Below are 230,686 nucleotides of genomic sequence, written 5' to 3'. Positions count from 1 at the left end.
CCGGGCGGACCGCCACGATGTGCCGGACCCCGGTCCGGGCGGCGTCCTCCGGGCGGCAGCGCTCCCGGTGCGCCGCGCGCTTGTGCTCGAGGCGGAAGACCACGTCCGCCGTGCCGAAGGTCAGGATGTACGCCGTCGACGCCTCCGCGGGCCGCCCCGACACCCGCTCCTCGGTCATCGCGCAGCCGTAGCCGAGGCTGACCACGAGTTCCCGTACGTCGCACGCGAGCCGGCGCGACCTCGTGGTGAACCGGAGGTCACCGGAGGGCGCCACGGTCCCGCCGCGGTCCATCAGGCCGGCGAGCAGCGCCCGCCGTTGGGATTCGGCGGCACGCAGGTACGCGGCGGGGATGTGCCGGTCATCCAGGACACCCAGCGATCCGAGCAGGGCCAGCCATTCCGAGCCGGCGGGGCACTCCGGGCAGCGGTGGCCGGTGGACGTTCCGGCCTGGCCGGGGGTCGCCGGCGCGCACGAGGCGCAGCCGGAGCCCGACGGGCCGTCGCCGAGCCACAGGCCGAGGGTGTACGGGGGGACCGGCAGCTCGCGTACGGGCAGGTCCAACGGCGCGCAGTTCCGCACGGCGTGGTTGAACCGGTGGTCGTCGGTCCACAGGGTCGCCCGGATCTGTTCCGTGGTGACGACACCGTCCTCGGTCGCGTCGGCGGCGGTCACCGGACGTTCCGCCACGGCGAGCCCGCCCGTGGTCGGCAAAGGACCGTCGTGGGCCGGCGCCGCCCACCCGACGCGGGGCCTGCCGACCGACGCCGCGGCGTGGAGTGTCCGATCTGGACCGGACGTCCCACGTCGCTGCGGGTGACTCGCCTCGGTGGTCGTCTTCCACAGGTGCTCCGCGTCGGCGACGATCACCGAACCGTCCGAGAACTCCACCTCGTAGCAGGGGCGGCCGTACCGCACCTCGAAGGCGGCGGTGACGGTCGTCGGCCGGCCGTCGGCGCCGAGCAGGCGGTCACCGACCCTGACCTCGCCCATCGTCGTCCAGCCGTCCGGAGTGGGCAGTGGGGTGTCCAGGGCGAGCGCCTTGCCGAGGCCGGGTCGACCCGCGACGACGATCAACTGGCCGGGGTGCAGGCCGTTGAGCAGCCGGTCGAGATCGGTGAAGCCCGTCGGTACGCCGGACATCACCCCGCCCTGCGCGCCGACCGCCTCGATCTCGTCCAGCGTCGGCTGGAGCATGTCGGCGAGGACCGCGAAGTCCTCGCTGACCCGCCGTTCGGTGACGTCGTAGATCGCCTGCTGGGCCAGGTCGACGATGTCGTCGACGTCCCGGCCGCCACCGTTGGCCGCTCCGTAGCCGAGCTGGACGATCCGGGTGCCGGCCTCGACCAGGCGGCGCAGCACCGCCCGCTCGCCGACGATCCGCGCGTAGTACGCGGCGTTCGCCGCGGTCGGCACGCTCGCGATCAGCGTGTGCAGGTAGGGGGCGCCGCCGACCCGGGCCAGGTCGCCGGAGTCGGCCAGCGCGGCGGCCACGGTGATCGCGTCGGCCGGCTCGCCCCGCCCGTACAGGTCGAGAATCGCGTCGAAGATGGTCGCGTGCGCCGGACGGTAGAAGTCACTGGACTTCAGGATCTCCACGACGTCCGCGATGGCGTCCTTGGAGAGGAGCATGCCGCCCAGGACGCACTGCTCGGCGGCGATGTCCTGGGGTGGGGTCTTGTCGAACTGACCGTCGCGGGGAGCGGGAACGTCGGGTGGCGGCGAGGTGGACCGTGACCCGCCGCGGACATCGTCGGTGATCGACACCGGACTCTCCCCCCTTCCGCCTGCCCGGCCCGGTCCCTCGCGGACCACCGCCGTACCACAGTCTCCGGACCCGACGCCTCGGGCCCCGGACCGACCCCGTCGCGGGCGGCCCTGGCACCGGTCGAGCCGGCGCCGTCCAGGCGGCCCCGGCGGTCCGCGACCGGGGGAAGTCGGGGCGACATGCGAGGCCAGGGCGCAACGATACGTAAGCCGAGGTCAGCCGCTCAATAGCGGCGGTGGACGGAGTTCGGGACAACCTGTGGACGGCCGACGGCGGGATGTGCACAGCCCTGTGCACAGGTTGTGGAAAACTATTGGGGAAGATCATCCACAGCCGCCCTGACCTGCGAAAACTCGGTCCCCATCGTGTGGAGGAAAGAAACCTGCTCATTCGGGGTCAGCCGTACGGCGTATCATCAGGCACCGACTATCTTCCGGACGGCTACTCGCGATCGACTTATCAGAAGGGTCACGCTGCGGCCGTGGACCATCGGAACCGGGGGCGGGGTGAACTCGCCCGACACGAGCGGCAGGAGGGTGCCGGCTGGGGCGACCCCCTCACCGGCCAGCCGGCGGAGCCCTATTCACGTCCCGAGGGCAGTTACCGCACGCCGAGCCGGCGCCTTGCCCGAGACCGTGGTGCCCCGGAACCGACCGACACCTACACCCCGTCCTGGGCGCTGACGACCGAGGAATCCGGGCCGGAACCGACCGCGCCGAGCACGTCCGGCGAATACTGGCGTGCCTTCGGATCCTGGCGCGCCGACGCGTGGCCGGACGACGCCGACGCTCCGGCGTCGGAGTCGGGCCGGCACCACCGCACCGAGTCCGCCCCGGGGAACGGCATCGCCGGATCGACGTCGAAGACGGCGTACGGCTGGGGTGCCGAGACCCCTGGGAGTCGCCGCCGGGTCCGGACGGCCGACGGATGGCGCGACAGCGACGCCACACCCGACGAGGACGTGGCACTGGGCGTGGACGGGTGGCGACCGAGTGTCCGCACCGGGAACGACCCCGGGCCTGCATCGGGCGGCCTCGACCGGTACGCGGAGCGCACCGCCCCGGCCGGGGGCGGCCGGCACGCGGAGGACGCCCTCGACCGCTGGCGCCGGGTCGACCGGGCCGGGGACGGCGAAACCGAGGACGGCTACCTCGACGACCGGCCACGGACGGTACGACGCCACCGTGGGTCGGGCTCGGCGACCGAGAGCACAGCTGGCGACCGCGATGACGAGGGCGGATTCCCGGCACCGAGCCGGGCGGACACCTCGGCAGGTGACGACCGGGCCGCCGTGGACCGGTCGACCACGCGGGGCGGGTCGACCAGGCTGGCCGTCCGCTGGATGCGGTCGCCCGACGAGATCGACCCCGTCGACCGGAGCAGACGCCTCGCGGGCGGGGTGGACGCCACCGCCAGCCGGCGTCGCCATCGCGCTCCCGACGCCGAGCCGATACGCCGGCACCGCGACGACGCGTCGGGCGGCCGGCACAGCGATCCCGACCCTATGGGCCGGGCGGGCGTCGACCGGGGCGGACGGGGCCGGCACGCCTACTCCGACTCCGGCCGAGGCGACGCCGGTGACCGGTACGCCGACGCCGGGCTGGTGCCCCGGCACGGCGCACACCGGGACTGGTCGGCTGACACCATCCCCTGGGACCGGTTCAGCGACACCCACACCGGGATCCTGGAACGGGTAACCGACGACGACGAACCACGCGGCGGGCGCCACGCCCGGGACCGGGCGTCCGACGCCGAGGGTTCGGGGTCCGGCGGAATCCGGAGCGCCGACACCGGCTGGAGCGGCGGTGGTACCCGTACCGGCAGCACCGTCGGCGCTCGGAGGACCGGTCGCTGGGAGCGCGATGGTGAGTCCGACCGTTGGGACGGGTTCACCGACACCGGCCAGTGGGACCGGCTCACCGACACGACCGAGTGGCGCCCGGGAGAGCTGTTCGGCTCGGCGCGGGACGCCGGGAGCAGTTCGGCGCGGCACGGCAGGGACGGCGCGTCCCGGGACGCCGGGACTCGCCCGGGGCGGCACAGCGCAGACCCGGACGTCCTCGGGTCCGACGAGGACGGGGGCGGGATCTTCTGGTCCGGCACGCGGCTGGCCGAGGACGATCCGCGGTGGGTTGGCATCCCCGAGTCGGCGCCGAAGTCCCCGCCGGTCAACTATTCGACGTCGGTCGGCACCGCGTCCCGGCGCTCCCGCGGCACGGCGTCCCGACGCTCCGCCGAGCCGCCGCGGCTTCCCCGGCAGCGGAGCACCTCGGCGAGTCGGCGCCGCGACCGGACCACGACCACCACCGGGCGGGCCACGCGCTCGGCGACCTCACGCGCCGGAGATCCGCCCCGACGGTTCGCCTCGGAAGCCGCCCGGCGTCGCGCCGCGCCACTGAGTCGGCGTCTCGAGGACGACCTCCTCGATCCCCGGCCCAGTAGCCCGCTCACCGCCGCCCTGTACGCCGCCGCCTGGTACGCCGTACCGGTGCTGGCGCTGCTGGTGTGGGTGCTGACGCTCGACGCCGGGGTGCCGGTCAGTTGCATACCCGAACTCGCCGGGCCCTGCGAGTCCGAACGAGGTCGGGCCATGTCGGCGCTGCTCGACGCCCTGCCCCAGTTCGGGGTGGCCCTGGCGACCAGCCTGGTACTGGCCGTCCTGCTCCGCTGGGTGAACCGGAGCTGGGGGATGGTGTCGATCGGCCTCGCCGCCGCCGTGGTCGGTGGGGGGCTCTCCACGGTGCTGCTCAGTGCCATCAGTGGCGAACCGCTGGGCTGAACCCGCGCCACCGCACCGGGCCGGTCGCCATCGCCCGTGCCCGCCCGTCCACCGCCATGCCCGGCCGCCCGCGTTCAGGCCGGGCCGGACCCGACCCGCGCACTCCCCACGGGGCGAAAAGACTCAGGGGTGTCGGCCCGACGGGCCGACACCCCTGAACACGCCGGTACTACTTGCTGGCGACGACCTTCAGGTCGAAGGTGGCGGTCACCTCGGGGTGCAGCTTGACCCGCACCTTGTGGCTGCCGACCGACTTGATGGTGCCCGGCAGTTCGAGCCGGCGCCGGTCCAGCGTCGGCCCACCGGCCGCCTTGACCGCCTCGACCACGTCAGCCGGGGTGACGGAGCCGAAGAGCCGGCCGCCGTTGCCGGCGCGCGCGGCCAGGTTGACCTTGAGGCTCTCGAGCTGGGCCTTGACCTCGTTGGCGTGGCCGAGGTCCCGGATCTCGCGGGCCTCACGCGCCCGGCGAATGATCGTGACCTGCTTCTCCGCACCCTTGGTCCAGGCGATCGCGAAGCCCTGCGGCAGCAGGTAGTTACGGCCGTAGCCGTCCTTCACCTCGACGATGTCACCCGGGCCGCCGAGACCGGACACCTCCTGAGTCAAGATGATCTTCATAGGGGTGCCTCCTCTCAGCGGGCGCTGGCCGTGTAGGGCAGAAGCGCCATCTCGCGGGCGTTCTTGACCGCACGGGCGATCTGGCGCTGCTGCTGGGAGGTGACCCCGGTCACCCGCCGAGCGCGGATCTTGCCGCGGTCGGAGATGAACTTCCGCAGCAGCGCGGTGTCCTTGTAGTCGATGTAGGTGATCCCGTCCTTGTCGAGCGGGTTCACCTTCTTCTTCGGCTTGCGCAGTGCCGCAGCCTTTGCCATTGCTCTTGCTCCTGGTTAGCGATCTCGGGCGTTCGGGCCCGGTCAGAACGGGGGCTCGTCGTCGAAGTCTCCGCCCGGACCAGACGAACGCGAGGAGGCCGGGGCTGCGGTGGCCCACGGGTCGTCGAAGCTGCCTCCGCCCTGGCCGCCACCGGAGGAGCCAAAGCCGCCGCCGGAGCGCGACATCTTCTGCACCTTCGCCGTGGCGTACCGCAGCGACGGGCCGATCTCGTCGACCTCCAGCTCGATGACGGTGCGCTTCTCGCCCTCGCGGGTCTCGTACGTCCGCTGCCGCAGCCGCCCCGACACGATCACCCGGGTACCGCGCTGCAGCGACTCGGCGACGTGCTCGGCGGCCTGCCGCCAGACGGTGCACGAGAGAAACAGCGGCTCGCCGTCCTTCCACTCGCCGGAGGCCCGGTCCATGTACCGGGGCGTCGAGGCGACCCGGAACTTGGCGACGGCAGCACCGGACGGGGTGAAACGCAGTTCGGGGTCATCGGTCAGGTTGCCGATGACCGTGATGGTGGTGTCTCCTGCCATGACCATCTCCTCGCGCACTCATCCGTCCGGTCCAGGCTGCCAGAGCCGTACGACAGGACAGGTGAGGCTGATCCGGGCGTGCCGGAAACGCGTCAGTGCGTATCCGGCCGGATGACCTTGGTGCGCAGCACCGACTCGTTGAGCCGGAGCTGCCGGTCCAGCTCGGCCACCGCCGCGGGCGTCGCCTGCAGGTCGATGACGGCGTAGATCCCCTCGGCCTTCTTCTTGATCTCGTACGCGAGGCGCCGACGGCCCCACACGTCGAGCTTCTCCACCGAGCCACCCGCGTTCCGGATCACGTTGAGGTACGTGTCGAGCGATGGGGCGACGGTGCGCTCCTCGAGGCTGGGATCGAGGATGACCATGATTTCGTAGTGACGCAAGACGTGCTCACCTCCTCTGGGCTAGCGGCCACGGTCCTTCCGTGGCAGGAGGTCGTGCGTCGTTGCCGGACGGTTCGGGCGGGAACCCGCAGCGCCGCGGGCAACCCGAGCAGAATACCCGGTGTGCTGGTCCGGGGCCCACGCGGTCTCCGGCGCCGCGCCGGAGCTCCGGTCGACCGCCCCGCGCCGAGGGGCGCCGCCCGGCGGACCCGGCCCGGATGGCCCGAGGTGGCCGTCCGGAGCCGGTCCCCCGACCCCGGACGTCGTCCCGGCGGCGTACGCGGACACGAGGCGGACCCCGGCCGGGCGTCGTGGCCAGCCGGGGTCCGCTCTCGCGAAGCCGCGGGGCGCGCCCCGTCCGCATTCTCTGGGTGGGACCTGGGGAGGAACGACCACACCGACGACTTGGACGGGAAGCGCCCCGCGGAGCCTATTGTGTTGTCAGCTTAAGCGAAGAGCGTCCTTGTTGCAGGGAAAAGAGTAAATAGCCCGAATTGATCGACCGGCCGTTCCACAGGGCGGGGACGCGGCCCCGCCGAGTCGACCAGACCGCGGAGCACCACCGGCACCGTGTTCGGCGACACCCGGTGATCCTGAAGCCGGCCGCATCGGGACCAGGCGGCAACGGCTCCGTCTCGACGCGTACGGCCGACTCGGCGGGGAAGACCGGGACCGCCGCTCCGGGCCCCGACGACCGACGGCGCGCCAGCGAGCGCGGCACCGGCTCGACGACGTCGGGGCGACAGGGTCACGGACGGCTTCCTCTCTGGCGCGGATGCGGTCTCCACCGACGCCCGGACCTCGGGAATCAGGGATCTCACCGGGAGAAACGAGCCAGGACGCGGCCGGTGACGGTGCCCGGCAGCGCCGCCACCCACCTCGGCCGAGCCCGGATGCGTCGGCCCGCCGCTCCCCAACCGGTCGCCCCGGCGACGTAGGCTCGCCCTCATGCGTATCGGAGCCCATGTCGATGCCACGAATCCGTTGGACGAGGCTGCCCTACGGAAGGCGGACGCGGTCCAGTTCTTTCTCGCCGATCCGCAGAAGGACTGGAAGGCTCCCCGGCCCCGGCCCGACGCGGCGCTGCTGCGCGCCTCCGACGTGGACATCTACATCCACGCGCCCTATGTGATCAACCTGGCCACGACCAACAACCGGATCCGCATCCCGAGCCGGAAGCTCCTGCTCGGCCATGCGAGCGCGGCCGCCGCGCTGGGGGCGAAGGGGCTCGTCGTGCACGGTGGACACGTCAACGCGGGCGACGACCTCGCGGTGGGCTTCGACAACTGGCGCAAGGCGTTCGCCCAGGCCGCCGAGGTGGGCGGGTACGCCACCCCGATCCTCATCGAGAACACCGCCGGCGGCGACAACGCCTGTGCCCGGCGCTTCGACAACCTGGCGCGGCTCTGGGACGCCATCGGGGAGTACGACGTCGGCTTCTGCCTGGACACCTGCCACGCGTACGCGGGCGGCGAGGAGCTGCTCGGCATCGTCGACCGGGTCATGGCGATCACCGGTCGGATCGACCTGATCCACGCCAACGGTTCCAAGGGGGGCTTCAACTCCGGCCAGGACCGCCACGACAACCTCGGCAGCGGCGCGATCGATCCCGAGCTGGTGGTCGAGGTGATTCGCGCGGCCGGTGCGCCGGCGATCGTCGAGACGCCGGGCGGCGTCGACGGACAGGCCGCGGACATCGCGTACCTCCGCGACCGCCTGGGTCGGTAAGGGGCGGGAATGTCGACGGAGCAGTCCGGGCTGACGGAGCAGACGAGCGAGCCGACCGTGTCCCGGCCGGACGGACCGGACGCGGCGGCGGCGGAACCGTCCACGCCGCCGACGGGGTCGGAGCGGACCGAACGCCCCGGGACGACCACGGCCGGCGCGGAAGCACCCGGCGGAGGTGAGCCGCGAACCGCCGCCGAGCCGGACAAGGCCGGTAGGTCGGACCCGAACGGTGAGCCGGACAAACCTGGTAAGTCGGACCTGAATGGCGGGCCGGACAGGGCCGATACGCCAGACGCACGTGGTGAACCGGACAAGGTCGGTGCACCCGACCCCGGTGGTGCGCCCGACCCCGGTGGTGCGTCGGACACGGCCGCCGCCGGCTCCACGGCACCGGACGCCACCACGCCGGCCACGCCCGACACGGCGCCGGAGACCGCGAAAGCGGCCGACCCGAACGCGCCCGCGGGATCGGCAGCGCAGCCCGAGGCGGACGGACCGCCGGATCCGTTCGCCGCGTTCGGGCCGGCTCCCGAACCGGTGCCGGGCCGGTTCCGTCGGTTCGCCCGCGCGGTGGGGCGGGTGCTGGGGCACGAGTGGACCCTGGCAGCGCTGGCGAGTCTGGTCCTCGCCGTGCTGACGAACTGGCGGACGTTGCAGTACCCGCTGTACAAGCTGCCGCAGGACACCTGGGACCCGGCCCTCCAGGCCTGGCAGGTCGCCTGGGCCGGGCACATCCTGCTGACCAACCCGAACCAGCTCTGGCAGAGCAACACGTTCTTCCCCGAGAACTGGAGCTTCGCCTTCTCGGTCCCCCTGCTCGGGTACGCGCCCGCCGGCATGATCGGCCACGGGCCAGAGGCCGCGATCCTGCGATACAACATCCTCTTCCTGCTGGCCCACGCGCTCGCCACGTTCGGGGCGTACGCGCTGGTCCGGCAGCTCGGCGCGGGCCGGATCGGCGCCGCCGTGGCCGGGGTCGCCTACACGTACGCCCCGTGGCTGCTGGCGCAGGCCGGCCACCTGCACGTCATCTCCCACGGCGGCATCCCGCTCGCCCTGGCGATGCTGGCGCGCGGACACGGATGGTCGCTGCGCTCCGGCTACCGGCCGGACCGGCGCCGGCCCGGGTGGGTCTTCGCGGGGTGGCTGGTGGCCGCCTGGCAGCTCAGCCTCGGCTTCGGCATCGGCCTCGTCTTCGCGTACGTCCTGGCCCTGATCTCCGTGGTGGTGGTGTTCGGCTGGCTGCTGCGGCGCATACTGCGCCGACCGCGCCAGCCGGTCGGGTTCCGGATGGTGCTGGTCGACCTCCTCGGCGGCGGCATCTTCACGGCGGCCGGCATCCTGCTGGCGATTCCCCACTACAAGGTCGCCGAGCTGCATCCCGAGGCTCGGCGGACCGCCGCCGACCTCCAGGCGTACTCCCCACCGCCGAGCGGCTTCGTCACCGCACCCAAGGAGTCGCTGATCTGGGGATCGCTGCACGAGAACGTCCGGAACGGGCTCTCCTGGCCGCCGGAGATGACCCTGCTGCCGGGCTTCGTCCTCTACGCGCTCGCCCTCGCCGGGCTCGTCTTCTCGCTCTGGACCGTACGCCAGCGGCTGCTGCTGCTCGCCGGGGTCCTGGTCAGCGGCATCCTGGCCATGGGCACCGCGTTCTTCGGCGGCACCTGGACCTATCTGCCGCTCTTCGAGTACCTGCCCGGCTGGGACGGGCTGCGTACGCCGGGCCGGATCATGATCTGGACCACGCTGCTGCTGGGCATCCTCGCCGCGGGTGCGGTCGGCGCCTTCGCCGAACGCGCACGGCTGATCTCGGCGGCCGAGCGGGTGCCGCCGCGTCCGGGTCCGTTCCTCCGGTTGGTCACCCTGCTACCGCTGCTCCTCGTCGTGGTGGAGGGCCTCAACGCCACACCGCACGAGACGGTGCCGCCGCAGCCGGCGGCGATGCGGGTCGCGACCGGCCCGATCCTGGTGCTCCCGTCGAACCAGAACAGCGACCAGCAGGTGATGCTCTGGTCGACGAGCCGGTTCCAGGACATCGTCAACGGTGGCAGCGGTTTCATTCCGAACCGGCTGGCCGAGGTACGGCAGGTCACCGCGAACTTCCCGGACGCGGCGAGCGTCGATTACCTGCGCCGGATGGGGGTTCGAACCGTGGTGGTGCTCCGGGACCGGATCGCCGGAACGCCGCTGGAGGCCAGCGTCGACCTGCCGGTCGACGGGCTCGGTATTCAGCGGGAGGAGATGGGCGACACGGTGGTCTACCGGCTCTGAGCGTCACCGGGCGGACGGGCCAACCCGCGGGTCAGACGCGGACGGGTGCCGGTTCGGCCGGGCTGCGCAACCGGCGCAGCCAGCCCGCGTCCGGGGCGCCGTCGAGGACGCCGCCGTCGGGATCATCCGCGTAGGTGGCCCGGACCGGGTCGCGCTCCGGGTGCAGGATGTCCCGGATGATCAGTCCGCAGAGGACGGCGACGGTGATCAGCCGAAGGCTGGCGGCGAGGACGAAGACGCCCTCCGGGAAGACCGGCTTGCCGGAGGCGCCGAGAAGTTCCCCGTAGAACGCGACGAAGTAGCCGACCTCGGCGAACTGCCAGGCCAGGAAGGCGCCCCAGCGCGGCCGGGCCAGGACCACGAGCGGCAGCAGCCAGAGTGTGAACTGCTGGGACCAGACCTTGCTGAAGATCAGGAAGGCCGCGACCATCAGGAAGACCAGCGCGGCCAACCGGGGGCGGCGCGGCGCGAACAACGCCAGGGCGCCGATCCCGAGGAACGCCACCGTGATCAGGGCGTACGACAGCGTGTTCAGCGTGGGGATGTGGTTGCTCAGCCACTGGAACGGCCCCTGGTCACCCGGGGCGCCGCTGTTCCACTTTCCGTCGAGGTAGCGGCCGATGTACCAGAACGTCCCCCAGTCGATCGCCCGTTCGCTGTTGAGGTCGAAGAAGCGCCGCCAGTTCTCCGGATAGAGGATCGCCACCGGCAGGTTCACCGCGAGGATGGTGCCGACCGCCGTGCCGATGGTCGCCAGGGCCTGCTGGATCCGGAGGGTCCGCAGGGCGAGCAGGGCCAGCGGCCAGAGCACGAAGAGCGGCCAGAGCTTCGCGGAGGCCGCCAACCCGAGCAGGACACCGGCGACCACGGGTCGTCGTCTCGCCCAGGCGTACAGGCCGAGCGCGGCGAGCCCGATGACGAGGAGGTCCCAGTTGACGGTGGCGGTCAGCACCAGCGCCGGGGAGAGCGCGAACATCGCGGCATCCCAGGGTCGGCGGCGGCGCAGCGCGAGGATCATCGCCACGGTCGCCACCGCGAGAGAGCTGAGCACCAGGGCGTTCAGGTTGTAGAACCAGCGGGCCTGGTTGATCTCCGGGCGCTCCTCGCCGATGTCGTGCACGGGAAGACCGAGGACGCCCATGAAGAAGCCGGTGACGACGGGGTACTCGACCGGGTGGTCCCGGTACGGCACCTTCCCCTCGTGCAGCCCTTCCGCGTAGTAGAGCGCCAGGACGTCGGTGTAGCAGAACCGGGTGTACTGCATGTTGTTCTGCCAGGCGCCGGTCTGACAGGGGGACTTCTGCACCCAGTGCAGGGCCAGGGTCAGGCAGGTCAGGGCCAGCACGATCCGGGCCGCGGTCCGGAACCGGGCGCCCCACTGGGAGCCCCGCCGCTCGAACCCGGTCGCGTGCTCGCCGATCGGCCCACCGATCGCCTCGGAGAGCCCGCGGACGAACCCGTCCGACCGGGACGGGTGGTCGATTGTCTCGGGTTCGTCCATGCCAGCCGTCGACTGAGCGCTCATGAACAGGCATCCTGCCGTACCGGGGCGGGTTCCGTCCGACCCGGTCCGACCGTGTCGACGAATGGAGCCGAAAACGTCGTCAGCGGCCGGGTACGCCCGACCGCTGACGACGTTCACGATCCCTACCGGCCCGGTGCCGGTGGTTGGCGGCTAGCCGCCGGCACCGCCTCGGCCGTTGTTGTTGCCCGGCGGTGGGACGACCGTACCCGGATCACCCGGGTCGTCGCCCGGGCAGAGCAGCGGGTTGGTGCAGGTGCCCGGATTGCCGGGTCCGGTGGGTCCACCGGGTCCGGTGGGCCCGCCGGGTCCGGTGGGCCCGCCCGGGTTGGTCGGCGTGGGCGGTGGCGGCGGTTGCTCCCCGTTGCCGGCGTCCTTGTCGCCGATGTGCTTGGCGTCCGGCAGCGCGACGGGGGTCTCGCCCTTGAGCGCCTCCTTCATGAACCGGTTCCAGATGCTGGCCGGCAGACCGGCACCGCTGATGTTGTTGCCGTTCTTGTCCTTGATCTCCGGCCGCTTGGGGTCCTTGCTCCCGACCCAGACCGCGGTGGCGAGCTGGGGCGTGTAGCCGACCATCCAGGCGTGCGCGTTGTATTTGGTCTGGTTGTACTCCCAGGTACCGGTCTTACCCGCCGCCTCGCGGCCACCGAGTTGGACGGTCGGAAGCTGCTTCAGCACCCCGGTGACCTCGTCGGCCACCTCCTTCCTGATCCGCCGCTTCGGCTCGCGCTTCTCGCCGTTGACCTTCTTGAACGCGCCGGTGTCCCGGTCCTGCTGCTCGATCTTGATGATGAAGTGGGCCTTGTTGTAGACACCGCCGTTGGCCAGCGTGGCCAACCCGTTGGCATGGTCGAGCACGGTGATCGGGTACTGACCGTACGCGACCACGTTGAAGAACGGGTCCGGCGCCAGATCCTCCGGGTCCTCCTTGGTCAGGTCGTAGGACTTCGGCGGGTTGTTCTTGGTGTCCCACATCCGGGTGACGCCGGCCGCCTTCGCCATCGCGACGACCTTGTCCGCGCCGATCTTCTCGGTCAGGTGGTAGAAGGGCACGTTGTACGACTGGATCGTCGAGTACTCGAGGGTGCACCAGTTCTTGCACCGAGCGGTACGGCCGGCGTTGACCACCTTGATCTCGGTCCCCGGCACCTTGTAGTCCTCGGTCTTCCAGTGCGAGTCGATGGAGATACCCGCCTCGATCGCCGCGGCGAGCGTGTAGACCTTGAAGCTCGACCCCGGGGGGTGGCCACCGGTGAGCACACCACCGACGGTGTTCTGCCCGGCGTAGTCGATGTCCGTCCCGCTGTCCCCGCCGTAGTAGGCCAGCACCCGCCCGTTCTCGGGATCGATCGCGACCAGCGCGGCCATCAGGTTCGACGGCTGGCCCTTGATCTCCGAGCCGGCCTTGCGCTGGGCGGCGTTCTCCGCCGCCATCTGCATCTCCCAGTCGATGGTGGTCTGGATTCGGTAACCACCGTCGCGGAGGGCGTCGTTGCAGTCCGGCTTGCCGTTCGGGTCGGCCGTGCCGAGGGTGCAGATGCCCATCGCGGCCATCTCGGCCTTGACGTAGTTGATCACGTTACCGCGGGGCGTCGCGACGCCGAACGCCTCGTTGGCGTTCTTCTTCGGCTTCACCTTCGGGTACTGGAGCGTGGCCTTCTCCGCCTCCGAGAGCCAGCCCTTCTCCACCATGCCGTTGAGGACGTACATCCACCGGTCCTTGGCCGCCTCCGGGTTGTCCGCCGGGTCGTAGCCCTTGTGCCCGGTGTTCTTGTCCGGCTCCGGCTGCTTGATCAGCGCGGCCAGCACCGCCCCCTCGGCCACCGTCAGGTCCTTCGCGGACTTCCCGAAATACGTCTGCGCGGCGACCTCGATCCCGTAGGCGCCGCGACCGAAGTAGACGATGTTGAGGTAGTGCTGGAGGATCTCCTCCTTGCTGAACTGGTCGTTCAGCTTCGAGGCGAGGATCGCCTCCTTGACCTTGCGGTGGTAGCTGTCGTCGTCCAGGTTGCTGTACGCGTTGCGGGCGTACTGCTGGGTGATCGTCGACGCGCCCTGCTTGCTCCCGCCGGTGAAGTTGTTCCACGCGGCCCGCATGATGCCGACGTAGTCCACACCCTCGTGGTCGTAGAACTTCCGGTCCTCGGCCGAGACCACGGCGTGCTGAACGTGTTCGGGGATCTGCTTGATGGTGACGATCTGCCGTGCCTCGTTACCCAGCTTCGCGATGATGTTCTTGTTGTTGGAGGCGTAGACCGTCGTCGCCAGCGGCACCGGAAGCTCGTCCGGCATCACCATCTTGGTCGAGTACCAGGTCGCCCCGACCACGCCGCCACCGGTCAGGATGATGAAGACCGCGAAGGCGGCGATGATGATGTTCATCCGCTTGCGCTTCTTCGCCCGCCGTACCGCGGCCGGATCCGGTTCCCCGCCATTTCGCCGTCCTCGGCGACCGGGGCCGGTCGGGCCGCCGGGACCACCGGGACCGTCGGATCCGCGCGGCCCGGCCGGGGAGACCGGGACGGCCGCCCGGCCGACCGTCGCCCGGCCCGCGGCTCCGCCGGCGCCCGCGCCGCTCACCGAGGCCGCGCCGACGCTCGCCCGGCCGGCGGAGGCCCGCCCGGTGGAACGGCCCGCGCCGGATCCGCCGGAGCTCGGCGCGTCGGGCACGGCGGCGCTGCCGACTCCGGCCCGTCCGCCAACCCGGGCGCGGCCCGAGGATGCCGAACCGACGGAGGCGGAACCGACCGACGCTGAGCCAACGGAGGCCGAACCAACGGAGGCTGAGCCGGAGCCGGGCGAAACGGGGGCCGCCCGGCCCACTCCGCCGGCCCGCCCCCCAGGTGTGGCGCGGCCCGTCGAGGCACGGCCGCTCACACTGGCCCGGGCCGAGGCGGCCGGAGCCCGGCCGCCGTTCGCGGCCCATCCGTCGCCGTCCCGGGCGGCGGAGCGGCGGCTCGGCGCCTGGTCGTCCCATGACGGGCGCTGGTATGGATCGTCCGCTGCTCCGTGGTCACCGTTCGCGCCGGGGCCCGAGCCCCAGCCGCGCGCGGAACGAGGATCGCCGTACGGGTTCATTCGTCACACCCTGCCGGTCGCGGTGCGGGGCGTCTCCGCCCCCACCGGGTTGCCGTGAGCTAGAACACGCCACATCCAGGATCGGTCACCCCGACGCGTGGGTGGCGCAACATAGGAAATAGCCGGACTTATCCGGTTTGCCGCGTGGTACTCGCCCCGACCGAGCCAGAGGTTCGCCAGATCGGCGAGACGAGTCATCGTCACCGCCCCGCCTCACGCCTTCGCCGGACGGTCGAGCCGTCGGCCGTCATCGCCGAGGCCGCCTCACCGGGCACGCCCGCCTCGTCGGCCGGCAGGCCGTCCCGGCCGAGCAGGTACTGCTCGACGAGATGGTTCCAGTCGCAGCCGCGGCACACCTCCACCACGTACACCTGGAACTCACGCAGAGTCATGGCCAGCACCGACAACTCCGCCCGGGTGCGGGCCTGACCAGCCGACTGTTTGAGTTCATCACCGTAAATGTAGTGCACGTGGGTGAGGTTCTCGCGGCGGCAGATCGGACAAAGCGTATCGGTCGGCTCGCCGTGGAACCGGGCAGCGTTCTTGAGGTACGGCGAGGCGTCGCACACCTCGTACATGCCGACGCGGCCTGAATGCACCTCACGCAGCAGCGCCCGCCTCTGGAGCGAGTAATCGACGACCTGCCGCTGGGTGCGCATGCGGAAGAGAGTACGCGGTCCGGCCGAGAGAGGCGACCGCCGTAACCGAGAGTAACGAAGCTCGTGCCGCGTGGAGGGTTTGCCTCCCCGGCCCGAAAGGTTTACGGTGCGATGTATCGGCGCGATACATCGGGCCGACAACACGGGCCGGAACGACGGTCACCGGGATCCTGCGAGGGCGAGAAGGGGTGTGCGCATGCTCGAGCTCGCCATCCTCGGCCTGCTGCAGGAGTCCCCGATGCACGGCTACGAGCTCCGCAAGGAGCTGACCGCCAAACTCGGGGCGATCCGGGCGGCCATCAGTTACGGCTCGCTGTATCCGACGCTGCGGCGACTGCAGGCGGCTGGCTTGATCACCGAGGCGGCGGAGACGCCGGCGACCGCCGAGGAGGTCCCGGCGCTGACCAGTCGACGCGGCCGGGTCGTGTACAAGATCACCGCCGAAGGCAAGGAACGCTTCGCCGAGCTGATCGCCCAGACCGGCCCGGAGAGCTACGAGGACACCGGGTTCGGGGTCCACTTCGCGTTCTTCGCCCGCACCGACCGGGCGACGCGGCTCCGCATCCTCGAGGGCCGCCGTCGCAAGGTCGAGGAGCGCCGCGAGGGACTGCGCGACGTGTTGAGCCGTGCGGCCGAACGGCTCGACGCGTACACGCTCGAACTTCAGCGCCATGGCCTCGAGGCCTGTGAGCGCGAGGTGCGCTGGCTGGAGGAGCTCATCGCCAACGAGCGCTCCGGCCGGGCCCCGGCGGTGTCCACCCCGGGCACCGACCCGGGCTCCCCGGGCGACGTCCCGGGTCACCCGGGCATCGACCCGGGGTCGTCAGAAGAGAACATCCCGCCTCCGCCTGGGCAGTCCAGGGATGAGCCGGAGCGGCCGTGATGAACAACAGAGGAGGCAAACGCGATGGGCTCCGTCCGCGTCGCCATCGTCGGTGTGGGTAACTGCGCGTCGTCCCTGGTCCAGGGCGTCGAGTACTACCGCAATGCCGACCCCAACGACCGCGTCCCGGGTCTCATGCACGTGACCTTCGGCGACTACCACGTCTCGGACGTGAAGTTCGTCGCGGCGTTCGACGTCGACGCCAAGAAGGTCGGCATGGACCTCGCGGAGGCGATCGTCGCCAGCGAGAACAACAGCATCAAGCTCTGCGACGTGCCGCCGACCGGCGTCATCGTGCAGCGCGGCCCAACCTTGGACGGGCTGGGCCAGTATTACCGGGAGATCGTCGAGGAGTCCGACCGCGAACCCGTCGACGTGGCGCAGGCACTCCGCGACGCCAAGGTCGACGTCGTGGTGTCGTACCTGCCGGTCGGTTCCGAGGAGGCCGACAAGTTCTACGCCCAGGCGGCGATCGACGCCGGCTGCGCCTTCGTGAACGCGCTGCCGGTCTTCATCGCCTCCGACCCGGTCTGGGCGCAGAAGTTCACCGACGCCGGGCTGCCGATCGTGGGCGACGACATCAAGAGCCAGGTCGGTGCGACGATCGTGCACCGGGCGCTGGCCAAGCTGTTCGAGGACCGGGGGGTCGAGCTGCTGCGCACGTACCAGCTCAACTTCGGCGGCAACATGGACTTCATGAACATGCTGGAGCGGAGCCGGCTGGTCTCGAAGAAGATCTCGAAGACCCAGTCGGTCACCTCCCAGGTGCCGCACGAGATGGCCAAGAGCGACGTACACATCGGCCCGTCCGACCACGTGCCGTGGCTGGACGACCGCAAGTGGGCGTACATCCGGCTGGAGGGGCGCGCCTTCGGCGACGTGCCGCTGAACGCGGAGCTGAAGCTCGAGGTCTGGGACTCGCCCAACTCGGCCGGCGTCATCATCGACGCGATCCGGGCCGCGAAGATCGCGCTGGACCGGAAGATCGGCGGGCCGATCCTCTCCGCGTCGAGCTACTTCATGAAGTCGCCGCCGCAGCAGTACAACGACCACGACGCCCGCCAGGCCGTCGAGGACTTCATCGCCGGCAAGGTCGAGCGCTGAGCCGACCGCGCGTACGGCGAGGGCTGGCCCACAATCGGGCCAGCCCTCGCCTGTCTTGGTCGTGACCTGTGCGAAGGTGCTGACATGTCCGACGCGTTCGCGGAACACGGCCCGGCGAGTTCCCAGCCGCTGACCGTTCGGGCGGCCTACATCGAGCGGCTCGGACCACCCGAGGAGATCCGGTACGGCGACCTGACCATCGCCGGGCCGGGCTTCGGTGACGTGCTCGTCGAGGTCGAGGCCACCACGGTGAACCGGGTGGACACGTTCATCCGGTCGGGCGCCTACCGCACACCGCTGCCGTTCCCGTTCGTCGTCGGTCGTGACCTGGCCGGCACCGTTGTCACGGCCGGTCCGGGCGCGCTCGGCTTCTCCCCGGGACAGCGGGTGTGGTGCAACAGCCTCGGACACGCCGGCCGGCAGGGCGCCGCGGCCGACCGCGCGGTGGTGCCGGCCGACCGGCTCTACCACCTCCCGCCCGGGGTGTCGCCGATCGACGCGGTGGCCGTGGCCCACTCCGCCGCCACCGCCTACCTGGCGCTGTTCACCCACGGCCGGCTGCGGCCCGGCCAGACGGTGGTGGTGGTCGGTGGCGCCGGCAACGTGGGAAGTGCGCTGGTGGTGATGGCCGCCGACGCCGGCGCCCGGGTGGTCGCCCTCGCCCGGCCGGCCGCCGAGGACTACTGCCGGTCCCTGGGCGCGGCCGAGGTGGTCGACTATCGCGACGACCGGTGGCCGGATCGGGTACGCCGCCTCTGCCCGGACGGCGTCGACCTCTATCTCGACACCTCCGGCAGCAACGAGCTGGGCACGGCCGTCGGCCTGCTCCGGCAGCGGGGCCGGATCGTGCTGCTCGCCGGCCGGGAGAGCCGCCCGGTGCTTCCGGCCTGGGACGTCTACACGAAGGACGCCACCGTCACCGGCTTCGTCATCTCCCAGGCGACCACCGCCGAACTCGCCGAGGCGGCCCGGGCGGTCAACCACCTGCTCGCGGCCGGGTGGCTGCGACCGCGACGGACCGAAGTCCTGCCCCTGGCGCAGACGGCCGAGGCGCATCGCCGGATGGAGGCGGGTACGCTGCGCAGCCTCCGACTCGTCCTGACGCCCTGACCGTCGTCGGCCACCATCGGCCCGTCGTCGACCGCCTCCGGCGGCCGGCGTCGAGAAGGCGGCCGCCACCTGGGCGGTCGCCGGGTCAGCGCCAGGCGCGCTGGAGGGCGACCCCGGCCTCCAGTTCCAGCAGGTGCCGCTTGCGGGGCAGACCGCCGCCGAAGCCGACCAACTTGCCACCCGCCCCGACGATCCGGTGGCACGGCACGATCACCGGGATCGGGTTGCGGTTGCACGCCACGCCGACCGCGCGCGCCGCTCCCTGGTCGCCCACCGCCGCCGCCACCTCGCCGTACGTCCGGGTCTCGCCGTACGGGATCGTCGACATCTCGGCCCAGACGGCGCGCTCGAACTCCGAGCCCTCGCGTACGTGCAGCGGCACGGTGAACTCGGTCAGCTCCCCGGCGAAGTACGCCCGTAGCTCGGCGACCGCCGCGGCCAGCAGCGGGTCGTCCGCCGTGGGCGACGGGTTTTCCGTCGCCGCCTCGACCGGCCCGAAGCGCACGCGGCAGACGCCCACCTCGTCGGCTCCGACGGAGAGGGCGCCGATCGGCGTGTCAAGGACCGTCCAGCGCACCCGCCCATTCTCCACCCCGCCCCCACGAGGGTTCCGCAGCGTTACCCAGCTCACAATCTGACCGATCGGTCAAGGACTGACCGTTCGGTCAGGCATCCTGGGCGACGGAGGTGTCGGAGATGGCGCGTAGCAAGACCCGGGACGAGATTCTGGCCGTGGCGGCGCGGCGGTTCAGCCACGCCGGCTTCAAGGGCACATCGCTGCACGACATCGCGGTCGAGGTCGGCTGCTCGAAGGCGACCCTGCTCTACCACTTCGACAGCAAGGAGGCGATCCTCCTCGAACTGGTCGCCCCCGCCGCCCGGGACCTGGCCACACTGGACGCCCGGATCAGCGGGCTGGATGCCGACGCCGCGCGAGAGGTCGCCATCGAGGGCTTCGTGGACCTCGTGCTGACGTACCGGCGCGAGGTCGCGCTCATCTACAACGACCTTTCGCAGCTGCTCGAACACCCCGCCTTCGCCGACCTGTACCCGGCCACCGCCCGGCTGATCGACGCCTTCACCGGCGGATCGGCCGACCCGGCGGCCCGGATCGCCGCGCAGGTGCTGCTCGCCGGGATCACCGCGGTCGTGATCGACTGCCCCGACGACCCGGCCGAACTCCGCTCGGCCCTGATCCAGGTCGCGCGGCGCGCACTCGCTTCCGGCGCCTGACCCGGCACCGATCCCCACCGACCCCCACCCCGGCGCAGTCCCCACCGCCCCCACCCCCGACAAGCCGCTCGATCACTCGACAAGGAAGCGACCGACATGGCGACACTCCTCTACCAGCTCGGCCGGGCCTCGTTCCGCCGCCGCCGGCTCGTCGTGGTCCTCTGGCTCGTCGCGCTGGCCGCGCTCGGCGGCGCCGCGTACGCGTTCATGGGCCCCACCGCCTCGAACTTCTCCATTCCCGGGACCGAGTCACAACGCGCGATCGACGCGCTGAAGCGGGAGTTTCCCGAGGCGAGTGGCGCGACCGGCACCATCGCGATCGCCGCGCCGGAGGGGCAGCAGCTGACCACCCCGGACCGGCGGGCCGTGGTGGCCGACCTGGTCCGGGAGGCGTCGACGCTGCCTGGGGCACTGGGCGCGATCGACCCGTACACCGCGGGCGCGGTCTCGCCGGACGGCCGGTACGCCCTGATCCAGGTCCAGTTCGCCGCGCAGGCCGACGAGGTCACCGACGCGCAGCGCGAGGCGTACACGAAGACCGGCGCGGCCGCGACGGCCGCCGGGCTACGGGTCGAGCACGGTGGGGAGATGATGGCCAGCGTCCCGGAGGTCGGCAGCTCCGAGGGCATCGGCGTGGTGATCGCCCTGGTGGTCCTCGTGGTGACCCTCGGGTCGCTGGTCGCGGCCGGGATGACCATGCTCAACGCGCTGCTCGGGGTCGGCGCCGGCATGGCCGGCCTCTACGCGGTGAGCAGCGTCGTCGAGCTGACCAGCGTGGCGCCGGTGCTCGCCCTGATGCTCGGCCTCGCGGTCGGGATCGACTACTCCCTCTTCATCACCTCGCGCTACCGGCAGAACGCGCTGGACGGGCTGGAGCCGGAGGAGGCGGTCGGGCGGGCCATCGGCACCGCCGGCTCCGCCGTCCTCTTCGCCGGGCTCACCGTGGTGATCGCGCTGGCCGGCCTCGCCGTGGTGGACATCCCGTTCCTGACCGTCATGGGGCTGGCCGCCGCCGGCACCGTCGCGGTGGCCGTACTCGTCGCGTTGACCCTGCTCCCGGCGCTGCTCGGCTTCGCCGGCCGGCGGGTCCTGCCCCGCCGGCTCCGCCGCGCCGACGGCGGCGGGGACGCCGCGGGGCGGGAGGGCTTCGGGTTCCGCTGGGCCCGGCTGGTGATCCGGCTGCGCGTACCGGTGATCCTGGTCGTGCTGCTCGGGCTCGGGGCGCTCGCCCTTCCCGCCGCCGACATGCGGGTCGCGCTCCCGGACCACGGCAGCGCCCCGAAGGGCACGCCGCAGCGCGAGGCGGCCGACCTGATCACCGAGGGCTTCGGCCCCGGCTTCAACAACCGGCTGGTGCTGGTCGTCTCCGGCGACTCGGCCAAACGGACCGGTGCCGCCGCCCAGGAGGTGATGGCGGCGGTGCAGGGTACCCCGAACCTGCTCGCGGTCGCCCCGCCGCAGCAGAGCCGAGACCAGCGCACCGCGGTGCTGCCGGTCATCCCGACCACCGGGCCGACCGACCCGGCGACCGAGACACTGGTGCACGACCTCCGGGCGAAGGTCGCCGCCATCGACGAGGCGGACGGGGTCGAGGTGGCGCTCACCGGCCAGACCGCGGTCGGGATCGACGCCTCGGAGAAGCTCTCCGACGCCATGCCGTGGTACCTGCTGCTCGTCGTCGGGCTGTCGGTACTGCTGCTGATGCTGGTCTTCCGGTCGGTGCTGGTGCCGCTGAAGGCGGCGCTCGGCTTCCTGCTGACCGTCGGCGCCACCTTCGGCCTCACCGTGCTGATCTTCCAACAGGGCCACCTGGCCGACCTGGTCGGCGTGGACACCCCCCGCCCGCTGGTCAGCTTCCTGCCGATCCTGCTGATCGGCATCCTGTTCGGGCTGGCGATGGACTACGAGGTGTTCCTGGTCTCGCGGATGCGGGAGGACTTCGTCCACGGCGACACCCCGACCCAGGCCACGGTCAACGGCACGGGCCACGGCGCCCGGGTCGTGACGGCGGCCGCGCTGATCATGACCTCGGTCTTCGGCGGCTTCGTCATGATGGACGATCCGATCATCAAGTCGATGGGCTTCGCCCTCGCCATCGGGGTGGTGATCGACGCCTTCGTGGTCCGGATGACCATCGTGCCGGCGGTGATGTCACTGCTCGGCCGGGCCGCCTGGTGGCTGCCGCGCTGGCTCGCCAGGATCCTGCCCAGCGTCGACATCGAGGGGGAGCGGTTGCGCCACCACCTCGCGGCGGCCCAGCCGGAGCAGGAGCTCACCCGGGTCTGACCCGGGTCTGACCCGGCCGGCGGCCGGGGTCCGGGGCACGTCCGGGTCCCGGCCGCCCACAGGCCGGCGGCCGCTCCGGCTCGTACGGGGCGGCCCGCCGCTCGGGCGGATTCGGTCAAGTGAGGCAAAGCTTCGTCCGCCCCACGCGTCTGCTCTGGAGGAGGTGGGTCGTGGGACGGACGGCCGAGCAGGAATTCACCCGATTCGTGCATGAACGGGGTGATGCGTTGCTCCGGGTCGCCCAGGCGCTCGCCGGCGACCCGCACACCGCCGAGGACCTGCTGCAGAACGCGCTGGCCAAGGCGTACGCCCGCTGGCCGCGGATCCGGGGCGACGCGGAGCCGTACGTCCGGCAGATCCTCTACCACGACCAGATCTCGCTCTGGCGCCGCCGCAGCCGACGCGCCGAGGTCACCGTCGCCGAGGTGCCGGAGCGACAGTCCGTCGCCGACGCGCAGCTCGACCACGACACCGCGGTCCGGATGCTGCTCCGTGACGCGCTGCGGGCGCTGCCGCCCCGGCAACGGGCCGTGCTGGTGCTCCGCTACCTGGAGGACCAGACGGTCGAGCAGACCGCCGCGATGCTCGGCTGCCGGCCGGGCACGGTGGCCAGCCAGGCGTCCCGGGCGCTGGTCAAGCTCCGCGAACTCGTTCCGGAACTCGCCGAGGCGGCCAGGTCGGCGGGGCGCGACACCGGCCGGCAGCGGCCAGGGCGGACCGCGGCGGCGGAGCGGACCGGCGAGACCGCGCGAGCCGGTGGGGCGAACCGACCGGTCGGCGCCGACCCGGCCGCGCCGACCTGGCGACCGGGCCTGGTGAGACCGCGGCAGCGGACCGAAGGGGCAGGGCTGCCTCGTCGACGGACGGAACTCGCGGAACGGGCCGAACTCGCGGAACGGGCGGAGGTGTGCGGATGAACGGGAACGAGGAGCGGTTGCTCCGGGCGGCCATACAGGACCTGGCCGGCGACCCTCACCAGCCGCCGAACCTGGTCAGCATCGTGATCAGCCGGGGTCGGCGCATCCGCCGCCGGCGCCGGGTCGCTGCCACCGCCGCCGCGCTGGTCGCGGTCGCGGCCATCGCCGCGCCGTACGTCTGGTTACGCCCGGTGGAACGGTCGCCCGCACCGGTCGCCGCCGCGCCGAGCACCGGGACCGATCCGGAACCGGCGGTCACCGCCACGCCGACCGTCGACCCGACCGTGCCGCCGGTCGCGGAGAACTGGCAGGACGGACCGCTCCGGCTGCCCGGTGGCTGGCTCCTGGCCGGCCTCTCGCCCCGGGTGATCCCCGCCGCCTGGGCGTACGACCGCGTCGCCGGCCGCTACGTCGAACTCGGCAGGCAGTACAAGCGGGTCTGGGTTGCCCCGCAGGGGAGCATGGTCGCGGTGCAGCGCTCCCTCACCGCCCCGGAGATCGGCGTGCTCGACCACGCCACCCGACAGCTCCGCTGGACCGTGCTCGACGGCCAGGTGCACGACGCGCAGTGGTCGCCGGACGGCACCCGGCTGCTGATCAACTTCGTCAGCCCGAAGCCGCCGTACCCCCAGTTCGGGATCCTCGACACGAGGAACAACAGCCTCCGTCAGTACCCGCTGCGCACGTTCCCGGTCACCTGCGCCGATCCCTGCCGCTTCTCCTGGCTGCCCAACGGCCGGGAAATCGCCGTACCGCTGCTCGATCGCGGTCAGTCCCCGGCCGCGCAGGACACGGCCGACAGGCGCTCGCCGACTCCGCCGTCGCCCGGGCTCCAGATCTACACCGCCGACGACGGTACGCCGAGCCGGACGCTGCCGGTGCCGGGGACCGTCCGGGGCCCGGGCGCCTGGTCTCCGGACGGTCGACTGGTGGTGGTGCAGGCGAAGGCGTCGGCCCAGCTCGTCGAGGTCGCCACCGGGACGGTGGTCCGGAAGCTGCCCAGCGCCGACGTCACCTGGGTTCGGGACGACCGGCTGCTCTACCTCGCGAATTACCCGGACGACTGCGCGGCGGTGCTGATCGACCCGGAGGGCACCGAGATCCAGCGACTCCCGCTGCCGAAGCCGTTCTTCCGGGCCGAGATCGTCGTCGCGCCGAACTGAGTCCGTAGAAACTTTTCCTACCCATCGTCATCGACAAAGGTTATTGTCATGGCGACCCGTGGGAGGAATGTCATGCGCAAGCCGATTCTGGCCGCCCTGCTCGTGGGGGCGGTCGGCGCCACCACCCTGGTCGGCGCCACCGCGCTGGTCGGCACCGCCGGTCCGGCCGTCGCGGCCGACAACTACTACCTGGCCACGACCGAGCAGGTCAGCAACCGGGTGCTGGTGTGGAACCGCAACGTGGCGTGGACGGAAGGGAACCTCTACTGGCAGTTCAGCCCCGGCACCACCAGCGGGGCCTGGCAGAACCTGTCCGACGTCCGGATCCGCGCCACCGCCGCCTTCGGCACCGTCGCCCTGGTCACCGCCTCCGGCGGCCGCGCCGCGATCATCGACGTGAAGAGTGGCAAGCCGCGGGCCACCACCGCGGACATCCTGTGGCAGGCCACCCCAGGCGGCAACCCGCACGCCATCGAGCGGATCACCGACAACGGGTCCATCGTGGTGGCGAGTTCCGCCGGCACCCTCAAGCTGTACGCGCCCACCAAGATCAGCGACCCGAGCACCCTCGCCCTGGTGCAGACCATCTCCCTGCCCGGGGCGCACGGCGTCCTCTACGACCCGACGTACAAGTACATCTGGGCGATCGGCCAGGGCAAGCTGGTGTCGTACGCCGTCACTGGGACGTACCGGAACACCCGGCTGGTAGCGACCGGATCCCCGATCAACCTCGGCACCTACACCAACTCCGACGGCGTCGTGACCCCGAACCTCGGGCACGACCTGCAACCGTCGTACACCGACCCGCACACCCTCTTCATCACCCACACCACCGGGGTCTTCTCGGTCGACACGACCACCCGGACGCTCACCCGGATCTCCAGCACGACCCGGGTGAAGGCGTACGTCAACCAGGCGCCCTCCGGCGAGCGGGCCTGGGTACGCGGCGACAACACCGGCTCGCGCACCTGGGGCAGCCCGACCGTGCAGTTCTTCGACGCCAACGGCAACCCCACCGAGGCGAAGACCGTCTCCGGTGCGGAGTTCTACAAGGTACGCACCTGGACCACCGCCTTCGAGTGACCCCCGGAGCAACCCCGGCCGCCGCGTCGACGCGGCGGCCGGGGTTGCCGCTCCCGGTTACCGTGCAAGCGTGGCAACGGGGACCTGGGTTTTCCTCACCATCGGCGGCGCAAGCGTCGCGGTACTCGCGCTGGCCCTCCTTGGCACCGAAATCGCACACCTCGGCAACCCGGACGTCGACGGACCGATCGGCCTGGAGGCGGTGGCCGGGTTCGCCGGCGTCCTCGGCTTCGGCGGCGCCATCGCCAACGAACTGCTCGGCGGCCGTACACCCGGCCAGATCGCCGCGGCCGGCGGCCTGGGCGCCCTGGCGGCGCTTCCGGCCGGCTGGCTGGCGGCCCGGCTCTCGCGGGCGGCCCGCGACATGCCCACCGACCCCACGCTGACCCGCAACGACCTGGTCGGGGCGCTCGGCGTCGTGGTGACCCCGATCCCCAGCGACGGCTACGGCGAGGTCCGGATCCAGGTCGCTGGCCAACCGATGAAGCTCAACGCGCGGGCCGAGCGCCCGATCGCCACCGGCGTCCAGATCTTCGTCATCGAGGCACTGAGCGAGACCAGCGTCCTCGTCGAGACCTACTGACGCCGGGGCCGCCGGCCCCCCGCCCCCACGACATCCGTTGCCACCCCACCCGGCTGCTGACCCTCATCTCGGAACGGACGGTGCCCTGATGATTTTCGCCGCCATCGGCGGAGCGGTACTGCTCGCCTTCATTCTCATCCTCTTCGTGCTCTCCCGGATCAAGGTCGCCGGGCCGAACGAGGCGTTCATCGTGACCGGCCGCAAGGGACGTACGACGCGGAGCGCCGACGGCACCCGGGTGACGGACATGTCGGGGCAGAAGGTCGTCCTCGGCGCCTCGGTCTTCGTCCTGCCGGTGGTGCAGAAGCTCCAGTCCATCGACCTCTCCAGCCGGCGGATCGACGTCAGCATCAAGGGCGCGGTGAGCAAGCAGGGGATCCGGACCGAGCTGCACGGCGTCGCGATCGTCAAGGTCGGTGGGACCGAGGACGCGATCCGGGCGGCGGCGCAGCGCTTCCTGCACCAGCAGGACGAGATCGAGTCCTTCACCCGTGAGGTGCTGGCTGGTGCGCTGCGCTCGATCGTCGGCCGGCTCACCATCGAGGAGATCATCCGGGACCGCGCGGCCTTCGCCAGCGCGGTCGCCGAGGAGGCCGAGCACTCGATGACCAACCAGGGCCTGGTGCTCGACACCTTCCAGCTCCAGGACATCCTGGCCGAGGGGTCGTACCTTCAGGACCTCGGCCGGCCGGAGGCGGCCCGGGTGCTCAAGGACGCGGCGATCGCCGAGGCCCGCGCCCGGCAGGCGGCGGAGCAGGAGCGGCTGCTCGCCGAGGAGGCGATCGCCGAGGCGAACCGGAATCTCGCCCTGAAGCAGGCCGCGATCCAGGCCGAGATCGACGCCGCAAAGGCGAGGTCGGCCGCCGCCGGCCCGCTGGCCCAGGCCGAGCGGGACCAGGCGATCCTCTCCGAGCAGCAGAAGGTCGCCGAGCGGAACGCCGAGCTCAAGCAGCGGCAGCTCGACACCGAGGTCCGCAAGCCGGCCGACGCGGCCCGGTACAAGGTGGAGCAGGAGGCCGAGGCGGCGCGCAACGCGGCGGTGCTCCGCGCCGACGCCGAGCGGCAGGCCACCATCGCCGCCGCCCAGGCCGCCGCCGAGCAGGCCCGCCTGATGGGTGAGGGCGAGCGGGCCCGCCGGGCGGCGCTCGCCGAGGCGAACGCGATCGAGGGTGCCAAGGAGGGCGAGGCGGAGCAGCGCCGGCGTACCGCGATCGCGGAGGCGATCGAGCGGGAGGGGCAGGCGGAGGCCGCGGCGATCCTGGCCAAGGGCCGGGCCGAGGCCGAGGCGATGGCCCTCAAGGCCGAGGCGTTCGCGGCGTACGGCGAGGCGGCCGTGCTCGACCTGCTGCTCAAGGTCCTGCCGCAGGTGGTGGAGGCGGCGAGCGCCCCGATGCGCGCGATCGACAAGCTGACGGTCATCTCCACCGACGGCGCCACCTCGCTGACCAAGTCGGTCGCGGCCAACGTGGCCCAGGGACTGCAACTCGGCAGCGACCTGACCGGTGTGGACCTGGCCGCGTTGCTCGCCCGACTCGGCGCCCTCCGCGCCGGCGGAGGTCAAACCGGGGGTGCGCCGGCGAACAGCGGTACGACGACAGCCACGATCGAGCAGAGCTGACTGCACCTCGTGCGGCCCGGCACCGGTTGCGGTGTCGGGCCGTCGTCGTGCCGGAGCCCTCGCCGTGGGCCGCGCGGGCGGCACCGCCGACCGGCATGCCCGCGCCGCCGCATGCTCTGCCGCGCCATCGTCGTGCCGGGGCGGCCGGGCCGCGGCGCCGCAGCGCCGGTCAGCCGTCGATGACGCCCTGTTCGCGGGCCCAGCGCAGCAGCTCCGCCTCGGCCTCCTCCCGGCTCAGCGGCCCCCGCTCCAGCCGCAGCTCCTTCAGGTGCCGCCAGGCGCGGCCGACGATCGGGCCCGGCGGTATGCCGAGCAACTCCATGATCGCGTTGCCGTCGAGGTCGGGCCGGACCCGGGCCAGGTCCTCCTCCGCCTGCAGGCGGGCGATCCGGGCCTCCAACGCGTCGTAGTCGGCGGCGAGCTGCGCCGCCTTCCGCCGATTGCGGGTCGTGCAGTCGGAGCGGGTGAGCTTGTGCAGCCGGGGCAGCAGGTCGCCCGCGTCGGTGACGTAGCGGCGTACCGCGGAGTCGGTCCACTCGCCCCGGCCGTACCCGTAGAACCGCAGGTGCAGCCCGACCAGCGTGGTGACCTGGCTGATCACGTCCTTGGGGTAGCGCAGCGCCTTCATCCGCTGCTTGGTCAGCCGGGCGCCGACCACCTCGTGGTGGTGGAAGCTGACCCGGCCGTCCGGCCCGACCGCCTTGGTCGCCGGCTTGCCGACGTCGTGCATCAGCGCGGCCATCCGGAGCACGAAGTCGCAGCCGGAGTCCCCCTCCAACCGGATCGCGTTGTTCACCACGGTCAGGGTGTGCTCGTAGACGTCCTTGTGCTGCGCGTGCTCGTCGATCTCCAGCCGCAGGCCGGAGAGTTCCGGCAGGAACCGGTCGGCCAGCCCGGTCTCGACCAGCAGGCGCAGCCCGGTCACCGGATCGGCGCCGCAGAGCAGCTTGGTGAACTCGTCGCGGATCCGCTCGGCGGTGATCCGGTCCAGGTCCGCGGCCATCTCCCGCATCGCGTCCTTCACCGCCGGGTGGACGGTGAACCCCAGCTGCGCCGCGAACCGGGCGGCCCGGAGCATCCGCAGCGGATCATCGCCGAAGGACTCGGCCGGGGTACCGGGGGTTCGGATCACCCGCTCGGCGAGGTCGTCGAGTCCGCCGTACGGGTCGGTGAACTCGTGCCCGGGGAGGCTGACCGCCATCGCGTTCACCGTGAAGTCGCGGCGCCGCAGGTCGTCGACGAGGCTCGTGCCGTACTCGACGACGGGGTTACGGCTCACGTGGTCGTACGACTCGGCGCGGAACGTCGTGATCTCCAGCCGGAGTCCGCCGCGCTGGGCCCCGATGGTGCCGAACTCGCGGCCGGTCTCCCAGGTCGCCTCCGCCCAGCCCTTGAGCAGCCGCAGCGTCTGGTCGGGATGCGCGTCGGTGGCGAAGTCGAGGTCCTCGCCGAGCCGGCCGAGCAGCGCGTCCCGGACCGAGCCACCGACCAGGTGCAGCTCGTGGCCGGCGCGGGCGAACCGGCGCCCGAGTTCGTCGGCGACCGGCGAGACCCGGAGCAGTTCGGCCACGGCGTTGCGTTGCGCGGCGCTCAGCCGGCTCGCGGCCGACCCGCGGCCCGGCGCCGCGCCACCCCGGCCCGAGGCCCCCGCTCCCCGGCCCACGGCCGCGGCGTCGCGGCCCGGCGCTGCCGCCTTCCGGCCGCCGGACGCACCGGCCGACCTCGCCCGGGAACCGGCGGGCGAGGAGGCGGACGGGGAACCGGCCGACCGGCTGGCGGACGGCGCGGAACGGGCTGCCTGCGGAACGGATGCGTCGGACATGGAATCGCCAGCCTAGCGGGCCGACCTGCACCTGCCGGCGGCGGGCACACCGCTCGGCGACGACACGCTTCGGCAGCCCCGGTCCCGGTTGACTAAGGTCTCCAGGAGTGCTGGCGGGTACCCTGCCCGCCATACCCCCTGGGAGGCTGACATGGCAGGCGGGCTGTACCGCAGCGCGAACGCCATGCCCGACGGGGTTCCACCGCCCCGGGACGGTGCCACGCTGATCTCGACCAGCCCGATCATCGAGAGCACCAACCCGCCGCCGGAGACGGCGGAGGGCAGCGCGGCCAGCAACAGCGCGATCATGGCGATCGGCAGTCTGGTCAGCCGGGGCACCGGTTTCCTCCGTACGTTGATGGTCGTCGCCGCACTCGGCAACTTCGCCGTCAACGACGCGTACGCCACGGCTCTGATCATCCCGCAGATGGTCTACGAATTCCTGCTCGGCGGGGTTCTGACCAGCGTGGTGGTGCCGGTGCTGGTCCGGCGCCGCAAGCTCGACCCCGACGGCGGCCAGGCGTACGCCCAGCGTCTGCTCACCCTGGCCGGGCTCGCTCTCGGCATCGCGTCGGTGCTGGCCATCCTCCTGGCCGGGGTGCTGAGTGAGATCTACGCCGGCGGGCGCGGCGAGGACTACCAGGAGCTCGTCACCGACCTCTCCCGGCTGCTGCTGCCGATCATCTTCTTCTCCGGCCTCAGCGCGCTGATCGCCGCGGTGCTGAACACCCGGGGCCACTTCGCGGCGCCGATGTGGGCGCCGATCCTCAACAACCTGGTGATCATCGCCGCCTGCGCGCTCTACATCGCCATCTACGGCGCAAAGGTCATCGAACCGGGCGAGATGAGCCGGGGCCAGATCCTGCTGCTCGGCGGCGGCACCCTGCTCGGCATCGTGGTCCAGGTCGCCGGCCTGCTACCGGCGTTGCGCCGGGTCGGGTTCCGCTGGCGGCCACGCTTCGACTTCCGGGAGCTCGGGCTCCGCGAGCTGGGCCGGCTCGGCGCCTGGATGTTCTGCTACGTCGCGGTCAACTCGCTCGGCCTGATCGTCCTGTTCAACCTGCTCAACCAGGTGGGGCACGACTCCGCGGGGCCGGCGATCTACAACAACGTCTTCCTGCTGCTGATGATGGCGCACGGCATCATCGCGGTCTCGATCATCACCGCGCTGATGCCCCGGATGAGCGCCGCCGCGGCCGACGGCCGGTTCGCCGACATGGCGGCGGACCTCTCCCGGACCGTCCGGACCGTCGCGGCCGTGCTCGCCCCGATCGCCGTCTGCTACGCCGTACTCGCCGAACCGATCGCGGTGGTCCTCTTCAACTACGGAGCCGGCGCGGGCGACGCCGGCGCCATCTCCCCGGTGCTGCTGGTCGCCGCGCTGGCGCTGGTGCCGTTCGCGATCAGCCAGGTCTTCACCTTCGCGTTCTGGGCGCTGCCGGACACCCGGACCCCCGCTCTGATCAACATTCCGGTCGTCGTGCTGCGGATCGTCGTCCAGGTGCTCGTCTTCGCCGTACTCCCGTTGTCGTTCCTCGCCTCCGGGATGATGATCGGCAACGGAGTGTCGTACGTGGCCGCGGCGGTGATCTCGGCCTCGCTGCTCCGGTCCCGGATCGGCCGCCTCGGGTTCGGCACGATCGCCAGCACCCTCGGCCGGGTCCTGGTCGCGGCCCTCGGCGCGACACTCGTCGGGCTGCTCGTCGTGGTGCTCCTCCCCGGCGAGGCGTTGTCGAGCCGCTGGCTCGGCTTCGTCGAGGTGGCCCTCGGCGGTGCGGCGATCGGCGGGACGTACCTCGGGCTCGCCCTGGTGCTGGGGATCCGGGAGATCACCGACGTCGTCGACATGGTCCGGCGCCGGCTCGGCCGCTGAGTCGGCTATCCCCAACTCCGACGCGGCTGGGGATATCGCTGTGGATAACCGGGTCGCCTGAGGACGAAGCCCAGGTGGAATGCTGTGGATAACTCCCAGTCAGGATCAACTGACCGATCGTCAGGGCGGCTGTCCTCAATTGACTCGCGGGTGGCATACTTCCGGCCCGGGCGGGAAGAGGCCCGGTACGGCGGTCCGGGCGACACGATCGCGGGCCGCGGAGGTCGAAGACAGATTGACCTACCCCGAAATGACATAAAAATCACCTTTAGATTGCTAAATGCCCATGTCGTCCAGCCGGATGAGAGCGGTTGTTCAGGTGCTCTTCCCGACATCTGCGGCAGCTGGTGGCCTATGGCCCAAGATGACGTGTCGGGGATCAGTCAGACCCAGGTAAGGTCGCTCTCGACGGATGCGGCGAGCGCCTAGGCTAGAAGAGCCGGTGGCCGCCCGGGTCCCTGCAAAGGCGGAACGGAAGCCAGATGCCCAGCAGCACGGGTCCAGCGATCGACACGATCACCGAGGGAGGACGGGTGACCCAGGTCGGCGAAGGTCAGGAGGCGGACGAGGTCACTCCGCCGGTGATGACCTTCGGTGCCCCCGCCGCCGGTGAGATCCTGGCCGAGCGGTACGAGCTTGCCGAACACATCAACGACGACAGCGCCGGCCGTCAGGTCTGGCGCGGTGTCGACGTCGTGCTACGCCGACCTGTCGCCGTCGTGCTGCGCTACCCCGGTGGCGAGTCCGCAAAGGAGATGCTCCAGGCCGCCGTGGCGGCAAGCCGCGTCATCCACCCCAACCTCGTCGGCGTCTACGACGCGATCGACGAAGAGGAGCGCGCCTACGTCGTCCGCGAGTGGGTCGACGGCCGGTCGCTGCGCGAGGTGGTCGCGGAGGGCGTCCTCGACCCGGCCCGGGCCACCGCCGTCGCCCACGCCGTCGCCGGGGCGATCGCCGCGATCCACGCCACCGGGATGGTCCACGGCAACCTGCACCCCGGCACCGTGATGATCGCCGATGACGGGCGGGTCGTCCTGGCCGACGCCCGTACCGACGGCGCGGAGAGCCCCGAAACCGACGTACGGGCCGTCGGCGGCATCCTCTACTACGCGCTGACCGGGCACTGGCCGCACGTCGAGGCGACCCTCGGCGGCACCGCCGACCGGCATGCCCGCGCCGCCGTCCCGGACGCGGTCCGGGACGCCAGCGGAGCGCTCGCCGCGCCCCGGCAGGTTCGGGCCGGCATCCCCACGTACCTCGACGACCTGATCATGGACCTGCTGGACCCCCAGCTCACGGTCCCCTCCGCCGACGTCCTCGCCGCCGAACTCGGCCGGCTGGACGCCGCCGCGGAGGAGCAGTACCTCGACAGCGGTCCGCTCCGGTTCACCACCGCCGACAACACTCCCGACATCCCGACCACCGGTGGCCGGAAGACCCTGATCGGGGTGGCCGCCCTGCTGGCGGTCGCGCTCATCGGGCTCCTGGTCGGGATCAACGTGCTCTCCAACGACCCCGCCGGTCCCGAGGCGGCACCGACCCCTTCCGCCACGGTGCCGGCCCAGGCGGGCGCCGCGGGCGAGCCCGACCCGCCGCTCAGCAAGCCGGTCAAGCTCGACCTCCGGGCCGACCAGCTCCGGGTGATCGACCCCGAGGGCGACCGGACCGAGCTGGACGGCGTCGAGAAGGTGGTCAACGGCGACCCCAACGACGGTTGGGAGACCGACAGCTACAACCGGTCGACCTTCGGAAACCTCAAGGACGGCATGGGGATCCTGATCAACCTCGGCGAGCCGAGGGAGGTCACCAGCGTCAAGGCGGAGTTCTCCGCTCCCGGCTTCTCCGCCGAGCTGCGGTGGGGCACCCGGGACTACCCGTCGACCAGTTCCGGCGACCGGCAGCTGGTCGACACGTACCAGCGGATCGGGAACCCGTTCGAGAAGGCTGACGGCTCCACCATCACCTTCAGCGACTTCGTCCCGGGCCAGAAGTACCAGTACCTCCTGCTCTGGATCACCTCCCTGCCCCAGAGCGAGCCGTACCGCTACAAGATCGGCGTTCAGGAGATCACGGTCCAGGCTCGGTGAGCGACCGGACGCCCCGGTGGAGACGACAGTCGGTATCGTGCGGCCATGACCGGCGCACGGAGTTCGGACGCGGCCGGCCAGACCCGCTCGTCGGCCACCGGTCCGTGGCCGGGCGCAGAGCCGGTCCGGTCGGCCGGCGACGACGCCGGACCCGCGGAGCAGCCGGAGCCGGCCGGCGCGGCCGTTCCCCGGCCCACCTCGCCGGACCCGCACGCCGTTCCCGAACCCACGTCTGTCGGCCCGGAGCCGGACGGTGAGGAGGTCGCCGGGTCCGAGCCGAGCGACGTCGCGCTGCTGCGGGCCCACGCGGACGGCGACCCGGGCGCCTTCGCGGCTCTCTTCCACCGCCACCGGGACCGCCTCTGGGCCGTCGCGCTCCGCACCCTCGGCGATCGGGAGGAGGCGGCGGACGCCCTCCAGGACGCGCTGCTCTCCGCACACCGGGCGGCGGCGCGGTTCCGCGGCGATGCGGCCGTCACCACCTGGCTACACCGGATCGTGGTGAACGCCTGCCTCGACCGGATCCGCCGCCGACAGTCGCATCCGACCGTGCCGTTGCCCGACAGCTCCGGGCCGGACGAGAGCGGGCGCTGGGTCGGCGGCCTCGAGCCGGCCGCGCCGGCCGTCGACCACGACACCGCGCTCGTCGTCCGGCAGGCGCTCGCCGCGCTCCCCGTCGAGCAGCGGGCCGCTCTCGTCCTGGTGGACCTCCAGGGCTATCCGGTCGCCGAGGTCGCCGAGATCCTCGGTGTGGCGGAGGGCACGGTGAAGAGCCGGTGCGCGCGGGGGCGGGCCCGGCTCGCCGTTCTCCTCGGCCACCTGCGCGCCCCCGAGCCGCGCACCGGCGCGGCGGACGAGGAGGAGGCAGCGGCTCGGGCGGCCAGTGGCGGCACCGCCCCGCATACCGGCCCCGGGGTCGGCATGCCGTCGGCCACCAGGGGGAACCGCGGCTTCGGCTCAGACGTCCGACCTACGTCAACCCGGTCGGGACCCGACCGGTCGGCCCGGTCCGGGGCCGAACAGCGGCCGGTGGGACCCGACCGGCGGCCCTCACCCGGCCAGGAGCAGGAGGAATCGTGACCGGCGGCCAGTTCAGGGAGGTCGACTTCGACCTGCTGGCCGACTATGTCGGCGGCGCGCTGGACGGCCCGGACGAGGCCGAGGTCGCCCGGCTGATCGCCGAGGACCCGGCCTGGGCGGAGGCGTACGCGGCGTTGACGGCTGGCGTCGACGCCGTCCGGCGCGATCTGGCGGCGCTGGCGGCGAAGTCGGAACCGATGCCGCCCGCGGTGGTCGACCGACTCGACGCGGCCCTGACCCGGCCGGCCCTGACCGGTGCCGCCGGCCCGAGTTCCGCCGGGCCGGACGAGAGCGCGGAACGGGAGACGCCCAGGGCCCCGCGCCGCCCCGGACGTCCGCCCACCGGCGTACCGACCCAGCCCCGGACCGCCCCGGCCTCCACCTCCCGGGGTCCCGGCCGGCGGCGACGCTGGGCGCGTCGGGTCGCCGGTCCGGTCCTGGTCGCCACCGTGGTGGCCGGCTTCGGCGCGTTCGCGGTGAGCCGCTTCGGCGCGGATGACGCCGCGGACCAGGCCGGCGGCTCGGCGTACACCGCCGGCAGCGCCCCCGAGCAGGCCCCGCTCCTCGACTCCGGGTCGCCCCGCCCGGTGCCGCGGCCCCCCGTGGAGCGGGTGCTGGCCACCGGCACCGACTACACCCCCCGAACCCTGGCCGGCACCGTCACCACCCTCACCAGCCGCGCTCCGACCGCACCGCAGGACCCGTCCGAAACCCGGGTCACCGACGAGCGGGTGACCGCCGGTCCGGCCGGGCAGCCGGACCGACACCGTACCGGCGGCCCCGACCTGCCGGAGACCGCCTCCCCGGGCGTCGCACCACAGCGGGTACCCGGGCTGGAGCGGCTCGCCGACCCGGCCGTCCTCGCCCGGTGCCTGGAGGCGATCGCGGCGGCGCACGGCCGAGGGCCGATCACGGTCGAGCTGGTCGACTTCGCGTCGTTCGAGGGCAGGGCCGCGCTGGTCGTCGTCTTCGCCGACTCCACGGGTACCCGCTGGGCCTGGGCGACCGGGCCGGGTTGCGGTACGTCGCCCACGGGCGCGGACGTCACCTATCAGACCCGGGTAGGGTGAAACAACGCCTCAGCGGCCGTTTCGACGGGGCAGTGACATGACCCACCGGATGACCGGCTCGGGAATCCCCGGTTCGTACGATGACGTTCTGGCTTGCAGATGTCGGTTCGCCGTCGGCGGCCGGCACTCGGACCGCCGTCGGCGCAGCGCGCTGGGGGCGCAGAGACACATCGGGAGACGGCAGTGGACGAGGTCCGCAACCTGATCATCATCGGCTCAGGGCCGGCCGGCTACACCGCGGCGATCTACGCTGCCCGCGCCAATCTCGCGCCACTGGTCATCGAGGGCGTGGAGTCGGGTGGCGCGCTGATGACCACCACCGAGGTCGAGAACTTCCCGGGCTTCGCGGACGGCATCATGGGCCCGGAGCTGATGGACGCGATGCGCAAGCAGGCCGAGCGGTTCGGTGCCGAGTTCGTCACTGACGACGTCACCCGGGTCGAGCTGGTGGACACCGGCGTGCCGGGTTCGGGCGCGCTGCACACCGTGTACGTCGGCGAGACGGCGTACCGGGCCAAGGCGGTGATCCTGAGCACCGGTTCGGCGTGGCGTCCGCTGGGCGTACCGGGTGAGCAGGAGTACCTCGGCCACGGCGTCTCCTCCTGCGCAACCTGTGACGGCTTCTTCTTCCGCGGCCAGGAGATCGTGGTGGTCGGTGGCGGCGACTCGGCGATGGAGGAGGCCGTCTTCCTCACCAAGTTCGCCAGCAAGGTCACGATCGTCCACCGGCGGGACGAGTTCCGCGCCAGCAAGATCATGGCGGACCGCGCCCTGGCGAACGAGAAGATCCAGGTCGAGTGGAACAGCGTGGTCGAGGAGATTCTTGGGGCCGACGGCAAGGTCTCCGGGGTGCGGCTGCGCAACGTGCACACCGGTGAGACCAAGACGCTGGAGGTGGCGGGCGTCTTCGTGGCGATCGGCCACGACCCGCGCAGCACGCTCTTCCGGGGTCAGGTCGACCTGGACGAGAACGGCTACGTGAAGGTGCAGTCGCCGAGCACCCGGACCAACATTCCCGGCGTCTTCGCCGCCGGCGACCTCGTCGACCACACCTACCGACAGGCGATCACCGCTGCGGGTTCGGGCTGCGCGGCCGCCCTCGACGCCGAGCGGTTCCTCGCGACGTTGACCGAAGACTGACACACCCGGAGGAGGGTCTCGTGGGAGCAACGAGCGTCGTCACCGACGCGAACTTCGTCAGTGACGTGCTGCAGTCCGACAAGCCGGTGCTGGTCGACTTCTGGGCGGAGTGGTGCGCGCCGTGCCGCAAGGTCGACATCCTGCTGGAGGAGATCGCCAGCGAGATGGGCGACAAGGTCCGCATCGTCAAGCTGAACATCGACGACAACCCGGAGACGACCCGGGCGTACCGGGTGATGTCGGCGCCGACCCTCACCGTCTTCAAGGGTGGTGAGCCGATCCAGTCCATCGTCGGCGCCCGCCCCAAGAGCGACCTGGTCAAGCTCATCGAGACGGCGCTGTAGGGCGTCACCCGATCCGTCCCGTGCCCGCATCCGTCACCGGCGGATGCGGGCACGGCCCGTTCGGCCCGTGGCTGGCCCGGCGCCCGGTCCGACGGCCGCGCGGACCCCGGCGGCAGGCTGGCCCCGCGTTGTTTGACTCCTCCCGCCACCGGGCAACAGCGGGCGGCGGGGGAGAACCCACGATACGCTCCGGAAGCGCTCGTACTCAGGTCCTTGGGGCAGGTGGCTGACACGCAGGCATGCAGAGGAGGTCGTCCGTGCGTCCGATCCGACGTGGTGATCGCGGACCCGCGGTGACGGAGATCCGCGCCGTGTTGGTCGGTCTGAACCTGCTGCCAGCCGGGGGCCCGCCGGGCGTCGACGAGTTCGACGCGGAGACCGAGCACGCGGTGCGGACCTTCCAGCAGGACCGGGGGCTGAGCGTCGACGGGCAGGTCGGCCCGGAGACCTGGCGGGCCCTGGACGCCGCCCGGTGGCGTCTCGGCGCCCGGACGCTCTATCAGGCGATTCCCGACCCGCTCATCGGCGAGGACGTCCGGGCCCTGCAGGAGCGGCTCCTGGAGATGGGCTACGACGTCGGCCGGGCCGACGGGGTCTACGGCGCCCGGACGGCGCGGGCGGTGGCCCAGTTCCAGCGCGAGGTCGGGCTGGTGCCGGACGGCGCCTGCGGACCACAGACCATGAACGCGCTCCGCCGGCTGGGCCGCAAGGTCGTCGGCGGTCGCCCGCAGTGGCTCCGGGAGTCGGACGCGTTCCGACAGTCCGGGCCGAACCTCGTCGGCAAGGTCATCGTGATCGACCCCGGCCACGACCCCTTCGACCCGGGTTTCGTGGTGACCGAGGGTGGCCACCAGTGGACCGAGGCGGAACTCGTGTACGACCTCGCCGCCCGACTGGAGGGTCGGTTCGCCGCGGTCGGCGTCCGGGTCCACCTCACCCGGGGTCCGGCGCCCGCCGCACCCCTGTCCGACCTGGCCCGCGCCGAACTGGCGAACGAGCTCGGCGGAGACCTGTTGATCTCGCTCCACGTCGACGGTCACGCGAACCCGGCGGCGGAGGGCGTCGCGACGTACCACTACGGGACCGCGAACGGGGTGACCTCCACGGTCGGCGAGCGCCTGGCTGGCCTGGTGCAACGGGAGATCGTGGCCCGGACCGGGCTGCGCGACTGCCGTACCCACGCGAAGTCGTGGGAGCTGCTCCGGTTGACCCGGATGCCCGCGGTCCGGGTCGACGTCGGCTACCTCACCTCGCCGGACGACCGGGCCCGGCTGACCGACCCGCGGTTCCGGGACCGGGTGGTGGACGCCATCGTCGCCGCGGTGCAGCGGATGTACTACCCGATCGAGCAGGACGTGCCGACCGGGTCGATCGACGTCGGCGAGTTGCGGGCGATGGTCGCCGCCGGCTCGAGGTCGCTCGACTGAACGCGCCCCGACGCCGGACGACCGCGGAACCGGCAACGGCACCAGGGTCGCCGAAACCGGCACCCGGACAGCCGGCAGCCGTCGGACCAGGCCGGGATCAGCCGACGGCGGAGGGGCCGACGGGCGCCGTCGCCGACCGGGTGGCGGGGCGGACCGGGCGGAGCAGTCCCTCCGGGCTCATCGAGCCGAGGAGCTTCTCCAGGGCGTACTCGACGTCGGACTTCCAGGACAACGCGGTCCGCAACTCCAGCCGAAGCCGGGGATAGCGCGGATGGGGACGTACCGTCTTGAAGCCGACCGAGAGGAAATAGTCGGCCGGGGCGACGCAGCGGCCACTGCCCTCGCCGGCGTCACCGAACTTCGCGTCGCCGAACGCCTCGATCGCCTTGATCCCGCGCTTCGTGAGATCCCGGGCGACTCCCTGGACGAGCATCCGACCCAGCCCGCCCCCGGCGAAGGCGGTGACGACGTGCGCGGTCATCAGGAGCGCGGCGTCCGCGGAGACCGGCGAGGTCGGGAACGCCATCGACCGAGGAACGTAGGCCGGCGGCGCATACATCACGAACCCCGCGGGCATACCGTCGACGTAGACCAGCTTGCCGCAGGAACCCCACTCGAGCAGCGTCTGGGAGACCCATGCCTCCTTCTCCAGGCCCGGATCGCCCGCCGCGCAGGCGCGCTCGGCCGCCACCGGATCCAACTCCCAGTACACGCACTGGCGACAGGGCCGGGGCAGGTCTTCGAGAGTGTCGAGGGTCAGATTGACCAGCCGTCGCGACATCGGCGTATCCCCCACAATCCTCTCGGAGGTCCAAAGACCGCAAATATCGCCATCCCCGGGTCACTATCCCCAACGAGCGATCGTACGCCCGGAGCCTTCTCCCGGGGGAGAGGACGGCCCGGACGGGGCGGCGACCGGCCGGAAGGCTCCGTCCTCCCTGACCGGTCGGCTTCCGACCCGCTCGGACACCGCTACCCGCGCCTCGACCGGTCCGGTATGTGGACCATCCGCCGAGGTGAGGACCGGACTGCGTGAGCGGGATTACGATCGACCGACAAGTGCCGACCGGCGGAGCTGCCAACCCCCGGACGGCGAGGAAACGTTCATCGCGGTGGCGGTGAGCCCGGACGTCCGGCGGGCCGGAGATCCCCGGCGATCGCGGTGCCGACGTCACCGAGGTGGGCGGGACGACGGCGGGCCGACATTCTTGACCATGGCAACAGCGAGCGAGCGAGGAGAGGGCATGACCGGCACGACGCTCGACGACTACACGGACCGCTACGCCCGACGGGTACGCGGCATGACGGCCTCGGAGATCCGGGCACTCTTCGCCGTGGCCAGTCGGCCCGAAGTCGTCTCGCTCGCCGGTGGTGCCCCCTACATCGCCGCGCTGCCCCTCGACGCGGTCGGCGAGATGCTCAACGAGCTGGGCGCCCGGCAGGGTGCCTCGACCCTGCAGTACGGCATCGGCCAGGGCACCCTCGAACTGCGGGAACGGATCTGCGAGGTGATGTCCCTCTCCGGGATCGACGTCGGCTGCGGCGCCTCCCCGGAGGACGTGGTGGTGACCGTCGGCGGCCAGCAGGCGCTCGACCTCGTCGCCCGGCTCTTCCTCGATCCCGGCGATGTCGTCCTCGCCGAGGGTCCGACGTACGTCGGCGCGCTCGGCGTCTTCCAGAGCGCCCAGGCCCAGGTGGTACACGTGCCGATGGACGCCGACGGGCTGATCCCCGAGGCGCTGGAGGCGGCGATCGCCGACGTCGCCCACTCCGGTCGGCGGGCGAAGTTCCTCTACACCATCCCGACGTTCCAGAACCCGGCCGGGGTGACCCTCTCCGAGGAGCGGCGGGAGCGCGTCCTCGACATCTGCGAGCGCGCCGGCCTGCTCGTCGTCGAGGACGACCCGTACGGCCAGCTCTGGTTCGACCGTGAGGCGCCGGCGCCGCTGCGGGCCCGCCGTCGCGACGGCGTCTTCTACCTCAGCACGTTCTCCAAGACCTTCGCGCCGGGGCTGCGGGTCGGCTGGATCCTGGCGCCGCACGCGGTGCGGGACAAGCTGGTGATCGCCTCCGAGGCGCAGATCCTCTGCCCCAGCGCCTTCGCCCAGGCCGCCGTCACCACGTACCTCACCACGATGCCCTGGCGGCAGCAGCTCAAGGTCTACCGCGAGATCTACCGGGAGCGCCGGGACGCGCTGCTCGACGCGCTGGCCGACTACATGCCGGCCGGTACGAGCTGGACCCGGCCGGGTGGCGGGCTCTTCGTCTGGGCGACGCTTCCGGACGGCCTCGACGCCAAGGCGATGGTGCCGCGCGCCATCGCCGCCCGGGTCGCCTACGTCCCCGGCACCGGCTTCTACGCCGACGGCACCGGGGCCGGCCACATGCGACTCAACTTCTCGTTCCCCGCGCCGGAGCGGATCCGTGAGGGGGTACGCCGGCTCGCCATGGTGATGGAGCAGGAGGCCGCGATGCGGCAGGTCTTCGGCGCCGTTGGCCGAGGGCCGGTCCGCCGCCGGGGCCAGGCCGGCGCCGACGTGCCAGGTCCCGACTTGGCATGATCTCCGGCATGGGTACAGACTCCCCAGCCGAACCGCCCCGTGCCGCCGACTGGCCGGCCCCGCCGCCTCGCGAGGCCACCGCGGACCTGCGCGTCCTCGTGCTGGCCGGCGGCCTCTCCTACGAGCGGGAGGTCTCGCTGAAGTCCGGCCGCCGCGTGCTCGACGCGCTGCGGTCGGTCGGGGTGGAGGCGGAACTCCGGGACGCCGACGCCACGTTGCTCCCCATCCTGACCGAGGATCCGCCGGACGCGGTGGTGATCGCCCTGCACGGGGCGACCGGGGAGGACGGCTCGCTGCGCGGCGTCCTCGACCTCTGCGACATCCCGTACGTCGGGTGCGACGCCCGGGCGTCCCGGCTGGCCTGGGACAAGCCGTCCGCGAAGGCGGTACTCCGCGAGGCGGGCATCCCGACCCCCGACTGGGTGGCCCTGCCGCACGACCGCTTCTCCGAACTCGGTGCGACGGCCGTGCTGGACCGGATCGTCGACCGGCTCGGCCTGCCGCTCATGGTCAAGCCGGCGCAGGGCGGCTCGGGCCTCGGCGCCGCCGTGGTCCGCGAGCTGTCCGCGCTGCCGGCGGCGATGGTCGGCTGCTTCGGGTACGACTCGACCGCCCTGGTCGAACGCTACGTGCCCGGCATGGACGTCGCGGTGTCGGTCGTCGACCTGGGCGAGGGCCCACGGGCGCTCCCCGCGGTCGAGATCGTTCCCCGTAACGGCGTCTACGACTACGCCGCGCGGTACACCGCCGGCCTGACGACCTGGCACGCGCCGGCCCGACTCTCGGCCCGGGCCGCCGCCCGGGTGGCCGAGACCGCTCTGGCGGCACACACCGCGCTCGGGCTGCGGGACCTCTCCCGGGTGGATTTGATCGTCGACGAGGACGGCCAGCCGCACGTCCTGGAGGTCAACGTCTCGCCGGGAATGACCGAGACCTCGTTGCTGCCACTGGCGGTCGGCGCGGCCGGCCTCGACTTCGGCGAGCTGCTGCGCACGCTGGCGAGTCGCGCCGCCCTCCGCCGAAGCCGGACCTGACAGTCGCGCGTCCGGCTGGGCGTTTCCGCGCCGGCCGCCACCCCGGCCAACTGTTTCGCCGCCGGCCTACACACACGCCGCCCCGCCGGCTGCGGCGTCCGAGCGGGATACCCGCGGCCGGCGGGGCGGGAGCCGGCGCGGCCCACCCTGCGCGTGGTCTCGGCCGACGGTCAAATTCCTCTCCCGATGCAGGCCCGCTGCCGGTGGTCGCCGGCCGGCGACCACCGGCACGCCGGTCAGCCGATCCGGCCCGCCGGGTCGTCCGGCTCGTCCACCCGCGCCGCCGGCTCCGCAATCGCCCCGTCCACGGCTGTCCCGGCCGCCGGGCCGGCCGCATCGGCCGACGGCTCGGCCGACTCCGGACCGTCGACGGCCACCCGGGATTCGGAGGCCAGCTGCGTCAGGCTGGACGGCGCCTGCCACTGAATCCGCGGCGGTTCCGCCAGCGGGCGACCGCCGAACTCGGCGAGCCACGCGGCGACCAGGGCAAGGTTTTCCCGCCACTGCGCCTCGGGGATCGGCGGCAGGATGTCGTCCCACAGGGGCAGGAACGTGCCCCGCAGTTGCAGTCGCCCGTACGGGCGGGCCAGAAACCACAGGTGCAGGTGTTCGGCGCTGTCGCCCCAGCGGTTGACGTGCACCCGGGCGACGCCGTCCAGCGACCGGATGGCGCGTTCGAGCCGTACCGTCATGACGCCCAGCTCGGCGGCGAGCAGGTTGGGCAGGTCCCCCAGGTCGAGATGGGACCGCGATTCGAGGATCAGCACCATCGGCAGGCCGGTGGGCCGGTCCATGGCGCGCACCCGCCAACGCTCGCTGACCCAGATGTACGCCTCGTCGGGCGCGCTACAGGAGTGGCATTCACTGGAGCCTTCGCCCTTGCGGGGCGGCTCGACCGCCACCGGATCGTCGAGTTTCTTGACCCGGAACTCGCCTTCGAACGGGAACGAAGGCCACCTCGTGAAGTCGGGTAGAGGGGGAGGGGTGTGAGGCACGACGCTGACCCTAACCGAGTTTCGGACTGCTGTCCCTACCTGACCCGACTGTCGCTTTCCGGTACTCCCGGGCGTCTTCGGTAGGCCCCAGAGCACCCTCGCGACGACCGGCCGAGGGCGGCACCGGTACCCACCGTCGACCACCCGGCGGCTCCCCACCCGGTCACCGGCCCATCACAGGGCGCCCAGGTTCGGTGTGATGTCGTGGTACCCCGACCGCCCCGTCATCCACAGGTCATTCCCCGCGTCGACGCGCTGTTTCACGTGAAACCGAGGATGCCTGTGGACAACATCTGTGGATTATCCGAGCCGGACCACCCAGTCCGACGATGGTCAGGGTCGACCGCTACCGGTGAGGGACCTTTCCGGGCCGGGTTGGGTGCCGGTGCCGAGGTGGCGGTACCGGCCCGCCGTCGGGCGGGCGCCGGCGTCGGCCCAGCCGGTGTACCGGGCGACCCTGTGCCGGCCGGACCGCGTCGGTCGCCAGCAACGCCCTGACCACGTCCGGCATCCGCTCCGCCTGGTTTCACGTGAAACATGCCGCCGTCGTACCGGGACGTCCGCGGCGGCGGCCCATGGCACGGTCGTCGGGGGCAACTCGGCGACGCCAGACCGGGGGCACGGTCTGGGGCTACCAGCCGGGTCTGTCCGCCGCGAACGATTCCGCGGTCTCCGCCACCCAGCCCGCCAGCGGACCGCCGGGCCCGCCCGCAGGTCCCGGGAGCTGATCGCCCCGGCCCACCCACCGCCGAGGCCACCGATGGTTAAGGGTCCGGAGGTGGTGGTGTGCCGCCCGGCCGGCGGACAGCTGCGACGACCACCCCGGGCCGGATCGTCGGGCGCTACGCCCTGCCACAGCTCGCCTCCGCGACCCGCGGCTCTGCCCACGCTGCTGCGTCACCTCGCCGACCGCGACCTGGCCCGGCGCATGGGGCACAGGTCAACCCACGCGTCGGAGCCGTCGTCAGCGGAACAGCCGGCCCGGCGGCCCTGGCGGCGGTGCGGGCGGTGCCGAAGAAGCGCCCCAGGTGCCCACACACGTCGGTGGCCGCGTGCTACCGACCAGCGGGAGCACGCGGCCACCGGCGCGAGTGCGGAGACTCAGTTCTCGGCGTCGAGGTCCGGGCCGGACATGCCAATGATGCCGACAATCCGCTCCAGGTCATCCACGGTGGCGAACTCGATCGTGATCTTGCCCTTGTTTCGCCCGATGTCGACCTTGACCCGGGTGTCGAAGCGGTCAGAGAGCCGCTCGGCAAGATCGTCGAGCGCCGGAGCGTGCACCCTGGGTCGCCGCTTCGCCGGGCCCGCCTTCTTGGGCGCGCTCTCGGCGAGCTTGACCAGCTCCTCCGTGGCCCGTACCGAGAGCCCTTCCGCCACGATGCGCCGGGCCAGTTCCTCCTGCGACTCCGAGTCCGGGAGCGCGAGCAGCGCCCGGGCGTGTCCGGCCGAGAGCACCCCCGCCGCCACCCGGTCCTGGACCTTGGGCGGCAGGTTCAGCAGCCGGATGGTGTTCGAGATCTGCGAACGGCTACGACCGATCCGGCGTGCCAACTCCTCGTGCGTGGCGCCGAACTCCTCCAGCAGCTGCTGGTACGCCGCTGCCTCTTCCAGCGGGTTGAGGTTCGCCCGGTGGATGTTCTCGAGCAGGGCGTCCCGGAGCATCGCATCGTCTCTGGTGTCCCGGACGATGGCCGGGATCGACGTCAGCCCGATGGCCTTGGCCGCCCGCCAGCGCCGCTCACCCATGACAAGTTCGAACCGGTCCTCGGCGAGCTGGCGCACCACGATCGGCTGTAGGAAGCCGACCTCCTGGATCGAGACCTTGAGCTCCTCCAAGGCCTCGTCGTCGAAGACCTGGCGGGGCTGCTTGGGGTTGGGCTGGACCGCCTCCAGCGGAATCTCGACGAACCGGGCGCCCGGCACCGGGGCGAGATCCGGCTCGGCCGGCTCGGTCCGTGCGGCCGGTGGCAAGGCCGGCCGGGTGGCGCCACCGGGCAGCGGCGCCGGCGCCTCGGCCAGGCCGACCGGAGGCTCCGCCGTCGCCACTCCGGCGGCCAGCGCGGGCCCGGTCGGAATCAGAGCGCCCAGACCTCGACCGAGTCCGCCTCGCGGACGGTTCTTCATGCCACGCCTCCCAGCCATCTACTCGACGAGCTACCCATTACGGCCAACGGCCTGCTTGACTCCACGCAGCGCGAGTTCCCGAGCCGCCTCGAAATAGCTCATGGCGCCCCGCGATCCGGGATCGTAGGTCATGACCGACTGGCCGTAGCTTGGCGCCTCCGACACCCGGACATTCCGAGGAATCACCGCCTGCAGCACCTTGTCACCGAAGTGGTTCCGGACGTCCTGCTCCACCGCGTCGGCCAGCCGTGTCCGCCGGTCGTACATGGTCAGCAGGATGGTCGAGACCTCGAGCGTCGGATTGAGGTGCTGCCGTACCAGGTTGATGTTGTTGATCAGCTGGTTCAGCCCTTCCAGCGCGTAGTACTCGCACTGAATCGGGATCAGCACCTCCTGCGCCGCGACCAGCGCGTTGACGGTGAGCAGGCCGAGCGACGGCGGACAGTCGATGAAGACGTAGTCGAAGACGGCAGGGTGTGCCGCGATGGCCCGGGCCAGCCGCGATTCCCGCGCCACCACCGAGACGAGCTCGATCTCGGCACCGGCGAGGTCGATCGTGGCCGGTACGCACCACAGACCCGGAATCCCCTCGACCCCCTGTGCCACCTCGGCGAGCGGGACGTTGTCGATCAGACAGTCGTAGACGTCCGGCACGCCGGCGTGGTGCGGCACGTTCAGGCCGGTGGAGGCGTTGCCCTGCGGGTCGAGATCCACCACCAGGACGCGGTTGCCGTGCAGGGCCAGCGCCACGGCCAGGTTGACCGTCGTGGTGGTCTTGCCGACGCCTCCCTTCTGGTTCGCGACGCAGATGATCCGCGGCCGGTCGGGACGGGGCATCGTGACCTCGCCACTCGGGTTCAGGATTTGCACGGCGCGCAGTGCCTCCATTGCCAACGGGGGATCGTCCTGATCTCGCGACGATGTTTCACGTGAAACGTACGCGTCGGGCTGGGCTTCCTCGGGGAGGGACGCGGTGGGCGTGTCGGGTCCGGGGCTGCCAGCGCCCCGCGGCTCGGGACGGTCCATGTCGGCAGCCGGCGCCGGCTGGTCCCGGTGCCCGGAATGGGAATGACCGAACTCCGGGCCGGGACGCACGGCCGGGTTCGACTGCGCGGGACCGAGGTCTGGGGCGGGTGGGGCGTACCCGGCACCGGCACGGGGCGGACCGTAGTTTGGACCGGGCTGCGGTGCTGGGCCGACCTGTGGCGAGGGGCCAGGCTGACCCGGAATCGTCGGAGCGCTCGCCCGACCGTGGTGCCGGCCCGCCGCGGCCGGAGCACGTTCCGGCGGCTCGGCTGCCCCCGGAGCCGAGCCGGGGTAGGACTGATCCGGTCGCGGGTACGACGACCGAGCCGAGCCGTCACGGTCGGGTGTCCCGGGCCGCGTGACCCAGACCGTACCGTGGCTCGGTGCGGGCGATGTGAGGTCGTACTCGGCCGGGTGGCGAGGGGTGTCGATCCGCACGGGTGGCCGGGCGCGACCGCTGGCAGACCAACCCTCGTAGTCGGTTTCACGTGAAACATCGGCGCCGCCGGAGTGGTAGCCTCCGGAGTCCGTCATCTCTGGCTCGTCGTACCTACCGTTGTCATGCACCGTGTCATCCCTGCCAACTCGGATGGTGTCGGCCTCGTCAGCGCTCGTACCCGCGTCTGTCGGCGTAGCGTTTCGATCCGGCGAGAGACAGACGGCCCGAGGCGCGGCCCGCTGTCCGGTCTACACTATCGACGCGCGGTCAGCCTACGGCCGTTGGGCGACAAGAGCCACGGATGTCCGCAGGATGAGTGTCGATCCGCACGTCCGGGTGGCGCCCCGATCGTCCGTCCCTGCACTCTCGCCGAACCCGGACGTCCGCATCGGTCTGGAGCGATGACGGCGCGGAGGAGGGACGACCTCGACAGGGCAGGAAGGGCATCCACGCCGCACTTCCACGCGCCGTCGCCTGCGGAACGGCCCGCGTCCACCCCCGTCGGCACAGCCGAGAGCCACCGGCGCGCGACCATCGACGGAGGCCCGGAACGGGGAGGTGTGGGGCGGCCCGACCCGCTCTGGGCGGTCAGGCTTGATCCCGTTGCGGGTCGGGCCGCCCCACACCCACTCCGCTTCACGCCCGCCCCAGGCCAACAAGCCGACCCACCCACGGCGCAGGCCACCCACAGCGCCGGCCCACTCCCAGCCCCGGCGACTATGCCGCCAGGCCATGGCACCAACTATCGAGCTGGCCCGGTTCCGGGTCTCCGATGAGGCGACGCCGCGCCTGCTGGCGGAGCGCCCCGCAATGGTCGAGGCGTTGCGGCGGCGGTTTCCCGGTTGCCTGGCGGCGTACCTGACCCGGGAGGACGACGGCAGCTGGTTGGACATCGTGCTGTGGCGCAGTCGGGCCGAGGCGGAGGAGGAGGCGGCTCGGCTGGCCGCCTCGATCCCGGAGTGTGCCGCCTGGTTCCGCCACATCACGGAGTCGGGCGGGATGCGCCACGTCGAGGTCGTGGCCGCCTGGCAGACCGGCGGCGTACCGACCTAGCCTGCCGACCTGGTGTGCCTAGTGTGTCGGCCGGCGCCTCGCCCGACCGGCGGAGCGACGGCCGGCGGTCGTCTTCGCCCGGCCCCGCCCCGATCCAGCGACGGCCCGTTCCCGGACGACCTCGATGACGGTGGTCGGTGGATCGACGACACCGACCCCGCAGCGCCGTACCTCCGGGGCCGAGCCGCCCAGCCGGCGTACCACCGCGGCATGTTCCGCGGCCTCGTCCGCCGCGGTGGCGCCCTTCAGCGCGAGGAGCCGGCCGCCGGGCGCGACCAACGGCAGACACCACGCGGCGAGGCGGTCGAGCGGCGCGACCGCGCGGGCCGTGACGATCTCGGCCGGAAGCGACAGCTCCGCCAGATTGTCCACATCGGCCAGTTCGTACCAGGGCGGTCCGTCGTCCTCCGGCCGCCCGGCCGACTCGGACCCGGCCATCCGGACGGCCCGCCCCCGGGTACCGCCGCGAGCGGCACGCCGCCGGTACGCCTCGATCTCCTCGGCCCGGGCCCGCAGCACGGTGACCGCCCCGCCGAGGTCGAGCACGTCGACCGCCTCGGTCAGGAACATGGCCCGCCGAGCCAGCGGCTCGATCAGGGTCACCGACAGGTCGGGGCGGGCGATGGCGAGAACGATGCCGGGCAGCCCCGCCCCGGAGCCGACGTCCACCACCGAGCTCTCCGTCGGGATCAACTCCGCGACCGCCGCGCAGTTCAGCAGGTGACGGTCCCAGATCCGCGGGGTCTCCCGGGGACCGATCAGGCCGCGGACCACGCCAGGGCCGGCCAGCAACTCCGCGTACGCCTCCGCGAGCGGGAGCCGGTCACCGAAGAGCCGCCGGGCGGCCTCGGCGAGGTCGTCCGGAAGCCGAACGGCCGGGTTCGGCGAAACGGTGTCCGACGCCGCCGACGGTGGGCCGGACGACGGACCGGACGGCCGGGCGTCGTCGTCCGGCCCAGACGTGGGGTCGGTCATCCTCAGTCGACCGGGCGTACGACGACCCGCCGGTTCGGCTCGACGCCCTCAGACTCGCTCACGACCCCGGCGATCGCGTTGACCACGTCGTGCACGCACTTGCGTTCGAAGGCCGACATGGGTTCGAGCCGGACGGGCTCGCCGTGCTGCTTCACCTTCTCCACCGCGTTCTTCGCCACCGCGGTGAGTTCCTTGCGCCGGGTCGCGCGGTACCCGCCGATGTCGAGCAGCAGCCGGCTCGGCACCCCGGTCTGCCGGAAGACGGCGAGCCGGGTGAGCTCCTGGAGCGCCTCGAGCGTGGCGCCCCGCTGGCCCACCAGCGTCTGCAACCGGCCCCCGACCACCTCGACCACCGGCCGACCGCCCGAGACCAGTTCGTCGATGTCGCCGTCGTAGTCGAGGATGTCGAGCAGCCCCTCGACATAGTCCGCGGCGATCTCACTCTCCCGGAACAGGTCGGCGTCGCTGGTCGCCGCGGCCGATCGGGCACCGTTGGCACCCCCGTCGGCCTCCGCTTCCTCGTTCTCGAGTTCTTCGTCGTCCGGACCGTCGACGGTGTCCGCGCTGTCCCCGGCCACCGCGACGGCCTCACGGGTCTCGGCTTCCTCCGCCGGTCGCGCCGCCACGACCGGGTCGGTGTCCTCAAAGGGCTGCTCGGCCCGGGGAATACTGGTGTCGGTCACGGTCTCATCTCCGTACTCTCTCGGCCGGACCGTACACGGTCCCGCTGGTTTCCCGGGGCCCGGCGCAAGATCGCCGGACGCCACGGGCACGTCTGTCGGGCAGCACCGCCCGTCACGCGGAGCGCACCGGGCTCCGGCCGGCGCCAGCGACGGTGGCGGCAGCAACGGACCGGAGTCCTGCGGGCGCCGGCCACACCGGGTACGGGGCGGCCGGCCACAGCGTCAACCCTGACGCTTCGCCGGCCGCCCCTTCTTCGGGTTGACCGGCTTGGCACCGGGCTTGGGAGCCAGTGCCCGACCGTCGACCGCTGGCTTCTGCGGCTGGCCAGCGGTGGTCTTGGCGCGCCCGAACCGACCCGCCGGCTTGGCCGCCTCCTTCTGCCGGGTCGACGTGCCAGGACGGGCCGCGCCGCTCGGCTGACGACGGGTCTCGCCCGGCCGGGGCAGCCGGTTGGCGGTCGTCGGCGGAGGGTACTTCCGCAGCACCCACTGCTGCTGCGCCAGCGTGAAGAGGTTGTTGGTCACCCAGTAGATGATCACGCCGATCGGGAAGATCGTGCCGGAGACCAGCAGCGAGGCCGGAATGCCGTAGAGCATCAGCCGCTGGATCATCCGCTGCTGCGGGTCCTCGGCCCAACCGGTCTTGAGGATCATCTGGCGGCTGGTCAGGTAGGTCGTGGTGAGCATGATGAGCACCAGGACACCGGCCAGGATCTTGACCGAGGCACCGCTGGTGTCCAGTCGCGCCAGCTCCGCCGCGCTGGAACCAAACTTGGCGGCGATCGGCACGTCGAAGAGCCGGGCGTGGGTCGCGCTCTCGAACTGCTCGACGGACCAGCCGTACCGGGTCTTGCCCTCGTTGGCCGGGTCGAGCCGGCGCAGCACGTGGAAGAGACCGATGAAGACCGGAGCCTGGAGGAAGATCGGAAGGCACCCCATCAGCGGGTTGGCCTTCTCCTTCCGGTAGAGCTCCATCATCTCCCGCTGGAGCGTCTCCCGGTCACCCTTGTACTTCTCCTGCAGGGCCCGCAGCTGCGGCTGGAGCGCCTGCAGCGCCCGCTGCGACTTGATCTGCTTGACGAAGATCGGGAACAGGATCACCCGGAGCGTGACGACCAGGAAGATGATCGCCAGGATCCAGGTCCAGTTCGTGCCCAGGACCTGGCCCTCCGACACCCCGATGGCGTCCCAGGCGGAGTGCCAAAGCAGCAGGATCCACGAAATCGCCCAGTAGATCCAGTCCAGACTCAATTCGAGGCTCCAGTCACATCGGCATGGCGGCGTGAGCCCGGCTCGGGCACCGGGTCATATCCACCGGGGTGGAAGGGGTGACAGCGCAGCAGCCGTCGGACCGCCAGTCCGCTCCCCCGGAGCGCGCCGTGCCGCACGACCGCCTCCAGGGCGTAGGCACTGCACGACGGGTGGAACCGGCAGCGGGCCGGCAGCGCCGGGCTTATCCAACGACGGTACGCGACGATGGGTCCGGCCAGCACCCGGGCACCGAGGGTCATCCGGGACGTATCGGTGGAACCGCCGATCATCGGGGCCGCCGAGAAGGCTTCCGGGGCGCCAGGGCCGCCGCGATCGCGGCGTCGAGGTCGGCGCCGAGTCGGGCGTACGACGCGTCGGCGGCGCCGGGGAGCGCGCGTACCACGATGGCGGCGCCCGGAGGCAGCGCGCCCAGCCGCTCCCGGACGAGGTGGCGCAGCCGGCGCCGGACCCGGTTTCGCACCACCGCGCCGCCGACCGCCCTGGACACGACGAAGCCGGCGCGGGTCGGCGCGGGATGCTGCTCCGCGCCGGTTACCGACACCGGCTCACGTGTGGCTGTCATCTCACCGGGCACGTCCGAGGCGGGCGAGCCGGCCAGATCCAGATGGACCACGAGCACGCCACGACTGGCGCGTCGCCCACCCCGGATCACCGCGGCGAAGCCGGTGCTGCGCCGCAGTCGCTGTGCGGCCGCCAGCACGACTGCCTACATCCCCGGACGCCGTGCCAGCGCTCAGGCCGACAGGCGGGCACGGCCCTTGCGGCGGCGGGCCGAGATGATGGCGCGGCCAGCCCGGGTGCGCATGCGCAGCCGGAAGCCGTGGGTCTTGGCGCGCCGGCGGTTGTTCGGCTGGTAGGTGCGCTTGCTCACGTCAGGCTCTCCGTCGTCGTACGCCCCGGTCGTGCGACATCGGGGTCAGCTGGTGGTCTGGCATCGGCCGCCGAACGGCCGGGGGTCGATGCCGTCCGGCATCAGGCACCGCCCGACACGGGTCACGGCCAGCAGTCACCCATCACCCTAGCAGAGGGCGACAGAGTAACCGCCGGAGCCTACGCAGGCCGGCATCCAGCGTCAAACTGTACCCAAGCTGTACCCGAGGTGGCCTGCGGGCGCCCCTGCCCGGCCCCGACCGCCCTGGCCGCCCACGGGTCGGCGGCGACCCGGGGGACCCGTACCCACGCTCGCACCGGCCCCGGCCCGGCCGCCAACCGCCGCCGGGTGGCCCCGCGGCGCGGCGAGGTCGGGCCGGTGCGGTCGCGGGACGGCGGCGGGGCGGGTGGGCGCGGGGCGGCGGGGGTCTCCGGTCTGCCGAGGAGACCCCCGCCCGGTCGACGGTTGAAGGGGTGTGGACAACGCTGTTAGCGTGCCCGATTGCACGTCAGCGTCAGGGGGTGGCGGTGTCGCTGACGGGCAAAACCGGACAAGCTCGTCGATCGTTCGACAGGTGAACCCGCGTCAACGCCAGATCAGGCCGGGGGCGACGGCACGGACGCCCGGTCGGGCGACACAATCGTTCGATACACAGGTTGTGGATAACTTGTGGATGGCGGCGGCAACCGCCGGGGGCGCCATCGTGCCTGTGCGCGCACGATTGCAAGCCTGGCACGGTCGGCTGGGACGGCACGGCGGCCGCAGACTGAGGCGATGGGGGTGGCGCGACAGTGGCCGACACGATCGACCTTGCCGCGGTGTGGACGGCGGCGACCGAGGAACTGGCTGACGAGATCATCTCAGCACAGCAACGTGCCTACCTCCGGCTGACCCGACTACACACGATCATCGAGGACACCGCGCTCCTCGCCGTACCGGACGCCTTCACCCGGGACGTGATCGAGTCCCGGCTACGCCCGGCGATCACCGAGGCGCTCTCCCGCCGGCTCGGCCGGGCCGTCCAGGTGGCGGTCACCGTCCGCCCCCCGGACGACGCGGGGCGGGCCGCCGCACCCGGCTACCCCCCGGCGGGCGAGTCCGCCGTCCCGGCACCGCCGGCGACGTACAGCGCTCCCGGCTACTCCGGCGCCGATCCCGGCTACCGCGATCCTGGGTACGGCGAGCGCGCCGACGGCTTCGCCGAGCCCGACCCAGGCACACCGTACCCGGCGCCGGAACCGGACGGCGGGTACCCCGCCGAGCCGCTGGGCGCCCCGTGGGCGGAGCAGGAGACGCCGGAGGCCCGGGCGGGCGGCTCCGAGCCGACGACCGACCGGGTGCCCGGGCCGTTCGCCGGCTCCGCTCCGCACGGTTACGGCCACGCCGCGCCGCCGGCTGTCGGCGGATCCGCACAGCAGCCCTTTCCCGGCTTCCCGTCCCAACCGGGCCGGTCCGGCGAGTCCGTCCGCGCCAAGCTGATCCCGAACAGCCGCGACGGCCAGGAAAGCCTCTTCGGCACGACCTACCCGCCCGAGTCGTACCGGCCGCCGGAGTCGTACCGGCCGCCGGAGTCGTACCGGCCGCCGGAGTCGTACCGGCCGCCGGCGCCGCACCAGGAGCGGCGCGGGGTGGACGAGCGGGACGTCGAGTCTCGGGACAGCGCCGGCCCGGGCGGGTTCGCCCCCGAACACCGGCCGGGCGAGCGGCCCTACCACGACGGCGCCGGCCGCCCGGGACTGGGCCGGGACGCCGGCACCGACAGCGGGCCGGGCCGGCCGGCGACGTTCGTCGACCACCGGTCGGGGCTTCGGGACGACCGCCGACCGGGCGTCGGCGGGGCGGGCGACGTCGGCGGCAACCGGCTGAACCCGAAGTACATGTTCGAGACGTTCGTCATCGGCTCGTCCAACCGCTTCGCCCACGCCGCCGCGGTCGCGGTCGCCGAGTCGCCGGCCAAGGCGTACAACCCGCTGTTCATCTACGGCAGCTCCGGGCTGGGCAAGACCCACCTGCTGCACGCCATCGGCCACTACGCCACGACCCTGGGAAACGCCCGTTCGGTGCGGTACGTCTCGACCGAGGAGTTCACCAACGACTTCATCAACTCACTGCGGGACGACAAGACGAGCGCGTTCCAGCGTCGCTACCGGGACGTCGACATCCTCCTGATCGACGACATCCAGTTCCTCCAGAACCGGGAACGGACCCAGGAGGAGTTCTTCCACACCTTCAACACGCTGCACAACGCCAACAAGCAGATCGTCATCACGTCCGACCGCCGGCCGAAGGACCTGGAGACGCTAGAGGACCGGCTGCGGACCCGCTTCGAGTGGGGGCTGCTCGCCGACATCCAGCCGCCGGACCTGGAGACTCGGATCGCGATCCTGCAGAAGAAGGCGGCGCAGGAGCGCCTCTTCGCCCCACCGGACGTCCTGGAGTTCATCGCCTCCCGGATCGCCAACTCGATCCGGGAACTGGAGGGGGCGCTGATCCGGGTCACCGCGTTCGCGTCGCTGACCCGCTCGCCGGTCGAGCTCTCGCTGGCCGAGGAGGTACTCCGCGATTTCATCCCCGACGGCGCCGGGCCCGAGATCACCGCGGACCAGATCATGATCTCCACCGCGGACTACTTCGGGGTCAGCCTGGAGGACCTGCGCGGACAGTCGCGATCTCGGGTTCTGGTGAACGCCCGGCAGGTGGCGATGTACCTGTGCCGGGAGCTGACCGACCTGTCGCTGCCTCGGATCGGGCAGGCCTTCGGTGGGCGCGACCACACCACCGTCATGCACGCCGACCGCAAGATCCGGCAGCAGATGGCCGAGCGCCGCTCGCTCTACAACCAGATCGCCGAGCTGACCAACCGGATCAAGCAGAACACCTGAGCCGCCACCACCCCGGTCCGGCACCGCCCGGACCCGTCACCGCCACCTGACCACCTCACCGACCTGCCCGGCCGGCCGGGTCCGCGTCGAGGCCGGCATCACCCCGTCGTTCGCGCATCCCACGCCCCGCGACGGTCACTCCGCCCCGGGCGCCCGGCTGCCGGGGATCGGCAGCCGGGGATCGGTCGCTGGTCGCCGGAGTCGGTCGCTCCGCCACGACTGCCGGGGCCGGTCGCTCCACACCCCTCGCCGGCCGGCCCCGTACGCGCCGCACCGCGTCGCCGGCCGACCTTCCACCCGCCGATCCGGTGTCCCGCCGTCCCCAGGTCGTCCACAGTCGGGTGTCCACGTCAGTGGACGACGCGGCCACCGTCGCCCGTATTACCCACAGGCTGTGGACAACGGCTGGGGAAACAGGTGTGGACGATCACCGAGAGTGATCGGGTTCTCCACCGCGCATCCCCGCCCTGTGTACGCCGTGTTGACGGTTCTGGGGACAACGTCTGTCGATCTCTTGACCGCCGTCGCCGGGCGTGGGGAAAAGACGGTGGGTAACCCGGTGGACAACCGGTGGACAGGCGGTGGACAGGCGTGGAAAACCCCGGAAACCGACGGGGCTGTGGACCGCCGGGCCGGATTGCCCCCCGGTCATACACAGGCCGTACACCGGCGGACAAGCCGCTGACCTGGGCAGACTCTCGATCTCCACAGTTTGCACAGCACCGATGAAGACGACTGGTTATCTCTTCAAAAAGAACAAAAACCAATCACCGGCGTTGGGCATGCTGTGGAATCTCTCGCCCGCCTCACCGGCGGGTCGTCGAGCAGCCGGTCGCCGGGGTCGGGCGCACAGCCGATGCGACCGGGGCCTAAGGTGCGAGGGAGACCCGCACGGTTGGCGGGGCCGGAAGGCGGCCGCCGGCATGAGACAGTTGTCGCTGATGTCGACCCGGAGGCAATGGCATGAAGTTCCGCGTGGAGCGCGACGCACTCGCCGACGCCGTCGCATGGACGGCGAAGAGTCTGCCCAACCGCCCGTCCGTCCCGGTGCTCGCCGGAGTGCTGCTTCGAGCCGGTGATGGTGGTCTGCAGGTTTCGGGCTTCGACTACGAGGTCTCCAGCCAGGTGACCGTCGACGTACAGAACGAGGCGGAGGGCGCGGCGCTGGTCTCCGGTCGTCTGCTGGCCGAGATCACCAAGGCGCTGCCGGCGAAGCCGGTGGAGATCGCCGCCGCGGGCGCCCATCTCGAACTCGTCTGCGGCAGCGCCCGGTTCACGCTGCCCACGATGCCGGTCGAGGACTATCCGACCCTGCCGGAGATGCCGGGCAGCGCCGGCACCGTCGACGCCGCCACCTTCGCCACCGCGGTGGGCCAGGTTGCCGTCGCCGCCGGGCGGGACGAGACCCTGCCGATGATGACCGGCGTCCGGCTGGAGCTGAACGGTTCGACGCTGGCGCTGCTGGCGACCGACCGCTACCGGCTGGCGCTGCGGGAGATCGAGTGGCGGCCCGACGACCCGGACGTCAGCGCGAAAGCCCTGGTCCCGGCCCGGACGCTGCACGACACCGCCAAGGCGCTCGGCCCGCTCGGCGGCGACGTCACGCTGGCCCTGTCGCAGGGAGCGGCCGGAGAAGGGCTGATCGGGTTCGCCGGGGGCACCCGCCGGACCACCAGCCGGCTGCTCGACGGCGCCAACTACCCCCCGGTGCGGTCGCTCTTCCCGACGAACCACAACGCCGAGGCCCGGGTCTCGGTCGCGGCCCTCATCGAGGTCGTCAAGCGGGTGTCGCTGGTCGGTGGCCGGACCACGCCGGTGCTGCTGAACTTCAGCGCCGACGGCCTGGTCGTCGAGGCCGGCAGCAGCGAGGAGGCCCGGGCGAGTGAAGCGATGGACGCCACGTTCACCGGTGAGCCACTGACCATCGGCTTCAACCCGCAGTACCTTGTCGACGGGCTCCAGAACCTCGGGTCGGCGTTGGCGCTCTTCTCCTTCGTCGACGCGTTCAAGCCTGCGGTGATCGCGCCGTCGGGAGAGGATGGGGAGGTTGTTCCCGGCTACCGCTACCTGATCATGCCGATCCGCGTCACCCGCTGACCACACTGGTTCGTCGAAGGGGAAGTCAATGCAGCTCGGCCTGGTAGGCCTCGGCCGGATGGGCGGCAACATGCGCGAGCGGCTCCGCGCCGCCGGGCATGAGGTGATCGGCTACGACCAGAACCCGCAGCTCAGCGACGTGGCCAGCCTCGCCGAGCTGGCCGAGAAGCTCACCGCTCCCCGGGCCGTCTGGGTGATGGTGCCGGTGCAGTACACCGAGGACACGATCGACGGCCTGATCGAGGTCCTCTCCGCCGGGGACATCGTCATCGACGGCGGCAACACGCGGTACACCGACGACCTGCCCCGGGCCGAGAAGCTCGACCGGCACGGCATCGGGTACCTCGACGTCGGCGTCTCCGGCGGCATCTGGGGCCGCGAGAACGGCTACGCCCTGATGGTCGGCGGCGACGAGCAGCACGTGCAACGCCTGATGCCGATCTTCGAGGCGCTCAAGCCGGCCGGCGAGTTCGGCTTCGTGCACGCCGGCCCCGTCGGTGCCGGACACTACGCCAAGATGGTGCACAACGGCATCGAGTACGGCCTGATGCACGCCTACGCCGAGGGCTACGAGCTGCTGACCAAGTCCGAGTTGGTGACCAACGTCCCCGGCGTCTTCAAGTCCTGGCGCGAGGGGACCGTGGTCCGGTCCTGGCTGCTCGACCTGCTCGACCGGGCCCTCGACGAAGACCCGGAGCTGGCCAGCCTGCGCGGCTACGCGGAGGACACCGGCGAGGGCCGGTGGACCGTCGACGAGGCGGTCCGGCTCGCCGTGCCGTTGAACGTGATCGCGGCCGCGCTGTTTGCCCGGTTCACCTCGCGGCAGGACGACTCGCCGGCGATGAAGGCGGTCGCCGCGCTGCGCAACCAGTTCGGCGGGCACGCCATCCACAAGAACTGACCGCCGTGCACGTCCGTCGGCTCGAACTGGTCGACTTCCGCTCCTACGAGCGGGTCGGGATCGACCTGGAGCCGGGCGGCAACGTGCTCGTCGGTCCGAACGGGGTCGGTAAGACCAACCTCGTCGAGGCACTTGGCTACGTCGCCACGCTGACCAGCCACCGGGTCGCGACCGACGCCCCGTTGGTGCGGACCGGAGCGGCGAGGGCCGTCATCCGGTGCGCGATCGTGCACGAGGGGCGGGAACTGCTGGTCGAGCTGGAGATCGCCCCCGGGCGGGCCAACCGGGCCCGGCTGAACCGCTCGCCGGCTCGGCGGGCCCGGGACGTGCTCGGGGCGCTGCGACTGGTGCTCTTCGCTCCGGAGGACTTGGAGCTGGTCCGGGGCGACCCCGCCGAACGTCGCCGCTACCTCGACGACCTGCTGGTCACCCGGATGCCGCGGTACGCGGCGGTGCGGGCGGACTACGAGCGGGTGCTGAAGCAGCGCAACGCGCTGCTGCGCACCGCCTACCTGGCCCGCAAGGGTGCCGGACGGGGCACCCGGTCGTCCGGGAACCCGGCCGAGGTCGGGTCCGACCTGCACACCCTGGCGGTCTGGGACACCCACCTGGCGCGGCACGGGGCCGAACTGCTCGCCGGCCGGCTGGAGCTGGTCGCGGCGCTCGGCCCGCACGTGACGAAGGCGTACGACGCGGTGGCCGCGGGCCGGCATGCGGCCTCGATCGCGTACCGGACGTCGCTAAACCTGGCCGACCCGGTCCCGGACCGGTCGGCGCTGGAGGCGGCGCTCGCCGCCGCGCTGATCGAGGCGCGACCGGCCGAGATCGAGCGGGGCATGACCCTGGTCGGCCCGCACCGGGACGAGCTGGCGTTGAGCCTGGGCTCCCTGCCGGCCCGGGGCTACGCCAGTCACGGCGAGTCCTGGTCGTACGCCCTGGCGCTCCGGCTCGCCGCGTACGACCTGCTGCGCGCCGAGGGGATCGAGCCGGTGCTGATCCTCGACGACGTCTTCGCCGAGCTGGACAGCGGACGCCGGGACCGGCTGGCCGACCTGGTTGGCGGGGCCAGCCAGGTGCTGGTCACCTGTGCCGTCGCCGAGGACGTGCCACCGGCGTTGCGCGGCGCCCGGTACCAGGTCGTCGACGGAGGTGTGCGGCGTGCCGACCCCTGACCCCGAGCCCGCGCGGACGGGTGGCGACGGCGGCGTGTCCGGCCCTCGGCGGGGATCCACCCCGCCGCCCGCCGCGGCATCCGGGCCGGCCCGGCAGGCCGCCCGGCCCGGCGGGTCGGGCGGGACGGCGTCGTCGGCGGACGGGGCGCCGGCCGGCCCGGCGACGCCCCCGGACGGCGGCTTGGAGACGGGGGACCTGACCGGCCCGGCGCTGGCCCGGGCGGTGCTGGACGCCGCGCTGGCCAGACGACGGGCGAACGCGCCCCGGCGGCGTACCCCGGGTGGAGTCGAGCCCCGCGACCCGGCGGCCGGTGCCGGTGGCGCCACGGCGGCGGACCGAGACACGGCGTCCGGCGCACCCCGGCGCCGCCTTCGCGGCTACTCCGGTCCCGGGCCCGATCCCCGCGACCCGCAGCTGTTCGGCACGGTGCTGGCCCGGCTGGTGAAGGCGCGGGGCTGGCAGCAACAGGCGGCCGAGGCGACCGTCTTCGGCGCATGGGAACGGGTGGTCGGCCCGGACGTGGCCGACCACAGCCGTCCGGTGAAGCTGGAGAACGGCGAACTTACGGTCGAGGCGGAGTCGACGGCCTGGGCGACTCAGCTTCGCCTGCTGGCCGGCTCGCTGTTGCAGCGAATCGCGGCCGAGGTCGGGCACAACGTGGTGCGTCGGCTCCACGTACACGGCCCGACGGCACCCTCCTGGTCCCGGGGGCCTCGCCGGGTACGCGGACGTGGACCCCGGGATACGTACGGCTGACCCGCCGGCGGGTCAGCCGCGGTCCCGCGGGCGGCGACCGATCGCGGCGATCACGAGTCGGCGTAGACCGCGAAGCCGCGCTCGGCGCACCGGCGGTAGAAGCCGGCCAGGACCGCCAGCTCCGAGCGGGCGAAGCTCCACTGCGGCGGGGCGCCCGACTCGTCGCGCAACGCGTACAGCCGGCGGTCCAGCCAGCGCAACTGTTGTTCGGCGAGCCGGCCGTCGGAGAGCGCCGTCCGGAGCACCGCGCTGACCGTGTCGAAGGTCACCGCCTCACCGTGCTCCCGGTGCCCGTCGACGAAGCGCTCCAGCCCGCCGGCGATCCAGGCGCAGCCGTCCGGGTCGATCACCGGGTCCTCGTCCTCGGCCGCCGCCTCCGTGGCGTACAACACATTGTCGAGGCCGAGGAGCAGGTCGACCAGCTCGGTGTAGGCCGTCACCCGTACCGAGCCGTTCTTGGCGATGTAGCCCGCGAGGGCCGCCGTCGGGGCAGCGACGTCCGGCGCGTCGGCCAGCTCGCCGAAGTCGACGAACTCCGCCGGGGCGACCGGATCGTAGAAGCGGCCGGTCCGCGGCCAGCGCACCGCGACGTTCTCCAGCCCCATCGAGCGTCACCCTCCTGTGCACCTGACGAAACCGGTCGGTCGGATTGTCCGAGGCGCTTTCCGGGCATCCTGGCCACGGAGCTTACTCACGGCGTCGACAAGTTACGGCACGCCGAGCGCTTCGCGCGACCCCCGCTGGGCGCGATCTGACGCTGCGGCGGTGGCCGGGCCGGATCCCGCGTCGCCCGGGCGCCGTGACGATCGGCCGGCGCCCGCCGGCCGCGTCCCCCGGTGCCCGGAACCGACCCCGATTTCAGCTCGTGCGTGTGGGGGGAGTCGTGGGAGGAGGGGTACGGCCGCCTACGAAGGTCTCAGGACGCTGTGCGGGGGTGCCGCATAACCAATATGTCATCTCGGCACAGTAAGATTGACCGCGAGACGACGACACGGTGTGGTGCGGGGGTCCGGGCCCGCTGGTCCCGGGCCGGCACCGCACCGGGTCCCAGCCGTTCGCGATCCGTGGGTAGCCGCGGCGATCGGCGCGTTCGACCGTACCCCGGATCTCCTCCTGGTGTCGGTCCGCGCGCCCGCCGGCGTGGCGCCCACCGAACCCGCGCCACCCGCGCCACCCCGGCGCGGACCGGCGCGAGAAAGTGGCCAAGGTGGCAGCGCAGAAGAAGCAGGAGTACGGCGCCGATTCGATCACCGTGCTGGAAGGCCTCGAGGCCGTCCGGAAACGGCCTGGTATGTACATCGGATCTACCGGTGAACGCGGTCTGCACCACCTTGTCTGGGAGGTTGTGGACAATGCGGTGGACGAGGCGCTGGCGGGCTACTGCGACACGATCGAGGTGGTTCTGCTCGCCGACGGCGGCGTCCGGGTCACCGACAACGGTCGTGGCTTCCCCGTCGACCTGCACCCGAAGCTGAAGAAGCCGGGTGTCGAGGTGGCACTCACCGTGCTGCACGCGGGTGGCAAGTTCGACGGCAAGGCGTACGCGGTCTCCGGTGGCCTGCACGGGGTGGGTGTCTCGGTGGTGAACGCCCTCTCCACCCGGATGTTCGTGGAGATCAAGAAGGACGGCTACGTCTGGCGCCAGTCGTACACCAACTCCAAGCCGTCGCCCCTGGAAAGAGGCGAGCCGACCAACGCCACCGGCTCGGCGGTCTCGTTCTGGCCCGATCCGACGATCTTCGAGACCGTCGATTTCGCCTTCGAGACCATCTACCGCCGCCTCCAGGAGATGGCCTTTCTCAACCGGGGTCTGACCATCCAGCTCCGCGACGAGCGGACCCAGGACGAGGACGGCAAGCCGCGCGAGGTGACCTTCTGCTACAAGGGCGGCATCGCCGACTTCGTCCGGCACCTGAACGCCGCCAAGAACCCGATTCACAAGTCGGTGGTGGAGTTCGGGGCCGAGGACGACGGCATGTCGGTCGAGATCGCCATGCAGTGGAACGAGTCGTACGGCGAGTCGGTCTACACCTTCGCCAACACGATCAACACCCACGAGGGCGGCACCCACGAGGAGGGCTTCCGGGCCGCGCTGACCAGCGTGGTCAACCGGTACGGCACGGAGAAGAAGCTGCTCAAGGGCGACGAGAAGCTCTCCGGCGAGGACATTCGGGAAGGGCTGGCCGCGATCATCTCGGTCAAGCTGACCAACCCGCAGTTCGAGGGGCAGACCAAGACCAAGCTCGGCAACACCCCGGTCAAGGGCTTCGTCCAGCGGGTCTGCAACGAGTGGCTGGTCGACTGGTTCGAGCGCAACCCCGCCGAGGCGAAGATCATCGTCACCAAGGCGTCCCAGGCCGCCCGGGCCCGGATCGCCGCCGCGCAGGCGCGGAAGCTGGCTCGGCGCAAGTCGCTGCTGGAGTCGGGCTCGATGCCGGGCAAGCTGGCCGACTGCCAGTCGACCGACCCGCGGGAGTCTGAGATCTTCATCGTCGAGGGTGACTCGGCGGGCGGCTCCGCCAAGCAGGGCCGGGACCCGCGGACCCAGGCGATCCTGCCGATCCGCGGCAAGATCCTCAACGTGGAGAAGGCCCGGATCGACCGGGTACTGAAGAACAACGAGGTCCAGGCGCTGATCACCGCCCTGGGCACCGGCATCCACGACGACTTCGACATCGAGAAGCTGCGGTACCACAAGATCGTGCTGATGGCCGACGCGGACGTCGACGGCCAGCACATCCAGACGCTGCTGCTCACCCTGCTGTTCCGGTTCATGCGGCCGTTGGTCGAGCTGGGGCACGTCTACCTGGCCGCCCCGCCGCTCTACAAGATCAAGTGGAACAAGAAGGGGGACGACGCCCAGTACGCCTACTCCGACCGGGAGCGCGACGGGCTGATCGCCCTGCGGCAGCAGAAGAAGCCGAACGCCCGGCCCGACGACATCCAGCGGTTCAAGGGTCTCGGTGAGATGAACTACGGCGAGCTGTGGGAGACGACGATGAACCCGGCGACGCGGACGCTCCGCCAGGTCACGCTCGACGACGCGGCGACCGCCGACGAGCTGTTCAGCGTCCTGATGGGCGAGGACGTGGAGGCTCGTCGCTCGTTCATCCAGCGCAACGCCAAGGACGTCCGGTTCCTCGACATCTAGCCGCCCCCGCTCTCGGCGGCGGCGCGCGACCGGGCGCCGCCGCCGAGGGAACGGTTCGTCGTACGACGCCGTCGGACCTGACCGAAGGGTCCGGCGGCACCGGCGTTCCACACAGTTATCCACAGCTTCCACGGTTTCCACAGCCGTTATCCACAGCGGAATGCGGCTTTGATACTGATAAGGGTTGACAGTGACGGATACTCCCGAGTCCTTCGAGAGCGAGTCGGCCGAGCCGGCTGCCCCGGGTGGCGGAGTCGCCCAGCGCATCGAGCCGGTCGGGCTCGAGGTGGAGATGCAGCGGTCGTACCTCGACTACGCGATGAGCGTGATCGTCGGGCGGGCGCTGCCGGACGTCCGGGACGGCCTCAAGCCCGTACACCGCAAGATCCTCTACGCCATGTTCGACTCCGGCTACCGGCCGGACCGGGGCTACGTGAAGTGCTCCCGGGTCGTCGGCGACGTGATGGGTCAGTTCCACCCGCACGGTGACTCGGCGATCTACGACGCGCTGGTCCGGATGGCCCAACCCTGGTCGCTGCGGTACCCGTTGGTCGACGGCAACGGCAACTTCGGCTCGCCCGGAAACGACCCGGCGGCGGCGATGCGCTACACCGAGTGCAAGCTCGACCCGCTGGCGATGGAGATGCTCCGGGACATCGACGAGGACACCGTCGACTTCCAGGACAACTACGACGGCCGGGCCAAGGAGCCGACGATCCTGCCCTCCCGGATCCCGAACCTGCTGGTGAACGGCTCCGAGGGCATCGCGGTCGGGATGGCGACCAAGATCCCGCCGCACAACCTCAGGGAGATCGCCGACGCGGTGCGGTGGTGCCTGGAGCACCCCGACGCCGACGAGGCCACCACTCTCGACGCGCTGATCGAGATCGTGAAGGGGCCCGACTTCCCGACGCACGGTCTGATCGTCGGGACGGCCGGGATCCAGGAGGCGTACCGGACCGGGCGGGGCTCGATCCGGATGCGTGCGGTGGTGGAGGTCGAGGAGGACAAGCGGGGTCGGACGAGCCTGGTCGTCACCGAGCTGCCGTACCAGGTCAACCCGGACAACCTCGCGGAGCGGATCGCTGAGCTGATCAAGGAGGGGAAGCTCGGCGGCATCGCCGACATCCGGGACGAGTCCTCCGGGCGTACGGGCATGCGGCTGGTCCTGGTCCTCAAGCGGGACGCGGTCGCGAAGGTGGTGCTGAACAACCTCTACAAGCACACCCAGCTCCAGGAGACCTTCGGCGCCAACATGCTGGCGCTGGTCGACGGGGTGCCGCGGACGCTGAACCTGGCGCAGTTCATCCGGTACTACGTCGAGCACCAGGTCGACGTGATCCGCCGCCGTACGGCGCACCGGCTGCGCAAGGCCGAGGAGCGGGCGCACATCCTGCGCGGTCTGGTCAAGGCGCTGGACGCGCTCGACGAGGTCATCGCCCTGATCCGGCGCTCGCCGACGGTCGAGGAGGCCCGGCAGGGCCTGATCCAGCTCCTGGACATCGACGAGGTGCAGGCGACCGCGATCCTCGACATGCAGCTGCGGCGGCTCGCCGCGCTGGAGCGCCAGAAGATCATCGACGAGCTCGCCAAGATCGAGCTGGAGATCGCCGACCTCAAGGACATCCTGGCCAAGCCGGAGCGGCAGCGGAAGATCGTCGCCGAGGAACTCGGCGAGATCGTGGCCAAGTGGGGCGACGAGCGGCGGACCAAGATCGTGCCGTTCGAGGGCGAGGTCTCGATGGAGGACCTGATCGCCCGCGAGGACGTGGTGGTGACGATCACCCGGACCGGCTACGCCAAGCGGACCAAGGTCGACCTCTACCGGTCGCAGCGGCGGGGCGGCAAGGGCGTCAGCGGTGCCTCGCTGCGTCAGGACGACATCGTCAGCCACTTCTTCGTCTGCTCGACCCACAGCTGGATGCTCTTCTTCACCAACAAGGGTCGGGTCTACCGGGCCAAGGCGTACGAGTTGCCGGAGGCCAGTAGGGTGGCGAGGGGCCAGCACGTGGCCAATCTGCTCGCCTTCCAGCCCGACGAGCAGATTGCCCAGGTCATCGAGATCCCGAACTACCAGGTTGCGCCGTACCTGGTGCTGGCGACCAAGAACGGGCTGGTAAAGAAGACCAGGCTGGAGGAGTTCGATTCCAACCGTTCCGGCGGGATCATCGCCATCAACCTGCGTGACGAGGACGAGCTGGTCGGGGCGGCGCTGGCAGGGCCCGGGGACGATCTCCTGCTGGTGTCCAAGAAGGCGCTGGCGATCCGGTTCAACGCCACGGACGAGGCGCTGCGGCCGATGGGCCGGGCGACGTCGGGGGTGATCGGAATGCGGTTCTCCGGCGACGACGAGCTGCTGGCGATGGAGGTGGTCCGCGAGGGAATGGACCTGGACGTCCTCGTGGCGACCGATGGGGGCTACGCGAAACGTACCCCGATCGAGGAATACCCCGTGCAGGGCAGGGGAGGTAAAGGGGTGCTGACCGCAAAGATCACCGAGCGTCGCGGCGGGTTGGTCGGCGCGGTCGTCATCAGCCCGGAGGACGAGTTGTTCGCCATCACCAGTACCGGCGGGGTGATCCGGACTCCGGTGAAGCCTGTACGCCGAACGCGTGATCGGAACACAATGGGGGTCAAACTGATGGACCTACCAGACGGCGTGACTATTGTGGCGATTGCTCGCAATGCCGACGAGCCTGACGAACAGGACTAGTTCATGACGGAGACACAGGCGAAGTCGGGGGCGGCGGAAACCTCGGCCAACCCGGTCGACGAGGAGGCCGCCTCCGGCGGCGGCGCGGCATCGGCCGGTCGCGCTGCTGTCGGTCGTGCGGTCGTGGCCCCCGACGCGCCGTCCCCCAAATTCACCCGGGCGCCGGGCATGCCGCCGCCGCCCGACCAGCTTCCGGGGGACCCGAGTTCTCCGGCGGGCGGCGAGGACACGAAGCCGTCGACCGGCACGACGGGCACCGGCTCCGCGGCAGGGAAAACCACCTCGACGAAGTCCGCGTCGGCGACGTCGTCGCCGGCCTCCGCGACCACCGGCGACTCCTCCGGCCGGGGCGACGACCCGACGAGCCGGTTGGAGCAGCCGGGCTCGGAGATCCGCACCGAGCGCATTCCCCTGCGCGGGGACCGGACGACCGCGTCGACCGGTCCCGGTGCCGAGACCACGCAGCCCCTCGCCGGGTCCCAGACCACCTTCCGGACGAGTCGGCTGGGCGGCGGCACGCAGACGACGTCGTCCAGCCGGTTCGGGTTCGGCACGGTGGGGCGTAAGGCCGTGGGCACGGTTCCCGGCGCGGCGGCCGGGACCGGGACGGCGGCCGGGGCGGTCGGCGCGGCCCGGGTGACCGAGGCCGTACGCGCGGCCCGTACCACGGTCAGTTCCGCCGCGGCCCGGGGACCCCGCCGGGCGCGGCTGAACCTCAAGCGGATCGACCCCTGGTCCGTGATGAAGTTCTCGTTCGCGGTCTCGCTGGTGCTGTTCATCGTCGTGATCGTGGCGACCTCCGTGCTCTACCTCGCGCTCGACGCGATGGGGGTCTTCGACAGCGTGAACGGCACCCTGACCGACATGCTCGCGGCGAGCGGCGGGCAGGGGGAGAACGCCTTCCGGATCACCGCCAAGGGCGTCATCCTCACCTCCGGCCTGATCGGGCTGGTCAACGTGGTGCTCTTCACCGCGTTGGCGACCCTCGGGGCGTTCATCTACAACGTCTGCGCCGACCTGGTCGGCGGGATCGAGCTGACCCTCGCCGAGCGCGACTGATCGCCGGGACCTCGGCCGGGCGCCGGGGCGTCACCGTAATGCGGTGGCCCCCGGCGCCCGGCGTTCGGTACGGTCGTCGGCGGGGCCGGAGGACGGTCCGCCTCCGGCACCAGGTCGCGGGCGGTCACCGGATCGGTGGCCCCCCGAGTTGGGAATCGTGCCGGGCGTACGGTAACCTTGCTCGGCGCACAGGGGGCTATAGCTCAGTCGGTTAGAGCGCAGAGCTGATAACTCTGAGGTCGATGGTTCGATTCCATCTAGCCCCACTTCACCCCGTCCGACAGGGTCGAGCGTGAGGATACGTCCATGTGGAAAAAGCTTCTGCTCGTGGTCGGCGTGGTCGGCGTCGCGGCGTTCGTGATCAAGAAGGTCAAGGAATCGAACGACGAGCGTGCCCTCTGGCACGAGGCCACCACCGCTCCCGACCTGCGCTGACCTGGGGCAGGGTTCCCATCCCCGTGGCCGACCGGCCGTATCGGGGCCGTAGCTCAACTGGCAGAGCACTGCCTTTGCAAGGCAGGGGTTAGGGGTTCAAGTCCCCTCGGCTCCACCAGCACGTCCGTCCGACGATTCCCACGGTCGACGGTGATTCGCCCGGTCCATACGCGTCGTCGGACCGCCGTCCGACCGAGGTCGGCCAGGAGTGGCGAGATCCGGCGGCCGGTCACGGGCGTACCCCACCCGGACGTACCGTCGGCAGCCTCGACGTGACAGTCGGCGAGGCGTGGTGCCGGGCGTGCGGCTGCGGCGACCCCCTCCGAGCGGCCCCCAGCGGGGCCGATCCGGTTACCCGGGGGTCGCCCGCTTGTTTGTCAGGTTCTGCCGGCGTACGCACGAGGTTGCGGGCGTACGGCACGGTCGACGACAACGGCGGCGGCGGGGCAACCGGAGCGTCGGCCGCGTGGAAGCGCGGCAACCCGGGACCGGCCGGCCGCGCCAATCGGGAGGAGTGGCGACGATGGCTGACCCTGGCCGCGCCGGGGGCCGACGTGGCGGCCGGTCGTCCCGCTGCGGCGGGCCGGACCTGGCGGCCGTGGCGAGCGCGGCGAGTCGGGACGCCGACGGGGTGCCTGCGGAGCTGCTTGGGGACTTCCTCTCACATCTCGTCGAGGCGGCGGGATCGGGGCGCCGGATGGACCGGGCGGCCCTGGACGCGGTCGGCGTCTCGGGACGGTGCGCGGCGGAGCAGGGCGTCCCGCTGGGCCGGACGGTCGAGCTGTACGTCTCGGCCGCGTGGCGGATGTGGCGGCGGCTGCCCTCGGTGGCGGAGGCACGCGACGCGGAGCAGGTCCGGGTGGCGGGCGAGGCCGTGCTCCGGGTGGTCAACGACGGCCTGGCAGCGCTGGCGGACGGCTACCTGGCCGCCCGGCGGACGATGGTGCGCCGGGAGGAGGCGTTGCGCCGTGAGCTCATCGACGACCTGCTGCGGGGCGACCCGGACGTCGCCGGCATCGTGCAGCGGGCCGAGCCGTTCGGGCTGGACCTGGCACGGCCCCACCAGGTGGCGCTGGCGCTGCCCGCGCGTCGCCTCGCCGAGATCGTGGCGGCGACGGGTCGGCTGGAGCGGGTGATCCTGGACCGGTTCGGCGACCGGGACGTCCTGGTGGCGGCGAAGGACGGGATGCTCGCCGTCCTCGTTCCGGGTTCGGCCGCCCCGCCCGGACGGCGGGCCGGCCGGCACGACGCCGGTGAGCTGGGGCACGTGATGCGCGACGCGCTGCGGGCGATCCCCGGTGGGGAGCCGTGGCGGGTGGCGGTGGGCCGGCCCTATCCGGGGGCGTTCGGCATCGCACGCAGCTACGAGGAGGCGCGGGAGGCGCTTGACCTGGGCGGCAAGCTGGACCTGCCGGACAACGTCGCGTACGCGGAGGACCTGCTGGTCTACCGGATGCTGCTGCGGGACCAGGCGGCGATCGCCGACCTGATCGAGGGGGTGCTCACCCCGCTGACGACGGCCCGGGGCGGGGCCGACCCGCTGCTCGCCACCGTCGAGGCGTACTTCGCCAGTGGGGGTGTCGCGACGCACACCGCGCGGCGGCTGCACCTGTCGGTGCGGGCGGTCACCTACCGGCTCAATCGGGTACGCGCGCTGACCGGGTACGACCCGACGAATCCCGCCGACTGGTTCACCCTGCACGCCGCCGTCCTCGGGGCCCGGCTGCTCGGGTGGCCGCATCGGGAGCTGCCGCGGATCAGCTGATTTGGGCGGTCGACACCGGCGTGAACCCGGATTCGTTTGCCGACGAACGGCAAGGAGACACGGTGCGTGTTGGCCGGCGACAGACCCTGCATTTCGTCCCGTCCTGACGGAGGCTGGAGATCCCACGACGCGCCAGGTCTGCGAGGAGGCGGTGATGACGACCCATACGGTGGCTGGTCCGCCGGGCCGGGCCCGTCGAGTCGCCGGCCCGCGATCAGGCATCCGGTGGACCGCCTTGCCCGCCGTTGGGCGGCCCGGCAGCGTCGCCCGGCCACGGTGCTCCTCGCATGGCGAGGCGTCGTAGCGCCGCACGGCACCCGGTCCCGGACCGCACGTCGAACCCCGCCGGCCGCCGCGGCTGACGCCGCCCAGCGAGGGCGGTCGTAACAGCCCAGACCCGGGCTCTGTCCCCATCCCTCGGCGCCTCCCGCCGGTCTACCGCACCCGTACCCGGAGAGCCGGCCCGCGATGTGGCGCCAGAGCCGTACCCCCGTTCAGGCCGGTCCGGGCGCCGGATTCCCACCCAACTCGTCCCCGACCATTCGGGATCTCACGGAAGGAGCAGGAGATGCTCAGCAGGCAGGATCAGCTCGACGCACTGCGGGCGGTGCTGGAGGAGCAGTTCCAGCGGCAGACCGAGGAGCTGACGGAGCTGACCGTCTACAGTGGCGACCCGGAGCGCAACGGGTACGACCCCCACGAGATCGCCACCCGGATCGCCACGACCCGGCAGACCCTGGCCGAGACGACGCAGGCGTTGCAGCGGATGGCCGAGGGCACGTACGGCCGGTGCGAGGAGTGCCAGGCGGACATCCCGGTCGAGCGGCTCGAGATTCGACCGCAGGCCCGGTACTGCGTCGCCTGCCAGCGGGTCCGGAGCGCCTGAGCGCTCCGGTCTCCGCTGTGGACGCGCCGCGAGCGTCTACCCGGGACGGCGCCCGGCGATCCCGGCGGACGGGCGCTGCCCCCGTACCGGTCCGACGGGATCGGCACCCGGCGGTGGTCAGAAGCCTTCCGGGGCGTGCGGGACGTAGTGCTCCTCGAGCCGGCGAAGCTCCTCAGCGTCGAGTTCCAGGTCGACGGCGGCGACGGCGTCGGCGATGTGCTCCGGCTTGGTCGCGCCGACGATCGGGGCGGTCACGGCTGGCTGGTGCAACAGCCAGGCGAGCGCGACCTGGGCCCGGGACACGCCGCGTTCGGCGGCGACGGCGCCGACCGCCTCGACGATCCGCCGGTCGGCCTCCTCGGCCTGCCGGTACAGCCGGCTGCCGAAGGCGTCGGTCTCGCTGCGTCGGGTCGTCGTCCCCCAGTCCCGGGTGAGCCGGCCCCGGGCCAGCGGGCTCCACGGCAGCACCCCGATCCCCTGGTCGAGGCAGAACGGCAGCATCTCCCGCTCCTCCTCCCGCATGAGGAGGTTGTACTGGTTCTGCATCGAGACGAATCGGGTCCAGCCGTTCAGGTCCGCGACGTACTGCGCCTGGACGAACTGCCAGGTCCACATGGAGGAGGCGCCGAGATATCGGACCTTGCCGGCCCGGACCAGGTCGTGCAGCGCCTCCATGGTCTCCTCGATCGGCACGGCCGGGTCGTAGCGGTGGATCTGGTAGAGGTCGATGTAGTCGGTGCCGAGCCGGCGCAGGCTGGCGTCGACCTGGGTGAGAATGGCGCCCCGGGAGAGACCGCCGCCGTTCGGCCCCGGCCCCATCCGGCCGTGGACCTTGGTGGCGATCACCACCTCGTCGCGCTTGGCGAACTCGCGGAGGAGCTGGCCGGTGATCTCCTCGCTGGTGCCCGCCGAGTAGACGTTCGCGGTGTCGAAGGTGGTGATCCCGGCCTCGATCGCCTGGCGGAAGAAGGCCCGGGCGTCGTCGAGCCCGAGCGACCACGGATGTGTGCCGCGCTGGGGATCACCGAAGCTCATGCAGCCGAGGACGACCCTCGACACTTCCAGTCCCGAGCCGCCCAACCGTACGTACCGCATCGCCGCACCTCGCCTCGGTCCGGCTGCACGGCCGTCGCCGGCCCAGCCGGAACGGTCCCGCCTAGCACCGGGTGCAGGCTAACGGAGCGGGCCGGAGGGCTCAACGCGACGACGTTTCCCGGTACCACGGCCGGCGGTCGGGTCGGGCTTCCCGGGGCGGGCGCGGTGCCGGGGCCGGCGCAGCATCCGGGCGTCGGCGAACCCCAGCGCCCGCGCGGCCGCCTCGACGGTGGCCCCCTGGCCGATCAGGTGCTCCGCGCGTTCGACCCGGAGCATCTGCTGGTACCGCAGCGGGGTCAGGCCGGTGGCGCGGTGGAAGACCCGGGTGAGCGTACGCTCGCTGACCCGGGCGGCGGCGGCCAGCTCGCCGAGGGACAGCCGCTCGGCGTACCGGGCGTCGATGATGTCCTGCACCAGGTGCACCAGGTCGCTGAGGTGGTTGCGATGGCGCAGCATCGCGCTCTGCTGGTGCTCGTTCCCGTTGCGTCGGGCGTAGACCACCACCTCCCGGGCCACCCGGGCCGCGAAGCCGGGGCCGTGCCGGGTCGCGAGGAGGGGCGTACCCGTTCGACGATGTCGGGATTCGAGCAGGCGGCCCAGAGCGGGCGCTGCCGGAAGGACTCTTGAACGTCGAGAACGATGAGGGCGCGGTGCATGTCACCGATCCTGTCCCGCCGACCCGGCCCCGCGTCAGGCACTATCGTGCCCCGATCCGGACCGATCCGGTCAGCGACGCGGGTCACGGTGCCGGGTGGGCGGCGGGGTGCGGAAAGGTGGTCAGCCCTGGCGGCTCGGGAGCATGGCCAGGGCCTGGGAGCGCTGGGCGACGAGGTCGTCGTAGGTGCCGTCGCGCTCGGCCCAGCGGTGCATGAGGACGCCCTTCACGAGGATCTCGCGCGGGGTGGGGTTCTGCGAGAGCAGCTGCATGACCTCGGTGGCGAAGTCGTCGAGCGGCAGGGCGTGCGGGTTCACCTTCTCCTGGCCCGCGGTGGCGACGGCCGGGGGGACGAGCTCGACGACGTCGACGCCGGTGCCGGCGAGCTGCGCGCGCAGTGCCTCGGAGTAGGCGTGCACCCCGGCCTTCGAGGCGGCGTAGCTGGGCATGGGTGGGAAGGGCAGGAAGGCGATTCCGGAGGTGACGGTGATGACGGTGCCGCCGCCCCGTTGGATCAGGTGGGGCGTGAAGGCGTCGATGACGCGGATGGTGCCGAGCAGGTTGGTGTTGATCGTCGCCTCGGTCGCCGGGAAGTGGGCGGGGTCGCGCAGGTCCTCCATCAGCATGATCCCCGCCATCGTCACCACGGTGTCCAGCTCCGGGTACCGGGCGAGGACGGCATCCCGGGCAGCTGCGACGGAGGCGGGGTCCGTGACGTCGATGTCGAACGTGCCGAACCCTTCGCCGGCGAGTTCCGCGAGGGCGTCCTGGTTGCGGCCGCCCACGGTCACGGTGCTGCCCGCTGCGGCGAATCGGCGGGCCAGCTCACGACCGATGCCCGAGGTTCCGCCGATGATCGCGACGGTGCGGTGGGAGATGTCCACGAGATAGTCCCTTCGGTCGGGGCGCCGACGGCGCTGTGGCCCGGCGCGCTGGTGCTGTCACGGAGGTGCCATCCCAGTCTCGACCGCGTTCGCGGGGGGTAGCAGGCCCCCGTTTTCCCTGGTCCTGCCAGGGCCCCCGCTGGCATACCCGCACCGCACTACCGTGTCCTCATGAGGGACGTCGGGATGACGGACGAGGAATCGGGCAATCGGCTCGGCAGGTACCTTCGGGCCCGGCGCGAGCTGGTCTCCCCGGCGCAGGTGGGGCTTCCCGCCGGCGGCAACCGCCGCGTGCCCGGCCTGCGCCGTGAGGAGGTCGCCCTGCTCGCCGGCATCAGCCCCGACTACTACCTGCGCCTGGAACGGGGCCGTGACCGGAACCCCTCACCCCAGGTGCTCGAATCACTCGCGCGCGTCCTGCAACTCGACGACATCGAACGGACGTATCTGCTCGGCCTCGCGGCGGCACGTCCCCGCGCGCCCCGCCGCAAGCGGCCCGAGCACGTACCGGCGCGGGTGCACGAACTGCTCGGCCACCTTCAGATTCCCGCGTTCGTCGAAGGGCGCGCGTTCGACGTCCTGGCCGCCAACCCCATGGCCGTCGCGCTCAACCCCCGGCTGCGGCCCGGCCAGAACCGGCTGCGCTCGCTCCTCCTCGATCCCGAGGAGCGGGCCTTCCACCAGGACTGGGCGAAGGCGACCGCCGAATTCGTCGCCACCCTCCGCACCACCATCGGGGACGACATCGACAACCCCCGGTTCGTCGAGCTCGTCGGCGAACTCGCGCTCTCCAGTCAGCGGTTCCGTACCCTGTGGGCCCGCCACGACGTCCGCAACCTCGAGGGCGGCACCACCACGGTCCACCACCCCGTCGTCGGCGAACTCCGCCTGCACCGGGACAAACTTCCCATCGAGGACGTCATCCTCGTCGTCTATTACCCCGACCGGGGGAGCGACAGCGACGAGAAACTGCGGCTCCTCGCCGCACTCACCCACCCGGAGTCCGGCAGCACGGTACACGACGGCACGGCACATGACCGGCCGGGAGACGTCCCACGCCCGACGGCCCCGTGACGCGTCCGCGTCGCCCGGCGTCCCGCCGAGGAACGCCGCAGCCTCGACGTCGTCCCGGCCGGCGGCACCCGCGTGACGCGGGACGAGCGACGACACGGGGCGAGCCCGGGCCGCACCGTGGTCGCGGTACGGCCCGGGCCGACGGCGGTCGCCGCTCAGCGCGTCACGGTCAGGGCGATCCGGCCGAGGGTGTTCTCGAGCCCGGTGAAGCCCTCACCCGGGTTGAAGACGTCCTCCCCGAAGTCGACGTCGGGGTCGTCGGCGGTGCCGCCGATGCCGTCCGCGCCCACCCCGAACATGAGCGCGGGGTTGCCGCCCTGGTCCATCAGGTTGGCGTGCTCGTTGAACTGGTCCACGTGCCAGTCACCGAAGAAGTGGCCGGCCTCGTGCGCGGTGACGTTACCCACCGCACGGCCGATGAAGCCGATCCGGTCGCTGGCCGCGGTGAGATACGTGTTCAGCGAGGCCTCGCCGGTCGGTTCGCTCAACAGGTCGAGCAGCACCAGGGCGGACTCCTCGGTCTCGAAGTTGCCCGGGTCGATCGACTGGGCGATGCCGATCGTCGGGATCCCGGACTCGTCGATGGTGCCGCCGATGATCACCCGGCTGACGTTCGCCTGGCCGAATGGGTCGGCGTGGTCGCGGCTGTTCAGGATCCGCAGGTTGAACCGGCGGTTGAGACCGCTGGCGATCATGTCCTGTCGGAGGTTCTCCTCGACCGTGGCGACGATCGCGTCGATCACCGCGTCCTCGTCCTCCGCGGAGAGCCCTCAGCGGCCGAGAAAGGCCCGCATCGGGCTGAGGGTCCGTACCCCCGGGCCACCGAAGATCGCGGTGTTGATCCGGGCACCGTCGAAGTCGAGGAAGAGGGTCTGGCGCGGTCGCTCTCCCTCCAGCCCGGGACGGTACGCCTCGACGGTGATGTCGTAGCTCCCGGAGCCGAGGGTCACCCCGACGTAGTGCCACCCCGCCTCGGTCGCCACGTGCTCGGTGACGGCGTTCCCACCGCCGGGCAGCGGGCTGTCGGCCGGGTAGATCCCGGTGAGGTCCTGGGCGGAGCCGTGCACCTCGCGCCGTCGCGGATCGTAGACGGTCACCCGGGCGGCGCTGCCCGCCACCGAGACGCCGAGGACGTCGCCGGGACGCAGCCGTACGGCGTAGACGTCGACGTCCTGCTCGGCGGTGTCGATCCGCAGGTCGTACGGGCCCTCGCTGCCGGCTCCGTTCCCACTGGCGGGGTCGAACGGGTCGGCCGGGAGCGACGGGAAGCCGGTGACCAGGACGTAGTACGAGCCGTCCGCGGTGAACGTGTGGGTGATACGGCTGTCGAACCCGTCGCTGTCGTCGTTGGCGGCCACGATCTCGCCGTCGTCGGTGGTGAGGACCAGTATCGAGTCCAGGTTGCCGGTCGGGGTGTCGATGTCGATCGTCACGGTCTCGCCGGCGACGCCGGTGAGGTGGTACCAGTCGTAGTCGCCGGTGCCGGTGCCGGCACTGCCGTGCGGCCCGTCGCCGATCTGCGCCGAGATCCGGACCGCCCTGGTGGTCTCGCCGATGCCGGTCTCGCCGGCCAGCGGGATCGCCCCGTCGTCCTCGGGGTTCGGCGGGAGTTCCTCGACGTCGAGCTGCTCCGGAGAGAGCGCGCCGAGCACCCGGAGCCGGGGATTGTCCCCGTTGCCGGTGCCGAAGCCGGTGATCCGCTGCGCGGTGGCCGGGCTGTCGTTACCGCCCCGGATCCCGGCCGGCTCCTCCTCGTCGGCCAGCAGCGGCGTCGCCTGCGCGGCCCGCTGCCGCGCCCGCAGCGCGGCACGCTCGTCACCCTTCCTTGTCAGCCAGGCCCGCCAGCCGGCGTGGTCCGCGGCGCCGGGGTTGGGCAGCAGCGCGAGGAACGGATTGGGCCCGGACGGTGGCCGGGCGTGGTGGGACGGCTTCGTCGTGGCGATCCCGCCGGCCCGGGCGACCGCGGCCGCCCAGTCGGTCGTTCCCCCCTTTGCGGACGCCGGTTGGGCCTGCGCACTGCCAGGTGCCAGGGTCGTGGCCACCAGGATTCCGGTGACCAGGACTGCGACAGGTCGACGCATGTGTCTCCCTCCGTCGTGCCAGGTCGGTGGCCCCCGCCACCGACGGCATCGATGACCCTACTTATCCATGAGGGCAATCGATAGAAGGAGTGAGATATTCGGATAGAGGTTGCGCGGTCCTTCACCGGACGATGGCGGCGCCGGAGCGATGTGGCCGGCCGGAGGCGTACCCGAGGACGTTCCGGTCGGGGACGTGATCGATGGCGTGGCACGGCGGTCCGCCCCGCCGTACCCGGCGGGTCTCGACGGAGCCCGCGGGAGGCACGCCGGCGATCCGTGCCGACGTCGCAACGAACCGGCTCGTCCGGCCGGGTCAGCCGCCGGACCCGGCAGCGCGTTCGGCCCCGTCGCCTCCCGTTGCGGCGGGAGGCCGTCCCGAACGCCGCGTCGCCGGCTCCGGGGCCCCTGGCTTCTCGGCCCGCTCCGGGGCCTCGGACGGCTCCGGGGCGGGTGCGATCAGCCGGCCGACGGCGGCGTTGGCGAGGGTGGCGCTGACGGCACTGCCGGCGGCGATGCCCCAACCGACCGGACCGAGCGGGGTGCAGCCGAAGAAGTGGCTCAGGCCCGGAGTCTGAATCACCGCGGCGAGCACGGCGACCGACCCGACGGTCGAGGCCAGCACGGTCGGGTTCATGCCGCCGTCGAGCAGGGTCTGGCCGAGCTGCGTACCGACCAGGGCGGCGAGGGCGATGGTGCCGGCCCGGCGCCGGCTGCCCGTGTAGCGGGCCAGTGTCCAGCCGGTGGTCGCGCCGAGGGCGGTGGCGCCGGCCCGCAGCGTGATCTCCCGGCTGAGGGTGGCGCCGAGGGAGCTCTCCGGTCCCTCGGTGAGCAGGCCGGCCATCCGGTCCGGTGCCGGCGGCCGGACCGCGATCGCCATCGCCGGAGCCAGGTCGGTGAGGAGGTTGACCAGCAGCATCTGTCGCCCGTTCAGCGCGGAGCGGCCGGTCAGCGCGGCGGTGAGGACGCTGAAGGCGATCTCGCCGAGGTTGCCGCCGACCAGGATGCTCAGCGCGTGCCGGACCGACGACCACATCGCCCGCCCCTCGACGAGGGTCGCTATGATCGTTTCGAGTCGGTCGTCGGTGACCACCAGATCCGCCGCGGCCCGGGCCGCCGGGGTTCCCCGCTGTCCGAGCGCGATTCCGACGTCGGCCAGCCGGATCGCCGGCGCGTCGTTGGCTCCGTCGCCGGTCATCGCCACCGTGCGGCCGTGCTTCTGGAGCGCCCGGATGATCCGTACCTTGTGCGTCGGGGTGCACCGGGCCACCACGTCGGTCCGGGCCAGCCGTTCGGCGAGCGCGTCGTCGTCGAGCCGGTCCAGTTCGGTCGCGGTGACCACCCGCTGATCGGCCCCGTCCTGGCTGATGGTCGCCGCGATCGCCTCCGCGGTGGCCGGGTGGTCACCGGTGACCATGATGGTGTGCACGCCGGCCTGCCGGATCCGCCGGACGGCGGGCGCCGCGCTCTCCCGCACCCCGTCGGCGAGCGTGAGGAAACCGACGAAGGTCAGCTCGGTGACGTCCTCCTCGGTGACGTCCTCGGTGGGCAGCTTCCGCTCGGCCACCGCGAGCACGCGGTGGCCGGCGCCGGCGTGCCGGTCCAGGGCCTCCCGTAGGTCCCGGCGGGCCGCCTCGTCCAGGGTCCGGTCGCCGCGCGGGCCGCGGCGCCGGGTGCAGCGCGGCAGGATCGTCTCCGGCGCCCCCTTGACGCTGAGCAGGTACCCGTCGCGATGCCGACCGACGGTGGCGTGGTAACCGCGCGAGGGCTCGAACGGCAGGGCGTTCGTCTGGTGCCACGGATGGCGCTGGCTCCCGGTGCCGAGCCCGGCCCGTCGGGCACCCGTCAGCACCGCCCGGTCCGTCTGCTGGTTGAGCTCCTCGGGCCGGTCGGCGTTCGGGGTGGCCCGCAGCGCCGCCACGAGGATCGGGCGGAGCGACCGGTCCAGCTCGTCGACCGCGGCGTACCGCGCGCCGTCGCCGACCCCGGCCAGCCGCAGCTGACCCTCGGTGAGGGTGCCGGTCTTGTCGAAGCAGAGGACGTCGACCCGGCCGAGCGCCTCGATCGTACGCGGGTTGCGGACCAGCGCACCGTGCTCGGCCAGCCGCCGCGCCGCCGCCAACTGCGCGGCGCTGACCAGGAACGGCAACCCCTCCGGTACGGAGGCGACCGCGAGGTTCGCGGCGGCGCCGGCCGACTCGACTAGCGGTACGCCGCGCAGCAGTCCCGCCCCGGCGACCGCGACCGCCGAGCTGGCGGCCAGCGGCAGCGACATCCGGGTCAGCCGGCCGAGCCGGGCCTCCACGCCACTGGTCGGCGAGTCCCCGACGGCGAGCGCCATGCCCCGGCCGACCTCGGTCTCCGCCCCGGTCGCCACCACCACGGCGAGGCCACGTCCGGCCGCCACCGTCGTTCCCTCGTAGAGCATCGAGCGCCGGTCGGCGACGGCGGCGGCGACCACGGGCTGACTGGTCTTCGACACCGGCAGCGACTCCCCGGTGAGGGACGACTCGTCGGTCTCCAGGCCGTCCGCCTCGATGACCCGGCAGTCCGCCGGGATCGCGTCTCCGGGTTCGACGGCGACGATGTCGCCCGGCACCAGTTCGTCGGCGGCGAGCACCCGTTCGGTCCCGTCCCGCCGTACCCGGGCGGTCACCGCCGACCGGGACAGCAGCTCGGCCAGGGACCGTTCGGTGGAGACCCGGTGCCCGGCACCGATCAGCGCGGTCAGCGCGATCACCCCGCCGACCAGCGCGGCGTCCGCGACCGAGCCGACGGCGGCGGAGAGGCCGGCCCCGCCGGCCAGCACCGGGGTGAGCGGATTGGCCAGCTCCTCGGCGAACGCCCGGGGCAGGCTGAGGGCGTCGGTGACGTGGTCGGACCCGCCACGGCGGCGTTGCTCGACCTGCTCGCTGCGGAGACCGGCCCGGTCGCTGTCGAGCCGGGCCAGCACCGTCTCGACCGGCATCAGGTGCCACGGGGTGGGAGGCGCCGACGTCGTGGCCGGGAGCTTGGGCAGCCGGCCCGCCCGCCAGGCTCCGTGGCCGAGGGCCAGTCCGGCGGCGGCGTTGATCGGCGCGATGGCCCGGCCGGGAAGTCGGGACGGCGCGGCGGTGAACGCGGCGAGGGCACCGAGCCCGCTGCCGCCGGCGGCCAGGCCGATGCTCTGCCGGGCCACCGTCCGGGCCAGTCCGGCGGCCTCGACCACCAGTGCCGCCGCCGTCAGGTCGGCGCCGACCAGCAGGTGGGCGCCCCACGGGGGCGGATCACCGTCGTGCCGCCAGACGCCGAGGCCGCAGTCGGCGGCGGCCAGCGCCCGGGGGTCGGCGGAGACCAGCGCCACCATCGCCCCGTCGTGTTGCAGTGACCGGATCGCGGCGGCGAGTTTCGGGCCGCCGGGCAGCAGACCGTCGGCGAACCCGTACTGTTCCCGGTCCGCCTCCGTCCCGGCGACCAGCAGCCGCAGCCCGGCCCGGTGGGCGGCGGCCGGCAGCGCGTCGATCCCCGGTGCGGGCTCCGGGGTGACCCGGACGACGGCGGTGAGGACGCCGTCGCGCGCCAGCCCGAGCAGCGTCCCGTCTGCTTCGGCGCGCAGCCGTTCGACCTCCCCGGCAGCGGCCGGTTCTGGCTCCGGCAGGTCGTCGAGGGGCCCGAGCGTCCAGCCGTCGCCGGTGTGGCGCCCGTGCGGCGCGTCCGGGTCGAAGAGGGCGAAGGCCCGGACCGCCACCTCCTCCGGGTCGTACGCGGTGAGCGGCACCAGGTCGGTGAGGACACCCCGTCTCGAGCGGAGCGCGGCGGCGTCCAGGACCAGGGTGTCCAGGCGTTCGAGTTCGCGCAGCACGCCGCGGTCCATCGCGATGACGCCGCGCCGGGCGAGCTGCCAGCCGAGCCGGGCGGCGTACGCCTCCCGGCCGGTGGCCGCCGCGTTGGGCAGGCTGGCCAGGGCCAGCGCGGCGGCCCGCTTCCGTCCGGCCAGACCGAGTACGGCGCCGCCGGCGAGGGTTCCCGACTCCAGCGCCCGGGCCAGGTAGCGCTCGATCGGGCCGGCCGGTTTCGGACGTGGTCGCTCGTCCGGTGGCGGCGGCGCGGCGGCCCGGTCCGGCGAGCCGGCGAGGAGCGGTTCGACCTTCTCCCAGGCGGCGAGCTGTGCCCGGGCCTCGCCCCACTGCATGATCCGCTGCGCGCCGTCCAGGACGATGCCGGCCCAGCCGCCGGTCAGGCCCTGCGCCAGGATCGAGGCCAGCGGCAGCAGCGAGTCGGCGCGGTGGTCGCCGCGCAGGCCCTGGCCCGCCAGCGCGTGCAGCCGCGGATGCAGGTCGATGGCCCGGACCAGGCCGGCGATCTCCCCCGGGGCACGGGTGAACGGCAGGATCCGGACCGCCGCCGACAGACTGAGTCCGGCGGCGTCGGCGGCGAGCCGGGTGATCGCCCGCCGGCTCCGCGGCCCCTCCTCCGGCGGATGCGGTTCCGGGCAGTCGGGGTCGAGCGCCGAGCCGTCGGTGCGCTCCACCTCGGCGATCGCCGCCACCAACTCGCGCAGCCGGGGCTCTGGCGGGCCGACCGCCACCACCACCCGGCCCGAGGGGGCGTTCACCCGGGCCCAGCGCACGCCGGGGACGGCCTCCAGAGCCGCCTCGATCCGGGCGACCAGCCGCTCGGCGCCTGGCTGCGCGACGCCGCGTACCTCGATGTGGTGCCGGCCGGGCCGTGACCAGACGGCGCGCCGGGTGAGTCCGGCGGCCCGGGCCGCCCGGGAGACCACGGACTCGGCGGTACGGGAGACGGTGGCGAGCAGCTCCGGTACGGCGGGTGGGGCCAGGGCCGCGGCCAGGTGTACGCCGGGCAGCCGCCGCCCGAGCGATCTCATCGACCGGAGCCGCGAACCGGCGTGCTCCTCCGCCACGCGTCGCGGCTGCGGCCCGCGGCCGTACTCGGGTAGCCCATGTCACCCTCCCGAAGCTGTGGTGGCGCTGCCTACCCGAGCGACGGGCGGTTATGCCTTACCGGGCCGGCCGGCGCCCCTGCCGGCCGCTCGCGCCGTCCGCCGCGGGCGGCTGACCCTCGGCTGCGGGCCGCACGTCGACGTCGCCGTGGTGGGGGCCGGCGTGGCCGGCTGGCTGGCGCAGCTGGGCGTGGCCGGCTGGGCGGCGAGCGCCGGCTCCGGGGCGCCGTCGACGGCCGGCAGCCCGGCGAGCAGCCGGCGCGGCCCGGGGCCGGAGGCGGCCAGCACGTCTTCGGGGTTGGAGAGCGCGCAGCGGTCCTGGGAGAGACAGCCGCAGCCGATGCAGTCGGTGAGGTCGTCGCGGAGTCGTTGCAGGGCGGCGATTCGGGCGTCCAGGCTGGCACGCCAGCCCGCCGATAGCCGGGCCCAGTCCTCGCGGTTGGGGGTGCGCTGCTCCGGCAGGCTGGCCAGGGCGGCCCGGATCTCGGCCAGCGGCAGCCCGACCCGTTGGGCGAACCGGATGAAGGCCACCCGGCGGAGGATGTCCCGGCTGTAGCGGCGCTGGTTGCCGCTGGTGCGTGTGCTGCTGATCAGGCCCTTGGCCTCGTAGAAGTGCAGCGCTGACACGGCCACCCCGCTGCGCCGCGCGACCTGGCCGACGGTGAGGGGGTATGAGGGTTCGGGCACGCAAACCAGCTTACCTAGACATAAGTTGAGGTATTCGGCTCGTCTGGAGCCGGCCGCCGGCGGTCCGGGAAACGGGTGGATGGGGCCGCCCTGTGCCGGCACGCTGGACGGATGGCTGATCTTCCCGAGTTGTATGTCGCGGTGGACGTCGAGGCGGACGGTCCGATCCCCGGGCCGTACAGCATGCTCTCGCTCGGCATGGCGGTGGCGGGCCATCCGGAGCTGACCTTCTACACCGAGCTGCGGCCGATCTCCGACGACTTCGTCCCGGCCGCGCTGGCGGTCTCCGGGCTGGACCGGGAGCGGCTACGCCGGGAGGCTCCGCCCGCCGAGGTGGCGATGGCGGCGGCCGCCCGATGGGTGAACGGGCTGCGCCGACGCGGCCGGCCGGTCTTCCTCGCCGCGCCCGCCGTCTGGGATGGCATGTTCGTGCACTGGTACTTCATCCGGTTCGTCGGCCAGAGCCCGTTCGGGGCGACCGGGTCCGGGGTGGACCTGCGCAGTTACTGGATGGGCCGGACCGGCGTCGAGTGGTCGCAGACGCACAAGGGAAAGATCAAGAACGCGCTCGGCCTGACCGGACTGCCGCACACCCACCACGCCGCACAGGACGCGGCCGAACTGGCCCAGGTCTTCGACGCGGCACGGCGCTACCGCGTACCCGAGTGACCGGAGACCCGGGATGACGCGGCGCCGGACGGACACGGATGGGCGACCTGCGGAGATATGAGACTTATTCTGAAATGGCGGAGTTCTACCCTGACGGCATGCTCTTCCTGGCGATAGCGTCCGTCCTGTACGTCTGTGGCTTCGTCTTCCTCTACGGCGTCGTCCGAATCGCCGTCCGGCACGGAATCGAGGACGTCGACCTCCGGCGCGAGCGCGCCGCCCAGGCGCCGGAACGGGCGCGACTGCTCGAGCGCACCGTGGTCCGGGAGAACGCCTTCCTGGCCGGGAGCTGACCACCGCCCGGACGTCCCGGCCCGGTGTCGCGGTCAACCGTCGCACGTCTCGGCCCGGTGCCCAACGCCCGGCGCGTCCGCCGCGGGCCCGTGGTGCGAGGATGGCCCACGTGCTGGGAACGCTGAAGACCGAACCGGCCCGGAGCCGACCCGACCTGCTCGCCCCGCCGGTGGCCGCCGCCCTCGGGCGCTGGCCCGCCGACGCCACGGTGCCGGTCGACGACGTCTTGGTCGCGCCGATCGATCCGACCCTGGCCGACACCGCCGCCTTCTGTGCGGCGTACGACGTGGGGCTCGACGCCTCGGCCAACTGCGTGGTGGTGGCCGGCCGACGGGAGGGGACGCTCCGGTACGCCGCATGTGTCGTCCTCGCCACCACCCGGGCCGACGTCAACGGCGTGGTACGCCGACACCTCGACGTCCGTAAGGCGAGCTTTGCGCCGATGGCCGACGCCGTGGGGCTCACCGGCATGGAGTACGGCGGTATCACCCCGATCGGACTGCCCGAGTCCTGGCCGATCCTGGTCGACGCGCGGGTGGTCACCACGCCGTACGTCATCGTCGGGTCCGGCGTCCGGCACAGCAAGATCGCGCTACCCGGGTCCGCCCTGGCGCTGCTCCCAGGGGCCGAGGTCATCGAGGGACTGGCCCGACCCGCCGCCTGAGCCCTCCGCCGGTCCGTCGCCGGTCCCCGGGGCGACCTCCGGCGGGTCGCCCGCCGTCCCGGCCGCGCCCTCCGCGGCCCGGTCCGGCCAGCAGACCGGGCAGGCGCAGTACCGTACCCGGAGCTGCCCGGTGCCGGAGAAGACCTGGAGTTGCCCGGGGCAGCCGTGCGGTGTCGCGGTCACCGGCGGGCGCAGCGCGAGCGTGCACGGCAGGCACAGCGTTCTCTCGCTCATCCGCCTCTCCGTTCCGCCCCGGGACGGCCGGGGCCGGGCGACCGCCCCGGATGTGGTGCGTGGCGCGGATGTTGATGTCTATCACATCGAGCGTCGCCGTGCGGCCCCGTGTCGCTGGGTGGACGGCCCGGGTGCGGTGATCCGGGGCGGCCGAGGGGTGGCTCCAGCGCGACGGTGGGGGGTGCGGCGGCCGCCGGCACGGCCGCCGCACCCGGCGGGGCGCGACCCGACCCGGGGGAAGGGCGTCGGGGGGTGCGCCCGAGGGGCGGCGGACACGACGACACTCCGACGCCGAAGGCCCGAGGACGTCGTGGCACATCGTGCCCGCCAGCTGCGGAGCTGACCGCCCGGTGGCGGATCGTCGGTCACTGCCCACTTACCTTCCGGGGCAGGAAGCGGTAGAACATTGACCGGCACCACATCGAGCGGAAGCGATCCACATCACCACATTCGCGTAATCGGGGAACTACCGATAGTAGGCGCGGTTTTCAGGTGTTTTCCGCGGCGCATGGGCGGTAGACGAATGGATCACGTCGGCGCAAGGCTGAGGATGGCTCGTACGGACGCCGCGGTCACGCTGACCCAGATGGCGGCCCGGACCAACTACAGCAAGAGCCATCTCTGCAACGTGGAGCTGGGCAAACGACCGGCGACCCCGGACCTCGTGCTCGCCTACGAACGGGTGTTGGGAGACCGCGTGCAGCGCAGGGACGCCCTCGTGCTCGCCGCAGCCGTCGTCGTGCCGTCGGCCGTCGCCGAGCTGATCCAGCACGGCTTCGCCGCCGCGATGGGGCCACGTCGCGGCGTCGACGACTGGGTCGCCCGGGCCGAGGCGTACGGCCAGGACTACATGTCGCTCGGCGCGGCCGAACTGCAGGGGCGGCTCGCCAGCGATCTGGTCGTCCTGCAACAGGAGCTGAACAACCCGCACCTGTGGGCGGTGGCGGCCCGACTGATGACCGTGTACGGCAAGACGCTGCCGACGAACGACGGCCGGCGCGGCGCGATCCGGTCGTACGAGATGGCGGCGATCGCCGCGGACCGCTCCGCCGATTTGGCGACCCGGGTCTGGGTACGGGGCCGGGCCGCCCTCGCGCTGGCGTACGAGGGGGCGCACCTGGCGGTCGCGGCCCGGCTCGCGGGGCAGGCGGTCGCGCTCTCCGACCGGCCATCGCTGGGCCGGCTCACCGCGCTCACCGCGCAGGCCCACGTCGCCGCGGTTCGGGGCGACGCCACCACCGCCCTGCACACGCTGGACGAGGCCCGGCGGGTCTTCGCCGTCGTCGGTAGCGAGGAGCAGGTCTCCGACTTCGCCGTCCCGGAGTGGCGCTTCCACACCTTCGAGTCGATGCTGCTGTCCCGGCTTGGCCATCCCGGTGCCGTGGCCGCCCAGGAGGCGGCCGACCGGACCCGCCCGGCCCGGCTGCCCCGGTTCGCCACCCACATCGAGCTGCACCGGGGTCTGCTGATGGCCAGCGCCGGGGACGCGGCGGGCGGGCTCAGATACGCGCGACGGGCGCTGGAGCGACTGCCGGCGCACCGGCACAGCCTGTCGCTGCGGCTGATGCTCGCCGAGGTGGAGCGGGTCGCCGCGGCGGCGACCTGAACCCTCGGGGCGCGTCCCGTCCCCCGGATCGGGTCGGGTGGATGGGACGCGCCCCGAGGATCACGGGATATGAATCGAAGAACGACGATGTTGTTGCACGTGAAACATTGTCGGGTGACCTGTCGGCTGCCGAGCGTGACCGGATCGCGGGCGGGCTGAGCCGCGCCAGACGATCCGCACCTCAGTCGGCGGCCTCGCGCCGGCGTACCTCGGCGAGGGCGGCGAGCAGCGTCGCCGGCTCCTGGGCCCCGGTGACGGCGTACCTCCCGGCGAGCACGAACGTCGGAACGCTCGTCACACCGAGTTCGTGCGCCTCCCGGAGCGCACTCCGGACCTCGGTCACCCCCTCCGTCGAGTCGAGGAAGCGGGTGGCCTCGGCCTCGTCCAGGCCGACCCCGGCGGCGATGCCGGCCAGGGCGGGTCGGGAACCCACGTCGACCCCGTCGGTGAAGTGCGCCCGGTAGAGCGCTTCCAGTAGCTCCGCCGCGTGGCCGTGTCGGTCGGCGTACCAGACCAGCCGGTGCGCGTCGAAGGAGTTCGCCACCACGGCGCGGTCGAAGCGCAGCTCCAGGCCGACCCCGGCGGCGACCGCCGCGGTGTGGGCGGCGATCTGCCGCGCCCGCTCCGGTCCGCCGAACTTCTCCGCCAGCATCTCCAGCGTCGGCCTGGGCTCGGGTACCGGTGACGGGTCGAGCTGGAACGGCCGGTGTCGGACGGTGACCTCCCCGTCGTACGAGGCCAGCGCCTCGGTCAGCCGGCGTAGCCCGATGTAGCACCACGGGCAGACCACGTCCGCGTAAACGTCGATCTCCACGGGCAGCACAACCCGCAGGTCAGCCGATCTGTTCCCGGACCTGGCGCTTCAGTCGGGCCAGGATGGCGTTGCCGCCGCGTACCCGCAGCGGACTGATCGCCTGCGCCAACCCCATCCGCTGGTAGAGGTCGTCCGGTACGGCCAGCACCTCCTCGGCGCTCGCCCCGGCCAGCCCCTCGGCGAGGATGCCGGCGAAGGACCGGGTCGTCGGCGCCTCCGGCGGGCAGTCGAACCAGGTGGTGACGGTCCGGTCGGGGGCCACCTCGGCCCGGAGGAAGAACGCGGTCTGGCACTCCGGCACCTGCTCCATCCCGGTCCGGTCGGCCAGGTGCGCCGGCAGCGGCGGCACCGCGTCGGCGTACTCCAGCAGCATCTCCAGGACCACGTCCCGGGGCGCGGCGGCGAACTCCGCCACGATCTCGGCGAGCTTCGGCGGCATCGGCGGGGACGTGGGCTGCGACATGGAGGCCAGGCTACCCAGCCGACCGGGGCGGTGACCGGTGCTCCCGGCCCCCCCGGGGCGTCCGCTCCTCGGTCACCGGCCGGGGGCGGTGTCGTGGGCGCCGGCGAGGGCCGGGGCCGGGGTGAGGCGCATCGCCAGGTCGCCCAGGGAGACGATGCCGACGAGCCGTCGGTCGCTGTCGCAGACCAGGATCCGGCGTACGGCCCGTTCCCGCATCAGGGCAGCGGCGGCGTCGACGGTCGAGTTCTGCTCGATCATCACGATCTCCCGGGTGGCGATCGCGCCCAGCGTGGTCTGGCGGACGTCCCGCGCCTCGGCCACCGCCCGGACCACGATGTCGCGGTCGGTCACCATGCCGAGCAGGTTCGGGCCGTCGGTCACCACCACGTCACCGATGTCGGCGTCCCGCATCGCGCTGGCGGCCTCGTCCAACGGCGTTCCCGCGGGCAGGTAGACGACCTTTCTGGTCATCACGTCGCGGACCTTGACCCCAGCCACGGCTGCCTCCGAAAGCGTCTCCCGCCGATACCACCCGGTACCCCTTCTCCACCACTCTGACACTGTGTCGGCTTCCCGATTGGCCACTCTCGGTTGTCGGGCGGGTATCGTGCGGTTAACCCCGAGGAGCCGGCGACCACCCCGTGACCCGGAGAGGTGACGCGTGAAGGCCACCGAGCTGTCCATACCCGGCGCGTGGGAGTTCGCGCCACCGGTGTTTCCGGACGAGCGGGGCAGTTTCCTGGTCTGGTACGACGCGGCCGTCTTCGCCGACGCGCTCGGCTTCGAGTTGACCGTGGCACAGGTCAACCAGAGCGTTTCCCGGCGGGGCGTGATCCGGGGCGTGCACTGGGCGGACGTACCGGTGGGTCAGGCCAAGTACGTCTACTGCCCGCGCGGGGCCGTGCTCGACGTGGTCGTCGACCTCCGGATCGGCTCGCCGACCTTCGGCCGGCACGAGGTGGTCCGGCTCGACAGCGTCGACCACCGCGCGGTCTACCTCTCCGAAGGACTCGGTCACGCGTTCGTGGCGCTGGAGGAGGAGAGCGTCGTCACCTACTACTGCTCAGCCCGGTACGCCCCCGCCCGGGAGCGGGTCGTGCACGTCCGAGACCCGGAACTGGCGCTGACCTGGCCGGACGACCTCACACCGATCCTCTCCGAGCGTGACGCGGCGGCCCCGACCCTGGCCGAGTTGCGCCGTGCCGGGCTGCTCCCGGACTACGGCGAGTGCCAGCGGCTCTACCAGGCGCACCGGACCACCCGCCCGGCACCCCGGTTGGCGAGCCGTTAGGCGGGACAGCGCGGTCCGGTGGAGTGGCGGACCAGCCGACCCCGGGACCCACCCTGGTACGTCACTTCTCCCCGAGGCAGAGCACCACGTCGACGCGACCGGCGGCAGGGTTGCCGGACGGGTCGGCCCCCCAGTCCCAGGCGTAGGTGCTGACCGTGGCCGGGACCGTGGCGCACGCCCTCTCGACGTCACTCTTGAGGACGTCGCTGAGCCGTGCGAGCACGACGTACCGGGCGTCCGTGTCGGAGCAGTCCACCCGCTGCGCGTCGTCGCCGACGACACCGAGGCAGTCGCCCTCCTTCGCCACGTTCACCGCCCTGGCCGGATCGACGTCCTTCGGCCCCATGCAGACGGTGCCGGTGCTGTTCGTGATCGAGCGATTGGCGCCGGCGACGTTGATGCAGGATCCGCGGGTACCGCCCTTGACGACCGCGAGCGTCTTGTACGTGGCCGCGGCGTCGTCACACCCGACGATCCGGTACGGCGAGGTGCCGTCCCTCGGGGTCTCCTTCAGGCAGTCGCCGACCACCACCTTGTCGATGTGGTCCGTGCCCTTGGCGAGATCGCTGAGGAACGATCCGAGCAGGTCCTTGCCACCGCCGATCAGAACCATCACCACCAGCACGGCACCGAGCACACCCGCGACGGTCCAGAACACGCGTTTCTTCTTCGGCGGCTGGGCCGGTTCGCCGGCCGGCGGCAGCTCCGTCGACTCCGGCTCGGGTCCGTCTGCGGGCGGCTGGTCCGCCGGCTCCGGGGCGGGTTCGTCGGCGGGCGCGGCAGCCTGGGTGACGCCGGCCTCCGCCCCGGTCGGCTTCTTCGTGGGTTCGTCGGTGGGCGGGTCGTCCGCCGCACCCGGGGTCGTGTCGGTCCGCGGCGCGTCTGCCGGGCTCGCGGTCTGGTCGGTGGACATGGTTCACCCCCGTGTGATCATGTCGGTGCGAGGACCGCTGACTATAGCCGGCGCGACGGTCGCATGTAGACAGTGTCGGGTGCCCTGGTCGCGGACGGGTCCACCCCGGTCCGTCAGCGGTACCGCGTCCGGGTCGGCTCCGCCAGCCGCTCCAGCAGCTCCGGCACCGCCAGTTCGGCGCGCTCGCCGGTGGCCCGGTCGCGCAGTTCGACGTACCCGTCGGCCCAGCGGCGACCGACCACGACGGTGCGTCGGATACCGATCAGCTCGGCGTCGGTGAACTTCACCCCGGCAGAGACGTTCGTCCGGTCGTCGACCAGCACCCGCAGGCCCCGGACGGCGAGGTCCGCGCCGAGCTTCAGCGCCGCCTCGGTCTGCGGGCCCTTGCCGGCCGCGACCAGGTGTACGTCGCACGGCGCAACCGCCGCCGGCCAGACCAGTCCCCGCTCGTCGTGGTGCTGCTCGGCGATCGCCGCCACCGCCCGGGAGACCCCGATGCCGTAGCAGCCCATAATCGGCCGGACCGCTCGGCCGTCCGGACCGGCGACGTCCACCCGGAACGCGTCGGTGTAGCGGCGGCCGAGTTGGAAGATGTGCCCGATCTCGATGCCCCGCTGGACGGTCAGCACGCCGGGCTCGCAGGCCGGGCACGGGTCTCCGGCCCGGACCTCGGCCGCCTCGACGGTGCCGTCCGGGGTGAAGTCGCGCCCGCAGACCACGTTGGTCGCGTGCCGGCCCGGCTCGTTCGCCCCGGTGAGCCAGGCCGTGCCCGGGGCGACCCGGGGGTCGACCAGGTAGCGGATGCCGAGCTTGGCCAACACCTGTGGCCCGATGTAGCCCCGGACCAGCTCGGGGACCGACGGGGCGCCGGGGTCACCGCCGCGGCTGCCGTCGGTGCCGGTGCTGCTGTCGCCGTCGGCGTCCCGGTCGGTACCGGTCGCGTCGCCGTCGCCCGCGTCGCGGGACCCGGTGCCGACGCCCGCCGCGCCGCTCCAGTCGTACATCGTGACGGTGGCGGGAGCCAGCGCCGCGCCGAGTCGCCGCAGGTCCACCTCGCGGTCGCCGGGTACCCCGACCACCAGCAGTTCCGGCTCGGCGACGCCGGGCCGCCGCACCGAGACGACCACGTTCTTCAGGGTGTCGGCGGCGGTCCAGTCGCTGCGGCCGGCGAGCCGACGCGCGTTGGCCAGCTCGACCAGGGACTCGATCGTCGGGGTCTCCGGCGTGTCGTGGGTCTCGGCCGGCGGGTGCGCGTGGATGTCCCGGGCGGGCGGCGGCGGAGTCGTCACGGCCTCGGTGTTCGCCGCGTAGTCGCACACGGTGCAGCTGACGAAGGTGTCCTCGCCGACCGGGCTCGTGGCGAGGAACTCCTCGGAGGCCGAGCCGCCCATCGCCCCGGAGACCGCCGAGACGATCGTGTAGTCCAGCCCCAGCCGGTCGAAGATTCGCTGGTAGGCGGCGCGGTGCCGGTCGTACGCGGCGCGCAGGCCGGCCTGGTCGAGGTCGAACGAGTACGCGTCCTTCATCAGGAACTCGCGCCCGCGGAGCAACCCACCCCGCGGCCGGGCCTCGTTGCGGAACTTCGTCTGGATCTGGAAGAGCGAGACCGGGAAGTCGCGGTACGACGTGAAGGTGTCCCGGACCAGGAGGGTGACCATCTCCTCGTGCGTCGGGCCGAGGAGGTGGTCGGCACCCCGGCGGTCCTTCAGGGTGAAGATGTCGTCGCCGTACTCGGTCCACCGGCCGCTCGTCTCGTACGGCTCGCGGGGCAGCAGCGCCGGGAAGAGCACCTCCTGGTCGCCGATGGCCAGCATCTCCTCCCGGATCACGTCGGTGACCCGGTCCAGCACGAGCCGGCCCAACGGCAGCCACGTGTAGCCACCCGGCGCGGCGCGACGGAGGTACCCGGCCCGGACCAGCAGCCGGTGGCTCGGCACCTCCGCGTCGGCCGGATCCTCGCGCAGCGTTCGCAGGAACAGCGTGGACATCCGTAGCAGCACCCGGGCAGCGTAGTACCGCCGTGGCGGGTCGGGCACCGGATTTCGCCGGCCGCGTGGCGGCCAGACGCGGCCGGATTCGGGCACCCCGGCGCGCCGCCCGACCCCGCGGTGTGCCCGCGCCGCCCTGCCCCGTGGCACGCCGACCCGGGGCCGCAGCCACTTCCGCGCAGCCCCAACCGGGTCGCGTTCGGCCCTCCCGGATGCGGCGTCGGTCACCTGCGGGTCGGCGGGGATACCCGGAACCAGCTCCGGCTGACACAATTGCCGGCGCTCGATGATCCACGGCAGAGGGGCGAAGGGGGGCGCGTGCGCTGGCGTAGCTTCGTGGCGATCGGGGACAGCTTCACCGAGGGGCTCGACGACCCCTACCCGGACGGCAGCGGCTACCGGGGGTGGGCGGATCTCGTAGCCGCCACGTTGGCCGCGGCGACCGGGCCGGACTTCCGGTACGCCAACCTGGCGATCCGGGGGCGGCTCTTCGGCGCCATCGTCGCCGAGCAGGTGCCGGCCGCACTCGAGATGCGCCCCGACCTGATCAGCTTCGCCGCCGGCGGTAACGACGCCCTGCGGCGCAACTTCGACGCGGCCGCCTTGGTGGAGCGCTACGACCGGGTGGTCGCCGAGCTGCGGGCCACCGGCGCCGACGTGGTGCTGTTCCGGTTCGCTGACGTGACCGCGCGGCTGCCCGGGCAGCGCATCATCGGCCCCCGGGCGGCGATCCTCAACCGTGCGGCCGGCGACACCGCGCGACGGCACGGCGCGCTGCTGGTGGACCTGTTCGCTGACGACGTCTTCCGCCACCCGGCGCTGTGGAGCGAGGATCGTCTGCACCTGTCGCCGGCCGGACACCGGCGGGTGGCGGCGCACGTTCTCGCCGCGCTCGGCGTTCCCTGCGACGAGCGGTGGCTGGTGGTGCCGCCCGAGCCGGCCCCGACGCCGTGGTTGGCGGCCCGGGGCGCCGACCTGCGCTGGGCCGGCCGGCACCTGGCGCCGTGGATCAAGCGCCGGCTGACCGGGAGGTCGTCCGGTGACACCGTCACCGCGAAACGCCCGACCCTGGCACCCTTCCTCGCCGATCCGCTCTCCCCGTCCGGCGATCGATCCGTCCACTGAGGAGACCGAGCCGCCTGCCCGGCGGGCGTCGTGGTGCCGGACGGTACGCGGGAGGCGGGTGGGCGTCCCGCCTCAGCCCCGGACGTCGAAGCCGAGAGCCTGGGCGACGATCATCGCCTGCGCGGCGTCGATGATCGCCCCAGACCGCTCGACGGTGGTCGGGTCGAGCGTGGTCAGGTCGGAGCCGCGCAGGTCGCAGCGGGTGAGGCGGGCGCCCCGGAGAATGGCCCCGCTCAGGTCGGCGCCGGCGAGCACCGCCTCGGTCAGGTCCGCCTTGGCCAGGTCCGTCTCGCGCATCCGGACGTCCCGGATCGTCACGCCCCGCAGGTCGGCGCCGGCCAGCCCGACGAACGACCAGTCCCCGCCGAGGACGGTCACCGGACGCAGCGTCGACTCGGTGAAGCTGCTGCCGACGAGCTTGCAGCCGGTGAACTCGGCGTCGAAGAGGGTGCAGCGGCGAAACCCGCAGCGCAGGAAGGCCGAGTCGACGTGCCGGGAGGCGTTGAACCGTACGCCGCTGAAGACGCAGTTCGTGAAGGTGACCCGACGGGTGGTCGCCTCGGTCAGGTCGACGTCGAAGAACTCGCAGTCGACGTACTCCCGGTCGGTCAGCTCCTCGCCGTACCAGTCCTCCCGCCGGAAGGTCCGCTCCACGATCGACTCCGTCATGTGTCGACGCTAACCCCGCAAGCTGGCCTTCTCGCGGATCCGCCCGGCGTACGGTGGGATCGTGCCGTTGCCGAGCGATCCCGCACCGAGCCTCCAGGGCTACGCCGACCCGCAGCGCCTGGTCACCACCGAGTGGCTGGCCGCACACCTGGGCGCCGACGGCCTGGTGGTGATCGAGTCGGACGAGGACGTCCTGCTCTACGAGACCGGCCACATCCCGGGTGCGATCAAGGTCGACTGGCACCTGGAGCTGAACGACCAGGTGACCCGGGACTACCTCGACGCGGAGGCGTTCGCCCGGCTCTGTTCGGCGAAGGGGATCAGCCGGGACGACACGATCGTCTTCTACGGCGACGCCTTCAACTGGTGGGCGGCGTACGCGCTCTGGGTGTTCAGCCTCTTCGGCCACCCCGACGTGCGGCTGCTCAACGGTGGCCGGCAGAAGTGGGTCGCCGAGGGGCGGGAGCTGACCCGCGAGAAGGTGGCGCGGCCTGCGACGGAGTACCCGGTTCCGGTCCGGGACGACGCGCCGATCCGGGCGTACCGCGACCAGGTGCTGGCCCACATCGCGGCGGCCCGGCCGCTGGTCGACGTCCGCTCGCCGCGCGAGTACACCGGCGAGCTGACCCACATGCCGGAGTACCCCCAGGAGGGGGCGCTGCGCGGTGGCCACATCCCGGGCGCGGTGAACCAGCCGTGGAAGGCCGCGGCGAACGATGACGGCACCTTCAAGAGTCCGGAGGAGCTGCGGGCGATCTACACCGACCAGCTCGGGCTGTCCCCGGACGACGACGTGATCGCCTACTGCCGGATCGGTGAGCGGTCCAGTCACACCTGGTTCGTGCTGCGCCACCTGCTCGGGTACCCGAGGGCGCGCAACTACGACGGATCATGGACCGAGTGGGGCAACCTGGTCCGGGCTCCCGTGGTCAAGGGTGACCAGCCCGGCGGGCTGAGCGGCTGAGCGGACCCCGACCGAGGCACGAACCGGGGGGCCGGCGTCGCGCCGGCCCCCGTCGGCTTCGGGCGCCGTACGGTCGGCCGCTCCAGGGTCAGGGGCTGGTGCAGGTCACCGACGGCGCGGTGGCGGCGCCGGTCGCGACGAACCCGAACGAGGTGCGCTGACCGGGCGCCAGGTTGCCGTTGTACGGAGCGTTGCGGACCGTCACCGCGTTCCCGCTCTGGCTGAGTTGACCGTTCCAGAGGCTGCCGATGGTCTGGCCGCCCGACCAGGTCCACCGGACGGTCCAGCCGTTCAGCGCGGAGGTGCCCGTGTTGGTGATCGTCACCTCGCCCTGGAACCCGCCGGACCAGCTGTTGAGGGTCTGGTAGGCGGCGGTGCAGCCGCCCGTGCCCGTGGGCGGGGTGGTCGGGTTGCCGGTCGGTGGCGTGGTCGGCGGGGTCGTGGGGTCGGTGCCGTCCGGAGCCACGGCCCGCCCGGTGACCGGCGAGATCATCCCGGCGCAGAGGCCCCGGCTGGTGAGGTTGGCGACGATCTGCGGGATGGCGTTGATGGTGGTCTGGTAGCCGTCGTGCATCAGGATGACGCCGCCGTCCTGGAGGGTGGAGGCCGCCTGCACGATCTGCGCCGTGCTCGCGCCGTTCCAGTCCTGGGAGTCGACGCTCCAGAGCACCTCGGTGAGGCCGAACTGGGCCTGGACCGACCGGAGGGTGGCGTTCGTCTCGCCGTACGGCGGCCGGAAGAGTCGTGGCGTGACGCCGGTGGCCTGCTGGATCGCCTGCTGCGTCTGGCTGATCTCCGAGGCCATCTGCGCGGTGCCGAGCTGGGTCATGTGCGGGTGGGTCCAGCTGTGGTTGCCGATCCACATCCCCGCCGCCTGCTGTGCCCGGGCCAGCGCGGGGTTCTGCTGCACCCGTTGGCCGATGTTGAAGAAGGTGGCCCGGACGCCCGCCGAGCGGAGCGCGTTCAGCAGGGCGTTGGTGGTGGAGGGGTTCGGGCCGTCGTCGAAGGTCAGGGCCACGTAGCCGGTGCAGGCGGCGGCGTTGGCCGCCTGCGGCGGGCCCGCGACGGTCATGGCCACCGCGCCGGCCGCGGCGGCCAGGACGGAGGTCGCGAGCGCCACGACCAGACGGTGGGGAAATCGGGACGGTGGCATCGGGACTCCTCGGAGCTGGCGGGACGGCCCGCCGCCGTGATCGGTGGTGGGTGGCGGGTCGGGGCGGACCTCGGACATCGAAACATTTCGCAGTATCACCCGAAACATATTGGGCGCACAAGAGCGATGTTCATCGATTGATTGGTCCGGGTGCCGAGGTGTCCCGACCGGCCGCCACGTCCGGAGCCTCAGTCGCCGGTCACCACCCGTCGCAGACCGACCAACCCGGGTACGTCGATCCGCTGCCGTACCGTGCCGTCGGCCGGGTCGACCCGGAGCACGGCGTCGGGCTGTCCGACGTACAGCCGGGTTCCGTCGGCCGGACCGGCGAGTCCGCGTACGTCGGCCGGCGTGGACCAGCGGCGGACCGTCTCCCCGCCGGCGGACGCCGCCACCCCGACCACCTCGCGACCGGCCCCGACGAGCAGCACCGCCGGCTCGGCGAAGGCGGCGGAGGCGACTGGGGGGCCGCCGGCGGACCCGGCCGGCGGCTCGAACCGGAGGGTTCCGGTGACCACCAGCCCGTCCGGATCGATCCGGGCCAGCGAGCCGGTGCCGACGTCGACCACGTAGAGGGCGGTGCCGTCCGGGTCGGAGACGATGGCGTGCCCGCCCGCGGCCCGCTCGCCGAACGGCGCCGGCAGGTCGACGCAGAACGCCCAGCGCTCGTCCAGGCTCAGCGTGTGCACGAAGGCGTGCACGTGCGGTGCGTCCCGCCGTGCCCCGGCGATCCGGTCCCGGGTGTGCACGTGGTCGGGCTGGTGGGTGTAGAGGGTGAAGAGCCGGTTCCGCCGCCGGTCGTGGACGGCCTGCCGTCCCTCGCCGCGCATCTCCTCCTCGGCGCCGGGCGGTACCGCCGACTTGGTCCGGGTCAGCAGCGGCTGGAGCTCGCCGGAGGCGAGGTCGACGACCCGGACCCGGTAACGGTCCGGCCGGGTCGGCGGCAGGTAGTCGAGGACGAAGAGCGCCTGCCCGCCGCTGGCGAACGCCTCCGGCTCCAGGTTGCCCGGCAGCTCCAGCCGGCGTCGCTCGCCGGCGCTGTCGGCGACCACGATCGTGGTCCGTTCCCGGGGACCCGGTCGGTAGGGGCTGTGCCCGGGTCCGGCGTCGGTGGCGAGCGCCACCAGGGCGCCGTCCGGCGAGGTGGCCCGGACGGCGAGCCGACCGGCCAGGGTGCCGCCGCTGACCAAGGTCCCGTCGGGCAGGCGGTGACTGGTCAGCCGCGTGATGGCCTCCGCCGGTCGCTCGGTGCGGACGAGCCGGCCCCCGTCGCCGGTCAGCACGCCGGGCGCGGGACCGACCAGCATCCGGCCGTGCGCGGCGTCCACCACCGCCAGTGCGCCACCGGCCAGTTCCACCACCAGTACGTCCCCCGGGACCGGCTCCGGTCCGGGGGCTCGGCCGGCCTCGTCGCGGTCCGGTTCCCGCCGGCAGCTGGTCGCGGCGGGAACGGCGCCGACCCCCGCCGCCACGCCGAGGAGTCCCAACAGGGCGCGTCGTGTCGTCATGCCGGGTAGAGGCGCCACGCGTCGGCCAGGTTCCCGGGTGTACGCCCCGGCCGGAACGGGCATACGCCCCGGACGGAATCAGCGGCGCCCGATGGCGGCCGATCCATCATCCGGATCCGCGCCGGCGCCGAGCCGTCCGCGCTGATCTCCCACGCCGGCCGCGGTCAGCGCGGCCCGCACGATCCCCACACCCGTTCGCCTGGATCGCGGGCCCGGCCGCTCCCGCCGGCGGGGGCCGCCGCCCGGCTCGTTAGGAGGAAGCGAAGCGTCGCCCCCGACCGGTACGGTGAGCGCCGTTGTCGGACGGGAGCCGGGACCTCCCGTCCTCGAACGGGAGTAGCGATCGTGGACCGGACCTTCCAGGTCGACCTGCGTGGCGTCGTCGACCTGCTCAGTCACCACCTCTACGGCAGCCCCCGGGTCTACGTCCGGGAACTGTTGCAGAACGCGGTGGACGCCATCACCGCCCGCCGTGCCGGCGAACCGGCGGCGCCGGCCGTGGTCCGGATCGATCCGCCGGAGTTGACCGGCGACGGCACGCTCCGGGTGCACGACACCGGGATCGGGCTGACCGAGGCACAGGTGCACGAGCTGCTCGCCACCATCGGCCGCAGCTCCAAGCGGGACGAACTCGGCTTCGCCCGACACGAGTTCCTCGGCCAGTTCGGCATCGGGCTGCTCTCCTGCTTCCTGGTCGCGGACGAGATCCGGGTCCAGACCCGGCACGGCGACGAGCCGACCGTGCTCTGGACGGGCTACGCCGACGGCCGCTACCGGGTCGAGCTGGCCGAGCCCGGTGCGGCCCGGGCCGAGCCGGGGACCACCGTCACGCTGACGCCCCGGCGCGGCGCCGAGCAGTGGCTGACCACCCCGACCGTGACGGAGCTGGCCCGACTCTTCGGGTCGCTGCTGCCGATCCGGGTCTACGTCGGCGACGTCGAGACGACCGCCGGGCCACCGCCCTGGTCACCGGTGGCCGGCGAGGCGCCGGCCGCCCGCCGGGAGCGTCTCGTCGCGTACGCCCGTGAGGTGCTCGGCTTCACCCCGTTCGACGTCGTACCGCTGTCGGTGCCGGAGGCGGGACTGACCGGGGCGGCGTTCGTCCTCCCCGTGCCGGTGAACCCGGCGGCCCGGGCCGGGCACCGGGTCTACCTCAAGCGGATGCTGCTCACCGAGGGCGCCGAGGGGCTCCTACCGGACTGGGCCTTCTTCGCCCGCTGCGTGGTCGACGCCAGCGAGCTGCGTCCCACCGCCAGCCGGGAGGCGCTCTACGAGGACGGTCTGCTGGAGAGCACCCGGGAGGCGCTCGGCGACCAGCTCCGGGGCTGGCTGGTTCGGCTCGCCGACGGCAACCCGCTTCGGCTCGCCGAGTTCCTCCAGATCCACCACCTCGGTGTCAAGGCGTTGGCGCTGCACGACGACGAGATGCTCCGGCTGGTCGAGCGCTGGTGGCCGATGGAGACCAACACCGGGCAGACCACGCTGGCCGAGTTCCGCGAACGTCACGGCCTGATCCGGTACGCGGCCAGCGTCGACGAGTTCCGGCAGCTCGCCGCGGTGGCGGCGGCGCAGGACGTGGCGGTGGTCAACGCTGGCTACACGTACGACACCGAGATCATCGAGCGGTTGCCGAAGGTGGACCGCACGATCCTGATCGAGCGGCTGGAACCGAACGACCTCACCACCCGGTTCGACGTTCTCGACCCGGGGGTCGAGCTGGCGCTGCGGCCGTTCCTCGCCACCGCGCAACGCGCCCTGGACCGGCTCGGCTGTGAGGTGGTGGTCCGGTCCTACGCCCCGGCGTCGCTTCCCGCCCTCTACCTGGTGAGCCGGTCGGCCCTCTTCCACGAGCAGGTGCAGTCGACGCGGGAGCGGGCCGACGAGACGTGGGCCGGGATCCTCGAGGCGATCGCCGCCTCCGGGCCACCGGAACGCCCGCAGCTCGTGCTCAACCACCGCAACCCGCTGGTCCGTCGGGTCACCGCACTCACGGATCCGGAGCTGGTCGGTCTCGCCGTCGAGGCCCTGTACGGCCAGGCGCTGCTGCTCGGATACCACCCGATCCGGCCGGCCGACGCCGCCCTGCTCAACAACTCGTTCCTCGGCCTGCTCGGCCGGGCCGTGCCTGGACAGGAGTAGTAACCCCGTGGCCTTCTTCGAGAACGACGAGCTCCACCGGGCCTTCGACCGGGTCCGGGAGATGCCGTACGGCAGCGGTCAGATCGCCGCCGTCGAGCAGCTGATCCGGCAGGCGGACGCGGCGGGTGACGAGTTCATGTCGTTCGCCTCCCGGATGCTCGCCACCACCGCGTACGTCTACGGCGGCGAGCCGGCCCGCTCGTTCGTGACGTTCTCCTGGTGCCTGACCCACTACGACAACAACCCTCGGCCCTGGCACCAGCGGTACGAGCACAGCCTGCTCTGGTACTTCAAGTACATGGTCAACGGCCTGCTCTCCTTTCCGGAGGTGCCGCTGGACCGGACCACCGCCGTCCTCGACGACATGGAACGCCGGTACCGCGAGGGCGGGCACAGCCTCCAGGCGGTCTACAAGATGCGCCACCGGGTGGCGCGGCACCTGGGGGCGGCGGACGAGGCCGAGAAGTGGTACCGGCGCTGGACCACCACGCCCCGGGACGACCTCTCCGACTGCGCCGGCTGCGACCCGACGACGCAGATCAGCTACCTCGCCTCCCGGGGTCGGGACGAGGAGGCGGTCGCACTCGCCGAACCGGTCCTCGCCGGGCGCCTGAACTGTACCGAACAGCCGCAGGGCGTCCTCACCGCCCTGCTGATGCCGTACCTGCGGACGGGCCGGCGGGAGCAGGCCCGGCAGGCGCACCTGCGGGCGTACCGCCGGCACCGGGGCAACCTCGCCGACCTGTGGGACATCGGTGAACACGTCACGTTCTGCGCGGTCACCGGCAACGAGGTGCGCGGGCTCGAGCTGCTCGAACGACACCTGGACTGGCTCGACCGGTCCCCGTCGCCCGCCGCCACGATGAACTTCGCCGCCGCGGCCGCGCTGCTGCTGCGCCGGCTCGACGCCACCGGGCCCGCCGGGCTGACCGTGCGGCGGCCAGGGCACGGCGACCGGCCGGCGGCCGAGGTGCCGGTCGGGGAACTGGCCGAGGAGATGGCGGCGACGGCTCGGGAGGTCGCGGCCCGGTTCGACGCGCGGAACGGCACCACGGCCCAGTCCGAGCTGGTCGCCCGACAGTTGGCCCTGACACCGGTCGGGGACTACCTGCCGCTCTCGGCCACCGCCCGGCGCCGGCCGACGGCGGGGGCCGGACAACCGTCCGCCGCCGGGACCGCGGCGGACGCCACCGACCGGCCGGCCGCGCCCGAGGCCGGTGCCCGGCCGGCCGACGGGCCGGAGGCCGCGCCCTTCCCGGTACGCCGGACGGCTCCGCTCGACCTGCCGGCGGAGGCGACCCCGATGGAACTCCTCGACCTCGCCGACGAGCTGTGGCGTACCGACCGGGACGACGACCGCGCGACGGTGCTGGCCGCCTTCGACGAGCGATTCGGTGGGCAGGAGCACCCGCCGTCGGTGGTGGCCCGACGCGTCGAGTACCGGGCGGCCGAACGACACCGGGCCGGGGACCTGGCCGGCGCGGTGGGGCTGAGCCGCGAGGCGGTCCGACTCCACCGTCAGGTGCCGGATCCGGTGCGGGAGCAGGTGGTCGCGAGCCGGCTCGGCGTCCTGCTGGTGTTGACCGGCGAGCCGGAGGAGGGCCTGGCGCTCGCCCGTGCCTCCGCCGACTACCTGGCCGAGCACGGGAGCGCAGGGCAGCGGGCCGCCGCCCAGGACCGGCTCTCCATCGCGCTGATCGAGACCGGGCACGGCGACGAGGCGCTAACCGCGGCGGACCGGGCGGCCGCCGATGCCGCCGATGCCGACGACCCCCACCTGATCGCGCGGATCGCGCTGCGCCGGGTCCGCCTGCTGGAGCTGCTGAACCGGCCGGCCGAGGCCGGCGAGGCCGCGCTCCGCGCCCGGGACCTCTACCGGAAGCTGGGGCTCGTCGAGCCGTACGCGGTCGCCTGTCTCGGGTACGCGAACTCCCTCGACGACCCGGCCCGGGCTGTCGAGGCGTACGACGAGGTGGTCCGGGTCGCCACCGCGGACCTCATGCTCCCCGCCCGGTCCGGCCGGGCTCGCGCCCTGGTGGCCGCCGGCCGCCCGGCCGAGGCGGTCGACGACCTGGTGGAGGCGGTCGCGATCTGCGTCGAACGGGACATCGCGGACGGGGCCGCGTTCCTGCGCGCCGAGCTCGCCGACGTGTACCGGCGGGCGGGCCGGATGGTCGAGGCCGCCGAGGCGGCGGAGGAGGCGGTCGGCGCCCTGGACCGGCTCGGACATCAGGCCGATGCGGACCGCTGCCGGCACATGCTCGCCGGAATCTACCTCTCCCTCGGCGAGCACGGGCCGGCGCTCACCCTGCTCGACGAGCTGGCCGAGAACCTCGACGGGCCGGACAACCTCCCGCACCGGGCACAGGTGCTGGAGGAGGCCGGCCAGGTTCTCTACAACCAGGACCGCGACAACCTGGCGGCGCAGCGCTTCGCGGCGGCGGCGACGGCGTACCAGGCGGCCGGACGCCGGCTCGACGAGCTGCGGGCCCGGCGGCGGGAGGTGTTGGCGCTGTGCTGGGCCGGTGACTCCGAGGCGGCGCTCGCCGCGCTGGAGCGCGCGGACGCGGTCTCCGCGACCCTGCCCGCCGACCCCTGGCCGGCGCCCGCCGACGCGAGCGGCGGGGATCGACCTGCCGGCCCGGCCGACGCGACCGGTGGGGACCGGCCCGCCGGCCCGGCCGACGCCGAGGAAGAGCCGGGCGAGGAGTCGGGGTTCGCGGCGGCGGTGCGCTGGGAACGGGCGATGCTGGCCGATGCCGGGGCCCGGGCACTGCTCGCCGCCGGCCGGGAGAACGAGGCCCTGGACCGGCTGGCCGGGGTCGCCGACCGGCTTCGCTCGATCGAGGCGTTTGGCGAGGCGTTCCACGTCGACCTGCTCACCGGGGAGCTCCTGGTGCGTACGGACCGACCCGCGGAGGCGGAGCGCCTGCTCCGGAGCACCCTTGCCGGTTTGCCCAATCAGTCCGATCTGGTGCCGCGCGCCGCCTGGTGGCTCGCCGAGGCGTTGTCCGCGCTGGGTCGGACGGACGAGGCCGAGGCCGTACGCGCCGAGTACTCCCTCAACCCGGACCAGTAGCAACAGCCGTCGACCCGGCAGCCGCGGAACGCGTGGACGGGGGTGATTGACAGCTGGCTAGGCTGGTCGGGTGACGGTGGAGGAGCAGGTGATCGAGGCGGCGGCCGGTACGGCGGCCGATGGCGCACGGCGACGGCGGTCCCGGCGGGACGAGATCCTGGAGATCGCGGTCGGCCTCTTCGCGGCCCGCGGCTACCACGGGGTCTCGATGGACGACATCGGGTCGGCGGCCGGGGTGACCGGGCCGGCGCTGTACCACCACTTCGCCGGCAAGGAGGCGATGCTGGTCGCCGCGTTGATGCCGGTGAGTGAGGGGCTGCTGGCGGGTGGCCGGCAGCGGGTGGCGGAGCATCCGGCGAACCCGCGCGCGGCACTGGAGTCGCTGATCGACTTCCATGTCGAGTTCGCTCTCGCCAACCCGGCGGTGATCGCCCTGCACCTGCACGAGCTGGACCGACTGCCGGAGGAGCCGCGTCGGCAGATTCGCCGGCTGCAACGGCTCTACGTCGAGGAGTGGGTCGGGGTGCTGACCGCCCTGCATCCCAAGCTGTCGGCGGGTGAGGCCCGGGTGCTGGCGCACGCCGCGTTCGGTCTGATGAACTCCACGCCGTTCCTCGGCGGCGAGGTCGACCGGGAGCGCCGGGCCGCGCTGCTGCGGGCCGCGACCCTCGCCGCCCTGCTCGCCAACCCCGACGACTGAGCCGGCCCACCCACGGCCGGCCAGGCGAGCCGGCGGCGGCGCCGGCGGGACGCGGACGACCACCTCTCGGGTCCAGGAAGGGGACGCACCACACATGATCGAGTCGCTGCTCGTCGCGAACCGCGGTGAGATCGCCCGCCGGATCATACGGACCGCCCGGCGGCTCGGTGTCCGAGCGATCGCGGTCTACTCGGAGGCGGACGCCGACCTGCCCTTCGTCCGGGAGGCGGACGAGGCGGTCTGCGTCGGGCCGGCGAACCCGGCGCAGAGCTACCGCAACGGCGAGGCGATCATCGCCGCCGCGAAGTCGACCGGCGCGCGGGCGATCCACCCCGGCTACGGCTTCCTGTCGGAGAACGCCGACTTCGCCCGTACGGTCGAGGCGAACGGCCTGGTCTGGGTCGGCCCCGGCCCGGACGCGATCAGCGCGATGGGTGACAAGATCAACGCCCGGAACCTGGTGGCGGCGGCCGGGGTACCGGTTGCGCCCGGCACCCGGGAGCCGGTGGCCGACGCCGAGGCCGCGCTCGCCGCGGCCACTGAGATCGGCCTCCCGGTGATGGTCAAGGCCGCGGCCGGCGGCGGCGGGATGGGGATGGCGGTCGCCGCCGACGAGGCGAGCCTGCGTACCGAGTACGACAGGGTGCGCGGCTTCGCCGAGCGGATGTTCGGCGACGGCGCGGTGCTGATCGAGCGCTACTTTCCCCGGGTACGCCACGTCGAGGTGCAGATTCTCGGGCTGGCCGACGGTCGGGTCGTCGCGCTCGGCGAGCGGGAGTGCTCGGTGCAGCGCCGCAACCAGAAGCTGGTCGAGGAGTCGCCCTCCCCGGCCGTCACCCCCGAGCTGCGCGAACGGCTGGTGGCGGCGGCCGTCCGGGCCGGCGAGGCGGTCGCCTACCGCAATGCCGGCACGGTCGAATTCCTCCTCGACCCCGCCACGGGCGAGTTCTTCTTCCTGGAGATGAACACCCGGCTCCAGGTGGAACACCCGGTCACCGAGCTGGTCTACGGCGTCGACCTGGTCGAGGAGCAGCTGCGGGTCGCCGCCGGCCTGGCCCCGACCGTCGACCCGGACGCGCTGGCCCCGCGTGGCCACGCGATCGAGCTGCGGATCAACGCCGAGGACCCGAAGCGGTTCCTGCCCGGCCCGGGCGCGGTGACCGCGTGGACCGAGCCGACCGGCGAGGGGGTGCGGGTCGATTCCGGGTACGCCCTCGGCACCACGGTCACCCCCTTCTACGACTCGTTGCTGGCGAAGCTGATCGTGTACGGCGCGGACCGGGCGGAGGCGATCGAGCGGGCCCGCGCCGCCATCACCGGTTTCGAGATCGCCGGCCCGAAGTGCAACCTGCCGTTCTTCGCCGAACTGCTCGACAACCCCGAGTTCCTCGGCGGCGACTACGACACCGGCATCGTCGCCCGGATGCGCTGACGCCTCTCCCCGCCCGCCTCTCGTCGACCACGGGGTGCGGCTCTGATCTGCGATTCCGATCTTCGGCCCCGGGTCTTCGGCACCGTCGGGATGACTTCATGATCAACGAGGCGGGGGCGGGCGGGTGACAATGGGGGGACCGACGACGTCACAGCGAGGTGACAGATGACCCAGTTGCCGGCTTCGGTCTCGATCCGGGAGGTCGGCCCCCGGGACGGGCTGCAGAACGAGGAACCGGTCCCGACCGACGCCAAGGTACGACTCCTCGACGCGCTCTCGGCCACCGGCGTACGCCGGATCGAGGCGGTCTCCTTCGTCCACCCGAGGGCGATCCCGCAGATGGCCGACGCGGACGAGGTGTGGGCCAGGGCCACGAAGGCACCGGGGGTGCGCTACTCCGCGCTGGTGCCGAACTCCAAGGGTGCCCAGCGGGCGCTGGCGGCCGGGTTCACCGAGATCGAGGTGGTGGTCTCGGCGAGCGACACCCACAACCGGCGTAACGTCAACCGCTCCACCGCCGAGTCGCTGGACGACATCGCCGGGCTGATAGCGCTGCTGCACGAGCACGGTGTGACCGCCGAGGTCATCGTGGCCACCAGCTTCGGCTGCCCGTACGAGGGGGACGTCGACCCGGCCCGGGTGGCCGGCATCGTCGACCGGGTGGTGGCGGACGGCGCCGACCGGGTCGCCTTCGGCGACACCACCGGGATGGCGACCCCGCGCCGGGTTCGGGAGGTGCTCACCGCGGTCCGGGACCGCCAGCCGGACATTCCGATCCTGCTGCACTTCCACAACACCCGGGGCACCGCACTGGCGAACCTGCTCACCGCGCTCGACCTCGGCGTCACCGAGTACGACGCCAGCGTCGGCGGGCTCGGCGGCTGCCCGTACGCCCCGGGAGCGAGCGGGAACGTCGCCACCGAGGAGGTGGTGCACATGCTGCACGACATGGGTGTCGACACCGGCATCGACCTGGATGCACTCCTGGAGGCGGCGAGGCTGGCCGAGGAACTGGTCGGCCGGCGGCTGCCCTCCGGGGTGCTCCGCGCCGGCCCCCGACTCCCACAGGTGTAAGGAAGGGCCCCTTGTTATCGCTTTTGGTAGATAAGGGGGCCCTTCCTAACAGGTGCGCGGAGCGTTTCCCCGTGGTTTCACCGCACAGGGACCGGTTCGAACCAGCCGACTGACGGATCAGTCGAAAGGCGGTCTGAACAGCGACATCAGCCATCCATCGACGGATGTGCCGCCTGGGGCGCTCGCCGTACGGTCAGTTTCCAGCCGATCGTACGAGCGATATACGAGGTTCATGATGACTGCTGACACTGACCGGCGGCGGTTCCTGCGGCGGGCGGCCGGCACGACCCTCGGCATCGGCGCCCTGGCCACCGCCGCCGGTCTCGGCATGGAGGAGGCGGCCCAGGCGAAGCCGCGCGGGCACGGGCACTCGCCCGAGAGCCCGGTCATCGGCACCTGGCGCGGCATCGTCACGCTGCCGCACGAGGAGGAGGTGGCGCTGTTCACGTTCCTGCCCAACGGCTTCTTCCTCTCCTTCGCCGAGGGCGTCCACATGGCCACCGGACGGTGGCAGCCCACCGGTCGGCGTACCGTCACCTTCACCCTGTGGCAGGTGTTGCCGTCCGACCTCAAGGGCCTGCCGAAGCAGTACAACGGCGAGGTGCGCGCACTGCACCACGCCCGGCTGGACGGCAACCGGCTCACCAGCGAGGGGACCTACCGGTCACTCGACATCGACGGCAATGAACTGGACCGGGGCCCGGTGACCGCCTGGGCGGAGAGGTTCGACATCTCCACGTTCTGGCCCCCGGCGGACTGACCCGGCGGCCGGGCCCGGTCAGTGGACCAGGCCGGCGTGGTGGGCCAGGATCGCCGCCTGCACCCGGTTGGTCAGTTGCAGCTTGGCGAGCAGCCGGCTGACGTGACTCTTCACGGTGGCCTCGCTGAGGTGCAGCCGCCGGCCGATGTCACTGTTGGTGAGACCTTCGCCGAGCGCCACCAGCACCTCCCGCTCCTTGTCGGTGAGCACCTCGATCCGGCGTACCGCCTCGGCGCGGCGTGGGCTGGTGGGCTCGGCGAACCGGTGTAGCAGCCGGCGAGTGACCTGCGGGGACAGCATCGCGTCCCCAGCCGCCGCACTGCGCACCGCGGCGGCCATCTCCGCGGCGGTGGCGTCCTTGAGCAGGAAGCCGACCGCGCCGTGTTTCAGCGCCGTCTGGACGTACTCGTCGAGGTCGAAGGTGGTCAGCACGACCACCTTCGGCGGCGCGGCGAACCGCGCGAGCGCCGCGGTGGCGACGAGGCCGTCCGCCCGGGGCATCCGGATGTCCATCAACACCACGTCCGGGGACAGCGCCCGGGCCTGTCGTACCGCCTCGTCGCCGTCCTCGGCCTCGCCGACCACCTCGATGTCCGGGTACCCGTCCATGATGGTGCGGAGCATGGCGCGGACCATCCACTCGTCGTCGACGATCAGCAACCGGATCACTTCGCGGTCTCCCGTCCCACGTCCACCACCGGAAGGTACGCCGACACCTCGAACCCACCCTCGGGCAGCCGCTGACTGCGCAGCGTGCCGCCGATGAGCCGGACGCGTTCGGAGATCCCCAGCAGTCCGTGCCCGCCCCCAGGGGTCACGGCCGGGGCCAGGCCGCCACCGGTGTCCCGGACGACCAGCCGCAGGCCGTGCCAGGTGGGCCGGATGCTCACCGTGGTGTGCGCGCCGGGCGCGTGTTTGTGCACATTGGTCAGTGCCTCCTGCACCACCCGGTAGACCGCGTGCTCGACCAGGGCGGGAGCGCGTACCCCGTCATCCACGACCAGGTCGACGGTCAGGCCGAGGTCCCGGGAGGCGTCCACCAGCTCGGCCAGGTCGGCGATCCCGGGCTGGGGCCGCAGCGGTGCGGCGGCGCCGTCGCGGAGCACCCCGACCAGGGTACGCAGTTCCTCCAGCGCGGCCCGGCCGATGCTCTGGATCTGGGCCGCCATGGCCGCCGCGTCCCGCCGCCGTGCCGCCTCCGCGGCGTCCCGCCGCCGTGCCGCCTCCGCGGCGTCCCGCCGTCGCGCCGCCTCCGCCGACTCGGCCGCCGACTCCACGGTAGATTCCGAGGCGGCGGTGAGCCGGGCCTCCAGCGCGGTCGCGTGTAGCACCATCAGCGACACCCGGTGGGTCACCACGTCGTGCATGTCCCGGGCGATCTGCGCCCGCTCCTCGGCGCGCGCCTGGTTGATGCGCAGCCACTCCTCGCGCTCGTTGCGCCGGGCCCGCTCCGCCAGGTCGGCCATGACCTCGTGCCGGTGGGCCAGGTGGTGGCCAACCACCACGGGCAGCACGCAGAGCGCCGCGCTGAGTGGGACCGCGCCGTCACCCCCGGTGGCCGTCCACAGTGGCGTACCGACGGCGACCAGCATGATGGCGGTGAGCCCGAGCTGGGCCCGGAGCGAACGCAGGTGGGCGCCGACGACGAACTGCGCCACCAGCAGGGCGGGCCAGGCACCGCTGACCCCCCAGGAGAGCAGCGCGCCGCCGTACGTCAGCAGCGGCCACCGGTCGCGAACCAGCACGGCCAGCCCGGTGCCCACGCCGAGGGCCACGTCGACGGCCAGCGGCGCCGGACGGTCGATGATCGGGGAGCCGTCGAACAGCCCGGACTGGAGGCCCTCCCAGGCCCCGGCCAGTACGCAGACCGCGACGAGCAGCACGTCCACGACACGATGTTGGAGGTGGTGCCGCGACATGCCGAGAGTCTAGGCAGGGTACCGGCGGTGCGCGTCCGTCATCGGACTCATCCGTTAGTAGCAACCGGGCGCGCGTACGAGCGACGGTCGACGGTCGGATCGAATGACTGTGACCGATGCCGGCGCGTACCGGCCAACCTAGCGTCGGGACATGCTTACCGAAACCCGTACCGACTCCGCCGAGTCGGCTGACGCACGCGGGGTCACGCCGGTCAGCGTGCGTGGGGTCGCCATCCTGCAATGGGTGTTCGTCGGCTTCGCCGTGCTGAACACCGCCCTGCTGCTGGACGGTTCCGATGACCTGCTGCTGCGGGTGGCGGCACTGATCGGCTACCCGGTGGCGGCGGTGTTGACGGTGATCGCCCTGTTGGGCCCGCGGGAGCGCGGCCGCCGGATCGCGATCGTGCTGCACCTGACGATGTCGGTGGCGCAGTTCCTGTTCAGCATCGCGGAGGACCTGGCGCTGCTCGGCATCCCGCTGTCGATAACCATTCTGGCCTGGCACCGGCCGCGGTTCCCGCGGATGTCGCCCCGGACCCGCCGGGTCTGGCTGACGCTGCACGTCGGGATCAGTGCCGGCTGGCTCGGCGTGGCCCTCACGATGACGGTGCTGGCGCTCACCGCGCAGTTCGCGGACTCACACTCGGTCCGGCACGGCGCGTACGAACTGCTGCACCTCATCGACTGGAGAGCCGCGATCCCATCGATGTTCCTGACCATCATCACCGGCCTGGTGGTCTCGCTCGGCACGAAGTGGGGCCTGGTCCGGCACTGGTGGGTGCTCATCAAGTTCGCCATCTCGGTGAGCATCCCGTTGGTCGCCGGCACCGTGGAGAGCGCGCTGGCGGACGAGCTCATGCTGCGTACGGTCGATCCGGCGGCCAGGCCGGGCGGCACCGGGGTGGGTCTGGTGGCCTGCCTGGGCGCGTTCACCGTCGCGCTGTGGGTCGCCACCATCCTGTCCGTGGTCAAGCCGTGGGACCGGACCCCCTGGGGCCGGGCGGCGGACGCCCGGGAGCGGGCGGACCGGCTGCGCACGGCGGGCCCGCGTGGTGGAAAGCCAGCCCAGGCGGCGGTGGGCGGTCGCAGCGCAACGGGAGCCCTGGCGGAGAGCGGTTGCGGCGACGGACGGAGCGCCCAGCCACCGACGAGCAGCGGGCCCGGCGTGAAACGAAGCGTTCAGGAATCGGCGAGCGGGCCCGGTGCCGGACGGAGTGTGCAGCCCGGCTGACCGAGGTTGGGTGGCCGGGGATGCGCCGATGCAGTAACCTAACGATCGTTCAGGTCGGTCGGGTGCTCTGCGGGAGGTCGGCGTGGCACAGGACGACACGGCACGGCGCGCGGCGACCCCGGAGGGTGCCGATGCCGACGGTGTGACCGGGCTGGAGCAACTCGGCAAGCGGATCCGGGCCGGCGGCGCGGAGAAGTACCACGCGGCCAACACGGCCAAGGGCAAGCTGTTCGCCCGGGAGCGGATCGCCCGACTCGTCGACCCCGGCTCCTTCGTCGAGGACGGGCTCTTCGCCAACGCCCTCGCCGACGGGCTTCCGGCCGACGGCGTGATCACCGGCCTGGCCACCATCGACGGCCGGCAGGTCTGCCTGATGGCCAACGACTCGACCGTCAAGGCCGGGAGCTGGGGCGCCCGTACCGTGGAGAAGATCATCCGGATCATCGAACGGGCCTACTCGGCCGGCCTGCCGATGGTCTACCTGGTCGACTCGGCCGGAGCCCGGATCACCGACCAGGTGGACCTCTTCCCCGGCCGGCGCGGCGCCGGAAAGATCTTCTGGAATCAGGTTCGTGCCTCTGGCTCGATCCCGCAGGTCTGCGCCCTCTTCGGGCCCAGCGCGGCCGGCGGGGCGTACATCCCGGCGTTCTGCGACGTGGTCGCGATGGTGGAGGGGAACGCCAGCATGTACCTCGGCTCGGACCGGATGGTCGAGATGGTCACCGGGGAGAAGACCACCCTGGAGGCGATGGGCGGGGCGCGGGTGCACTGCGCCGAGTCCGGGGTCGGACACTTCCTCTGCAAGACCGAGGCGGAGGCCCTCGACGTGGTCCGCCGCTACCTGTCGTACCTGCCGGCGAACTGGACCCAGTCGCCGCCCGCGGTCGCCCCGGCCGACCCGCCCGGGAACATCGACCTGGCCGCGCTGGTGCCGGCCAGCGAACGGCAGGCGTTCGACATGCGCCGGTACGTGAAGGGCCTGCTCGACGCCGACTCGTTCCTGGAGATCCAGGCGCTCTGGGCGAAGGAACTGATCGTCGGGTTCGGACGGCTTAACGGCGAGGTCGTCGGCGTGGTCGCCAACAACTCGATGGTCAAGGGCGGGGTGCTCTTCGTCGACTCGGCCGACAAGGCGACCCGGTTCGTCCAGCTCTGCGACGCGTTCAACGTGCCGTTGCTCTTCCTGGCCGACGTACCCGGGTTCATGGTCGGGACCGCGGTGGAGAAGCAGGGGATCATCCGGCACGGCGCGAAGATGATCACTGCGATCAGCGAGGCGACCGTACCGAAGATCTGCGTCGTCGTCCGGAAGGCGTACGGCGCGGGGCTCTACGCGATGGCCGGCCCCGGCTTCGAGCCGGACGCGACGATCGCGCTCCCCACCGCCAAGATCGCGGTGATGGGCGCGGAGGCGGCGGTCAACGCCGTGTACGCGAACAAGATCGCCGCGATCGAGGACCCGGAGGAACGCGCGGCCTTCGTCGCCGAACGCCGCGCCGCCTACGAGCGGGACATCGACATCGTCCGGCTCGCCAGCGAACTGGTCGTCGACGCGATCGTCGAACCAGCTGACCTGCGAGCCGAACTCATCCGGCGGTTCGCCGCCGCGCGGGGCAAGGACCGGCACTTCTCCCGGCGCCGACACGGCGTCACGCCGGTCTAGCGAGCCCACCGCCCCGCCGGACGCCACCAGCCCCCCGGCGGGCCGACCCGATGGAGGAGGCCATGGACTTCCGGCTCAGCGAGGAGTACGAGGCACTGCGGGCCAGCGTCCGGGAATTCGCCCGCGAGGTGGTGGCGCCGGTCATCGCCACGCACTACGAACAGCACACCTTCCCGTACGAGATCGTCGCGCAGATGGGCAAGCTCGGCCTCTTCGGGCTGCCGTTCCCCGAGGAGTACGGCGGGATGGGCGGCGACTACTTCGCGCTCTGCCTCGCCCTGGAGGAACTGGCCCGGGTCGACTCCAGCGTGGCGATCACCCTGGAGGCGGCGGTCTCGCTCGGCGCGATGCCGATCTACCGGTTCGGCACGGCGGAGCAGAAGGCCCGATGGTTGCCGAAGCTGGCCCGGGGCGAGGCGCTGGCCGGGTTCGGGCTGACCGAACCGGGGACCGGTTCGGACGCCGGCGGCACCACCACGCGGGCCGTCCTGGACGGCGACGAGTGGGTGATCAACGGGTCGAAGGCCTTCATCACCAACTCGGGCACCGAGATCACCGTGCTGGTCACGGTCACCGCGGTCACCGGGGTGCGGCCGGACGGGTCGAAGGAACTCTCGACCATCATCGTGCCCTCCGGCACCCCCGGCTTCACCGTCGCGCCGGGCTACTCCAAGGTCGGCTGGTGCGCCTCCGACACCCACGAGCTGCACTTCGACGACTGCCGGGTGCCGGCGGAGAACCTGCTCGGCGAGCGGGGTCGGGGCTTCGCGCAGTTTCTGCGGATCCTGGACGAGGGGCGGATCGCGATCGCGGCCCTCGCGGTCGGGCTCGCCCAGGGCTGCGTCGACGAGTCGATCCGGTACGCGAAGGAGCGGCACGCCTTCGGCCAGCCGATCGGCGCCTTCCAGGCGATCCAGTTCAAGATCGCCGAGATGGAGCGGCGGGCGCACACCTCCCGCCTGGCGTACTACGACGCGGCGGCCCGGATGCTGGCCGGCGAGGACTTCAAGCGGCAGGCCGCCATCGCCAAGCTGCACGCCAGCGAGTGCGCGGTGGACAACGCCCGGGACGCGACCCAGATCCACGGCGGGTACGGCTTCATGAACGAGTTTCCGGTGGCGCGGTTCTGGCGCGACGCCAAGATTCTGGAGATCGGCGAGGGAACCTCCGAGGTGCAGCGGATGATCATCGCTCGGGATCTGGGGTTGTAGCCGAGGCCCGCGACCTCATCCGCTGCCGGATCCAGAGCACGACGAGCGGTACCGCCACGATGGCCGCGCCGCCGACCAGGAAGAGCAGCCACAGCCCCGGCGACGGCGGGTTGTTGACCGGCTCGGCCGCGCCGGCCCCGGCGGCGTGGGACGGGCCCCGGCTCGCCGCGTCGAGCTGCCCCCGGGCGACGAGCTGGCCGACGCCCGCTCCGGCGGGGAGCGCGAAACCCCAGTCGAGCAGGGCGGCTCCCTGCTGCCAGCCGGCCAGCGGCTGCGACTCGGCGCCGAGCAGCGTGACCAGCAGGGTACGTCCGTCCCGCCGCGCCGCGCCGACGAAGCTGTGCCGGGCCAGGTCGGTGTAGCCGGTCTTGCCGCCCAGCGCCCCCGGATACCGGTGCAGCAGCTGGTTGTCGTTCCAGATCGGGAAGCCCTTGGCCCCGGGCTGCGCCGGTACGTGGGCGACCCTGGTCGCGGCGTACCGGCGGAAGTCCTCGCGGGCGAAGCAGGCCCGGGCGATCAGCGCCAGGTCGTACGCGCTGGTGTACTGGCCGGGGCCGTCCAACCCGGACGGTGTGGCGGCATGGGTCTGGAGCGCCCCGAGCGCCCGGGCCTCCGCGTTCATCGCCGCCACCCCACCGGCCTGACCGGCCGGACCCCCGCCGAGCCGGGCCAGCACGTTCGCCGCGTCGTTGCCGGAGTTGAGCAGCAGGCCCAGCCAGAGCGTCTCGACCGTGTACCGGCCGCCCCGGACCAGCCCGACCGCAGAGCTGCCCGGCTCGAAGTCCAGGTCCGACTCGGTCACCTCGACGACCTGGGCCGGGTCGAGCCGCGGCAGCACCGCCGCGGCGAGCAGCAGCTTCTGGGTGCTCGCCGGTACGGCGTACTCGTGCGGGCCGCAGGCGCCGAGGACGGTGCCGGTGTCCAGGTCGGCGACCAGCCACGAGGTGGCGGTGACCTCGGGTGGGGTCGGGGCGTCGGCCGGGATCACCAGCCCGGCGGTGTCGAGTTCCGGGCCGCCCACCTGGCGCTGTCGGGAGTCCGGGGTCGGGGCCGCGGGACGGCTCGGCCGGGGCACCGGCGGAGTCGGCGCCGGGCAGGCCCGGTACGGCGTCCGCGCGACCGGGCGGGTGCCCGGCTGGCCGGCAGAGGCGCCGGTCGGGATGATCACCGCCGGCAGCGTCAGCAGCACGGTGGCTACTGTCAGTAGCAGTCGCCCCCACCTCATACTCCGGAGAGTAGTCGGAGTAACCCGTACGGGTGGCGGTTTGCGGTCAGGGCGCGGCGTGGACGCTCGGGTGATCAGGATGTGTCGGTGAGTCGGGGCAGGGCTCAGGCGGCGGGGACCTTCTCCCGTAGGAAGCCGACGAGCAGCGGGTTCAGCGCCTCGGGACGCTCCAGGCTGGGCAGGTGGCCCGCCCAGTCGAGTTCCACGTGTCGGGCGTTGGTGAGCCGGTTCGCCAGGTCGGCAGCGATCTGCCGGAAATCTGGCAGGTCGTGGGCGCCGGAGACGAGCAGGCAGGGGGCGGTGATCGCCGACGGGTCGGTGTCGACCCTGATCGGCGCGACGTCGTCCCCGGCGAGCTGCACCTCGAAGGCGTGGCGTTGCATCTGGCGTACCCGCTCCCGGGTCGCGTCGTCGGCGTGCGGACCGAGCCAGGTCCGCACGTTGAGTTCGGTGGCGCCGGCGACGTCGCCCGATTCCAGCAGCGACTCCTCCTGCTCACCGAACGCCCTGAGTGCGGCGCTGGGTTCGTGCCCGGCCAGCGCGGTGTTGAGCAGCGCCAGTGCGGTGACCCGCCGCGGCCAGCGAGCGGCGAACTCCAGCGCGACCTGGCCGCCGCCGGAGGCCGCGACCAGCGCCACGCGCGCGACGCCGAGCGTGTCCAGCAGCTCGGCGACGTCCTGGGCGTTGTTGTACGGCCCGGTGGGCATCGGCGTCTCGCCGTATCCGCGGAAGTCGCAGCGGACGACGTGGTGGCCGGCCTCGACCAGGGCCGGAAGCTGGGGGTCCCACATCCGCCGGTCACAGACCGTGGAGTGCAGCAGGAGCACCGTGGGGCCGGTCCCGGTCACGTCATGCGCGAGCGTCACGGCGGTCACACTAGGCACCGCGGGCCGCATCCGTTTTTTCGCCCCACCGCCACGACCGCGGCCCGCCGCCGGGGCGGGCGGCGGATCGCAGTCAGGTCTGGGCACCGAGTCGCTTGATGATCGGCGCCAGCGGTTCCAGCGCGTCGGCGCGGACGACGTACCGGGTGACACCCCACCGGCGGCGGTTTCGGTCGAGCGCGGAAATGATCTCGTCCTCGGTGCCGGCGAGGACGAACGGCGTGGCCAGCACCTCGGCGGCGGTCAGGCCGAGGTCGTCGGTGAGATCCCGCACCGCCGCCTCGGCGTCGTCGGTCACGCTGAACCGCTGCACGAGCGCTTCGAGCGCGGGCGGCTCGGCGCGGCCGGCCGCACCGGCCGCGACCTGGGCCAGCTGCGCGTCGATCTGGTCGGCGCGCCAGCGGACCTCGTGTCGGTACCCGTCGGGGCGGGTCCGTCCGAGTCCGGTGAGTCCGACGACGTCGGCGTGCGCACCCGCCCAGCGCAGGAGCCGCGAGTTGGCGGTGCCGACGGTCAGTGGGATCCGCCGCTGTACCGGCCGCGGTCGGTCCAGCCGGGCCGAGCCGACGACCAGTTCCTCGGTCGTGACGCTGACCTCCTCTCCGTCAAGCAGGTCACGGACGGCCAGCGCGACGGCGAGGCAGCGGCGTACCCGGGCGGCGACGTCGGGACGTTCCCGCCCGACGGCCTGCCACTCGGCCGGGGTGTGGCCGGCGCCGAGCCCGAGCCGGGCACGTCCGTGTGAGACCAGGTCGAGGGTGGCGACGTCGGCGGCGAGCAGGATCGGCTCCCGGATCCCGGCGTTGACGACGTACGAGCCGAGGCCGAGCGTTGAGGTCACCGCCGCCGCGGCGGCGAGGGCCACGAAGGGCGACGCGGTGGCGCCGGGGTGGTCGGCGGCCAGTAGAGCATCGAACCCGGCTTCTTCGCAGCGCCGCGCCAGCCGGAGCCAACTCTCGGCATCGGTCGGCGCGGCCTGGAGGGAGAAGATCGTCACCGGCCCAGCATCGTCCGACCGTCTGCCGGACCGCTATCCCGTCGCCCCCGATTACGCTCCCGGCCGAATCACGGCATCGGTCCGGGTCAGTCGCAGGGACAGGCTGGCCAGACCGACGCAGAGGGTCATACCGAGAAACAGCGGCACTCCGACGTCCCGCCCGCCGAGTCCCATCAGTGGTGCGACGAGCGCGCCGAGCACGTTCTGCAGCGTGCCGAGCACCGCCGAACCGGTCCCGGCGGCGGTGGGGACGCATCGCAGCGCCAGCGCGGTGGCGTTGCCCAGGATCATGCCCAGCCCGAGGAAAAAGACGAACAGCCCGCCGAGCGGGATCGCCCGCTCGGTCAGCCCGGCCAGCGTGGCGGCCAGCAGCCCGACGGCCGCCGCGAGCATCGTGGCGAGCCCGACCCGCAGCAGCCGCTCCGGCGACACCCGACCGACGAGTCGGGCGTTGACGGCGCTGCTCAGCGTAGTGGTCAACGCCCCGGTGGCGAAGACAACAGAGGACTCGCCGACGGTCAGTCCCAGGACGTGTTGCAACAGGAACGGCGACGCGGCGATGTAACAGAACAGCGCGGCGAAGCCGAAACCGAGTACGAACGTGTAACCGAGGTAGCTCCGGTTGGTCAGTACCGACCGGAGCAGTGACGCCGTCCCGTTCGAGCCGCCGCCGGTTCGCCGTTCTGGCGGCAGGCTCTCCGGTACGGCCACCAGGGCGACGAGGAAGTTCAGTGCGGATCCGGCGGCGAGCGTCCAGAACACCGCCCGCCACCCGACGTTGTCGGACACGATCCCGCCGACCAGCGGCGCGATGATCGGGGCGATGCCGCCCAGCGCCATCAGGATGCCGAACAGCCGGGCCGCTGCCGTCTCGTCGACGGTGTCCAGGATGACGGCCCGGCCGATCACCAGCCCCGCCGCGCCCCCGAAGCCGGCCAGGAACCGGGCCACCACCAGCCACTCCACCGAGGGGACGAGCGCACAGGCGGCGGTAGCGGCCGTGCAGAGGGCGGCTCCAGCCAGGATCGGCCGCCGCCGGCCGTATCGGTCGGACAGCGGACCGAGCAGCAGCTGCCCGAGGGCGAACCCGACCAGGAACGCGGTGAGGGTGAGCTGGACCCCGGCGGGGTCGACCCCAAACTCGGCGGCCAGGCGGGGGAACGCCGGCAGGTACATGTCGACGCCCATGGGACCGACGAAGGACAGCAGGGCGAGCGCGATGGTCAGCGGGACCGGCAACCGGGACGTGTTGACCGGTCTGGTGGAACGCAGCGTGGTCACGAGCGGAAGTTACTATAGCTATATAGGTATAACAACTGGGTATCCTCGACTCGTGACGACGCGCACGGGTGCCGAGGACGAGCGGCTGCTTCGGGAGGCCAGGGCGCTCGTTCCCGCCCTGTACGGACTCAGCCGAGCGCTGCGACTGCAAGGAGTGGCGGAAGCCGGGCTCGCCCAGCTACCTCCCTCCGAGGTGGAGGTGCTCCGGTACGTGCAAGACGCGCCCGGCAGTTCGGTCAGCGTGCTGGCCCGGGATCTGGGCCTGCACGCCAGCAACGTGAGTACGACCGTTCGTGCCCTGGTGGCGCGCAACCTCATCCGTCGAGAACCCGCGCCAAACGACCGGCGCGGTGTGCGGCTGTATCCGACCATGGACGCCCTGCACGGCATGGCGCACATCGAGGACGCCTGGGCGCGGATCTTCGCCGCCGCGATGGCGGACCTCAGCGCCGAGCAGCGTGCCGCGCTGTCCAACGCGGCGCCGGCGCTCGGCGCGCTCGCCGAACGTCTGCGCGCCCGCCGGGCACAGGACCGCGGCTGAGCGTGGCGCGCCCGCGTGGCCCCAGGCATCCCGGCCGACGGCCCGCCACTCGGCCGGGGTGAGGCCGGCGCCGAGCCCGAGCCGGGCACGTCCGTGTGAGACCAGGTCGAGGGTGGCGACGTCGGCGGTCAGCAGGGCGTTGAACCCGGCTTGTTCGCAGCGCCGCGCCAGCCGCAGCCAACTCTCGGCATCGGCCCGGCTCAGGTGGTGAAACCGTCTCGCTCAGGATGTCGACCAGCGGCGGTCGGAGGCACGTACCGGGTCACTCGACCTCACGGAGCAGCCGCTCCGCGGCGGCGAGGCGGTCGTGCATCCCGGCGAGCTGCGTCGATATCTCGTCGAGTCGCCGCTCGATGGCCTGCTGGGTGTTGGCGGCCGCCTCAGCCAACTTCTGGTATTCCCGCTCGCGGGTGAGGGCCGCCCTCGCCCGCCAGGTGGCGAAGACCTGCCAGATGATGACCACCAGCACGGTAGCCCCGAGCGTGAGGATGGCGAGCGGCATAAGCGCCTCAGAGTAGTCCATCGGGTCCCTCCTTCACCCGGCGCCGCCGCGCCGGCTTCTCGTACTCGGGTTCCGCCGCGTCCCGGGCCGGCAGTGTGAGCGTGCGGACGGCCGCCGCCACGACGCGCGGGTCGAGGCGGATCACGAAGGGACTCACTTCGTAGTACTTCATCGCCCGGCCGTCGGCATCGAGCTCGACGGTGGCCGACACCAGCCCGACCGCCTCCAGTCGCCGCAGGTGCACCTGGAGCAGCGGGCGGCTGATGCCGAGTTGGCGAGCGAGTTCGCTCACGTAGAAGCGGCCGTGGGCGAGGGCGGCGAGGATCCGCAGCCGGTGCGGGTTGTCCAGTGCCCCGAGCACTCGGAGCAGGTCATCACCGGTGAGTTCGTCGTCGCCCTCGGCTGGAGTTTGCATATGCAAACGAAGCATGGCGGCCATCCCTCTCCCCGTCAAGTCGACTGGAGTTGACGCTGACGCTCGGGCACGTGCAAAGTTTAGTTGGCACCGCAAAAGCTGGCTTGCGGGTGCTAAGTACCCGCGCATTTGCGTCCTCCCCCTCGGGGAACCGCCGCCCCGAAGCGCCGACGGGCGCCGGCGGGCAGTTCAGATCGCAGACGAAACGAGGTAGACGATGACGTATCAGGCCAGCCCGGCCCTGTCCGAACCCGCCGTCGAGCCCGCCCCGCTGGCAGCGGTCCGGGCCGTGGGGTTGCGCAAGGTCTATGGCACCGGTCCGGGACGGGTCGTGGCGCTCGACCAGGTCGACGTGCTGATCCCGGCCGGTCGGTTCACCGCCGTCATGGGGCCCTCCGGGTCCGGCAAGTCGACCCTGCTGCACTGCCTGGCCGGCCTGGACCGGCCGTCGCAGGGTTCGGTCTATCTGGGCGACACCGCGCTGGAGACGCTCTCCGACACCGCGTTGACCGAGGTACGCCGCCGCGAGATCGGCTTCGTGTTCCAGACCTTCAACCTGGTGCCCACCCTCAGCGCGGCCGAGAACATCACCCTGCCGCTGGCCATCGCCGGACGCAAACCCGATCCTGCCCTGCTCAGATCACTGGTGGCCACGCTCGGGCTCGCCGACCGGCTCCGGCACCGACCCGCGGAGCTCTCGGGCGGCCAGCAGCAGCGGGTGGCGCTCGCCCGGGCACTGATCACCCGGCCGCGCGTGATCTTCGCGGACGAACCGACCGGCGCCCTCGACTCGCGCACCGGAGACGAGCTGCTGCGGCTGATGCGCTACACCGTGGACGAGCACGGCCAGACGGTGGTGATGGTGACCCACGATCCGCGGGCCGCCGCCATCGCGGACGACGTGCTGTTCCTCGCCGACGGTCAGCTGCGGGATCGGCTCAGCGCGCCCACCGTCGAACAGGTGCTGCGCAAGCTCACCGCGCTGGACGAGAGGCGGTAACCGACCGTGCGGCTCATCGCGATACGAAACCTGCTGGCCAATCGCGGACGGCTGGCCCTGACGTTCGTCACGGTCGTGCTCGGCGTCGCGTTCGTGTCCGGCACCCTGTTCTTCGCCGACAGCATCGGCGCCACCGCCGCCGCCGTACGGACCGATGTGGCGGTCCTGGTGACCCCCACGCAGACGGAGGAGGAGATCGAGTACGACGCCCGCCCGGCCGTACTGCCGGCGGCGGAGCTGAACCGGCTGGCCACGCTGCCCGGCGTCGCCGCGGTCAACGGCATCGTCGACGGGTACGCGGCCGTGGTCGGCGAGGACGGCAAGGTGGCCCGCCCGGCCGGCTTCGCCGACGACCTGATCGGTACGAACTGGAGCGACACCCCGCGCCTGCGGCTACTGGAGGGACGCGCACCGGTTGGGCCGGGCGAGATCGCGGTCGAGCAGGTGGCCGCGCGCAACGGCGACCTCTCCCCGGGCAGCAGGACCACCGCGCTGCACCAGGCGGGCACCGAAGAGGTCACCGTGGTGGGCATCTACTCCTACCACCCGGTGCTGCGGGACGGCCCCGGCCGGGCACCCGCCCTCGCGTTCGACACCGCCACCGCGCAACGGCTGCTCCAACGGCCGGACACCTTCACCGCGGTGGAGATCACCGCCGCACCCGGGGTGTCCACCCAGCAGCTTCGGGACACCGTCTCCGCCGCGCTGCCCGCCGACTTCATGGCTCACGACGGCGCCGTCCTGGCCGAGCAGTCCCGGGCGCAGGAGGAGAGCGACGCGGCCACCGCCGCGCAGATCCTGCTCTCCTTCACCCTGGTCGCCCTGCTGATCGGGGCGACGCTGATCGCCAACACGTTCGCCATGCTGATCGGGCGGCGGGCCCGCGAGTTCGGCGTACTCCGGGCGATCGGCGCCACCCGCCGGCAGATCATGCTGCTGGTGGTGCTCGAGGCGGCCGGGGTCGGCGTGCTCGCCACCGGTGTGGGCATGCTGGTGGGCGTCGTGCTGGCGCTGCCCATGATCGACTTTGCCGCCGGACGGGACCCGGTGCTCGGCAGCACCCTCCAGGTGACGCCCCGCGCGGTGTTGTCGAGCCTCGCCGTCGGCGTGCTGGTCACGGTGCTCGCGGCAGCACTGCCCGCCCGCCGGGCCGCCGCCGTGCCGCCCGTCGCGGCCCTGCAGGGCGACATCACCCTCGCCCCCAAGGCGATGCGGGTACGCACCATCCTGGGTGTGCTCGTCGGCACCGGCGCCGTGCTCTTCTGCCTGCTCGCCCTGCTCGGCAACCAGCCGCCGTTCACCGTGGCCGGGGTCGTCGGCGCCTTCGCCCTGCTCGTCGCCGTGGTGCTGCTCGCCGCGAAGCTGGCCCGGATGCTGCTGCGGCTGCTCGCGGCACCGGTCCGGTCGCGGCTGCTGCCCCGACTCGCGGTGGAGAACGTGATGCGGAACCCGCGCCGGACCGCGGCGACCGTCTCCGCGCTGCTGGTCGGTGTGGCACTGGCCACCGGCATCGCCGTGTTCGCCGCCAGCGCCGAGCAGGCGGACCGGGCCGCCCTCGAGAAGACCGTCCGCGCTCCGTTCCTCGCGGTCAACGTCGGCGGCGGGCAGCTCAGCGATCCGACACTGGCGGCCGTCCGGGCGGTGCCCGGGGTCACCGCCACCGCACCGATCCGCCACGACGTTGCCGGCAGCGGCGAGCAGCGCGTCTCGCTGGCCGCGATCGACCCGGCGGCGATCGGTACGCTGCTGCGGCTGGACCTGTCCGCCGGCACACTCGACGGACTGGCCACCGGTGCCCTCGCCCACCGGGAGTTGGCCGCCGATCGGGACTGGTCGGTGGGCGACACGGTCGAGCTGACCATTCGCGACAAGCCGGTCACGGTGACCATCGCCGGCCTCTTCGCCGACGCGGCCCTGATTGGCGACGGGCTCCTCGTCTCCGACACCTTCGCCGACCAGCACTTCCGGCCCGGCAACGGCGACACCCTGCTGATCGGCGCGGACGGCGACGCATCCGAGCTGGAAGACGGGCTGACCGCCGCGCTCGCCGACCGTCCGGACGTGCGCCTGCACACCCCGGCCAGCTACGCCAGCGAGGAGGCCGGTGCCTTCACCATCCTCATCCGGATCGCCACCGTGCTGCTCGGCCTGTCGTTGCTGATCGCGATCCTCGGGATCGTCAACACACTGGCGCTGTCCGTCCTGGAACGCACCCGCGAGGTCGGGCTGCTCCGGGCGATCGGTATGCGTCGGCGTCAGGTACGCCTGATGGTCACCACCGAGTCGATCCTGATCGCCGCCGTCGGCGGCGTGCTCGGGGTCGCCGTCGGGGTCCTGCTCGGCGCGATGATCCAGCACGCGGTGCTCGGCCGCCCGGTCACCGGTACCGCCGTCCCGATCGGCGTCGCGGTCGGTGCCTTCGCGGCCATGGCGGTCGCCGGTGTCGTCGGCGCCCAGTGGCCGGCCCGCCGGGCGGCGCGCATCGAACTGCTCGAAGCCATCAGCGCCGAGTAGCGCTCCGGCTGACCCGGCCCGGCCACCGGTCGGCCGCAGGGACGGGGCAGGAGGTCCGGCAACTCTGTCGAAAAGGGGACTGTCGATCGACTTCTTACGGTGATTGCATGTGCGCCGAGGGCGACGACCGTGTCGGCCGGGGATCCGGGAGGTCCGCGAAGATGCTCGCTGCGCTCGGCCGGTCGATGTGGCGGTGGCGGTGGCCGGTGGTGGCCGGCTGGCTGGGCCTGCTCGTCGCCGGAGCGCTTCTCGGCGGCCGGGTCTTCGACCGGCTGGCCAGCACCGACGACCTGCGGCCGGACGCCGAGTCGCAGCGGGCCGAGCGGCGTATCGACCGGCTCCTCCCCGAGGGGCCGGTCGTGGTCGCCGTGGTCCGGGACCGCGACCCGTACGACCCCGCGCTGGTGGAGAGCGTGGGGCGGGTCCGGGCCGACCTGCTCGCCGTACCCGGGGTGGTCGAGGTCGAGGACCTTTACCACACGGCCGGCGGGCGGATCGGTGCCGACAACCGCAGCACCCTGGTCCGGGTCGAACTGGCCGACGGGCTGCCGGACGCCGAGCGGGAGCGGATCGAGGACCGGGTCACCGCACTCCTGCGGAACATCGACGCGCCCGAGGTACTGGTCGGAGGGGAGACGCTGGCCGAACGCGCCTTCGCCGAGCAGGCGATCGAGGACGCCGCGCTCGGCGAGTCGATCGCGCTCGGCGTACTCCTGGTGGTGCTCGTGGTGATTCTCGGCGGCCTGCTGGCCGGGGCGATCCCGCTGCTCGCCGCGCTCGCCGCCGTCGCCGCGACGCTGCTGGGGCTGTACGGCCTGACCACGGTGACCGCGGTCGGCGAGTTCACCGTCAACGTGGTGACCCTGCTCGGCATCGGTCTGACGGTGGACTACGCGCTGCTGGTCGTCGCCCGGTTCCGCGAGGAGCGGGCGGCGGGGGACCCGGCGACCGCCCTGGTCCGGACGATGACCACCGCGGGCCGAACCGTACTCGTCTCCGGCCTCGCGGTGGCGGCCTCGATGACCGGTCTGTACGTCTTCGCGGAGCCGCTGCTCGCCGCGATGGCGCTCGGCGGCGCGCTCGCGGTCGTCCTGGCCACCGCGGCCGGGCTGACCCTGGTGCCGGCCCTGCTCGCCCTCGCCCACCGGCACGTTCCCGATTCCGCCGCGGTCACCTGGGTCAGTCGACTTCGGGCGCTGGTCACCCGTCCGGTCCGACGCGTCGCGTCCGTCCCGCCCCGGTCCGGACCGGGGCCGGGGCTGCTCGGCCGGCTCGCCCGGTACGCCCAGCGCCGGCCGGGCCCGGTGGCGTGGACCGTCTCCGTCGTCCTGCTGCTGCTCGCCTGCCCGTTCCTGTTCGGCGCCAATCTGGCCAACTCCGACGCCCGGGCGCTGCCGGCCTTCATGGAGGCTCGCCGGGTGCACGACGTGCTGCTGCGCGACTTCGAGGCGGGCCGGGCCGCCCCGGTGACCGTGGTGGTCGAGGCCAACCCGGCCAGCACCGAGGTACGGGACCTGATGAACCGGCTCAACACGCTGCCCGAGGTGATCCGGATGCAGCCCCGGCCGGACGTACCCGGCGACGCGCTGGTGATCGACCTGACGCCGCGCGGGGTGACCGGCGGCCCGGAGTCGCGGGACCTGGTCCGGGCGGTCCGTGCCCTGGACCAACCGTTACCGCTGCTGGTCGGCGGCGGCGCCGCCGAACTCGTCGACTACCAGGAGTCGGTGGCGTCCCGACTGCCGCTCGCCGTCCTGGTGCTGCTGGTGGTCGCCGGCGTGTTTCTCTTCGCGTTGACCGGTTCGGTCGTCATTCCGGTCAAGGCCCTGGTGATGACCGCGTTGACCCTGCTCGCCACCCTCGGTGTCCTGGTGGTGGTCTTCCAGTGGGGTGTCGGTGCCGGGCTGCTCGGCGTCGAGCCGTGGGGCGCCCTCGACCTGACCACCCCGGTCCTGCTCTTCGTCTTCGTCTTCGGACTGTCGATGGACTACGAGGTCTTCCTGCTCGCCCGGATCCGGGAGGAGTGGCGGCGCCGGTCGGCGCGGCGTACCCCGCACGGCCGGGCCCGGGCCGGCGAGCGGGCGGTGCTGGCCGGGCTCAGTCGGACGGGCCCGGTGGTGACCGCGGCGGCGGTCTGTATCTGCGTCGTCTTCCTCGGCTTCCTGCTCGGAGAGCTGACCGCGGTCAAGGAGATCGGCTTCGGCATGGTGGTGGCGGTGGTGCTCGACGTCACCGTGGTGCGGGGGCTGCTGTTGCCGGCCGTGCTCAGCCTGCTCGGCGAGTGGAACTGGTGGGCGCCGGCACCGCTGCGCCGGCTGTACGAACGCTGGGTCGGTCCGGCCGAGCGGAACCCGGTGGTCGCGGAGCCGGTGCCGGCCGGGCGCTAGCGGACCGGATCACCGTTTCCCAAACGGGAAGTGTCGGATATCGGTGCCCATCTTCGTCAGTAGCGCGACGGATGGCTGATGAGGGCCCGCTCAGGTGCGTAGTCTTCCAGGCCATGACTCCGGATCATGGCTCCGACCGAGTCGCAAGCGGTTTTCCGGCGCTGCTGCGTCGGTACCGGCGCGCGGCGGGTCTGACCCAGACCGAGTTGGCGGAACGGGCCGCCGTCGGGGTCCGTACCGTTCGCGATCTTGAACGGGGGCGGTCGTCCCGTCCACAGCGGACGACCGTCGAACTGCTCGCCACCGCGCTCGGGCTTACCGGCCCGGCCCGTACGGAGTTCCTGGCCGCGGCCCGGGGGCCGGCGGCGGGTACGACCGGCGGCGCGGTGCGGCGACGCCCGTCCGGCGCCGGTCTCGGGCTGCCCGAGCCGGTTCACCTGATCGGACGGGACCGGGACCTCGCCGAACTCACCCCGATGGTGGTCCCCGGCCCCCAGGCCGTCCCCGGCGTGGTGAGCCTGGTCGGGCTGGCCGGGGTGGGAAAGACCTCGCTCGCCCTGACGGTTGCCCGCCGGCTGCGGAACCGGTATCCGGGCGGCGCCAACGGCATCATGGTGACGGAAGATTCCACCGAGAGTGACATCCTCTCCGCCGTCGCCACCGTCTTCGGGGTGGGCCGGGCGAGCGACCTCGCCCATCGCCTCTCCGGGGCTCCGTCCCTGCTGCTCGTCGACGCGGTCGAGCGGGCGCCGGGGGCGACCGCCGGAGCGGTGCACCGGCTCGCCGCCGTCGCGCCGGCCCTGCGGATCGTCGCGACCGGGCGGCATCCGGTGGGGCTGCCCGGCGAGCGGGTGTGGCCGGTCACCCCGCTGGAGGTGCCGCCGGCGGACGCCCCGGCCGACCTCGCGGTGGTCGCCGACTATCCGGCGGTCGCGCTCTTCCTCGCCCGGCTGCGTCAGGTCCGCCGCGAACCACCGGAGCCGGACGAGGTGAAGGCCCTGGTCGAACTCGTACGTCGGCTCGGCGGACTGCCGTTCGCGCTCGAACTCGCCGCGGCGCACGGGCGGCTGCTGAACCTCAACGAGATCCTGGACCGCTACGGCAACCGGGTGCTCGACCTCGCCACGCCCCCGGTCACCCGGGCCGCGCTCGGCGTGACGCTGCGGGACGCGGTGGCCGCCAGCTACCGCCTGCTCGGACCCGCCGACCAGGCGGCGCTACGCCGGCTCTCGGTGCTTCGCAACCGGTGGTCGGTGGAGCTGGCGGAGGCGATGCTCACCGGGTGGCGATCCGGGGAGCGGCCGGCGCGGCGGGCATCCGGCCCTGCCGGTGTCCCGGACCCGGAGCCGCCGGCCACGCCGGCCGGCGAGCCGACGCCCGCCACCTCCCCGTCGAGGGAGGAGCCGGCGCCGGTCGGGTGCGCCGGCGAGGCGGACCCGGGCGACGATCCGGTGCCGGTGCTCGACCGCCTGATGGAACTGGGGCTGATCAGCGCCCGGGGGACCGGCCCGCTCCGGTTCAGACTGCTCGACGTCGTCCGTGACTTCGCGCTGGAACGGGCGGCGGCCGACGGCGAACTCGCGGCGATCCGTCGCCGGCACGCCTCGGTCTTCGCCGATTTCGCGGCCCGGCTCGCCCCGGACCTCGCCGGTGCGAAGTTCCTCGAGGTGGTCGGCCTGCTCGACGAGGTGACCGCCGACCTGTGGGCCGCGCTGGCCCACGCCGCGAACGACGATCCGCACACCGCGCTCCGGCTCGCGGCACAGCTCACCCGGTGGTGGCGGTACCGGGGCCGGGACGTCGCCGGCCGGCAGTGGCTGCGGCGGCTGCTGGACGATCCCGCCACGGCCGACGCCGACCCCGCGATCCGGGCCTGGGCCGCGGTGGGTGTCGCCCAGCTCGCCCAGGAGCACGGGGCCGGCCCCGAGGAGCTGGCCGCCGCCGAGCAGGCGCTGACGGAGTTCGCGCGGCTGGGCGACGTCGTCGGCGAACTCGCGGCGCGGAACGTGCTCTGCGGGCTCTGGACGGCCGTCGGCGGGTACGACGAGGCACGGCGGCACGGTGAGGCGGCCCTGGCGCTGGCGACCCGGAGTGGGCGGATCCGGGACATGGCGGTTGCCCAGAACAACCTCACCTGGCACGAGATCCGGACAGCCGACCTGCGGGCCGCCCGACGCCGGTTGGCCGCCGTCGACCGGCTGGCCGGACAGTGCGGCGAGGAGCGGCTTCGCGTACTGGCCCGGGCCAACCTCGCCGAGGTCGCCCGCCTGGAAGGTCGGTACGCCGACGCGGTCCGGCAGGGCCGGTACGCCGTACGGGCCCTGGCCGACCTCGGCGACCCGGGGCACCGCCGCCGGGCGCTCGGCACGGTGGGCTTGGCGCTTGCCCAGGACGGTCGCCTCGACGAGGCGGCGGCGGTCCTCGCCGAGCTACGCGCCCAGCAGGCCGCCGAGGAGGTGGCCGGTACGGCGGAACCGGTGTCCACCCGGCGGCCAGGCGGCGCGATACCCCGGGACGAGGGGATCTGTGCCCTGATCGAGGCCACCCTGGCGGCGCAGCGGGGCGACCGGGAGTGGGCGGCCGAGTGGTTCGCGGCGGCGGCGCAGTCCTCGGTCGGGGCACGTGACCTGCGGGATGTGGCCGAGGCACTGGTCGGGGTGGTGGCCACCGCCGACGACCCCGGCACGCGGGCCAGCGCGCGGAAGCTCCTCGACCGGGTGTGCGAGTCGGGCGGGATCACCCTGCTCCCGCGTGAGCGGGCGATGATCGACCCGGTGGGGTGAGCCACGAGCGCGCGCACGTCCGGTGGGGCGGAGGCCGGGTGGGGTGACCGCGCGACCGGTGGATATGCGGTGGGTCGCACCGCGCCCGGTGGGCGGTGGCCGCCCGCCCTGGCCGGGCGGCACGGCTTGACGCCGCCCGAGGCCTCCGCGTGGGGTGTGGCGCGGGCAGGTCTACCCCCGACGAGCCCCTCGCTTGTCCCTGCCCGCGCCACAGGCCCCAGAGCCCTCGGCTCGCCTGAACAGTATCCGGCGACCGCTACCGTTATGTCCCTTACACCGAAAATAGTCGGCTTCAGTCGTCACTTCTGCCGGTCTTTCTGCCGGTCGCGTCCGACGACTCCGACCTCCGGGTCCTCGGCGTCGGTGCGGCGGGGAGCGGACGGGGCGCGGGGGTCGGTCAGCAGTCGTCGCCGGCGCTCCGGACGCTGCCCGCGGTGGCGCCCGGATGCACCGCGTCGCGGACGGTCCGCAACGCGCTGAGCAGCTGCTCCAGCGCGTCGGCGTCCAGTTGGTCGATGAACCATTCCTGGATGAGCTGAAGGTGGCCCGGGAGCGTCTCGGCGAGCCGTGCCATGCCGGCCTCGGTCACGACCGCGTACGCACTGCGCCGGTCGGAGGGGCAGGCCCGTCGACGGAGCAGCCCGTCCCGCTCCATCCGGTCGACGACCCGGGTCACGCCGCTGGTGGAGAGGGAGGTCTGCGCGGAGAGGTCGGTCATCCGGAGCTGGTGCTCGGGTGACCGGGCCAGGCGCATCAGCACCTCGAACTCCACCGGTGAGAGCCCGTGCTCCTCGAACTGGGCGGCAAACCTGCTGGAGAGCCCGGCGTGCACCTCCATCAGTAGACCGATGGCGGTGAGGCGGGGATCGTGCAGGTTCAAGGTCACGGGGCTATCCTAGCAGTACTTGACATGGGGAATATTGCTGCTTCTATAGTTGCTCAGTCAGTGATCGGTTCGCGTACCGACTACCTCCTGGGAAGGCAACAGCATGACCAGCACCGAGAGCTTCACCCGTAGCTGGGAAGGACTCACCATCCCCACCGCCGGCACCTACCGGCTCGACCCGGCGCACAAGCGGATCGGGTTCGTGGCCCGGCACATGATGGTGAGCAAGGTGCGCGGGGAGTTCCGTGAGGCGGAGGCGACCATCACCGTCGCGGAGAACCCGCTGGAGTCCGCCGTCACCGCGACCATCCAGGCCGCCAGCATCGACACCGGTCAGACTGACCGCGACAACCACCTGCGCGGCGGTGACTTCCTCGAGGTGGAGAAGTTTCCGACCATCGAGTTCCGCAGCACCGGGGTGAAGTCGCACGAGGGTAACGAGTTCGTGCTCGCCGGCGAGCTCACGATCCGGGGCGTGACGCGGTCGGTGGACCTCGAGGTCGAGTTCGAGGGCGCCGGGCGCAGCCCGTTCGGGCACGACGTCTTCGGCTTCACGGCGACCACGGAGATCGACCGCGAGGACTTCGGCCTGACCTGGAACGTCGCCCTGGAGACCGGCGGCGTCCTGGTCGGGAAGAAGGTCAAGATCGAAATTGAGGGTGAGGCCATCCGTCAGGCCTGACCCGTACGACGGCCGACCTGGCCCTGGTCCGGCCGGACCGACAGCCGAACGAGGCGCCCCGGTGACCGTTTTGCTGGTGACCGGGGCGCCTCGTTGAGTAACGCGCCCGGTAAGAGGAGCGTCACGATCGTGTGCGATTGTGGGACGCAGCGCTGCTGACCGTGCACTCAGCGCCAGCGGATGCTGGGCGAGTTCAGGCACGCTCGGCGCTCCTACGGAGACAGATCGCCAGACGCGTCCGGCGTACGGCCGGCCTGACCGCGTCGACAGCGCCTCGCGGCGGGAGGGCTCATGGGCCAGGACGTGTCGCAGGTCCTCTTCTCCCGGCACGACCGGATCCGCTACCGGCAGAAGGTCCGTCGGTGCCTCGACGTCTTCGCCCTCATGCTCGACGACTTCGGCTTCGACGCCGACCGCCCCACCACGGGCCTGGAGATCGAGCTGAACCTGGTGGACGCCGACGCCGAGCCGGCGATGTGCAACGCCGAGGTGCTGGAGAACCTGGCCGACCCCGCCTTCCAGACCGAACTCGGCCAGTTCAACCTCGAACTCAACGCCCGCCCCCGGCTCATCGAGGGGGACGGCTTCGCCGACTACGAGGCGGACCTGCGGGAGAGCCTGGGCCGCGCCGAGGAACTCGCCACCAAGTCCGACGCGAGCATCATCCTGATCGGCATCCTGCCCACCCTGACACCCCGGCACCTGGTCCTCGACAACCTCTCGACCAACGAGCGCTATCGCGTGCTCAACGACCAGATCGTCGCCGCCCGGGGCGAGGACATCGAGCTGGACATCCACGGGGTGGAGCGGCTGCGGACCCACACCGACTCCATCGCCTCCGAGGCCGCCTGCACCAGCGTGCAGTTCCACCTCCAGGTCGCGCCGGGCAGCTTTGCCGACTACTGGAACGCCTCGCAGGCGATCGCGGCGGTCCAGGTCGCGCTCGGCGCCAACTCGCCGTTCCTGCACGGCCGGCATCTCTGGGCCGAGACCCGGGTCGCCCTCTTCGAGCAGGCGACCGACACGCGGCCGGACGAACTCAAGGTCCAGGGCGTACGGCCCCGGGTCTGGTTCGGCGAGCGGTGGATCGACTCGATCTTCGACCTCTTCGAGGAGAACGTCCGCTACTTCCCGCCGCTGCTGCCGATCTGCGACGACGAGGACCCGGTCGAGGTGCTGCGCGCCGGCGGCGTCCCGCGCCTCTCCGAGCTGCGGCTGCACAACGGCACGGTCTACCGCTGGAACCGCCCGGTCTACGACATCATGGGCGGCCGGCCACACCTGAGGGTCGAGAACCGGGTGCTTCCCGCCGGCCCGACCGTGGTCGACATGCTGGCCAACGCCGCGTTCTACTTCGGCCTGGCCCGCGACCTGGCCGAGTGTGACCGGCCGCTCCGGAGCCAGTTGCCGTTCGAGATCGCCGAGGAGAACTTCCACATCGCCGCCCGACGGGGCATCGACGCCGTCATCACCTGGCCCCGGCTCGGCGAGGTACGCGTCACCGACCTGGTTCGCGACGTTCTGCTGCCCCGGGCCGCGGCCGGACTGGACCGGTTCGGTGTCGGGGCGGAGCATCGGGACCGGCTCCTGGGCATCATCGAGCAGCGCTGCCGTACCCGGCGGAACGGCGCGGTGTGGCAGGTCGAGGCGGTGCGGGCGGCCGAACGCGACCTCGGGATGGACCGTTCCCGGGCGCTGCACCACATGCTGCGGCGCTACGGCGAACTCCAGCGGACCAACGAGCCGGTGCACACCTGGCCGGTGGGGTGGTAGCAGCGCTCAGCGCGTGCGGCGGCTCACTCGGCCCCGGCGGCTCGTCGACCGCGCGGAATCGGGCGCCGTGTCGGAGCGGGGTGCGGCGGAGTCCCCGGCCGGCCCACCGGCGGCGTCGCTGGCCGGCTCAACACCGCCGGACGGCGTGCCTCCGTCCGGCGACGCCGCGGGCTTGCCGGCGGTCTCGTCTCCGGCCTCTCCGGCGGGGGACGGCTCGGCGCGGTCCCGCCCGGCCGCCCGGTCGGGCGTCGTCTGTTCCGGCGTCGTCCCGTCCTCGGTACGCCGCGGCGACGGTACCTCGACGTCCGGGGCGGCGGTCGGGGACGGCGGCGCCGCGGCGGGGATCTCCCCGACCGGTGCGGGGGTGGGCCGACCCGAGGCGGTGGAGCGCTGCGTGCGGGTCCAGGACCGCTGGGCGAACGCCGCGACCAGCGCCGAGCCGGCCACACCGACGATCACCGCGTACGCCGTGACGAGCTGCGCCGAGACCTGCTCGGCGCGGATGTCCGCCAGCCGGGGAGCCACCGCGACGTACCCGGCGGCGACCAGCAACGGACCGGCCATGCCGGAGACCGCGGCACCGACCCGGGTGGCCGGCTGCCGGGCTGCGGCCCGGGCGGCGAGCGCACCGATCACCAGGGCGGAGCCGAGCGCGAGAAGCGCCCCGGGCCAGTAGAGGTGGTCACGGAACCAGAAGCGCGGCGCCTCGGACGTCAGCTGCCAGACCCCGAGCTGCGTGGTGGCCGGCCCACCGCCGGAGACGACGTCGTCGACCACCACCGCGCCCGCCAGCACCCAGAGCCAGGCCAGCGTGCCGAGCACGTTGCGGGCCGCCGCGGGCGAGGAGATCGCCCAGAACGCCGCCAGGAGCCCCGTCATGACGCCGACGACCGCGTATCCGGCGGCGATCTGCGGGGAGAGGTCGGTCCGGGCCACCGTCCGGGCGGGTACCGCCACCAGGACCACGGTGACCAGGCTGCCGATCGCACCGGCCACCGCCAGGGCGGCCCGCCAGAGCAGGGGCGCCGGAGCCGGCGCCAGGTCCGGGGTGGCGGCCGCGCCCGGATCGGCCGGGTCGGGGCGAGAGACGCCACCGAGTCGCGCGGCGCAGATCGCTCCGACGACCGTCGAGGTGGCGGCGATCCAGACCGACCAGGTGAGGCTGGCGACCCAGGCTGCCTCGCCCGCCGCGTCGGCCGACGGAAGCCAGGCGATGATGCCGAGGCCGTACCCGAGACCCAGTTGGGCGGCGCCGGCGCCCGCCGCGACTCCGATCGCGGTCGCGAGCGAACCTCCCCAGCCTCGGACGGCCATGCCGGCAGCGTAGCGGTCACCCGCGGGCGGGGCGAGTGCCGCGCGGACCCGGTCCGGTGCGGGACGAGCCGTCCGGTGCGGAGGCGCGGTCCCGGCGTGCGGCAGACTTCCACCGTTGGCCGGGAACGTCGGCGTGGTGGCGATGCTGGATGGTGGGCAGAGCGGATGACCGATCAGGACGTGGCGGGACGGCCCGAGGCGGGCGTGGAACCAGGGCACTCGGACCGGGCAAGACTGGTCGCCGGCGGATGCGCCGGCCTGGTGCTCTGTGCGGTCGTCGGGGCGCTCGGCGGCTACCTGCTGGCCGGAGACGGCGGCGAGCAGCCGGAACCGACGGCGGGACCGGTGACGACGGCGACGGCGCCCGAGGCTCCGCGGACGAGCCGACCCGGCCCGACCAAGACCCAGGCGAAGCGGCCTCCGACGACTCCGCCGATCGACGGGATGGAGCTGCCCGACCTGGTGGGGAAGGACTTCGACGAGGCCCGGGAGGAACTGCGGGAAAAGGGCCTCGGAGTGCATCTGATCTTCGGTGACGCGGGCAACGATCCGAGCGTCACCCGGACCGTGCCGCCCGGCGGGAGTCTCGTGCGGCGGGGGATCACCGTGAAGGTCTACGTGAAGGGGGCGGCGCCGCCGGTCACCGTGCCCGACCTGGTCGGCGAGAGCTGCCGGGAGGCCGCGCGCGAGCTGGTGGACGAGGGCCTCTATCCCAGCTATCCGACGGGCGACACGGGCACGGTGCGGCAGCAGGATCCGTCACCGGGCAGCACGGTGCACTGGAACGACCGGGTACGGCTCTACTGCGGCACCGGTGCCCAGCCGACCACCGTGCCGACCCCCTGAGGCCGGCCGGCCTCGCGATCCCGCCCCCGGCCCGGAACCGGTCCGCTCTCCGGTGACTTACGTCCCCGAGAGCGGGCGCACCGGGAGAGCGCGCCGTCGTGCCGGACGCGTGAGGGAAGCTTGCCATCGGGGCCGGGAACGCCAGGAGAGCCTGCGTCGGGACCGGGCGGGCCGCCCCCGCAACACGCCGGGCTGCGCGGGCACCAGGCCGGGTCGGCCACCGCCGGATAGATTGGACTGGATCGGCCCGCTCCCATCGCCGGCGAGAGGACGTGCCATGGCCGACGATCCGGAGGCCCGAGAGGTTCCCGAGCCGGACGACGACGGCGGTGCGGGGCCGGGTGGCCCGGCCGGTCCGGTCGGCGGTCGTACCAGAGGACCACGGGGCGGCGATTCGCCCGTCGCCCCGGCGCCGCGCCGGGCGGAAGAGGCGACGACGCCGCCTCCCTCTCCGGAGGCGGCGCCACCGGTCCCGCCCCGTCCCCCGGCCTGGTCCGGTCGGGCGGCGGTGCCGGTCCGCCCGTCGTACGAGGCCAGCGACCCGGCACCGATGGACTGGTCCGCCATGTCCCCGGACGAGGATCTGGACGACCGTCGCTGGTGGATGCCGATCCTCGTCGGCGTCCTCGCCCTGCTCCTGTTGGGGGTGTTGCTCGTTGCCGGCTGGGTGATCATCGACGCGGTACGGCCTAATCCCCCTGCCCCGCCGCCGGCCGCCACCTCGGCGGGCACTCCCGCCCCGACCTCCGCGGTCCCGACGACCACCCCGCCGACGACCCCGGCGACCACCTCGCCCACCCCGGACGCCGGCGTCGTCGTGCCGACACTGGTCGGTCTGCCGGCACCGGCGGCGCGCGTTCTGTTGGAGCAGTACGGCCTGACGCCGGAACTTCGCTTCGTGCCCTCCGACGAGCCGGCGGGCACCGTGGTCGCGACGGATCCGGAGGCGGGGACGGAGGTGGCCCCGGGCGACGTCATCGTCCTGGTGGTCGCCGAACCCCGCGTACCCACCCCGCCGACGGGTCCGACCCGTGGGCCGACGGGGCCCGGGTCGCCCACCGTGGGACGGTGGCGGCGCCGGGGCCGGGGCCGGCGAGTCGGCTGATCCCGGCCCGGGTCAGTCGGGGGGTCACCAGAGACGTCGTCGGCTGCCGACCATCGCCAGGCCGATGACGGAGATGACGAGGCCGAGCAGGCCCGAGTAGGCGAGCGAGCGACGGTAGCCGGGGGGAAGCTCGTCAGGGGCCGCCGGTGGCGGAGCCGCCCGTGTGTGGCCGGTGGGTTCCGCCGGGTCGGCGGCCGTGTCGGGAAGCTTCGCGGCCCGGGGACGTGTGGCGGGGGACTCCGGTCCGGCGTCCGGCTCGGGCTCGGCGTACGACCCCGGTTCCGGGTACGGTGCGGGCTCGGCGGCCTGCTCGGCGAACCCGGGGGTCCGGGACGGCGCGACGGCGGCCTGCCCGGCGGGTTCTGCCGATCCGGGATTCCAGCGGGCTCCGGGGCTGGGCGGTGGAGCGGTCGGCCGCTCGGTCTCGGCGGCGGAGGATCGGGGAGCGGTGGACGAGGACCGGGCCGCGGCGCCGGTGAGGCATCCCGGCACGCCGACGGTGATCAGGATCAGCAGCATGCTGATCCGCAGGCTCTGACTCGTGGTACCGGGGCGGGTGGAGGCAACAGTTGCCATGGGCGGCTCCCAGGATCGGGGGCCCTGAGCACGTACGGGGTGCGGACCGCACCACGGGGTACGCCCAGTCTAGGCCGGTGACCTCCTGTCCGACCGGTCGTTCGGCAACCCGCGCGGACGCGGTCAGCCCACGCGGACCCGCTGGGCGAGCACCCTGGAGTTGCCCTGCGCCGGCCGGCGTGCCGGTACGTGGTTGCGGCGTACCGGATTGGTGTTCAGCCGGCGCAGTCCGTTGATCTGGACGAATATCGACCGGCGCTCCACCGCGTCGCCGCTGCTGTTGAGTTCGTACCCGTCGAGCCAGATCCAGCCGCGGTAGGTCGGCCAGTCGTGTGCCCGGATCACCCGGAAGTAGATCGGCTCGGCGAACTGAACGCTCGCCGCGCGCGTCACGTGGAGTACGTCACCGGAGCGGGGGAGATGCACGGCAGCTCCTGTCCGACTGGCCGGTTGCGGACCGGCGGGAGAGGCGGGCGGGGATCAGGTGGGCTGTCGGCGACGCCGCCGACCGGGCCGGATTGGCGCCGTGGCTGGTGGCGCCGCGGTGTGGTCCGTGGGCCGGGGCACCGGATGCCGTGGGGGTATCGGCCGGGGTGAGGGTGTGGCTCGAAGCGTCTCCTCACCCCGGCCGACACCTGTCGACTCCGGGACGCGCCAGCCGCCGTAGCGGCCCTGGCATACAGCGGCGGGGGCTCTTACCCCGGAGCGGGGCTCGTCGCCGTACCGCCGGTACGACCGCCGCCCAGGTCAGGCGAGAATGGGGGAGCATTGCGTCGCCTGATCACACCGGAACGCTGCGTAGCCCGAGCCATACGGACAGGGTGCACCAAGAACATGATCAATGCAAGTTGCAGTTTGCCTTTTGCAGCAGGACGGCGATAGTGGGTCGGGCGGCGGTTGCTGGCTCGCCTCGTGAACGGGCAGACTGGACCCCGATTTCGGCCGGTGCGGCCGATTGGGCCGTCGCCCCGCCCCCCGCGAACGGCCCTCGACCCCCTGCGGTGACGTACGTTCGCCGGGCGGGCCTTCGCCGACCCGCGCAGCGGGCATCGATCCCGTAATGATCGTCGACTTCTCACCGATCGACCGGAGGTGACCCGGTGACCGAGCGCCGGAGCCCGACCATTCGCCGTCGTCGTCTCGGCGCGGAACTTCGGCAACGCCGGGAGAAGGCCGGGGTGACCATCGAGGCGGTCGCCGAGATCCTGGAGTGCTCCGCCTCCAAAATCTCTCGGATCGAGACCGGTCACACCACCGCGACGGTGCGCGACGTCCGGGACATGCTCGGCATCTACGGTGTGACCGGGGCCGAATGCGAGGAACTGATCCAGATCGCCCGCGAGGCGCGCCAGAAGGGCTGGTGGCACCCGTACAGCCCGGTGTTGGCGGGCGCGTACGTCGGGCTGGAGGCGGCCGCCGGCTCCGTCCGGGCGTACGAACAGCAGACCGTACCGGGTCTACTGCAGACCGAGGACTACGCCCGGGCGATGATTCGCTCCGCCCGCCCCGACTTCACCCCCGACGAGGTTGAGCAGCGGGTCCGTGTCCGGTTGGGTCGTCAGTCGTTACTGACCCAGGACGATCCGATCGAACTGTGGGTGGTGCTGGATGAGGCGGTGATAAGCCGGCCGGTGGGCGGCGACGCGGTGATGCGGGCCCAGTTGGAGCGGCTGGTGGAGGCCGCTGACCTACCGAACGTCACGCTCCAGGTCCTGCCGTTCGAGGCCGGCGCGCACGCCGGCATGGACGGCACTTTCGCCATCCTCGGCTTTCCTGAACCGGGTGATCCGGACGTGGTGTACGCCGAAAACGCCACGGGCGGATTGTTTCTGGAGAAGCGGGATGAACTACAGACATACATTTTCATCTTCGACCATATCCGAGCAGCGGCCTTGCGCCCGGAGGAGTCCGTAGCTCTGATCGCGAAGATGGCAGAGGAGCCATTGTGGAAGTGGAGACAAAGGGGTACCGCGTCGACCTGAGTGCGGCGACCTGGTTCAAGAGCTCGCGGAGCGGACCAAGCTGCGACAACTGCGTCGAGGTGGCGTTCGTCGGCGGCGCGATCGCGGTCCGCGACTCGAAGAACCCGACCGGACCAGCCCTGATCTTCACGCCGGACGAGTGGGACGCCTTCCTCGGCGGAGCCAAGGACGGCGAGTTCGACCTGGCCTGAGGGCCAGGACGACCGGCGGCCATCCCGGCGCGGTCACCCGGCGGCTCGGCGCCGCCCGGGTGACCGCGCCGCCGTTTTCGGCCCGCCGCTCGGGTCCGAGGCACGCCCGCCGGGTCCAAAAAGCCGTAACCCGCTCGGGCCGAACCGTCCCCGGCCCGGGCCCGCACCGTCCCGGGCCCGGGCCCGCACCGTCCCGGGCCCGGGCCCGCACCGTCCCGGGCCCGGGCCCGCACCGTCCCGGGCCCGGGCCCGCACCGTCCCGGGCCCGAGGCACCTCCGGCCGACCGGGTCGTGAACCGCCCCGCCGGACGGCGGGCGCGCCGGGAGCCGGGGCGGCGACCCCTCGACCAGGCGAAGTCCCAGGCCCCGCCGTCGCCAGCGCCCCGGCCGATCGTTGTACCAGGCGGTGCGGCGGGGGCCGGCCAACCCGTCGGAGGGCGCGCGAGCGACCGTCGGAGGGTTCGCGACCGAGCGAGGCAGGTGAGACGGATGGCGATCGGGTCGGAGGATGTGGGGAACGGTTCGGGCAAGTCGGACCGGTTCGTCGGCAAGTACCGGGGGTCCCGGCGGAACAGCGGCACCGCGGTCGAGGAGTCGCCGGTCGGCACCGACCTCGGCACGCCGGACGTCGTGACCGCCGAGCGGACCCCCGAACTGCCGCCGGAGCTGGCGGGCACCACGTCGGACCGTGGTCCGACGCTCCCCTCGCTGGACATGGGCGGACTGACCGAGCCCGTCTTCCCGCCGGCCGGTTGGCCGGACGTACCCCCGTCGGAGCCGCTGGTGGACCACCCGCTGCTCCGCGGGCTTCTGCTCGAACTCCCGCCGAAGGGGACGATACCCACCTCGGTCTGGCTCGACCGGTGGTTCGAGGCGGCCCGGGCGATCCTCGAACTGCTATACGTGCAGGACTCGCGTACCCGATGAACGTGTCCGGACGGTGACCGCGTGCTCGGCCAGGCTGCTGTGCCGCAGCGCGTGCCGGACCCCGATCGCGCCGACCACGAGGATGACGCCGGTGAGCAGCACGCCGAGGCCACCCGGACTGTCCAACGGCACCAACCCGGTGGCGTCGACCAGCACCGGCAGCATCACCAGGGCCGTGACCTGGACCGGTGACGCCACCAGCGGGTGAGCGGCGGCGGCCCGCAGTGTCGGCGGAGCCGGGGTCCGCGGCGCGCTGGCGAAGGCGCCCGCCCCGCGGCGGAGTCGGTACACCCGGCGTACCGTCAGCAGGGCGACGGTGACGGCGGAGCCGGCCGGGAGCATGAGCCCGACCGCGACGCGGTCGGCGACGGTCGGCCCGTCCACCAGCAGGCCGGTCAGCACCACGCCGCCGAGGCCGACGAGACCGAGTGCGGCCAGCCCGGCGAGCAGCCCGGTACGGCGGTGCAGCGCCACGGCGGTGGGCAGCCTCGGCAGTCCCTCGGCGACGACACCTGCCGCCAGCCAGACGGCGGCGATCGCGAGCAGGACGACGAGGCCGAGATCCACGACATCGATCCTTGCCCGTCTCCCCGTCCGGCGGATCCGGGACGGACCCGCCCGTTACCCGGAGAAGGGCAGCCCGTTCCCGCGTCACCCGTAGGGGTCATCCCTTCGGAGGTATAGAAGATTCGACATCTGTCGCGATGGCCTCCATCCCGCCTAATCTCAGCACGATCGGTTCCGTCGATCCCCCATCACGAGTGGGTGGACGGCCTGTGCCGATCGGAGGGAGGAAGGGAGATGGGTCTCCCGCGTAGGTCCATCGTTGTCGGAGCAACGACTCTGGCCATGGTCGCCCTGGTGGCCACCCCGGCGGTCGCGGCCGAACCGGAGGGCGTCATCCGCAGTGCGGGTGGGGCCACCGCCGTACCGGACAGCTACATCGTGGTGTTCAAGGACAGTTCGGTCAGTCGGAGCAACGTCGCGACAGCGGCCCGGGGCCTGGCCAGCCGGCACGGTGGCGTCGTGGCCCGCACCTACTCCGCCGCTCTGCGGGGCTTCGAGATCACCGCCTCGGCCAAGGCGGCGGCGCGGATCGCGGCCGATCCGAGCGTCGCGTACGTCGAGCAGAACCACACGGTCCACGTCATGGACACCCAGCCCAACCCGCCGTCCTGGGGGCTGGACCGGATCGACCAGCGCGCCCTGCCACTGAGCAGCTCGTACACGTACCCGACCACCGCCAGCACCGTCAACGTGTACGTCATCGACACCGGAATCAACTTCAGCCACACCGACTTCGGCGGTCGGGCGGTCAGCGGGTACGACGCCGTCGACGGCGGCTCGGCCGACGACTGCAACGGCCACGGCACGCACGTCGCCGGCACGGTCGCCGGCTCGTCGTACGGGGTCGCGAAGGGCGCCCGGATCTACGGGGTGCGGGTGCTCAACTGCTCCGGCAGCGGCACCACCGCCCAGGTCGTGGCCGGCATCGACTGGGTCACCGCGAACGCGGTGCGCCCGGCCGTGGCGAACATGAGCCTCGGCGGCAGCGCCAACAGCTCGATCGACACCGCGGTGAACAACTCCATCAACGCCGGCATCACGTACGCGGTGGCCGCCGGCAACGGCAACATCCTCGGTATTCGCCAGAACGCCTGCAACTACTCGCCGGCCCGGGTGCCGAACGCGATCACCGTCGGGGCGACCCAGAACAACGACGCGGCGGCGAGCTTCTCCAACTACGGCACCTGCGTCGACATCCTGGCGCCCGGCGTCAACATCACCTCCGCCTGGTACAGCAGCAACACGGCGACCAACACCATCAGCGGCACCTCGATGGCCAGCCCGCACGTGGCCGGCGCCGCCGCGCTGGTGCTGTCGGCGAACCCGACCTGGAGCCCGCAGCAGGTGCGGGACTACCTGGTGAACAACGCCACCCCGGACGCCATCAGCAACGTCGGCACCGGCACCCCGAACCGGCTCCTCTACGTGGTGAACGACGACACCCCGCCCCCGGACGACGACTTCGCGGTCTCGGTCTCCCCGACCTCGGGGTCGACCGCGCCGGGCGGATCGGTCTCGACCACCGTCTCGACGGCAACCACCAGCGGTTCGGCCCAGTCGGTGAGCCTGTCGGCGAGCGGCCTGCCGGCCGGCGCCACCGCCACCTTCAGCCCGGCCACGGTCACCTCCGGCGGTTCCGCCACGCTGACCGTCGCCACCTCGGCGAGTACGCCACCCGGGACGTACCCGGTGACCGTCACCGGCACCGGCTCGACGGTGACCCGGACCGCGACCTTCACCCTGACGGTGACGGGCACCGGAGGCGGCTGCTCGGGCAGCAACGGCACCGACGTGGCGATCCCGGACAGCGGCGCCACCGTGACCAGCACCATCACCATCTCCGGTTGTGGCCGTAACGCCTCCGCCTCGTCGCAGGTGGCGGTGAACATCGTGCACACCTACCGGGGAGACCTGGTCATCGACCTGGTCGCCCCGGACGGCACCGCGTACCGGCTGAAGAACAGCAACATTCTCGACGGAGCGGACAACGTGGACACGACGTACCCGGTCGACCTCTCGGCCGAGGCGGCTGACGGCGTGTGGAGCCTGCGGGTCCGGGATGTCTTCTTCGGAGACACCGGCTACCTCAACAGCTGGAGCCTCACCCTCTGACCCTTTGATGTGAGGAAGGGCCCCTTCTTATACAAAAAGCGATAAGAAGGGGCCCTTCCTCACTGCTCAGAGCGTGCGCAGGTGGAAGCCGCCGTCCACGTCGATCACCTGCCCGGTGCTGAACGGCAGCAGGTCGGTGGCGACCGCCACCACGGCCCGCCCGACGTCCTCCGGCTGCCCCCAGCGCCGGATCGGGGTCAGGCCCTGGTTGTGGATCAGGTCGTCGTACCGCGCCTTGACCGGCCCGGTCATGTCGGTGGCGATGATGCCGGGCCGGATCTCGTAGACGTTGATGCCGTACTCGGCCAGCCGGGCGGCGTAGAGCTGCGCGGTCATCGCCAGCCCCGCCTTCGCCACGCAGTAGTCGCCCCGGTTGACGCTGGCCGTGTACGCGCTGATCGACGAGATGATGACGATCTTTGGTCGCTCGACGCGGCCTTCCGCCTGCTGGGCGATCATCGTGCGGGCCGCGAGCTGGATCAGGAAGTACGGCCCCTTCAGGTTGATGTTGATCAGACGGTCGAAGGACTCCTCGCCGGCCTCCAGCAGGTCCGCCCGGACGTCCGGAGCGACTCCGGCGTTGCTGACCAGCAGGTCAAGGCGGCCGAACACGGTGGTCGTCTCGTCGATCAGGCGCCTCCGGTCGGCGTCGACCGAGACGTCGGCCCGGACCAGGTGGGCGCGGCCGCCGCGCGCCTCCACCTCCTTGCCGACCTCGGCCGCCGCCTCCGCGTTGCTGACGTAGTTGACCACCACGTCGTACCCGGCGCCGGCCAGGGCCAGGGCGATCCCCCGGCCGATGCCCCGGGACCCGCCGGTCACGACCGCCGTCGGCCGGTCGCCCGTCCCGCTCACGCCGGCGCTCCGGCCGCGGTGGAAACGCCGGCCGCGGTGTCGGCGGTCGGCTGGGCGGGTGGGTCGGCGGCGAAGAAGGTCAGGTACGGCTCGTCCCGAGCCACCCGTTGCAGGTAGAGCGCCAGCTCCCGGGCGTGGTAGTCGCCCCACATGCTGGACTCGCCGTTCGGCACGCGCTGCCCGGCCGGTACGTGGTCCCAGCCGTTCGGCCGGTGGTAGACCGAGTGCAGGATCAGCCCCTGGTGTCCGGGGTCGGTGCTCAGGTACGGCTCGTCGAAGAGTGTCGCCGCGACGGTGAGTCCGGCCTGCCAGTACCGCCGGCCCTCCTCGGTCCGGCCGGCCCCGGTCAGGTAGCGGCCCAGCCGGAGCAGCCCCTGGGCGCCGATCGCCGCCGCCGACGAGTCGACCGGCTCGTGGTCGTTGTACGGGTCGGCCGGCCGGTCCAGGTAGTCGCCGAGGTGAACCAGGCCCGGTGCCCCGGTGTCCCAGTACGGCACCCCGTCCGTCGGGGTGTGCGCCAGGTAGAAGTCGCAGGTGGCGGTGGCGGCCTTCCGCAGCGTCGCCTCGACGGCGGCCCGTCCGCCGTACGGCTCCAGCTCCTCGTCCGGCAGCGTGGCGACGTACTCGAGCTGCTCCGAGAAGCCGAGCATGGCCCAGGCCAGGCCCCGGGTCCAGGTGCTGAACGGCGAGTAGCCCTGCTGGGTGCTCGGGCAGCGGTAGGCGCCGTCGTTCACGTTGAAGATCGACTCGTGCGCGGTGCGTCCGCGCACGTCGTACGCGTCCCGGCCCTCGCCGTAGTAGATGTTCCACCGGGCGGTGTTACGGGCGTGTTCGATGAGCCGGCCGAGCAGCGAGATCCGCTCGTCCCGCTCGCCCATCAGGACGTGGCCGAGCCGGTGCGCCACGGCGAGCGCCCGGCAGGAGCGGATGGTGTCGACGAAGAGTGACTGCGGACCGTTGAACGAGTAGATGTAGCCGGTGCCGTCAGCGGTGGTGCGCCAGCGGCTGGCCTGGACCGCACCGCTGACCTTCAGCGCCAGCTCGTAGAAGTCGCGCTCGGCGCGGTCCTCCGGGATCCGCCCCTCGGTCATGAGCCGCCACAGGTTGCCGTAGGTGCTGACGTTGTTGAAGCCGTGGTCGTGGACGCCGATGTGGCTGACGTGGCTTGCCATCACCGCCACGGTCCGCTCCCGACCGAGGTCGAGGAACCGCCGGTCGCCGGTGGCGTCGAACTGCAGGAGCGCGGACCCGTACTGGAAGCCCTGGGTCCACTCGGTCCAGCCGCGTGCGGTGTACCGGCCCTCGACGGTGAAGACCGGCGACGCCGAGCCGGGCGGGCAGCTCTGCTCGATCGAGTCGATCTTCGCGGCGGACGCCTCCCAGAGCCGGTCGATGGCGGGTAACAGGGCGGCGGGAGTCAGCTCCTGGTCGATCCTCATCATCGGCTCAGGATAAGGAAAGCGCTTGCCTGGGGACAGGGCCGGGGGCCGGAGGATCGGACCGGACGGATTGGATCACGTTCGGTACCGGCCGGTCGACCCGGTGGGCTGGTAGGCCGGGTGTGGCCCGTAATCCGGCGTCGGCTGGCAACCGGCGCCGGCTGGTCGACCCGGTGCTGACTGACAACCCGGCCGGCAGGTAACCCGGCGCCGGCCGGTGGCGCCGGCGCCGGAGATCCCCAGCAGGAAGCAGGAACGGCCGGTCAGACCGCGAACGTGGCGGGGCGCTCGGTCGCCGCCGGTGGCGGAACCGGCTTCCACCATCCGCACTTCTGCGCGGTGAGCCGCCCGACGTACGCCGGGTTCAGCACCATGTAGCGGTAGAAGAGCCGCTTCGGCTCCAGGCCGAACCGCCACAGCCACTCCAGGCCGACCCGCTGCATCCACCGCGGTGGCTTGCGGAGCAGGCCGGCGTGGTAGTCGAAGGCGGCCCCGACCGCCATCAGCGGCATGTCGAGCAGCGGCCGCATGGCGTACGCGAAGACCTCCTGCCGGGGGCAGCCGAGCCCGACCAGCACCAGTCGGGCACCGGAGGAGCGGATCCGGTCGGCGATCTCGGCGTCCTCGCCGGGCCGGGCCGGGCGGAACTTGGACGCCTCCACCCCGGCGATCTTCAGCGCGGGGAACTTCTGCTCCAGCGCCGGCACCAGCCGGGCGAGCGTCTCCTCGGTGGAACCGTAGAGGTAGACCGGCATACCCTCGTCGGCGAAGCGGGACAGGACCATGAGCGTCAGGTCCGGTCCGTAGACGCGCTCGGCCAGGGCTGCGCGGTGCAGCAGGTTCAACGCCCACCGGACGGGCTGGCCGTCCGGGGTGACCACGTCGAAGGCGTTGAGCCGGGCGTTGTGTGCCGGGTCCAGCACCCCGGTCATCACCCCGTGCACCGCCAGCGCGGTCAGCGCGAACGGCCGACGCTCCCGGCCGGCCGCCACCACCTCCTCGGTCGCCGCCTCGTAGTCGATCGCGTCGACGAGGACGCCGAGGATGTTCCGCTTACCCCGCGAGATCATGGCCTCTCCCCGCTGCGCTCGCTCCCAGCCGCTGCCCGCCGGGTCCCACGGCCCTCGTACCGCGGCCGGTCGGTCCGTCCGCTCACGCCTGCCCTCCGGAGCGCGGGACCCACCGGTCGACGTTGGCCTCGTAGATCTCCTGGAGGATCATCGGTACGTCGTACACCTGCTTCCAGTCCGGGTAGTCGGCCTGGAACGCGGCGTTCGAGCCGATCCACCACTGGTGGTCGCCGACCCGGTTCGCCTCGTGGTACTCGGTGATCATCTCCTTGCCCGTGATCTGCTCCGCCAGGGCGAAGGCCTCCAGGTGCGAACAGTTGGAGTGCCGCCCACCGCCGAGGTTGTAGACCGCCGCCGAGCGCGGGTTGCGGAAGAACGCCTCGAAGGCGGTGACCACGTCGTGGCTGTGGATGGCGTCCCGGACCATCTTGCCCTTGTAGCCGAAGATCTTGTACGTCCGGCGCTCCATGTTGCACCGCATGACGTACGCCAGGAAGCCGTGCAGCTCGGTGGCGGAGTGCGCCGGGCCGGTCAGGGTGCCGCCGCGGAAGCATGCGGTCTTCATGCCGAAGTAGCGGCCGTACTCCTGCACCATGATGTCGGCGGCGACCTTGGAGGCGCCGAAGACCGAGTGCAGCGAGGCGTCGATCGACATGTCCTCCCGGATGCCGTCGTAGTACGGGTGCCCCGGCTCCAGCTCCCACCGGGTCTCCAGCTCCACCAGGGGCAGGCTGTTCGGCCGGTCGCCGTAGACCTTGTTGGTCGAACAGTGGATGACCGGTGCCTCGATGCAGTGCTCGCGGACGTTCTGCAGGATGTTGAGGGTGCCGCCGGCGTTCACGTCGAAGTCGGTGAAGGGGTCGCGCAGCGCCCAGTCGTGCGACGGCTGCGCGGCGGTGTGGATCACCACCGCGATGTCGCGACCGTACCGCTTGAAGATCTTCGCCAGCGCGTCGCGGTCACGGATGTCGACGTCGTGGTGGGTGTACGCCGCACCGAGCTCGTTGGTGAGCCGCAGTACGTTCCAGGCGGTCGACGCCTCGGCGCCGAAGAACTGTCGGCGCATGTCGTTGTCGATACCGACCACGTCCAGGCCTAGCCCGGCGAAGTGCCGGACCGCCTCCGATCCGATCAGGCCGCCGGATCCGGTCACCAACGCGACACTCACACGTCACTCCTGCTCTGGGGGGTCGGAACCACCGGAGCATAGCGCGGTGCCGGCTTTGCCCCGATATGAAAGAAGGGCTCCGTGGTCGCCACGGAGCCCTTCTGCGGTGGGGAAGGGGGGAGTTGAACCCCCACGCCCTCTCGGGCACACGGACCTGAACCGTGCGCGTCTGCCATTCCGCCACTTCCCCTTGCGAGGCGTGAGCCCTGCCGAACCTTAGACCCTGGGAAGGGTCGGGATCAAACCGGCTCGTCCTCAAGCGGGCCACAGGACGATAACAATGTATCCGTCGGCCCGCTCTTCGGCATGTGCCGGGACATACTACGCTGTCCCTACTGTCACCGCTGGCGATTACCGCCCGCGGCGGGTGGAAGGGTAGCACGACAGATCCCGGCCGCTGAGGAGAGGCCGGCAGCAGGCGGCCGAGCGGCGTGCGGGCTGCACGTGCGACGGCCGGATACCATCATGTCCTCGGAACCCGAGGAGGAGCCGGTGAGCGTGCTGCAACGCTTTGAGAAGCGTCTGGAGGGCCTAGTCGAGGGGGCCTTCGCAAAGGTGTTCAAAGGGGTCGTGCACCCCGTCGAGATCCTCAACGCGATGCAGCGGGAGGCCGAGGCGCACAAGGCGATCCTCGCTGGCGGGCGCACCCTCGTCCCCAACCGCTACGTGATCGATCTCTCACCGTACGACCACAGCCGGCTGGCGCCGTACGCCGCCGCGCTCGCCCAGGAACTGGCGCAGTCGCAGGCGGAGTTCATCGGCGAGCAGGCGTGGACCGTCTACGGCGACGTGATCGTCGAGATCGAGCGTGGGGACGGGCTGGACACCGGCATGTTCCGGGTCACCGCCGAGGTCTACACCGGCGGTGACGTCGCTCCCGTGCACCCCTCGCCGTACGACGCACCCGGCCAGCCCGCCTACCCCCCCTACGACCAGGGTGGCGGCTACGGCCCTCCGCCCGGACACGGTCCCGGCGGGCGCAACGTCCGGCTGGTCTCCGGTGACGGTCGGACGTATCCGCTGCAGATGGGTTCCACCGTGATCGGCCGTGGCGACCAGGCCAACCTCCGGCTCCCCGACGTCGGGATCTCCCGGCGTCACGCCCGGCTCGACTTCGACGGCGCCCAGGTGGTCCTCACCGACCTCGGCTCCACCAACGGCACGATGGTGAACGGCCAGCGGGTCTCCGCCGTCGCGCTCAACCCCGGCGACATGATCCAGCTGGGTACGACCACCCTCACCTTCCGCGTGGACGGTTAACCGCCTTGCCCCCGTTCGTCCTCACTGTCGCCCGAATCGGATTTCTCGTCCTGCTGTGGATCTTCGTGTTCACGGTGGTCGGGGTGATCCGCCGAGACCTCTTCGCCGGAGCGCGGTCGAGCCGGCTCGTCGCCGCGCCACGCGGGGTGGTGGGGGCGACCCTGGGGCAAGCCAAGCCGGCGAAGGTCAAGCGGGGGCGGGCCGCGCACCAGTTGGTCGTCACCGGCGGCCAGCTTGCCGGCACCCGGATAACCCTCGGCGAATCACCGATCACCATCGGCCGTGCGGAGGACTCCACCCTGGTGATCACGGACGACTACGCCTCGGCCCGGCACGCCCGACTCGTGCCCCGGAACGGTCAGTGGTACGTCGAGGATCTCGGTTCGACTAACGGGACCTACCTCGATCGCGCTAAGGTCACCGGACCTACCCCCGTCCCCCTCGGCGTGCCGATCCGGATCGGCCGCACTTCCCTCGAGTTACGGCCATGACTCTGACCCTGCGTTATGCGGCGCACAGCGACCGTGGGCTGATCCGAGACGGCAACCAGGATTCCGTCTATGCCGGGCCGCGGCTCCTCGCCGTCGCCGACGGCATGGGGGGGATGGCCGCCGGTGACGTCGCCAGCAACATCGTCATCGGCGCCATGGCCCCGCTCGACGAGGACGTCCCCGGCGACGCCCTCGTCGACGCGCTGCGCGCGGCCGTGGACTCCGCCAACCAGCAACTGCGGGACACGGTCGACGCCAATCCGCACCTGGAGGGGATGGGCACCACGCTGACCGCCCTGCTCTTCTCGGGCAGCAAGATCGGCATGGTGCACATCGGTGACTCCCGGGCGTACCTGCTCCGCAACGGCGAGTTCACCCAGATCACCAAGGACGACACGTACGTCCAGATGCTGGTCGACGAGGGCCGGATCAGCCAGGAGGAGGCGAACAGCCACCCGCAGCGGTCGCTGCTCACCCGCGCCCTGGACGGCCGCGACATCGACCCCGAGTACTCCGTTCGCCAGGTCCTTCCCGGCGACCGCTACCTGATCTGCAGCGACGGGCTCTCCGGCGTGGTCAGCGCGGAGACGATCGCCGATACCATGCGCGAGTACGCCGATCCGCAGCAGTGCGTCGAGCGCCTGGTGCAGCTCGCCCTCCGCGGCGGCGGCCCCGACAACATCACCGTGATCATCGCCGACGCCAGTGACCAGGACATCCTGGAGGCGGCGCCGATCGTCGGGGGTGCGGCCTCCCGGGACCGCGGCATGGCGACCTCGGCGGACAGCTCCACCCCGGCCGCCCGCGCCTCGGCGCTCTCCGCGCCGCGTTCCCCCAGCCCGGAGCCGGCCGAGGCCGAGACCTCGGGTGACGAGGAGGACGAACGTCCGCGGCGCCACCCGTTGCGCACCGCGCTGCTCGTGGTGGCGCTGCTCAGTATCGTCGGCGGCGGGCTCTGGTTCGGCTGGGACTACACACAGCGGCAGTACTACGTCGGCGCGACCGAGGACGGTCAGCTCGCGGTCTTCCAGGGCATTCCGGGTCGGATCGCCGGGCTCGACCTCTCCACCGTGCACCAGACCAGTCCGACCGAACTCGACGACCTGACCGCCGCCGCGCAGGAGCAGGTCAAGCAGGGCATCGTGGCGAAGGACGCCTCCGACGCCGCGCGCCGCCTCGCCGAACTGACCAACGACGACCCCAGCAACCCGAACCTCAAGCCCATCTGCCCGCCGAGCCCGTCGCCCGGCGCCACGCCGGCCCCGGGCACCTCGCCGTCGCCGGGCGCCACCCCGACCCGTTCGCCCGGTGCCACGACCCCCACCCCCGGCCAGACCGTACGGGCCTCCGCCACCCCGGCGGACTCGCCCGACGCGCCACCGTCCGATCCGCTTCCGCCGGCCACGGATCCGGCGGACTGCCGGTCGATCGAGTGAGCGCCAGCTCCGACGATCCGAGGGATACATCGTGACCGCCCCGCCTGGATCGGTAGCCACGCCCGCGCCAACGGGCGAGCTGCCCCGTGTCCGGTTCGCCTCGTCCAGGCGCAACGCCGAGCTGGCGTTGCTGCTGTTCGCAATGGCGCTGGTGGCGGCGTACGCGGCGACGGTCGAGGCGACCCTCCTGGACGAGGTGACGCTCGACTTCTGGGTGCCGACCGCCGCGCTCAGCGCCGTCTTCCTCGCCCTGCACCTGGTGGTCCGGTTCCTGGCGCCGCACGCCGACCCGGTGCTGCTGCCAGCGGTCGCCCTGCTCAACGGCCTCGGGGTGGGCTTCCTCAGACGGTTGGATCTGGGTGATCCCGATCTTCCCCCGCAGGAGCGGCCCGACTTCCCGATCTTCGCCGGCGTCGGTGGCCGGCAACTCGCCTGGACCCTCGCCGCCGTGGTGCTCGCCGCCCTGCTGCTGGTGCTGATGCGGGACCACCGGGCCGTCTCCCGGTACGCGTACACCCTGGGCCTCGCCGGCATCGTGCTGGTCATGCTCCCCGCGGTGCTGCCCCGGCGGTTCTCCGAGATCAACAATGCCAAGCTCTGGGTCATCATCCCCGGGGTCGGGCAGATCCAGCCCGGCGAGTTCGCCAAGTTGGCCCTGCTGGTCTTCTTCGCCTACTACCTGGTCCGCAAGCGCGAGGTGCTCTCGCTGGCCAGCCGGCGCTTCCTCGGCATCGACTTCCCGCGTGGCCGCGACCTGGGGCCGGTGCTCGTGGTCTGGGCGATCAGCCTGCTGGTGCTGATCTTCGAGAAGGACCTCGGCACCTCGCTGCTCTACTTCGGCATGTTCGTGGTGACCCTCTACATCGCCACCGAGCGGGTCAGTTGGCTGATCATCGGTCTGCTGCTCTTCTTCGGCGGCGCCTTCCTGGCGTACTTCCTGGGCGGCACCGTCGGCGGACCGTTCGCCAACTTCTACCTCCGGGCCGAGATCTGGCTCGACCCCTTCGCCGACGCGTACGACGGCGGCTACCAGCTCGTGCAGGGACTGCTCGGGCTCGGCACCGGGGGCCTGTTCGGCGCCGGACCGGGCGGCGGGCAGCCACACCTGGTGCCGGAGGTGCACAACGACTTCATCTTCGCCGGGATGGGTGAGGAGATCGGCCTCTTCGGCCTCTCGTCCCTGCTGGTGATCTATCTGCTGGTCGTCGAGCGCGGGCTGCGGGCCGCCCTCGCGGTCCGGGACTCGTTCGGGAAGCTGCTTGCCGGCGGGCTCGCCTTCACCCTGGGGTTGCAGGTCTTCGTGATCGTCGGCGGGATCAGCAAGCTGATCCCGCTCACCGGCCAGACCACCCCGTTCCTCTCCGCCGGTGGGTCCTCGCTGATGGCCAACTGGCTCCTGATCGCGGCGCTGCTGCGGATCTCCGACGCGGCACGCCGGCCGGTGGACTCGCAGGGCACGTCCCGACCGAGCGGGGTACCGGCCGGACCGCCGGCCCAGCTGCACGGCGCCCCCACGGAGGTGATCAGACCGTGAACGCGCCCCTGCGCCGGGTTGGCGTCGTGGTGATGGTCCTGTTCGGCCTGCTCTTCGTCAACCTGAACTACGTTCAGGCCCTCAAGGCGGACGAGTACCGCAACAGCGACTACAACGGCCGGGTCCAGGTCGCGGAGTACGAACGCAAGCGCGGCATCATCGAGGCGGGCGGTACGCCGCTGGCGACCAGCAAGGAGACCAGCGGAGACCTGAAGTTCCTCCGCACGTACCCGAAGGGCGAGGTCTACGCCCACGTCCTCGGCTACAAGCCGGTCAACCTCGCCGACACCGGGATCGAGAAGAGCGAGAACGAGTTCCTCGCCGGCACCAGCGACCAGCTGTTCGCCGACCGGCTCCGCGATCTCTTCACCGGCAAGCAGACCGCCGGCGGGGACGTGCTGCTCACCCTCTCGCCGCGGGCCCAGGAGGCCGCCTTCAAGGGGCTCTCCGACAACCGGGTGGGGGCGACCAAGGGCGCGGCGGTGGCGATCGACCCGCGGACCGGGGCGATCCAGGCGCTGGTCTCGATGCCGAGCTTCGACCCCAACCCGCTCGCCGACCACGACACCAAGCAGGCCCAGGCCGCGTACGACCGACTGGAGGCCGACAAGGACGGTCCGCTGAAGAACCGGGCACTCTCCGAGACGTTCCCGCCCGGCTCCACGATGAAGGTGATCGTCGCGGCCGCGGCCCTGGAGAACGGGTACAACCCGCACACCCGGATCCCGGCCGGCTCCAGCTGGCTCCCCCCTACGGCCGGCCAGCCCATCCGCAACGCCGCGCCGAGCATCTGCCCGGAGGACGAGGTGTCGTTGATGAGCGCCCTCACCGAGTCCTGCAACACCGGGTTCGCGCAGCTCGGCGTCAAGCTCGGGGCCGAGAAGATCAAGGAGGAGGCCCGCAGGTTCGGCTTCGAGGACGAGGAGCTGACGGTGGGGCGGCTCAACGGCGACGGCCACCCGGTGGCGGCGAGCCGGACCGGGGACATGCTCGCCCCGAGCGGTCAGGACGACCCGCCGTCGGTCGCGCAGTCCTCCATCGGGCAGAACAACGTCCGGATGACGCCGCTCGAGGGGGCGATGATCGCCGCCGCGGTCGCCAACAACGGTCAGCAGATGCGGCCGTACCTGGTGGACCGGCTGCTCGGCCCGGACCGCACCACCCAGTACTACAAGGCGGCGCCGCGGCAGCTGCGTCAGTCGGTCGGGGCCGACGTCGCCCGGTCGCTGCAGGAGATGATGGTCAGCGTCGTGGAGAACGGCACCGGCCGGAACGCCCAGATCAACGGCTACCGGGTCGGCGGCAAGACCGGTACCGCCGAGAACGGCGCCGATCGCCCCGAGCACGGCTGGTTCATCGGGTTCGCGATCAACGACAAGGGTGAACCGGTCTCCGCCGTCTGCGTGCTCCTCGAGAGCGCCGGCACCGGCGGCAGCGCCGAGGCGGCCCGGATCAGCGGGGCGATCATGCGGGCCGTCATCGCCGACCGGGGAGGCCGTTGAGATGCTCAAGCCCGGGGTGCTGCTCGGCAACCGCTACCGCCTCGACGAGCGGATCGCAGGCGGCGGGATGGGGGACGTCTGGCGGGGCACCGACGAGGTGCTCGGCCGGACGGTGGCCGTCAAGATCCTGCTGCCGGCCCTGCTGGACGAGCCCGGCTTCGCCGAGCGCTTCCGGGGCGAGGCGCGGACCATGGCGACCATCAACCACCCCGGAGTGGTCGACGTCTACGACTACGGCAGCGACGACCAGGTCGCCTTCCTGGTGATGGAGTACGTCGAGGGTGACGCGCTCTCCCGGACGTTGAGCCGGGTCGGCCGGCTCACCCCGGCCCGGACGATGGCCCTGGTCGCCCAGGCCGCGGACGCGCTTCAGGCCGCCCACGACAAGGGGATCGTGCACCGGGACGTGAAGCCCGGCAACCTGCTGGTCCGGCCGAACGGCACGCTGGTCCTCACCGACTTCGGGATCGCCCGGTCGGACCTGGTGGGCCAGCTCACCGCGGCGGGCTCGGTGCTCGGCACCGCGTCGTACATCTCGCCGGAGCAGGCCGCCGGCGCCGTCGCCACCCCCGCCTCCGACGTGTACGCGCTCGGCGTGGTGGCGTACCAGTGCCTGGCCGGCCGGCGCCCGTTCGAGGGCAACACCCCGATCGAGATCGCGATGAAGCACGTCCGGGAGACCCCGCGACCGCTTCCTCCGGACATTCCGCCGGCGGTCCGGGCGATCGTGGAACGGTCGATGGCGAAGGACCCGGCGGCCCGGTGGCAGAGCGCCGCCGAACTGGCGGCCGTCGCCCGCCAGGCGGCCGCCTCCATCGGCAGCTCGAAGCCCGGGCGCCCGGTGGTCGCCGTCCCCGTGCCGCCGCACCAGCCCGGATCCGTCGGGTCGCCGCCCGGGCCGGTCTCGACCCCGCCGGCCCCCCGGGTCGCACCTGGAGCGACCGCGCGGGTGACGCCCGCTCTCCCGCCGCCGGCCGCCCCGCCGCACTCGCCGGCCGCGCCGGCCCACCCGCCGACGGGGTCGGCGGCCGTACCGACGCCCCGGCCGCCGGGGACGGCGGCGGTCGGTCCAGCCGGCTACAACCGGGGCGCGGCGGCCGTGCCGCAGCCGCCCCGGCCCCGGCCGGAGCCCACCTACACCTATCCGGCGCGGCCGGTCGGACCCGTACCGGAGTCGTCCGGTAATTCTGCGTTGCTGATCGCGTTCTTCCTCGTCCTGGGCCTGTTGGTGTTGATCTGCTCGGGCGTGATTGCCTATCAGTGGAGAAAACAGCAGCAGATCAATGAGGGCCTGTCGGGGACACGGGTGACGGCGGTGCAGCCATGGTCGCTAACCGGACGGGACGACCGGGCGAGTGCGCCGTACCGTCAGGTGGAGCGTGTGGGACTTGCCGGCGGGGTGACGAGATGAGCGAAGGACGAGACACGAGATGACGGCGCAGGCCCGCCTGCTGGGTGGCAGGTACCAGGTCGGCGAGCTGCTCGGGTACGGCGGCATGGCCGAGGTGCACCGTGGTCGTGACCTTCGACTCGGCCGCGATGTCGCGATCAAGATGCTTCGGACCGACCTCGCCCGGGACGACACGTTCCAGATGCGGTTCCGCCGGGAGGCGCAGAACGCCGCGTCGCTGAACCACCCGGCGATCGTCGCGGTCTACGACACCGGCGAGGAGATCGCGCCGACCGGCGAGACGCTGCCGTTCATCGTCATGGAGTTCGTCAACGGCCGCACCCTCAAGGAGGTCCTCGCCGCCGAGGGTCGGCTGATGCCGCGCCGGGCTCTGGAGATCGTCGCCGACGTCTGCGCCGCCCTGGAGTTCAGCCACCGGCACAACATCATCCACCGGGACATCAAGCCCGGGAACGTGATGATGACCCAGACCGGGCAGGTCAAGGTCATGGACTTCGGTATCGCCCGCGCGTTGGCCAGCGGGGCGACCACGATGACCCAGACCAGCGCGGTGATCGGTACGGCCCAGTACCTCTCCCCGGAGCAGGCCCGGGGCGAGGCGGTGGACGCCCGCTCCGACGTGTACGCCGCCGGCTGCGTCCTCTTCGAACTGCTCTGCGGCCACCCGCCGTTCGTCGGGGACAGCCCGGTCAGCGTCGCCTATCAGCACGTCCGGGAGGACCCGCCGGCGCCGAGTGACATCAATCCGGATGTCACGCCGCCGATCGACGCGATCGTGCTGAAGGCGCTGTCGAAGAACCCGCTCAACCGTTACCAGAGCGCCGCCGAGATGCGGGCCGACCTGCTCCGGGCCGCGGCCGGCCGCCCGGTGATGGCAACGCCGGTGTTGCGCGAGGCCGAGACCGTGGCGATGACCCAGCCGGCGGCCCGCCCGATGCCGCCCGCCGGGACGCGCCCGATGCCGCCGCCGGCCCGGGTCGGCGACGCCCGCCGGCGCCGCGCCTCCGCGTGGGTGCTGGCCACCCTGAGTGCCCTCGGCGTCATGGCCGTGATCGCCCTGGTCGCCGCGTTGATGATGAACCAGGGGGCGCAGCAGGTGCAGGTGCCGAACGTGATCGGCTCCACCCTCGACGACGCCAAACGGGCGCTGGAGCAGGCCGGACTGAAGGTTCGGGAGGGTACGCCCAACACCAGCGACGACTGCGAGGTCGGCCGCGTCACCGGCCAGACCCCCGAGGCGACCCGGCAGGTCGAGCCGGCGACCGAGGTCGAGGTCGTGGTCTGCCACGGGCCGGAGGAGGTGACGATCCCGCCGGGCCTGGTCGGCGGCACGTACGAGTCGGTCAAGGCCCAGCTTGAGGACCGGGACCTGCGAGTCGAGCGCAAGGACGTCGACCACGAGGCGCCCGAGGGCCAGGTGGTCAGGGTCAGCCCGGAGTCCGGTGAGAAGGTGGCGCCGGGCACCAAGGTCACCGTCGAGGTCTCCCTGGGCAACATCGTCCCGGTGCCGAACGTGGTCGGGTACTCCCCCGACGAGGCGGCGCGGCGGCTGAAGGAGGCGGGCTTCCGGGTGAGGACGGTCGAGGGCGACGAGGTCCCGCCGGGCGAGGCTCCGGAGGTGCAGCGGCAGAGCAAGACCGGCACCGCCAAGAAGGGCACCCTGATCACCATCACGGTCACCGTGCCGGAGCAGGAGTCTCCGCAGACCCCCACCGCGACGCCGTCGGTCACCCCCACCGGGGAGGAACCCGGTAGGGGCGGCGGGATCCTGCCCCCGCTCTCCCCGACGCCGAGCCGCACCCGCTGAGCCCGGCGCCGGTCGCGGAGGCCGCCCGCGCCGCACCCTGGGCGGCGCGGGCGGTCAGGCGGTGGCGAAGGCGGCCCGCCGGCGGGCGTCGACCTCGGCGCTGAGCGCCGGAGCCCGATCCCGTGCGGCGGGCAGGCCGCACGCGGCCAGCCAGTTCGCCAGCAGCAGGTGACCGCCCTCGGTCAGCACCGACTCCGGGTGGAACTGCACGCCCTCGATCGGCAGGGTTCGGTGCCGCATCGCCATCACCACGCCCGACTCGGTCCAGCCGGTCACCTCGAGCTCCGGCGGCACCGTGTCGGGACGGACGGCGAGCGAGTGGTACCGGGTGGCGGTGAACGGGTCCGGCAGCCCGGCGAGGACGCCCACGCCGCGGTGTCGTACCTCGGAGGTCTTGCCGTGTAGCAGTTCCGGTGCCCGGTCGACGGTCGCACCGAACGCGGCACCGATCGCCTGGTGCCCCAGGCAGACGCCGAAGATCGGCAGCCGGCCGGCGTACTCGCGGATCACGTCGAGGCAGACGCCGGCGCGGTCCGGCGTCCCGGGGCCGGGCGACAGCAGCACCCCGGCCACGTCGAGCCGGTCCACCTCGGCGACCGCGATCTCGTCGTTGCGGCGTACCTCGCACTCGGCGCCGAGTTGGCCGAGATACTGGACGAGGTTGAAGACGAACGAGTCGTAGTTGTCGATCACGAGGACGCGCATCGGGCCTACCTGGTCGTCGTACTCGGGGGCGGGGTGTTGTTCCGCTCGGTGTCGTACGGGATCTCGTGCTCGTCGTCGGCATCGCCCGACTCACCGTCGACCCCGGCCGAGCCGCCGGCCGGGTCGTCCGCCGGCACGCTCGACTCGACCTGGACGTCGTCGAACGGCAGCAGCGGCTCGGCCCAGGGGAAGACGACGTACCAGAGCAGGGCGAAGACGCCCGTCACGATCAGGAGCGAGCCGATCAGCTTGCCCGGCAGGCCGAACGGCAGCCGGCGCCAGATCCAGGCGTACATCTCGATCAGCCGCCCAACTCCGCCGGACGCGGGCTCCCCGGCCCCTTCGGGTCGGTCCGGACCAGCTCCGCGTGCACGATCAGCCGCTGGTAGTTGTTGAACTTCGGGTTGCAGGTGGTGAGGGTCAGCATCGCCTTGGTCGGCTTGACACCGGGCCGGCCCGGCACCGGCGCCACCACCTCCACCTGGGTCGGCTTCACGATCCGGGTCTGCGAGACGTGGTAGATGTACCAGGCCTCCTTGGCCTCGACCACGATCGGGTCGCCGTTGCGCAGTTCGTCGAGCCGCCAGAAGGTGGCCCGGTTGCGGTGGCCGGCGACCGAGAAGTTGCCGATCTGCCCGGGCAGGGCGCTCTGCGGGTAGTGGCCGGGCGCGAAGCGGATGTCCTTCTGGGTGACGCCCTCCACCACGATCCAGTGCTTGTCCAGCTTCGGGATGTAGAGGCCGGCGAGTGGCTTGCCCGGGACCGGCTTGGTCGGCGAGGGGGTGGCGGTGGGGGTCGGGCCGACGGTGGGGTTGGGCTCGTCCCACTGCTGGGCCAGTTGCTGGCTCAGGTCGTCCTGGTGGGCGTTGACGATGGTCGACTTGCCCCAGACCTCGTACGCGGCGAAGAGCAGTACGACCAGCCCCAGGGTGATCAGCACCTCGCCGGTGGCCCGGACCCCGGTCCGGATCCGTGACCCGATCGTGGGCCGGGTCAGCTCCGAGTACACGCTCTTGTAGCCCTCGTCGGTCTGCTGGGGACGCAGCCGTACGACCCGCTCGCCGCGGCGTGGCCGACGCTCGGCCTCGGTCGTCTCCGCCGTGTCGCCGTTCCGTGGTGGTGCCGGTGGGATCGTGCCGATGAGCGCCGTGGCCTCGATGTCGTCCCGGCGGGCCCGGCCGGCGACGGTCGGCCCCGTCGTGCCTGCTCGGCCGGCGGCCGGCCCCGAATCGCCGGACGTGGCGGCGGCCCGGCCCGGTCCGGTCGAGACGGCGGGGATCAGCGCGGTGGCGGCCGGGTCGGCGCCCGGGGCCCGGGGGATGGGGCCGGACGAACCGTCTCCGCTGGCGCCGGTCGTCCGGTGGCCGGAGCCCGGCTCGCCCGTCGGGCGGGGCCGGTCGTCCCGAGGCGGGGCCACATCCAGCCCGGGCGGCCGGATCTGCGCGGTGCGGACGGAGGGCTGAGCCGCGTCCCGCGGGTCGGCACCCCGCGGACCCGGTGTCGGCGACGCGCTCGCGGACGAGACCGGGTCCGGGGCCCACGGGCTCGGAGCCGCGGCGGACTCCGGCTCCGGCTGGCGCCACTCGGGGCCGCCCACCGGCGGCCACCGATCAGGGTTCGGCGCGGGCTCCGGCGCCCAGCGCCCGGCGTCGGACGCGGGCGCAGGCCGCCACGGGTCGCGGTCGGCGCGGTTCGCGTCGGCAGCCCGCCACCGGTCGGTGGCCGGCGTGGCCTCCCAGCGCTCGGTCGCCGACGACTCCCACCCGTCGGACCGGGCGGCACCGTCCCACGGCGCGGAACGGGCGGCGGTCTCGCGGCCCTCGGCTCCGGCGCTCGGGCCGCCGCCGTTGGCGCGGGCCGCCGGGCCCGGTGCCCACCCGTCGTAGCCGGTGTCGGCATCCCGGCCGCCGCTCGGGGTGCCGGCGTCCCATCCGCCGGCCCGGCCGCCCGGGGCCCAGTCGTCCGTCGGGCTGTCCGCGCCTCGGCCGCCGCGATCCCACGCGCCGGATCGGCCACCGGCGTGCCAGTCGTCGGCCCAGCCGCCGGGGTCCCGGTCGTACGCGCGGCCGTCCGGTTCCCAGCCCGCGGAGCCGTGGGGTGCGGTCCGGCCGCTGTCGAGGCCGGGCGCGGGCCGGGCCGGGCCACTGGGTGCCCAGGGGGCGTCGGGGGCCGGGGAGGCCGGCGGCGGAGGGATGACGACGGTCGGGTCGTCGCGGTCCGAGGCGCGATGTCGGCCTTTGCGGGCCGGATGCGGGTCGCCAGACACGGGGGTCACTCCGGAATGACTTCGGCTGCGCGGAGGCCGCCGGGACCGTCGTACGCCGGTACCGTGACTCGCGGTTCCACGGTTTCCTTGTAGCCGAGCTGGTAGTGGTCAGCGGCTTCCTTGAACAACCGGACCCCCTCGGAGGCGGCGAGGGCCCGCTGCAGTGCGGCCGGATCGCCGATGGCGGTGATCAGGAAGGGCGGCGAGTACACCCGGCCGTGCAGCAGCAGGGTGTTTCCCACGCAGCGTACCGCGCTGGTCGAGAGGATGCGGACATTCATGATCGCCACAGCCTCGGCTCCGCCGGCCCAGAGCGCGTTGACCACGGCCTGGACGTCGCCCTGGTGGACCACCAGGTCGTCGTTGCTGGCGCCCGCCGGCTTGCCGGCGTCCCCGAGCTGGGGAGCGTCGTTGAGCTCGACGCTGATTCCCGGCCCGGTCAGCGCGGTGAACCCGGCCGCCTCGCGGCTGGCCGCCGCCCGTTCCTGCTGGGCCGCGATCCCGCTGTCGGAACCGGCCAGGGCGGCGGTCTGGCTCTCCACCTGTGCCCGGAGGGCCGCAGCCCGCGCCTGGCCCGCCGCCACCTGTTTCCGGCGTTCCTCGATCAGCTGGGCGAGCTGCGGCCGGCGGTCCTCGCGCAGGGAGGTGCCGTCGGCGGTGGCGGCGGTCGTGGTGAAGAGCATTCCGGCGGCGAGGGTGATCAGCGGCACCCCGACCGACCAACCGGGCCGGCGTGGCGTGGTACGTCGAGGCAGCAGCGCCACGGCTGCCCGACGAAGCGCCTTCTGCCAGGAGGCCGTGCCGGACGTGTACTCCACCGAGCCTCCCTCCGGAAACGTCGCTTGGTCGATTATGTCCCGATCTGGCGGGATATGGTCGACTATCGGTACAGTCAGTCGCCCGTACCCAACCTGACCGGGGTCCGTGGCCTGAACGGGTTCTCGCGACTACGCTAGCTGTCGAACATTATTGGCCATGGACCGTCGCCCTTGCGCCCGGTTGTAGGCCGGAAGAGGATCACCACCCCGCGGGAGAGCGCCGTGCCGAAGTCTCAGGTCCGTAAGAAGAAGGTGTACACGCCGCCGACGGACGTGCGACCCACCGCCACCGCCGCGACGCGTAAGCCTAGCCCGGTCTGGCTGCCGATCACCGCGGTGTCGCTGATCATCTTCGGTATTGGCTGGCTGGTCGTCTTCTACCTCTCCCAGATGCAGTACCCCGTCGCCACCTGGCGCTACTGGAACCTCGCGGTCGGCTTCGGCGCGATGGTCGGTTCGCTGGGCCTGCTGTCCCGCTGGCGGTGACCGGCCGGCCCTTACGAACCCGGGCCGGATGGGCCTAAGGTGTCCGCAGTCGACGACGGGGTCGGCTGCGAGCACTGTCACGTTACCAGTCAGTAACCTTCCCGCGTAGGCTGCACCCAACGCTGTCGTCGCCCGATGAAGCGCCCGCCGAGGGCGAACGGCAGGTCAGGCAGGAGACGGGGAGGACAGGACATGGGCAGCGTCCAGGTCGTCACCACGGTCCTCGCGGCCGCCGTCACCGCGGTCGCGGTGTGGCTGGTGGTCCGCGCCGTACGGCGGATGGTCTCGGTGATCCGGCTGGGCCAACCCGATCCGGAGCGCTTCACCAACCGTGGCATCCGGGCTCGGACCATGCTGGTCGAGACCCTCGGCCACACCCGGATGCTCCGCTGGAGCGTCATCGGCGCCGCCCACTGGTTCGTGATGGTGGCCTTCATCGTCCTCTCGCTGCTGGTCCTGGAGGCGTACTTCGAGGTCGTCAGCCCGACCGCCGGCTTGCCCCTGATCGGCTCCTGGACGGTCTACGGCCTGGTCACCGAGGTGATCGGCGTCCTCGGCGTGGTCGGCATCCTGGTGCTGATCGCCATCCGGCTCGCCAACCGTCCCGGCAACCCGGAACGACGCTCCCGGTTCACCGGGTCGACGATGTGGCAGGGCTACTTCGTCGAGGCCGTCGTCCTGGCCGTCCTGATCTGCGGATTCCTGATCCGGGGTTTCAAGGTCGCCACCGGCCACTTCGAGTTCCCGGCCTGGGCCACCCCGGTCAGCCACGCGCTCGGCGCGCTGCTGCCGGCCTGGGACGACGGGGCCAGTGTCACCGCCCTGGTGAAGATCGCCATCTCGATGGCCTGGGTGATCGTCATCGCCCTGAACGTCACCATGGGGGTTGCCTGGCACCGGTTCGCCGCCTTCTTCAACATCTTCTTCAAGCGGGACCCGGGGCGCCCCGGGTCCGGGCTCGGCGCGCTGCGCCCCATGATGAGCCGGGGCAAGCCGCTCGACTTCGAGGAGGCCGACCCAGAATCCGACCAGTTCGGGGTCGCCCACGTCGAGCAGTTCACCTGGAAGGGCCTGCTCGACTTCACCACCTGCACCGAGTGCGGGCGCTGCCAGTCGCAGTGCCCGGCCTGGAACACCGGCAAGCCGCTCTCGCCGAAGCTGCTGGTGCTGTCGTTGCGTGACCACGTGTACGCCAAGGCGCCGTACCTGCTCGCCGGGGGTGGGAAGGACGCGGCCGGCGAGGAGAAGGCCAGCGCCGAGCAGTTGGCGAACGTCGACGTGCTGGCCCTCGCCGAGGCGAACCGGCCACTGGTCGGTGGGGCCGACGAACTCGGCGTGATCGACCCGGACGTGCTCTGGTCCTGCACCACCTGTGGGGCCTGCGTGGAGCAGTGCCCGGTCGACATCGAGCACGTCGACCACATCGTCGACATGCGTCGCTACCAGGTGCTGATCGAGTCGAGCTTCCCGGCCGAAGCCGGCGCGATGCTGCGCAACCTGGAGAACAAGGGCAACCCGTGGGGTGCCCCGCCGAACGCCCGGGAGGACTGGACCAAGGGGCTCGACTTCGAGGTGCCCCGGGTCGGCGAGGTCGACGACTTCGAGTACCTCTTCTGGGTCGGCTGCGCCGGGGCCTTCGAGGACCGGGCCAAGAAGACCACCCGGGCGGTGGCGACGCTGCTGCACGAGGCCGGGGTCCGCTTCGCCATCCTCGGCGAGGGCGAGACCTGCACCGGCGACCCGGCGCGGCGGATCGGGAACGAGTTCCTCTTCCAGACGCTCGCCCAGCAGAACGTGGAGACGCTCAACGAGGCGTTCGAGGGGCGGGAGAAGGGCAAGCGGAAGATCGTCGCCACCTGTCCGCACTGCTTCAACACCCTCGGCAACGAGTACGGCCAGCTCGGCGGCGACTTCGAGGTCGTACACCACACCCAGCTCCTGGCCCACCTGGTCGCCGAGGGCAGGCTCACCCCCGTGCAGCCGGTGGACGGCCAGCTCACGTACCACGACCCGTGCTACCTCGGCCGGCACAACCGGGTCTTCACCCCGCCGCGGGAACTCCTCGACGCCGCCGTCCGCGGCGGAGCCACGGACGACCGGGGCGCGTCCGGTGCGGGCCTGATCGAGTTGCCGCGCAGTCGGGAGCGGTCGTTCTGCTGCGGCGCCGGCGGTGCCCGGATGTGGATGGAGGAGCGGATCGGCCGGCGGATCAACGTCGACCGGGTGGAGGAGGCGCTCTCCACCGGGGCCCGGACCATCGCGGTCGGCTGCCCGTTCTGCAGCACGATGCTGAACGACGGTGTCAACGGCAAGGGCGCCGCCGACCAGGTCGAGGTGGTCGACGTCGCCACGGTGCTGCTCCGATCGGTCCGGCCCGAGCCGCGGTGACCGCCGCCGCGGGGCGGCCGGTCCCGGGGCGGTCCCGCCACCGGCGGGGAAGGCCGTGGCCACGCCGGAGGGCCGCCCCAGCGAGTGGCGGGATCGGTACCGCGGCGCGTCGCGGGGGGATGACGGGAGAGCCGCCGCGCCCGGGCGGGCGGGGTCAGCCGCGGTGCTGGCCCCCGGGCGGGCGGTTGCGCCGGGCCAGCCGGGAGATCACGAACCAGGCCACCGCGACCACGACCGCGAAGATCACCAGGTTCTGCAGGATCCCGGCGTACTCCTCGACCCGGTGCCAGTTCTCGCCGAGCAGGTAGCCGGCGAGCACGAACGCGGTGTTCCAGATCAGGCTGCCGAGGGCGGTGCAGACCAGGAACGTCCCGAGATGCATCCGCTCGATGCCGGCCGGGATCGAGATCAGACTGCGGAAGATCGGGATCATCCGGCCGAAGAAGACCGTTCCCTTCCCGTGCCGGACGAACCATGCCTCGGTCCGGTCGACGTCGCTGAGCTTCACCAGCGGCAGCCGGGCGACCAGCGCGCGGGTCCGGTCACGGCCGAGCAGTGCGCCGACGTAGTAGAGCGCCGCCGCGCCCACCACCGAACCGAGGGTGGTCCAGAAGATCGCGGAGACGAGGTTCATCTCGCCCTGGCTCGCCGCGAAGCCGGCCAGCGGCAGGATGATCTCGCTCGGCAGCGGCGGAAAGAGGTTCTCCAACGCCACCGCCAGCCCCGCCCCGGGCGCACCGAGGGTGTCCATCAGGTCGGTGGCCCAACCGGCGATCCCGGTCAGTGGTGGCGGCTCGGAGGCGAGCGCGTCGGTAGCACTGATCATGTGGTGGACGCTAGTCGTCCGGACCTGTGCAGATCCTGAGGATCGACATCGGGTTCCGTCCGGACGACCTGGCGGCCGCCGCCGCAGACGCCCTCGACACCCGTGGCCGGCGGACTGCGGCGTACCACCGCCGGCCGACCCGTCCTGGTCGCGGGGTCGCCGCCGGGCGTGGCCGGGCCGGCGACGGACCCCGCGACCGGGATACGGGTCGCTGGGTCAGCGCGGAGCGCCGAACCAGGACGGCAACAGCACGACGTCGTCCCGGTTGACGTACATGATCCGGTGGCCGAACTGGATCTGTACGTACCTCATGTCGCCCCGGATCACCGTCCAGTCACCGGGTGACGACCCGTCGAAGGTGGTGGCCCGGTAGTACTCGCTGGGCAGCACGTTGCCGACGGCGTACCGCTGGCCGGCGGCGAGGGTGTACTGCAACGGGGTGACCGCCTGCACCGGCACGCCGGCGGGGTAGGCGTCCGCCTCCGGGTACGCCCGGCCGTACACCGGGATGCTCGCCCGGCCCGGTTTCGGGGTGGCGACCAGGCCGACCGACCACTTCGCGGTCGGATTCGTCGCCGGGTTGTGGAACCAGGCCTTCTGCCCGAGGTACCAGATCGCGGTCCAGTCCCCCCGCCGGTCGGCGACCGCGTACGTCTGCCCGGCCGCCGCGCGGGCCCCGTGGTCGGAGATGTGCATGGTGTTGGGGCTGCCGTCGGGCCGCAGCGCGATGTCGTTGACCAGCGGGGCGTCGTGCGCGGGCGCGCTGCGCAGGATCACCGCGGAGGAGCCACGGGACGGGCACGGCACACCGGGCGTCTCGCAGCCGGTGAAGGCCGGCCGGTTGGTGGCGAGGTCCGGGTCGATGGTGACCAGCCCGCCGTGCGGACCGGCGGTGTTCCGGAACGGTGCCCGGAGCAGGTCGAAGTAGTGCGACCAGTCCCAGTACGGCCCCGGGTCCCAGTGCATGCCGGCGACGTTGCCGGGGAGGATGCCGGGCACGTTGTCGTGCCCGATGATGTGGTGCCGGTCCAGCGGGATGTCGTACCGGTCGGCGAGGTACCGGACCAGCTTGGCCGAGGTCCGGTACATCGCCTCGGTGTACCAGGTGCCCTCGGCGGCGAAGCCCTCGTGCTCCAGCCCGATGGCCTTGGCGTTGACGTACCAGTTGCCGGCGTGCCAGGCCACGTCCTTGCCCCGGACGTGCTGCGCGATGTGCCCGTCGGCGGAGCGGAGGCTGTAGTGCCAGCTCACGTACGTGGGGTCCTGCACCAGCCGCAGCGTGGTGTCCCAGCTCCCCTCGGTGTCGTGGATGACGATGTACTCGATCTTCTGCCGGGCGGGCCGGTTGGAGAGGTCGTGGTTGCCGTAGTCACCGTCGCCGAACTGCTCGTATGGTGCCGGAATCCACTCGCAGGAGATGCCGCGCGGGCACTCCACCCCGTCCGGCCGGGGCGGCCTGGGCAGCCCGAGTCGGTCCAACCAGGAGCGCTCCGGGACGAGTCCGGGATGGGCGGGCAGGCTGACCCGGTGACCGTCGTCGGTGATCCGGCTCGCCCCCTCGGCCAGGGTTCGGTAGACCTCGTCGGCGAAGGCCGCCGCGGCGTCCGCGCGGTCGCTGCCGGCGTACCTGGCGACCGCGCCGTACCAGGCGGCCGGGTCGCTCGCCCGACCCGTCGGGCCGCCCAGCTCCCGCTGGTACGCCGCGAGCAGGGCCGCCCCGCCCCGGATGTTCGCCGCCGGGTCGGTCCGCAGAGTCGACTCGGCGTTCCCGGTGAGGGCTGCGGCGGTGTCGAGGGTCTGGGCGCCCACGGCAGGGGTGGTGGGACTCGCGTCGGTGTCCCGGGTCGACGCGGTGCGGCTCGGCGCCCCGTGCGGGGCGGATCGGGCCGGGCGGGAGTCGTCGCCGCGTCGATCCTCGCCGTGCCCGGGTGCGTCGGTTCGCAGCGAGCGGACGTACGCGTGGTCGGTGAGGTGCATCGGGCCGAAGCCGCCGCTGGTGCTCGGGGCGCCGGCGTTGGTGTCCCAGCGCGACTCCAGATAGGAGACGGCGAGCAGTACGCTGTCGGGCACGCCGTATTCGGCGGCCGCGGCGGCGTACTCCTGCTGTCGGCTGCCGGTCGGTGGCGCGGCCGTCGCCGGCGCGGCGCCGACGGGTAACAGCGCCGCGGCGCCGAGCACGGCGGAGCCCACCGCGATTCTCCTGCTCAGCGGCGTTCGAGTACGGAGCATGGAACCTCCCGTCGCCGGAAATGAACAACGATCACAATCCATCCGGACCGTGGCTGCGGTCAATAGCTGTCGTCGGTGGGTAGTGCGCTGAAAATTACTTTCGCAGGTTCGCGAGCGCGTGACAGCCGGAACGTCCCACACGGTGCGCGAGCAGTCCAATGCGGTACGAATTGGCGGCGATCGCGGGTTGCGGTCGGATAACAGGCTTCTCTAGTGTTGGGGACCGTCGAGGCGGTGGCAGGCCGCCAGTCGGGCGACCACGTCTCGACACCGCCGAATCGTCGACATCACGAGCCTCAACGAACCGGGGACCCGGGCACTATGGGGTGAATCCGCGGGTGAGCGGTAGGGCGTATCTCTTCCCGCCCGAACCCGTCAGCTAACCCGGTAGGCGGGCTGAAGGAAGAAGGAGTACGGACCCCGGTGGCATCCTCCGCCCCGCGGTCGCGGTCCGCGCTGCCGGCCTCAGCCGGCGCCGGAACGGCGAAAAACCGCTTGCGAAGGTCCCTTCTCACCACTGCACTGGCTGCGTTCGCCAGCGCCGCCGTGCTACTTGTCGGCACGGCACCGGCTCTGGCCGAGCCCTCGGTGACCGAGATCGAGAACCAGATCGACAAGAAATGGCGCGAGCTGGAGCCGGTCATCGAGCGGCACAACGCCACCCGCGAGGAGTTGGCGGAGAAGAAGAAGCAGGCCAAGAAGCTCCAGGACAAGATCGCCCCGCTGCAGAAGCAGATCGACGAGGCGATGGACCGGGTCAGCGAACTCGCGGTCGAGGCGTACAAGGGTGACCGCGCCTCGATGGTGAACGCTGTGCTCAGCAGCAAGAAGCCGAGCAACGTCCTCGGCCAGCTCTCGGTCCTCGACCAGTTCGCCCGTCGTCAGCAGCACGAGGTGCAGACGGTCGTCGATCTGAGGAACAAGTACGCCGCCGAGAAGGCGCCGCTGGACAAGCTGGTCGCCGAGCTCACCCGGACCGAAGCCGAGCTCGCGAAGAAGAAGAAGGAGATCGACGCCGAAATCGACGAGCTCCAGAAGCTGCGGCTCGAGGCGTACGGCAGGGGCGCCGGTGGACCGCTGCGTCCCGCGCCCTGCCCCGCGACCTACCCGGGCGGTGGCGCCGGCAAGGCGGTCAAGTTCGCCTGTGCGCAGATCGGCAAGCCGTACGTCTGGGGTTCCGCCGGTCCCAACTCGTACGACTGCTCCGGGCTGACCCTGCGGGCCTGGGCCCAGGCCGGTGTCTCGCTGCCACACAACGCCGCCAAGCAGTACAGCGTCACCAAGCGGGTCAGCCGCTCGGAGCTGCAGCCCGGCGACCTGGTCTTCTACTACTCACCGATCAGCCACGTCGGCATGTACGTCGGTAACGGTTGGATCGTGCACGCCTCGCGGGCCGGTGAGCCGGTGCAGATGCGGAAGCTCGGTAGCGACATCGCCGGCTACGGCCGACCGAGGTACTAGCCTTCGCCACCGGCTCGGGTCCCCCGCGCCGGTGACGACACGGAGAACGCCGGTGCCCCCGGCCGCGACGCGGCCGGGGGCACCGGCGTTTTGACCTGCGCGCCTGGCTACCTGATCGAACATGTGTTCGATAGAATGTCCACATGGCATCCTGGTCCGAATTCGCCTCCGACGAGCCCGGTCTCGCCGAGACGATCCGTGCCCTGCTCCAGCAGTACGGGCCGGGTCTCGGATACCTGGCGACCGTGCGCGCCGACGGTGGGCCGCGCGTGCACCCGGTCTCCCCGGTCATCACCGACGAGGGCCTCTTCTGCTTCGTCGTCGATTCCCCCAAGCGCCGTGACCTCGAACGCGATGGGCGCTACGCGTTGCACTCGTTCCCGCCGGAGGACAGCGACGACGAGGCGTACCTCGCCGGCCGGGCACGGCCGGTGACCGATCAGGCCCGGGTGGCGCGGCTTGCCGACAGCCTGCGGGCGGCTCCCCACGTCGACTGGCGACTCTTCGAGTTCAGCGTCGAGGTGGCGATGGTCGCCCGGCACGGCAGCAACGGTGCCACCCCGCTCGCTGGCGGCGCTTCCGACCGCCCCGCGGTCCAGGTCTGGCTCGACCCGGCCAGCGCCGCCGCCAGCCGCTCCGGCGCAGGCCGCCGGGGCCGCCGCCGCGCCCCCGTCGCCAGCGAGGAGGCGCTGCCGGCAGCCTGACCCGCCCGGCTACGGCTGACGGAACGCCAGCCACGCCTTCAGCATCCGGAACGCCTGCTCGACCGTGAACTCGTGCATGCAGTCGTCGACCGAGTAGTCCATGAAGTTGTGGACCGGGTCGCGGCCCCGGCGCGTCGGGCAGCTGTCCCGCCCCTCCGGGCAACCGAAGCCCGGCTGCGCCTCGGCCGGGGTGTCGTCGACGTGGTCACCCTCTCCGGCACAACCGTTCTGGAAGGTGTGAAAGAGGTTCAGCCAGTGGCCGACCTCGTGGACCGCCGTGTCACCCTGGTTGTACGACCGCTCCGTGCCGCCCGGTAGCGATTCGGCGAGCACCACCACCCCGTCGTACGGGTCCAGCTTGCGCTGGGGGAAGCTGGCCCAACCCAGCAGGTCGTCGCCGAGTAGGCCCGTGTAGATGTTGAGGGTGTTCTTGCCGCCGACCCGGAGCGCGCGCTTCATCTGGAACTCCGCCGGGCTCTCCGCCACGATCGGGTACCACGCCGGGTTGACGACCCGGTTGACCTTTCTGAGCTGAAACCGGAAGGGCGTCCAGGCGCCGCCGGTCCGGCCGGCGAAGGAGTCATTCAGCACCTTCAGCTGCGCGTCGATCATCGACTGTGGGATGTTCCCGCCGGCCCGGGTCCGGTCCCTGGCGATGACGTGGACGACCACGTCGATCTGGGCGGGAAGCAGCCGGGCGAGGCTGGGCGGGGCGACGCCGATCCGTTCGGCGTACGCCGCGTCCACCTCGCGCTCCCGCCGGGCGGCCTCGGCCGCGGTCAGCACGTTCGGCTCGGCCGCGTACGCGCCACCGGGCCGTGCCCGCGCCGCCGCGGTGGTCCCGGTCGGCCCGGCGCAGTCCGCGTCCGACCCGCCGCCGCTCGGAGCCCGGCCGATGGCAGCCCCGCCGGCCGGAGGTCCGGCCGCGACCGCTGCCGGCAGCGCCGGTACGGCCGCTGGGCCGACCAGGAGGCCAAGAGCCGCGGCCGTCACCCCCGCCATGCGTACCGACCGTCGATGTGTGTGCAACGCCATTACCCCAACCCTTTTCCTTCGCACAGTGGCGAAACGATGACTGTGGGCCACTGGTGCACGTGGGGCGGACGTTACCCGGGGCGGCAGGTGTTGCAAACGACGCGGTTCGGCGTGGTCTTGACATATCTGCGTGTGACGGACAGGCTGTCCGAAACCACGCTCGGCATGGGGGGTGGTGAGTGCGCAAACGACGCCGACCGGGTACAGTAGGACCGCCCGCGGGTGTAGTTCAATGGCAGAACATCAGCTTCCCAAGCTGACAATGCGGGTTCGATTCCCGTCACCCGCTCCAGCGTGAGGCCCAGGTCAGACCCTGGGCCTTCTTCGTGTGGGAGCACCGCCCGGCTCTCGTGTCGCCCGGCGGGGCTGAACGACGCTTCCCAGTGCGCGCGGGGCCCGGCCTCTCCGGCGCCTGCCACGGAGTCCTTCCTACCCGATCGTCCGCTGAGCTGCCGGTCGGGCGAATCGGGTTGCTTCGCCGCGCGGACGCGAAATACCTTGGCCTCCGCTGGATCTCGGGCCCACCGCGACAGCCGGGTCAGACTACGGGGGAGGAACCGATGACGAGGCTCAACCAGGTGATCGGGCTGGAGAAGGGCGTCAAGGCGGCCGCCGACGCGGCGCTGTCAAAGGCGCACCACGATGCCCAGAAGCCGGACCTGTTCGTGGGACTGGTGCGGACGTACGAGCCGCTCGAGGAGGACGGTTACGTCCTGCCGTCCGAGTCCAAGAAGGTCGCCGCGAAGGTCCCGCAGATGGTGACGGATGTTCGGGCGGCGCTGGAGCGCCTCTTCGACCTGACGCTCACCAAGGACACCGCGAACACGGGCGCCAAGGCCGACATCAAGGTCGGTGACGCGGTGCTGGCCCGAGACGTTCCGGTGACCACCCTGCTCTGGCTGGAGAAGCAGCTGGCCAGCCTGCGCGGCCTCATCGCGAAGCTGCCGGTCACGGACGTCGCGGACGACTGGACCTGGGACCCGGACAACGGGGTGTTCCGTTCGGCGACGGTCAAGACGATGCGCACCCGCAAGTCCGAGGACTTCATCGTCGTCGTCCCGCCGACCGACAAGCACCCCGCGCACGTCGAGAAGGTGACCAAGGACGTACCGGAGGGCATCTGGTCGACGACGAAGCTGTCCGGTGCGATCTCACCGACCCAGCGGGATCGGTGGTTGGCCCAGGTCACCGCCGTGATCGAGGCCGTGAAGACCGCTCGAGAGCAGGCCAACATGGTCGAGGTCGTCGACCGGAAGATGGGTAGGGCAATCCTGGACTTCGTGTTCGGGTAGGGTTGCCGCGACACAGACTCCCGGCTTCGGCCGGGTGAGCACAAGCTGAGACTGAGGCTTGAGACCAGGCTGACGTTGACCGGCCACAGTGCGGGTTCGAGCCCCGCCCGGCACCCAGGTGCCGGTAGCCCAACGGGTAGAGGCAGTCGGCAACACCCCAGGCTCTTGCTCCAAGATCAGCCAAGCTCGACCGGATCGCACCACCTGCGGCAGGCGATGGATTAGCAGCCCCCAGTTCGAATCTGGGCGGGGCCTCTTCCCTGGCCCCGTGGAGTAGCGGTAACTCGGCAACCGATAGGAATGACCTGACGCAGAAACGTATGCGACGAGTGTCGAGTGACGCGTGATGGCGCAGTAGTAGCGCATCGGTCGTCGGAACCGAAGGACGCAGGTGCGAATCCTGCTCACGCAACAGAGGGCCAGGGCAGGGCAAGCCCTGGCCCTCGCTTGTGTCCGCCGGACGGCTCCGCCTGACGCCGCGGTCCCACGTGGCTCGTCGCCACGACGAGTCAGCTGTTCGGGCCGGCGTACCGGCTTCCGCCGGTCACCCTGATCGGGCTCGCGGTCCACGCGTGGTCTGTGTCTTCCTGCCCGAATCCCGCCAGGCCGGCGTCTCGGTGTCGTTGCCGGCGAAAACTCCAGCCCGGGCACGATGTCGGCTCGCGCGCACCGCCAACCGTCTACGGGGTGACGGCCACCGCCGCCCGGAGCGGTGCCCTGACTAGGAGCCGACTGGTGAACCCGATGCTGAACGCGATCGACGTGATCGTCTCTGACCTGGATGCCTCAATCACCTTCGACCGGATGCTCGGCCTGGAGTTTCAGGTTGACGCGCGGATACCCGAACACGCCTCCTGCGACCTTCCGAACGGGCTGCATCTCATGCCCGACACGGAACGGTTGGCCGCGTCGGCCCGTCCGGGTTGGACACGGCCGGCGGGGAGCGGGCTCTTCCTGGCGTTCGAGCTGGGAAGCCCAGCCGAGGTGGACGCCGCCTACGCTCAGTTGATTACTGCCGGCCGCCGGGGGTCGCGGGAGCCGTGGGACGGGTTCTGGGGCATGCGGTACGCGACCGTCCCGGACGTCCCGGACCCGGACGGCAACGGCATCGACCTGTACGCCCCGTTGTCGGGCGAGTGAGAGGGCTGGCCGATGAAGTACGTGCTGATGTTCGTCGAGACCGAGCAGTTCGCTGCGGAGCTACGCGCCATGGACGATACGGAACGGGAACGCGCCTACGCGAAGGTGCGGCGGTGGTTCAGCGACCACAGTGACAAGATCACGCATCATGCCCACCTGCTGCCGCCGGACACCGCGACGACCGTACGTCTGGTCGGCGGGGAGGCCCTCGTCTCGGACGGCCCGTTCGTCGAGGGCAAAGAAGTGATCAGCGGCTATGCGGAGATCGACGTCGCGGACCTCGACGACGCCCTGGCCCTTGTCCGGTCCTGGCCCGCCTGCCCGGTCGTCGAGATCAGACCTATCGCCGGATGACCGACACGTCGCATGCCGAGCTGGCCCGGGTGGTCCGTGACCACGCCGGCCGGCTCGCCGCGTCGCTGGTGCGGCTGATCGGGGACTTTGGTGCGGCCGAGGACCTGGTCCAGGATGCGGTGGAGGCGGCGCTGCGGCACTGGCCGGTGGACGGCATCCCGGAACGCCCCGACGCCTGGCTCTACACGGTCGCCCGGCGCCGGGGTCTGGATGTGCTGCGCCGGGACGCCCTGTATCGGGACAAACTGGCCCTGCTGGTCTGGCCCACGCAGCCGGACCCCGGTGACCAGCTCCGGTTGATCTTCACCTGCTGCCATCCCGCGCTGCCCCGTGCCGCGCAGGTCGCGCTCACCCTGCGCGTGGTGTGCGGGCTGACGACGGCCCAGATCGCGAGGGCGTTCCTGGTCGCGGAGAGTACCGTGGGGCAGCGGATCACCCGGGCGAAACGGAAGATCGCCGGGGCGGGCATCCCGTACCGGATTCCCGACCCGGACGAGCTTGGCGACCGCCTCGCCGAGGTCCTGGCCGTGGTGTACCTGCTGTTCAACGAGGCGTACCTGCCCAGCACCGCGGAGCAGCCGACCCCTGTCCGAGACCTCGCCGACGACGCCGAGTTCCTCGCCGCGACGCTGCACCGCCTCATGCCGACCGAGCCGGAGGTCGCCGGGCTGCTGGCGTTGATCCGGTTGCACCGGGCCCGCGCCGCGGCCCGGTTCGACGAGCACGGCGGCATCGTCCACCTGCGGGACCAGGACCGGTCGCGCTGGGACCGACCGGCGATCACGGAGGCGAGCCGGCTCATCGCGATGGCCGCCGCGCAGCGGCGCCCCGGCCCGTACCAGCTTCAGGCGGCGATTGTGGCCTGCCACGCCGAGGCTCCTCGATGGGAGGAGACCGACTGGGAGCAGATTCTCGTCCTCTACGACATGCTGCTGCACCTGGCGCCGTCCCCGGTCACCCGGCTGCACCGGGCGATCGCCAACCGGTACGTCGCCGGCCCGGCTGCCGCACTCGGCGAGGTTGATGCCCTCGCCGGCGTGCTCGACGGCTACCACCTGCTGCACGCCACCCGGGCCGAACTCCTGCGCGACCTGGGTCGTTCCGACGAGGCACACGCGGCCGACAGGCGGGCCCTGGCGCTGACCGCGAACCCGGCCGAACAGTCCCTCCTCCGCCGGCGCCTCCGCTGGGCCGAGAATGCCCGCCGGCCGGTTGGGGATGATGTCGAGGAGACCGGCGTGACTCCGTTCCCTGGGTGACGGCGCGCCACCTGCGGCGCACGAGGAAGGGGAATCCGAGATGAAGTACCTGCTGATGATCTACGGCAACCAGGAGAAGTGGGACTCCATCCCGCCGGAGTCGTGGGCGGACGAGGTCGCCAAGCAGGAGGCGTTCAACAAGAAGTACCGCGAGACCGGTGAGCTGCTGGGCGCGTATGGGCTGGCCGACGCCGTCGCCGCCCGGCTGGTCCGGCGCGAGTCCGGCGCTCCGGCGGTGACCGACGGGCCGTACCTGGAGACGAAGGAGTACCTGGCCAGCTTCTATCTGCTCGACTGCGAGAGCGAGGAGCGGGCGTACGAGATCGCCGCGGACATACCGTGGGCGGACCGCGAGCCGGTCGAGGTCTGGCCGATCCTGCACGAGTCGCCCGTCAACAGTCTGTGACCGGGCTGGAACCAGTGCTCGAGGGCCTGCTGCGCGAGCTGGCGCCGCAGGTCCTCGGCACGCTGGTACGCCGCTACGGTCGGTTCGACGCCTGCGAGGACGCCACCCAGGAGGCGCTGATCCTCGCCGCCCAGCGGTGGCCAAAGGAGGGAGTACCGGCCAACCCGCGCGGCTGGCTGGTGACGGTCGCCGTACACCGGCTGCTCGACGAGTTCCGCAGCGAGGCCGCGCGGCGGCGCCGGGAGGAAACGGTCTTCGCCGCGACGCCGCAGTCGGAGCTGCTGGCCCGGCCGGCGGACGCCGAACCGGGCGTGGACCGGGACGACTCGCTGAGTCTGCTCTTCCTCTGCTGCCATCCCGCGCTCTCGGTGCCGAGCCAGATCGCCCTCACCCTGCGTGCGGTGGGCGGCCTGACGACGGCGCAGATCGCCGCCGCGTTCCTGGTGCCGGAGGCGACGATGGCGCAGCGGATCAGCCGGGCGAAGCAGACCATCGCCGGCAGCAACCTGCCATTCGCGATGCCCGCCGGCGCCGAACGCGCGGAACGGCTCCGCACGGTGCTGCACGTGCTCTATCTGATCTTCAACGAGGGCTACACCGCCAGCTCCGGCCCGGAGCTGACCGCGCCGCACCTCTCCGCCGAGGCGATCCGGCTGACCCGCTGGCTGCGCGGCCTGCTGCCGGACGACGCCGAGGTCGCTGGCCTGCTCGCCCTGATGCTGCTCACCGACGCCCGCCGGCCGGCCCGGATCGGCCCCGACGGTGCCCTGGTGCCGCTCGACGAGCAGGACCGGAGCCGGTGGGACCGGCAGCGGATCGCCGAGGGGATCGCGCTGATCAGCGAGGTGCTGCCCCGGGGCGAGGTCGGACCGTACCAGTTGCAGGCCGCCATCGCCGCCGTGCACGACGAGGCCGAGACGATGGAGGCGACGGACTGGCCGCAGATCCTCGGCCTCTACGACCTGCTGGCCGCGGTTGCGCCGAACCCGATGGTGACCCTCAACCGGGCGGTCGCGCTCGCCATGGTGTACGGGCCGGCCGCCGGGCTGGAGCTGCTCGCCGCCCTGGAGTCCGACAGGCGGATGGCGAGGCACCACCGGCTCTTCGCCACCCGGGCCCACCTGCGGGAGCTGGCCGGCGACCGGAAGGGTGCGCTGGCCGACTTCCGGGAGGCCGCCCGGCGGACAACCAGCCTGCCGGAGCGGCGGCACCTCATCGCCCGGGTGGCCCGGCTGGAGGGTACGGTCACCCGGCCGTGATCAGCGGTTCCAGTCCTGCTTCGCGGCCCGGACCAGCTTGTCCTTCAGCTCCCGGGTGTGCCGGCGGCTGACCGGCAGGTCGGTTCCGTCGATCACCACGACGTATCCGGAACTGGTCAACCGCAGTTCGGCGATGAGCCGGAGCTGGACCAGGTACGACCGGTGGATCCGCACGAACCCGGCGTCGGCCCACCGTTCGGCGAGGGTGGCGAGCGGCACCCGGACCAGGTGGGACCCGTCGGCGGTGTGCAGCCGGGCGTAGTCGCCCTGCGCCTCGACCCAGCGCACCGCGGAGCGGGGCAGCATCCGGGTGGTTCCGGCCAGCTCGACCGGGATCGTCGGGTCCGGCTCGGCCCGGGCCAGCGCCGCCGGGTGGGTCGGCACCACCCGGGCGCCGACCACCCGCCGGAGCGACTCGGCGAGCCGCTCGGCCCGGACGGGTTTGCGGACGTAGTCGGTGGCGCCGAGGTCGAAGGCGTCCACCGCCCCGTCGTCGTACGCGGTGACGAAGACGATCGCCGGCGGCCGGGCGAACCGGCGCAGCACCCGGGCCAGTTCCATGCCGTCGAGGCCGGGCATCCGGATGTCGAGGAAGACCACGTCGACGTCGGTGTCCCGGAGCAGCCGCAACGCCTCGGTGGCGTCGGATGCGGTGTGCAGCCGGGCGACCCGGGGATCGGCCCGCAGGTGGTACGCCAGTTCGTCGAGGGCCGGCGGTTCGTCGTCGACCGCCAGCACCCGTAGGAACCCACTCATCCGACCGGCCCCTCTTCCCTGGTCGACTGGGCGCCGGGCGAGGTCACGCGCTCGCCCGGACATGGCGGTGGAACTTCGGTACCCGCATGCTCACCTTGGTGCCGGAGCCGATCCCGGTCTCCACGACCAGGCCGAACTGGTCGCCGAAGACCGACCGCAGCCGCTCGTCCACGTTGGACAGACCAACGTGCTGGCCGGAGTCCTCGCTCCCGTCGGCGGACTCGGCGACCCCGGAGGTGAGGACGGCCGGATCCATCCCCACCCCGTCGTCCTCGACCATGATGTGGCACTCGGCGCCGGCGTCCCGCGCCTCGATGCTGAGCATCCCCACCCCCGGCTTGCGGGACAGGCCGTGCCGGACGGCGTTCTCGACCAGCGGTTGCAGGCAGAGGAACGGCACGCTGACCGGGAGCACCTCCGGGGCGATCTGGAGCCGTACCTGGAGTCGGTCGCCGAACCGGGCCCGCTCGATGGTGAGGTACCGGTCGATGGAGCGCAACTCCTCGGCGAGGGTGGTGAACTCGCCGTGTGCCCGGAACGAGTAGCGGGTGAACTCGGCGAACTCCAGCAGCAGCTCGCGGGCCCGTTCCGGATCGGTCCGGACGAACGAGCCGATCGCGGTCAGCGCGTTGTAGATGAAATGCGGGCTGATCTGGGCACGCAGCGCGCGTACCTCGGCCCGGGCCAGCCGCTCCCGGGACGAGTCCAGCTCGGCCAGGGCGAGTTGGGTGCCGGCCCAGTGCGCGGTCTCCAGGGCGGCCTGCACCAGTCCCGGCGCCGGCTGGTCGTCGGCGACCGCGATCAGCGCCCCGGCCGCCCGGCCGTCCGGCCCGGTCAGCGGCGCGACCACCGCGCCCCGTACCGGGCAGTCCACCCGGTCACAGCGGAGGTCGGACTCGCCCAGTACCGTCGAGCGGCGGCTCTCGATCACCTGGGCGGCGGCGGTCCGCAGCTGGTCGCCGTGGTGGCTGCCCCGGCCGTCCAGGGCGAGGATCTGGTCCCGGTCGGCCAGCGCCAGCCCGGCGGAGCCGACCAGGGCCCGCAGGTGACGTACCGCCTTGGCCGCACTCGTCGAGCTCAGGCCGGTTCGCAGCGGCTCGGCGGCGAGCCCGGCGGTGTGCAGGACCTCGTAGGTGGCGCGCTGGGTGGCGGTGGCGATGCCCCGACGGTCCCGCAGGCGGACGACCGCGAAGAGCGCGGCGGCCAACGCGCTGATCATCGCAACCACGGCGATGGCGGTGGACAGGTTCGGCCCCACGCTGGTGATCCTGACCCCTGCGGACCGGGTTCGCCAAGCCCCACCGGTCCGGCGGCCGCGGCTAGTACGCGCCCTTGCGGGCCAGCACCACGCCGATGGTGCGCCAGAGGATGCTCAGGTCGTACGCCAGCGACCAGTTGTCGACGTAGTAGAGGTCGAGCCGGACCGCCTCGTCCCAGGAGAGATCCGAGCGACCGGAGACCTGCCAGAGCCCGGTGATGCCGGGGCGGACCAGCAGCCGGCGGCGTACGTCGCCGAGGAAGTCGCCGTCGTCGGCGGGGAGCGGCCGGGGACCGACCAGGGACATCTCGCCCCGGAGCACGTTGATCAGCTGGGGCAGCTCGTCCAGTGAGCTGGCCCGGAGGAACCGCCCGGCGGGGAAGACCCGAGGATCCTGCTTGATCTTGAACAGCAGGCCGTCGGTCTCGTTCTGGTCGACCAGGCTGGCCAGCCGCTGCTCCGCGTCGACGTACATGGTCCGGAACTTCCAGACCTTGAAGGTCCGTCCCTCGTGGCCGACCCGGGACTGCCGGAAGAAGACCGGCCCGGGGTCCGAGATCCGGATGGTGATCGCGATCGCGATGAAGAGCGGGAACAGCAGGACCAGCCCGATCGCGGCGGCGAGCCGGTCGAGCAGGTTCTTCACCAGCAACGCCGGACCGGAGAGCGTCGGCTCCTCGACGTGCAGCAGGGGCAGGCCCTCGATCGGCCGGATGTGCACCCGGGGGCCGGCGATGTCGGTGAGCTGCGGCGCCACGATCAGGTCGACCCCGGAGCCCTCCAGCTGCCAGGCGAGCCGGCGCAGCTCGCCACGCTCGGCGCTGGCCGAGCCGCAGACCGCGATCGTGTCGGCGCCGACCTCGTGGACCAGCGACAGGAGGTCCCGGCCGGCGTAGACCGGGATCGGGGTCTGGATCCCCCGGGCGGCGGCGTACCCGTCGGTGAGGTGGATCGCCACCGGGACGAGCCCGGCCGCCGGGCTGCGGCTGACCGCCCGGTAGACCTCCAGCGCCTCGGGGAGCGTGCCGACCAGCACCACCCGCTGGGTGGCCTGGCCGCCGTGCCGGCGCACGGCGTGCAGGACGATCCGGGCCAGATAGCGGGCGAACATGATCAGCAGCAGCGTGCCGAGCAGGGCCGTGCCGACCGTGTACCGGGACAGGTCGGTCTTGGTGGCGAAGGCGAGGAACGAGACGCTCGCCGCGACCGCCACCGACGCCCGGGTCACTCGTTTGAACTCGTCGGTGCCGAACCCGAGGTAACGCCGGTCGTAGGCGCCGTTGGCCCAGAGGATGATGAGCCAGCCGAGCGGCAGCAGCAGGTAGGAGACGGTATGGAACCAGGTGGGGTCCTTGTCCGCGTCGCGGAAACCGGACGCCGCCTGGTCGAACAACTGGATGGCGATCCGGCTGCCCAGCGCCGCCGCGCCGAAGTCGAGCAGCAGCAGCACCGCGACGTACGGGCGGTGCCAGCGGGACACGCGGCGACCGGCCCGCGCCCAGGCGGAACGCGGAACACCGTTGGTCTTCGTCGGGGAGCTCGGCGGCTGGATCTCGAAGCTGTCGACGTGCCGCAGCGTACCTGGTTGGCCCGTGTCGCGTACCGGGCGTTCGAGGCTCGTCGTCACCTCTGCCACGTCCTCCCGCATGACACGTGCCGCCCATTCGCCGTAAGGGCTCGGGTCGCCCACCGTCACAGTCTCTCCCATGCAGGCCCCACGGGGACGCCGACCCGAGGGACAGTACGTCGCCCGCTTCGCTGGCAACGAGTGCCAACCGCCCCGGAAGCGGAGTCGCAGACCGGGCCACTATACCGATGGACAGGGGTGACGGCAGAGCCCGGAGCCGGCCGGTTCGTCGCCCCCTGGGCGGTTTGCCTTCGCCAACAGGTCGGGACTACTCACCGTACAAGGAGAATGGTGCAACGACCAGGCGATGTGTCACCGCGGTGCGGCGCGTCCGACACCCGGAGGCGCGCGCCCGGCGGTCAGCGGACGAGCCGGGAGAGCCGGCGGTCGGCGAGCGGTTTGCCCCCGGTCTGGCAGGTCGGACAGTACTGGAGGCTGGAGTCCGTGAACGAGACCTCGCGGATCGTGTCGCCGCAAACCGGGCAGGGCAGCCCGGTCTGGGCGTGCACCCGCAGCCCGGCCCGCTTCTCGCCCTTCAGCTCCGCCGCCCGCTGCCCCATCGACCGCGCGACCGCGTCGCCGAGGACCTGTCGGGTCGCGGCGTGCAGCGCCGCCACCTGGTCGTCGGAGAGCCGGTCGGTCAGCGCGAACGGCGACAGCTTCGCCGCGTGCAGAATCTCGTCCGAGTACGCGTTGCCGATCCCGGCCAGCACCTCCTGGTCGGTCAGCACCCCCTTGACCTGCCCGCGACGGCTGCGCAGCCGCTCCCGGAACGTCGCCAGGTCGGCGGCGAGCGCGTCCGGCCCGAGCCGGCCCACCCCCGGCACCGACGCCGGATCGGTCACCAGGTACACGGCGAGCTTCTTCTGCGTACCGGCCTCGGTCAGGTCGAAACCGGACCCGTCGTCGAGGCGTACCCGTAACGCGATCGGCCCCTTCCCCGGCCGCAGCGGTGCCGTGGAGGGTAACGACTCCCGGTAGTGCAGCCACCCGGCCCGGGCCAGGTGCACCACCAGGTGCAGCGGGTTCCCGGCCGCGTCGTCGAGGCGTACGTCGAGGAACTTGCCGTGCCGGCCGGCGTCGGCGACGGTCCGGCCCGCCGCGGCCGACGGCGCCGGGTCGTACGTCTTCAGGGCACTGATCGCGGCGACCTCGATCCGGCCCACCCGACGCCCGACCGCCCGCTCGCGCAGGTAGCCCGCGAGAGCCTCCACCTCCGGCAACTCAGGCACGGGATAAACGGTAGCGTTCAATCCCGCGGACGCCACCGGTACGCGTCCGCGTCGAGCTGCGGCCCAGGCCGCGAGGAGGGACGACCGCGTGCGGGTGATCGTCGCGCACAACCGCTACCGGGAGGCGCAGCCGTCCGGAGAGAACACGATCGTCGACCAGGAGATCGCCCAGCTCCGGGCGGCCGGCGTGGACGTGGTGCCCTTCCTGCGCTCGTCCGACGAGATCGCCCGGTTCTCCGCCGCCGAGAAGGCGCTGCTGCCCCTCTCGCCGATCTACGCCCCCGCGGCGCAGCGGGAGCTGAGCCGGTTGATCACCGAGCACCGGCCGGACGTGGTGCACCTGCACAACCCGTACCCGCTGCTCTCGCCCTGGGTGATCCGGACCGCGCACCGGCACGGGGTGCCGGTGGTGCAGACCGTGCACAACTACCGCCAGGTCTGCTCCTCCGGCCTCTACTTCCGCGACGGGCGGATCTGCCAGGACTGCCGGGGTCGGGCGCTCGGGGTGCCGGCGATCGTGCACCGCTGCTACCGCGGGTCCCGGGCGCAGAGCGCACTGATGGCGACGACCCTCGCCGTACACCGGCCGACCTGGCGTTCGCTGGACCGCTACATCGCGTTGACCTCGGGGATCGCCCAGCACCTCCGGGACTACGGCATCCCGGAGGACCGGATCGTGGTCAAGCCGAACGCGATCCCGGACCCGGGTGTCCCGGCGCCGCTCGGCGAGGGCTTCCTCTTCTTCGGCCGGCTCTCCCCGGAGAAGGGGCTTGGGCTGCTGTTGGATGCCTGGCGTCGGCACCCCGAGGGTGCGCTCGGTCCGCTGCGGATCGCCGGCGACGGCGAGCTGCGCCCGCTGGCCGAGGCCGCCGCCGCCGAGCGGAGCGACGTCGAGTTCCTCGGCCCGCTCGACCGGGCGGGGGTCGCCGCCGCGCTCCGGGCCGCCGCCGTGGTCCTCACCGTGCCGACCTGGCACGACGTCCTGCCGACGGTGGTGATCGAGGCGCTCGCGGCCGGCCGCCCGGTGCTCGGTACCGCCCTCGGTGGGATTCCGTACCTGATCGGTGCCGACGACCCCACCGCCTCGACCGGGTCCGCCGGCTGGCTCGTCCCCCCGGACCCGGCCGCGCTCGCGGCGATGCTGCCGACCGCCCGCGCCACCGCCGCCGCCGTCGCCCCGCACGCCCGGGTGCGCTACGAGCGGACGTTCCACCCCGACGTGGTCACCGGCCGGCTTCTCGACATCTACGCCGCTGTGGTTAGGAAGGGCCCCCTTCACAACAGAAAACGCTAAGAGGGGGCCCTTCCTAACCCCACGTCAGCGGAGCGAGGCGCGGGCGGAGAAGCCGATGCTGGCGAGCAGGAAGCCGCCGTTGACGAGGGTGAAGGCGGCGATCAGCCAGGTGGTCCAGGCCGGGGCGAGGGTCAGCACCAGCCCGGCCACGAAGATCACCGCACCGTAGTCCCGGATCAGCTTGACCAGGCGTACGGGCAGTGACGTCGAGGTAATCATGCTGGCCGCGTTCGGCCCGGCCTGCATCACCGAGGTCACCAGGTTGACCATCCAGGTGCCGGCGAAGGCGGCGATCAGCCAGATCGGCGTCGACGGGCGCTGGGCCAACGAGGTCGCCGAGAGGGCGGTGACCAGGGCGATCTGGGCCGCCACGTCGCAGAGGACGTCGACCCGCGCCCCGGCCGGGCTGCCCTGGCCGGTCACCCGGGCGAGCTGACCGTCCGCGCAGTCCAGCCCGTACGCCACCTGCCAACCGACCAGCGCGACCAGCCCGACCACCCAGGCCGGTACGGAGCCGGCCGCGACCCGGTCGGCCAGCGCCACCACGGTGACCGAGACCGTCAGCCCGAGCAGCAGGTTCGCGATGGTCAACGCGGTCGGTGGCAGCCCGGTCCGCTGCGCGATCAGGGCCAGGACGGCGCCGAGCCGCTGGCTGAACGCCTCGCTGAAGAGGCCACCGCCCCGGTTGACCCGGTAGAAGTCCGCGACGGTGGGCGGGGGCGACACGGACGCCTCAGCCGAGGTGTTCACGGATTGCATCGACGTAGTTTGCCAGCCGTTCACCGATAGCGTCCTGGGTGAGGTCGAGGTGTTCGAGGATCGTGTACCGGTCCGGCCGGGTGCGGGGCGCGTGGTGCACCGCGGCGACGAACTTGTCGTCGTCGAGCCCCAGCTCGGCCGGGACGGTGGGGAGGCCGTGCCGGTGCAGGCAGGTGGCCAGCTGTGCGAATCGGTCTAGGTCGCCCCGGAGGTACGTGCAGAAGAGCGCGCCGAGCCCGACCTGCTCACCGTGGGAGGCGGTGCCCGGATAGAGCTGGTCGATGGCGTGGGAGATCTCGTGGCAGCCGCCGCTGACCGGGCGGGTCGAGCCGCAGATCGAACTGGCGAGACCGCCGAGGATCAGCGCCTCGGCGAGCGTGGTGAGGAAGCTGTCGTCGGTGATCTTGCCGGGGTGATTGACCAGCGCCTCCGCCCCGGAGCGGGCGAGGGTCACCGCGAGCCCGTCGATCGGCTCGGCGCGGACCCGGTGGGCCAGTTCCCAGTCGGCGATCGCGCTGAGGTTGCTGAGGGCGTCGCCGATCCCGGCCTGGGTCTGCCGGTCCGGGCCGTTCTCGACGAAGTCGAGGTCGACCACGACGGCGATGGGGATGTGGACGCCGTACGAGCCCCGGCCGCCCTCGTGGTCGAGGGAGGCGGTGGGGGAGGCGATGCCGTCGTGCGCCAGGCTGGTCGCCACGCTGACCATCGGGATGCCGTACCGGGACGCGGCGTACTTGGTGGTGTCGATCGTCTTGCCGCCGCCGATCCCGACCACCGCGTCGTAGGAGCGGCGGCGCAGGCTCTCACCGAGCCGCTGGGCCGCCTCGATCGTGCCGCCGGCGACCGTGAAGACGTCGGCGTTGCCGAGGCCGGGCCGGATCAGCTCGGCGATCCGCTCACCCTGGCCGGGGCCGACCACCACGGCCACCTCGCCGCCGGCCGAGATGCGGCGGTCGGCCAGCAGCGGGCCGAGGTCGGCGATCGCCCCCCGGCGTACGTCGATGGCGAGCGGGGTGTTGACGGTACGGGCTAGTAGCGGCATGCGATCTCCCGGGCGCGCGCGAGATCGTCGTGGTTGTCGACCTCGACCCAGGAGACGTCGCCGATCGGAGCCGCCCGCACCTCGCCGCCCCGGTCGGCGAACTCCTGGTAGCCGTCCTCGTAGTAGAGGCCCGGGTCGCGTCGCCAGGTCGCCTCCAGAGCGTCGGCCAGGTCGGCGGCGACGCGCGGCTCGATCAGGGTCGCGCCGATGTACTCCCCGTACGCCTCGGCGGGGTCCATCTGCTTGGTGATCCGGACGAGCTGGCCACGGTCGTCGAAGACGGTCTTCATCTCCTCGTCGGCCAGCTTCTTCAGGGTGTCGACGGCGAGCAGGACGCCGGGACCGCGCTGGGCGAGCAGGGTCTTCTCCACGCTGACCGGGTGCACGGTGTCGCCGTTGACCAGCAGCGCCCCCTGGGCGAAGTGGTCGCGGGCGAGCCAGAGCGAGTACGCGTTGTTCCACTCCTCGGCCCGGTCGTTCCGGACCAGGGTCAGCGTCACCCCGTACCGGTCCTCCAGCGCGGCGCGCCGGGCCTCGACCGCCTCGGCGGCGTAGCCGACCACGACGGTGACGTCGGTGAGCCCGACCTCGGCGAGGTTGCGCAGGGCGATGTCGAGGATCGTCGTCTCGCCGTCGACCGGCACGAGTGCCTTGGGCAGGCTGTCCGTGTACGGGCGCAGCCGCCGTCCGGCGCCCGCGGCGAGCACCAAACCGATCATCCGTCGAGCCTCCTCACGACAGCCGCCACCGCAGGGAGGATAGCGCCGTGTGACGAAAGTGCGAATTCCCGGCGAACAGCAGCCCACCTGATGTCCACCGGGGGTCGACGGCGGCCGGCCACCTCGCGGGCTGCCGTCCCGGACGGGTGAGTGGTGGAGACGACGAGGCCGGCGGCCGGCCACCCCGTGGGCTGCCGTCCCTCGGACGGCCGTACCGGAGCCGACGGTTCCGGTGTCGGCTCAGCCGGGGAGCGCGGCCAGGTCCGCGAGGAGCCGGAGCCGCTCCGGCGGGCTGAGCGCGGCGTACGGGCCGGCGGCCCGGCGGTCGGTCTCCAGTTCGATCGCGAGCCGCTCCGGCCCCGGGGGCAGCGCGACGATGCTGCGCGCGGTGTGCCCGGCCGCCTGCCAGGCCGCGGCGTGGGCGTCGGCCCGGTGACAGCGGAGCGCGCCGAGGCGGTTGAGCAGCAGCACCCCGGGAGGCGTGCCGTCCGGCTCGTACGGCGGTGCCATGGCCCGGAACGCGCCGTCGCCGCAGGTCGGGTCGGTCAGGGCGGCGTCGAGGAGCCGGCCGAGGGTGCCGACCAGCCGTCGGACCCGCTCGTCGTGCCCGGCCCACAGCTCCGCGGTGACCCGGGCGTGCAGGTCGTACAGCTCGACCAGAAAGCTCCGCCCCCGGACGGTCGCGGAGATCCCGCCGTCGTCGTGGCGGTGGATCATGCCGTGTGCGACCTGTTTGTCCAGGATCCGCTGACACTCGGTGGGGTCGACATACCGGGTCAGCGCGGCAAGCTGCGCGGCGCTGACCGTGCCGCCGGGCGCCGCGAGCCGGGTCCGGAAGTCGACCAGGAAGCCGATCGCCGACGGACCGCCGTAGCGTTGGCACAGCTCCGCCCCGCCCTGGCTGGTGGCGGCCATCCCCGCCCGGAAGACGCGGTCGACTGCCGGCCAGACGAGCGTGGCCGCCTGGTGCGGCGCGAGCCGTACGGTGTTGGGCACCGGCCGGTGCGGCCCCGCGGGGTGGTACGGCGCCGCGGGCGGGTCCGGTCGGTCGGGGCCGGGGGGTGCGTTCACCGGCCGTTCAGGCGTCGCGCGCGGGAGCCGTCTGTGGCGGTGCCGGTGTGGGTGTCCTCGCCGATCCGCCCGTCGTCGTCGACGAGTGCTCCGGCGCGGCGCAAAGGGTCGGACTCGGTGGGCACCAGTCGAGACTAGTCACCGCCGTACTGCTCAGGATTCGGACATTGCCATGCCTGCGCCCGGGACCCGGAAAGCGCCCGTACGCTGGGTAGACATGACTGTCGAGCAGCTGATCTCCTTCGCCCGTGGGGCGCCGTCGCTGGACATCGTCGACATCGACGGGCTGAAGGCCGCCGCCGCACGTGCCTTCGACGCCGACCCGGCCGGCATCACCGGGTACGGCACCTCCGTCGGGTACCCGCCCCTGCGGAAGTGGATCGCTGAGAAGCACGGTGTCGAGGTCGACCAGGTCCTGGTCACCAACGGGTCGTTGCAGGCCGACGCCTTCCTGTTCCAGCACCTGCTTCGGCCCGGTGACGAGGTCGTGGTCGAACGGCCGACGTACGACCGGACGCTGCTGAACCTGCAGCGGATGGGGACCAAGGTGCACGCCGTCACGATCCAGCCGGACGGGATCGACATCGACGAGCTGGCAAACCTCCTCGGCTCCGGACTCCGCCCGAAGCTGGCCCACATCATCCCGAACTTCCAGAACCCGGCCGGGGTGACCCTGTCGCTGGAGAAGCGACGGGCACTTCTCGAGCTGGCCGCGGAGTACGACTTCACGATCTTCGAGGACGACCCGTACGCGGACATCCGGTTCCGGGGCGAACCGCTCCCCTCGATGCTGGCGCTCGACGACGGGAACCGTGTCGTGCACGCCTCCAGCTTCACCAAGACGGTCTGCCCGGGGCTGCGGGTCGGCTACCTGGTGGGGCCCGCGGATCTCATCGCCGACATTGCCAAGCAGGCGACCAATCTCTACATCTCGCCCGGCATGGTGGCGCAGGCGATCGTGCACCAGTTCTGCGTCTCCGGCGACATCGACCGCTCGATCCGCACCGTCTGCACGGCGCTCGGCGAGCGCGCCGCCGCCCTGGCCGCCGCGCTCCGCGCGCACATCCCCGGGGTGCGGTTCACCGAGCCGAACGGCGGCTACTTCCTCTGGATCGAGCTGCCCGAGGACGTCCACGTGGACCGGGTGGTGCCGGCCGCCGCCGAGCGCGGCGTGGCGGTGGTGAAGGGGAGTGACTTCCTGCCCGAGGGGGGCGAGCACTCCCTACGGTTGGCGTACTCCGCGGTGACGGTCGACCAGATCGACGAGGGCGTCCGCCGGCTCGCCGAGGCGATCGAGGCGGTACGCGGATAGCCGGCCTATCGGACGCCGATGTCTGACCAGAAGGTTGTGTCGGATATCCGACAAAACTGCTCAGTTGTTGATCCGGGGTTTCCTCCCGGCCGGTGAGCGGCACACAATGCTGCGAGCGCTCTCGCATCAGGGTCGACAGCGTCCGGCGGCAGTCCCGTCCCCCGGAGTGCCGCCCGACCGCCGCGAGAGCCCGGAGACCAAACCCCCGCCCCCAAGGGTGCCGGGTGGGCCGTCCGCACCTCACCCCCCGACGTGGACGGTCCACCCGGCGCCGACTCCGCCGCCGGGTCCGCGCCGGCCGACGACGCCCCGGTGCGGGCCGACGGCCGCGGCCCGGCGCCCGGAGCGCCTCGCCGTGCCGCTCCTCCGCCGAGCCAGACGCGTCTTGCCGAGCCACGCGTCGCTCCCCCGGCGGAGACCGCCATCACCCGCGCCCGCCGGCCCGGTGCTCCGGCCGCTCACGGTGTGTCGATGCGTTCGACTTCGCGGCGTACGCTGCAACGCGCGGTGACGTGCGGTCAGAGAGGGGTGGTGACCATGCCGGACCAGGTCCATCGCGATCACGTGCCCGCCAATGGACGGGGCCGGACGAAACCCCGTGCCTGGACCGCACCGGTCCGGGCGGTGAGCCGGATGCTCAACACGGAGGTGGGCCAACGGCGGCCCCCGGAGGACCGCCGCCCCGACCGCGTCAGCGTGGTCGACTGCGGCCTCTACGTCGACGGGGTACGGCAGCCCGGGACGTGGGACCCCGCCGCCGCGCTGAAGGCGGCCCGACAGCAGGCCGGCGCCTTCGTCTGGGTCGGCCTGCACGAGCCGAGCCTGACCGAGATGGCCGGCATCGCCGAGACGTACGGGCTGCACGAGCTGGCCGTCGAGGACGCGGTCAAGGCGGAACAGCGCCCCAAGCTCGAACAGTTCGGCGACGTCAGCTTCCTGGTGCTGCGTACGGTCCGTTACGTCCGGAACGGCGAGCTGACCGAGAACACCGACGTGATCGAGACCGGCCAGGTGATGCTCTTCATCGGGCCGGACTTCGTGGTGAGCGTGCGGCACGGCGACGCCTGCCGACTCGCGCCGGTCCGCTCGGATCTCGAGTCCCGCAAGGAACTCCTGCGCCACGGCCCGTGGGCGGTGGCGTACGCGGTCATGGACCGGGTGGTGGACATCTACCTGGAGGTGACCGACCAGGTCGGCGACGACCTGGAGGTGCTGGAGGGCGAGGTCTTCGCGCGCCAGGCGCAGGGCCGGATCCAGCGGATCTACCAGATGAAGCGGGAGATCGTCGAGTTCAAGCGGGCCGTCGTCCCGTTGCAGCGTCCGCTGATGACGCTCACCGGCCAGCTGAACCGCGGCGAGGTGCCGGAGGAGATCCGGCGGTACTTCCGGGACGTGCAGGACCACCTGACCCGGACGGTCGAGCAGGTCAACTCCTACGACGACCTGCTGAACTCCATCCTCCAGGCGCGGTTGGCGCAGGTGACCGTCGACCAGAACAACGACATGCGCAAGATCGCTTCCTGGGCGGCGATCGCCGCGGTCTGGACCGCGATCGCCGGGATCTACGGGATGAACTTCGACTTCATGCCGGAGACCGGCTGGAAGTACGGCTATCCCGTGGTGCTCGCGCTGATGCTGGCCATCTCCCTCGGTCTCTACCGCTGGTTCCGGCGTAACCGCTGGCTCTGAGCCGCGCGTGGGGCCTCCGGGTCGCGGCGTGGGGCGTCGTCGTGCTCGCCCCACGCCGCCACCGTCCCGTGTCCCGGTGCCGTGCTCTCCCGGCGCCCCGTCGACGGCCGTCCCGGGGTCCCGCCGAGGCGGCGGCATCCCGTCCGCCCGGCGCCGGCGTCCCGGTCCTCAACTGCCGCTGCTCGGCGCCGCGGCGGTGCCGAGCAGGCCGTCCGCCTTCGACCCGCCCTTGGCGGCGGCCTTCTTGCGGTCGGTCATCGCCGTCCCGTGGGTGGTCATCTCGCCCCCGGGTGTGGCGCGCTCCGTCATCTTCTCCACCGACGACGTCGGGGAACCGGGCTCGCGGGAGCCGCCGGCGGAGCTGTCCATGATCGTCTTGGCGTCCCGGCGTACGGCGTCGAGCGTCGCCGCCGGGTCGTACTCCTCCCACGGCTGCTGCCCCCGCCGGCGCATCGCCACGGCCCCCACCGCCCCGGCCACCGCCCCGGCGACCAACAGCCCGGTCAGCATCGGCCAGCGTCGACGCATCATCGAGTTCTTCTTCCGCATGCTCTTCACTCTCTTCGACCTCGCCTTGCGGGCGACCGAGCCGGCCTGGCGGGCACCCTCCGCGGCGGCCACGGCCAGCGGCGCGAGCCGGGTCATCGCCGACCCCCAGCCGTCCAACGCCGTACGCCGTACCCTGGCCGCCGTGGGCGAGAGGAGGTCCCGGGCGGCGTACGCCCGTGGTCCTACCGCCGCCCCGACCCCCGACGCGGCGTGGGTGGCCGCCCGTACCAGGTGGTCGAGGCTCTCACCCAGCTCGTCCCGGACGAGCTGCCTGTGGGAAGTGCGCCCCCCGAATCCAAACACCGGTCCCCACCTCCTTGGGTGTTGCTCCCCTCGTCATCCTGCACCCTCGGGTGCGCCCGCAGTGGCAGAACGGGCACATGGGAGGATCCGCAAGGAACCACCAATCCGGTGCCGGCCCGCACCACGGGTCGGCGGAGGCGTCTGACCGGTCGACGGGCCGGTCCGGCGACCATGTCGAAGGAGTATTCGTGGCCAAGGCCATCTACGCGACCCTGCACACCAACGCCGGCGCGATCCGGCTGGAGCTCTTTCCGAACCACGCGCCCAAGACGGTCCGGAACTTCGTCGAGCTCGCCGAGGGCACGCGGGAGTACATCGACCCGCGGACCGGCCAGCCCGGCAGCGGGCCGTACTACGACGGGACCATCTCGCACCGGGTGATCGCCGGCTTCATGATCCAGATGGGTGACCCGACCGGCACCGGCCGGGGCGGCCCGGGCTACACCTTCGCCGACGAGTTCCACCCTGACCTGCGCTTCGACCGGCCGTACCTGGTGGCGATGGCGAACGCCGGTCCCGGTACCAACGGGTCGCAGTTCTTCATCACCGTCGCCCCGACCCCGCACCTGAACAACCGGCACACCATCTTCGGCCAGGTCGCCGACGAGGCGTCCGCCAAGGTGGTCGAGGCGATCTCCAAGACCCCGACCGGTGCGATGGACCGACCGCTCCAGGACGTGGTCATCGAGCGCGTCGTGATCGAGCGAAAGGACGACTGACGCCGATCCCGGGTACCTTTGCCGGCATGAGCGAGCGCAGCGAGCAGACCGGCCGGCCGGAGGCCACGGCGTACGGGGGTAGGGCGCGGAGCGGAGCGCCGGTATGAGCGAGTCGCCGCCGACGACACCGGCCTGCTACCGCCACCCGAGCCGGGAGACCTACGTCCGGTGCACCCGGTGCGAGCGGCCGATCTGCCCGGACTGCATGCGCGAGGCCTCGGTCGGCCACCAGTGCCCGGAGTGCGTGGCGGAGGGCCGCCGCACGTCGCGGCCGGTGCGCACCGCCTTCGGCGGCGGTGCCGCCGGTCGCCTGGGCTACGTCACCCGGGCGCTCATCGGGCTCAACCTGGCGTTGATGGTGCTCTCCATCATCTCCGCCCGGGGTGGGGACGCGGTCGCCGGAGCCGGCTTCGGCGGGCTGCTCGGCGGGTCGACCCCGCTGACGGAGTGGGGGTCGGTGCTCGGCCTCTGGGCACCGCTCGGGCCCTTCGGGCCGCAGGAGGGGATCGCGGCCGGCGAGTACTACCGGCTCGTCACCGCGATGTTCCTGCACTACGGCATCCTGCACGTCGCCATGAACATGTGGGCCCTCTGGGTGTTGGGCCGCAGCCTGGAGGCGACCCTCGGCCCGCTGCGGTTCCTGGCGCTCTACCTGGTCGCCGGGGTGGGCGGCAATGTCGCGGCGTACCTGTTCAGCAATCCGGCCGCCGCGACCGCCGGCGCCTCGACCGCGATCTTCGGGCTCTTCGCCGCGCTCTTCGTGATCATGCGTCGGCTCGGGCGGGACACCTCGACCGTGATCCCGATCCTGGTGGTGAACCTCGTCTTCACCTTCGCCGTGCCGGGCATCTCCATCGCCGGCCACCTGGGCGGAATGGTCACCGGCGCGGCGATGGCCCTGGTGCTGGCGTACGCCCCCCGGGCCCGACGCTCGCTGGTCCAACTTGGCGGCGGCGTGGTGATCGGTCTGGTGCTGGTCGGGCTGACGCTGATGCGGACGGCGGCGCTGCTGGCCTGAGCCGACGGGGTGTCCTGAACCGAGGGCGGCGGTGTCGGGCGCGCCGGTCAGCGGGCGAAGCCGCCGGACGCGTACGTCGTCCGCATCCGCCGCAGCACGGCGGCGACCTCCGTCGGCGCGTCGCCGAGGTCGGACTGGCCGAACAGGTGCAGCGACTCCCCGGTGTCGAGCTCCAGCGTCTCCGTACGCAGCCCGAGCCGGGGCCGGGTGTCCACGCCGATCCGCTCGATCGCCTCCCAGGGCAGGTGCCGCCGGCCGGCGTAGCCGCTGATCACCGTCACCCCGGTGGGTCCGGCGGCGAGCCGGACCGGTGCCACCACGTCCCGGACGCCCCACGCCAGCAGGCCCAGCGCGGCGAGGATCGCCACACCGATCCGCACCGCATCGCCGTCGCCGAGGAGCAGCGCCAGCGCGACGAGGAGCGCCGCCCCGGTCAGTTTGAGGACCGGCAGCGCCGGCCGGACCCGCCAGTGGGCGGCCGGATCGTCCAGGTGCGACGGTGCGGCGTCCCCCGGCCCACCGTCGCCGATTCCGCCACCGGGTTCGTGCGTGTCGTCCCGGTGTTCGTCGTCCCGTTGCCCAGGCACGGCTTCCAGGATGCCAGGCCGGTGCCGGGCAGACCTCCGGCCCGTCGACGGCGTACGATCGGAGCAGACAAGTTACTGGGGAGTAGACATGGCGGACGCGGTCATCGTCGGTGCGGTACGGACCCCGGTCGGGCGGCGCCGGGGAGCGCTGGCCGGAGTGCATCCGGTGGATCTGTCGGCGCAGGTCCTCCGGGCCCTCGTCGACCGTACCGGGATCGATCCGGCAGAGGTGGACGACGTGATCTGGGGCTGCGTCTCCCAGGTCGGCGAGCAGGCCTGGAACGTCGGACGGAACGCCGTGCTCGCGGCGGGTTGGCCGGAGTCGGTGCCCGGGACCACCGTGGACCGGCAGTGTGGGTCGAGCCAGCAGGCCCTGCACTTCGCCGCCGCGGCGGTGCTCTCCGGCCAGGCGGACCTGGTGGTCGCCGGCGGCGTGGAGTCGATGACCCGGGTGCCGATGGGGAGCAGCATCGCGCCCTCGACCACCGACCCCACCCCGGTCGGACTGCCCTACGGCGAGCAGGTGCGGGACCGCTACCGCGGCCAGGAAGGCTTCGCCGCCGACGCGCCGGTGCCGTTCAACCAGGGCGTCGGCGCCGAGCTGATCGCCCGGCGCTGGGGGCAGACCCGACGCCAGCTCGACGAGTACGCCCTGGCCAGCCACGAGAAGGCGGCTGCCGCGCAGGACGCCGGCGCCTTCGACCCCGAGATCGTTCCGGTCGACGTACCGGACGGGGCCAAGGTCACCGCCGACGAGGGGATTCGGCGCGATACCAGCCTGGCCCGGCTCGCCGAGCTGCCGACCCCGTTCCGGCCCGACGGGATGGTCACCGCCGGTTCCGCCTCGCAGATCTCCGACGGCGCCGCCGCGCTCGCGGTGACCACCTCCGAGTGGGCGCGCCGACGTGGCCTGCGTCCGCTCGCCCGGATCCACACCGCCGTGGTCGCCGCGGCCGACCCGGTGCTGATGCTCACCGCCCCGATCCCGGCCACCGCGAAGGCGCTGCGCCGCGCCGGGCTGAGCATCGAGGAGATCGGGGTGTACGAGGTCAACGAGGCGTTCGCCCCGATTCCGCTCGCCTGGCTCACCGAGACCGGGGCCGACCCGGCCCGGCTCAACCCCCGGGGCGGGGCCATCGCCCTCGGCCACCCGCTCGGCGGCTCCGGCGCCCGGATCATGACGACGATGCTGCACTACATGCGGGACAACGGCGTCCGGTACGGCCTGCAGACCATGTGCGAGGGCGGCGGGATGGCGAACGCCACCATCGTGGAACTTCTATAAAGTCATTCTCATCCATGTCCGGCCGCGTCATCCCCGTCGGCGTGTCGTTGAAACGGGCATGGATGTCTTCGTCCGTACGCTCCTGCCGGCCGCCGCCGAGACCGGGGTGGCCGGCCTGACCGTGAGCCGGCACCTGCCGATCCTGCGCAACTGCGTGCAGGCCGCAGACGCGGCTGTCCTGGTGGCCCGCTGCATCCGTCCAGAACAGCCGGCGCACAGCTACCTGCTGCTGCTCACCACCCGACGGCTGGTCGTGACCCAGCAGAGCCGGGTGCTCCAGCGGTTGCGGCTGCACCTCAACACCGAGCTCCGGCACCTCAGCAACGTCACCTGGACACCGGACCCCCGTACCTCCCTGCTCGAACTCGCCGCGACCGCGGTCGACGGCGTCCGGGAACGCTTCATGATCCGGGTCGACCGGCCCAGCCAGATGTGGCAGCTCGACGCGCTCTTCAACCACGTCTTCCGGCCGAGAATGGTGGCACCCTCGACGGCGCCGGCCGCCCCGCCCGCCGTACCGGCTGGTGTCGTGCCGGCGCGCGACGCCCGCGCGGTCCCGCCGGCCCGGACGACTCCGGCCACCGCCCCGCACCGGCCCACCCGGGCGTCGCGGCTCACCCCCGCCGCCGTCTGACCTGTTTCGACCGGCCCGGGTCGCCCTGCGCCGGGCGTCGAGGCGGCCCGTGGTCGCCGCCGGCGCGGGGCCTGTGCCCCCGGTCACCGCCCTGGCACGCGCGACCGGGCACGTCGGGGCGGGGACGGGCGACGGCGACATCGGTGTACGGCGCTGGCCGGGCGGCGAGCTGACCTGCGACCGTGCCTGACACCAGGCACAGCAGGCTAGGCTAGGGCCGATTCGTCGTCAGCACCGTGGAGATCCCCGTGAAGCTCTCGATCCTCATGCCGGTCTACAACGAGGAAGAACGCATCGCGGACGCCATCAAGCAGACTCTCGCGGTCGACTACCCGTGCGAGATCGAACTCGTCGTGGTTGACGACGGTAGCCGTGATGGTACCGGAGAGATTCTCGGCCGAGCGGACGACTCCCGGCTTCGGGTGATTACCCATCCGCGCAATGCCGGCAAGGGCGCGGCGATCCGGACCGCGGTCGAGCACGCCGAGGGCGAGTACATGGTCATCCTCGATGCTGACCTGGAGTACGACCCGCAGGACATCCCGAAGCTGCTCGCCCCGGTGCTGGACGGGCGGGCGACCGTGGTCTACGGAAATCGGACGTTCGGCAGCCACAGCGCCTACAGCTTCTGGTACGTGATGGGCAACAAGGCCGTCACCACCGCCGCGAACGTCCTGTTCAACTCCTACATCGGCGACCTGGAAACCTGCTTCAAGCTGATGCCGGTCTCGCTCTACCGATCCCTGGACATCCGCTCCAAGGGCTTCGGGATGGAGGCGGAGGTGACCGGCAAGCTGCTGCGCCGCCGCATCCGCCCGTATGAGGTCCCGATCAGCTACCGAGCCCGGGGCCGCGAGGAGGGCAAAAAGATCACCTGGAAGGACGGCGTCGAGGCGCTCTGGATCCTGGGACGGGAACGCACCCGCCGGTGGGAGACCCCGGGCCAGCGCTGAGCGTCCCCGTCCCACCACGTCGCGCGGCCACCGCCGCGGTGACCCGGGTCCGCGGCCGACCTCTTCCCGGCCGTCTTCCCGACCGACCTCTTCCCGGCCGCCCGACCTGGCACTCCGACAGCCGTCGCGGCCGGCTCCTGGCCGGTCCGGTCGCCGATCGCGCAGTCCCGGCCGACCCGGCCCCCGTGGCCGGCCCGGCCGGAACCGGCCGCCTCAGCCGAGGAAGGCGGTGATCGACCGGCGTAGTCCGGCCGGATCCAGACCGTGCCACCGGGCGTGGTCGGCCGGGCTGCCGTACCGGCGCAGATCGGCCTGACCGACACCCAGGGCCAGCAGCCGGTGCGGCACGTCGGCGAGCGCCGCACTGACCACCGCGGCCGACGTACCGGCGAGGTACGGCTCGACCAGCACCACGGCCGGGGCGACGGTGCCGCCCGGCTCACCCGAGAGCAGCTCCCGCAGGCCGGCGACGTCGAACGGGCGCGGGGTGTGGGTGTACGCGACCGTCACGTCCAGCCCGGCGACGGCCTGCAGCACGGGGCGCAGCATCGGTCCGACCGCCACCACCAGGGGCGCGGCCGGGCCACCCTGGTGCACCACGGTCAGCCGGCCCGCCCCGGGCAGGGGCAGGTCGTTGACCTGGGTGGAGAGCCGCAGGTAGACCGCGTCGTCGTGCCGGGCGGCGGCCCGGAGCAGCCCGGGCACCTCGTCCGGATGCCCCGGCACGTGCACGGTCCACCCGGAGAGCGTGTCGAGCAGCGCCACGTCCCCCGGGGACATGTGCGTCCGGCCCATGGCGGACCCGTCGTACGAGGCGCCGACGCTGACCACGATGGCGCCCACGCCCTGGTGGTCCAGGTCGAGCTTGAGCTGCTCATACGTCCGGTCGACGACGAAGGTGGCGTACGAGTGCACGATCGGGCGCAGACCGGTGAGGGCCAGCCCACCGGCCACCCCGATCATGAGCTGCTCGCGGATGCCGACGTTGAGCACCCGGTCCGGATGGCGCCGGGCCGCCGGGGCGAAGAGCGCTGCCGAGATGTCGGCGAGGACGACCGCGGTCCGGGGATCCTCCGCCAACAGGTCGGTGGCGCTGGCGACGAACGTTTCCCGCATCTCGGTCACTCCTTCGGTTCGACGACGGCGACGACGGCGTGTGGCTGACCCGGCCGGTGGGCGGTCAACGCCCGCTCCAGCGCGTTGTGATCCCGGCCGTCGACCTCGGCGGTGCTCCACCCGTTGACGGCGAACCGGCTGGCGATCCCTCCCGGCCAGCCGTGGGTGGCGGACTGGTTGTCGATCACGATCGCGGTGAGCGACGCGAGCTGGGTCGCCCCGGCGTACGCGATCGCCTCGTGGTTCGAGCCCTCGTCGAGTTCCGCGTCGCCGAGCAGGACGTACACCCGGGGCCTGGTCAGGCCCTGCGCCCGCAGCCCGAGCGCGGTCCCGACGCCGAGTCCGAGGCCGTGGCCGAGCGACCCGCTGCCGATCTCGACCCCGGGCACCAGCATCCGGTCCGGGTGGTGGCCGAGCCGGCTCTCCGGGCCGGCGAGGTCGTCGAGCCAGGTCTCGGGGATGAAGCCCTTGGCCGCCAGGACCGCGTAGTAGGCGGCCGGCCCGTGTCCCTTGGAGAGCAGGAAGCGGTCGCGGTCCGGATCGTCGACCGTCTCGGGGGAGACCCGCAGGACCCGGTCGTAGAGCACCCAGAGCACGTCGAGTGTGGAGTATGCGCTCCGCGCGTGTTTCTCGTCGCCCTCCAGGCGGCGCAGCAGCGGCCCGAGCAGGCGGCCGGACGGCGTGGCGGTGGAAATCGTCATGTGGCTACCCTGCAAGTTGAAGTTCACTTCAACTCAAGTCGTGTGCAGCAGGGAGTTCATGAGGGCGGAGGTGGACGCGACGTGCGACCGGAGACGCTGACCATCGGCGAGCTGGCGGCCCGGTCCGGGGTGGCCCCGTCGGCGCTGCGCTACTACGAGCGTCTCGGGCTGATCCGGGCCGCCCGGACCAGCGGAAACCAGCGCCGCTTCGACCGGGCCGAGGTGCGGCGGGTGTCGTTCATCCGAATCGCCCAGCAGGTTGGCGTCTCGTTGGAGGAGATCCGGGCGGCGCTGGAGACGCTGCCGGAGTCCCGTACCCCGACCAAGGCCGACTGGGCGCGGCTCTCCCGGCAGTGGCGGCACCGCCTGGACGAGCAGATCGAGCTGCTCACCCGGCTGCGGGACCGGCTGTCCGGCTGCATCGGCTGCGGCTGCCTGTCGCTGCGCGCCTGCGCCATCTACAACCCGGATGACAGGTTGGCGGCCGAGGGGCCGGGACCGCGCAGGCTGCTTCCCCGGCGGACGCCCCGGCGCTGAGCCCGGCCGCGTCGGCGGACGACCGTGTCGTGCGTCAGTCGAGCGTGAGCAGCACCTTGCCGATGTGGCTCGACTCCATGATCCGGTGCGCCTCGGCGGCCTCCGCCATCGGCAGCCGCCGGTGGATGATCGGCCGGATCGCGCCGGACTCGACCAGCGGCCACACCTCCTCGCGGACGCCCCGGACGATCGCGGCCTTCTCCGCCGCCGGCCGGGAGCGCAGCGCGGTCGCGGTCACCGAGCCCCGTTTGGCCAGCAGTTCGGCGACGTTGAGCTCGCCCTTGCGGCCCCCCTGGAGCCCGATCACCACGAGCCGGCCGCCGGTGGCCAGGGCCGTCACGTTGCGGCCCAGGTACGACCCGCCCATGATGTCCAGGATCACGTCCGCGCCCCGGCCGTCGGTGAGTCGCTTCGTCGCCTCGACGAAGTCCTCGGTCGTGTAGTCGATGGCGTGCGCGGCGCCCAGCTCGCGCAACCGGTCGTGCTTGTCGGCCCGGGCGGTGACCAGCACGGTCGCCCCGAGCGCGGCGCCGAGCTGGATCGCGAAGGTCCCGATGCCGCTGCCACCACCGTGCACCAACAGCGTTTCGCTGATGCCGAGCCGGGCCAGTTGGACGACGTTCGACCAGACCGTGCAGGCGACCTCGGGCAGCGCCGCCGCGTCGACCAGGTCGACGCCTGCCGGGACCGGCAGGAGCTGGCCGGCCGGCACGGCCACCCGCTCGGCGTAGCCGCCGCCGCTGAGCAGGGCGCAGACCGGCTGGCCGACCTCCCAGCCGGTCACGTCGGACCCGAGCGCGCTGATCACCCCGGCGCACTCGAGCCCCGGGTACGGCGGTGCGCCGGCCGGGGGCGGATAGTGGCCCTGGCGCTGGAGCACGTCGGCACGGTTGACCGCGCTGGCCCGTACGTCGATCACCACCTCGTCCGATCCCGGGCTGGGGTCGGGCACGTCCGCCCAGACCAGCGCGTCGGGTCCACCGGGTTCGGGGATAGTGATCGCCCTCATCCCTACAGTCTTACCGGATCGGGGGCCGTCACGCTCACCGGATCGGGGGCCGCCACGCGTGCCACCCCGTCGCACGCCGCCCGTATCCCGGACGACCGGGACACCCGTCCGGGCCGCGCTCGTGGCAGACTAGGCACGGTCGCGCTCGTCGGACGTCGGCGACCGCGGCCACGGGAGGGCTCGCCTAGTGGCCGATGGCGCTGGTCTTGAAAACCGGTAGGGCGGCAACGTCCTCGTGGGTTCGAATCCCACGCCCTCCGCGCATACGAGATCTCCTTAGACGCTGGTCAGGCCCTCACTCGCGGGAGGGCCTGCCGTTTCGTGGGGGACCGCCGCCCCAGCCCGCTACCTGGGAGACACCATGGCCCGCCCTGCCATCGTCGTGGACCCGCACTTCGGCGCCGAGCTACGTCGCCACGGGAACGGCGCGGCCTCACCCTCCGACAGCTCGCCGGGCTCGTCCGCCACACCCACACCTACCTGTGGGAGCTGGAGACCGGACGCAAGCGACCAGGTGGCGCTGATGTCGCTCGGCGCCTGGACGACGCCCTCGGCGCCGGCGGGCCAGATCGCCGCGCTCGTCACGGAGCACACGGTCGACCCGGAGGCTGCGGCCCGGGTGCCCGGCCGGCGCGGCTCGACCGAGCTACCGTCGCCGCGCTGCGCACGATCCTGGCCCAGCAGCGTCGTCTCGACGACGCGATCGGCGCGGCGCCACTGATCGCCCCCACCATGACCCACCTCGACGTGGTACGCCGGGCGCTGGCCGAATCCCGCGGCGACCTACGCGCCGAGATGATCGACCTTGCCAGCCAGTGGGCCCAGTTCGCGGCGTGGCTGCACATGGCGGCCGGCCGGTACGCCGACGCCGACGTGCTACTCGATCAAGCCTGTGCGTGGGCGGTCGAGACCGGTGACCACGAGATGCTGGCCACGGTCCTGTCGTACAAGGGGCACCGGGCGTGGCTGGTCCGCGACGTCGGCGACCTGATCGGGCTGACCGAGGCGTCGCTGCGGGACCCGCGCGTGTTCGTCGGCCAGCGGGTGGCCGATCTGGGACGTCGCGTCGGCCTGTAAGCCCGTCAGCTCGTCGGCGGACAGGTTTGCTGATGGGTGTCGCTCAGCCGTCGGCGAGGCCTCGATACGTGCCGGACTGGTCGGCTGCGTCGGCGAACTCCTCGAAGCTCATGTTCGCGGTGGCCAGGTTGGCGGACACCTCGGCGTACGCGTGTGGCGGCATCCGGAAGGTGCGACCGGGTTCGCCCCACAGGTCGACGGCGAGCAGTCGCTGCTCGTCATCGGTCATGGTGGTGGCATCCGCGAGGAACAGGTAGCACACCCTGTCGCGCTCGTTCGCGGCGGCGTCGATGTCGACCAGGGTCTGGATGCTCACCCCGGCGTACGCGGGGTCGCTGACGTAGGTCGCACCCGACACGTCGTCGGCCGAGTCGATCGCTGCCTTCAGCCTGTCCCACGCGGTGTCGTCGGTGAAGTCCGTGCGCAGGACCAGCGAGGTCAGGTCGTGGGGCCTGGGTAGGGGGACATGCCGGCGATTCTCGCCGCCAGGGCCGACAGTCCCCCGGCAGCCGTGCCCGCCAGCGAGCCACACCCACGTCGGGTCCTCCGCGCCGGTACGGTCGGCGACCAGACGTAGCGCGGTTGGTCGAGGACGCGCGGTGCGTGTCCGGGCGTCGGGGCGGTCGAGAGTGCCGAACCGACGCCGTACGGCCGGAATGGCTCCCTGACCGGTAACCGGTCCCCGTCATGAGGTCACCCAGCCCGTTTCGGGACTCGCCGAACCTTTCGGCGATACGCCGCTACCAACCAGGTGACGCGGTCTTCCCGGGAGGTACCAGTTGGAGGGGACACATGCGGAACGTGAGGGGACCAGATGGATTACAGCCGACCGCCGTGGCGATCGGACCACCTGCCATGGGTTCTGACGGGTACGACGACCAGCTTCTCCAGCGCATCGCCGCAGGTGACCGATCCGCGCTCGGATCCCTCTACCAACGGCACGCGGGGGTGGTCCTCGCCCACCTGAGGTTGGTCACGGACGACCGTGGCCTGAGCGAAGAGATCCTCCAGGACACGATGCTCGCGGTCTGGCACGGCGCCGCTTCCTATCGGGGCCTGTCGTCCGTCCGTTCCTGGATCATCGCGATCGCCCGCCGGAAGGCCCGCGACCGGTTCCGGCGGCGGCGCGCGAGATTTGTTGATCAAGAAGCTCTGGTCGAGCACCCGGCGAGGGAACCCGGACCGGAGGAGGTGGCGCTCGAGCGGGCAACAGCCGAGGAGGTCGCGAGCGCCGTCAAGAAGCTCAGCGTGCCTCACCGTGAGGTGCTGAACCTCGTGTTCGGCGCCGGCCTCACCTTGGCCGAGACGGCTGAGGCGCTCGCGATACCCGTCGGGACCGTGAAGAGCCGGTTGGCGTCGGCCAAGGCCGTACTCGCCCGGGCCTTGGCTGAGGAAGGACATGTGCGATGACGAGTTCTGCCCACCTCACCCTCGAGGAAATGGCCGCCCGCATCAACGGATTGGCGCCGGACGACACGTTTCGCGCACACCTGTCGGAGTGCGCCGACTGCGCGACGCAGCTGCACCGGTGGCACAGCGTTGCGGCAGGAGTGCGTCAGGCGGCCCCGGTCGACCTGCCGCCACCGTCGCAGCCTCTCTACAACGTGCTCAACGCGTTGAACGCGAGCTCACCGCGGCGTACACCGAAGCGCATCTGGGCCGGCATTCGCCGCACCAGGCTCATCGCCATCGCCGCAGGGGTGGCGGCGGTGACGCTCTCCATCGGGTTCGTCGCCGTGGGCCGGGGCGGTGGTGAGCCGACCCCCACCGCCCTGGAGAACGCCAAGGCGGTGGCGGCGACCCTGGTCGCGTCCACCGAGTGCGCCGATCTCAAGGTCGCCGCAGGAACCGTGGAAGCGATCAACGGGTCCAGCCTGGTCCTTCGGACCGAGAGCGGAAAGACGATCACCATAACCACGGACGGCTCCACGAAGGTGACGCACCAGGTCACCGGGAGCGTCGGCGACATCACGAGCGGAACCGCGGTCATGGTCCGGGGGCAGGGAGATGAGTCGGGTAAGGAGGTCACGGCCGAGCAGATCGCGGTACTGCCGAAGGCCGTGAGGATGCCCAACCTCCCGCTCGAGGGTGGCTTCCTCGACATGACGCGACTGATGGCGTCGCGGGGTGTGGTGATGGGAACGGCATCCGCGATGGGTGGCGACGGGTTCACCGTCAAGGGTGCCAACGGCACGGAGGTGAAGGTCGTCGCATCGTCCGCCACCCCGGTCGTCAAGCAGGAGTCCACGACGCTGAGCGAGCTGGAGCTGGGCAAGTACACCGTGGCGGTGGGGGTCCTCACCGACGACGGCACGCTCTCCGCGACCATCGTCCAGCAGGACGGGCTCAACAACGGCGCCGCGCCCAAGCTGCCCGAGAACCTGCCGGGTGGTTTCGCCGAGAAGCTGCGTGACCGGATGTCCGGCGAGGCGCCGCACGACCTGTTCCCGAACGGATTCCCGAAGGGCCTACGGGGTATGACGTTCTCGGGCCTCGGCTGCGATGCCGACTCCATCGCCAACAACGCCCTGTTCGGCTCGGGGATGCTGACCGGGTAACCAGGCTGGACACTACGCCGCCCGCAAACCGAAGGGGTGGGTGCCGCGTCACGCGGCACCCACCCCTTCGGGGCTGTTGCGGGGAGTCGAGTACCTCAGGCAGCCAGCCGTTTGTGGAGGTACGCCAGACTCGCTGCCTCAGACTCCAGCCATCCGGGGTAGCCGGGGCGTCCATCGGACGCGCGATAGCCAATCGGTCTTGATCCAGTCGTGTGGGGCTACAGCGCGCGGTGGATCAGTCGGCGTCGGTCTCCTCGCCGGCTGGGTGTGCTCGTCGTTTCATGGCGTCGAGCTGGTCGGCGGGGCAGGCCAGATGTCCCGGCCGGTCTCCCACAGATACTCGATATGGGCGGCGTACCGGTCGAACAGTCCGCCGTCCTGCCGGCGCCGCAGGTGGAATGTCGGTGAGTCATGGCCCATCTGGTCGGCCAGGTGGGTGCAGACGAGCATGTCCGCGTCGAACCGGAACAGGCTCATCGCGAGGTGCCGGTCGGAGAAGCGGCCAGCCACCGACGGCGCGGCGTCACGTAGCTTGCCCAGCTCGTCCAGCGTCACCCTGATCCGGGTCGAGGGCGTCAGCGGAACGCCTTCAACCTCCTCTCGCTGCGCCGTCACCGGTGAGTCCGGGTCGCCGACCAGCCAGCGAATGTGGACCCCTGCCTCGGCTCGGCGCCGCAACGCGCTTCGCAGGTTGGGCAGGTCCAGCCACAGGAAGTAGTTCGTGTATCCCGCGAACACCAGCTCGCGCCGGGCTCCGCTGATCAGATCTCGCCACAGGGTTCGGGGTATGAGGCTGCGATGCGGAAAGGCGCTGACGATCTCCCGATCATATCCGGTTTTGACGTTGGCGCGCACGGAGTCGGGCCATAGCATCTCTTCCTCCACATCCAGGGCGGCCGCAGCGGCCCACCGGTGCCGGGGGTGGGGAACCCGCCCCAGCGAGACCCACCGAGAGACCGTCTTCTCGTCGACGCCGATCCGGCGAGCAAGGTCTGCCTCGCTCATCTTCGCATCGGCCAAGGCGGTACGGAGTGCGTCATTCGGCACGGGAAGCCTCCGTGGGTGACGTTGAGGACGTCTGCGGACTGTAACGGCGAAACGTCCCGGCCGTCCGCCGAACGTCGTGTTCGCGACGCAATCGTCTCCGTACGGTCCGTACCTGGATGCGGTGAGCGCGAACTCCTCAGCCTCCGGCCGCGCGCCGCGTCCGCTCTGGCTGGTCCGACGGGTCTTCCCCCCGACCGTCGGACCGGCCTCTCCCCAACGGATGGATGGACGGAAGGGATGCGAGATGGGTTACTGGACACGCTGGTGGTCTCGCTGGCGGGAGCGCGATGCGAAGCGGGCGGCTCAGGCGGCGGCCGACGTCCAGGCGGCGGAAGCGGCGGCAGCCCGGCAGCGGATCCTCGACGAGGCCCGGCGGGTGTCCGGCCGGCCGGAGCGGCGACACCTGAACCCGGCGGCCGAGGCTGCGCTGGAACGCCCGCGGATCTGGCTAGAAATTGGGTCGGGCCGGCCTCGCAGGACTCCGGCCGCACAACCCGCGTCATGCTCAGGCTCGGTCCTGGTCTCGGCCGGTACGCCGCTCATCGCGGTGCGGCGTCGCTCGCGCGCTGATCGTCCGGGGTGATGGGATCGGCGATGCGGTAACCCACCCCCGGCAGGGTGGTGACGATCGGCGGGTCGCCCAGCTTGCGGCGTAGCCGGCCGATGGTCACCGCGACGGTGTTGGTGAACGGGTCGGCGTGCTCGTCCCAGACCCGTTCGAGCAGGTCCTCGGCGCTCAGGAAGCCGGGGCTGGCCGTCAGCAGCGCCTCCAGCAGGGCGAACTCCTTGACCGAGAGGTTGAGTTGCCGGCCGTCCCGGGTCGCCGTACGGCGGATCGGATCGAGTTCGATGCCGGCCGCCCGTAGCGTGCGGGCGCGGGCGGTGGGGCGGCGGCGGGCCAGGGCCCGGATCCGCAGGATCAGCTCCGGAAAGTGGAAGGGCTTGCCGAGGTAGTCGTCGGCGCCCAGGGTGAGGCCGCTGACCCGGTCTCCGGGTGATCCGGCCGCGGTCAGCATCAACACCATCGCGCGGTCGTCGCGTTCGGTGATCATTTGACAGAGCGTGTCGCCGTGCAGCCGGGGCAGGTCCCGGTCGAGGACGACCACGTCGTACGTGTTCACGCTGATCTTGTCGGCCGCGGTCAGCCCGTCGTGGGCGACGTCGACCGCCATGCCCTGGTCGCGCAGCCCCTCGGCGAGCACCTCGGCCAGCGAGCGCGCGTCCTCGACCACCAGCACCCTCACCTCGGCACACCCTCCGGTACGGCGGCCGCCGGCAGGGTGACGGTGACCCGCAACCCGCCCTCGGGGCGGGCGTACAGCTCCAGCCGGCCACCGTGCGCCTCGACGATGGCCGCGACGATCGACAGCCCGAGGCCGGCACCGCGATCCGAAGCGGTCCGCTCCGCCACCAGCCGCTCGAAGGGGCGGGCGAGCCGGGCGACCTGCTCCTGGTCGAGGACGGGCCCGCCCGTCTCCAGGACGAGCCGCACCGGCCCCGGTCCGCCCCGCGTCGCGACCCGGAGCCAGCCGCCGTCCACGTTGTGCACGATCGCGTTGTCGACGAGGTTCTCCGCCATCCGGGCCAGCAGGGCCCGGCTGCCCTCGGTCCAGGCGGGGTCCGGGCCGCCGTCGTCCAGGACGGTCAGGTTCCGCCGGGCGATGTCGGCGGCCCGGGCGGCCACCGTCGCGTCCAGCAGGTCGCCGAGGTGGACCGGACCGCGGTCGGCGAACTCGCCGTGCTGGGCGCGGGCGAGCACGAGGAAGTTCTCCAGCAGGCGGTCCATCCGGTCGAGTTCGGTGCGCAGCCGGTTCGCCAGCGCGACCGTCTGGGCAGGTGGATCCGGCTTGGCCACGGCCACGTCGAGCGCGGCGCGCATGGTGGCCAGCGGCGTACGCAGTTCGTGCGACGCGTTCGCGACGAACCGGCGCTGGGCGGCGAAGGACGACTCCAGCCGGGCGAGCAGGCCGTCGATCGTGTCCGCAGTCGCGCTTCACACAGGCCAGCGCCGTGTTCGACAACGTCAGCCTGGCCGGTGACGCGCCGGACGGCGAGTGGAGCCACGGCGGGGTCGGCGAACTCGGGCGTACCGACTGGGAGAGGTATCACCGGGCACCGGGGTTCGTCGAGTCCGGTGGGACGTACACGATCACCGGATCCGGCGACATCGGACCGCTCGGTACCGAGGGCGGGTACGCCCCGAAAGACGCCCTCGTCGGTCTCGCCGTCGGGCTGGGCATCGTGCTGCCGGTGGCGGTACGGTTCGCGGCCGACCGGCGCCGGGCGGACCAGGCCGACGCCACCCCGGCCGACCTCCGGCTCCTGACCGTGCGGGCCGGGGTGACCGGTGCGGTCGCCTTCCTCGCCGGGCTGGTCGCGGCCGGCGTCGCGGTGCCGGCCGGGCTGCGGGCCGCCGGTGGCAGCGTGCCCGCGGTACCGGTACCCACGCAGCTGCGGCTCGTCGTCGGCGTCGCGGTGCTGTTCGCCGGCTCCGCGGTGCTGGCGGTCGCCCTCGGTACGCTGGCGCGGCGCACCTGGGTGGCGGTCCTCGGCGCGCTCACGACGGTCGTCCTCCCGTACGTGGTGGCGGCGCTGCCGCTGCTGCCCGACGGCGTGGCCGACTGGCTGCTGACGGCCACCCCGGCGGCCGGGTTCGCCGTGCAGCAGACGATCCAGGAGTATCCGCAGATGGTGGCGCACTACGCGCCGTCGGCCGGCTACTTCCCGCTGCCCTGGTGGGCCGGGTTGCTCGTGCTCGGCGGATATGCCGTGGTCGGGATCGGGCTGGCCGTCCGTCGACTCCGTCGGTGGCCGTCGGAGCAGCAGCCGGGCGCTGGCGTTGACCGTGGCGCCGGGGCGGCGGTGCCCGGCCCGCTCCACCGCTCGGTCGCCATCCGGGGCCCACGGCGCCGCGGCTTGACGGAACCGCCGCCACATCCACTACCCTACGGAAGGTAGTCGGTTAGTTATCCTGCGTATGGCTCGTTCTGATCGGTGGCGACCTGTTTGCCGATGGGCGGCCGCCGGGGCGGGGCCGGGAGGAACGAGGGCATGGAGCCACTGCTGTCCCCGGCCCAGGTTCGCAACCGCCTGATCCTGGTCGCCCGGCGGATCGTCGCCGATCACGCGCCCGACCGCGAGGGCATCTGCCCGGTCTGCGGCGTGCTTCACTGCGAGGCCCGGGCGGTGGCTCAGGGCTACCTGTCCCGGGTCGCACCGGTGCCGCCGCGACCGCCGCTGTCGGTGCAGATCCACCGACGCGCAGCCGTACCACCGCCCGGGGTCAGCGCCGCCGAGCTACGGCGTGCGGCCGACCGGGACGCCGGCGCGGGGCACGGCTTTCCGGACGGCGGGGGCCGGGACGGCGGACCAGCCGGCGCCGGCGGCCAGCCGCTGGGACACGGACCGCACTGAGCGGCACGGCGCGCGGATCGGTCGACGCGGCGGGAGTGGCGCGGGGCGGGTGCCGGGGCAGTGAACGGGTAGAAAGGGGCACGGAGTCCGGCGCCCCGGTGACCGGCGCCGGTGACCTGATCGAGCTGGAAGGACCGTTCGATGACCCTGGACCGACCGATCCCACCCGACCCGTACGCCGTGCTGCCGCCCGTACCAGAGTTCACGCTGACCAGCGCGGACGTCCAGGACGGCGCGCAGATGCCGGTGGAGTTCGCACACCCGAGCGTGGGCGGGCAGAACCTCTCCCCACAGCTCGCCTGGTCCGGATTCCCGGCCGAGACCCGCAGCTTCGCGGTGACCTGCTACGACCCCGACGCTCCCACCGGCAGCGGGTTCTGGCACTGGGTCCTGGTCAACGTCCCGGCCGGGGTGACCGAACTGCCCCGGGGCGCGGGAAGCAGTTCGTCGGCGGGTCTGACGGGTGCGTTCAGCGTCCGCAACGACTACGGCGAGCAGCAGTACGGGGGTTCGGCACCGCCGGCCGGGGACCGTCCACACCGGTACGTCTTCGCCGTGCACGCCCTCGACGTGGAGAAACTCGACGTCACGCCGGAGGCGAGCCCGGCGTACGTCGGGTTCAACCTGACCTTCCACACCCTGGCCCGGGCGGTGATCCGTCCGACGTACCAGGTCAAGGCGTGATCGGTGTCGGGCCGGCGTCCCGAATGGGGGCCGGCCCGTCCGTCATCGGCCGGCGGAGCGTCCGCGGCAGGGCTCAGCGCACGCGGCGGTGGGTGCGCTGGGCATCGTGCGACGGGTAGCCGCGGACGGGCGATGCGTCAGGCGGGGACCCGGGCGACGGCGAAGACCGACTGGCCGAACGGCGGGCGGATCACGCGCTCGGCGGCCTTGGTGACCGGGAGGACGAGGGTGTCGTACAGCTTGACCATCGGACCCTCCTTGGGCATGAGCCGGAAGACGTTGGTCGCCATGTAGTAGCCGATCAGGCCGAGCGCGTTGGCGTAGTGCAGGATCTCGACCTCGAGGCCCGCCTCCTCGAGCGCGGCCCGCAGGGTCTTCTTGGTGTAGCGTCGGACGTGTCCGGTGGCGATGTCGGCCGGACCCATCGCGAACTCGAAGGCCGGAACGATCAGCACGATCGCGCCGCCGGGCCGGACCAGGTTGCGCATGCTGCGCAACGCTCCGACGTGGTCCTCGATGTGCTCCAGCACGTTGTACGAGACGGCCGCGCTGTAGTCGCCGTGCTCGGTGGTCGGCAGCAGCATCTCCCGTACCTCGATGTTGGGTTCGCTGGAGAGCCGCTCCTTGAGTGCGATAAGCCGGTCCGGGTCGGCCTCGGTCGCGGTGAAGCGCTGCAGGAACGGTGCCCACTCGATCGCGTAGTCGCCCAGGCCGCTGCCGATCTCGATCGGGTTGTCACCGAGGTACGGCAGGGCAAGCTCGACGAACCAGCGCCGGTGGTTGACGGCGGTGGCGAGGCCCTCGAGGACCTCTTCCTGAACCCGCTGATCTCCGGTTATTTCTGCCATGCGTCGATTCCTCACGCTCTGACTCGACCTGCACTGGACCGACAGAGTGAACCATCTACGACGACCGTAGGGAAATTGGGGCACTCGTGCGAGCCGAACTCATGACTTGCACTTCGGTTGTGACCAGTTCGGGGGCGTTTTGTTACCAGACCACACCCGACCATATCCCGCGGGTGCTCGCGGGTCGTGTCGACCCGATTACGACCCGGTGTCGGTTCCAGGCCGGTAGGGTCGCGGCGCCCCGCCATGGCCGCGCGGCCGGGTCGGCGCCGCCCTGGCCCCCGAGCATTGCCCTCGGCCAGGTCCGCCGGGCGTCGCCGTCCGGCGCGTCGGTCGGGTCAGGCGGTCCGGAGGCAGCAGCCCGCGCAGATTTTCGGCTGCGGGAGGGTGAAGGCGAGGCAGCACGTCCTGCGCTGCACGGTCAGTTCCCCGGTCGGTCCGGGTACGAGGTCGACCAGATCCGCCACGCCGAGCGTCTCCAGCAGCGTACTGATCGTCTCTGCCGAGCTGCCCGGGAGGGAGTCGGCGGCCCGCAGTACGCCGTGTGCCACCCCGGACGCCACCGAGCCGAGGAGCGTACGGGCGCCGAGCCGGACCTGGGCGTGGAGCGCGTCGAGCATCGGGGCGAGGTGCGCGTCGAGCAGCGAGGCGCGGAGCGCGGCCAGGAGGTCCGCCTCGCCGGCCACGACCCGGACCTCGGGGAGGTTGGCCAGGGCGAGCGGGTCGGAGGGCAGCACGGCGACCGTGGTGGTACGGCGCAGCCCGAGCCTGAGCAGTGGGCGGTGCTCCTCCACGCGGACCAGGACGTCCTCCGGGTGTAGCAGCGGCACCCGGCGGGCGGAGGCCCAGCCCAGCACGACCGGCAGGCACAGCCAGTAGGCGTAGCCCTTCCAGGTCAGCGCCGCGGCGGCGTGTGGGGTCGCGCTCCAGCGCTGCCGGGCGACGGCCAGGATCTCGGGGAGGCGGGCGCCGTCGACGAGCTCCGTGGCGGGGACCCAGCCGAGGTCGTCGGAGACGAACAGGCCGCTGGCCAGCCCGGGCAGATCGTCGGTGCCGAAGGCGGCGTGCAGCGTGGCGGTCACCGGGGCGAGCGGTGCGGCGGTACGGTCGCCGGCGAGGACAGTCACGCGTAGTCACCAATCCGTCGCGGGGTGGCGCCCGTCTGAGCGTCGGGTGTGCCGGCCGCAACGGGCCTGGCCTGCTTCGATACCAGCACTGCCACGGAATCCACCCTCCGCTTGATTAACCGATCGTCACCCTAGCCTACTAAGGCAAGGCTAACCAGAGTTGGGGTGGCCCCGGGTGTCAACCGGGATGTTCCCCGGCGGCGCCGGGGCTAATCGGGCCGTCCCGCGGCCGGTGGTCGATCGTGGTCGCCCGGTGGCCGGTCGGAACCCGCCGCCCGTGCCTCCGGCTCGTGGCCGGTTCGGGGCTGCTCGTCCGGGGGTGGCGCAGGGTCACCTGTCTCAGGCGAGATGTCAAGTTACTGTCGCCAACGCGCCAGTTTTGTCAGACTGAGCGGCTTGGCCGGCAGACTGAGATTCCCGGCCAGAGGAAAGTGATGACGACCTCGCCTATCGAACGGGCTGCCGACTCGTTCGCGGCCGAGCTGTCCCGCCGACGGGTTGAGCGGGGCATGACCAAGAAGCAGCTCGCGGCCCGAATGGGTTTCGACCCGTCGTACGTCAGCCATGTCGAGGGCCGCCGCCACCGCCCGACGGAGGATTTCGCCCGTCGCGCGGAGGCCGTGCTCGGCGCCTCCGGCGCCATCTGGCAGCGCTTCCAGGAGTACGACGAACTCCGCCAGGCCCGAGCCGGTGCGGCCCACCGTGATCCTCCGGTGCCCGAGCAGTGGATGCCGCCCGGCACAGGGTTGATCGTGGAGCAGGAGACCGCCACCCTCGCCTTCCACGACGACGCGTACCGGTGCGTGATCCGGCGGGCACTCTACAACGCCGGCACCGAGCCGGTGACCCGGTACCTGGTCCGGATCGCCGTCGACCGGTACCCCAACGACCCGGCGCGCTCCAACCGGCACCACCGGGAGAACCCGCTCACCTTCGCGGAGCTGGACCTGCAGGCGTACTGCGACGACCAGGGCAACCGCGAGCCGATGGAGTGGCGCAAGAAGCACGACCGGGACGCGTTCAAGGAGGTGTGGCTCCTCTTCGAGAACTCCGAGGGGCGCTTCCCGCTGTATCCGGGCCAGCGGGTCACCACGGAGTACTCGTACCGGGTCAGCCAGGACAAGTGGGGCCAGTGGTTCCAGCGGGCCGTCCGCCTGCCGACCCGGCGGCTCGCGCTCCGGCTCGACCTGCCGCTGGAGCTCGACCCCCAGGTCTGGGGAGTGGAGATCTCGCTGTCGGCCGAGGAGGGGCCGCTGCGTACCCCGCTGGTCCGGCGGGACTCCGACGGCCGGGCGCTCTTCGAGTGGTCGACCGACGATCCGCCGCTGAACGCCCGCTACCGGCTCGAGTGGCGGTACCGTGCCCAGCCGCCCGCGCCCCCACCGGCTCCGGCGGAGCCGACGCCTCGGGCCAGCGACCGGATGCGGGCCGCCGGGATCGTCCAACTCGGCGCGGAACTGCTCCGGCAGCCGGCCCGGCAGTTCGACCTGCCGCGCGACGAGGCGACCGCCCGCGACGTCGTCGCCCGGCTCCGGGCCGCCATGGACCGCCTCGCCGAACTACACCCGTTCAGCAAGGGCGTCGGGCTGGCCGCGCCGCAGATCGGGCTGCCGTGGGCCGCCGCGCTGGTCCGCCCGCCGGACCGGGACGCCGAGCCAGTCGTCCTGCTCAACCCCCGGGTCGTCGACGCCGCCCTGGAGACCGACGAGCAGTACGAGGGCTGCCTCTCGCTGTTCGACCTCCGCGGTCTCGTCTCCCGGCCGCTGCGCCTCGACGTCGAGCACGCCCGGTGGGACGGCTCCCGGGTGATCACGTCGTTCGAACTCGCGATGGCGCGGCTGGTGGCGCACGAGGTGGACCACCTGGAGGGCCGGCTCTACGTCGACCGGATGGATCCCGACGTTCCGCTGGTGCCGATCGAGGAGTACCGGGACAGCGGCAACCCGTGGCGGTACTGACCTTCCCCCACCGAGAGGGGAAGCCGGGTCTCGTGCCCTACCGGCAGGGCACGAGACCCGGCTTGGGGGGAGAGGGGGTGGCCCGGATGGCGGTGATGGTCGCCTCCAGCAGCCGGTTCCGCTGCCCGTCGACGGGGCTCCAGCTCTCCCTCAGGAACTGCGCGAGGTTGTCCATGAGACCTTCCCGTCGGGGCACACGGCGAGGCCGGGACCCGGGCGGGTCGGACGCCGCAGAGACCAGGATGAGTACTCAGCGTTGATGGTGGTCGCACAGAATGTGCGATCCGGGTCGGGTACGGCGGAGTCGGTCGGAGTCGGCGGCCCGACACGGGGTCGGGGCGGCCGGATCCCGCCGACGGTCACGACGGTCGGACCCGCCAGAGGGCCGCGGCGGCCGCTCCGATCGGGCACAGTGGTCGGGTGACGGTTGATCTCGCCCGACCACCGACCCGCCGGATTCTCGGCCCGGAGGTGCTTCTGGTTCTCGGGGTGTCGCTGGGGCAGTCCGCGGTCTACTCGGCGGTGACGATCATCGCCCGGCTCACCGCCGACCGGCCCCTCTCGCAGCAGACCGCCACCCTGAACGCGTCCCAGTCGCCCCGCCCCTGGCTGGACCTCACCTACCAACTGCTGGGGATCCTGTTCGCGCTGGTGCCGGTGCTCCTCGCCGTACACCTGCTGAACCGGGACCGGGCGCCGGACCCGGACGGGCACCTCGACCCGGGGCGGGTCCCCGGCCTGGCCGTCGCCCTCGACCGGGCGGTCGACCCGGGTACGACCGAAGCGGGCGGCGCGCGGGCCCGGCTCGGCCTGGACGCCCGCCGCCCGGGCCACGACCTCGCCTGGGGGGCGGCGCTGGCCGCCGTGATCGGACTCCCCGGGCTTGGCCTGTTCTGGCTGGCCGCCCGCCTCGGTCTCAACGCGACAGTGGTCCCCGCGGACCTGCCGCAGATCTGGTGGGCGATTCCGGTGCTGATCCTCTCCGCCGCGCAGAACGCGATCCTGGAGGAGGTCGTCGTGGTCGGGTACCTGGTGACCCGGCTACGGCAGCTCGGGTGGCGACTCGGCGCCGTGATCGCGGCCAGCGCGGTGCTACGCGGCTCGTACCACCTCTACCAGGGCTTCGGCGCCTTCGTCGGCAACGCGGTGATGGGCGTCGTCTTCGGGCTCTTCTTCCTGCGTACCCGACGGGTGCTGCCACTGGTCGTCGCCCACACCCTGTTGGACGTGGTGGCCTTCGTCGGCTACGCGCTGCTGCCCGAGAGCTGGTTCGACTGGCTCTGACCGCCGAGCGTCCGGTAGTGGGCGACGGCGCGGGCGGCGAAGCGTTCGGTGGCGCGCGCACCCGTCAACCCCGCGAGCAGGCCGGTCAGGCCGGGGACCTGCCGGGCGAGCAGGCGGAGGGCCAGCCATTCCGCGCTGCCGGTGAAGGTCGCCGCGGTGGGCCACCAGCCGGTCGTGGTGGGCTGGTCCGGGCCGTCCGCGGTGGGGATGCCGATGCCGCCGCTGGCGCGTACCCGCTCCGCCTCGGCGATCACCTTCTCGGCGGCGGCGAGGGCCACCTGGGCACTCGACAGGTCCGCGTGACGCCCGGCCAGGACCAGGAGGTCGGCGGCCCGGTCACGGGCGGTCGGATCATGGCCGTACGCGGCGGCCAGCCGGAGGGCCAGCTCGACCTGTGCCCAGGCGACGGCGGCCCGTTCGACGAGGGGCGCGAACAGCCCGGTCCCGACGGACAGCGCGGCACCGAGGGCGGACAGCCGGACGTACCGGCGGGTGGCGAGGCGGGCGAGGCCGGCGGGCGGGGCGCCCGGGTACCTCACCCGGAGCTGGTCGGCCCACTCGCGGACCCCCGGGCCGAATGCCCGTACCGCGGCCAGGGCGATCAGCTCAGGGGCGTGGCCGGGGTGGTCGAGGACCCACCGCGCCGGCGAGGGACGCGGCGCGGACCATGACGTACGCCAGGATGTCGTCTCCTCGTCCGCTCCGCCCGTCGTGTCGGTGGTCTGCGCCACCGCGGGGTCCCGATCCGCCGTGGCCGGCTCCCGGACCGCCGAGCCGGCAGCCTCGGCACCGGCGACGGCCGCCTTCTTCCTGGCGGTTGCCTTCGTCGCGGCCGCTCCCGTGCGGGTGGTCTTCGTGGCGACGGCTGCCTGCTCGGCAGCTCGTGGGGCGGTGGCCTTCCTGGCGGTCGTCTTCCTGGCAGCGGTCGTCCTGGCGGCGGCCCTCGTGGGCACGGCCGGTTGCTCCGGCGGCGCCGGCGGATCGGCGGGGCCGGGTTGCTCGGTGAGGTCGTGCTGTTCCCGTCGGTCTTGGTCCGCCGCCGCGGTCGTCCCTCGTGCGCGGGTGGACTTCTGTACGGTCCCCACGGTGATCGCCGGCTCGTCGTCCCCGGCCCGGGGCCCATCGGCGCGATCGCGGTCTTCTGGGCCCGGGTCGTCCCGGGTCGGTGCCTCCACCGGCTCGGGGACCACGGAAATATCGATCTCCCCGGCGTCCGCCGTCGGCCGGTCCTCGCCGCCGGGGTGGGAAGGCGGTGTGGCCGGGCCGGCAGTCGGTGCCGACGTGGAGGGCTCGGGTTCGACGGGTGGCTGAAAGATCACGGCTGGTATGCCCTGGCGGGTGCGTGGTCGCGGCAGGGGCGGCGATGTGTCGGAGGTCACGGTCGCGTCCGGGTCGGGCGGAGGGGTGAAGGTCGCCCTGGTCGGGTTCGGGCGGCGTGATCTCGACTGGGGGCGGCGACGTGGAGACTCGGCGGGGAGCTGCTCCTCCATGCGGTGTGAGCCTAGTCGCGGTTCGCGCGCGGCGCCGTGGCCGAGATAGACGACGATCGCCGTACGGGGCGGCGAGGGGGTTTCGGACGCCGGCGTTCGGCCTGGTCACCTGCTGTCCGGAAAGCCGCTTTGCCCCGGCAGGGACCGCCCTGTATCCTCGACGAACGTGGTCTGCTGACCACAGGGAGACTTCGCCTAGTCTGGTCTATGGCGCCGCACTGCTAATGCGGTTGGGGCCTTAAAGCCCCTCCCGGGTTCGAATCCCGGAGTCTCCGCGCTGAGGTGGGTGTGTAGACTGACTCGGCACCCGCGCCCGTAGCTCAACGGATAGAGCATCTGACTACGGATCAGAAGGTTAGGGGTTCGAATCCCTTCGGGCGCACAAGATCAACAGGGGTCTGACCTGCCGAAACGGCAGACAGGCCCCTTGCTTGTTTCGTCCCTTGTGGACGGTTGGGTGCTCGCTGGGTGCTCGTACGACGAGCATCCCTCGCGTCCCGGCCCGTCCAGCGGTGGCCCGTCCTGTCCGGATGGGTTTTGATCATGATGTCCCCCGTTCGCTTGGAAGCCCAGATAGTGGGACGGCGTTCTGTGGGCGTCTTGCGGGTCCGGATACGCGGTGTTGGCGGTGCATCTTCGCCACTCTTTTCGGCGCGCGGTGCCAGGACGCCCGCCGTCGCTGATATCCGTTAATGTCAGCTTGCCGTTAGGGGAACGTAGCGAGCGGTGATCAGCTCCCTCCGATCGCGATGGAGGCCATCCCGGTGGATCCGCAGCAACTCAAGGATGTGAAGCGGGCGCTTGGACGGCGGCTCGCCGCGTGGCGCAAGACGCGTGGCCTGATCCAGGATGACGTGGCGCGGCTGGTGCACAGCACTCGGAGCACGGTCGCCGGGGTCGAGCGCGGCGAGCAGGTGGTGGACCGGGTCTTTTGGGTGCAGTGCGAGTCGCTCCTCCAGGCGGGCGGCGAACTCATCGCCGGCTACGACGAGTACCGCTCCTTCGAGATCAGGCATCGGGAGGAGAAGACCGAGGCAGCACGCCACGCCCGCTGGGGCGCGGTCCTCGATCACCGGACGATCTCCGAGGCGAGCTCACCCAGCCGGGATTCCAGTCACGATAGTCCGTTTGTGCCGACGGCCGGTGTTGCCAGTAAAGACTCGGTATTGGTGGAGGATCCGCGCGGAGCGTACGTTGAAGTGCGGGAGGCGATCATGATCGCCGCGCGGGAGACCAGCGAGCACGCGATGGACACAGGGGCTAGGGCCGTGTCGGACCTTTCGATTGAGCAGCTACGCGATGACGCGATCGAGATCGCGCGGGGCTTCGGGCAACTGACACCCGCTGTCACGATCAACGAGGCACTGCGGGTGCGTGGGCTCGCTGTCGAGGCACTGGAGCGCACCCGAAGGCCCGGCCAGCAGCACGAGTTGTACCTGATCACCGCGCAGGCGGCGGCATTGTTGGCTAGTGCGGCTGCTGACCTGGGCTTGTGGTCGCCCGCGATGCAGTACGCCCGGGCCGCCGACACCTACGGCGAGATCATCGGCCACGCCGGAGCCCGTGCCTACGCCCGGGGGATGCAGGCCACGATCGCGTACTGGACTGGCCGATATGAGGAGGCGGTGCGGTACGCCTCGGCGGCGGTAGATATCGCCCCGCCCGGCGTTGCTCGAGTGCGCGCCCAGTGCGTTTTGGCGCGGGCGTGGGCCCACCGCGGAGCCGTTAACGAGGTCCGCGCTGCGCTCACCTCGGCCGACGACGCCCGTTCGCAGGACGGCAGCGACGTACTCCACGATGTCATTGGCGGCGAGTTCGGCTTCACCGCGTCGCAGCAGGCGCGCTGTGCGAGCACTGCGTGGTTGCAGGTGAACAGGCCCGAGGAGGCCACGGCAGCGGCAACGCAGGCACTGCGATTGGCGGCGAAGCAGGGTGGCCCGCCCTGGTCGACGGTCGAGGGCGAGGCCCGAATCGACCTGGCAACGTGCCACCTATCCAACCGGCGGCTGGACGCCGCGCAGGACACGCTGACGCCGCTGTGGTCCACACCGCCCGAGTGGCGACGTACTGGCCTGCTGGGACGGCTGGACCGGATGCGGGACATGCTGACCACGGACCCGTGGTACCAGGTGCCCCAGGCGCGCCAGCTCGCCGAACGGGCGGGCTCCTTCGTCGCGGCCCGGCCGACGCCTCCCGCGCTGCCCTCTGTGTGATCTCTCGTTTAGTTGTCCTGTAGCCAGGTCTTCAACAGCTCGCGTTCTCGAACGGCGGAGATGCCGTGGTCGGCTGCCCGCCCCGCCTCGCCCTCTCCCGTGATGGCACTGCCGCCAGCGGTCATCCACGCCCACGTCTGGCTGACGGTGTCGCACAGGGGCCTGCACGCCAGCCCCGCCGCGATCGCGCGGGAGCTGTCGACGGCCCAGACGCCACGATGGGTACGCCACAAAGGCAATTCGGTCCACTGCTGCACGCCTCGCTTGACGAGCCAGTCGGGATCGGTCCAGACCGGCTGGGTGCCGGCGCCGGTCACCCCGATGCAGGTGTCGACAAGTTCGGCGAAGGTGGCGTGGCCCATTGGGGCTGTGACGTTGAACGAGCCGTAGTCCTGCCCAGTGGCGCGGGCGAGGGCGAACGCGGCGACGTCGCGGACGTCGACCGGCTGGATGGGCCGGTCCGCTGGACCGGGTGCCAGGAGTTGGCCACCGCGAGCGGCGCGGGTCAGCCACCAGGTCAGGCGACCAACGTACTCGTGTGGGCCGAGGATCACACCAGGGCGCAGGACGATCGCCCGCTTTTGACCGACGGCTTGCATGACGGCGTTCTCGCAGCCAGCCTTTAGCGTGCCGTACTGGCCGGCGTAGCCGAGGTCGGCACCGAAGGTCGCATCAGCGTCTGGTGGGCAGTCGAACAAGGGTGACTCGTCGTGAAGTGGCTCGTTCGGCCATCCGGTGTAGACGTTGACCGAGGACACAAACACGTAGCGATCGACGACCGGGGCCAGCGCGGTCGCGGCCGTCAAGACCTGGGCGGGGACGTAGCCGATCGTGTCGATGACGGCGTCCCACGGACCCTGCTCGGCCAACCGTTTCAGGTCTTCGGGTTGTTCCCGATCGCCGTGCACGATCTGCACGCCGGGCAGGTCGGAGGCAGAAACGCCCCGGTTGAAGGTGGTTACTGACCAGCCGGAGGACAGCGCAAGCTCGCCGAGAGCACGCCCAAGAAACCAGGTTCCACCAAGGATGAGCAGCCGCATGCCCGCCATCATCGCCTACGGCAGGAACACCAGCACCTCGACGTTCCAATGCCCTGCTGTCTGCCCGCACTGCTTTGACTGGCCATCCGCTACAGGCCCCCGACTGCACTTGAGCCGGTGCTTGGACTCCCGGGCGACAGGTCAGGCACGAGTCGTCCGCGCTGCGCCTCACTGAGGACGCGCATGGCCTCCCGTACGCCGCTGCGGTCGCGGGACGTCGGCTTGGCCTTGTTGCTACGCGGCGGCTTGTACTGCCACTCGAAGCCGCCCGCTGGCGGAGCGGTGCGATATGCGACGAAGGTGGGCACGTTACCTGTGTCGCGGCGGCCCTCAAATGTGTTGCACGTGTGGCACAGCGCGCCTCGAACGAGCCCCGTGTCGTGGTCGTGGTCGATCTCCAGCGGTTTGGTATACCCGCATACGGCGCACCGTCCGTCCTGGAGGATGCTCAGGAGTCTGGCCATGACCCAGATCCGGCCCTGCCTGGTGCACGGAAGCGTCAGTTGCCGCCAGGCGGAGCGGTCGACTGCGAGGGCTTGGTCGATGACCTGTGACCACCGCTGATAGTCGTGCTGGGCGTTCCTGCGGACGACGGCTTGCATCGCGACGGCCAGTTCTGCGGCGGCGATCGTGCGGTGCACAGGGATCCGCTGGATTATGCGATGCCATTCGGGTAGGCGCTTTACGAGACGAACGATTTCCCACGGGCCCCATGGCTGGAAGCCTCGCCACCTTGTCGGTCGTACACGTGCCCAATTGGCGTCGCGCCATGAGGGCCTCCCGTCTTCGGTGACGACCTCATAGTCAGGCATCACAACGTAGGCAGTGCAGCAATCAGCTCCGGGGGCTGACCGTAGCTTCTCCACCTCATCCAGTTGACCGTGTAGCCAGTCGTTCCAGTCAGGCAGATCCGTTTGACGATCAATACCGCCCAGGCGAGCAGGCGAGCTGATCCGTAGTCCCGGTCCTTGTAATCGCGACCGGCCACTCTCTCTGATCGACATGGCGTCATGATGGCAACCACTACTGACATCTCTGAGTTCTGCCACCGCCATAGGCTCTTCCATAGACCACCGCACCCTGGACTCCTCTCACGCTCCGCGCGATTCCCGCTGTGCTGGTAGCGGACTTCAGCGTCGTGTCGAGCTATGTCGGGCACGCCGCATCTACGCCTGGGAGATGCTGGCCGTGACCAGCCTCAGCGGGAACGAAGAGTCTCTCGGACGGTGACCTTCCGAGGCCGGAGGCTCCCACCATCAGTTGTGGGTGGAGCGTGCCGCACGTCGAGCGCTGTCGACGGTTCGCCGCGTCGTGTGGCGCGCTCCACCCGTTCACCTGACCGCACGGAGCCCAGGTCACGTGCGGCCGGGGAAGCGTTTCGAGGCGACGGGGCCTACCAGGGCCACCCACGAGGGCCGGGTGGTGGCTGTAGGGACACCGGGGTGGGCGTTCATCTCAACCCCCAGCGCCGACCTGAAGTCGAGCAACTCTCAGCCCTCCCACCGCGTCGGCTACGCGACCAGTGAAGGCCGGTGAGCACGTGTCGAACACCCCCGACACGAACTTTCGACACGCTGCCTGATGTCGATCGACAACAAATGATCAAGCCGCGTGGTGCCTCCTCCCCCTTGACATCGGCAGCCGGGGTATGGCGACCTGAACCGACCGAGCAACGCCTGACGCCTGACGCCCTACCCATCCGTGGCTGACCGATCTAGATCAAGGGTGGAAGGTGGATCGGGTCGTAACCACACATGATGGCTGCACGTAACAGCTGCAACGGAAGGCAATTCTGATGGATGTCGTGCCGCTTTCTATCGATCGGGTTCCCGGGCTGGAGAAGCTGCTCGCCATGGGTCAGCCATATATCCGGTTAAGAGGACCGTCCGATTATTGGATGTATTCACGGTTGTTCTCCTCTACCTGCCCGCTGGCAGTTGTGGGAGATCAGGTTGTCGGGGCGGTGATCGCGTTCCGAGGGCAGGACGACCCCGCTGAGGTTTACGTTCAGGACGTGATGACGGATCCCGGGCGCCGTCGGCACGGCATCGCCCGGTCACTCCTGGAGTCAGTGAAGCGCCAGGCAAACGAGTGGGGCTGCCGGCGCATTCATCTTACGTCTGAGCCGGACAACCGCCCCGCGCACGCGACCTGGACCGCACTCGGGTTCAACAACGTCCGGGGAGACTGGGTTGAGAACGGTGTATCTGTTATTTCGGACTACAAAGGCAAAGGCAACCACCGCGCCGTGTATGAGCAGGTGCTGCCCGGTCGACCTCGGTGACAGTTGGGTCCGGCCGGTGGGGGAACCTCACCACCCGTCTTTAATAGGACCGGTGGACAGTTCCTCACGCCGACCCGCTCGACGGTGCGGCATTGCCCGGCCGGTCGATCACTGGCCGAATCGCAGTTGCGGTACGTCGTAGAGGTCGGGGTTCGGGAGCCGGTGCATGGTCGGCGCGGTGATCTCGATGATGAGCATCTCGGTGAGGAACTGGACGGTGGCGTCGAGTAGGTGGCTGGTGTGGGCGGTCGCGCTGTGTTCCTTGAGGCCGACGGTAATGTGGATGTGCGGTTGGATCGTCTGGGTGGTCTGGTCCCAGGCGATGGTGCCGCCGCCGAGGGCTTCGATGTTAGCCAGGTCGACGTGTGACCAGACGGGTGCGTCGGGGTTGTCGAGGCGCTGGCAGGTGCCGACGATCTTCGCCGTGCTCAGGCCGGCGATGAACATGGGGATGTAGCCCTGCTTGATGCCATGGATGTGGCAGGCGTCGGCGAGCGCGGTGAAGAAGTCCTCGCCGTGGTCGAAGACAACGCCGATCATGCGGCCTGGTGTGAGGTCGTGACTACGCATCCGGGCTTGCCTCCGGTTGGTTGTCGGCGTTGGTGGGTGTGGGCCAGGGCCATGCGGTGGGCTCGCTGAGCCCGCCTGCCGTGGCGACGGCTGTGGCGATGTCCTGCGGCTTCGCTTTGGCGGCGAGCAGGGCGTGAAGCAGGATGCGGGCTTTGTAGGGGTGGAGCCAGCCGGCGGGGATAAGGCCACGGTTGAGGAGGTCCTGTTCGGAGCCGGGGAATCCGTAGGTGTGGGTGAGGGTCGGCCCAGCCGAGGTGCGGGAGGCGAGCACGACAGGAATTCGGCCGGCGAGGGCGGTGAGGGTGTTGACGAGGGGTTCGGGGACGTGGCCAACGCCGAAGCCGGCGATGACGAGCCCGTCAACGTGTGCGCCGATGACGTCGAGGAGTGCGGGGTTGTCGTCGAGGGTGACTGTGTGGAGGCCGACGGTGGCGTGCTCGGCGGGGCGGGGAGCGGGGACGGTTAGCCGGTACGGCACGCGGGTCAGCATTCGCGTTGCGCCTTCGAGGACGTACCCGAGTGGGCCGGTGTCCGGCGAGCGGAAGGCGGCGCCGCTGGTGGAGTGGGTCTTGGTGACCCAGCGGGCGGCGTGGATCTCGTCGGCGAGAACGACGAGGCAGCCCTGCTCGCGGGCGGCCGGTGAGGCGGCGGTCTGGATGGCGGCGAGGAGGTTGGCGGGCCCGTCCGCGCCGGCCAGCGTGGGATTGCGCATGGCCCCGGTGACGACGAGGGGTTCGGGCCGCCGGTGGAGCAGGTCGAGCAGGTAGGCGGTCTCTTCGATGGTGTCCGTGCCCTGGGTGACCACAACTCCGGCCGCGCCCTGGACAAGTACGTTGGTGGTGGCGTTGGCGAGTTCGGTGATGTCACCGAAGGTGAGGGATGCACCGGGACGGCGGCGGAAATCCACCACCTCGATCTGGATTCCGGTCGCGACGAGTCCGGGTACGGCGTCGACGAGCTGCTGGGCGGACAGCGCCGGCATGACACCGCCGCCGTTGCTGCTGGTCATGGCGATGGTGCCGCCGAGGCCGATCACGACCACCCGTGGCGGGGACGTTGTGGCAGTCGAAGACACGGAGGATCCTTCCGGCGGTTCACTGGTGGTGCGGGGAGCCTATTACGGCAGGGAGCCGACGAAGCGGCACGCGCGGTCGGCGCCGTCGAGGGAGAGCAAGCGGCTCCGGGGTTCCGCGATCCCGGCGAAGCCGTACTCCCCGAGCTCGGCGCACCGGTTCCGGAGCCAGTGCCAATCGAGGTCCAGGTAGCCGGCGAGTGCGTGTAGACGTGTGCCCGGTGTGTCGGCGGCGATGAGGGAGTGGGCCTTTACGTGCCCGGCGGCGTCGTGGTACTCGGCCAACGATGGACGCTGATCGGTGACGTCGACGTGCCATACGCCGTCCGCGCGGATCCAGGTCGCCACGATCGCGCGCTGCTTGGTCAGAACGAGGCCGGGCAAGGCGCCGTACTCGGGTTCGTCGGTTACGGCGACGGTGATATTGAAGGATTCCATCAACGCGATTGCCAGCAGTAGGAGGATTCGTTCCGATTCCGTTGACGTGGTGACGGCCGTTGCCGGGATACAGAAGATCCTCGTGATCGGCTGGGTGGTCGCGGTGAACTGTTCGGCCGTGGCCGCTAGGTAGCGCAGTTTGTGCCCGAACAACAGCCAGGTGCTGGCCTCTTCGCCGTGTTGCTCTCGGGTCCAGAAGGTGGGTACGTCAACAAGGCCGGTGGAGTGGCGGCTGATGTGATCGGCGCAGAACGCGGAGCCCAGCCAGAGCCGGGACACGGTGTCGAGGTCTTGGGCGATGTCGCCACTCACGGCGGACCTGGTCAAGCGGCTGTATTCAGCGGCAGCGGCCCGGGAGGTTTCCAGGCGGGCGTCATCGAGCAGAAGCGACTGGTCGAGGTTCGCGACGGCCCACAGGACCGCGGCGGTGATGGCGTCGAGCTGGTAGACGCGGGGGATAAGTAAGCGGGTGTCGTCGCCGACGTCTACCAGCCGTCGGGATGCCTGGCGGGAGTCCAAGGCGAAAAGGCCGTCGCCCTCCGGTGTCGTGACCCGCCCGGCGATGAGTCGGCGTTGGACGGGAAGCTGCCATTCCTTGCCACCATCGGCTCGGGGGATGGTGGCAAGGATGCGGCCATCATCGACCGCCGGATACACCCTTACCTCGACGGGAACGCCGGGGAAGTACCGCCCGCTGGGCGCGTCCAGGGTGTGGTCCTCGCCGGCTCTGCCCACAACAAGGTCGAGCAGGGACGTGATCGCCAGCGAGAGACCCCGGTCCGTCTGGTCCAGAGCGGCCCGCTGGCGAAGCGCCACGAGTTCCGAGCTGGGCGAGGCCGGGTCGATTGCCGCCTCTGCGGCTGCACCCCATCTGGCTCGCCGTGCCGCCTCGTCCCGTTCGGCGTGATGCTGCTGCTCCAGCCGACGGTAGGCGTCATAGCCGCCGAGCAGCTGCTGCCCTGCTCCGAGCAGCGTGTCGCACTGCTGCCAGAAGATCCGGTCGACCATCTGCCGACCGGCCTCGACGTTCGCCACGGTGCTTCGGGTGCTGTGGACCTGTTCCGCGACGTCCTTCTGGCGGAGACCGCGGGCCGTACGCAGGTCACGCAGCAGCCGGCCGAGCGCATGCTTCGCGTCTTGAAGCTGTTGCGGATCGATCATGCTCATGGCCCTTTCCCGCGCCGCTAGGTTCGCGTGGCGCCTCGCCTGCCGAGAATCATCGACAGACGGCGACCCGACCTTAACTGATCGCAGCGACGCGAGTCAGCTCAGCGCACAGCCGTTCGTCGAGCACCCGGATGGTTGAGAAAACCGGACGTTCGATGGGGGCGTGTCGAAAATCGGTGTCGAGGGTGTTCGACATCGCCGCGATGGGCGTTGAGTGAGAGCACGCAACCGTGGAACTCAGCGCCTGGGAGCCCGCCGATGGATGCACACCGCCGATCTCGGACGCCGCATCGCGGTGGTCCGGGGGATCTTCGGGAGCACGGCGGACCCAGCCGTGCCCGGCGCGGCATGGGGCCGACTCCCGACGACGGTCGCCAAGGTTCCGCGTCACTCGGCCCTATTCCGATCGAGGGTTGTCGCGTACTCAAACTCGACATGTAAGACCGACACAAATCGGACCAGGTCTGATAAACCTGCCAGCACCAGCAAGATCAGAAGCCAGTACAGGAGTGTGGATGAGCCAGCAGGTGAACTTGTTCGAGGATTCCGATGAGGCGGCCAAGTTCCGTGACGCGATGACGGAGAAGCTGCTGAAGGACGGCATGATCACCACCCCGGCCGTGGAGACGGCGTTCCGGACCGTGCCCCGGCACGCGTTCGCCCCGGCCGGGACATCGTTGGAAGCGGTGTACAACGCCGACGAGTCATTGGTGACCAAGCTCGACCAGCACGGTGCGGCCCTCTCGTCGATCAGCGCCCCGTTCATCCAGGCCAGAATGATTGAGCAGGCCGAACTGCGCCCGGGCTTGCGCGTGCTGGAGATCGGCTCGGGAGGTTACAACGCGGCGCTGCTGGCCGAGGTTGTCGGCCCCGAGGGGCGTGTGGTCAGCGTCGATATCGACGCCGAGGTGACCGATCGAGCCCGCGTGGCCTTGGAAACCACCGGCTACGGCGACCGGGTCACGGTTGTGCGGGCCGACGCGCAGCAGGGCCTGTCCGGGTACGGCAGGTTCGCCGCGACCATCGTGACGGTCGGTGCGTGGGACATCTCCCCTGCCTGGCTGGACCAACTGGCGCCCATAGGGATGCTGGTTGTGCCGTTGCGGATGGGCGGGGTCACTCGCTCGATCGCCTTCCGTCGGGAGGCCGACCACCTCGTGAGTGAAAGCGCCGAGGTGTGCGGGTTCGTCCCGATGCAGGGCACCGGCCAGCACAAGGAGCGGGTCTTCGAACTGCCGGACGCAAACAGTCACCACGTTAGGCTCCGGTTCGACGACGCAGTCCCCGACGACCTGGGCCGGCTCGACGGGGTACTGGCAACACGCCGTACCGAGGTGTGGTCGGGCGTCACGATTCCCCACGGGACTTCGTTCGCCGACCTGCACCTGTGGAACGCCGGCTTCCTGCCCGGGTTCTGCCAGGTCGCGGCCGAGGACGGCACCGAGCTCGCCGCCGAGCGCGGGCAGTGGTTCCCCTACGGCTGCGTACGCGACGACTCATTCGCCTACCTCGCCGTCCGACCCGCACTGGACGGTGCGGGGGTGGAGTTCGGGGCACGCGCCTACGGCCCGCACGGCGAGCTTCCTGCGACGGCGATGGTCGAGCAGATCCAGGCGTGGGACCGTCACGGCCGCCCCGCCCCGACGATCGGCTACTGGCCGACCGGCAGCGACGACACCGCCCTCCCCGAAGGCGCGGCCGTCCTGACCAAGACCCACGGCCGGGTCACGATCTCCTGGCCCACGGCGGGCTGAAACCGCGCGGCGTCCACGCGGGCCAGGTGCACCACCCAATCCCCCTTCTGTGAGGAGTGATGTCGATGGCACCAACGCTGACCCTCGACGGCATGGTCGATGACCCGACCCTGACCGACGAGGCTCTGGACTTCGATCTGCCGGACATGCGCGTCATCGAGGTCACCACCCCGCTGACGACCATGGCGTGCAGCACCAACGACGGGTGCGGCAACACCTGCAGCGGCAGCGCCTGTACCACCAGCTCCAACGACCCGTCCTGAACCACCTGTCCTCATGAACCACCCGCTGCCGCCGGCGTCCGCACCCCCCGGGCGTCGGCGGCCCGGTTCACCCTGTGAGGAGGTGAACAAGGTGAGTATCCCCGTCCGCTACCGCCACACCGACCTGGTGCTGATACGCGCGACGACGGATCCCGGCGATCTCGACCCACCTACACACCTGGACCTGTCCCAGCCCGCCGCCATCGAGCAAGAGGGCCGAGCATGGCTGACCAAGGTGTGGACGCGTGACGAAATACGGCAGGCACTGAAGCTGGCTAGCCCGGACCTCGCGGCGACGATCGACCGACTGCTCGACGCCGACGCCGGCCCGGCCACCGTCAAACAGCTACGCCGCGCGGTGCTGTCCGTCGCGTCTTATCTGCTGCGCTGGCAGCGCCGCCCGACACCGTTCGGCATGTTCGCCGGCGTCTGCACCGTCGCGCTTGGGCCTGCGGCGGCCCAGCTCGGCGGCCGACACCGGATTGTGGCGCGCCCGGCCGGGGGCTGGCTCACGCACCTGATCAACGAGGTTGAGCGGCACCCCCGGCTACGCCCGCGCCTGCTGGTGACGGCAAACAGCGGACGCGTCGACCGCGACGGCCGCCTGATCATCTCCCTGCCGGCTGACGTTGGCGTCCGCGGCCACGCGCCGCTGCGCGAGGTGGTCGTCGAGCACACCGCGGTCGTGCGAGCCGTGATGACTGCGGCTGCCGCGCCGATCCGAGTCGACGCCCTCGCCGACGCGCTGGCCGCCCGGTTTCCGGCCGCCATGCCGGAGAAGATCCTTGCCCTGCTAAATAACCTGATCGACCAGCATTTCCTGATCACCAACCTTCGTCCGCCCACCACGAGTCCAGACGGCCTCACGCACCTGATCCATGCCCTTCGCGCGGCAGGGGGCGAAGACCTGCCCGACGTCGCCGAGTTGCTGCAGCGCCTCGATGAGATCAACGACCTGCTCGCCTGCCACAACACCAGTTCCGACCCGACACGGGCGGCGGCACTGCGGGCGTTCGCGTCGGTGTCGATGACCGCACTCGCCCCTGAGACGAGCCAGGTCCTCGCCGCCGACGTACGGCTCGACGCCAGGATCACGATTCCCGAACAGGTGCTGGCAGAAGCCGCGCTCGCGGCCGGCGTCCTGCTGCGCCTGTCCACTCAACCGTTCGGATCCACCGCCTGGCTCGACTATCACGCCCGCTTTCGCACCCGCTATGGACCCGGCGCCCTCATCCCGGTGCGCGAACTGGTGGCCGACTCCGGCCTCGGCTACCCCAGCGGTTACCTCGGTGCGCCTCGCACCCGGCCCGCCTGGCGGGAGCTGACCGAACGTGACGCCGCCATCCTCGCCTTCATACAGCGGGCAATCCTCGACGGTGCGCAGGAGATCGAGCTGACCGACGCCGACGTTGAGGCGCTGACGGTCGGCGAACACGCCGACATCGTGGCGCCGCAGCGCATCGAACTCGGCGTCGCGCTGCACGCCGCCTCCACCGACGCGATCGACCGGGGCGTGTTCGAGCTACGCGTGGTCGCCGCACCCCGCGTCCCGACCAGCATGGCCGGCCGGTTCGCCCACCTACTCGACCATCAAGAACGAGCTCTGCTGGCCGCGACCTTCGAAACGGGCGCACGGGCGACAGAGGCCGACGAGCCGGTCGCGGTTCAGCTGTCCTTTCCACCACGGCGACCGCACGATGAGCACGTCGTCCGCGTTCCACGACTGCTTCCCGATGTTGTATCACTGGCCGAACACCCCGACGCCGACAACATCGACATAGAGGACCTGGCCGTCACCGCCGACGGGGACCAGATGTACCTCGTTCAGCTCTCTACCGGCCGGCGCGTGATCCCCCGGATTCCACACGCCCTCGAACTCGGGGCGCACACCCCGCCGCTGGCCCGGTTCATCGCCGAGGTCGCTGACGCCCGCACCGCCACCTTCGGTCCGTTCAACCCAGGCGCCGCCCGCACCCTGCCCTACATTCCCCGCATCCGCTACCGCCGTACCGTGCTCGCCGCCGCCCGATGGACCCTCAACAGCACTGACCTGCCCAGTCCGAGTCACCAACCACTGGCGGAGTCCCTCGCCTCGTGGCGGCGGCGGTGGCGGGTGCCGGCACGGGTGATCCTCTGCCACGGCGAGCTGCGCCTGCCGCTCGACCTGGACCAGCCCTTGGACCGCACACTCCTCCACGCTCGACTGAACCGGGCCGAGCGGGTCGAGCTGCAGGAGGACAGCCCCCAGGGCGCCCAGGACTGGATCGGACGCCCCGCGGAACTGCTGATCCCGATGACCGCCATCGACCCGCCGGCACGACCACTCCCACGCACCGCGCCCCCTGGGTCGGTAATGCGGGCCGGAAACTCCCTCGTGGTGCACGCACACCTGGTCGGCAACCCGGCACGGTTCGACGCGATCCTCACCCGCCACCTGCCCGCCTTCGCCCACACACTCGCCGACACGGTCGAACTGTGGTGGATGCGCCGGCACCGCGACATGATCCACCCCCACGCCGACCAACACCTCGCCCTGCTGTTCCGCTTGAACAGCCCAGACCAGTACGGGCCGGTCGCCGCCCGGATCGCCGCGTTCGCCGCCGAACTCGAAGCACGCGGCCTGCCCGCGCAGCTCACCCTGGCCCCGTATCCACTACACCCGGCCCGCTACGGCGAAGGACCTGCGATGGCCGCCGCAGAGCGTGTGCTGGCTGCGCGCGCCGCCAGCACACCGGCCGGGCCGGGTTCCCCGCGCCAGCCATCCGTGCGTTGAGCGCTCGTACGACCGACAGCTCACCCAAAGGGCCTTTATCCATGAAGCATGAAGAACAAGGTCGACCACGGTATCGCCTCGCTCCCGGCGCTGCCGTGCTTGCCCTGCTACCAGCCACCGGCATCGCCCAGGCGTACGTCACGGCCGCTTTGCGTCCCACCCTCACCCTCGCCCGCCAGCGGGCGCTCGGAGGCCACGCGATGACCCGGACCCGGACGGGCGCCCTGCTGCTCAGCGCACTGTTCCTCTTGGCCGCCTGCGCCGAGCCCTCGGCCGGGGTGGACGCGGATCCGTCGGTTCCGATGACGACTCCGACCAGTGCACCGCCGGTCCCAGCCGGCCCGGTCCTGATCCGCCTGGCCGACACCCTCGCCGACGCGCCCGCCGACAGCACCATCGGCGGCTACCAGTACATCGAACGCCGCACCTGGTACCGCGACATCATCGGTCCGCCCGGACCCACCGGATGGCCCGCCCGGGTCCGTATCGACCAGCTATGGCGCACCGACGATGCCGTCAGCGGCCGGCAGGTCAGCGTGCGCGTCGCCGTCGACGGCTGCACCCCGGACGGCGGGGAGAGCAGGTGGACCGGGCGGGCCGCCGACCCGTTCGACCAACCACCACCGAGCACCCCGGCCGATCTGCTCGCTCACCTGCTCACCGCCGCAGGACCCGAACAGCCCCGGCCTGAGCACATCGTCGGCGGCGTCGCGATGCTCTACGAACGCCAGGCGCTCGCCCGCCCGGTCCGTGCCGCGCTCCTGCGTCTGCTTGCGGCGCAGCCCGGCCTGCTCGTGCGGACCGGCGTCACCGACCGCATCCACCGGCCCGGCACGGACCTCATCCTCCCGTACACCGATCAGGCCGGTGTGCCTCGGCGCGACATCCTCACGATCGACGCGACCACCGGCGTCCTCCTCGCTGCGTTCACCACTATCGCCGGTCCCATCCCACCTCAGGATCCGCAGCTCGGGGCCGATGCCAGGGAGGCGATCATCGCTGAGGCGGACAGCTACCGGCTCTACGTCGACAGCCGCCGCACCCCGGACATCCACACCCCGGCGGCTGGCTGCCAACACCCGGCAGCCAAGCCATGACCCATCAGCCTATTCCCGCTCGCCAATCGCCAAGGCGTACCTCGAATGACACGACCGCCGGCAGCTCTCTGAAATTGCCGGGAGGTGTCGCCGTGTTGAGGCCGTGCCGGGCACAGGTCCCGGGTGGGGACCAAGCAGCCTGTCTACCAACTGCCCACCAGCATGTCCCGGGACTAACGCCCGCCGTTGGTGCGACCGGACCGCGTTTCCCATCCGCGCTGCCTTCGACAACACCGACAGTGAGGGCGGGTGGTGCACGGGCCCCGCCCGGGCACATGACCGAAGGACCTCGACCGGATTCCAGCAGACGACTTTGGAGGATCTACCTGACATGTGCGGCGTGAACCACAACCTCTTTCCCCGACCCGGATACCTCATCGACATCAGCTGCGAGAGCATCGCGGCGAAAGTCTTGTTCACCAGAATGCTGTCTCACCATGCCGAGATCGGACTCACCCCCGAGCAGATCACCCGACTCATCGACCTCAACGCCGAATACCAGGCGTCGTTGACCGGCATCCGGGTGCAGTTCGCCCAGGTCACCGAGCAACTGGAGCACAAGCGGGGGCGTCTGGACAACGACGCCCTGGTCGCCCGCAAGGAACTACTCGACCGCCACGCCGAACTGTTCCGCGCCGAGGAAGACCTGTTCTTCAGCTACGGGGCCCACGGCCACGAAATCCTCACCGACGAGCAGATCGCGCGCATCGACCAGATCTACCACGCGGAGAAGGACGCCCGGCTCGCCGAGCTTCTTCCATCACTGAACAACGCGGTCGCGCCACAGTTCCAGTTCACGACCGCGACGGCGTAACGGAGGCCCATCGTGGGTGAGCAGGCCGAAAACGTGACACCCGCCGACTCGGCGGGACGCTGGCTAACCCGAGAACGGGACGCCGGTCGAGACACCGCTGACCGCGCGGCACTGACCGGGCTGCTCGCGGACATCCGCGATCGGGTGCTGAACGCGGCCCGGTTGCGGCCCGGCCACGATGTCCTCGATCTCGGTGCCGGCACGGGCCTGCTCACCCACGCCGCCGCGCGGGCCGTCGCACCGGCTGGATCGGTTACCGCGGTCGACCAGTCCGCCGCCGCTCTGGCGGAGATCCGGACGCACAGGGAGCGGATCCGGCCCGTGGTCGGCGATGCCTGTCACCTCCCGATCGCCGACGCGACCTTCGACCGCGTCGTCGCTCGCAGCGTTCTGATCTACCTGCCCGACCTACGCGCCGCGCTACGCGAGGTCGCCCGCGTTCTCCGACCGGAAGGACTGCTGTCGGCGTTCGAGCCGGTCAACGCCCGCCGCCGCCACGACGCCAACCTGGACGGCATCACCCCCGACGAGATCGAGGCGATTGACCGGCTCCGCAGCTCAAGCAGTCCCAGCGCCGGACCGATGATGTCCTTCGACGTGATGCCGTTCACCGATGCCGCCCTACACGCCGGCTTCATCACCCCCGCCGTGGACGAGACCACCGTCACCGAGCAACTCAGCACCCACGCCGACGTCGACGCCCACCTGCACCGAAGGCCCCACCCAGGCGCCTCCAGCCCCGTCGATCTCATCACCCGACACCTGGGCGCCGGCACCACCGCTCGATACGTCACCGCGTGGCACCGCGCGTTCGACCACGCCGCCGACCGCGGCGGCATCACCTTCACCACTCCCGTCGTCTATGTCACCGCATCTATCGGAGCACCAAGGTACGGCAATGGGTGAGCTCACCGCCGTAGCCGTTGGCTTGCTACTGCTGGTCGCAGCACTAGTCAGGGGCAGCACTTCGACCATTACGTGGTTGCTGTTCCGACTTCGTCTCACACGAGTACTCACTGCCTGCTTGGTCCTGTTCCTCGTCTCCACTCTCTTGATCCACCTACAAGACGGAATCGGTCAGCCATAGCGAAACGTCTTCCAGAATTCACAACCAACCCTTGAAACCGTCACAAAGGAGATTGCTGACATGAGGCGTTTATCCCTGGCCCTACTCAACTTCGAGGCACGTCATCTGCCTTCGGCGCTGCCGGGTTGCCGGACCCGCACGGTGTGGGAGGCGAAGTGACCGCGGAAGTGGTAGGCATTCTCAGCTACAACCTGAAGGACTACGGCAAGTCCGCGGTGGCCACGCGTCGGCAGCAGCACGAGTTGCTGCGTTTCGAGCGGCCGGATGTGCTGTGTTTGCAGGAGATCTGGGACGACAGCGACGACCTGTCCGTCCTCGGGCGGCACGTGGCGACGATCGCCGAGGCCCTCGGGATGCGCGGGATGGCGGTACCCGCACGGCGGTCGCATTGCCATATGGCGATCCTGTGGCGTCCTGAGTTCGCGGCACTGTCCCAGCGCAGCCACGGCCTGACCCTCTGGCACGGCCTGGGCGTGGTCCAACTCGACATCGGCGCCCCCGTCCCGCTGCGCGTAGCGGTCACTCATCTGGCTCCCTGGGATCCCGAGCAACGGCTCGCAGACGTCCGCACCATCACCGGGCTGCTGAGTGACCCCGCGGCGGCAACGGTCATCGCCGGTGACTGGAACAGCTTCGGGGCCGACCACACCTATGATCCGGAGCCGGATTGGTCGCAGCTGGCCCCGCACAAGGTGTGGCGCCACGTGCGGTGGAGCGACGCCCCCGACACCGCGCCCCGAGCCGACCGGCGCCCGGCCGAACTGCTGCGCCGCAGCGGCCTACACGACGCCGCCCCTCATCTGGGGGCGCCCTGGCAGGCAACCGGCGGTCACATGGGTGCCGACCTGTCCCGGCGACTGGACGCGTTCTGGACCACCCGGCCACAGGCGCTGCGCGGCTATCACGTCATCGACACATCAGCGGCACGCCTGTTGTCCGACCACCTTCCCATCCGGATCGACCTTGACCCGACGGCGCTCGGAACCGGTTCGGCTGGTAGTCGGTGATGCTCCCAGACGGCCGGCTCGTTCTATGCGCCGGTGCGGGGGTCGGCGACGACGGCCAGGCCGACGTAGCGTCCGGCCATCGCCTGGTCACAGCCGATTTCGACTTCGAGGCTCCCTCGACATGACCACCCCAGCCGATGTGCTGCGTGACTCGGCCGCCCCCCGTACCGCCGCGCTCACCGCCGAACTCGCCTGCCGTCGCATCGAAACGGCCTGGCGATGCCTGGACGACGCGTACGGGCCCGACGAACGCGCCAAGGAGGCCAGTGACGCAATGCGGCTCGCCCGCAACCACCTGCACCGTGTGGTCGAGATCCTGTCCCGGCGTCGGTCCGGACACCGCCGCCGGGTCACGGTGCTGCTCGCCGCCGTGGCGGTTGCCGTCGTCACCCAGCTCCCCTCGATTCCCGTCCCGACAGCAGTGGTGATCGGAGCCGGCGCTGGCGCGGGCACCGCCGCGCTCATTCACCAGGCGGGGCGGGCGTGGCACCGGTACCGCCTGGCGGCGATCCCCACGACCGGGCCGTACCGACCCGCGGTGCGTTACCAGCCGGGCTGCGTCGGATGGATCAAGAACCGGATCGGCTCCTCGCATCGGGAACTTCACGCGGTGATCGAGCTGACCGACCGTCTCTGCCTCGTGCTACCCACATCGCCCTATCGGGGCCCGGTGGTGCCCGCCATCGATCACCTGTATGCGGCCGGACGGCACGCCGCAGCCGCGACCTACTGGCTGGCTGCCGCCGCCGAACGAGTCGACGAGCACCTGGCGTACGCCCGGTCACTGTGACCGGTCGACGCGCGGACCGGCAAGGGAGGGCACCAATGCGGCCACCACCCTCCGAGAAGCGCGCGTGCAACCGCCGCCGGCCGTTGCGGTGCTCAGCGTCCGACAGTCAGGGCCGATCGAGCCGGGACAGGAGATCACGCAGGCCGTGCCCATCGTCGACGACGATGTCGGGCGCGATGCCCGGCACGGCCTGCTCTCGGCTGGTGCGAGTCGAGCGCATCAGGATCGCGGTGCCAGTGCCGGCCCGGCGGGCACACAAGATGTCACGGTTGATCGTGTCGCCGACGAACCAGCAGTCCTCGACCGACGATCCGACTGCTTGGGCGGCCCGTCGCAGCAGCTCCGGGTTCGGCTTGCGTAGCCGATGCTCGTCGCTGTAGAGCTGGGCGGCGAACATGGACCCGAGGCCGGCCGCAGCGAGGATGTCTCGGTGCGCGGCCCCGCTGAGCGCGTTACTCACCACGACCAGCGGCAGGCCGGCCGCCCTCGCGGCCTCCAGCGCCTCCGGAATACCCGGCCGGACCGCCCAGTCCTCGTGCCACGTCCACTCGTAGCTCAAGGACGCGGCGTGCCTCCGCACCGCCTCCCGGGCCGCCCGTGGCCAGCCGACGGTCACGAAATCGTCCCAGATTCCCTCGTGGCTCAGCTCGGCCGGGCTCGGATCGTGGCTGGCCTCGTCACGCCACCTGCCGTACTCCCGGGCACCACGAATCAGATCCTCGGCGATCTCCTCCTCGGAAAGCGCCTCCCCCGTCAAGGCAAACAGCCGCCGTACCAGCACCGGCGGAGCCAGCGACTGGCTGGACGACTCGATGAGCACGCCGCCGTAATCCAACAGCAGCGCACGGGGAAGAGACAGCACCTTTCCCATCATCGTTCAGACAGCGGTACCGAGCGAACCGAACCGTCAAGACAGGAAAACAACAGGACCACAGCCGACCTGGTTCACGACCGGCCCATGCCCGAATAGGCTGAGCCGGAACCCGGGTAGAGCGAGGTGGAGATGGTCACCGGGACGCTGGTCGTCGAGAGTCTCACGTCGGGCGCCGACATCTCGGTGCCGCTGACAGTTCAGAGAATCCATCGGGTTCCGGCCGGAGTCGTCGAGGCGGGTCAGCCGCCGGAATGGACGCTGATCGACTTCGCCTGCTCGGATGAGCACGTCGACGAACTCGCGGCGCAGTTGGCGCGTTCGCTGGCATCTGGCCCCTGGTACGCGGACTACGCGGACGAACAGGTGAAGTGGGTGATTTTCGCAGGCAAGGTGTTTCGCTACACCCGAGCGGATACGGCCGCCCACGAGGAGGCGCTCGCGTTCGCGCGTCAGGCAGGCGTGCCCGAGGCGCAGATCGACTGGCCGCGCTAGGCATGGACGACATCGAGCCGGTGGGCGGCCGGGAGCACTGGCGTGACCAGACCTGTGCGGTGTGCCCAGCGCAGCAGCTCGGCCCTGGGCAGTTCGATGTCGTCGGCACCCCGGGGCGGGAGTTTGCCTACAACCCGACGATCGGGTGGCGCACCGATCGGGACGGGGTGCCGGTGTGTGTCCACCCGTTCCGGGTGCAACTTCCACCCGGCCGGTACGCGTCGGCCGGTGAGCCGCTGCCGGCAGCACCGGTGTCACCGCCGCCGCCACCCGAGGCGCTGCGGTTGCCCGACGACGAGGTCGACCTGGAGGGCTGGCTGGTCGCCACCCTGCGCACCACGCCGGCCGACCGGACGGCGAGCGCAATCGCCCACGCCGAGCAGGTGGCCTCACGACGCTTCCCGTCGGCAGTCGTGGTCGCGGCGTTGCGCCGGGCGCTGGCCGCCGAGAGATAGAGCACCGGCCTGCCTGAGCTGAATCTCCCCGGCGAACGCGGCCAGGCCAGAGGGCAGGGCGACCTCTGCCCGGCGCACGTATCCAGCAGGTGCCTGCCGGTACACCGCTACCTGTGAGGGGTGCCGAGTGGGCGTGGGCGGCGGACCGATGTTTGCGGACGGGATCGGGCCGCCGCCAACGGTTGACCGTACAGCACCCCCTGCGGCAACGGGTCGGGCCTTCGGGCTGCGTACCGAATACGCCGTCAACCATCGGCGGACACCTACTCAAATTCGCGTACCGCCGAAGGGCCTGGGCCCAGCACGCGCTGTCCACTGCCCGCCGCATCGGCGGCTGGCCGCCGAGCCGAACTGAAGGGTTCTGCCATCCGCTGCACGCCCGCGGGGAGTACCAGCGGGGGGCGCAACCCGCAGGGGCTGGTTGGGCACAGCCTGTGCTGGCCCAACCTCCCCACCCGGCGGCCTACTCCCGCTCTTGCTCCGGCCGCTCCTCGTTGCGGTCTGCGGCCTGCTGCGCTCGGTCCGGAAAACCGGATCGAGCCGTCGCCGAGTTCGGGTTGCGTTGGGCCGCGGCGCGGATCCGGTTGGCCGCCTCGCGGCCCATCGGCGTCTTCTTGGGCATGGTGGTGCGCCTCCTCGGGGCACGGCGCGCGCACGACAGCCAGAGCGGGCTCCGGGCGTGGGCGCAGTCAAGGGCACGAGCGGGCGGCGTGTCTCGGCGCGGTGACGACGTCGTACGTTCACCGCAAGGCCCTTGAACTTCCCGTATGGGGAAGTGGCCGCGCCTCGCCCCTCGGGAGGGCTGAGACGAATCGTCTCCTTGATAGGTCCGCTTCGAGGTGGACCGGCCGCCGTCGGATTCCACCTCCCCGCCGGGAATTGCTGGCCAGCGCGCGGACCACCACCCGCGCTGACTCCCGACACGGCCCGGTTCGTGGACCGCAACCTCGATGCTCACCGGGAACCTCGGGTGCCGTCAAGGCCCCGACCTGGCAAAATATCTCACGCCACCGACTCAGCGGAGGAGCGGCTCGGGACCCGGCGACGCGACGCCGACATCACCCGCGCAGCAAGCAGCGCGTCAGCGGGCCAGTCCAGGGCACGGTGACAGGATGGTCGCGTGACCGAGGACGCTGCGGTGGGATCACCGGAGACAAAGCTGCTGGTCATCCGCGGCAACTCCGGGTCCGGGAAGAGCTCGGTCGCGCGGCAGGTCCGGTACCGGTACGGGCGGGGGATGGCGCTGGAGCAGGACTACCTGCGCCGTATCGTCCTTCGGGAACGCGACGTCGACGGCGGCCTCGCTCCCGAGCTGATCTCCCAGACCGTGCGACTCGCGCTGCGGCACGGCTACCACGTGGTCCTCGAAGGGATCCTCATCTCCCATCGGTACGGGCCGATGATCTCGGCGTTGCGCCGGGACCATCGCGGTGACACGTACGTGTTCTACCTGGACGTGTCCCTGGAGGAGACGCTGCGTCGGCACACGCTCCGGCCGCAGGCGTCCGAGTTCACCGCCGAGGACATGCGCGGCTGGTACCGGCCCCGCGACCTCCTCGGCATGCCCGACGAGATGGTGATCCCCGAGTCCGCCTCGCTGGAGGAGACCGTGGCGTTCATCCAGCACACCGCTGGCCTCGCCGTCCCCAGTCCGGTCGCCGGCTGAAACCCCGCCAGGGCGCCGCACACCGAGCCACGCCCGGCCCCAGCCGTTCGCGTGCCAAGATCGGTCGCCACCGTCACCCGCTAATCCCTCTCTCCGGCCGGGCAGGGACTCGGTATCGAGTTACCGCTCGCCGAGGATCGTTCCGGCCGCGAGGACGAGAGCGGTCACGCCGAACGCGGGCGGGCGGCCGTCGGATGTGGTGAACCGGAAGTACAGCAGCGGCAGCAGATGAGCAGCCAGCCGCTCCCGGTCCACCGGCAGCCTGGCGAACCGGTCCAGCAGCCACGGCGTGGTCAACACCCGCCGTGCGACCGGGTGTCCGACGTTGGCGGTGAGGTGCAGGCAGTCGCGTCTGGTCGTCGCCTGGGCGGTGAGCAGCCCGGTGTGCTTGAAGCACGAGGTGACCAGCTTCGCCAGGAGGTACTCCAGGTCGTGCAGTCCGGCGTACTCGCAGTCGAGCAGCCACCACCGCTGCCCCTCCCGGGCGACGAGGATGTTGTTGAGGTGCGGGTCGCCGCTGGCGTGGACGACCCACGCCGGCGGCTGTGCGAGCCGGCGGTGGGTGAAGTCGATGAGGTCTGCGAGGGTGAAGTCGAGCGGCTCGCCGTCGAGCGTGAGCCGAAACCGGGCCCACGGGCGGAGTCGGGTGGCGAGTTCGGCGGCCCAGGCGGCGAGTACGGCTGGGGTCTCCTCGGTGTGATCCGATGGTCCGTCGACGCCGCTGGCGGGGAGGAGGGTGGCCTGCGCGGCGGCGGCGAGGCGGGCGGCGACGTCGTCGAGGACGGCCTCGAACCGGTCGGGGTCGGTGCCGGCTAACCGGGC

197 protein-coding genes, 8 tRNA genes, 6 pseudogenes and 1 riboswitch (2 of these 212 only partly in view) are annotated in these 230,686 nt (G+C 71.9%); of the genes and pseudogenes, 119 read left to right on the top strand and 92 right to left on the bottom strand.

Annotation, left to right across the window (positions count from 1 at the left end):
* Nucleotides 1-1,765: the 5' portion of a replicative DNA helicase gene (dnaB, locus tag EF879_RS01590; RefSeq protein WP_123553919.1), read on the bottom strand. It extends 770 nt beyond the left edge of the window; only the first 1,765 of its 2,535 coding nucleotides appear in the window; the start codon lies at nt 1,763-1,765; the stop codon falls past the left edge of the window.
* Between the two features lie 482 nt (nt 1,766-2,247).
* Between dnaB and EF879_RS01585 the strand changes: the two genes are divergently transcribed.
* Nucleotides 2,248-4,545 (top strand): hypothetical protein, encoded by a 2,298-nt coding sequence (locus EF879_RS01585; RefSeq protein ID WP_123553916.1) that lies wholly within the window; start codon nt 2,248-2,250, stop codon nt 4,543-4,545.
* 169 nt (nt 4,546-4,714) lie between these two features.
* Here EF879_RS01585 and rplI read toward each other — a convergent pair whose 3' ends face one another.
* The 4 genes from rplI to rpsF form a co-directional block, all read right to left on the bottom strand.
* Nucleotides 4,715-5,164: a 50S ribosomal protein L9 gene (gene rplI / locus EF879_RS01580; protein WP_123553914.1), complete on the bottom strand. Its 450-nt coding sequence runs from the start codon at nt 5,162-5,164 to the stop codon at nt 4,715-4,717.
* Between the two features lie 14 nt (nt 5,165-5,178).
* Nucleotides 5,179-5,418, bottom strand: coding sequence for a 30S ribosomal protein S18 (rpsR, locus tag EF879_RS01575; protein WP_123553912.1), 240 nt, complete (start codon nt 5,416-5,418; stop codon nt 5,179-5,181).
* Nucleotides 5,419-5,460: 42 nt separating this feature from the next.
* Nucleotides 5,461-5,979, bottom strand: a complete 519-nt coding sequence (locus tag EF879_RS01570) for a single-stranded DNA-binding protein (RefSeq protein ID WP_199736097.1) — start codon at nt 5,977-5,979, stop codon at nt 5,461-5,463.
* 74 nt (nt 5,980-6,053) lie between these two features.
* On the bottom strand, nt 6,054-6,344 hold the full coding sequence (gene rpsF, locus EF879_RS01565) for a 30S ribosomal protein S6 (protein WP_123553910.1): 291 nt from the start codon (nt 6,342-6,344) through the stop codon (nt 6,054-6,056).
* A gap of 948 nt (nt 6,345-7,292) precedes the next feature.
* On the opposite strand from rpsF, the gene EF879_RS01555 reads away from it, so the two are divergent.
* Together EF879_RS01555 and EF879_RS01550 are read left to right on the top strand one after the other, a co-directional pair.
* Nucleotides 7,293-8,072: a deoxyribonuclease IV gene (locus tag EF879_RS01555; protein WP_123553906.1), complete on the top strand. Its 780-nt coding sequence runs from the start codon at nt 7,293-7,295 to the stop codon at nt 8,070-8,072.
* Between the two features lie 9 nt (nt 8,073-8,081).
* Complete coding sequence (locus tag EF879_RS01550) at nt 8,082-10,346, top strand: hypothetical protein (protein ID WP_370375429.1); 2,265 nt, start codon at nt 8,082-8,084, stop codon at nt 10,344-10,346.
* Nucleotides 10,347-10,377: 31 nt separating this feature from the next.
* On the opposite strand, the gene EF879_RS01545 is transcribed toward EF879_RS01550, so the two are convergent.
* The 3 genes from EF879_RS01545 to EF879_RS01535 all read right to left on the bottom strand — a co-directional run bounded on the left by EF879_RS01545 (nt 10,378) and on the right by EF879_RS01535 (nt 15,605).
* Nucleotides 10,378-11,871, bottom strand: coding sequence for a glycosyltransferase family 87 protein (locus EF879_RS01545; RefSeq protein WP_123553904.1), 1,494 nt, complete (start codon nt 11,869-11,871; stop codon nt 10,378-10,380).
* Nucleotides 11,872-12,021: 150 nt separating this feature from the next.
* Complete coding sequence (locus EF879_RS01540; RefSeq protein WP_123553902.1) at nt 12,022-14,946, bottom strand: transglycosylase domain-containing protein; 2,925 nt, start codon at nt 14,944-14,946, stop codon at nt 12,022-12,024.
* Between the two features lie 200 nt (nt 14,947-15,146).
* A complete protein-coding gene (locus tag EF879_RS01535) occupies nt 15,147-15,605 on the bottom strand; it encodes a DUF5318 domain-containing protein (RefSeq protein ID WP_123553900.1) in 459 nt (152 codons plus the stop codon).
* 196 nt (nt 15,606-15,801) lie between these two features.
* On the opposite strand from EF879_RS01535, the gene EF879_RS01530 reads away from it, so the two are divergent.
* The 3 genes from EF879_RS01530 to EF879_RS01520 all read left to right on the top strand — a co-directional run bounded on the left by EF879_RS01530 (nt 15,802) and on the right by EF879_RS01520 (nt 18,702).
* Entirely contained in the window at nt 15,802-16,488 is a 687-nt protein-coding gene (locus EF879_RS01530) for a PadR family transcriptional regulator (protein WP_123555218.1), read from the top strand.
* A gap of 24 nt (nt 16,489-16,512) precedes the next feature.
* The gene (locus EF879_RS01525; protein ID WP_123553898.1) at nt 16,513-17,592 is read left to right on the top strand and encodes an inositol-3-phosphate synthase; all 1,080 of its coding nucleotides are present in this window, start codon (nt 16,513-16,515) and stop codon (nt 17,590-17,592) included.
* Nucleotides 17,593-17,676: 84 nt separating this feature from the next.
* Nucleotides 17,677-18,702 (top strand): NADPH:quinone reductase, encoded by a 1,026-nt coding sequence (locus EF879_RS01520; protein WP_123553896.1) that lies wholly within the window; start codon nt 17,677-17,679, stop codon nt 18,700-18,702.
* Between the two features lie 85 nt (nt 18,703-18,787).
* Here the strand turns inward: EF879_RS01520 and EF879_RS01515 are convergent, their stop codons facing one another.
* Nucleotides 18,788-19,279: a methylated-DNA--[protein]-cysteine S-methyltransferase gene (locus EF879_RS01515; RefSeq protein WP_123553894.1), complete on the bottom strand. Its 492-nt coding sequence runs from the start codon at nt 19,277-19,279 to the stop codon at nt 18,788-18,790.
* Nucleotides 19,280-19,398: 119 nt separating this feature from the next.
* Here EF879_RS01515 and EF879_RS01510 point away from each other — a divergent pair, with 119 nt between their 5' ends.
* The 7 genes and pseudogenes from EF879_RS01510 to EF879_RS01480 all read left to right on the top strand — a co-directional run bounded on the left by EF879_RS01510 (nt 19,399) and on the right by EF879_RS01480 (nt 27,585).
* Nucleotides 19,399-19,935, top strand: a complete 537-nt coding sequence (locus EF879_RS01510; RefSeq protein ID WP_123555216.1) for a TetR/AcrR family transcriptional regulator — start codon at nt 19,399-19,401, stop codon at nt 19,933-19,935.
* A 96-nt stretch (nt 19,936-20,031) separates the two neighbouring features.
* On the top strand, nt 20,032-22,221 hold the full coding sequence (locus EF879_RS01505) for an MMPL family transporter (RefSeq protein ID WP_123553892.1): 2,190 nt from the start codon (nt 20,032-20,034) through the stop codon (nt 22,219-22,221).
* A gap of 170 nt (nt 22,222-22,391) precedes the next feature.
* A pseudogene (locus tag EF879_RS01500) lies at nt 22,392-22,883 on the top strand (SigE family RNA polymerase sigma factor); the annotation flags it as partial.
* Between the two features lie 251 nt (nt 22,884-23,134).
* A complete protein-coding gene (locus tag EF879_RS01495) occupies nt 23,135-24,301 on the top strand; it encodes a hypothetical protein (RefSeq protein WP_148086332.1) in 1,167 nt (388 codons plus the stop codon).
* 72 nt (nt 24,302-24,373) lie between these two features.
* The gene (locus tag EF879_RS01490; RefSeq protein ID WP_123553887.1) at nt 24,374-25,384 is read left to right on the top strand and encodes a DUF6528 family protein; all 1,011 of its coding nucleotides are present in this window, start codon (nt 24,374-24,376) and stop codon (nt 25,382-25,384) included.
* A gap of 70 nt (nt 25,385-25,454) precedes the next feature.
* Entirely contained in the window at nt 25,455-25,967 is a 513-nt protein-coding gene (locus EF879_RS01485; protein ID WP_123553885.1) for a hypothetical protein, read from the top strand.
* Nucleotides 25,968-26,055: 88 nt separating this feature from the next.
* Entirely contained in the window at nt 26,056-27,585 is a 1,530-nt protein-coding gene (locus tag EF879_RS01480; RefSeq protein ID WP_123553883.1) for a flotillin family protein, read from the top strand.
* A 169-nt stretch (nt 27,586-27,754) separates the two neighbouring features.
* Here the strand turns inward: EF879_RS01480 and EF879_RS01475 are convergent, their stop codons facing one another.
* Complete coding sequence (locus tag EF879_RS01475) at nt 27,755-29,179, bottom strand: CCA tRNA nucleotidyltransferase (protein ID WP_233604229.1); 1,425 nt, start codon at nt 29,177-29,179, stop codon at nt 27,755-27,757.
* A gap of 379 nt (nt 29,180-29,558) precedes the next feature.
* On the opposite strand from EF879_RS01475, the gene murJ reads away from it, so the two are divergent.
* From murJ to EF879_RS01440, 7 genes are all read left to right on the top strand, one after another.
* Nucleotides 29,559-31,280, top strand: coding sequence for a murein biosynthesis integral membrane protein MurJ (murJ, locus tag EF879_RS01470; RefSeq protein ID WP_123553879.1), 1,722 nt, complete (start codon nt 29,559-29,561; stop codon nt 31,278-31,280).
* A 482-nt stretch (nt 31,281-31,762) separates the two neighbouring features.
* Nucleotides 31,763-33,367, top strand: a complete 1,605-nt coding sequence (locus tag EF879_RS01465; protein WP_123553877.1) for a protein kinase family protein — start codon at nt 31,763-31,765, stop codon at nt 33,365-33,367.
* 291 nt (nt 33,368-33,658) lie between these two features.
* Nucleotides 33,659-34,447: an RNA polymerase sigma factor SigM gene (gene sigM, locus EF879_RS01460; protein WP_123555214.1), complete on the top strand. Its 789-nt coding sequence runs from the start codon at nt 33,659-33,661 to the stop codon at nt 34,445-34,447.
* Nucleotides 34,444-35,517 carry an anti-sigma factor gene (locus tag EF879_RS01455; protein ID WP_123553875.1) on the top strand — a complete coding sequence of 358 codons (1,074 nt, stop codon included), beginning with the start codon at nt 34,444-34,446 and terminating at the stop codon, nt 35,515-35,517. Before sigM ends, EF879_RS01455 begins: the two co-directional genes overlap by 4 nt.
* Before the next feature lie 183 nt (nt 35,518-35,700).
* The gene (trxB, locus tag EF879_RS01450; RefSeq protein WP_123553873.1) at nt 35,701-36,657 is read left to right on the top strand and encodes a thioredoxin-disulfide reductase; all 957 of its coding nucleotides are present in this window, start codon (nt 35,701-35,703) and stop codon (nt 36,655-36,657) included.
* Nucleotides 36,658-36,677: 20 nt separating this feature from the next.
* Nucleotides 36,678-37,001, top strand: coding sequence for a thioredoxin (gene trxA, locus EF879_RS01445; RefSeq protein WP_123553871.1), 324 nt, complete (start codon nt 36,678-36,680; stop codon nt 36,999-37,001).
* A gap of 257 nt (nt 37,002-37,258) precedes the next feature.
* The gene (locus EF879_RS01440; RefSeq protein WP_123553869.1) at nt 37,259-38,428 is read left to right on the top strand and encodes an N-acetylmuramoyl-L-alanine amidase; all 1,170 of its coding nucleotides are present in this window, start codon (nt 37,259-37,261) and stop codon (nt 38,426-38,428) included.
* Nucleotides 38,429-38,525: 97 nt separating this feature from the next.
* On the opposite strand, the gene EF879_RS01435 is transcribed toward EF879_RS01440, so the two are convergent.
* Nucleotides 38,526-39,209, bottom strand: a complete 684-nt coding sequence (locus tag EF879_RS01435) for a GNAT family N-acetyltransferase (RefSeq protein ID WP_123553867.1) — start codon at nt 39,207-39,209, stop codon at nt 38,526-38,528.
* Between the two features lie 463 nt (nt 39,210-39,672).
* On the opposite strand from EF879_RS01435, the gene EF879_RS01430 reads away from it, so the two are divergent.
* Nucleotides 39,673-40,989 (top strand): PLP-dependent aminotransferase family protein, encoded by a 1,317-nt coding sequence (locus EF879_RS01430; protein ID WP_123553865.1) that lies wholly within the window; start codon nt 39,673-39,675, stop codon nt 40,987-40,989.
* An 8-nt stretch (nt 40,990-40,997) separates the two neighbouring features.
* On the top strand, nt 40,998-42,023 hold the full coding sequence (locus EF879_RS01425; RefSeq protein ID WP_123555212.1) for a D-alanine--D-alanine ligase: 1,026 nt from the start codon (nt 40,998-41,000) through the stop codon (nt 42,021-42,023).
* Nucleotides 42,024-42,089: 66 nt separating this feature from the next.
* On the opposite strand, the pseudogene EF879_RS01420 reads toward EF879_RS01425, so the two are convergent.
* The 3 genes and pseudogenes from EF879_RS01420 to EF879_RS01410 form a co-directional block, all read right to left on the bottom strand.
* Nucleotides 42,090-43,018 (bottom strand): annotated as a pseudogene (locus EF879_RS01420) (hypothetical protein).
* Nucleotides 43,019-44,119: 1,101 nt separating this feature from the next.
* The gene (locus tag EF879_RS01415; RefSeq protein ID WP_123553863.1) at nt 44,120-45,145 is read right to left on the bottom strand and encodes a ParB/RepB/Spo0J family partition protein; all 1,026 of its coding nucleotides are present in this window, start codon (nt 45,143-45,145) and stop codon (nt 44,120-44,122) included.
* 30 nt (nt 45,146-45,175) lie between these two features.
* A pseudogene (locus tag EF879_RS01410) lies at nt 45,176-46,209 on the bottom strand (ParA family protein).
* Nucleotides 46,210-47,342: 1,133 nt separating this feature from the next.
* Here EF879_RS01410 and EF879_RS01405 point away from each other — a divergent pair.
* On the top strand, nt 47,343-47,663 hold the full coding sequence (locus EF879_RS01405) for an antibiotic biosynthesis monooxygenase (protein ID WP_123553861.1): 321 nt from the start codon (nt 47,343-47,345) through the stop codon (nt 47,661-47,663).
* Between the two features lie 18 nt (nt 47,664-47,681).
* Here the strand turns inward: EF879_RS01405 and EF879_RS01400 are convergent, their stop codons facing one another.
* From EF879_RS01400 to rpmH, 6 genes are all read right to left on the bottom strand, one after another.
* Nucleotides 47,682-48,638, bottom strand: a complete 957-nt coding sequence (locus EF879_RS01400) for a 16S rRNA (guanine(527)-N(7))-methyltransferase RsmG (RefSeq protein WP_123553859.1) — start codon at nt 48,636-48,638, stop codon at nt 47,682-47,684.
* Between the two features lie 2 nt (nt 48,639-48,640).
* The gene (locus EF879_RS01395; protein WP_370375446.1) at nt 48,641-49,216 is read right to left on the bottom strand and encodes a protein jag; all 576 of its coding nucleotides are present in this window, start codon (nt 49,214-49,216) and stop codon (nt 48,641-48,643) included.
* A gap of 327 nt (nt 49,217-49,543) precedes the next feature.
* The gene (gene yidC, locus EF879_RS01390; RefSeq protein ID WP_123553856.1) at nt 49,544-50,572 is read right to left on the bottom strand and encodes a membrane protein insertase YidC; all 1,029 of its coding nucleotides are present in this window, start codon (nt 50,570-50,572) and stop codon (nt 49,544-49,546) included.
* Nucleotides 50,569-50,832 (bottom strand): membrane protein insertion efficiency factor YidD, encoded by a 264-nt coding sequence (yidD, locus tag EF879_RS01385; RefSeq protein ID WP_233604160.1) that lies wholly within the window; start codon nt 50,830-50,832, stop codon nt 50,569-50,571. The genes yidC and yidD overlap by 4 nt, the downstream gene beginning before the upstream one ends.
* A 26-nt stretch (nt 50,833-50,858) precedes the next feature.
* Complete coding sequence (gene rnpA / locus EF879_RS01380; RefSeq protein ID WP_123553852.1) at nt 50,859-51,293, bottom strand: ribonuclease P protein component; 435 nt, start codon at nt 51,291-51,293, stop codon at nt 50,859-50,861.
* Nucleotides 51,294-51,326: 33 nt separating this feature from the next.
* Nucleotides 51,327-51,464, bottom strand: a complete 138-nt coding sequence (gene rpmH, locus EF879_RS01375) for a 50S ribosomal protein L34 (RefSeq protein WP_123553850.1) — start codon at nt 51,462-51,464, stop codon at nt 51,327-51,329.
* Between the two features lie 791 nt (nt 51,465-52,255).
* On the opposite strand from rpmH, the gene dnaA reads away from it, so the two are divergent.
* The 5 genes from dnaA to EF879_RS01350 all read left to right on the top strand — a co-directional run bounded on the left by dnaA (nt 52,256) and on the right by EF879_RS01350 (nt 59,273).
* Nucleotides 52,256-54,346: a chromosomal replication initiator protein DnaA gene (gene dnaA / locus EF879_RS01370; RefSeq protein WP_123553848.1), complete on the top strand. Its 2,091-nt coding sequence runs from the start codon at nt 52,256-52,258 to the stop codon at nt 54,344-54,346.
* 963 nt (nt 54,347-55,309) lie between these two features.
* Nucleotides 55,310-56,443, top strand: coding sequence for a DNA polymerase III subunit beta (gene dnaN, locus EF879_RS01365; RefSeq protein WP_123553846.1), 1,134 nt, complete (start codon nt 55,310-55,312; stop codon nt 56,441-56,443).
* A 28-nt stretch (nt 56,444-56,471) separates the two neighbouring features.
* Nucleotides 56,472-57,344, top strand: coding sequence for a phosphogluconate dehydrogenase (NAD(+)-dependent, decarboxylating) (gene gnd, locus EF879_RS01360; RefSeq protein ID WP_123553844.1), 873 nt, complete (start codon nt 56,472-56,474; stop codon nt 57,342-57,344).
* Between the two features lie 5 nt (nt 57,345-57,349).
* Nucleotides 57,350-58,516, top strand: a complete 1,167-nt coding sequence (recF, locus tag EF879_RS01355; RefSeq protein ID WP_123553843.1) for a DNA replication/repair protein RecF — start codon at nt 57,350-57,352, stop codon at nt 58,514-58,516.
* Between the two features lie 34 nt (nt 58,517-58,550).
* Complete coding sequence (locus tag EF879_RS01350; RefSeq protein ID WP_123555210.1) at nt 58,551-59,273, top strand: DUF721 domain-containing protein; 723 nt, start codon at nt 58,551-58,553, stop codon at nt 59,271-59,273.
* A gap of 50 nt (nt 59,274-59,323) precedes the next feature.
* Here the strand turns inward: EF879_RS01350 and EF879_RS01345 are convergent, their stop codons facing one another.
* Complete coding sequence (locus EF879_RS01345; RefSeq protein WP_123553841.1) at nt 59,324-59,878, bottom strand: hypothetical protein; 555 nt, start codon at nt 59,876-59,878, stop codon at nt 59,324-59,326.
* Nucleotides 59,879-60,480: 602 nt separating this feature from the next.
* Here EF879_RS01345 and gyrB point away from each other — a divergent pair.
* The 8 genes from gyrB (at nt 60,481) to EF879_RS01310 (ending at nt 69,282) form a co-directional block, all read left to right on the top strand.
* Nucleotides 60,481-62,424: a DNA topoisomerase (ATP-hydrolyzing) subunit B gene (gyrB, locus tag EF879_RS01340; RefSeq protein WP_123555208.1), complete on the top strand. Its 1,944-nt coding sequence runs from the start codon at nt 60,481-60,483 to the stop codon at nt 62,422-62,424.
* Nucleotides 62,425-62,614: 190 nt separating this feature from the next.
* Nucleotides 62,615-65,137: a DNA gyrase subunit A gene (gyrA, locus tag EF879_RS01335; RefSeq protein ID WP_123553839.1), complete on the top strand. Its 2,523-nt coding sequence runs from the start codon at nt 62,615-62,617 to the stop codon at nt 65,135-65,137.
* 3 nt (nt 65,138-65,140) lie between these two features.
* Entirely contained in the window at nt 65,141-66,196 is a 1,056-nt protein-coding gene (locus tag EF879_RS01330) for a DUF3566 domain-containing protein (protein WP_123553837.1), read from the top strand.
* Nucleotides 66,197-66,388: 192 nt separating this feature from the next.
* Nucleotides 66,389-66,462 (top strand) — tRNA-Ile (locus tag EF879_RS01325).
* A 40-nt stretch (nt 66,463-66,502) separates the two neighbouring features.
* Complete coding sequence (locus EF879_RS27890; RefSeq protein ID WP_233604159.1) at nt 66,503-66,631, top strand: DLW-39 family protein; 129 nt, start codon at nt 66,503-66,505, stop codon at nt 66,629-66,631.
* Nucleotides 66,632-66,673: 42 nt separating this feature from the next.
* A tRNA-Ala gene (locus EF879_RS01320) sits at nt 66,674-66,749 on the top strand.
* Nucleotides 66,750-67,154: 405 nt separating this feature from the next.
* A complete protein-coding gene (locus EF879_RS01315; RefSeq protein WP_123555206.1) occupies nt 67,155-68,396 on the top strand; it encodes a CdaR family transcriptional regulator in 1,242 nt (413 codons plus the stop codon).
* A gap of 568 nt (nt 68,397-68,964) precedes the next feature.
* Nucleotides 68,965-69,282 (top strand): TraR/DksA C4-type zinc finger protein, encoded by a 318-nt coding sequence (locus EF879_RS01310; protein WP_123553835.1) that lies wholly within the window; start codon nt 68,965-68,967, stop codon nt 69,280-69,282.
* Nucleotides 69,283-69,399: 117 nt separating this feature from the next.
* Here EF879_RS01310 and EF879_RS01305 read toward each other — a convergent pair whose 3' ends face one another.
* From EF879_RS01305 to EF879_RS01290, 3 genes are all read right to left on the bottom strand, one after another.
* Nucleotides 69,400-70,377, bottom strand: a complete 978-nt coding sequence (locus EF879_RS01305; RefSeq protein WP_123553833.1) for an aldo/keto reductase — start codon at nt 70,375-70,377, stop codon at nt 69,400-69,402.
* A 78-nt stretch (nt 70,378-70,455) separates the two neighbouring features.
* Complete coding sequence (locus EF879_RS01300) at nt 70,456-70,893, bottom strand: helix-turn-helix domain-containing protein (protein ID WP_233604158.1); 438 nt, start codon at nt 70,891-70,893, stop codon at nt 70,456-70,458.
* Between the two features lie 261 nt (nt 70,894-71,154).
* Nucleotides 71,155-71,916: an SDR family oxidoreductase gene (locus tag EF879_RS01290; RefSeq protein ID WP_123553831.1), complete on the bottom strand. Its 762-nt coding sequence runs from the start codon at nt 71,914-71,916 to the stop codon at nt 71,155-71,157.
* A 171-nt stretch (nt 71,917-72,087) separates the two neighbouring features.
* On the opposite strand from EF879_RS01290, the gene EF879_RS01285 reads away from it, so the two are divergent.
* Nucleotides 72,088-72,990, top strand: a complete 903-nt coding sequence (locus tag EF879_RS01285) for a helix-turn-helix transcriptional regulator (RefSeq protein ID WP_233604157.1) — start codon at nt 72,088-72,090, stop codon at nt 72,988-72,990.
* Nucleotides 72,991-73,145: 155 nt separating this feature from the next.
* On the opposite strand, the gene EF879_RS01280 is transcribed toward EF879_RS01285, so the two are convergent.
* From EF879_RS01280 to soxR (EF879_RS27885), 4 genes are all read right to left on the bottom strand, one after another.
* The gene (locus EF879_RS01280) at nt 73,146-73,733 is read right to left on the bottom strand and encodes a hypothetical protein (RefSeq protein ID WP_123553827.1); all 588 of its coding nucleotides are present in this window, start codon (nt 73,731-73,733) and stop codon (nt 73,146-73,148) included.
* A 27-nt stretch (nt 73,734-73,760) separates the two neighbouring features.
* The gene (locus EF879_RS01275; protein ID WP_123553825.1) at nt 73,761-75,071 is read right to left on the bottom strand and encodes a PPC domain-containing protein; all 1,311 of its coding nucleotides are present in this window, start codon (nt 75,069-75,071) and stop codon (nt 73,761-73,763) included.
* Nucleotides 75,072-75,384: 313 nt separating this feature from the next.
* On the bottom strand, nt 75,385-79,935 hold the full coding sequence (locus EF879_RS01270; protein WP_123555204.1) for an HAD-IC family P-type ATPase: 4,551 nt from the start codon (nt 79,933-79,935) through the stop codon (nt 75,385-75,387).
* A gap of 126 nt (nt 79,936-80,061) precedes the next feature.
* The gene (gene soxR, locus EF879_RS27885) at nt 80,062-80,697 is read right to left on the bottom strand and encodes a redox-sensitive transcriptional activator SoxR (RefSeq protein ID WP_370375428.1); all 636 of its coding nucleotides are present in this window, start codon (nt 80,695-80,697) and stop codon (nt 80,062-80,064) included.
* Nucleotides 80,698-80,808: 111 nt separating this feature from the next.
* Between soxR (EF879_RS27885) and EF879_RS01260 the strand changes: the two genes are divergently transcribed.
* From EF879_RS01260 to EF879_RS01250, 3 genes are all read left to right on the top strand, one after another.
* Nucleotides 80,809-81,366 carry an exonuclease gene (locus EF879_RS01260; RefSeq protein WP_123553823.1) on the top strand — a complete coding sequence of 186 codons (558 nt, stop codon included), beginning with the start codon at nt 80,809-80,811 and terminating at the stop codon, nt 81,364-81,366.
* 74 nt (nt 81,367-81,440) lie between these two features.
* Nucleotides 81,441-81,659, top strand: coding sequence for a hypothetical protein (locus EF879_RS01255; RefSeq protein WP_233604156.1), 219 nt, complete (start codon nt 81,441-81,443; stop codon nt 81,657-81,659).
* Between the two features lie 113 nt (nt 81,660-81,772).
* Nucleotides 81,773-82,324, top strand: coding sequence for a YbaK/EbsC family protein (locus EF879_RS01250; protein ID WP_123555199.1), 552 nt, complete (start codon nt 81,773-81,775; stop codon nt 82,322-82,324).
* Here EF879_RS01250 and EF879_RS01245 read toward each other — a convergent pair.
* Nucleotides 82,253-82,558, bottom strand: a complete 306-nt coding sequence (locus EF879_RS01245) for a hypothetical protein (protein WP_158624088.1) — start codon at nt 82,556-82,558, stop codon at nt 82,253-82,255. The two genes, EF879_RS01250 and EF879_RS01245, sit on opposite strands and share 72 nt — an antisense overlap.
* Nucleotides 82,559-83,081: 523 nt before the next feature.
* On the opposite strand from EF879_RS01245, the gene EF879_RS01240 reads away from it, so the two are divergent.
* Nucleotides 83,082-84,164 carry a helix-turn-helix domain-containing protein gene (locus EF879_RS01240; RefSeq protein ID WP_123553819.1) on the top strand — a complete coding sequence of 361 codons (1,083 nt, stop codon included), beginning with the start codon at nt 83,082-83,084 and terminating at the stop codon, nt 84,162-84,164.
* Nucleotides 84,165-84,345: 181 nt separating this feature from the next.
* On the opposite strand, the gene EF879_RS01235 is transcribed toward EF879_RS01240, so the two are convergent.
* The 3 genes from EF879_RS01235 to EF879_RS01225 form a co-directional block, all read right to left on the bottom strand.
* Nucleotides 84,346-84,978 (bottom strand): DsbA family protein, encoded by a 633-nt coding sequence (locus tag EF879_RS01235; protein ID WP_123555197.1) that lies wholly within the window; start codon nt 84,976-84,978, stop codon nt 84,346-84,348.
* Between the two features lie 19 nt (nt 84,979-84,997).
* Entirely contained in the window at nt 84,998-85,417 is a 420-nt protein-coding gene (locus tag EF879_RS01230) for a SufE family protein (protein WP_123555195.1), read from the bottom strand.
* A 96-nt stretch (nt 85,418-85,513) separates the two neighbouring features.
* Nucleotides 85,514-85,939: a CBS domain-containing protein gene (locus EF879_RS01225; protein WP_123553817.1), complete on the bottom strand. Its 426-nt coding sequence runs from the start codon at nt 85,937-85,939 to the stop codon at nt 85,514-85,516.
* 163 nt (nt 85,940-86,102) lie between these two features.
* Between EF879_RS01225 and EF879_RS01220 the strand changes: the two genes are divergently transcribed.
* On the top strand, nt 86,103-86,732 hold the full coding sequence (locus tag EF879_RS01220) for a dTDP-4-dehydrorhamnose 3,5-epimerase family protein (RefSeq protein ID WP_123553815.1): 630 nt from the start codon (nt 86,103-86,105) through the stop codon (nt 86,730-86,732).
* A gap of 61 nt (nt 86,733-86,793) precedes the next feature.
* Here the strand turns inward: EF879_RS01220 and EF879_RS01215 are convergent, their stop codons facing one another.
* Entirely contained in the window at nt 86,794-87,645 is an 852-nt protein-coding gene (locus EF879_RS01215; protein ID WP_123553813.1) for a hypothetical protein, read from the bottom strand.
* Nucleotides 87,646-87,758: 113 nt separating this feature from the next.
* Nucleotides 87,759-89,645 (bottom strand): proline--tRNA ligase, encoded by a 1,887-nt coding sequence (gene proS / locus EF879_RS01210; RefSeq protein ID WP_233604155.1) that lies wholly within the window; start codon nt 89,643-89,645, stop codon nt 87,759-87,761.
* 306 nt (nt 89,646-89,951) lie between these two features.
* Here proS and EF879_RS01205 point away from each other — a divergent pair, with 306 nt between their 5' ends.
* On the top strand, nt 89,952-90,758 hold the full coding sequence (locus EF879_RS01205; RefSeq protein WP_123553811.1) for an SGNH/GDSL hydrolase family protein: 807 nt from the start codon (nt 89,952-89,954) through the stop codon (nt 90,756-90,758).
* A gap of 72 nt (nt 90,759-90,830) precedes the next feature.
* Here EF879_RS01205 and EF879_RS01200 read toward each other — a convergent pair whose 3' ends face one another.
* The gene (locus tag EF879_RS01200; RefSeq protein ID WP_123553809.1) at nt 90,831-91,427 is read right to left on the bottom strand and encodes a pentapeptide repeat-containing protein; all 597 of its coding nucleotides are present in this window, start codon (nt 91,425-91,427) and stop codon (nt 90,831-90,833) included.
* Between the two features lie 61 nt (nt 91,428-91,488).
* On the opposite strand from EF879_RS01200, the gene EF879_RS01195 reads away from it, so the two are divergent.
* Nucleotides 91,489-92,391 (top strand): sulfurtransferase, encoded by a 903-nt coding sequence (locus EF879_RS01195; RefSeq protein WP_123553807.1) that lies wholly within the window; start codon nt 91,489-91,491, stop codon nt 92,389-92,391.
* 88 nt (nt 92,392-92,479) lie between these two features.
* On the opposite strand, the gene EF879_RS01190 is transcribed toward EF879_RS01195, so the two are convergent.
* Both EF879_RS01190 and EF879_RS01185 read right to left on the bottom strand, forming a co-directional pair.
* Nucleotides 92,480-93,544 carry a polysaccharide deacetylase family protein gene (locus EF879_RS01190; RefSeq protein ID WP_123553805.1) on the bottom strand — a complete coding sequence of 355 codons (1,065 nt, stop codon included), beginning with the start codon at nt 93,542-93,544 and terminating at the stop codon, nt 92,480-92,482.
* Between the two features lie 188 nt (nt 93,545-93,732).
* Entirely contained in the window at nt 93,733-95,052 is a 1,320-nt protein-coding gene (locus EF879_RS01185) for a lactonase family protein (protein WP_148086331.1), read from the bottom strand.
* Between the two features lie 345 nt (nt 95,053-95,397).
* Between EF879_RS01185 and EF879_RS01180 the strand changes: the two genes are divergently transcribed.
* The 6 genes from EF879_RS01180 (at nt 95,398) to EF879_RS01155 (ending at nt 104,236) form a co-directional block, all read left to right on the top strand.
* Nucleotides 95,398-97,191 (top strand): HSP90 family protein, encoded by a 1,794-nt coding sequence (locus tag EF879_RS01180; RefSeq protein ID WP_123553801.1) that lies wholly within the window; start codon nt 95,398-95,400, stop codon nt 97,189-97,191.
* 7 nt (nt 97,192-97,198) lie between these two features.
* Nucleotides 97,199-100,270 carry a hypothetical protein gene (locus tag EF879_RS01175; RefSeq protein WP_233604154.1) on the top strand — a complete coding sequence of 1,024 codons (3,072 nt, stop codon included), beginning with the start codon at nt 97,199-97,201 and terminating at the stop codon, nt 100,268-100,270.
* Between the two features lie 70 nt (nt 100,271-100,340).
* Nucleotides 100,341-100,970 (top strand): TetR/AcrR family transcriptional regulator, encoded by a 630-nt coding sequence (locus tag EF879_RS01170; protein ID WP_199736094.1) that lies wholly within the window; start codon nt 100,341-100,343, stop codon nt 100,968-100,970.
* A 94-nt stretch (nt 100,971-101,064) separates the two neighbouring features.
* The gene (locus EF879_RS01165; RefSeq protein WP_123553799.1) at nt 101,065-102,402 is read left to right on the top strand and encodes an acetyl/propionyl/methylcrotonyl-CoA carboxylase subunit alpha; all 1,338 of its coding nucleotides are present in this window, start codon (nt 101,065-101,067) and stop codon (nt 102,400-102,402) included.
* A gap of 174 nt (nt 102,403-102,576) precedes the next feature.
* A complete protein-coding gene (locus tag EF879_RS01160) occupies nt 102,577-103,476 on the top strand; it encodes a hydroxymethylglutaryl-CoA lyase (protein WP_199736137.1) in 900 nt (299 codons plus the stop codon).
* Between the two features lie 232 nt (nt 103,477-103,708).
* On the top strand, nt 103,709-104,236 hold the full coding sequence (locus EF879_RS01155) for a hypothetical protein (RefSeq protein WP_123553796.1): 528 nt from the start codon (nt 103,709-103,711) through the stop codon (nt 104,234-104,236).
* An 18-nt stretch (nt 104,237-104,254) separates the two neighbouring features.
* Here EF879_RS01155 and EF879_RS01150 read toward each other — a convergent pair whose 3' ends face one another.
* Nucleotides 104,255-104,905 (bottom strand): response regulator transcription factor, encoded by a 651-nt coding sequence (locus EF879_RS01150; protein ID WP_123553794.1) that lies wholly within the window; start codon nt 104,903-104,905, stop codon nt 104,255-104,257.
* Entirely contained in the window at nt 104,902-106,155 is a 1,254-nt protein-coding gene (locus tag EF879_RS01145; protein ID WP_123553792.1) for a sensor histidine kinase, read from the bottom strand. The genes EF879_RS01150 and EF879_RS01145 overlap by 4 nt, the downstream gene beginning before the upstream one ends.
* A gap of 151 nt (nt 106,156-106,306) precedes the next feature.
* On the opposite strand from EF879_RS01145, the gene EF879_RS01140 reads away from it, so the two are divergent.
* The 3 genes from EF879_RS01140 (at nt 106,307) to EF879_RS01130 (ending at nt 110,260) form a co-directional block, all read left to right on the top strand.
* Nucleotides 106,307-107,386 (top strand): hypothetical protein, encoded by a 1,080-nt coding sequence (locus tag EF879_RS01140; protein WP_123553790.1) that lies wholly within the window; start codon nt 106,307-106,309, stop codon nt 107,384-107,386.
* 142 nt (nt 107,387-107,528) lie between these two features.
* The gene (locus EF879_RS01135) at nt 107,529-109,049 is read left to right on the top strand and encodes an acyl-CoA carboxylase subunit beta (RefSeq protein ID WP_123555187.1); all 1,521 of its coding nucleotides are present in this window, start codon (nt 107,529-107,531) and stop codon (nt 109,047-109,049) included.
* Nucleotides 109,050-109,111: 62 nt separating this feature from the next.
* A complete protein-coding gene (locus EF879_RS01130) occupies nt 109,112-110,260 on the top strand; it encodes an acyl-CoA dehydrogenase family protein (RefSeq protein ID WP_123555185.1) in 1,149 nt (382 codons plus the stop codon).
* On the opposite strand, the gene EF879_RS01125 is transcribed toward EF879_RS01130, so the two are convergent.
* From EF879_RS01125 to EF879_RS01110, 4 genes are all read right to left on the bottom strand, one after another.
* Entirely contained in the window at nt 110,235-111,485 is a 1,251-nt protein-coding gene (locus EF879_RS01125) for a D-alanyl-D-alanine carboxypeptidase family protein (RefSeq protein WP_123553788.1), read from the bottom strand. The two genes, EF879_RS01130 and EF879_RS01125, sit on opposite strands and share 26 nt — an antisense overlap.
* 104 nt (nt 111,486-111,589) lie before the next feature.
* Nucleotides 111,590-112,351, bottom strand: a complete 762-nt coding sequence (locus EF879_RS01120; protein ID WP_233604153.1) for an alpha/beta fold hydrolase — start codon at nt 112,349-112,351, stop codon at nt 111,590-111,592.
* 91 nt (nt 112,352-112,442) lie between these two features.
* Nucleotides 112,443-113,366, bottom strand: coding sequence for a TIGR03621 family F420-dependent LLM class oxidoreductase (locus EF879_RS01115; RefSeq protein WP_123553784.1), 924 nt, complete (start codon nt 113,364-113,366; stop codon nt 112,443-112,445).
* Between the two features lie 51 nt (nt 113,367-113,417).
* On the bottom strand, nt 113,418-114,647 hold the full coding sequence (locus EF879_RS01110; RefSeq protein ID WP_199736093.1) for a multidrug effflux MFS transporter: 1,230 nt from the start codon (nt 114,645-114,647) through the stop codon (nt 113,418-113,420).
* Nucleotides 114,648-114,699: 52 nt separating this feature from the next.
* On the opposite strand from EF879_RS01110, the gene EF879_RS01105 reads away from it, so the two are divergent.
* Nucleotides 114,700-115,188: a MarR family winged helix-turn-helix transcriptional regulator gene (locus EF879_RS01105; RefSeq protein ID WP_199736092.1), complete on the top strand. Its 489-nt coding sequence runs from the start codon at nt 114,700-114,702 to the stop codon at nt 115,186-115,188.
* Between the two features lie 262 nt (nt 115,189-115,450).
* On the opposite strand, the gene EF879_RS01095 is transcribed toward EF879_RS01105, so the two are convergent.
* Nucleotides 115,451-115,711 carry a hypothetical protein gene (locus EF879_RS01095; RefSeq protein WP_123553780.1) on the bottom strand — a complete coding sequence of 87 codons (261 nt, stop codon included), beginning with the start codon at nt 115,709-115,711 and terminating at the stop codon, nt 115,451-115,453.
* Nucleotides 115,698-116,120: an ArsR/SmtB family transcription factor gene (locus EF879_RS01090; RefSeq protein ID WP_370375427.1), complete on the bottom strand. Its 423-nt coding sequence runs from the start codon at nt 116,118-116,120 to the stop codon at nt 115,698-115,700. Before EF879_RS01090 ends, EF879_RS01095 begins: the two co-directional genes overlap by 14 nt.
* Nucleotides 116,121-116,322: 202 nt before the next feature.
* On the opposite strand from EF879_RS01090, the gene EF879_RS01085 reads away from it, so the two are divergent.
* From EF879_RS01085 to EF879_RS01070, 4 genes are all read left to right on the top strand, one after another.
* On the top strand, nt 116,323-117,105 hold the full coding sequence (locus EF879_RS01085) for an ABC transporter ATP-binding protein (protein WP_123553776.1): 783 nt from the start codon (nt 116,323-116,325) through the stop codon (nt 117,103-117,105).
* 6 nt (nt 117,106-117,111) lie between these two features.
* Entirely contained in the window at nt 117,112-119,619 is a 2,508-nt protein-coding gene (locus tag EF879_RS01080) for an ABC transporter permease (RefSeq protein ID WP_123553774.1), read from the top strand.
* 161 nt (nt 119,620-119,780) lie between these two features.
* Nucleotides 119,781-122,006, top strand: coding sequence for an MMPL family transporter (locus tag EF879_RS01075; RefSeq protein ID WP_233604152.1), 2,226 nt, complete (start codon nt 119,781-119,783; stop codon nt 122,004-122,006).
* Nucleotides 122,007-122,119: 113 nt separating this feature from the next.
* The gene (locus tag EF879_RS01070) at nt 122,120-124,789 is read left to right on the top strand and encodes a helix-turn-helix domain-containing protein (RefSeq protein WP_123553772.1); all 2,670 of its coding nucleotides are present in this window, start codon (nt 122,120-122,122) and stop codon (nt 124,787-124,789) included.
* 397 nt (nt 124,790-125,186) lie between these two features.
* On the opposite strand, the gene EF879_RS01065 is transcribed toward EF879_RS01070, so the two are convergent.
* A complete protein-coding gene (locus EF879_RS01065) occupies nt 125,187-125,627 on the bottom strand; it encodes a MarR family winged helix-turn-helix transcriptional regulator (RefSeq protein WP_123555180.1) in 441 nt (146 codons plus the stop codon).
* 151 nt (nt 125,628-125,778) lie between these two features.
* On the opposite strand from EF879_RS01065, the gene EF879_RS01060 reads away from it, so the two are divergent.
* Together EF879_RS01060 and EF879_RS01055 are read left to right on the top strand one after the other, a co-directional pair.
* Entirely contained in the window at nt 125,779-126,357 is a 579-nt protein-coding gene (locus tag EF879_RS01060) for a YceI family protein (RefSeq protein ID WP_123553770.1), read from the top strand.
* Nucleotides 126,358-126,648: 291 nt separating this feature from the next.
* The gene (locus EF879_RS01055; RefSeq protein WP_123553768.1) at nt 126,649-128,130 is read left to right on the top strand and encodes a glutamate-cysteine ligase family protein; all 1,482 of its coding nucleotides are present in this window, start codon (nt 126,649-126,651) and stop codon (nt 128,128-128,130) included.
* Nucleotides 128,131-128,136: 6 nt separating this feature from the next.
* Here the strand turns inward: EF879_RS01055 and EF879_RS01050 are convergent, their stop codons facing one another.
* Entirely contained in the window at nt 128,137-129,444 is a 1,308-nt protein-coding gene (locus EF879_RS01050) for a hypothetical protein (protein WP_123553766.1), read from the bottom strand.
* Nucleotides 129,445-129,609: 165 nt separating this feature from the next.
* Between EF879_RS01050 and EF879_RS01045 the strand changes: the two genes are divergently transcribed.
* A complete protein-coding gene (locus EF879_RS01045) occupies nt 129,610-130,290 on the top strand; it encodes a PASTA domain-containing protein (protein WP_123553764.1) in 681 nt (226 codons plus the stop codon).
* Nucleotides 130,291-130,567: 277 nt separating this feature from the next.
* Complete coding sequence (locus tag EF879_RS28555) at nt 130,568-131,395, top strand: PASTA domain-containing protein (protein WP_123553762.1); 828 nt, start codon at nt 130,568-130,570, stop codon at nt 131,393-131,395.
* 24 nt (nt 131,396-131,419) lie between these two features.
* On the opposite strand, the gene EF879_RS01035 is transcribed toward EF879_RS28555, so the two are convergent.
* The gene (locus tag EF879_RS01035) at nt 131,420-131,971 is read right to left on the bottom strand and encodes a hypothetical protein (RefSeq protein WP_148086330.1); all 552 of its coding nucleotides are present in this window, start codon (nt 131,969-131,971) and stop codon (nt 131,420-131,422) included.
* A 123-nt stretch (nt 131,972-132,094) separates the two neighbouring features.
* Nucleotides 132,095-132,397 carry a hypothetical protein gene (locus EF879_RS01030; RefSeq protein WP_233604151.1) on the bottom strand — a complete coding sequence of 101 codons (303 nt, stop codon included), beginning with the start codon at nt 132,395-132,397 and terminating at the stop codon, nt 132,095-132,097.
* Between the two features lie 674 nt (nt 132,398-133,071).
* Between EF879_RS01030 and EF879_RS01025 the strand changes: the two genes are divergently transcribed.
* The 3 genes from EF879_RS01025 (at nt 133,072) to EF879_RS01015 (ending at nt 135,071) form a co-directional block, all read left to right on the top strand.
* Complete coding sequence (locus EF879_RS01025) at nt 133,072-133,953, top strand: helix-turn-helix transcriptional regulator (protein WP_123553758.1); 882 nt, start codon at nt 133,072-133,074, stop codon at nt 133,951-133,953.
* Nucleotides 133,923-134,144, top strand: a complete 222-nt coding sequence (locus EF879_RS01020) for a DUF397 domain-containing protein (RefSeq protein WP_123553756.1) — start codon at nt 133,923-133,925, stop codon at nt 134,142-134,144. The genes EF879_RS01025 and EF879_RS01020 overlap by 31 nt, the downstream gene beginning before the upstream one ends.
* A gap of 489 nt (nt 134,145-134,633) precedes the next feature.
* Nucleotides 134,634-135,071, top strand: a complete 438-nt coding sequence (locus EF879_RS01015) for a hypothetical protein (protein WP_123553754.1) — start codon at nt 134,634-134,636, stop codon at nt 135,069-135,071.
* Here the strand turns inward: EF879_RS01015 and EF879_RS01010 are convergent.
* Nucleotides 135,042-135,638 (bottom strand): hypothetical protein, encoded by a 597-nt coding sequence (locus EF879_RS01010; RefSeq protein ID WP_123553752.1) that lies wholly within the window; start codon nt 135,636-135,638, stop codon nt 135,042-135,044. The genes EF879_RS01015 and EF879_RS01010 overlap by 30 nt on opposite strands.
* 234 nt (nt 135,639-135,872) lie before the next feature.
* Here EF879_RS01010 and EF879_RS01005 point away from each other — a divergent pair, with 234 nt between their 5' ends.
* Entirely contained in the window at nt 135,873-137,750 is a 1,878-nt protein-coding gene (locus EF879_RS01005) for a S8 family serine peptidase (RefSeq protein WP_123553750.1), read from the top strand.
* 66 nt (nt 137,751-137,816) lie between these two features.
* On the opposite strand, the gene EF879_RS01000 is transcribed toward EF879_RS01005, so the two are convergent.
* From EF879_RS01000 to EF879_RS00980, 5 genes are all read right to left on the bottom strand, one after another.
* Complete coding sequence (locus EF879_RS01000) at nt 137,817-138,605, bottom strand: 3-ketoacyl-ACP reductase (protein WP_123553748.1); 789 nt, start codon at nt 138,603-138,605, stop codon at nt 137,817-137,819.
* Nucleotides 138,602-140,047 carry a glycoside hydrolase family 88 protein gene (locus EF879_RS00995; RefSeq protein WP_123553746.1) on the bottom strand — a complete coding sequence of 482 codons (1,446 nt, stop codon included), beginning with the start codon at nt 140,045-140,047 and terminating at the stop codon, nt 138,602-138,604. Before EF879_RS00995 ends, EF879_RS01000 begins: the two co-directional genes overlap by 4 nt.
* Nucleotides 140,048-140,307: 260 nt before the next feature.
* On the bottom strand, nt 140,308-141,114 hold the full coding sequence (locus EF879_RS00990) for a WecB/TagA/CpsF family glycosyltransferase (protein ID WP_123553744.1): 807 nt from the start codon (nt 141,112-141,114) through the stop codon (nt 140,308-140,310).
* Nucleotides 141,115-141,196: 82 nt separating this feature from the next.
* Complete coding sequence (locus EF879_RS00985) at nt 141,197-142,282, bottom strand: NAD-dependent epimerase/dehydratase family protein (RefSeq protein ID WP_123553742.1); 1,086 nt, start codon at nt 142,280-142,282, stop codon at nt 141,197-141,199.
* A 107-nt stretch (nt 142,283-142,389) separates the two neighbouring features.
* Nucleotides 142,390-142,472: transfer RNA gene (locus EF879_RS00980), tRNA-Leu, on the bottom strand.
* Between the two features lie 275 nt (nt 142,473-142,747).
* Between EF879_RS00980 and EF879_RS00975 the strand changes: the two genes are divergently transcribed.
* From EF879_RS00975 to pknB, 7 genes and pseudogenes are all read left to right on the top strand, one after another.
* A complete protein-coding gene (locus tag EF879_RS00975; RefSeq protein WP_123553740.1) occupies nt 142,748-143,542 on the top strand; it encodes a DUF3662 and FHA domain-containing protein in 795 nt (264 codons plus the stop codon).
* A gap of 5 nt (nt 143,543-143,547) precedes the next feature.
* Nucleotides 143,548-144,033, top strand: coding sequence for an FHA domain-containing protein (locus EF879_RS00970; RefSeq protein ID WP_123553738.1), 486 nt, complete (start codon nt 143,548-143,550; stop codon nt 144,031-144,033).
* Nucleotides 144,030-145,469, top strand: coding sequence for a PP2C family serine/threonine-protein phosphatase (locus tag EF879_RS00965; protein ID WP_123553736.1), 1,440 nt, complete (start codon nt 144,030-144,032; stop codon nt 145,467-145,469). Before EF879_RS00970 ends, EF879_RS00965 begins: the two co-directional genes overlap by 4 nt.
* A 142-nt stretch (nt 145,470-145,611) precedes the next feature.
* Nucleotides 145,612-147,003 (top strand): FtsW/RodA/SpoVE family cell cycle protein, encoded by a 1,392-nt coding sequence (locus EF879_RS00960; protein WP_199736135.1) that lies wholly within the window; start codon nt 145,612-145,614, stop codon nt 147,001-147,003.
* Complete coding sequence (locus tag EF879_RS00955; protein WP_123553732.1) at nt 147,000-148,505, top strand: penicillin-binding protein 2; 1,506 nt, start codon at nt 147,000-147,002, stop codon at nt 148,503-148,505. Before EF879_RS00960 ends, EF879_RS00955 begins: the two co-directional genes overlap by 4 nt.
* 1 nt (nt 148,506) lies before the next feature.
* Nucleotides 148,507-149,939: pseudogene (locus EF879_RS00950) on the top strand (serine/threonine-protein kinase).
* Nucleotides 149,936-151,723: a Stk1 family PASTA domain-containing Ser/Thr kinase gene (gene pknB / locus EF879_RS00945; protein WP_123553730.1), complete on the top strand. Its 1,788-nt coding sequence runs from the start codon at nt 149,936-149,938 to the stop codon at nt 151,721-151,723. The pseudogene EF879_RS00950 and the gene pknB overlap by 4 nt, the downstream one beginning before the upstream one ends.
* A 54-nt stretch (nt 151,724-151,777) precedes the next feature.
* Here the strand turns inward: pknB and EF879_RS00940 are convergent, their stop codons facing one another.
* Genes EF879_RS00940 through EF879_RS00925 form a run of 4 tightly spaced genes read right to left on the bottom strand, consistent with a single transcriptional unit; the run spans nt 151,778 to nt 155,512 of the window.
* Nucleotides 151,778-152,428: an aminodeoxychorismate/anthranilate synthase component II gene (locus EF879_RS00940; RefSeq protein ID WP_123553728.1), complete on the bottom strand. Its 651-nt coding sequence runs from the start codon at nt 152,426-152,428 to the stop codon at nt 151,778-151,780.
* Nucleotides 152,429-152,433: 5 nt separating this feature from the next.
* Complete coding sequence (locus EF879_RS00935) at nt 152,434-152,724, bottom strand: hypothetical protein (RefSeq protein ID WP_123553726.1); 291 nt, start codon at nt 152,722-152,724, stop codon at nt 152,434-152,436.
* A gap of 5 nt (nt 152,725-152,729) precedes the next feature.
* Entirely contained in the window at nt 152,730-154,703 is a 1,974-nt protein-coding gene (locus EF879_RS00930) for a class E sortase (RefSeq protein WP_233604150.1), read from the bottom strand.
* Entirely contained in the window at nt 154,700-155,512 is an 813-nt protein-coding gene (locus EF879_RS00925; RefSeq protein WP_123553724.1) for a DUF881 domain-containing protein, read from the bottom strand. The genes EF879_RS00930 and EF879_RS00925 overlap by 4 nt, the downstream gene beginning before the upstream one ends.
* 222 nt (nt 155,513-155,734) lie before the next feature.
* Between EF879_RS00925 and EF879_RS00920 the strand changes: the two genes are divergently transcribed.
* Both EF879_RS00920 and EF879_RS00915 read left to right on the top strand, forming a co-directional pair.
* Nucleotides 155,735-155,998 carry a cell division protein CrgA gene (locus EF879_RS00920; protein WP_123553722.1) on the top strand — a complete coding sequence of 88 codons (264 nt, stop codon included), beginning with the start codon at nt 155,735-155,737 and terminating at the stop codon, nt 155,996-155,998.
* 192 nt (nt 155,999-156,190) lie between these two features.
* A complete protein-coding gene (locus EF879_RS00915; protein ID WP_123553721.1) occupies nt 156,191-158,386 on the top strand; it encodes a (Fe-S)-binding protein in 2,196 nt (731 codons plus the stop codon).
* A gap of 154 nt (nt 158,387-158,540) precedes the next feature.
* Here EF879_RS00915 and EF879_RS00910 read toward each other — a convergent pair whose 3' ends face one another.
* Both EF879_RS00910 and EF879_RS00905 read right to left on the bottom strand, forming a co-directional pair.
* On the bottom strand, nt 158,541-159,212 hold the full coding sequence (locus EF879_RS00910) for a DedA family protein (protein WP_123553719.1): 672 nt from the start codon (nt 159,210-159,212) through the stop codon (nt 158,541-158,543).
* Nucleotides 159,213-159,428: 216 nt separating this feature from the next.
* Nucleotides 159,429-161,441: an N-acetylmuramoyl-L-alanine amidase gene (locus tag EF879_RS00905; protein ID WP_123553717.1), complete on the bottom strand. Its 2,013-nt coding sequence runs from the start codon at nt 161,439-161,441 to the stop codon at nt 159,429-159,431.
* A gap of 261 nt (nt 161,442-161,702) precedes the next feature.
* Nucleotides 161,703-161,849, top strand: a riboswitch (cyclic di-AMP (ydaO/yuaA leader).
* A gap of 180 nt (nt 161,850-162,029) precedes the next feature.
* Here EF879_RS00905 and EF879_RS00900 point away from each other — a divergent pair.
* Nucleotides 162,030-162,902, top strand: a complete 873-nt coding sequence (locus EF879_RS00900) for a C40 family peptidase (RefSeq protein WP_233604149.1) — start codon at nt 162,030-162,032, stop codon at nt 162,900-162,902.
* A gap of 143 nt (nt 162,903-163,045) precedes the next feature.
* On the top strand, nt 163,046-163,606 hold the full coding sequence (locus EF879_RS00895; RefSeq protein WP_123553713.1) for a pyridoxamine 5'-phosphate oxidase family protein: 561 nt from the start codon (nt 163,046-163,048) through the stop codon (nt 163,604-163,606).
* A gap of 9 nt (nt 163,607-163,615) precedes the next feature.
* Here EF879_RS00895 and EF879_RS00890 read toward each other — a convergent pair whose 3' ends face one another.
* Nucleotides 163,616-164,641 carry a zinc metalloprotease gene (locus EF879_RS00890; protein WP_123553710.1) on the bottom strand — a complete coding sequence of 342 codons (1,026 nt, stop codon included), beginning with the start codon at nt 164,639-164,641 and terminating at the stop codon, nt 163,616-163,618.
* Between the two features lie 218 nt (nt 164,642-164,859).
* Between EF879_RS00890 and EF879_RS00885 the strand changes: the two genes are divergently transcribed.
* From EF879_RS00885 to EF879_RS00850, 8 genes are all read left to right on the top strand, one after another.
* Nucleotides 164,860-164,933 (top strand) — tRNA-Gly (locus EF879_RS00885).
* 268 nt (nt 164,934-165,201) lie between these two features.
* Complete coding sequence (locus EF879_RS00880; protein WP_148086329.1) at nt 165,202-165,933, top strand: hypothetical protein; 732 nt, start codon at nt 165,202-165,204, stop codon at nt 165,931-165,933.
* 340 nt (nt 165,934-166,273) lie between these two features.
* A tRNA-Arg gene (locus EF879_RS00875) sits at nt 166,274-166,345 on the top strand.
* A gap of 332 nt (nt 166,346-166,677) precedes the next feature.
* Entirely contained in the window at nt 166,678-167,073 is a 396-nt protein-coding gene (locus EF879_RS00870) for a VOC family protein (RefSeq protein ID WP_233604225.1), read from the top strand.
* A 12-nt stretch (nt 167,074-167,085) separates the two neighbouring features.
* Entirely contained in the window at nt 167,086-167,427 is a 342-nt protein-coding gene (locus tag EF879_RS00865) for a YciI family protein (RefSeq protein ID WP_123553705.1), read from the top strand.
* A complete protein-coding gene (locus EF879_RS00860) occupies nt 167,424-168,686 on the top strand; it encodes an RNA polymerase sigma factor (protein WP_123553703.1) in 1,263 nt (420 codons plus the stop codon). The genes EF879_RS00865 and EF879_RS00860 overlap by 4 nt, the downstream gene beginning before the upstream one ends.
* 40 nt (nt 168,687-168,726) lie before the next feature.
* On the top strand, nt 168,727-169,092 hold the full coding sequence (locus EF879_RS00855; protein WP_123553700.1) for a YciI family protein: 366 nt from the start codon (nt 168,727-168,729) through the stop codon (nt 169,090-169,092).
* Between the two features lie 5 nt (nt 169,093-169,097).
* Nucleotides 169,098-170,351 carry a DUF6596 domain-containing protein gene (locus tag EF879_RS00850; RefSeq protein WP_199736134.1) on the top strand — a complete coding sequence of 418 codons (1,254 nt, stop codon included), beginning with the start codon at nt 169,098-169,100 and terminating at the stop codon, nt 170,349-170,351.
* On the opposite strand, the gene EF879_RS00845 is transcribed toward EF879_RS00850, so the two are convergent.
* From EF879_RS00845 to EF879_RS00830, 4 genes are all read right to left on the bottom strand, one after another.
* Nucleotides 170,352-171,107 carry a LytTR family DNA-binding domain-containing protein gene (locus EF879_RS00845; RefSeq protein WP_123553696.1) on the bottom strand — a complete coding sequence of 252 codons (756 nt, stop codon included), beginning with the start codon at nt 171,105-171,107 and terminating at the stop codon, nt 170,352-170,354. It abuts the gene before it with no gap.
* Between the two features lie 43 nt (nt 171,108-171,150).
* Nucleotides 171,151-172,365 carry a sensor histidine kinase gene (locus EF879_RS00840; RefSeq protein WP_123553694.1) on the bottom strand — a complete coding sequence of 405 codons (1,215 nt, stop codon included), beginning with the start codon at nt 172,363-172,365 and terminating at the stop codon, nt 171,151-171,153.
* A gap of 61 nt (nt 172,366-172,426) precedes the next feature.
* Complete coding sequence (locus EF879_RS00835) at nt 172,427-173,941, bottom strand: sugar transferase (protein ID WP_233604224.1); 1,515 nt, start codon at nt 173,939-173,941, stop codon at nt 172,427-172,429.
* A gap of 410 nt (nt 173,942-174,351) precedes the next feature.
* Nucleotides 174,352-175,224 (bottom strand): Fpg/Nei family DNA glycosylase, encoded by an 873-nt coding sequence (locus EF879_RS00830; RefSeq protein WP_123553691.1) that lies wholly within the window; start codon nt 175,222-175,224, stop codon nt 174,352-174,354.
* A 52-nt stretch (nt 175,225-175,276) separates the two neighbouring features.
* On the opposite strand from EF879_RS00830, the pseudogene EF879_RS00825 reads away from it, so the two are divergent.
* Nucleotides 175,277-176,518: pseudogene (locus tag EF879_RS00825) on the top strand (glycosyltransferase); the annotation flags it as partial.
* Nucleotides 176,519-176,542: 24 nt separating this feature from the next.
* Here the strand turns inward: EF879_RS00825 and EF879_RS00820 are convergent.
* The 5 genes from EF879_RS00820 to EF879_RS28460 form a co-directional block, all read right to left on the bottom strand.
* Nucleotides 176,543-177,268 (bottom strand): CDP-alcohol phosphatidyltransferase family protein, encoded by a 726-nt coding sequence (locus EF879_RS00820; protein WP_370375445.1) that lies wholly within the window; start codon nt 177,266-177,268, stop codon nt 176,543-176,545.
* Nucleotides 177,252-178,319 (bottom strand): iron-containing alcohol dehydrogenase family protein, encoded by a 1,068-nt coding sequence (locus EF879_RS00815; protein ID WP_123553685.1) that lies wholly within the window; start codon nt 178,317-178,319, stop codon nt 177,252-177,254. Before EF879_RS00815 ends, EF879_RS00820 begins: the two co-directional genes overlap by 17 nt.
* Entirely contained in the window at nt 178,307-179,038 is a 732-nt protein-coding gene (locus tag EF879_RS00810; RefSeq protein ID WP_123553683.1) for a sugar phosphate nucleotidyltransferase, read from the bottom strand. The genes EF879_RS00815 and EF879_RS00810 overlap by 13 nt, the downstream gene beginning before the upstream one ends.
* A 240-nt stretch (nt 179,039-179,278) precedes the next feature.
* Nucleotides 179,279-180,034, bottom strand: a complete 756-nt coding sequence (locus EF879_RS00805) for a hypothetical protein (RefSeq protein ID WP_123555176.1) — start codon at nt 180,032-180,034, stop codon at nt 179,279-179,281.
* Between the two features lie 71 nt (nt 180,035-180,105).
* Nucleotides 180,106-180,234 (bottom strand): hypothetical protein, encoded by a 129-nt coding sequence (locus EF879_RS28460; protein ID WP_255420886.1) that lies wholly within the window; start codon nt 180,232-180,234, stop codon nt 180,106-180,108.
* Between the two features lie 92 nt (nt 180,235-180,326).
* On the opposite strand from EF879_RS28460, the gene EF879_RS00800 reads away from it, so the two are divergent.
* Together EF879_RS00800 and corA are read left to right on the top strand one after the other, a co-directional pair.
* Nucleotides 180,327-181,421 carry a PLP-dependent aminotransferase family protein gene (locus EF879_RS00800; protein ID WP_123553682.1) on the top strand — a complete coding sequence of 365 codons (1,095 nt, stop codon included), beginning with the start codon at nt 180,327-180,329 and terminating at the stop codon, nt 181,419-181,421.
* Nucleotides 181,422-181,958: 537 nt separating this feature from the next.
* Complete coding sequence (gene corA, locus EF879_RS00795) at nt 181,959-183,110, top strand: magnesium/cobalt transporter CorA (RefSeq protein ID WP_123555173.1); 1,152 nt, start codon at nt 181,959-181,961, stop codon at nt 183,108-183,110.
* Nucleotides 183,111-183,278: 168 nt separating this feature from the next.
* On the opposite strand, the gene EF879_RS00790 is transcribed toward corA, so the two are convergent.
* Nucleotides 183,279-183,962, bottom strand: a complete 684-nt coding sequence (locus EF879_RS00790; RefSeq protein WP_123553680.1) for a hypothetical protein — start codon at nt 183,960-183,962, stop codon at nt 183,279-183,281.
* 188 nt (nt 183,963-184,150) lie between these two features.
* Here EF879_RS00790 and EF879_RS00785 point away from each other — a divergent pair, with 188 nt between their 5' ends.
* Nucleotides 184,151-184,681 (top strand): peptidylprolyl isomerase, encoded by a 531-nt coding sequence (locus EF879_RS00785; RefSeq protein ID WP_123553678.1) that lies wholly within the window; start codon nt 184,151-184,153, stop codon nt 184,679-184,681.
* Between the two features lie 103 nt (nt 184,682-184,784).
* Nucleotides 184,785-185,699: a rhomboid family intramembrane serine protease gene (locus EF879_RS00780; RefSeq protein WP_123553677.1), complete on the top strand. Its 915-nt coding sequence runs from the start codon at nt 184,785-184,787 to the stop codon at nt 185,697-185,699.
* Between the two features lie 47 nt (nt 185,700-185,746).
* On the opposite strand, the gene EF879_RS00775 is transcribed toward EF879_RS00780, so the two are convergent.
* Nucleotides 185,747-186,190 (bottom strand): PH domain-containing protein, encoded by a 444-nt coding sequence (locus EF879_RS00775; RefSeq protein WP_123555172.1) that lies wholly within the window; start codon nt 186,188-186,190, stop codon nt 185,747-185,749.
* A gap of 184 nt (nt 186,191-186,374) precedes the next feature.
* On the opposite strand from EF879_RS00775, the gene EF879_RS00770 reads away from it, so the two are divergent.
* The 3 genes from EF879_RS00770 to EF879_RS00760 all read left to right on the top strand — a co-directional run bounded on the left by EF879_RS00770 (nt 186,375) and on the right by EF879_RS00760 (nt 189,158).
* Nucleotides 186,375-187,571 carry an acetyl-CoA C-acyltransferase gene (locus EF879_RS00770; RefSeq protein ID WP_123553675.1) on the top strand — a complete coding sequence of 399 codons (1,197 nt, stop codon included), beginning with the start codon at nt 186,375-186,377 and terminating at the stop codon, nt 187,569-187,571.
* A 58-nt stretch (nt 187,572-187,629) separates the two neighbouring features.
* On the top strand, nt 187,630-188,205 hold the full coding sequence (locus EF879_RS00765) for a hypothetical protein (RefSeq protein WP_233604147.1): 576 nt from the start codon (nt 187,630-187,632) through the stop codon (nt 188,203-188,205).
* A gap of 248 nt (nt 188,206-188,453) precedes the next feature.
* Nucleotides 188,454-189,158, top strand: coding sequence for a glycosyltransferase family 2 protein (locus EF879_RS00760; protein ID WP_123555170.1), 705 nt, complete (start codon nt 188,454-188,456; stop codon nt 189,156-189,158).
* A 213-nt stretch (nt 189,159-189,371) separates the two neighbouring features.
* Here EF879_RS00760 and EF879_RS00755 read toward each other — a convergent pair whose 3' ends face one another.
* Together EF879_RS00755 and EF879_RS00750 are read right to left on the bottom strand one after the other, a co-directional pair.
* Nucleotides 189,372-190,274, bottom strand: a complete 903-nt coding sequence (locus EF879_RS00755) for a transketolase family protein (RefSeq protein WP_123555168.1) — start codon at nt 190,272-190,274, stop codon at nt 189,372-189,374.
* Between the two features lie 5 nt (nt 190,275-190,279).
* Nucleotides 190,280-190,975 (bottom strand): transketolase, encoded by a 696-nt coding sequence (locus tag EF879_RS00750; RefSeq protein ID WP_123555166.1) that lies wholly within the window; start codon nt 190,973-190,975, stop codon nt 190,280-190,282.
* Nucleotides 190,976-191,056: 81 nt separating this feature from the next.
* Here EF879_RS00750 and soxR (EF879_RS00745) point away from each other — a divergent pair, with 81 nt between their 5' ends.
* The gene (soxR, locus tag EF879_RS00745; protein WP_123553673.1) at nt 191,057-191,512 is read left to right on the top strand and encodes a redox-sensitive transcriptional activator SoxR; all 456 of its coding nucleotides are present in this window, start codon (nt 191,057-191,059) and stop codon (nt 191,510-191,512) included.
* Nucleotides 191,513-191,546: 34 nt separating this feature from the next.
* Here soxR (EF879_RS00745) and EF879_RS00740 read toward each other — a convergent pair whose 3' ends face one another.
* Nucleotides 191,547-192,521: an NAD(P)H-quinone oxidoreductase gene (locus EF879_RS00740; protein ID WP_123553671.1), complete on the bottom strand. Its 975-nt coding sequence runs from the start codon at nt 192,519-192,521 to the stop codon at nt 191,547-191,549.
* A 173-nt stretch (nt 192,522-192,694) separates the two neighbouring features.
* On the opposite strand from EF879_RS00740, the gene EF879_RS00735 reads away from it, so the two are divergent.
* The 3 genes and pseudogenes from EF879_RS00735 to EF879_RS27870 all read left to right on the top strand — a co-directional run bounded on the left by EF879_RS00735 (nt 192,695) and on the right by EF879_RS27870 (nt 193,598).
* Nucleotides 192,695-192,781 (top strand) — tRNA-Ser (locus EF879_RS00735).
* A gap of 61 nt (nt 192,782-192,842) precedes the next feature.
* Nucleotides 192,843-193,037 (top strand): annotated as a pseudogene (locus tag EF879_RS28695) (helix-turn-helix domain-containing protein); the annotation flags it as partial.
* Nucleotides 193,038-193,253: 216 nt separating this feature from the next.
* Nucleotides 193,254-193,598, top strand: coding sequence for a hypothetical protein (locus EF879_RS27870; protein WP_233604145.1), 345 nt, complete (start codon nt 193,254-193,256; stop codon nt 193,596-193,598).
* Nucleotides 193,599-193,641: 43 nt separating this feature from the next.
* Here EF879_RS27870 and EF879_RS00725 read toward each other — a convergent pair whose 3' ends face one another.
* Nucleotides 193,642-194,130: a hypothetical protein gene (locus EF879_RS00725; RefSeq protein ID WP_123553667.1), complete on the bottom strand. Its 489-nt coding sequence runs from the start codon at nt 194,128-194,130 to the stop codon at nt 193,642-193,644.
* Nucleotides 194,131-194,432: 302 nt separating this feature from the next.
* Here EF879_RS00725 and EF879_RS00720 point away from each other — a divergent pair, with 302 nt between their 5' ends.
* The gene (locus tag EF879_RS00720) at nt 194,433-195,008 is read left to right on the top strand and encodes an RNA polymerase sigma factor (protein ID WP_158624085.1); all 576 of its coding nucleotides are present in this window, start codon (nt 194,433-194,435) and stop codon (nt 195,006-195,008) included.
* Entirely contained in the window at nt 195,005-196,156 is a 1,152-nt protein-coding gene (locus EF879_RS00715) for a DUF5666 domain-containing protein (protein ID WP_148086328.1), read from the top strand. Before EF879_RS00720 ends, EF879_RS00715 begins: the two co-directional genes overlap by 4 nt.
* A gap of 279 nt (nt 196,157-196,435) precedes the next feature.
* On the opposite strand, the gene EF879_RS00710 is transcribed toward EF879_RS00715, so the two are convergent.
* The 3 genes from EF879_RS00710 to EF879_RS00700 form a co-directional block, all read right to left on the bottom strand.
* Nucleotides 196,436-197,176 (bottom strand): helix-turn-helix transcriptional regulator, encoded by a 741-nt coding sequence (locus tag EF879_RS00710; protein WP_233604144.1) that lies wholly within the window; start codon nt 197,174-197,176, stop codon nt 196,436-196,438.
* 566 nt (nt 197,177-197,742) lie between these two features.
* Entirely contained in the window at nt 197,743-198,447 is a 705-nt protein-coding gene (locus tag EF879_RS00705) for a response regulator transcription factor (protein WP_199736089.1), read from the bottom strand.
* Complete coding sequence (locus EF879_RS00700; RefSeq protein WP_255420895.1) at nt 198,444-199,157, bottom strand: sensor histidine kinase KdpD; 714 nt, start codon at nt 199,155-199,157, stop codon at nt 198,444-198,446. The genes EF879_RS00705 and EF879_RS00700 overlap by 4 nt, the downstream gene beginning before the upstream one ends.
* Before the next feature lie 56 nt (nt 199,158-199,213).
* On the opposite strand from EF879_RS00700, the gene EF879_RS00695 reads away from it, so the two are divergent.
* The 3 genes from EF879_RS00695 (at nt 199,214) to EF879_RS00685 (ending at nt 201,301) form a co-directional block, all read left to right on the top strand.
* Complete coding sequence (locus EF879_RS00695) at nt 199,214-200,161, top strand: hypothetical protein (protein WP_123553657.1); 948 nt, start codon at nt 199,214-199,216, stop codon at nt 200,159-200,161.
* Nucleotides 200,162-200,254: 93 nt separating this feature from the next.
* The gene (locus EF879_RS00690; protein WP_148086327.1) at nt 200,255-200,617 is read left to right on the top strand and encodes a hypothetical protein; all 363 of its coding nucleotides are present in this window, start codon (nt 200,255-200,257) and stop codon (nt 200,615-200,617) included.
* Nucleotides 200,618-200,758: 141 nt separating this feature from the next.
* Complete coding sequence (locus EF879_RS00685) at nt 200,759-201,301, top strand: YbhB/YbcL family Raf kinase inhibitor-like protein (RefSeq protein ID WP_123553653.1); 543 nt, start codon at nt 200,759-200,761, stop codon at nt 201,299-201,301.
* Nucleotides 201,302-201,438: 137 nt separating this feature from the next.
* On the opposite strand, the gene EF879_RS00680 is transcribed toward EF879_RS00685, so the two are convergent.
* Together EF879_RS00680 and EF879_RS00675 are read right to left on the bottom strand one after the other, a co-directional pair.
* On the bottom strand, nt 201,439-202,149 hold the full coding sequence (locus tag EF879_RS00680) for a class I SAM-dependent methyltransferase (protein WP_123553651.1): 711 nt from the start codon (nt 202,147-202,149) through the stop codon (nt 201,439-201,441).
* 338 nt (nt 202,150-202,487) lie between these two features.
* The gene (locus EF879_RS00675) at nt 202,488-203,276 is read right to left on the bottom strand and encodes an IucA/IucC family C-terminal-domain containing protein (protein WP_123553649.1); all 789 of its coding nucleotides are present in this window, start codon (nt 203,274-203,276) and stop codon (nt 202,488-202,490) included.
* 434 nt (nt 203,277-203,710) lie between these two features.
* Here EF879_RS00675 and EF879_RS00670 point away from each other — a divergent pair, with 434 nt between their 5' ends.
* Nucleotides 203,711-205,234, top strand: a complete 1,524-nt coding sequence (locus tag EF879_RS00670; RefSeq protein ID WP_123553647.1) for a peptide deformylase — start codon at nt 203,711-203,713, stop codon at nt 205,232-205,234.
* A gap of 37 nt (nt 205,235-205,271) precedes the next feature.
* Here EF879_RS00670 and EF879_RS27125 read toward each other — a convergent pair whose 3' ends face one another.
* Complete coding sequence (locus EF879_RS27125) at nt 205,272-205,409, bottom strand: hypothetical protein (RefSeq protein WP_158624084.1); 138 nt, start codon at nt 205,407-205,409, stop codon at nt 205,272-205,274.
* 245 nt (nt 205,410-205,654) lie between these two features.
* Between EF879_RS27125 and EF879_RS00665 the strand changes: the two genes are divergently transcribed.
* Nucleotides 205,655-206,518, top strand: coding sequence for a CPBP family intramembrane glutamic endopeptidase (locus EF879_RS00665; RefSeq protein WP_123553645.1), 864 nt, complete (start codon nt 205,655-205,657; stop codon nt 206,516-206,518).
* On the opposite strand, the gene EF879_RS00660 is transcribed toward EF879_RS00665, so the two are convergent.
* Nucleotides 206,479-207,471, bottom strand: coding sequence for a hypothetical protein (locus tag EF879_RS00660; RefSeq protein WP_148086326.1), 993 nt, complete (start codon nt 207,469-207,471; stop codon nt 206,479-206,481). The genes EF879_RS00665 and EF879_RS00660 overlap by 40 nt on opposite strands.
* 721 nt (nt 207,472-208,192) lie before the next feature.
* Between EF879_RS00660 and EF879_RS00655 the strand changes: the two genes are divergently transcribed.
* The 3 genes from EF879_RS00655 to EF879_RS27460 all read left to right on the top strand — a co-directional run bounded on the left by EF879_RS00655 (nt 208,193) and on the right by EF879_RS27460 (nt 210,221).
* Nucleotides 208,193-208,283, top strand: a tRNA-Ser gene (locus EF879_RS00655).
* Between the two features lie 34 nt (nt 208,284-208,317).
* Nucleotides 208,318-208,390 (top strand) — tRNA-Arg (locus EF879_RS00650).
* Nucleotides 208,391-208,772: 382 nt separating this feature from the next.
* Complete coding sequence (locus EF879_RS27460) at nt 208,773-210,221, top strand: helix-turn-helix domain-containing protein (RefSeq protein WP_199736088.1); 1,449 nt, start codon at nt 208,773-208,775, stop codon at nt 210,219-210,221.
* Nucleotides 210,222-210,229: 8 nt separating this feature from the next.
* Here the strand turns inward: EF879_RS27460 and EF879_RS00640 are convergent, their stop codons facing one another.
* Together EF879_RS00640 and EF879_RS00635 are read right to left on the bottom strand one after the other, a co-directional pair.
* A complete protein-coding gene (locus EF879_RS00640; protein WP_123555162.1) occupies nt 210,230-211,261 on the bottom strand; it encodes an NAD-dependent epimerase/dehydratase family protein in 1,032 nt (343 codons plus the stop codon).
* An 89-nt stretch (nt 211,262-211,350) separates the two neighbouring features.
* Nucleotides 211,351-211,902, bottom strand: a complete 552-nt coding sequence (locus tag EF879_RS00635) for an endonuclease domain-containing protein (protein WP_199736087.1) — start codon at nt 211,900-211,902, stop codon at nt 211,351-211,353.
* Nucleotides 211,903-213,056: 1,154 nt separating this feature from the next.
* On the opposite strand from EF879_RS00635, the gene EF879_RS00630 reads away from it, so the two are divergent.
* Nucleotides 213,057-213,545 carry a GNAT family N-acetyltransferase gene (locus tag EF879_RS00630; RefSeq protein WP_123553641.1) on the top strand — a complete coding sequence of 163 codons (489 nt, stop codon included), beginning with the start codon at nt 213,057-213,059 and terminating at the stop codon, nt 213,543-213,545.
* A gap of 108 nt (nt 213,546-213,653) precedes the next feature.
* Here the strand turns inward: EF879_RS00630 and EF879_RS00625 are convergent, their stop codons facing one another.
* The 3 genes from EF879_RS00625 to EF879_RS00615 are packed head-to-tail and all read right to left on the bottom strand — an operon-like array spanning nt 213,654 to nt 216,792.
* Nucleotides 213,654-214,115, bottom strand: coding sequence for a PPC domain-containing DNA-binding protein (locus tag EF879_RS00625; RefSeq protein WP_123553639.1), 462 nt, complete (start codon nt 214,113-214,115; stop codon nt 213,654-213,656).
* On the bottom strand, nt 214,108-215,190 hold the full coding sequence (locus EF879_RS00620; protein ID WP_255420885.1) for an asparaginase: 1,083 nt from the start codon (nt 215,188-215,190) through the stop codon (nt 214,108-214,110). Before EF879_RS00620 ends, EF879_RS00625 begins: the two co-directional genes overlap by 8 nt.
* 42 nt (nt 215,191-215,232) lie before the next feature.
* Nucleotides 215,233-216,792, bottom strand: a complete 1,560-nt coding sequence (locus EF879_RS00615; RefSeq protein ID WP_233604142.1) for a helix-turn-helix transcriptional regulator — start codon at nt 216,790-216,792, stop codon at nt 215,233-215,235.
* A 515-nt stretch (nt 216,793-217,307) separates the two neighbouring features.
* Here EF879_RS00615 and fxlM point away from each other — a divergent pair.
* From fxlM to EF879_RS00575, 8 genes are all read left to right on the top strand, one after another.
* Nucleotides 217,308-218,546 (top strand): methyltransferase, FxLD system, encoded by a 1,239-nt coding sequence (fxlM, locus tag EF879_RS00610; protein ID WP_123555154.1) that lies wholly within the window; start codon nt 217,308-217,310, stop codon nt 218,544-218,546.
* 65 nt (nt 218,547-218,611) lie between these two features.
* The gene (locus tag EF879_RS00605; RefSeq protein WP_233604141.1) at nt 218,612-218,809 is read left to right on the top strand and encodes an FxLD family lanthipeptide; all 198 of its coding nucleotides are present in this window, start codon (nt 218,612-218,614) and stop codon (nt 218,807-218,809) included.
* Nucleotides 218,810-218,900: 91 nt separating this feature from the next.
* On the top strand, nt 218,901-221,582 hold the full coding sequence (locus EF879_RS00600; protein ID WP_123555152.1) for a lantibiotic dehydratase: 2,682 nt from the start codon (nt 218,901-218,903) through the stop codon (nt 221,580-221,582).
* 95 nt (nt 221,583-221,677) lie between these two features.
* Nucleotides 221,678-222,679, top strand: a complete 1,002-nt coding sequence (locus tag EF879_RS00595; RefSeq protein ID WP_123553635.1) for a hypothetical protein — start codon at nt 221,678-221,680, stop codon at nt 222,677-222,679.
* Nucleotides 222,680-223,103: 424 nt separating this feature from the next.
* Nucleotides 223,104-223,493, top strand: coding sequence for a hypothetical protein (locus tag EF879_RS00590; protein ID WP_148086325.1), 390 nt, complete (start codon nt 223,104-223,106; stop codon nt 223,491-223,493).
* 12 nt (nt 223,494-223,505) lie between these two features.
* Complete coding sequence (locus EF879_RS00585) at nt 223,506-224,399, top strand: class I SAM-dependent methyltransferase (protein ID WP_123553632.1); 894 nt, start codon at nt 223,506-223,508, stop codon at nt 224,397-224,399.
* Between the two features lie 336 nt (nt 224,400-224,735).
* Entirely contained in the window at nt 224,736-225,587 is an 852-nt protein-coding gene (locus tag EF879_RS00580; protein WP_158624083.1) for an endonuclease/exonuclease/phosphatase family protein, read from the top strand.
* 121 nt (nt 225,588-225,708) lie between these two features.
* Nucleotides 225,709-226,377: a hypothetical protein gene (locus EF879_RS00575; protein WP_123553629.1), complete on the top strand. Its 669-nt coding sequence runs from the start codon at nt 225,709-225,711 to the stop codon at nt 226,375-226,377.
* Nucleotides 226,378-226,483: 106 nt separating this feature from the next.
* On the opposite strand, the gene EF879_RS00570 is transcribed toward EF879_RS00575, so the two are convergent.
* Nucleotides 226,484-227,248: an HAD family hydrolase gene (locus EF879_RS00570; RefSeq protein ID WP_123553627.1), complete on the bottom strand. Its 765-nt coding sequence runs from the start codon at nt 227,246-227,248 to the stop codon at nt 226,484-226,486.
* 126 nt (nt 227,249-227,374) lie between these two features.
* On the opposite strand from EF879_RS00570, the gene EF879_RS00565 reads away from it, so the two are divergent.
* Both EF879_RS00565 and EF879_RS00560 read left to right on the top strand, forming a co-directional pair.
* Nucleotides 227,375-227,743 carry a hypothetical protein gene (locus EF879_RS00565; protein ID WP_123553625.1) on the top strand — a complete coding sequence of 123 codons (369 nt, stop codon included), beginning with the start codon at nt 227,375-227,377 and terminating at the stop codon, nt 227,741-227,743.
* Nucleotides 227,744-227,745: 2 nt separating this feature from the next.
* A complete protein-coding gene (locus tag EF879_RS00560) occupies nt 227,746-228,198 on the top strand; it encodes a hypothetical protein (protein ID WP_123553623.1) in 453 nt (150 codons plus the stop codon).
* Nucleotides 228,199-228,661: 463 nt separating this feature from the next.
* Here the strand turns inward: EF879_RS00560 and EF879_RS27120 are convergent, their stop codons facing one another.
* Nucleotides 228,662-228,820 carry a hypothetical protein gene (locus tag EF879_RS27120; protein WP_158624082.1) on the bottom strand — a complete coding sequence of 53 codons (159 nt, stop codon included), beginning with the start codon at nt 228,818-228,820 and terminating at the stop codon, nt 228,662-228,664.
* 498 nt (nt 228,821-229,318) lie between these two features.
* Here EF879_RS27120 and EF879_RS00555 point away from each other — a divergent pair, with 498 nt between their 5' ends.
* A complete protein-coding gene (locus tag EF879_RS00555; RefSeq protein ID WP_123553621.1) occupies nt 229,319-229,864 on the top strand; it encodes a kinase in 546 nt (181 codons plus the stop codon).
* A gap of 120 nt (nt 229,865-229,984) precedes the next feature.
* On the opposite strand, the gene EF879_RS00550 is transcribed toward EF879_RS00555, so the two are convergent.
* Nucleotides 229,985-230,686, bottom strand: partial view of a hypothetical protein gene (locus EF879_RS00550; RefSeq protein ID WP_123553619.1) — the 3' end only. Its footprint extends 999 nt past the window's final position; the window shows 702 of its 1,701 coding nt (coding positions 1,000-1,701); its start codon lies off the right edge, out of view; the stop codon is at nt 229,985-229,987.

This window comes from Micromonospora sp. HM5-17, from assembly GCF_003762835.1.
In the GTDB taxonomy this organism is placed as follows: domain Bacteria; phylum Actinomycetota; class Actinomycetes; order Mycobacteriales; family Micromonosporaceae; genus Plantactinospora.
Note: the sequence above shows the minus strand (reverse complement) of the source record. Positions and strands in the feature narration are given on the sequence as shown.

Bases quoted from the DNA above. Each gene is read 5' to 3' on its own strand.
- rplI (WP_123553914.1), bottom strand. From the start codon at position 5,164: ATGAAGATCATCTTGACTCAGGAGGTGTCCGGTCTCGGCGGCCCGGGT.
- rpsR (WP_123553912.1), bottom strand. From the start codon at position 5,418: ATGGCAAAGGCTGCGGCACTGCGCAAGCCGAAGAAGAAGGTGAACCCG.
- EF879_RS01555 (WP_123553906.1), top strand. From the start codon at position 7,293: ATGCGTATCGGAGCCCATGTCGATGCCACGAATCCGTTGGACGAGGCT.
- EF879_RS01550 (WP_370375429.1), top strand. From the start codon at position 8,082: ATGTCGACGGAGCAGTCCGGGCTGACGGAGCAGACGAGCGAGCCGACC.
- EF879_RS01545 (WP_123553904.1), bottom strand. From the start codon at position 11,871: ATGAGCGCTCAGTCGACGGCTGGCATGGACGAACCCGAGACAATCGAC.
- EF879_RS01540 (WP_123553902.1), bottom strand. From the start codon at position 14,946: ATGAACCCGTACGGCGATCCTCGTTCCGCGCGCGGCTGGGGCTCGGGC.
- EF879_RS01535 (WP_123553900.1), bottom strand. From the start codon at position 15,605: ATGCGCACCCAGCGGCAGGTCGTCGATTACTCGCTCCAGAGGCGGGCG.
- EF879_RS01530 (WP_123555218.1), top strand. From the start codon at position 15,802: ATGCTCGAGCTCGCCATCCTCGGCCTGCTGCAGGAGTCCCCGATGCAC.
- EF879_RS01525 (WP_123553898.1), top strand. From the start codon at position 16,513: ATGGGCTCCGTCCGCGTCGCCATCGTCGGTGTGGGTAACTGCGCGTCG.
- EF879_RS01520 (WP_123553896.1), top strand. From the start codon at position 17,677: ATGTCCGACGCGTTCGCGGAACACGGCCCGGCGAGTTCCCAGCCGCTG.
- EF879_RS01510 (WP_123555216.1), top strand. From the start codon at position 19,399: ATGGCGCGTAGCAAGACCCGGGACGAGATTCTGGCCGTGGCGGCGCGG.
- EF879_RS01505 (WP_123553892.1), top strand. From the start codon at position 20,032: ATGGCGACACTCCTCTACCAGCTCGGCCGGGCCTCGTTCCGCCGCCGC.
- EF879_RS01495 (WP_148086332.1), top strand. From the start codon at position 23,135: ATGAACGGGAACGAGGAGCGGTTGCTCCGGGCGGCCATACAGGACCTG.
- EF879_RS01490 (WP_123553887.1), top strand. From the start codon at position 24,374: ATGCGCAAGCCGATTCTGGCCGCCCTGCTCGTGGGGGCGGTCGGCGCC.
- EF879_RS01480 (WP_123553883.1), top strand. From the start codon at position 26,056: ATGATTTTCGCCGCCATCGGCGGAGCGGTACTGCTCGCCTTCATTCTC.
- murJ (WP_123553879.1), top strand. From the start codon at position 29,559: ATGGCAGGCGGGCTGTACCGCAGCGCGAACGCCATGCCCGACGGGGTT.
- EF879_RS01465 (WP_123553877.1), top strand. From the start codon at position 31,763: ATGCCCAGCAGCACGGGTCCAGCGATCGACACGATCACCGAGGGAGGA.
- EF879_RS01435 (WP_123553867.1), bottom strand. From the start codon at position 39,209: ATGTCGCGACGGCTGGTCAATCTGACCCTCGACACTCTCGAAGACCTG.
- EF879_RS01430 (WP_123553865.1), top strand. From the start codon at position 39,673: ATGACCGGCACGACGCTCGACGACTACACGGACCGCTACGCCCGACGG.
- EF879_RS01425 (WP_123555212.1), top strand. From the start codon at position 40,998: ATGGGTACAGACTCCCCAGCCGAACCGCCCCGTGCCGCCGACTGGCCG.
- EF879_RS01415 (WP_123553863.1), bottom strand. From the start codon at position 45,145: ATGAAGAACCGTCCGCGAGGCGGACTCGGTCGAGGTCTGGGCGCTCTG.
- EF879_RS01405 (WP_123553861.1), top strand. From the start codon at position 47,343: ATGGCACCAACTATCGAGCTGGCCCGGTTCCGGGTCTCCGATGAGGCG.
- EF879_RS01400 (WP_123553859.1), bottom strand. From the start codon at position 48,638: ATGACCGACCCCACGTCTGGGCCGGACGACGACGCCCGGCCGTCCGGT.
- yidD (WP_233604160.1), bottom strand. From the start codon at position 50,832: ATGACCCTCGGTGCCCGGGTGCTGGCCGGACCCATCGTCGCGTACCGT.
- dnaN (WP_123553846.1), top strand. From the start codon at position 55,310: ATGAAGTTCCGCGTGGAGCGCGACGCACTCGCCGACGCCGTCGCATGG.
- gnd (WP_123553844.1), top strand. From the start codon at position 56,472: ATGCAGCTCGGCCTGGTAGGCCTCGGCCGGATGGGCGGCAACATGCGC.
- EF879_RS01345 (WP_123553841.1), bottom strand. From the start codon at position 59,878: ATGGGGCTGGAGAACGTCGCGGTGCGCTGGCCGCGGACCGGCCGCTTC.
- EF879_RS01330 (WP_123553837.1), top strand. From the start codon at position 65,141: ATGACGGAGACACAGGCGAAGTCGGGGGCGGCGGAAACCTCGGCCAAC.
- EF879_RS27890 (WP_233604159.1), top strand. From the start codon at position 66,503: ATGTGGAAAAAGCTTCTGCTCGTGGTCGGCGTGGTCGGCGTCGCGGCG.
- EF879_RS01315 (WP_123555206.1), top strand. From the start codon at position 67,155: ATGGCTGACCCTGGCCGCGCCGGGGGCCGACGTGGCGGCCGGTCGTCC.
- EF879_RS01310 (WP_123553835.1), top strand. From the start codon at position 68,965: ATGCTCAGCAGGCAGGATCAGCTCGACGCACTGCGGGCGGTGCTGGAG.
- EF879_RS01305 (WP_123553833.1), bottom strand. From the start codon at position 70,377: ATGCGGTACGTACGGTTGGGCGGCTCGGGACTGGAAGTGTCGAGGGTC.
- EF879_RS01285 (WP_233604157.1), top strand. From the start codon at position 72,088: ATGAGGGACGTCGGGATGACGGACGAGGAATCGGGCAATCGGCTCGGC.
- EF879_RS01275 (WP_123553825.1), bottom strand. From the start codon at position 75,071: ATGCGTCGACCTGTCGCAGTCCTGGTCACCGGAATCCTGGTGGCCACG.
- EF879_RS01270 (WP_123555204.1), bottom strand. From the start codon at position 79,935: ATGAGATCGCTCGGGCGGCGGCTGCCCGGCGTACACCTGGCCGCGGCC.
- EF879_RS01260 (WP_123553823.1), top strand. From the start codon at position 80,809: ATGGCTGATCTTCCCGAGTTGTATGTCGCGGTGGACGTCGAGGCGGAC.
- EF879_RS01255 (WP_233604156.1), top strand. From the start codon at position 81,441: ATGGCGGAGTTCTACCCTGACGGCATGCTCTTCCTGGCGATAGCGTCC.
- EF879_RS01245 (WP_158624088.1), bottom strand. From the start codon at position 82,558: ATGAGCGAGAGAACGCTGTGCCTGCCGTGCACGCTCGCGCTGCGCCCG.
- EF879_RS01240 (WP_123553819.1), top strand. From the start codon at position 83,082: ATGGATCACGTCGGCGCAAGGCTGAGGATGGCTCGTACGGACGCCGCG.
- EF879_RS01230 (WP_123555195.1), bottom strand. From the start codon at position 85,417: ATGCCGCCGAAGCTCGCCGAGATCGTGGCGGAGTTCGCCGCCGCGCCC.
- EF879_RS01215 (WP_123553813.1), bottom strand. From the start codon at position 87,645: ATGTCCACCGACCAGACCGCGAGCCCGGCAGACGCGCCGCGGACCGAC.
- EF879_RS01200 (WP_123553809.1), bottom strand. From the start codon at position 91,427: ATGACGGAGTCGATCGTGGAGCGGACCTTCCGGCGGGAGGACTGGTAC.
- EF879_RS01190 (WP_123553805.1), bottom strand. From the start codon at position 93,544: ATGCCACCGTCCCGATTTCCCCACCGTCTGGTCGTGGCGCTCGCGACC.
- EF879_RS01185 (WP_148086331.1), bottom strand. From the start codon at position 95,052: ATGACGACACGACGCGCCCTGTTGGGACTCCTCGGCGTGGCGGCGGGG.
- EF879_RS01165 (WP_123553799.1), top strand. From the start codon at position 101,065: ATGATCGAGTCGCTGCTCGTCGCGAACCGCGGTGAGATCGCCCGCCGG.
- EF879_RS01155 (WP_123553796.1), top strand. From the start codon at position 103,709: ATGATGACTGCTGACACTGACCGGCGGCGGTTCCTGCGGCGGGCGGCC.
- EF879_RS01145 (WP_123553792.1), bottom strand. From the start codon at position 106,155: ATGTCGCGGCACCACCTCCAACATCGTGTCGTGGACGTGCTGCTCGTC.
- EF879_RS01140 (WP_123553790.1), top strand. From the start codon at position 106,307: ATGCTTACCGAAACCCGTACCGACTCCGCCGAGTCGGCTGACGCACGC.
- EF879_RS01130 (WP_123555185.1), top strand. From the start codon at position 109,112: ATGGACTTCCGGCTCAGCGAGGAGTACGAGGCACTGCGGGCCAGCGTC.
- EF879_RS01125 (WP_123553788.1), bottom strand. From the start codon at position 111,485: ATGAGGTGGGGGCGACTGCTACTGACAGTAGCCACCGTGCTGCTGACG.
- EF879_RS01095 (WP_123553780.1), bottom strand. From the start codon at position 115,711: ATGGACTACTCTGAGGCGCTTATGCCGCTCGCCATCCTCACGCTCGGG.
- EF879_RS01090 (WP_370375427.1), bottom strand. From the start codon at position 116,120: ATGCTTCGTTTGCATATGCAAACTCCAGCCGAGGGCGACGACGAACTC.
- EF879_RS01085 (WP_123553776.1), top strand. From the start codon at position 116,323: ATGACGTATCAGGCCAGCCCGGCCCTGTCCGAACCCGCCGTCGAGCCC.
- EF879_RS01075 (WP_233604152.1), top strand. From the start codon at position 119,781: ATGCTCGCTGCGCTCGGCCGGTCGATGTGGCGGTGGCGGTGGCCGGTG.
- EF879_RS01070 (WP_123553772.1), top strand. From the start codon at position 122,120: ATGACTCCGGATCATGGCTCCGACCGAGTCGCAAGCGGTTTTCCGGCG.
- EF879_RS01065 (WP_123555180.1), bottom strand. From the start codon at position 125,627: ATGGAGGTGCACGCCGGGCTCTCCAGCAGGTTTGCCGCCCAGTTCGAG.
- EF879_RS01060 (WP_123553770.1), top strand. From the start codon at position 125,779: ATGACCAGCACCGAGAGCTTCACCCGTAGCTGGGAAGGACTCACCATC.
- EF879_RS01055 (WP_123553768.1), top strand. From the start codon at position 126,649: ATGGGCCAGGACGTGTCGCAGGTCCTCTTCTCCCGGCACGACCGGATC.
- EF879_RS01050 (WP_123553766.1), bottom strand. From the start codon at position 129,444: ATGGCCGTCCGAGGCTGGGGAGGTTCGCTCGCGACCGCGATCGGAGTC.
- EF879_RS01045 (WP_123553764.1), top strand. From the start codon at position 129,610: ATGACCGATCAGGACGTGGCGGGACGGCCCGAGGCGGGCGTGGAACCA.
- EF879_RS28555 (WP_123553762.1), top strand. From the start codon at position 130,568: ATGGCCGACGATCCGGAGGCCCGAGAGGTTCCCGAGCCGGACGACGAC.
- EF879_RS01035 (WP_148086330.1), bottom strand. From the start codon at position 131,971: ATGGCAACTGTTGCCTCCACCCGCCCCGGTACCACGAGTCAGAGCCTG.
- EF879_RS01015 (WP_123553754.1), top strand. From the start codon at position 134,634: ATGGCGATCGGGTCGGAGGATGTGGGGAACGGTTCGGGCAAGTCGGAC.
- EF879_RS01005 (WP_123553750.1), top strand. From the start codon at position 135,873: ATGGGTCTCCCGCGTAGGTCCATCGTTGTCGGAGCAACGACTCTGGCC.
- EF879_RS00995 (WP_123553746.1), bottom strand. From the start codon at position 140,047: ATGATGAGGATCGACCAGGAGCTGACTCCCGCCGCCCTGTTACCCGCC.
- EF879_RS00990 (WP_123553744.1), bottom strand. From the start codon at position 141,114: ATGATCTCGCGGGGTAAGCGGAACATCCTCGGCGTCCTCGTCGACGCG.
- EF879_RS00975 (WP_123553740.1), top strand. From the start codon at position 142,748: ATGTCCTCGGAACCCGAGGAGGAGCCGGTGAGCGTGCTGCAACGCTTT.
- EF879_RS00965 (WP_123553736.1), top strand. From the start codon at position 144,030: ATGACTCTGACCCTGCGTTATGCGGCGCACAGCGACCGTGGGCTGATC.
- EF879_RS00960 (WP_199736135.1), top strand. From the start codon at position 145,612: ATGGCGCTGGTGGCGGCGTACGCGGCGACGGTCGAGGCGACCCTCCTG.
- pknB (WP_123553730.1), top strand. From the start codon at position 149,936: ATGACGGCGCAGGCCCGCCTGCTGGGTGGCAGGTACCAGGTCGGCGAG.
- EF879_RS00940 (WP_123553728.1), bottom strand. From the start codon at position 152,428: ATGCGCGTCCTCGTGATCGACAACTACGACTCGTTCGTCTTCAACCTC.
- EF879_RS00935 (WP_123553726.1), bottom strand. From the start codon at position 152,724: ATGTACGCCTGGATCTGGCGCCGGCTGCCGTTCGGCCTGCCGGGCAAG.
- EF879_RS00915 (WP_123553721.1), top strand. From the start codon at position 156,191: ATGGGCAGCGTCCAGGTCGTCACCACGGTCCTCGCGGCCGCCGTCACC.
- EF879_RS00910 (WP_123553719.1), bottom strand. From the start codon at position 159,212: ATGATCAGTGCTACCGACGCGCTCGCCTCCGAGCCGCCACCACTGACC.
- EF879_RS00905 (WP_123553717.1), bottom strand. From the start codon at position 161,441: ATGCTCCGTACTCGAACGCCGCTGAGCAGGAGAATCGCGGTGGGCTCC.
- EF879_RS00895 (WP_123553713.1), top strand. From the start codon at position 163,046: ATGGCATCCTGGTCCGAATTCGCCTCCGACGAGCCCGGTCTCGCCGAG.
- EF879_RS00890 (WP_123553710.1), bottom strand. From the start codon at position 164,641: ATGGCGTTGCACACACATCGACGGTCGGTACGCATGGCGGGGGTGACG.
- EF879_RS00880 (WP_148086329.1), top strand. From the start codon at position 165,202: ATGACGAGGCTCAACCAGGTGATCGGGCTGGAGAAGGGCGTCAAGGCG.
- EF879_RS00870 (WP_233604225.1), top strand. From the start codon at position 166,678: ATGCTGAACGCGATCGACGTGATCGTCTCTGACCTGGATGCCTCAATC.
- EF879_RS00865 (WP_123553705.1), top strand. From the start codon at position 167,086: ATGAAGTACGTGCTGATGTTCGTCGAGACCGAGCAGTTCGCTGCGGAG.
- EF879_RS00860 (WP_123553703.1), top strand. From the start codon at position 167,424: ATGACCGACACGTCGCATGCCGAGCTGGCCCGGGTGGTCCGTGACCAC.
- EF879_RS00855 (WP_123553700.1), top strand. From the start codon at position 168,727: ATGAAGTACCTGCTGATGATCTACGGCAACCAGGAGAAGTGGGACTCC.
- EF879_RS00845 (WP_123553696.1), bottom strand. From the start codon at position 171,107: ATGAGTGGGTTCCTACGGGTGCTGGCGGTCGACGACGAACCGCCGGCC.
- EF879_RS00815 (WP_123553685.1), bottom strand. From the start codon at position 178,319: ATGCCGCTACTAGCCCGTACCGTCAACACCCCGCTCGCCATCGACGTA.
- EF879_RS00810 (WP_123553683.1), bottom strand. From the start codon at position 179,038: ATGATCGGTTTGGTGCTCGCCGCGGGCGCCGGACGGCGGCTGCGCCCG.
- EF879_RS00800 (WP_123553682.1), top strand. From the start codon at position 180,327: ATGACTGTCGAGCAGCTGATCTCCTTCGCCCGTGGGGCGCCGTCGCTG.
- corA (WP_123555173.1), top strand. From the start codon at position 181,959: ATGCCGGACCAGGTCCATCGCGATCACGTGCCCGCCAATGGACGGGGC.
- EF879_RS00780 (WP_123553677.1), top strand. From the start codon at position 184,785: ATGAGCGAGTCGCCGCCGACGACACCGGCCTGCTACCGCCACCCGAGC.
- EF879_RS00770 (WP_123553675.1), top strand. From the start codon at position 186,375: ATGGCGGACGCGGTCATCGTCGGTGCGGTACGGACCCCGGTCGGGCGG.
- EF879_RS00765 (WP_233604147.1), top strand. From the start codon at position 187,630: ATGGATGTCTTCGTCCGTACGCTCCTGCCGGCCGCCGCCGAGACCGGG.
- EF879_RS00755 (WP_123555168.1), bottom strand. From the start codon at position 190,274: ATGCGGGAAACGTTCGTCGCCAGCGCCACCGACCTGTTGGCGGAGGAT.
- EF879_RS00750 (WP_123555166.1), bottom strand. From the start codon at position 190,975: ATGACGATTTCCACCGCCACGCCGTCCGGCCGCCTGCTCGGGCCGCTG.
- EF879_RS00740 (WP_123553671.1), bottom strand. From the start codon at position 192,521: ATGAGGGCGATCACTATCCCCGAACCCGGTGGACCCGACGCGCTGGTC.
- EF879_RS27870 (WP_233604145.1), top strand. From the start codon at position 193,254: ATGACCCACCTCGACGTGGTACGCCGGGCGCTGGCCGAATCCCGCGGC.
- EF879_RS00715 (WP_148086328.1), top strand. From the start codon at position 195,005: ATGACGAGTTCTGCCCACCTCACCCTCGAGGAAATGGCCGCCCGCATC.
- EF879_RS00690 (WP_148086327.1), top strand. From the start codon at position 200,255: ATGGAGCCACTGCTGTCCCCGGCCCAGGTTCGCAACCGCCTGATCCTG.
- EF879_RS00685 (WP_123553653.1), top strand. From the start codon at position 200,759: ATGACCCTGGACCGACCGATCCCACCCGACCCGTACGCCGTGCTGCCG.
- EF879_RS00680 (WP_123553651.1), bottom strand. From the start codon at position 202,149: ATGGCAGAAATAACCGGAGATCAGCGGGTTCAGGAAGAGGTCCTCGAG.
- EF879_RS00670 (WP_123553647.1), top strand. From the start codon at position 203,711: ATGACGACCTCGCCTATCGAACGGGCTGCCGACTCGTTCGCGGCCGAG.
- EF879_RS27125 (WP_158624084.1), bottom strand. From the start codon at position 205,409: ATGGACAACCTCGCGCAGTTCCTGAGGGAGAGCTGGAGCCCCGTCGAC.
- EF879_RS00640 (WP_123555162.1), bottom strand. From the start codon at position 211,261: ATGCGGCTGCTCATCCTTGGTGGAACCTGGTTTCTTGGGCGTGCTCTC.
- EF879_RS00630 (WP_123553641.1), top strand. From the start codon at position 213,057: ATGGATGTCGTGCCGCTTTCTATCGATCGGGTTCCCGGGCTGGAGAAG.
- EF879_RS00625 (WP_123553639.1), bottom strand. From the start codon at position 214,115: ATGCGTAGTCACGACCTCACACCAGGCCGCATGATCGGCGTTGTCTTC.
- EF879_RS00615 (WP_233604142.1), bottom strand. From the start codon at position 216,792: ATGAGCATGATCGATCCGCAACAGCTTCAAGACGCGAAGCATGCGCTC.
- fxlM (WP_123555154.1), top strand. From the start codon at position 217,308: ATGAGCCAGCAGGTGAACTTGTTCGAGGATTCCGATGAGGCGGCCAAG.
- EF879_RS00605 (WP_233604141.1), top strand. From the start codon at position 218,612: ATGGCACCAACGCTGACCCTCGACGGCATGGTCGATGACCCGACCCTG.
- EF879_RS00590 (WP_148086325.1), top strand. From the start codon at position 223,104: ATGCTGTCTCACCATGCCGAGATCGGACTCACCCCCGAGCAGATCACC.
- EF879_RS00575 (WP_123553629.1), top strand. From the start codon at position 225,709: ATGACCACCCCAGCCGATGTGCTGCGTGACTCGGCCGCCCCCCGTACC.
- EF879_RS00570 (WP_123553627.1), bottom strand. From the start codon at position 227,248: ATGGGAAAGGTGCTGTCTCTTCCCCGTGCGCTGCTGTTGGATTACGGC.
- EF879_RS00560 (WP_123553623.1), top strand. From the start codon at position 227,746: ATGGACGACATCGAGCCGGTGGGCGGCCGGGAGCACTGGCGTGACCAG.
- EF879_RS27120 (WP_158624082.1), bottom strand. From the start codon at position 228,820: ATGCCCAAGAAGACGCCGATGGGCCGCGAGGCGGCCAACCGGATCCGC.